This is a genomic window from Streptomyces sp. NPDC041796, assembly GCF_055590785.1.
Window position 1 is genome coordinate 57,672 of record NZ_JBVJAH010000004.1, and the last position, 170,873, is coordinate 228,544.

Genomic DNA, 170,873 nt, shown 5'->3' on the forward strand with positions numbered 1-170,873 from the left:
GCACCACCAGCCGCCCGTCGGGCGTGGTCGTCAGCGCGGTGCACCGCTCGCGGGACGACCGGGCGAGGCGCCACGGCGCCCCGGCGGCCTGCTCCGTGAGGGCCGGGCCCAGTCGTGGGTCCGCGGCGTCGTCGAGGGCGGCGAGCAGGACGAGGGCCCGGTCGGCGGGGTCCTGGTCGCGCACCAGCGACTGACCGGCGCGCAGCCAGGCGGCGCGCAGCCCGCCGTGCGGGGCGGGGTCGGCCTCGTACGCCGCGGTGACACGGACGGGGTCGGTCGCGCAGACGGCGGCCGGGTCGTCGAGGTCGACGGGCGCCGTCGGCACGGGCGCGGGGGGCTCGTCGAGGACCACGTCGACGTGACCGAGGGGCCGCAGCGTCCGCACGAGCTCGTGATCCGGCGGCAGCGGCACCCGTATCGTCCGGCGCGGACCGGCCAGCAGCGCGGAGAGCAGCTCGCCGGGGGTTCCGGCGACGACTCCGAGCCGGTTCGCCACCTCCCACACGGCGCCGCGCATGCTCATTTCGCGCTGGTGAAGTGCTCGCGCACCAGGGACTGGACGACCGCAAGGTCCTGGGCGATCAGCGCGTCCAGAAGGGCCGAGTGCTCGGCCGCGTCGGCGACCAGGTCCGCCCGCCGGAGCGCCGGGCCCGCCACCAGGGGCCACTGGGACCGGCGGTGCAGGTCCTCGGCGACGGCGACGAGCTGTTCGTTTCCGGCCAGGGCGAGGACGGCGCGGTGGAAGGCCCGGTCGGACTCGGCGTAGTGGGCGCGGTCGCCACGGGCGGCGGCGGCGGAGGTGGCCTCGGCGAGGGGCCTCAGCTCGCTCCAGCGCTCGGCCGGGACGGTACGGGCCAGACGCATCATGACGGGGACTTCGAGCAGGGCGCGGATCTCGGCGAGTTCGGCCAGCTCGCGCGGGGTGCGTTCGGTGACCCGGAAGCCACGGTTCGGTACGACCTCGACGGCGCCCTCCAGGGCGAGCTGCTGCATGGCCTCCCGTACGGGGGTGGCGGAGACACCGAAGCGGGCGCCCAGGGCGGGGGCGGAGTAGACCTCGCCGGGGACCAGCTCGCCACCGACGAGGGCGGTGCGCAGCGCTTCGAGGATCTGGCCGCGTACGGAGTGGCGCTGGACGAGGCGGGGGGCGGGGGGCTCACTGTGGGTGTGTTCGCCACGGGTCTGCTCGGGCAGCCGGACGGCCGGGTGCGGCTCCGCCGCCGGGTGCGGTGAGCCCGGGTGCGGCGCCGGCGGGTCCGACGACGCCGGGGGCTGCGGCACCGGGTGCGACGGTGCCGGGTGCGACGGCGCGGTGTCGCGCGCTCTGCCCTGCTCCACTCGGGTCCTCCTGGCGATGCGTACAAGGGCCCGACTCGCGGCATGAGGGACCCCTGTGCACGATAGGCGCACAGGGTCACCGTTCACACATCGATCAGATCGGGTAAGGTAAGGCTTACCTGCCAACGATCGCGATTCGGTGGTCCCTCGCATGTCCGCTCCCGCGCTTCTTCCCGCCCCTCCCGCTGCTCCGGCCTCGCCCGTCACGGCCGCGTACACCCGCCTGACGGAGGTCTTCCCAGGGCTGCGGGTGCGGGAGCTGGCGGACGGTGAGCAGGCCCCGCGGGGCGCCGGCTGGGTGGGCGCGGACGAGCTGGCGGCCGGCGGCGCCGTCCTGGACGCGTTCCTCGCCTGGGACAACGCCCAGGTGCTGCGGGACTACGGGCAGCAGGCGCGCCCGGACGTCGTCGCCAGTTTCGGGCTGCACCGGTACGCCTGGCCCGCCTGTCTGCTGATCACCGTCCCGTGGTTCGTGGACCGCCGGGTGCCGCGTCTGCCGGTGGCGGACGTGGCGTTCCAGCGGGCCCTGGGCCGGATGACGGTGCGGGTGCGGGAATTCGCCTGCCTGCCGGGTGATCCCGCCGCCGCGCTGCCGGGGGCCCGGGTCGTACCGGACGAGGAGGCATTGCGCGGGGAGGTGCGGGCGGCCGTCGCCGAGCACCTGGGGCCGGTGCTGGAGGGCTTCGGACCGCGGATGCGGCGCGGCAAGCGGGCCCTGTGGGGCATGGCGACCGACGAGATCGTCGAGGGCCTGTGGTACATCGGGCACCTGCTGGGCGAGGAGCCGCGGGCCATGGCGGAGCTGGGACTGCTGCTGCCGGGGTCGGGCGCGGCGAAGCCGTACGTCGGCACGGCCGGGTTCCGCGAGCTGACCGGTCCGGACGGCGCTCCGCTGCCGACCCGGGACCGGGCGAGCTGCTGCCTCTTCTACACCCTCCGCCCCGAGGACACCTGTGTCACCTGTCCGCGTACCTGCGACGCCGACCGCGTCGCCAGGTTGAGCGCATCGGCGTGACCTCCCGCTGACATCCACGCCACCCGACCGGGTGGCGTAAATCGAACGCAACTCCCTTGCTGCATACGGCCGTTCGAGTAGATCGCACCTATTCGTATGCCGTGCGGCCCCAATGGCGTTCTCTTGCCACGAAACCCCGTGGGGCTCGGCGGGCTTCGGCCACTATGGCGCCGAAACGCCCTACCGCGAGCGATGCAAGGGACACCGCATGAGACTGACCGACATATCGCTGGACTGGCTGCTTCCGGGTGGCGTGATGCTGGTGGGAGTCCTGGTGGCGGTGGCGGTGCTCACGCGCGGCAAGCGCGTCGGCGAGAAGGCCGCGGCCGAAGACTCCTGGGAACGCAGCGAGGAGCGCCGCCGCCGTAAGGAAGCGGTCTACGGAACCGCCTCCTATCTCCTGCTCTTCTGCTGTGCGGCGGTCGCCGCCGCACTCTCCTTCCACGGCCTGGTCGGCTTCGGCCGGCAGAACCTGAGCCTGTCCGGAGGCTGGGAGTACCTGGTCCCCTTCGGCCTCGACGGCGCCGCCATGTTCTGCTCGGTCCTCGCGGTGCGCGAGGCCAGCCACGGTGACGCGGCGCTCGGCTCCCGCCTGCTGGTGTGGACGTTCGCGGGCGCGGCCGCCTGGTTCAACTGGGTCCACGCGCCGCGCGGCATCGGCCACGCGGGCGCCCCCCACTTCTTCGCGGGCATGTCGCTGTCGGCGGCCGTGCTGTTCGACCGGGCGCTGAAGCAGACCCGCCGGTCCGCGCTGCGCGAGCAGGGCCTGGTGCCCCGGCCGCTGCCGCAGATCCGGATCGTACGGTGGCTGAGGGCCCCCCGCGAGACCTTCGGCGCCTGGTCGCTGATGCTGCTGGAAGGCGTACGCACCCTGGACGAGGCCGTCGACGAGGTCCGCGAGGACCGGCGGCAGAAGGAACAGACCAGGCAGCGCCGGCGCGAGCACCAGAAGATGGAGCGGGCCCGCCTGAAGGCGTTCAACCGCCAGCACCGGGCCTGGGGGCTCGGGCGCGGCGGCCGCCAGGTCGGCGTCCAGCAGATGAACGCCACGCCGGTCGACGTCCAGGCCGTGAACTCCTCGAACTCCATGGGCAGCTCCGCCCCGGCCGCCGTCGGGGCGTCCGTCGCGGAGCCCGCCATATCCGACCGGGGACACCTGCCGTCCCGGTCCCGGCCCTCCCTCCAGGCCGTGAGGGGCACTGACCCGCCCCGTACGGTCGACCTCACCGCAGAGGACGACACGCAGACGCTGCCCCGGCTGGATTCGCTGGAGCAGAAGCTCAAGGACCTGGAGCAGCAGTTCGGCTGACCGGTCCACAGGGGCGGGGCCGCCGGTCGCGCGGGCCCCGCCCCTGTGACGTCCGGTGTGGCCCTGCTACGTCCTGTCGTGCGTGCCGGAGCCCGCGGACTGCTCGAACCAGACGATCTTCCCCACGCCGTGGGTGAGCACCCCCCACGCGTCGGCGAGCGCCTGCACCAGGACGAGGCCTCTGCCGTGCGTCCCGTCGTCGGCGGCGGGGCTGTACGGGGCGGGCAGGGCGGTCGCGAAGTCCCGCACCTCCACCCGGAGCGTCGAGGGCGTCATGGTGGCCGTGACCACCGCGCCGTGCTCGGTGTGTATCAGCGCGTTGGTCACCAGCTCGCTGGCCAGCAGCTCCGCGACGTCCGCCGCGCCCGGTTCGCCCCAGTGCCGGAGCAGCTCGCGCAGGGCACGCCTCACCTCCGGCACCGCCGCGAGATCCGCGCCCCCCACGTGCCGGCGCCATCGCACCAGCCGCCCGTGCCGCTCGGCTCCGGGAACCCGCCCGTCGGTTACGGGTCCAGCCCCTCCCTGACGTCCCATCATTTCCCCCACCCGCACGTCGTCGGCCCTTTCCCTCGAACAGGTTCACGGGATGCATGCCCCCGCCTACACGCCGTCACGCCTCTCGATTGCCCGGTCCGGGGGGCGCCAGGGGGGCGCATCGGGGTAAGTCTCCGGCAGGCCGCCCGGAGCGCAGCCCGGGCGGCGGCCGAACGGAGGAGGAGCCGCCATGCATGACGACCGCCACCTGGTGGAAGGGCGCCTCGAACGGGCCGTGCGCCAGTACGTGCGCCCGGCGCAGTACGCGGCCCGCGTCCCTCTCGCGCTGACCGCCTGGCACGTGTCCGGGCGGCGGGTCGTGCCCGTCTCCGAGGCGCTGCGGGCCTCTTACGAGCCGTTCGCGCCGGGCACCGCGTGGGGTCCGCCCTGGTCCACGAGTTGGTTCCGGCTGCGCGGCACCGTGCCGCCGGAGTGGGCGGGACGCCGGGTGGAAGCGGTGATCGACCCGGGCTTCACCGGCGACGGGCCCGGCTTCCAGGTGGAGGGAATGGTGTACGACGAGGGGGGTGTCCCCCTGAAGGGCGTCCACCCGTACAACCGGCACGTCCCGGTGGCCGCCCCCGCGCACGGGGGCGAGCCGGTGCACCTGCTGCTGGAGGCGGCGGCGAACCCGGCGGTCCTCCACGACTTCCGCCCCACCCTCCTCGGGGACGTGCTGACCGCCGGCGACCGGCCGCTGTACCGGTTCGCCTCCGCCGACCTCGCCGTCCTGGACGAGGAGGTGTGGCATCTGGTCCTGGACGTCGAGGTGCTCACCGAGCTGATGCACGAGCTGCCGGCCGACCGGTCGCGGCGGCACGAGATCCTCCGCGCCCTGGAGGACATGCTGGACGTGCTCGACCTGCACGACGTGGCCGGTACGGCGGCGGCCGCGCGGGCCCGGCTGGCGGACGTACTGGCGCGGCCCGCGTCGGCGAGCGCGCACCGGGTCTCGGCGGCGGGGCACGCGCACATCGACTCGGCGTGGCTGTGGCCGCTGCGGGAGACGGTGCGCAAGGCGTCGCGGACGTTCGCCAATGTCACGGCGCTCGCGGAGGAGTACCCGGAGCTGGTGTTCGCCTGTTCGCAGGCGCAGCAGTACGCCTGGGTACGCGACCACCAGCCGCACGTCTGGGAGCGGATCAAGAAGGCGGTCCGGGAGGGCACCTGGGCGCCGGTGGGGTCCATGTGGGTGGAGTCGGACGCCAACATGCCGGGCGGTGAGGCGCTGGCGCGGCAGTTGGTGCACGGCAAGCGGTTCTTCGCCGAGGAGCTGGGGGTGGAGACGGAGGAGGTCTGGCTGCCGGACTCCTTCGGCTACACGGCGGCGTTCCCGCAGTTGGCGAAGCTGGCGGGGGTGCGGTGGTTCCTCACGCAGAAGCTGTCGTGGAACCAGTCGAACCGGATGCCCCACCACACGTTCTGGTGGGAGGGCATCGACGGCACCCGGGTGTTCACGCACTTCCCCCCGGTCGACACCTACAACTCGCGCGTCCACGGCCGGGAGCTGGCCCGTGCGGAGCGGAACTTCGCCGACAAGGGGCGCGCCACCCGTTCCCTCGTCCCGTTCGGGTGGGGCGACGGCGGGGGCGGTCCCACGCGGGAGATGCTGGAGAAGGCGCGCCGGGTGCGGGACCTGGAGGGCTCGCCCCGGGTGACGGTCGAGAAGCCGGCGGCATTCTTCGCGGCGGCGGAGGCTGAGTACGGGGAGCACGCGCCGGTGTGGTCGGGCGAGCTGTACCTGGAACTGCACCGGGCGACGTACACCACGCAGGCGAAGACCAAGCAGGGCAACCGGCGCAGTGAACACCTGCTGCGGGAGGCGGAGTTGTGGGCGACCGCGGCGGCGCTGCGCTCACCCTCGTACCGCTATCCGTACGAGGAGCTGGACCGGATCTGGAAGACGGTGCTGCTGCACCAGTTCCACGACATCCTGCCGGGCTCGTCGATCGCGTGGGTGCACCGCGAGGCGCGGGACACCTACGCGCGGGTGCGTGAGGGGCTGGAGGGGCTGATCGCGGAGGCGGTGGGGGCGCTGGGAGGGCCGGGGCAGGCGGTGCTGAACGCCTCGCCCTACGCGCGCGAGGAGGTCGTCGCGACGGACGGCGGCCCGGTGGCGGTGCGGGTGCCGCCGCTGGCCGCCGTACCGCTCGCGGCGGACGGGAGCCGCGTACGGGAGGTCACCGCCGGCCGTGTGGGCGGCGGGTTCGTCCTGGACAACGGGCGTGTGCGGGTCGTGGTCGACGCGGCGGACGGGACGCTGAGCTCGGTGTACGACGTCCGGGCGGGACGGGAGGTGCTGGCGCCGGGGGCGCGGGGCAACCTGCTGCAGCTGCACCCGGACCACCCCAACCAGTGGGACGCCTGGGACATCGACCGGCACTACCGGCGTACGCACACGGATCTGACGGCCGCCGAGTCGGTGGACCTGGTGGAGGAGGGACCGCTGCGGGCGGCCGTGCGGGTCGTACGGGCCTTCGGGGCATCGTCCCGTGTCACCCAGGAGGTCCGGCTGGACGCCGGGAGCGGGCGCGTCGACGTCGTCACCGACGTCGACTGGCGGGAGTCGGAGAAGGTGCTGAAGGCCGCCTTCCCGCTGGACGTGCACGCGGAACGGTCGGCGGCCGAGATCCAGTTCGGGCACGTCCACCGGCCCACCCACACCAACACGGGCTGGGACGCGGCCCGCTTCGAGATCTGCGCGCACCGCTGGCTGCGGGTGGCCGAGCCGGGGTACGGGGTGGCCGTCCTGAACGACTCGACGTACGGGCACGACGTCACCCGGACCCCGCACGACGACGGCCTGGGCACCACCGTGCGGCTGACGCTGCTGCGCGCCCCGCACAGCCCGGACCCCTCGACCGACCTCGGCCACCACCGCTTCCGGTACGCGCTGCTGCCCGGCTGCGCCACCGCCGACGCCGTACGCGAGGGCCTGGCACTGAACCTGCCGCTGCGGATCGCGCCGGCCCCGCGGGTGGCACCCCTGATCGACACGGGGAACCCGGCCGTCACCGTCGAGGCGGTCAAACTCGCGGAGGACCGCAGCGGCGACGTGGTGGTACGGCTCTACGAGTCGTGCGGGACGCGCACCCGGGCGACGCTCCGCACCGGGTTCCCGGTCGCCCGGGCGCACGTCACCGACCTGCTGGAACGGCCGTTGCGCGCGGCCCCGGAGGGGCTCGTGCTGGAGCTGCGGCCGTTCCAGATCGTCACCCTGCGGCTCGTCAGGGCCTAGGAACGTTACGGAGGTTGGAGCGGGCCATCTGCAGCATCCGGCCCACTCCCCCGTCCAGCACGATCTTGCTGGCGGACAGGGCGAAGCCGGTCACCATCTCCGCCCTGATCTTCGGCGGGATGGACAGCGCGTTGGGGTCGGTGACCACGTCGACGAGCGCGGGACCCTTGTGCTTGAAGGCGTCCTTGAGTGCGCCCGCGAGTTCCTTGGGCTTCTCGACCCGCACACCGAACGCCCCGGCGGCACGAGCGATCGCCGCGAAGTCGGGGTTGTGGTTGGAGGTGCCGTACGAGGGGAGGCCGGCGACCATCATCTCCAGCTCGACCATCCCCAGCGAGGAGTTGTTGAACAGCACGACCTTCACCGGCAGGTCGTGCTGGACCAGGCTCAGGAAGTCCCCCATCAGCATGGAGAATCCGCCGTCGCCCGACATGGAGACGACCTGCCGCCCGCGGTCGGTGAACTGGGCGCCGATCGCCTGCGGCAGGGCGTTGGCCATCGAGCCGTGGCTGAACGACCCGATGATCCGGCGGCGCCCGTTGGGGGTGAGGTAGCGCGCCGCCCACACGTTGCACATCCCCGTGTCGACGGTGAAGACCGCGTCGTCGTCGGCGATCTCGTCGAGGACCGACGCCACGTACTCGGGATGGATCGGGGTGTGCTTCTCGACCTTCCGCGTGTACGCCTTGACGACGCCTTCCAGGGCGTCGGCGTGCTTCTTGAGCATCTTGTCGAGGAACCCGCGGTCCGTCTTGCGCCGCACGCGCGGGATGAGGCAGCGCAGCGTCTCGCGCACGTCCCCCCAGACGGCCAGGTCGAGCTTGGAGCGGCGGCCGAGGTGCTCGGGCCGGACGTCCACCTGGACGATCTTCACGTCGTCGGGCAGGAAGGCCTGGTAGGGGAAGTCGGTGCCCAGCAGGAGCAGCAGGTCGCACTCGTGCGTGGCCTCGTAGGCGGCGCCGTACCCGAGGAGCCCGCTCATCCCCACGTCGTAGGGGTTGTCGTACTGGATCCATTCTTTGCCGCGCAGGGCGTGCCCGACCGGCGACTTGATCCGCTCCGCGAACTGCATGACCTCCGGGTGCGCGCCCTTGGTGCCGCTGCCGCAGAACAGCGTGACCCTGTCGGCGTCGTCGATGAGCCGGACCAGGGCGTCGATCTCGGCGTCGCCAGGGCGGACCGTCGGGCGGGAGGTGACGAGTGCGTGCTCCACCGCCTTCTCCGGCGCCTGTTCGGAGGCGATGTCGCCCGGCAGACAGACCACGCTGACGCCGCCGCGGCCCACGGCGTGCTGGATGGCCGTCTGGAGCAGCCGGGGCATCTGCTGGGGGCTGGAGATCAGCTCGCTGTAGTGGCTGCACTCCTGGAACAGCCGGTCGGGGTGCGTCTCCTGGAAGTAGCCCAGGCCGATCTCGCTCGACGGAATGTGGGAGGCGAGGGCGAGCACGGGGGCCATCGAGCGGTGGGCGTCGTAGAGGCCGTTGATGAGGTGGAGGTTGCCCGGCCCGCAGGACCCGGCACAGGCCGCGAGGCTGCCGGTGATCTGGGCCTCGGCACCGGCCGCGAACGCGGCCGTCTCCTCGTGCCGGACCTGGATCCAGTCGATTCCACGGGTACGGCGGATGGCGTCGACGACCGGGTTCAGGCTGTCCCCGACGACCCCGTACAGCCGCCGCACACCGGCGCTGACGAGGAGGTCGACGAACTGTTCTGCCACGTTCTGTTTGCCCATGGGTCCATCCACGCACGACGGAGGCCGTTACGCCTCCCAGATCGCCGCCGTCGTACGGTCATCGGCGTACCCCTTCACCCTCAGCTGGGTGTCCGCCAGGAACTGCGCCAGGCCGGGCGGTTCGCCCGTCCCCCAGCGGCCGGCGAGCTCCTCGGCGAGGGCGGGTTCGCCGCGCAGCGGCGCGGCCAGCCCCGGTCCCGCGAGCAGCAGGGTGTCGCCGGGGCGGGCGACGGAGGCACGGAAGCGGAAGGGTTCGGCCGGTGGCGGGACGGGGCCTTCGACGTATGGGGGCGGGGGCGTCGTGATGCCGAGGTCCATGGTCAGCCGGTCGCCCTGCTCGGTCTCGGCCGGTGGCGATCCATAGCCGATCACGGGGTCACCGCTGAGCGCGGCCGGCTCCGGGACGGGCGGTTCGATGTCCTGCCAGACGCCGTCACGGAGGCGGAACAGCCCGCCGTCGCCGACGCCGAAGAACACCCGGGTGCGGCAGCCCGGGTCGGCGGTCAGCAGCAGGCAGCGCAGCCCCGCGGTGTACGCCTCGGGCGCCACGCCCAGGTCGGCGGCGCGGGCGCGGAGCTTGCCGTAGGAGCGGTCGGTGAGCCGGTGCAGCCCCGACTTGAGGTCGCCCCTGCGGCTGGCCCGGATGTCCTCGGCGAGCCGCGCGTGGCTGCGGCCGACGGCTTCGCCGATCCAGCGGCAGGCGTCGGCGGCCGCCAGGTGGGCGCCCTCGGTGCCGCGCGCCCCGGTGGCGACGGCGACCAGCACGAGTGCGGCCTCGCCGGCGCCGAACCGGGCGGTGAGCAGCGCGTCGCGGCGCGGTTCGCCCCGGTAGCGGGCGGAGTCGCCCCGCACGGACGCGGCCCGCAGCGTGTACGTCCCGTACCGGGCGCCGTCCAGCACGGTGTCGGCGACGAGCCGGTCCAGCTCGTGCGCCCCGGCCGCCGGGAGGGCGGTCGGTTCGGGCTCGTAGGTGGGGGGTCCGTCGCCGACGTGCTCCACGCGGGGGCGCGGCAGGCGGAACGTGCGCGGGGCGTTCGGCGGACCGGCCGCCGGGTCCTTCGGCTCCCAGGGGGCGCGGCCGCGGCCCGGGGCCCCGGCGGCGGTGCCGGACGCCGTGTCCGGCGCGGCGTGGTCGTACAGCTTGTCCCACCAGTCGTCCTCGCCGGTGGTGGGCGTCTCCCCCTGTGGGCTCATGCCCTTAATTGTCGACCGCGCGGGGCGTACGAAAACGGCCATCCGGAAAAATGGCCCGCCGGGCGGCCCCACCCCCCACGGGAAGGACGCCCGGCGGAACCGGTTCGGAGAGTAACCAATTTCGTCGAATCGTGAACCATCTGTCCACGGAGTGGTCAGGGATGATGGGCGCTGCGGCGACGAGGGGGTTCAGGGGTGCTGGCGGCTATAGGACTGGACGAACGGCAGGAATCGGCGTACCGGGCACTGGTCGCGGTGGGCGGTGCGGACGTCGCGGATCTCGCGCACCGGCTGGGCCTGCCGGAGCCGGACACCGAGCGGGCGCTGCGGCGGCTGGAGTCGTACGGGCTGGCCGCCCGGTCGTCGGCGCGCGCCGGGCGGTGGGTCGCGGCACCTCCCGCGGTGGCGCTGGGCGCGCTGCTGACGCGGCAGCGGCACGAGCTGGAGCGGGCGGAGCTGGCGGCGGCACGGCTGGCGGAGGAGTACCGGTCGGAGGCGGCGGAGCCCGCCGTGCACGACCTGGTGGAGGTGGTGACCGGCGCGAGCGCGGTGGAACACCGGCTGCACCAGCTCATGGCGGGTGCGGCCGAGGAGGTGTGTGCCCTCGTCGTGGGCGGTCCGGTGTCCGGGGTGCCGGAGCGCGGGGTGGCGTGCCGGGTGGTGGTGGAGCGGGAGGTGCTGTCGCTGCCGGGCGGGGTCGCCGGGCTGTCGTCGGTGCTCGGCCCGGACGTACGGGTGCGGGTGGCCGACCGGGTGCCGACGCGGCTGGTTCTCGCCGACCGGTCGCCGGCGATGGTGCCCCTGGACGGCCGGGGCGCGGAGCCGACGGCGCTGGTGGTGCACGCCAGCGGGCTGCTGGAGTCGCTGACCGCCCTGTTCGAAGCGGTGTGGCGGGACGCGCTGCCGCTGTGCCTGGGGGCGGGCGGTGAGGTCCTGGAGGAGCGACGGCCGGGCCCGGACGCGACGGACCTGGAGATCCTGTCGCTGCTGTTGGCGGGTCTGACGGACGCGAGCGTCGCCAAACAGCTGGACCTGGGCCTCCGAACGGTCCAGCGCCGGGTGAAGGGCCTGATGGAACTGGCGGGCGTGACGACCCGCCTCCAACTGGGCTGGTACGCCCATGAGCGCGGCTGGGTGACGCGCACCTGACCTGCGGGAGCGGGGAGGGTCCGGCACGCTGGGCCCATGGGTGCGTGGCAGCTGCTGCTGGCCGGGCTGGTGATGCTGCTCGGGCTGTTCGGCGTGCTCGTACCGGGCGTGCCGGGCGCGTGGCTGGTGTGGGCCGCGGTGATGTGGTGGTCGCTGCAGGTGAAGACCGGTCTGGCCTGGTGGCTGCTCGTCGGCTCCACCACGCTGCTGCTGGTGACGCAGGTCGTCGTCTGGCAGCTCCCCGCGCGCCGGATACGCGGCGTCGGCCTGACGCGGCGGCTGGTGGCGTACGCCGGTGTCGGCGCGCTGCTCGGGTTCATCCTGCTGCCGGTCGTGGGCGCGGTGCCCGGGTACATCGCCGGGATCTACCTGTGCGAGCGGTTCCGGCTCGGCGGGCACGGGCAGGCCGTCGCGTCCACCCGGACCGTCATGCGGGCGATCGGGACGAGCGTCCTGGTGGAGCTGTTCGCGTGTCTGCTGATCGTCGGGGCGTGGATGGGCGCGGTGTTCGGCGGCTGACGAGGCGTGGCATACGAGCGCCAGGGGCGCCGGTCCTCGCGGTCCGCGTCCGCGTCGCCGAGCGCCCGCATCCGGACGAACGCGGCGGCCCCGGCGCCGCCCCCGCGAACGCCACGCGGCGCCCGCTCGGCCTCGGCCCGGTCGGCTGCCGCGCCGAACCGGGCTCTCGGCCCGCCAGGGCCGCCGGCCCCGCCACCGGGTGCCCGGTCGGCGCCCACGGCTCGGGGAACGGGTGGTGAGCCCGCCGCACGGCACGTCCCGTTGCGTCCCGTGCCCCTCGCCCAGTCGCTGCGCCGACCGGCGGCTCACCGGCGGTATGCGGACACGGTGGTCCGGGCGGCGGGTTCCCCCGTGGTCGCGAGGCCCGCACCCGCACCGCTTCCGCGGGAGCGTGGCCCCGACAGGGCAACCGCCCTGCCGGGGCGGCCCGCGGCAGTTGCCCTGTGGGGCGGGGGGTGTCAGCGGTTGCGGCCGCCGCGTTTGGCTTCCAGGGCCGCGCGGCCCACCGCCGACTTGCGCTTCCAGTCCTTGAGGATCTCGGACCGCAGGCGGGCGTCGGTCTTGGCGACGATCCGCTGGTTCTCGCGCAGCAGCTTGCGGTAGCTGTCGAGCCGGCGTTCGGGCAGCGAGCCGTCCTCGATGGCGGCGAGGACCGCGCAGCCCGGCTCCGTCAGGTGGGCGCAGTCGTGGAAGCGGCACTCCTCCGCCAGTTCCTCGATCTCGGAGAAGACCTGGCCGACGCCGGATCCTGCGTCCCACAGGCCGACGCCCCGCAGCCCCGGGGTGTCGATCAGGACTCCCCCGCCGGGGAGGGCGAGGAGGTTGCGGGTGGTGGTGGTGTGACGGCCCTTGCCGTCGACCTCCCGGATGGCCTGGACCGCCATGACGTCCTCGCCGAGCAGGGCGTTGGCGAGGGTCGACTTGCCGGCGCCGGAGGTGCCGAGGAGCACACTGGTGCCGCCGGAGACGACGGCGGCGAGCGTGTCGACACCCTCGCCGTCGGCGGAGCTGACCGGCAGCACCTGGACGCCCGGCGCGGCCGTCTCGACGTCCTGCACGAGGTAGGACAGGCCGACCGGGTCGGGCACGAGGTCCGCCTTGGTGAGGACGACGAGCGGCTGGGCGCCCGATTCCCAGGCGAGGGCGAGGAACCGTTCGATCCGGCCGAGGTCCAGCTCGGCGGAGAGCGGGACGGCGATGATCGCGTGGTCGACGTTGGCGGCGAGGATCTGGCCCTCGGACCGTGTGGAGGAGGTGGAGCGGACGAAGGCGGTCCGGCGCGGCAGGTACGTCCGCACGTAGCGGGGGTTGCCGTGGGTCTCGACGGCGGCCCAGTCGCCGGTGCAGATGACCCGGAGGGGGTCGTGCGGAGTCACGAACGCGGTGTCAGCGCGGACGACACCGTCCGCGGTGACGATGTCGCACTGGCCGCGGTCGACGCGTACGACCCGTCCGGGGACCAGCCCCTGGTCGGCGTACGGGGCGAACTCGGTCTCCCACCGGGCGTCCCAGCCGTACGGGGAGAGGGCGTGCGAGGAAGACGAAGCAGAAGCGAGGGACAAGGGGGAACCCTTCGGAGGGTGGCCCCGGGCGGCGCCCGCTGTGGGCGATCTGTCAGCCGGTGACCACGGAGGTGGAGTGAAGGAACGTCTGGATGTGGGCAGCGCCCATCGCAACGACAGCCATCGGTCACACCTCCCGGTCATGTGCTCGCAGTTCTGCGGAACGCCTTCACCTTAGCCACCCGCCCCAGCGGCGCGCCAAGGGTTTTTTCCTACGCGGTCTTCAGCGTCGCGGCGCCGAAGGAGACGTCGAAACGGTCGCACCAGATACTGACGCTGGTGTACGTGTTCGGGTCGAACTCTGCGGGGAGGGCGTAGTTCTGGTCTCCCTTGTTGCCCTTGAGGTCGCCGAGGCTGAGGTGGGCACCGTCGTCGAAGACGTGCCAGCCGTCCTTGCCCTCGCGCACGGGGGCGTCGGTGACCCAGACCTTCAGGTCGGGGCCGTTGCTGGTGTCGAGGTCCTCGATCCGCAGGATCCGGGACCCGTCGGCCAGTTCCACCACGCGTACGGTCCCGGTGGTGCTGTGCTCATGGCTGATGAGGGTCCCGGTGGCGATCGTCCGTGGCCCGGCGGGCCCGGACGGCGCCGTCGACGGCTCATTGGACGGGTCCGCCGGAGCGGTGGAGGGGGCCGCCGGCGGCACCGCCTCGCTCACCGTCCGGTCCGTCCACAGCTTCCACGGCTGGAACCAGTAGAGCCCGAAGCCGACCGCCGCCAGCACGAGCACCAGGCCGCCGATCACCACCTTGCTGGTCAGCAGACGTCGTACGCGTGTCACCATTGCCTCCTCGGGTCCGGCTCGCATCCCGCGTGCCCTGTTCCATTCAACGCGGGAAGGGCCCGGTCGGAGGCCGGTGATCCGATGACGAAAGTCTTACGTCCCGGTCGCCGCGGGCAGCGTCACCTCGAAGCGGCAGCCGCCCTGGACGTTGTGCACGCCCGCGCGGCCCTCGTGTGCCTCGACGATGCCGCGCACGATGGCGAGGCCCAGGCCTGCACCGGCGGGTGGGGTCCGCGCGGCGGTGCCGCGCCAGCCGGTGTCGAACACCCGGGGCAGGTCGTCCTCCGGGATGCCGCCGCAGCCGTCGGTGACGGACAGGACCACCTCGTCGGCGCGGCGCTCGGCCGCCACGGCGACCGTGCCGTCGGGAGGGGTCCGGCGGATGGCGTTGACCAGGAGGTTGGCGAGCACCCGGGTCATCTCCCGACCGTCCACCTCGACGGGCACCGCTTCCACCCGCTCGCCGACCAGCCGGACCCCGAGCTCCCGGGCGAGCGGGTCGGCACCCGCCATGGCCTCGCCGACCAGGTCGTACACGGACATCCGGGTCGGGGTGAGCGCCAGGGTGCCGGCGTGGATGCGGGAGAGGTCGAAGAGGTCGCCGACCATGGCGTTGAGCCGGTCCACCTCGGTGCGGATCTGCCGGAAGTAGCGCTGCGGGTCCGGCGCGACACCGTCCTCCAGGGCTTCGGACATGGCGCGCACCCCGGCGAGGGGCGTGCGCAGGTCGTGGGAGATCCAGGCGACGAGGTCGCGCCGGGAGGCCTCCAGTGCCCGTTCGCGCTCGCGGGACGCGGCCAGTCCGGCGCTGGTGGCGGCCAGTTCGCGGGTCAGCTCGGCGAGCTCCGCGGTGGCCGTGCCGCCGGGTGCGGCGAAGCTGCCCTGTTCACCGAACGAGCGGGTGGCGCGGGCCAGTTCGCGGCTGCGGGCGACGACCCAGCGGCCGAGGACCAGCGCCGTGGCGAGCGAGACGATCGCGGCCATGGCCACGACCGTGGTGACGACGGACAGGTCGTGCGGGTCGAGGAACATCGCTTTGCAGACGGTGAGGGTGCCCGCCAGCATCGCGGTCACCGTGACGGCCGCGACGACCGTCAGGGACACCACGACCGACTTGTGGCGCAGGACGCGCAGGACCAGGGCACCGATCAGCCCCGCGGCGGACGCCCCCGCCAGGGCGTAACCGGCGATGAGCAGCAGGTCACCCATGGCTGCCTCCCTCCTCGGACTCCCCCTCCGCCGACTCCCCCGACTCCCCCGACTCCCCCGCCTCGAAGCGGTACCCCACCCCCCACACGGTCCGGATGAGCCGGGGGTCGGCCGGGTCGTCCTCGACCTTGCCGCGCAGCCGCCGCACATGGACGGTGACGGTCGACAGGTCGCCGAACTCCCAGCCCCACACCTCGCGCATCAGCGCCTCCCTGCTGTGCGCCCGGCCGGGGTGGCGCACCAGGTGGGCGAGCAGGTCGAACTCGCGCAGCGTCAGCGACAGTTCCCTGCCGTCCTTCGTGGCCCGGCGCGCGGCCGGGTCCAGGGTGATGCCACCGGCGCTGACGGGGGCCTCGGCCGACGGGGCCGAAGCACCGCGGCGCAGCACCGACTCGACGCGCAGCACCAGCTCGCGCGGGCTGAACGGCTTGGTCACATAGTCGTCGGCGCCGACCTCCAGACCCAGGATCCGGTCCTCCTCGTCGCCGCGAGCCGTGAGCATGATCACCGGGACGGGCCCTTGGCCTCGCAGGGTGCGGCACACCTCCAGACCGTCCATGCCGGGAAGCATCAGGTCGAGGACGACGAGGTCCGGCCGGTGGGCGGCGGCGAGCCGCAGCGCCTCGGGACCGTCGGCCGCCCGTGCCACGGCGAACCCGGCGCGCTCCAGGTATCCCGTGACGACTTCGGAGACCGTGGGGTCGTCGTCCACGACGAGGATGTTCCGCATGCCGCCAGTGTCGCTCAGCGCACCGGCAACGACCCATGACGATCCGGTGACGTCCGATTCGTACAAGACCGGGGCGCGCGGCCACGCCTACCGTCCCCCTATGACTACCGAACGGACCGCCGTACCCCGGCTCGACGCGATCGGCCTCGTCGTCTCCGACATGGCCGCCTCCCTGGCCTTCTACCGCCGCCTCGGCCTGGACGTCCCGGCCGGTGCCGACTCCGCCCCGCACGTCGAGGTCACCCTGCCCGGCGGTGTACGGGTGCTGTGGGACACCGAGGAGGTGATCCGCTCGTTCGACCCGGACTGGACCCGCCCCCGGGGCGGCGACCGGGTCGGCCTGGCGTTCCGCTGCGCGAGCCCCGCCGAGGTCGACATGGTGTACGAGGACCTGGTCGCGGCCGGTCACCGGGGCCACCTGAAGCCCTGGGACGCGGTGTGGGGCCAGCGCTACGCGGTGGTGCTGGACCCGGACGGCTGCGGGGTGTCCCTCTTCGCCGATGCCGGAGCCGGAGCCGGTGCGGGAACCGAAGCAGGGGCCGATGCGGGAGCCGGAGCCGGTGCGGGAACCGATGCGGGAGCCGGCGTGACGGACGCGGTGTAGGCGCCCAGTGTGGTGCCGCCCAGGGCACGCATCTCACGCGCGAGGTGCGCCTGGTCGGTGCAGCCCGCCTCGGCCGCGGCCCGGGCGTACGGCGCTCCGGCGCGGACGAGCGCGAGCGCGCGTTGCAGGCGCAGCACCCGGGCCAGGGTCTTGGGCCCGTATCCGAAGGCGTCGAGCGACCGCCGGTGCAGTTGCCGGGCGCCGAGCCCGACGGTCTCGGCGGCCCGGGCGACCGTCCGCCCGGCGTTCAGCGCGTCGACGACGGCCCGCAGCAGCGGGTCGGGGCCCGGCGCGTCGGCGGCGCGGCGCAGCGCCAGGTCCTCCAGCGCGGCGGCCTGGTCGGCGGCCTCCCCCACGCGCTCGGCCAGCCGCCGCACCCGGTCGCCGGGCCACAGGGCGGCGAGGTCCACGCGCCGGTCGCGCAGTTCGTGCGCGGGCACACCGAGCAGGGCGGGGGCGTCGCCGGGTGCGAACCGCACGCCGGTGTACCGGGCGCCGGGGTTCTCGGGGACGTACGCCCGCGTGTCGGGCCCGGCGACGTAGAGCCGTCCGTCGTTCCACAGCAGGTCCATGCAGCCGTCCGGCAGCACGGAGAAGGGGGCCGCCGGCCCGCCGGTACGGGTCCAGACGACGGCGCCGTCGAGCCGCGAGGGCCGTTCCTCGTACACGCGTCCAAGACTAGGCGGCGCCGCCCCGGCCGTGGTCCCGGTCCCGGTCCCGGCTCGTGTCCCGGCCCCGGTCCCGGTCCCGGTCCTTGTCGCGTTCCTTCTCCCGCTCTTTCTCCCGCTCCTTCTCCCGCTCCTTGTCCTTCGCCGAGTGCAGCCGGGACTTCACGTCGTCCGGGGGCAGGAACCGCGACCAGCGCTCGGGGAACTCCGAGGGCATGTCCGGGTCCAGGTCGTCCAGGCCCTCGACCGCCGCCTTGGCCCGGGCGACCAGGGCCGCCGCCTCGGCGGTGCGAGCACGCTCGTTCTCGGCGCGGGCGGCGGCGGTGGCGACCGACGGCCAGACGCGGTCGATCGCCGCGTTCACTGCCGCGCCGACCAGGACCGCGAATGCCGAGATGCCGATCCACAGCAGGACCGCGATGGGCGCGGCGAGCGAGCCGTAGATCGTGGGGCCCTCGACGGTACTGGTGAGGTAGATGCGCAGCAGGAAGCTGCCGAGCACCCACATGGCGAGGGCCACCAGCGCGCCGGGGACGTCCTCGATCCACGGGGACCGCACCGGGACGGACACGTGGTAGAGGGTGGTGAGGAAGGCGATGGACAACAGGATCATCACCGGCCAGTACAGGACGGAGACGACCTCGGTGCCCCAGGGGACCAGTTCCACCACCCGGTCCGGGCCGACCACCGCCAGCGGCAGGACGACCGCTCCGATTATCAGGGCGACGATGTAGAGCAGGAAGGCCAGCAGCCGCGTGGCCACGATGCCGCGGTGGCCGTCCAGTCCGTACATCACGGTGATGGTGTCGATGAAGACGTTCACGGCCCGCGAGCCCGACCACAGCGCGATGGCGAAACCGATCGAGATGATGTCGGGCCGGCCGCCGTGGGTGACGTCGGCCAGCAGCGGCCTCGCGATGTCGTTGACGCCCCGGTCGGACAGGACCGTGCCGACCGCCCCGAGGATGTTGCGCTCGATGGAGGCGACGGTGGTGGTGTCGGTCCAGTCGTCGATGTAGCCGAGGAGGCCCAGGAGTCCGAGCATCAGGGGCGGCAGCGACAGGAGGGTGAAGAACGCCGCCTCGGCGGCGAGACCGAGGATCCGGTACTCGATGCACGAATTGACGGTGTCCTTCAGGAGCAGCCAGACCATCCTCCGCTTCGACACGTTGCGGTAGAGGGCCCGGGCCCGGTGGAGTCTGCCCTGGGACCGATCAGGCCCCGGGGGTGTTTCATTTGCTGCCTGCACCTCCTTACCGTATCCGCATGGCGACCACCACCCACACAGTGACCAACCAGCCTCCGCCCCTGGTCGGGTACGACGTCTTCACCGCCGACCGGGCCCTGAACGAGGCTGTGGAACGTCACCTTCCGCTCGAACTCCTCGACGAGGTCCGCCAGGAGCTCTCCTCGCTCGGCACCACCGCCGGGTCCGCCCAGGCGCAGGAGTGGGGGTTCCTCGCCAACGAGAACCCGCCGAAGCTGCGCACCCACGACCGGTACGGCCACCGGATCGACCACGTCGACTTCCACCCCGCCTGGCACCGGCTGCTCGGCCACGCGGTGACGAACGGGCTCACCAACGCCTGGGGCCGGCCGGGCGGTCACGTCCGGCGCGCCGCCGGGTTCCTGGTGTGGACGCAGACCGAGGCCGGGCACGGCTGCCCGCTGTCGATGACGCACGCCGCCGTCCCGGCGCTGCGCACCGACCCCGCGCTCGCCGCCGTCTGGGAGCCGAAGCTGACCTCGCAGATCTACGAGGGCGAGGAGCTGCGACCGGCCGCCGACAAGACCGGTGTGCTGTTCGGGATGGGCATGACGGAGAAGCAGGGCGGCAGTGACGTACGGGCGAACACCACGACCGCGACGCCCCTGGAGGCGGCGGGCGAGTACGTCCTGACGGGGCACAAGTGGTTCTGCTCGGCGCCGATGAGCGACGCCTTCCTGGTGCTGGCGCAGACCCCCGGGGGGCTGACGTGCTTCCTGGTGCCGCGCGTGCTGGAGGACGGCGACCGGAACGTGTTCCGGATCCAGCGGCTGAAGGACAAGCTCGGCAACCGGTCGAACGCGTCGAGCGAGGTCGAGTTCGACCGGACGTGGGCGCGCCGGGTGGGCGAGGAGGGCCGCGGGGTGCGCACCATCATCGAGATGGTGGCGGCGACCCGGCTGGACTGCGTGGTGGGCTCGGCGGCGCTGATGCGGCAGGCGGTGGCGCAGGCGGTGCACCACGCCGCGTACCGCAGCGCGTTCGGCGGCGTACTGATCGAGAAGCCGTTGATGCGCAACGTCCTGGCGGATCTGGCGCTGGAGTCGGAGGCGGCGACGACGCTGGCGATGCGGCTGGCGGCCGCCTACGACACCGACTCCGAGGCCGAACGGGCGTTCCTGCGTCTGGCGGTGCCCGCGGCCAAGTACTGGGTGACCAAGCGGTGTACGCCGGTGACGGCGGAGGCGCTGGAGTGTCTGGGCGGCAACGGGTACGTGGAGGAGTCCGGGATGCCGCGGCTGCTGCGCGAGTCGCCGCTGAACTCGATCTGGGAGGGCTCGGGCAACGTGCAGGCGCTGGACGTACTGCGGGCGCTCCAGCGTGAACCGATGGCGCTGAACGCCTTCCTGGAGGAGGTCGGCAAAGCGCGGGGCGCGGACCACCGGCTCGACGCGGCGATCAAGGACCTGCTGGCCGAGCTCGCCGATCTGGAGGGCGTCGAGGCGCGGGCGCGGCGGCTGGTGGAGCGCATGGCGCTGGTGCTCCAGGGGTCGCTGCTGGTGCGGTGGGCGCCGTCGGCGGTGGCGGACGCGTTCTGCGCGTCGCGGCTGGGCGGGGACTGGGGGGCGGCGTTCGGGACGCTGCCGCACACCCTGGACCTGGCGGCGCTGGCGGAACGGGCGCGGGCCGTCGTCTGAACCGGGGGAACCGGGTGGGCGCGGGCCGTGTGTCCAATCGGCCCGCGCCCGGAGAGCGGCTGGGATGGTGCTGCGCCGACACGGCACCATCCCGTCGCCGTACCACTTTCGTACGGGGGCACGGCCGTTCGCGAGAGTTGCAAAGGGTTGCAGCGTTGTGGGTGATATCGGAGCGCGTCGCCGCCGGGCAGGGGAGGATGGGGTGACACGTACCAGCCACCAGGTGGGGCGGCAGCGGGGAGGACCGGTGCGTCAGGCCACAGTCGACATGACACGGCTCGCCGCGATGGACACGCGCGAGGCGGCGTTGCTGCTCAAGGGGGTGCGGGAGGCGACGCTGAAGGGCGGCCGGTCCCCGCTGGCGCCGCGCGCCGACATAGGCGAGTCGTGGCAGCGGATGCTGAGCAAGGGGATGGATCCGGACAAGGACCACCGCTCGGGGCTGCTGCCGCCGGGGGAACTGGAGCGCCGGCGCGCCGCCTCGCCCCTGGCGGAGCTGCTGCCGGTGCTGCGGGAGGGGCTGGTGTCCTGCTCGGCGGTGTCCGACGCGGTGCAGCACATCATGGTGGTGGCGGACGCCGACGGCCGGGTGCTGTGGCGCGAGGGCAGTGCGAGCGTCCTGCGGAAGGCGGACGGGCACGGGTTCGCGCCGGGTGCCGACTGGGCGGAGACGACCGTCGGTACGAACGGGGTGGGCACCGCGCTGGTGACCCGCCGCCCGGTGCAGGTGCACTCGGCGGAGCATTTCGTCTCGACGCACCACTCGTGGACGTGCGCGGGCGCTCCGATCACCGACCCGAGGGACGGGAAGCTGCTGGGCGCGGTGGACGTGAGCGGTCCGCTGGCGACGATGCACCCGGCGACGCTGATGCTGGTCAGTTCGGTCGCGCGGCTGGCGGAGGCGGAGCTGCGCAACCGGCACTTCGCCGATCTCGCGCGGCTGCGTGCCGTGGCCGCGCCGATCCTGTGCCGGGTCGGCGGCAGGGCGCTGGCGGTGGACGCGCACGGCTGGCTGGCCGGTGTGACGGGCATGCCGCCGGTGGACCGGGTGTCGCTGCCGGCGTCGTTCCGCCCGGGCCGGGTGTGGCTTCCGTCGCTGGGCATGTGCGCGGTGGAGCCGCTGCCGGGTGGGTGGCTGGTGCGGCTGGTGGACGAGGAGGCGCGGGCGATGGCCGTGTCGAGCAGGCTGGTGCTGGACGTGAGCCGGCCGCGCCGCTGGTCGCTGGTGGTGTCGGGGCCGGCGGGGAGCTGGGCACAGGAGCTGAGCCCGCGCCACACCGAGCTGCTGTACGTACTGGCGCTGCACCGGGGCGGCCGCACGGCTGCGGAGCTGGCGTACGACGTGTTCGGCGACCGCACGCGTACGGTGACGGTCCGGGCCGAGATGTCCCGGATCCGCCGCACCCTGGCGTGTGTGCTGGAGCACCGCCCGTACCGCTTCCGCGAGGAGGTCGAGGTGGAGGTGGTCCACCCGGAGGACCCGGCCGACCTGCTGCCCCACTCCACGGGCCCGGCGGTACGCGCCGCCCGGGGCGGCGTGGGAGGCGCGGGCACGGCAGGGGCCTGATCGCCCGGCCGGGCGGGCGCGTGGTTCGCTTGGGTGCATGAGCATCTCCGTGACCACCTGGTCCCTCGAGCAGACCTCCCCCGACGACCTGCGGCCCGCCGCGGAGCCCGCCGGGGACATCCGGATCGTGCGGGCCGAGGTGCCCTCGCCCGAGTTCAGCCGGTTCCTCTATACGGCGGTCGGCGGCGACCTGAGCTGGACGGACCGGCTGGGGCTGACGTACGCGCAGTGGCGGGAGATCGTCGAACGGCCCGGGGCGGAGATCTGGGTGGCCTACGAGAAGGGGACGCCGGCCGGGTACGTGGAGCTGGACCCGCAGGACGACGGGGTCGTGGAGATCGTGTACTTCGGGCTGATACCGGCGTTCCGTGGGCGGCGGATCGGCGGGCATCTGCTGTCGTACGGTGTGGCGCGCGCCTGGGACCTGGCCGACCGCTGGCCGGGGCGGCCCGTGACGAAGCGGGTGTGGCTGCACACCTGCTCCCTGGACGGGGAGCACGCGATGGACAATTATCTGCGCCGTGGCTTCACGCTCTTCGACACCAAGGTGACCGAGGAGCCGGAGACGGCCACCCCGGGGCCGTGGCCGGGAGCGGCCGCCCACTGAGCAGGGGTCGCGGCCACGGTGTCGGCACGACGGCCCGCGGCCGGTCGGCACCCGGGGCCCATCACGACCCGCGGCCGGTTGGCACCGTGGTCCGCCGCCGGTCGGCACCGGGGCCATCACGGCCCGCGTGACCCACGCCACACATGCCCACGATGCGAGACACCTATGTCCATATCGCGGACGAACCTGGACTGGGTCCAAAGTCCCATGGCACGCTTCCGTCATGTCTCGAGCTGGAATTGCCTTGGTGAGTCGGCGGCACGTCGACCTCGGCCGCATGTCCAGCGCCATCTGTCCGGTGAGCTGATCAGACCAGCACCACCGCGATCCCCGAACTTCTGAACCCCCAGCGCACCGCCGCGCCACCTCCTGCTCAGCGCGCGAGTGTGCAGGTCAGAGCCGCCCTCCTGCAGTCCCGAAGGACGTATCGTCATGGCCGCCACCCCTGAAAAGCCCTCCTCCGCCACCGCCCGTCGCAAGACCGGGCGTCACCGTGGCGAAGGCCAGTGGGCCGTGGGCCACTTCACGCCCCTCAACGGCAACGAGCAGTTCAAGAAGGACGACGACGGTCTCAATGTGCGGACACGCATTGAGACGATCTACTCCAAGGCCGGCTTCGACTCCATCGACCCCAACGACCTGCGGGGCCGGATGCGCTGGTGGGGCCTCTACACCCAGCGCAAGCCGGGGATCGACGGCGGCAAGACCGCGATCCTGGAGCCGGAGGAGCTGGACGACGAGTACTTCATGCTGCGCGTCCGCATCGACGGCGGCCGGCTGACCACCGAGCAGCTCCGGGTCATCGGGGAGATCTCCCAGGAGTTCGCGCGCGGGACCGCCGACATCACGGACCGGCAGAACGTGCAGTACCACTGGATCCGGATCGAGGACGTGCCCGAGATCTGGAACCGTCTCGAAGCCGTGGGCCTGTCCACGACCGAGGCGTGCGGTGACACCCCGCGTGTCATCCTCGGTTCCCCGGTGGCCGGGATCGCCGAGGACGAGATCATCGACGGCACCCCCGCCATCGACGAGATCCAGCGGCGGATCATCGGCAACAAGGACTTCTCCAACCTGCCCCGCAAGTTCAAGTCGGCGATCTCCGGTTCCCCGCTGCTGGACGTGGCGCACGAGATCAACGACATCGCCTTCGTCGGTGTGAACCACCCCGAGCACGGCCCCGGCTTCGACCTCTGGGTCGGCGGCGGCCTGTCCACCAACCCGAAGATCGGTGTGCGGCTCGGCGCGTGGGTCCCGCTGGACGAGGTCCCGGACGTCTACGAGGGCGTCATCTCGATCTTCCGCGACTACGGCTACCGCCGGCTGCGCAACCGCGCCCGTCTGAAGTTCCTGGTCGCCGACTGGGGCCCGGAGAAGTTCCGCAAGGTGCTGGAGGAGGAGTACCTCAAGCGCGAACTGGTCGACGGCCCGGCGCCCGAGCAGCCCGTACAGCAGTGGCGTGACCACGTGGGCGTGCACCGGCAGAAGGACGGCCGCTACTACGTCGGCTTCGCGCCGCGCGTCGGCCGCGTCGACGGCGCCACCCTGACCAAGATCGCCGAGGTGGCGCAGGCGCACGGTTCCGGCCGGCTGCGGACCACCGCCGAGCAGAAGATGCTCGTCCTCGACGTCGAAGAGGCGCAGGTCGAGTCGCTGGTCGCGGGGCTGGAGGCGCTGGACCTCCAGGTCAAGCCGTCGCCGTTCCGGCGCGGCACGATGGCCTGCACCGGCATTGAGTTCTGCAAGCTGGCGATCGTCGAGACCAAGGCGCGTGGCGCGTCGCTGATCGACGAGCTGGAGCGCCGCATCCCGGACTTCGACGAGCCGATCACCATCAACATCAACGGCTGCCCCAACGCCTGTGCGCGTATCCAGGTGGCGGACATCGGTCTCAAGGGTCAGCTGGTCCTCGACGACGAGGGCAACCAGGTGGAGGGCTACCAGGTCCACCTGGGCGGCGCGCTCGGCCTGGAGGCCGGTTTCGGCCGCAAGGTGCGGGGCCTGAAGGTCACCTCCGCCGAGCTGCCCGACTACATCGAGCGGGTCCTCGGTCGCTTCCAGGCGGAGCGCGAGGACGGCGAGCGCTTCGCCACCTGGGCGGCGCGCGCGTCGGAGGAGGCGCTGTCGTGAGCGCGGCGGACGAAGCGAGGGGCACGGCATGAGCGAGCGTGCGGCGCCGTTCTTCTGCCCGTACTGCGGCGACGAGGACCTGCGTCCCAGCGAGCAGGGTCACGGCGCCTGGGAATGCGCGGCGTGCAACCGAGCCTTCCAGTTGAAGTTCCTCGGGCTGCTGGCCCGGGGGCTTCGGCGCAACGACGGTGGAGGGGAAACGACATGACGGCGGTTCAGAGCAAGGAACAGGTCAAGGCGCTCGCCGAGCAGGCGGGCCGGGACCTCGAGGAGGCCTCGCCCCTGGAGATCCTGAAGTGGGCGGCCGACACCTTCGGCCCGCGCTTCTGCGTCACCTCCTCCATGGAGGACGCGGTCGTCGCCCACCTCGCCTCCCGGGTCATGCCGGGCGTGGACGTCGTCTTCCTCGACACCGGCTACCACTTCCCCGAGACGATCGGGACCCGTGACGCGGTCGACGCGGTGATGGACGTCAACGTCATCACGCTGACCCCGCGGCAGACGGTCGCCGAGCAGGACGCCGAGTACGGCCCGAAGCTGCACGACCGCAACCCGGACCTGTGCTGCGCGCTGCGCAAGGTCAAGCCCCTCGAGGAGGGCCTGACCGGGTACGACGCGTGGGCGACCGGGCTGCGCCGCGACGAGTCCCCGACCCGGGCGAACACCCCGGTCGTGGGCTGGGACGAGAAGCGGCAGAAGGTCAAGATCTCGCCGATCGCCCGCTGGACGCAGGACGACGTCGACGCGTACCTCGCCGAGCACGGCGTCCTGACCAACCCGCTGCTGATGGACGGCTACGCCTCCGTCGGCTGCGCGCCCTGCACGCGCCGCGTGCTGGAGGGCGAGGACGCACGGGCCGGCCGCTGGGCGGGCCGGGCGAAGACCGAGTGCGGGCTGCACGGCTGATGACGACTGTGGGAGAAGAGAACGTGACTGGGGCCACCATCTGGCTCACCGGGCTGCCGAGCGCCGGCAAGACCACGATCGCCTACGAACTGGCGGGCCGGCTGCGTGCCGAGGGCCGCCGGGTCGAGGTCCTCGACGGCGACGAGATCCGCGAGTTCCTCTCGGCGGGCCTCGGTTTCACCCGTGAGGACCGGCACACCAACGTGCAGCGGATCGGCTTCGTCGCCGAGCTGCTGGCGTCGAACGGCGTGCACGTCCTGGTGCCGGTCATCGCCCCGTACGCGGACAGCCGCGAGGCCGTGCGCAAGCGCCACCAGCAGGAAGGCACTCCGTACGTCGAGGTGCACGTCGCCACTCCGGTGGAGGTGTGCTCCGTACGGGATGTGAAGGGGCTGTACGCCAAGCAGGCCGCGGGCGAGATCAGCGGGCTGACCGGCGTCGACGACCCGTACGAGGAACCGGAGACTCCGGACCTGCGGATCGAGTCCCAGGACCAGACCGTGCAGGAGTCCGCCGCGGCGGTCCACGCCCTGCTGACCGAGAGGGGACTGCTGTGACCACGACCGTCACCGACATCCACGACACCGACAGCCCGTTCGCGCTGTCGCACCTGGACTCCCTCGAGTCCGAGGCGGTGCACATCTTCCGCGAGGTGGCGGGTGAGTTCGAGCGGCCGGTGATCCTGTTCTCCGGCGGCAAGGACTCGATCGTGATGCTGCACCTGGCGTTGAAGGCGTTCGCGCCCGCCGCGATCCCGTTCACGCTGCTGCACGTCGACACCGGGCACAACTTCCCCGAGGTCATCGAGTACCGCGACCGTACGGTCGAGAAGCACGGGCTGCGGCTGCACGTCGCCTCCGTACAGGACTACATCGACCGCGGTGTCCTCAAGGAGCGCCCCGACGGCACCCGCAACCCGTTGCAGACCGTGCCGCTGACCGAGGCCATCCAGCAGCACCGCTTCGACGCCGTGTTCGGCGGCGGGCGTCGCGACGAGGAGAAGGCTCGGGCGAAGGAGCGGGTGTTCTCGCTGCGGGACGAGTTCTCGCAGTGGGACCCGCGCCGTCAGCGGCCCGAGCTGTGGCAGCTGTACAACGGCCGGCACGCGCCCGGTGAGCACGTGCGGGTGTTCCCGCTGTCGAACTGGACCGAGCTGGACGTGTGGCAGTACATCGAGCGCGAGGGCATCGAGCTGCCGCAGATCTACTTCGCGCACGAGCGTGAGGTGTTCTCCCGCAACGGCATGTGGCTGACGGCCGGCGAGTGGGGCGGCCCGAAGGACACCGAGCCGGTGGAGAAGCGGCTGATCCGCTACCGGACGGTCGGCGACATGTCCTGCACCGGCGCCGTCGACTCCGACGCCACCACGCTCCAGGCCGTGATCGCCGAGATCGCCGCCTCCCGCCTCACCGAGCGGGGCGCCACCCGCGCCGACGACAAGCTGTCCGAGGCCGCGATGGAAGACCGCAAGCGCGAAGGGTACTTCTAGACATGAGCACCACGAGCGAGCAGCTCGCCGACCTGTCGGCCACCACCCTGCTGCGTTTCGCGACCGCCGGGTCCGTCGACGACGGAAAGTCCACCCTGGTGGGCCGGCTGCTGCACGACTCCAAGTCGGTCCTGGCCGACCAGCTCGAGGCCGTCGAGGCGGCGTCCCTGAGCCGTGGCCAGGACGCCCCCGACCTGGCGCTGCTCACCGACGGCCTGCGGGCCGAGCGGGAGCAGGGCATCACCATCGACGTCGCCTACCGCTACTTCGCCACGCCGCGCCGCCGGTTCATCCTCGCCGACACGCCCGGCCATGTGCAGTACACCCGCAACATGGTCACCGGCGCCTCCACCGCCGAGCTGGCCGTGGTGCTGGTCGACGCCCGCAACGGCGTGGTCGAGCAGACCCGCCGGCACGCCGCGGTGGCCGCGCTGCTGCGCGTGCCGCACGTGGTGCTGGCCGTCAACAAGATGGACCTCGTCGACTACGCGGAGCCGGTCTTCGCGGCGATCGCCGAGGAGTTCACCACGTACGCCTCGGAGCTGGGCGTCCCGGAGATCACCGCGATCCCCATCTCGGCGCTGGCCGGCGACAACGTGGTGGAGCCGTCCGCCAACATGGACTGGTACGGCGGCCCGACGGTCCTGGAGCACCTGGAGACCGTCCCGGTCAGCCACGACCTGACCGCCTGCCACGCCCGGTTCCCGGTGCAGTACGTGATCCGCCCGCAGACCGCCGAGCACCCGGACTACCGGGGGTACGCGGGTCAGATCGCGGCCGGTGCCTTCCGCGTCGGCGAGACGGTCACCGTGCTGCCGTCCGGGCGCACCAGCACCATCACGGCGATCGACGCGCTCGGCGAGAGCGTGGACATCGCCTGGGCGCCGCAGTCGGTGACGATCCGGCTGGCCGACGACATCGACATCTCGCGCGGCGACCTGATCGCCCCGGCCGGTGACGCCCCGGCGACCACCCAGGACGTCGTGGCGACGGTGTGCCACGTGGCGGACCAGCCGCTGGCGGTGGGCCAGCGGGTGCTGCTGAAGCACACCACCCGCACGGTCAAGGCGATCGTCAAGGACATCCCGTCCCGGCTGACGCTGGACGACCTGTCCCAGCACCCGGCGCCCGGGCAGCTGGTGGCCAACGACATCGGCCGTGTGGTGGTGCGCACCGCCGAGCCGCTGGCGCTCGACACGTACGCCGATTCGCGCCGCACCGGTTCGTTCCTGCTGATCGACCCGGCCGACGGCACCACACTGGCGGCCGGTATGGCGGGCGAGTCGTTCGCCTCCGCCAAGGCCCTCCCGACCGAGCAGGACGACGAGGGCTGGGACTTCTGATGATGACCGACGTCTACGCGACCTTCGCGAAGGAGGGCGGCCGGGTCGGCAGCGGCGCCCTCGGCGCGGGGACCGGGGGTGTGGCGCGATGTGCCGGCTGACGGCCGCGCACATGCCGTGCGCCCTTCCCGAGCCGTACCCGCGCCACGCGCATCACCGACGAAGATTCCGAAAACCCTGACCGAGGGGAAACACCTCCGTGCCTGCCTCCCGTACCACCGTGCGCCGTTCCCTTGCCGCCGCCGCGGCCCTGCCGCTGCTGATCGGCGCGCTCGCCTCCTGCGGCTACGGCTCCAAGGCCCCCAAGGACGAGAAGAAGGTGGCGGCCGAGGGCGAGAAGCTCTCCGCCGACCAGGTGAGGCTCGGGTACTTCCCCAACCTCACCCACGCCACCGCCCTGGTGGGCGACCAGGAAGGCATCATCCAGAAGGAGCTGGGCGGCACCGAGCTGAAGGTGTCGACCTTCAACGCCGGCCCCTCCGAGATCGAGGCGCTCAACGCCGAGTCGATCGACATCGGCTTCATCGGCCCCTCCCCCGCGATCAACGGCTACGTCAAGTCCAAGGGCAAGAACCTGCGGATCATCGGCGGCTCCGCGTCCGGCGGCGTGAAGCTGGTCGTGAACCCCGACAAGATCAAGACCCTGGACGACCTCAAGGGCAAGAAGATCGCCACCCCGCAGCACGGCAACACGCAGGACGTCGCGTTCCTCAACTGGATCAAGGAGCGGGGCTGGAAGGTCGACGCCGAGAGCGGCAAGGGCGACGTCTCCGTGGTCCGCACCGAGAACAAGATCGCCCCGGACGCCTACAAGTCCGGTTCGATCGACGGCGCGTGGGTTCCGGAGCCGACGGCGTCCAAGCTGGTCACCGAGGGCGCCAAGGTACTCCTCGACGAGTCGTCCCTGTGGCCGGACAAGAAGTTCGTGATCACGAACATCATCGTGTCGCAGAAGTTCCTCGCGGAGCACCCGGACGTCGTGGAGGCGGTGCTGCGCGGTTCGGTGAAGACCAACGCGTGGATCAACGCCAACCCGGACAAGGCGAAGGACTCCGCCAACGCCAAGCTCAAGGCGCTCACCGGCAAGGCGCTGGGTGACAAGGTCATCGACCCGGCGTGGCCGTCGATCCGGTTCACCGACGACCCGCTGGCCGCGACGCTGCAGGCACAGGCCGACCACGCGGTGGCCGCCGGCCTTCTGGAGAAGCCGGACCTGAAGGGCATCTACGACCTGAAGCCGCTCAACAAGGTCCTCAAGGCCGAGGGCAGGCCCGAGGTCGCCGACGCCGGTCTCGGCGTCAAGTAACCCGCGCAGCAGCCCCGTTCCCGTACCCAGGAGGTGACGACCATGGCCACGACCTTCGCCAAGGCCGAGGACCGCGTCGCGGTGAGCCACGCGGCCCGGATCGAGCACGTCTCGAAGTCCTTCGCCGGACCGACCGGACAGCAGCTCGTGCTCGACGACATCTCGCTCGATGTCGCCCCGGGCGAGTTCGTCACCCTCCTGGGGGCGTCGGGGTGTGGCAAGTCCACGCTGCTGAACCTCGTGGCGGGACTCGACCGGCCGACCGCGGGGTCCATCGAGACCCCCGGCGGCCGGCCGGCGCTGATGTTCCAGGAGCACGCGCTGTTCCCGTGGCTGACGGCCGGGAAGAACATCGAGCTGGCGCTGCGGCTGCGCGGCGTGCCGAAGAACGAGCGGCGCGGCGAGGCTGAGCGGCTGCTGGAGCTGGTCCGGCTCAGCGGCGCGTACGGCAAGCGGGTGCACGAGCTGTCCGGTGGTATGCGCCAGCGCGTGGCCCTGGCGCGGGCGCTGGCCCAGGACAGTGACCTGCTGCTGATGGACGAGCCGTTCGCGGCGCTCGACGCGATCACCCGTGACGTGCTGCACGACGAGCTGACGCGCATCTGGCGCGAGACGAAGCTGTCGGTGCTGTTCGTCACGCACAACGTGCGCGAGGCGGTGCGGCTGGCCGAGCGCGTGGTGCTGCTGTCCTCCCGGCCGGGGCGGATCGCCCGCCAGTGGGACATCGACATCCCTCAGCCGCGCCGTATCGAGGACGCCGCGGTGGCGGAGCTGTCCGTCGAGATCACCGAAGAACTGCGTGGGGAGATCCGCCGTCATGGCCAGCACTGATACGACGACCGAGGCCGTCGCCAAGACGGACGACCTGGCCGGACTCGAGGCGGGGCTGGACGCGCTGGACGCGGTGCAGGTGCGCCGGACGTCCGTGCGGGAGGTGCTGGTCCGCAAGGTCCTGCCGCCGCTGGTCGCCGTCGCGCTGGTGCTGGTGGTGTGGCAGGTCCTGGTCTGGGCGAAGGTCACCGACGAGTACAAGCTCCCGCCGCCGGCCGCCGTGTGGGACAGCCTGTCCACCATGTGGCTGGAGGGCACGCTGCTGGACGTGCTGTGGACCAGTGTGTCCCGGGCGCTGCTCGGCTTCGTGATGGCGCTGGCCATCGGTACGCCGCTGGGCCTGCTGGTGGCCAGGGTGCGGTTCGTCCGGGCGGCGATCGGCCCGATCCTTTCGGGTCTGCAGTCGCTGCCGTCGGTGGCCTGGGTGGCGCCGGCGGTGCTGTGGCTGGGCCTCAACGACTCGATGATGTACGCGGTGATCCTGCTGGGCGCCGTGCCGTCGATCGCCAACGGCCTGGTGTCCGGGGTGGACCAGGTGCCGCCGCTGTTCCTGCGGGCCGGCCGGACGCTCGGCGCGACCGGTCTGCGGGGGGCCTGGCACGTGGTCATGCCCGCCGCGCTGCCGGGGTACCTGGCGGGCCTGAAGCAGGGCTGGGCGTTCTCGTGGCGTTCTCTGATGGCCGCCGAGATCATCGCGTCCTCGCCCGAGCTGGGTCTGGGCCTCGGTCAGCTGCTGGAGAACGGCCGCAACAACATCGACATGCCCGGCATCTTCCTGGCGATCCTGCTCATCCTGATCGTCGGCATCGCCATCGACCTGCTGATCTTCAGCCCGTTGGAGCGGGCGGTGCTGCGCCGCCGCGGTCTCCTCGTCAAGAGCTGAGCGTTCCGCCATGACTCGTCCTGCCCTCCCGTCGCCCACCACCACCCTCGCGAGGAAGAGCTTCGCGCCCGTCCTCGTCGTCATCGCCCACGGCAGCCGCGACCCGCGGCACGCCGCGGCCGTGCACGCCCTGGTGCGGCGTGCTGGCTGCCTGCGCCCCGGCGTACGGGTGGAGACGGCGTTCCTGGACTTCAACGTGCCGTCGGTGGCGGCCGTCCTGGAACGGCTCGCCGCGGAGGGCGTGCGCGATGTGGTGGCCCTGCCGCTGCTGCTGACCCGCGCCTTCCACGCCAAGGCCGACATCCCGGCCGTCCTGCGGCAGGCCCCGCCCTCCCTGCGGATCCGGCAGGCGCCGGTCCTCGGCCCCTCGCCGCTGCTGATCGCGGCGGTGGAGCGGCGGCTGTACGAGGCGGGGCTCACGCCCGCCGACAAGCGCTCGACCGGGGTCGTCCTGGCCTCGGCGGGCTCCACGGACCCGGAGGCGATCGCAGTGATCGCTGAAATGGCGCGGGAGCTGCGGCACACCGGTTGGTGCGCCGTGCGACCTGCGTTCGCCTCCGCATCTCTTCCCCGCACCGAGGACGCGGTGCGGGCCCTCCGGCGGGACGGGGTGCGCCGCGTGGCGGTCGCCCCGTACGTCATCGCGCCGGGACGCCTGCCGGACCGCATCGCGGAGGGCGCCGCCGACGCCGACGTCCTCGCGGACGTACTGGGGCCGTCACCGGAGCTGGCGCGGCTGCTGCTGGCGCGGTACGACGAGGCACGCAGCGAGCGGCAGCGGGTGGCCGCCGCCTAGGGGCCGTCCTGTTCCGGGCGGAACGGGGTGCCCTGGTGGAAGTAGAGCAGCCAGCCCCGCTCGGTGCGGCGCCAGAGCGAGCTGCGGTGTACGCGGCGTCCGCCCGAGTCGGTGTCGAAGGTCAGGTGGACGACGTCCTCGGCCAGCTGCGTGCCGCGCATGTGCGAGGTGGTCTGGGGCCGGGGTGGCATGGCGTCGTCGGACTTGGACGTGACGGCGGCGACCACGGAGGCCCGGTCCCAGCGGCGGCCGGACGCGCCGAACTCGTGGAAGTCGGGGTGCAGCAGTGCCTCGAAGAGCGCGGGCGTGGTGCGGACGGCCGGGTCCAGCAGCCGCAGTTCGCCCTCGATGGCGGCGGCGACCGCCGGGGTGGCCGCGGGGGTGCGCTCAGTCACGGGTGAGCTCCACCAGCTTGACGACGGTGTTCCAGTTGCGGGTGGTGGCGGTGATGCCCTTGAGGAGGGCGGGGCGTGAGAGTGCCTCCGCGAGCTTGGAGCGGCCCAGCCCCTCCGGGGCGTACAGGTACAGGGCACGGTCGCCGAGCCGGAACTCCTCCGGGAGGAACGCCGCCTGGTCGAGGCCGGCGAACCGGTCCGCCGTGACGGTCGTGGAGAGGTACGTGACGTGGAGCTGCTTGGCCTCCAGCTCCGCCGCCGGGAACGGGCACGCGTCGGCGACGGCGCGGAGGTACGGTCCGCTGCGGACCAGGCAGTCGACGCCGAATCCGAAGTGCTTCTCGATCGCCGCCTCGAGCTCGGCGGCCAGGGCGTCCTCGTCGGCGCCGGACGCGCTGGTGAAGGCGGCGTTGCCGCTCTGCAGATGGGTCTGTACGTCGCTGTGCCCGAGTTCGGTCAGCAGCGTGCGGAGCTGCGCCATCGGGACTTTCTTGTGACCGCTGACATTGATTCCGCGCAGCAGGGCGGCGTACCTCGTCGTCATGGTCACACAATAGGACGGCCGCCGTGCCCCGTGGGGGAGGGCACGGCGGCCGCCGGTCGAGGGGCGTGGCCGGTTATTCGACGACCTTCAGCAGCTTGTTCGCCGTGCCCTGGGTGGGGTTGGAGATCTTGTCGGCCGTGGCACCGTCGGTGAGGGCCTTGGCGACCTGCTCCGGCGTGGCGTCCTTGTGGCCCGCCAGGTAGACGGCGGCGGCGCCGACGACGTGGGGGGTGGCCATGGACGTGCCGGATATGGTCTTGGTGCCCTCGTCGCTGTCGTTCCACGCCGAGGTGATGTCCGAGCCGGGCGCGTAGATGTCCACGACCGAGCCGTAGTTGGAGAAGTCGGACTGCTGGTCGTCCTTGGTGGAGGAGGCCACGGTGATGGCCTCCGGGACGCGGGACGGGGAGCCCTGTCCGGCGTCGGAGGATTCGTTGCCGGCGGCGACACCGAAGGTGACGCCGGAGGCGATGGCCTTCTTGACGGCCTCGTCGAGGGCCGGGTCGGCGCCGCCGCCCAGGCTCATGTTGGCGACGGAGGGGCCCTGGTGGTTCTTGGTGACCCAGTCGATGCCCGCGACGACCTGCTCGGTGGTGCCGGAGCCGTTGTCGTCGAGCACGCGGACGGCGACGATCTTCGCCTTCTTGGCGACACCGTGCGCGGCACCGGCGATGGTGCCGGCGACGTGGGTGCCGTGGCCGTTGCCGTCGCTCGCGTCGTTGTCGTTGTCGACGGCGTCGAACCCGGAGACGGCCCGGCCCTCGAAGTCCTTGTGCCCGATGCGTACGCCGGTGTCGATGACGTACGCGGTGACGCCCTCGCCCGCGTTGTCGGGATAGGTGTACTTGCTGTCGCCGGCGGTGTCGGCCTGGTCGACGCGGTCGAGGCCCCAGGACGGCGGGTTGTCCTGGGTGGCGGTGATGCTGAACTTCTTGTTCTGGACGACCTTGGCGACGGCCGGGTCGGCCGCCAGGCGCTTGGCCTCGGTCTCGGAAAGGCCGCTGGCGGAGAAGCCGTTGACGGCCGAGGTGTAGCTGCGCCGGAGCGTGCCGCCGTATTCCTCGGCGAGCTCGGTCTTGTCCGCCTTCTCGTCCAGCAGGACGATGTAGCTGCCGGAGACGGCGCCTTCGGCTCCGAGGCCGTAGACCGTTCCTTCAGCGGGTGCGGGAGCGGGCGCGGTGCCCGCGTGGGCCGTGCCGAAGGCGGTGAGGCCGACGACGACGGCTGTGGCGGCGGCGAGTCGAACTCCTGCTGCGCGCTTGAGAGTTGCCATGAAGAGGGGACTCCTCGTCATCAATTGTGTGGGGGGTTCGCCTCCGGACGGCAATTCTTCCGGGGGCTGTTCGAAACCCTGGTCGATTGATGCGCGCAGATCAAGGCCTTCACATACCTGTGACTTACTCAACAAACTTTCTTAATAACAAATCACTCAGGAGGGAAGCTTCACGGCAACACGGCGTGGCATGGCCCAAATGACCATACCACGTGACGTTTTGCGGCGGATGAAGGGGAGCATTACACGCGATCCGCAAACGGAAGCTCCGCCTCAATGATGTCCGCCGCCCGCTTCGTACCGCCCTCGGCCGCCATGCCGAGCCGGATCTCCTCGGCGCGCCGGGCCACTTCGGGGTCGTCGACCAGTTCCAGGACGGCCGCCCTCAGGGTGTCGGCCGTGGCGTCGGCCATCGGGAGGTGACGGGCGACGCCGAGCGAGGCCAGCATGTCGGCGTTGCCGAACTGGTCGACGGCCTGCGGGACGGCGACCATCGGCGTACCGGTGGCGAGCCCCTCCTGGCTGCCGCCCGCGCCCGCATGGGTGATGAACGCGTCCGCCTGACGGAGGATCGCCAACTGCGGCACCCAGTCGTGCACTTCCACGTTGGCGGGCAGCTCGCCGAGTTCGACGGGCTCGACGTATGTGCCGATCTGGAGGACGACGTGCCAGCCGGGCAGGCCGCCGAAGGCCTCGACGCAACGGCGGTAGAAGTCCGGCTGCTTGGTGAACGCCGATCCGAGCGAGACGAGCAGGACCTTCTCCGCACCGTCCGGCCGCCGCCACTTCCCCTGGTCGGCGCGGTCGCCCTGGCAGGCGCCGACGAAGGTGAAGACGGACTCGTCGACCCGGTCGGCGTTCGGCTGCAGGACCTTGGGGATGAGGACGACAGCCTTGCGCGGCCGGGAGACGAGCCGGTCGGGGTGGGTGTCGACGCCGTTCCCGGCGAGCCACGCCTCGAAGCGTGCGTAGTACGCCCTGCCGCGCCCGGACGCCTTGAGGTCGGCGAACATCGGCTCGGCGACCTCTTCCTCGTACCCCTCCCAGGGGACGAGGTTCGGCCACAGCGAGACGGCCGGGACGCCCCAGCGCTGTGCGAGGACCGGCGCCGGGTAGGCGGTGATGTCATGGAGGACGAGGTCCGGCTCGTCACCCTCGAAGGCCGCCGCGAGCTGGGGCAGCGCCTGGACGGCGTCGTTCAGGAACGGCTCGATGTTGTCGATCAGCTCGGTCCCCCACGCCTCCGGGTCCTCGTCCGTCGGCAGGGTCGAGGTGTAGATCACGGGCTCCGCGCCGGTCGCGGCGACCTTGTCGGCGAAGGAGGCGGGGATCGCGTAGCTGACCCGGTACCCCCGGGCGACGAGCTCCCGGATCACTTCGATGCTCGGGTTGACGTGCCCGTGGGCGGCGATGGAGAACATGGCGATGTGGGCACGCTCGGGTGAGGTCATGCCCTGACATTAACGAGACGAGACGTCTCGTGCAACTGATATGTCAGGCCGATCAGCGACTCGACCAGCCTCCGGTACGCGGCGGCCTCACCGGGTGGCGATCGTGGTCACCGGTGCGCCCGTGCAGGGCGAAGTGTCAGCGCTGGTAGCGGGCCAGGACCAGGTTGCCGTCCTCGACCAGGCGTCTTTCCAGCTCGTCGGCGTCGATGGCACCGCTGTAGTACTCCTGGAAGGCGGGGGTGGCGACCTTGTCCTTCCACTCCGGGTAGCCGCGCACCGACTGGGCCGGGGCCGGCCGGAGGTCGTCGGCCAGCGCGGCGCCGGTCGCCCAGCCGTCCTTCGCCGTCCGCAGCGACGGGTCCTTCAGCGCCTGCCTGCCGGTCGGCAGCATCCAGTCGCCGCGTGCGAGGCGCACCATGTTGGGCGGCTGGAGGAGGAAGTCGATGAACCGGGCGGCTTCCCGCTTGTGCGGGCTGTCCTCGGCGATCGACAGTGTCTGCGGGCTCACGCCCTGCGCCAGGCCGCCGTCGCCCGCGGGCGCGGGCAGCACCATCCACTCGAACCCCCGCGGCGCCTGCTGCACGATCTGCTGGCGGTAGGAGAACCCGAGCGGGACCATGGCGTACTTGCCGCCGAAGAATCCGGGGAGCGTGTCGGAGCCGCCCATGCCGAGCGTGGTGCGCGGCGCGCTGCGGTCGGTGGTGACCTGGGCGTGGACGGTACCGGGCATCACCGCGTCGCCGTCCGTGAACCGGACCTCGGCCCTGCCGTCGTCGTCGCGGTGGAAGAGCCGCCCGCCCGCGGACAGGCCCAGGTTCAGGGAGACGGAGACGGGCTCCTTCAGCGGCCAGGCGACGGCGTACTTCCCCTCCCCCATCGTGGCCGTCAGGTCCTTGGTGACCTGCCGGAACTCCGGCCACGTCCAGGGCCGTTCGGGGGTCGGGATCCGCACCCCCGACGCCTCCAGGATCTTCTTGTTCGCCATGATGACGCGCGGTTCCTGGAGGAACGGGACGCCGTAGATCCCCTCTCCGAAGGTGGCCGTCCCCCAGCTCTCCTCCGGGATGTCCGCCCTGAGCCGGGCGGGCAGCAGCGGGCGCAGATCGGCGAGGTAACCGCCGTACGCGAAGTCGGCGAGGTCGTCGGAGGCGTCATGGATGATGTCGGGCGCCTCGCCGCCCTCGAAGGAGGTGAGGAGCTGGTCGTGGACGCTGTCCCAGCTTCCCTGGACGTACTCGACCCGGACGTCGGGGTGCGCGGCGTTCCACTCCGCGACCAGTTCCTTGTTGACGTCGACGGACTCCTTCTGCCAGGCCAGGGACTGGAACCGGAGCACGGTACCGCCGGGGCCGCGCCCACCTCCGTCGCCGGCGCAGCCGGCCAGCACCAGCGCGAGGACGACGGCGAGGACTCCGGCCACACGTGCGCGCATCAGGACTTCACCGCCCCGGCCAGCATGCCGCCCGTGATCCGCTTCTGGATGATCGCGAAGACGACGAGTGAGGGCAGGGTGGCGAGGAACGCGGCGGCGGCGAGCGGGCCGAGGTCGGCGACGCCCTCCGCGCCCAGGAAGTGGGTGAGGACGACCGGCAGGGTCTGCTTCTCCGGGGTCTTGAGCAGGACGAGCGCGAAGAAGAACTCGTTCCACGCGGTGACGAACGCGAACAGCGCGGTCGCGACGATGCCCGGGGCGAGCAGGGGCGCGGTGACCGAGACGAGCGTACGGAGCCTTCCGGCCCCGTCGACGGCGGCGGCCTCCTCCAGCTCCGCCGGCACGGCCCGTACGTAGCCGGTCAGCATCCACAGCGCGAACGGCAGCGACCACACGACGTACACCAGGATCAGGCCGGAGAGGGTGTTGATCAGGTGCAGGTTCTTCAGGACCAGGAAGAGCGGGATGATCACCAGGACGAAGGGGAACGCCTGGCTGACCACGACCCAGCCGGTGGCGGCGGCCGAGAGCCGGCCGCGGTGCCGGGCCATCACATAGGCCATGGGCGTGGCGAGGGCGACGGCGATCAGGGCGGCGCCCAGCGCCGCGATCAGGCTGTTGGCGGCGGCCTGCAGCAGGGGCTGTTCGTCGAAGGCCTGCCGGAAGTTGGCGAGGGTGGGCTCCTCGGGGATCCAGGTGGGGTGCAGGGAGCCGAGCTCACGGGCCGGTTTGAAGGCGGTGGAGATCAGCCACAGGAAGGGCAGGGCGAGGAAGGCCAGGTACACGAGGAGCGCGAGGTACTGGCCGGCCCGCGCCGGGCCCCGGGTGCGCAGGCTGCTCATTCTTCCCCCTTCAGCCGGCTCACCAGGTGGACGGCGAGGAGCACGGAGACGACGGCGACCATGACGCACCCCATGGCCGCGGCGTACCCGAACTGTCCGTACCGGAAGGCCTCTTCGTACGCGAAGAGCATCGGCAGGCGGGTGCGGCCGCCGGGTCCGCCGCTGGTGAGCACGTACACCAGGGCGAAGGAGTTGAAGTTCCAGATCAGGTTGAGCGCCGTGATGGCGAGGGCGACGGGCTTGAGGGCGGGCCAGGTGACGGTACGGAACCGGCGCCACGCCCCGGCGCCGTCGAGGGCGGCGGCCTCGTGGAGCTCCCGCGGGGTGTTCTGGAGCCCGGCGAGGAGGGCGACGGTCGTCTGCGGCATACCGGCCCAGATGCCGACGAGGATCACGGCGGGCAGCGCGGTGGCCAGGCCGGTCAGCCAGTCGCGTCCGTCTCCGAGACCGAGGTCCCGGACGGTCTCGTTGAGGATGCCGGCGTCGGGGCTGTAGACGAGCCGCCACATGATGCCGACGACCACCTCGGGCATCGCCCACGGAATGATCGCCAGCGCCCGCGCGAGCCAGCGCAGGCGGAGGTTCTCGTTGAGCAGCAGGGCGAGACCGAGGGCCAGGAGGAACTGGGGGACGGTGACGCCGACCGCCCAGAGCAGACCGATCCGGAACGACTCCCAGAACAGCGTGTCGTGGAGCAGGTCCTGGAAGTTGAGCGTGCCGACCCACTGGGTGGCCCGGGTGCGTCCGGACTGGGCGTCGGTGAAGGCCAGGGCGATGCCGTACAGCAGCGGGCCGACGCTGAGCAGCAGGATGGGGATCAGCGCGGGCAGGACGAGGAACCAGGCCCCGCGATCCGTCGGCCGGTGTCCCGGCCGTCGTGCCGACCTGCGTGCCGGTCCTCCGGCTCTGCCGCCGGGCCGCTTCGTCGCGGTCACCAGTGTCACGGACAGTCCCCTTTGTGAAGTCGGGCCGGCCTGGCGTCATCGTCCTGACGGGCTGTCGGTTCGTCAAGGCAACCTGCGCGGATGCGAGACTCGTACGGATGGGCACGGGTACGGGAGGGACGGACGCGATGGACGAGGCGCGGGCGCGGGAGGTCCTGACCGCCGCCGGGCTGGAGGGCGGGCCGGGGCACGGGGCGGGGCAGGGCGCGCCGGGCGGGGCTGCGGTCCTGCTGGCCCTGGGCGAGAACGCCGTCTTCGCCGTCGGCGACCTGGTGGTGAAGGTCGGCCGGGACGCGGAGCTGCTGGAGCGGGCCGAGCGGGAGGTGGCCGTGGCCTCCTGGCTGGAGGAGACCGGCGTACCCGCCGTACGGGCCGCCGAGCCCACGCCCCGGCTGGTGGAGGGCCATCCGGTGACGGTCTGGCACCGGCTGCCCGCCGCCGTACGCCCGCCGGAACCCCGCGACCTCGCCCCGCTGCTGCGCCGCGTCCACACGCTCCCGGAGCCTCCCTTCCCCCTGCCGTCCCGCGACCTGCTGGGCGGGGTGGAACGCTGGCTGCGGCTCGCCGGAGACGCGATCGACCCGGCGGACGCGGCGTTCCTGCGCGAGCGCCGCGACGGGTTCGCCGAGGCGGCGGCCGCCCTCACGCCACGCCTGGCACCCGGCACGGTCCACGGGGACGCGCTGCCCCGCAATGTGCACGTCGGTCCCGACGGGCCGGTGCTCGTCGATCTGGAGACCTTCTCGGCGGACCTGCGCGAGCACGACCTGGTGGTCCTCGCCTTGTCCCGGGACCGCTACGGCCTGGACCCGGCGGCCTATGACGCGTTCACCGAGGCGTACGGGTGGGACGTGCGCGACTGGGAAGGCTGCGGGGTGCTGCGGGGCGCCCGGGAGACCGCGAGCTGTGCCTGGGTGGCCCAGCACGCGCCGTCCAACCCGAATGCCCTGGCCGAGTTCCGCCGCCGGGTGGCGTCGCTGCGGGACGGTGACGCGGAGGTCCGGTGGTACCCGTTCTGACTCCATGAACTCCGCCGCCCGACGGTGAGGATCGTCGTGCGGGTGGAGCCGGCCGAACGCCGCGGTGCCCTCCGGCCGGTCGGAGGCGCCCAAGCGGCGAAGGCCGGGAGGTCAGCCCGCCGGAGTGGCCGCCGGGGCGAGCCGGCGCAGGGGCCAGGCAGGGTCTATGACGGCGTCCGGGGTGCCCTTGCGGCGCAGGAAGCTCTGGAAGTCCGCCGCCCACTGCGCGTACCACACCACCTGCCGCTGGTGCAGCTCCACCGGGGTCAGCGCCGCCACCGAGGCGTGCCGCTCCGCTATGGCGCGGGCCACCAGGACGGCCGCCAGCGCGTCGGCGGCCGCCTGGTGGGCGCCGTCGAGCACCACGCCGTACTCGGCGCAGACCGCCTCCAGGTTCCGCTTCCCGCGGCGGTACCGGTCGACGGCGCGGTCGATGGTGTAGGGGTCGACGACCGGGCCGATCGGCGCGCCGCCCAGCCGCTCGCTCAGGTCCGGCAGTCGGTGCCGCCGCAACTCGGCGGTGAGCAGGGTCAGATCGAAAGCCGCGTTGTACGCCACGACGGGCACTCCGCGGGTCCAGTACCCGACGAGGGTGTCGGCGAGCTCGTCGGCGACCTCGCGGACGGGGCGGCCCTCCGCCATGGCCCGCTCATTGCTGATGCCGTGGATCGCCGAGGCCTGGGCGGGGATCCTGATGCCCGGGTCGGCCAGCCAGTCGCGGCGTACCACCGTCTCCCCGCCCCGCACCTCCACGACCGCGGCCGTCACGATGCGCGCTTCGAGCGGCTCCGTGCCCGTCGTCTCCAGATCGAAGCCGACGAGCGTCTCCCCGTGCCAGCCCATGCTGCTCCTCCTCGCGATGCTGTGGTGCGCCCCCCAAGCGGTGCACTCCCCCTGTGGGTCTTCACCCTCCCACGCACCACTGACAACGCCGCTCGGATCCTGCTCTCACGAGACCGGACGGGAGTCGGCCCAGACCGACTCGAACTCCTCCCGGTAGGTCTCGAACAGGCCGTGGTCGTTCTCCGTCCCCGACGTGACGACCGGTCGTCTCCCGCCGCGCAGCACCAGCACCGGCGCCTCCATGCCGCGCGCCCGGCGCAGATAGGACTGGACGACGCCCACCCCGTCCGGCCCGTCGCCGTCGACGAGGTACGCGGTGAAGCGCGGCGTCTCGTCGAAGACCTGGATCTGGAAGGCGCCCGGGTCGCGCAGCCTCGAGCGCACGCGCCGCATGTGGAGGATGTTCATCTCCACCGACCGGCTCAATTCGCCCTTTTTGATCCCAAGTTCCCTTTCGCGCCGTTTCACGGCGCTGCTCGCCGGGTTCAGGAACAGCAGGCGTATCCGGCAGCCGGACTCGGCGAGCCGCACCAGCCGCCGCCCGGAGAAGTTCTGCACGAGGAGGTTCAGGCCTATGCCGATCGCGTCGAGGCGCCGCGCCCCGCCGAACAGGTCCTCGGCGGGCAGCTGCCGCTGCAGCCGCACCCGGTCGGGATGGACGGAGACGACGTCCGCGTACCGGTCCCCGACCAGGTCCTCCACCGCGTCGACGGGCAGCCGGTGCGCCGAGGGCACGCCCGCGCCGCCCCCCAGGATCTCCAGCAGCCGCGCGGAGGCCCGCTCGGACTGGTCCAGCACCGTGCGTGACAGCGCACGGTTGCGGGAGACCACGTTCCGGGTGACCTCCAGCTCGTCGAGGGCGAGCTCCACCTCGCGCCGGTCGTCGAAGTACGGCTCGAAGCAGGGCCAGTGCTGCACCATCAGCTCGCGCAGCTGGGGCAGCGTGAGGAAGCTGAGCACATTGTCGTCGGCGGGGTCCAGGAGGTAGCCCTTGCGACGGGAGACCTCGCGTACGGCCACGGCCCGCTGCACCCACTCCTGGCCGGCGGGCCCCGCGGCCGCCACCACCCAGTCGTCGCCGTGGACCGGCTCGTAGACGGGCCGCAGGACGGCGGCCACCACGGCACGCAGTCGCTGTTCGACCAGATTCAGCCAGATATAGGCGCGGCCCGCGCGCTGGGCGCGGGTCCGTACCTCGCTCCAGGCCTCCGCGCCCCAGTCCAGTTCCGCACCGATCTCCATCGGCCGGGCGAGTGAGACCGCGCCGGGCGGGACATCAGCGGGGTCAGTGGAGTCCCCCTCATGACCTGAGTCACCTGGGGGCAGCTCCAGCCCTCCCGAGCTCACCCGCGCACCGCCTTCTGCTCCTGGACGCCCGTCTCCAACGATCAAGGAAGGGTACTCCGGGAGCGGGAGGCGGTGCAGCCCGATGCCCGGGCCGGTTTCCCCAACCGCCATGATTCTTCGGCCGGTTCCGCTCGCACCGGCGATCCCAAGTGAGCGGATTCATAATGGTCGGGCCACCGGGCCGGACTCGGCGCCGCGGCGGGGGAGCCGGGACCGGCCGCCCGGCGGGCCCGCCGCCGCACGGGCGACGCCCGGGAACGCCACGTTGACCCGGGCAACCGGACGGCGCCCCACCACCCTCCACCGGTGTGCTGATCGGACGAATCGGCCTCCGGGGGCGATTTCCGGCCACTGCGCCCGGTGCGCCCCCCGGTCACCCGGTAGGACCGGCCGAAGTCCTAGGAGGTCGCACCACTTTCGGGGAGGATTCTGGCTCAAGTGACCCCCATCAGCCGGATCAGAAGTGGAAGAGTCTTATCTATGCAGGTCTGGCCGGGACAGGCGTATCCCCTCGGCGCCACGTACGACGGCGCCGGAACCAACTTCGCGGTCTTCTCGGAGGCCGCCGACCGAATCGAGCTGTGTCTGCTCCACGACGACGGTTCCGAGACCGCCGTGGAACTGCGCGAGACCGACGCGTTCGTACGGCACGCGTACCTGCCCGGTGTGATGCCGGGCCAGCGGTACGGGTTCCGGGTCCACGGACCGTACGCGCCGGAGCGAGGACAGCGCTGCAACTCCGCGAAGCTGCTGCTCGATCCCTACGCGCGGGCGGTCGCCGGCGCCATCGACTGGGGCGAGGCGGTGTACGGCTACCACTTCGGCAGACCGGACTCCCGCAACGACCTCGACTCGGCGCCGCACACGATGACGTCCGTCGTCGTCAACCCGTACTTCGACTGGGGTGACGACCGCCCGCCGCGTACCGACTACCACCGGACGGTGATCTACGAAGCCCATGTGAAGGGTCTGACGATGCTCCATCCGGCCCTGCCGGAGGAGCTGCGTGGCACGTACGCGGGGCTCGCCCACCCCGCCGTGATCGAGCACCTGACCGAACTCGGGGTCACGGCGCTCGAATTGATGCCGGTGCACCAGTTCGTCAACGACCACCGGCTGGTGGACTCGGGGCTGGCGAACTACTGGGGCTACAACACCATCGGGTTCTTCGCCCCGCACAACGCGTACGCCTCCTGGGGCGACAGGGGCCAGCAGGTCCTGGAGTTCAAGTCGGCGGTGCGCGCACTGCACCAGGCGGGCATCGAGGTCATCCTGGACGTGGTCTACAACCACACGGCCGAGGGCAACCACCTGGGCCCGACGTTCTCCTTCCGGGGCCTGGACAACACCTCCTACTACCGGCTCGTCGAGAACAACCCCCGGTACTACATGGACACCACGGGCACCGGTAACTCGCTGCTGATGCGGTCGCCGCACGTGCTCCAGCTGATCATGGACTCGCTGCGGTACTGGGTGACGGAGATGCACGTCGACGGGTTCCGTTTCGACCTCGCGGCGACGCTGGCGCGCCAGTTCCACGAGGTGGACCGGCTGTCGTCGTTCTTCGACCTGGTCCAGCAGGACCCGGTGGTCAGCCAGGTCAAGCTGATCGCCGAGCCCTGGGACGTCGGCGAGGGCGGGTACCAGGTGGGCAACTTCCCGCCGCTGTGGACCGAGTGGAACGGCAAGTACCGCGACACGGTGCGGGACCTGTGGCGGGGCGAGCCGCGCACACTCGCCGAGTTCGCGTCGCGGCTGACCGGTTCGTCGGACCTCTACCAGGACGACGGGCGGCGTCCGCTCGCCTCGGTCAACTTCGTGACCTGCCACGACGGCTTCACGCTGCGCGATCTGGTCTCGTACAACGACAAGCACAACGAGGAGAACGGTGAGGGCAACCGGGACGGCGAGAGCCACAACCGCTCCTGGAACTGCGGCGCCGAGGGCGACACGGACGACGAGCGGGTCATGGAGCTGCGGCTGCGCCAGATGCGCAACTTCATCGCCACCCTGATGCTGTCGCAGGGCGTGCCGATGCTGAGCCACGGCGACGAGTTCGGGCGTACGCAGGGCGGCAACAACAACGCGTACTGCCAGGACAACGAGGTCGCGTGGGTGCACTGGCCGGACGAGGACTCCGAGGAGGCCCGGTCGCTGCTGGAGTTCACCCGTTCGATGGTCTGGCTGCGGCGCGACCACCCGGTCTTCCGGCGGCGGCGGTTCTTCCACGGGCGGCCGGTCGAGGGCACGCACGACGAGCTCTCCGACATCAACTGGTTCACTCCTGAGGGTGAGGAGATGACCGCGCGGGACTGGCAGGCGGCCCATGCCAAGGCCCTGTCGGTGTTCCTGAACGGCAGTGCGATCTCGGAGCCGGGGCCGCGCGGGGAGCGGATCGCGGACGACTCGTTCCTGCTGATGTTCAACGCGAGCGCCGAGGACCTCGAATTCGTGGTGCCGGTCAATCACGGCCGCCAGTGGCAGGTGGTGGTGGACACGGCCGTCCCCGAGGGCGTCGAGCCGGGGCAGGGCGCGAAGGTCGCCGCGGGCGACCGTCTCACCCTGATCGGCCGCAGCCTGACGGTCCTCCGGCGCCCCGCCTAGGGACGGGCCCGAGGGGGCGCCTGGGACGGGACGGGTTCCGCGGCCCGTGGAGAGACGGGCCGCGGAACCCGAACCAAGACCGGACGGACCGGACGGAACGTGGCGTCGGGCGTAAATCGCATCACCCGATGACACAGAAGCCGCCCAAGCGGGTACGTACGTTCGCATGACGCCCAACTCGACCTACCGGCTCCAGATCCAGCCGGACTTCCCCTTCTCGGCCGCGGGGGAAGCGGTGCCGTACCTCGCCTCGCTCGGGGTCTCGCACCTGCATCTGTCGCCGGTCCTGGAGGCGGTCCCCGGCTCCACGCACGGGTACGACGTCACCGACCACGGCCGGGTGCGCGAGGAGCTGGGCGGCGAGGCGGGCCTGCGGGCCCTCGCGCGTACCGCCCGGGCGCACGGCCTCGGTCTGGTGGTGGACCTCGTGCCGAACCACATGGCCGCGGCCCCGCGCCACAACCGGGCGCTGTGGGAGGTGTTGCGGGACGGGCCCTCGTCCCCGTACGCCCGCTGGTTCGACATCGACTGGGCGGCGGGCGGCGGGAAGGTGCTGCTGCCGGTGCTGGGGGGCCGGATCGGTGACGAGCTGGCCGGCATGCGGGTCGAGGGCGGGACCCTGCGCCACGGCGAGCAGGAGTTCCCGCTGCGGCCCGGCACGGAGCACCTGCCGCTTCCGGAGCTGCTGGACGCCCAGTGGTACCGGCTGGGGTGGTGGCGCCTCGCCCGCACGGAGCTGAACTACCGCAGGTTCTTCACCATCTCGGACCTCATCGGGGTACGGGTCGAGGACCCCGAGGTGTTCGAGGCCACCCACGCCAAGATCGTGGAGCTGGTGCGGGACGGGGTGGTCGAGGGTCTGCGGATCGACCACCCGGACGGGCTCGCGGACCCCGAGGCGTACCTGAGGGAGCTGGAGCGGGTCACGGGCGGGGACTGCTGGATCGTCGTCGAGAAGATCCTCACCGGCGAGGAACGGCTGCCCGCGCGGTGGCCGGTCGCGGGCACCACCGGCTACGACGCGCTGCGGCGGGTCGACGGGCTGTTCGTGGACGAGGCGGGTGCGGCGGAACTGGCCGGGCAGTACCGGCGGTTCGCCAACCCGGCCGCGGACCGGGGCGGGCACTGGGAGGCCACGGCGCGCCGGGCCGCGTACAAGGTGGTGACGCACGCGCTGGCCGCGGAGGTCGCCCACCTGACCCGGACGGCGGCGGCCGTCTGCGCCGCCGACCCGGACCTGCGCGACCACGCCCCCTGGGCGCTGCGCGCCGCCGTCCGGGAGCTGCTGATCCGGGTTCCCGTCTACCGCCCGTACGGGACGGGAGCGGAGGACGTCCTGACGGCGGAGGCGGCCGGGGAGGCGAAGGCCACGTTCACGGTGCCGGAGGAGGCGACGGCCGTCGATGTGGTCCGGGACCTGGCGCTGGGCCGGCTCGGGGACGGGCCGGAGCAGCGGGCGTTCAGGACGCGGTTCGCGCAGACCTCGTCGGCGCTGCGGGCCAAGTCGGTGGAGGACACGGCGTTCTACCGGTACACGCCCCTGGTCTCGGCGAACGAGGTGGGCGGGGAACCGGGCAGGCCGGCGGTCACTCCGGCGGAGTTCCACGCCTACTGCGAACGGCTGGCCCGGGACTGGCCGGCCACCGGGACGGTGCTGTCCACGCACGACACCAAGCGCAGCGCCGACGTGCGGGCCCGGATCGCGGTGCTGTCGGAGTGCCCGCAGCGGTGGGCGAAGCTGCTGGACGACGTGGCCGGAACGCCCGCGCCGGACGGCCAGGTGGCGTGGGCGGCGTGGCAGACGGCGGTGGGCTTCGGTCACGGCGACCGGCTGGGGCCCGCGGTGCTGAAGGCGGTACGGGAGGCGGGGCTGCACACGAGCTGGACGGAGCCGGACCCGGCGTACGAACAGGCGGTGCTGGACTTCGTGGAGGCGGGCCCCGCGGGCCGGGCGCTGTACACGGTCTCCCTGCTGGCGCGCGAGCTGGAGCCGTACGTACGGGCGAACACGCTGGGCGCGGCGCTGCTGCACCTCACCATGCCGGGCGTTCCGGACCTGTACCAGGAGACCGAGCGGGTGTACCTGGCGCTGGTCGACCCGGACAACCGGCGCCCGTTCCGGCAGGGCCCCCCGGACGAGAAGACGGCCGTCACGCGCGCGGCGCTGCGCCTTCGGCGGAGCTTCCCCGAGGTGTTCGGCGCATCGGGGACGTACCGGCCGCTGGCGGCGAGCGGCCCGGCGGCGGACCACTGCGTGGCGTTCTGCCGCTCGGGCGAGACGGTCACGGCGGTCACCCGGCTCTCGCTGCGGCTCGCGGAGGGCGGCGGCTGGGGCGACACCTCTCTGACGCTGCCGGAGGGGCGGTGGTTCGACTCCGTGGACGCGGGGCGCGAGTTCCGGGGCGGTGGACCGGTGCCGCTCGCGGAGCTGTTCTCGGCGCGGCCGGTGGCGCTGCTGAGCCGCCGCCCGGTCGGGAACGGGTGAGCCGGAGGTCCGGTCAGCGGGCGGAGAGCCGGAAGCCCATCCGGCCGAAGGCCACCATGTCACCGGCCTGGACGACCACCGAGCCGGTGACCCGCTGTCCGTTGACGGCGGTGCCGTTGGTGGAGCCGAGGTCGCGCAGCACCCACAGCCCGTCCTGGAGGCTCAGTTCGGCGTGCAGGCGGGAGACGGTCTCATGGCTGAGCCGCAGCCCGTTGGCCGGGTCCCGCCCTATGCGCAAGGGGTACGGTCCGGGCTCCGGCAGCAGCAGCTTCGGCAGCCGCTCGGCCTGCCAGGCCCGGCGCAGCCGGACGTTGAAGGCGGACATCCGTTCGACCGCGCCGAACAGCCGCTTCGACCAGCGCCCTTCGGTGCGCAGGTCGGCGGTGAGTGCCGCCAGCTCGTCGGGACGGCGGGCGACCAGGGCCAGTTCCATGCGCCGCAGGAACGTGTCGTGCGACAGCTTGCCCTGCGCGGCGCCTTCCCTCAGCAGCCCCAGCGCACGGTCCCGTTCGGCGTCGGAGAGCCGAGCGGGGAACGTGGAGTACTCGAAAGCGGACGTCACAGACGTGATTGTCGGTCCGGGCTGGCCGGAGTGTCCAGACGGACCGCGTTGTCGGACCCCGTTGGTACGGTCTTGGTACGTGATCAGCGGGGGCTCGCACGGGGTGCGACGCCGGAGTTCCGTTCGGCCAAGTGTCGTGCTTCCCGTTCTCGATCTTGCCAGGATTGGGGCGTTACGACGACGAGGGGATCACCAGTGCTGTTCGAGGTGTGGGCACCGCAGGCAGAGGACCGGGTCGAGCTCCAACTTTCGGGCGCGCTCCACCCGTTGGAGCGTGATCCGGACCGGGACGGCTGGTGGGTGGCCGAGGTGGAGGCCGGTGACGGCGCTCGGTACGGGTACGCGCTGGACGGCGGTCCCGTGCTGCCCGATCCGCGGTCCCGGCGCCAGCCGGACGGGCCCGACGGCCCGAGCGCGGTGGTCGACCACGCCGCGTACGAGTGGCGCCACGAGCCCCCGGCACGCGGGCTGCGCGGGGCCGTGCTGTACGAGATGCACGTCGGTACGTACACCCACGAGGGCACCCTGGACGCGGCGGCCGCCCGGCTCGGCCACCTGGTGGAGCTCGGCATCACGCACGTGGAGCTGATGCCGCTGTGCCCCTTCCCCGGCAGGCACGGGTGGGGGTACGAGGGTGTGTCGCTGTGGGCGGTCCACGAGCCGTACGGCGGGCCCGAGGCGCTGAAGCGCTTCGTCGACACCGCGCACGGGCTGGGCCTCGGTGTGGTGCTGGACGTGGTCCACAACCACCTGGGCCCGTCCGGCAACTACCTCCCGGCCTTCGGCCCGTACTTCACGGACACCCACCACACCCCGTGGGGCGCCGCCGTGAACCTGGACGCGCCCGGCTCGGACGAGGTCCGGGCCTTCCTGCTGGGCAGCGCGCTGGCCTGGCTGCGCGACTACCGGATCGACGGGTTGCGGCTGGACGCCGTGCACGCGCTGGCCGACACACGGGCGCTGACGTTCCTGGAGGAGTTGTCGGCCGCCGTGGACGGGCTGGCCGCCGAGCAGGGCAGGGAGCTGTTCCTGATCGCCGAGTCGGACCTGGCCGACCCGCGCACCACGACGCCCCGCGCGTCCTGGGGGCTCGGCCTGCACGCCCAGTGGAACGACGACTTCCACCACGCCCTGCACACCGCGCTGACCGGTGAGTCCCAGGGCTACTACGAGGACTTCGCGCGCGCCCCGCTGGCCGCCCTGGCCAAGACCCTGGGTCATGCCTTCTTCCACGACGGGACGTTCTCGGCCTTCCGCGGCCGTACGCACGGCCGGCCGGTCGACCGGTCGAGGACCCCGGCGCACCGCTTCCTGGGCTATGCCCAGACCCATGACCAGGTCGGCAACCGGGCGACGGGTGACCGGCTGTCCGCGACCTGCTCCCCCGGGCTGCTGGCCTGCGCGGCGGCCCTGGTGCTGACCGGGCCGTTCACGCCGATGCTCTTCATGGGCGAGGAGTGGGGGGCGAGTACGCCGTGGCAGTTCTTCACCGACCACACGGACCCGGAGCTGGCGGAAGCGGTCCGCAATGGCCGGAGGCGGGAGTTCGCCGCGCACGGATGGGCGGAGGAGGACGTGCCGGACCCGCAGGACCCGGCTACCCGGGACCGCTCCTGTCTGGACTGGGCGGAGCGCGAGCGGCAGCCGCACGCCCGGCTGCTCGCCTGGCACCGGGAGCTGATCGCGCTGCGGGCCGCCCAGCCGGACCTGACCGACCCGGACCTGGCCGCGGTCCGGGTGGCGTACGACGAGGAGGCCCGCTGGCTCGCCTGCCGGCGGGGGGATCTGCGGATCGCGGTCAACTTCGCCAAGGAGCCCGCCCGGATCCCGCTCGGCACCCGGGGACGGGTCCTGGCCGCCTGGGAGCCGGTGGAGATGCCCAACGGGGACGGCCTGCTGACCCTGCCGCCGGAGTCCTGCGTGGTGCTGGCGGACGTCTGAGAGCTACTCCACGAGGGCGAGTTCACGGGGAGTGGTGTTGAAACGGCGACCGCCACCGTCCTCCTCGACCGTGACGATGTCCTCGATGCGGACGCCGAAGCGGCCGGGGAGGTAGATGCCCGGCTCGACGGAGAAGCACATGCCGGGCACGAGGGGCTGTTCCTCGCCCTCGATGATGTACGGCGGCTCGTGCGTGGTGACGCCGATGCCGTGGCCGGTGCGGTGGATGAAGTACTCCCCGTACCCCGCCTCGGCGATCACCGCGCGGGCCGCCCGGTCGACGTCCTGGCACGCCGCCCCCGGGCCGACGGCTTCGAACCCGGCCTGCTGCGCCTCGCGTACGAGGTCGTGGACGCGCCGCTCCTCGGGCGTCGGCTCGCCGACGTGGACGGTACGGCTGGTGTCGGAGCCGTACCCGTGCTTGAGGCCGCCGAAGTCGAGGACGACCATGTCGCCCGGCTCGATCATGCGGTCGCCCGCCTCGTGGTGCGGGTTGGCGCCGTTGGGCCCCGATCCGACCACGGTGAAGTCCACCTGCGAGTGGCCGAAGTGCTTGAGCAGCGCGGCCAGATCGGCGGCGATGTCCGTCTCCTTCCGCCCCGCGAAGCGGACCTTGAGGATCTCGCGGTACGCCTCGTCGGCGGCGGCGCCCGCAGCCTCCAGCCGGGCCAGCTCCGGGGCGTCCTTGACGGCCCGGAGCAGGGGCAGGGCCTGGGTGAGCGCGGCGTACGAGGTGTCCGGCAGCCGGCTCTGGAGGCCGAGCAGGTGCATGGCCCAGGCGTTGTCGCTGACGCCGAAGCGGCCCTTGGGGTCGAGGAGCGGGGCCGTGACCTCGTACGGGTCGGTGCCGTCGGTCCAGTCGCGGAGGGTGAGGGCGGCGGCTCCGGGCGCCCGCTCGGCGTCGGGCGCTTCGAGGGTCGGCACGACGAGCACCGGGTCACGGCCGGGCGTGAGGACGAGGAGCGTGAGGCGCTCGGTGTCCGCGGTGGGCCGGTAGCCGGTCAGGTGCACCAGGTCGGGGCCGGGTGCGACGAGGAGGCCGGCGAGCCCGGCGTCGGCGGCGGCTCCGGCGGCGCGGGCCATGCGGGCGCGGTAGTCGGCGGCGGTGAACGGGGTGGGGGCGCTGTCGCTGCGGTCCATGGCGGCCATCCTCGCCGGGTGGCGTGGCGGGCGCGAGCGAAATGCGGTGCTGCGGGGTGTCGCTGCCGGCACGGGCGGCGGTCAGGGTGCGGTACGCGGGCGCCGCCCGGTGCCGTGCCGGGTGGTCAGCTCATACGGACGACGAGGTCGGCGCGGCCCCGCCCGGTGGTGACGAGCCGGGCGTTGGCCTCGTCGGACTCCCTGACCCAGCGCTCCGCGTACGGGCGGTCCTTGCCGAACCGGACATGACGTTCGATCAGCCGGTGGACGCGGCGGCGGTCGTCCAGTTCCAGGAACCAGACCTCGTCGAGCAGTGGGCGCACGGACGCCCACGCGCCGTCGTCGTGGAGCAGGTAGTTGCCCTCGGTGACGACGAGCGGCACCTCCGGATCGACCGGGATGCTGCCCGCGACCGGCTCCTCCAGGGCCCGGTCGAAGGCGGGGGCGTAGACGACGGTGCCGGGCTCGGCGGCGCGGAGCCGGGCGAGCAGCGCGGTGTACCCGGCGGCGTCGAACGTGTCGGGGGCGCCTTTGCGCCCGTCACGGCCGAGCCGGCGCAGTTCGGCCTGGGCGAGGTGGAAGCCGTCCATGGGGACGAGGATGGCGAGCCCGCCGAGGCGGTCGACCAGCCGGGCGGCGAGGGTCGACTTGCCCGCGCCCGGCGCTCCGGCCAGGCCGAGGATGCGGCGGGTGCCGGGGACGGCGAGGCGGCGGGCGCGGGCGGTGAGCTCGGCGAGCGCTTGCGGGTCCATGGGAGCAGTCTCGCAGTCCGCCGACGCGCTGGTCAGCCGGGCGGTGTTACGTATAACGTCTCCGGGTATGTCATACATCGCCCTGATCACCCTCGTCGTCCGTGACTACGACGAGGCCATCGCCTTCTACACCGGCGCCCTCGCCTTCGACCTGGTCGAGGACACCGACCGCGGGGACGGTTCACGCTGGGTCGTGGTCCGGCCCCCGGGCGCCGACGGGGGTACGGCGCTGCTGCTGGCCCGGGCGGCGGGCGCCACGCAGGAGGCGAGCGTCGGGGCCCAGACCGGCGGGCGCGTCGGGTTCTTCCTGCACACCGAGGACTTCGCCGGTGACCGGGAGCGGATGCTCGCGGCGGGGGTGCGGTTCGTGGAGGAGCCGCGGTACGAGCCGTACGGGACGGTGGCGGTCTTCGAGGACCTGTACGGCAACCGCTGGGACCTGTTGCAGCCCGCCTGACCCGACGAGGGCGTCCACCCGGTGACCGCGTCGGCCGTCGGTGTCCCAACTGACCGGTGCCGCTTGGCGGTTCACCGACGGCCGGCCCTCGAACGCCGTGGCGCGGTGCGTAGCATTGCCGGATGCCCCTCCTGCAGCGCCTCCGCCCGGAGCACGCCCCGGCCCTTCTCACGTTCGAGCGGGAGAACCGGGCCTACTTCGCCGCGTCCGTCCCCGATCGTGGCGACGACTACTTCGCGCGCTTCGACGCGCGCCACCGGGGGCTGCTGGCCGAGCAGACCGCGGGCACCTGCTTCTTCCACCTCGTGGTGGGGGACGGCGGGGAGGTGCTCGGACGGGTCAACCTGATCGATGTGGCGGACGGTTCGGCCGAGTTGGGGTACCGGATCGCCGAACGGGCGGCAGGGCGCGGACTGGCCACGGCCGCCGTCCGGGAGGTGTGCGCCCTGGCCGCCACGGAGTACGGCCTGACCTCGCTGCGCGCGGTCACGACCCTCGACAACCCCGGCTCGCGAGCCGTACTGGCCCGTGCGGGGTTCACGCCCACCGGTGACGTGGACCTGGACGGCCGCCCGGGCCTCCGCTTCGTACGGCACCTGGACGGAGACGAGGGTCTGGCGGGTGTTCGCCCGGGGCCGCGCGCGTCACGGCCGGCCGCCGCACCTCAGCCGAACGCCCGGGCCCGCCGGCCGGGCCCATGACACCAGGAGGACTTCCGGATGTGGGCCAGCATCATCGCCGTGGCCGGCACCCTGCTCGGCGGCGCGCTCACCGGGTTGCTGCAGTTCCGGGGTGAGCGGGCCGCCCGGGCCGAGCGGAGGGCGGAAGCGCTGCGTGTGGCGCTGGGCGAATTGGTGGCTGCCCTGGGCGACCACCGCCGGGCCATGTGGCACCGGGAGGACCTCCGCCTCAACGGCGCGAGCCGGGAAGCCGTCGAGGCGGCCCGCTCCGCCTCCCACGCCACCCGCTCCGCCGTCACCGCGCCCCTGGTCGCGGTCTCCGTCCTCGAACCGTCCCTCGCCGAACCGGCCCGCAGGGCCGCCGTGGCCGCCTTCGGCGTACGCGACGCCGCCGACCACACCGCGCTGGCCGCCCGCCGCGAGGCGGCCATCGCCGCGACCGACGACCTCGTCGCCGCCGCGGGGCGCGCCATGGCCTGACCGCGGGCCCGCGGGTGGGATCCGTGGCCGCCCGCACGTCCGGGGAACGCCCGGGGGTGCTGCGACGGGTGAGGCGTTCAGGTGTCCGGTCAGCATCCGGTTGGTTCCCAGGCGGCTGATGCCGGGGTCGGGGAGCGCCGTAAAAGCCGTGCCGCTGCTCCAGAACCCGGGGAGGTCGACGCCGACGAGGACCAGGGCCGTACCGGGCGGCGAAGGACCGGGCCGGGCCCTCTCGGCGCGCGCCTCACGCAGTCCGGCGCGTGACCGAGCCCCGGTCACCGTGCCCACGGCCGGGACGGCCGCCACCGACAGCAGAGCCACCGGGCTCGTCCCCACCCGTACCCCTCCCCCGGGTCGGTGGTCCACCAGCCTGGAGCGGCCCACCCGCGCCGCGGTCCCACCGTGGCGCGGGGGTCGGACTCGGCCTCAGTCCTCGGCCGGGGTCAGCTTCAGCGAGATCGAGTTGATGCAGTACCGCTGGTCCGTGGGGGTCGGGTAGCCCTCACCCTCGAAGACATGGCCGAGGTGCGAGCCGCACCGGGCGCAGCGGACCTCGGTGCGGACCATGCCGTGGGAACGGTCCGTGATCAGTTCGACCGCGTCGGTGTCCTTCGGGTCGTAGAAGGACGGCCAGCCGCAGTGGGACTCGAACTTGGTCGTGGAGGTGAACAGTTCGGCGCCGCAGGCGCGGCAGGAGTAGACGCCCTTCGTTTTGGTGTCGGTGTACTCACCGGTGAAGGCGCGCTCCGTGCCGGCCTCGCGCAGGACGTGGTACTCCTCGGGGGAGAGTTCCGCGCGCCACTGCTCGTCCGGCTTGTCGACCTCGTACGGCATCTTCTGCTCCTCAGTTCGACAGGCGGGCGAGGATCCTCGGACCGAGGTCCGTGACGTCGCCCGCGCCCATCGTGAGAACGAGATCGCCGGGCCTGGCCATTCCCGCGACGACGTCCGGGACGGTGTCCTTGTCGGACACGGCGGTGACGTCGGCGCCGGCGGCGCGGGCCGCGTCGATGATCAGGGCGCTGGTGACGCCGGGGATCGGGTCCTCGCGGGCCGGGTAGATCTCCAGCACGGCCGACGCGTCGGCGAGGGCGAGCGCCTGGCCCATCTCCTTGCCGAGCTCCTGGGTGCGGGAGAAGAGGTGCGGCTGGAAGACGACGAGGAGGCGGGAGTCCCCCGCGGCGCCGCGCATGGCTTCCAGGTCGGCGGTCATCTCGGTGGGGTGGTGCGCGTACGAGTCGATGACCTGGACTCCCGCGGCCTCGCCCTTGAGCTGGAGGCGGCGTCCGACGCCGGTGTACGCGGTGAGGGCCTGGGCCAGGGCCGCGGGGTCGATGCCGACGCGGGCGCTGGCGGCGAGGGCGGCGGCGGCGTTGTGGGCGTAGTGGCGGCCGGGTACGGAGACGGTGAAGGTGTGCTCGGTGCCGTCGAGGGCGACGGTGACCTCGCTGGTCATGCCCTTGGGCGTGATGGCGAGGATCCTGGCGTCGGAGTCGGCCGACTCGCCGACGCGGATGATCGTCAGGTCGTCGCGGCCGGCGACCCGGCGGGCCAGTTCGCGGGCGCCGGAGTGCTCGCCGACGACCAGGGTGCCGCCGGGGCGGATCTTGGCGACGAACGCCTCGAAGGACTCGTAGATCTCGTCCATCGACGCGTAGTTGGCGTGGTGGTCCAGTTCGACGTTGAGGACGATCGCGACCTCGGGGTCGTACTTCTGGAAGCTGCGGTCGCTCTCGTCCGCCTCGGCGACGAAGATCTCGCCGTCTCCGTGCAGCGCGTTGGTGCCGGGCCCGGCGAGGTCGCCGCCGATGGCGTACGACGGGGCGAGGCCCAGCTCGGTGAGGGCGACGGCGAGCATCGAGGTGGTGGTGGTCTTGCCGTGGGTGCCGGCCACGGCGATCGCGCGCAGCCCGGTCATCAGGGCGGCCAGCGCGTCGGAGCGGTGGACGACCGGGATGCCCAGCTCGGTGGCGCGGGCGAGCTCGGGGTTGTCGGCGCGGATGGCGCTGGAGACGACGACGCAGGTGGTGTCGTCCGCCAGGTGGCCGGCGGCGTGCCCGATGTGGACGGTGGCGCCGAGCGCCCGCAGGGACGCGGCGGTCTCGGACTCCCGCGCGTCGCTGCCGGCGACCTTGGCCCCGCGCTGGGTGAGGATCTTGGCGATGCCCGACATCCCGGCGCCACCGATGCCGATGAAGTGCGGCCGCTCCATGGCGGCGGGAATCATGGCGGCAGGGATGGCGGGGGCCATGGGTGTCTCTCCCGGGGTGCGACGTCGTTACGGACCCCAGCCTATTCGGTGCCGGGCTCGTCGTTGTGCGCGAAGAGCTTGAGCACCGGCACGCCGACCTTGTGGCGGGCGCGGGAGGCCCAGTCGCGGTGGAAGAACTCCTCGACGTAGTGGGGCTTGGTCAGCACGATCACCTCGTCCGCGCCGGACTCGTCGACGACGGCCTTCAGCTTGTCCAGCGGATGGTCGTCGACGACCTGGCCGACGGCGTCGCAGCCGGCCGCGCGCAGGGAGCGCAGGGAGAGCTCCAGCCCTTGCTCGGCGGTGACACCCGCCGCCTGGCCCGCATGCTCCTCGCCCTCCTTCACGGCCTCCTTCAGTTCGCCCAGGGCGACGTCGTCGATGGCCCGCAGCAGCACGACCTGGTCGCCACGCGGCTGCATCAGGACGATGAAGGACAGCCTCTCGTCCCCGTGGAGGGTGGTGACGAACTCCACGTCCACGGACGACAGCGGCTTCTCGATCATCAGAACGCTTGTGAACACTTGGGAGCCCTTCTGCGGAAACCATCCTTCCCCGTGTCCGCACGGGGACTGCGAGAGTTAGTCTGCCCGCCGGAAGCTAACCGGAACGGGATATTCCGCCGATTGGTCAGGTCCGGGTGTATCGGGTGAAAAGGAACCCGTCCTCCTCCAGCAGCGAGGCGAGGGAGAACCGCTCGGGAACCGCCAGGGACGGCCCGCCCGTGATCCGCTGCGCGTTCCCGGCGGTCAGCAGCGGCGACACCGTCAGGCACAGCTCGTCCAGCACCCGGGCCTCCACCAGCTGCCCGAGGAGACGCGGGCCGCCCTCCGTCAGCAGGCGCGTCAGCCCCAGCCCGGTCAGGGCCGCCACCGCCCGCGCCGGCTCCACACCGGGGCCGTCGCCCGCGACGATCACCCGGGCCCCGGCCGCCTCGGCCTCCCGGACCCGGTCCGGTGGCGCCGCCGCGCCGGTCAGCAGCAGGGTCGGCACGAGCGGCTCGGTGAACAGCGGCGCCGAGAAGTCCAGGTTCAGCGAGGCGCTGACCACCGCGATCGCGGGCGCCGGGCCCTGTCCGGCCGCCGCCCGCCGCGCCGCGAAGGCCTCACGCGCGCGGGCCGGACGGTACCCCTCCAGCCGTACCGTCTCGGCCCCGACGATCACCACATCGGCCAGGGCACGCAGCGTGCCGAAGATCCGCATGTCGGTGTCGGACGAGATGGGCTGGGACCGCCCCTCGTGCTGGGCCGCCCCGTCCAGGGACGACACCATGTTGGCGCGCAGCCAGGGCGTGCCCGCGGGGACGGGGTACGCGTAGGCCTCGGCGAGCTCGTCGAGGGACCACTCCGCATTCACGGCGGGGACTGTCTGGTCGGTCACAGGAAGCAGGCGTCGCATGCCGTGCAGTCTGGCACGGCGATTAGAGTGAGTGACTGTGTCGACCAGTGCCATAACCGAAGCGGCCCCGCTGTCCCTGTGCGCACGCGAGCCGCACGTCCCGGCAGACCGTCTGGTCGCCGAGATGGTGCCGCCGCCGCGCTTCGACGCGGTGCGCTTCGACACGTACATCCCGGACCCGAACCAGCCGAGCCAGACCCAGGCGGTCGAGGTGCTCAGCACGTTCGCCGCCGGGCTCGGCGGCGCGCACGCGACGGGCGCCGGGCGACGGCGCTGGTTCCAGAAGAAGCCGGCCGCGCCCACCGGGCCGCGCGGGGTCTACCTGGACGGCGGGTACGGCGTCGGCAAGACCCACCTGCTGGCCTCGCTGTGGCACGCCACGCCCGCCGAGCCGGCCCTCAAGGCGTTCGGCACCTTCGTGGAGCTGACGAACCTGGTCGGGGCGCTCGGCTTCCAGCAGACGGTGGCCACCCTCAGCGGGCACCGGCTGCTGTGCATCGACGAATTCGAGCTGGACGACCCGGGCGACACCGTCCTGGTGTCGACGCTGCTCGGCAAGCTGGTCGACGCGGGAGTGGCCCTGGCCGCCACGTCCAACACGCTGCCGGGCAAGCTCGGCGAGGGACGGTTCGCCGCAGCCGACTTCCTCCGGGAGATCCAGGGCCTGTCCGCCCACTTCCGCCCGCTGCGCATCGACGGCGAGGACTACCGTCACCGCGGGCTGCCCGAGGCCCCGGCGCCCTACGCGGACGAACAGGTGACGAAGGCGGCGTACGCCACGCCGGGCGCGTCGCTCGACGACTTTCCCCACCTGCTGGAGCACCTGGCCCGGGTCCACCCGAGCCGGTACGGCGCGCTGACCGACGACGTCCGGGCGGTCTGCCTCACCGACGTACGGCCCGTGCCCGACCAGTCGACCGCGCTGCGCCTGGTGGTGCTGGCGGACCGGCTGTACGACCGGGAGATCCCGGTCCTGGCCTCGGGGCTGCCGTTCGACCAGCTGTTCAGTGACGAGATGCTGAACGGCGGGTACCGCAAGAAATACTTCCGGGCGATCTCGCGGCTCACCGCGCTGGCGCGCGACGCGAAGGGGCTGGTGGCGCAGTAGGTTTGGGTGGCATAACCCATTTGGGGTCGTACATCGTCCGAAGGGAATTCGGCATGGCCACCACGCGTCACGCGCACACCGTCTGGGAAGGCAACCTCCTCGAGGGCTCGGGGACCGTGTCCCTCGACTCCTCCGGCATCGGCCAGTACCCGGTCTCCTGGCCCGCCCGCAGCGAGGAGCCGAACGGCAAGACCAGCCCCGAGGAGCTGATCGCGGCCGCCCACTCGAGCTGCTTCTCGATGTTCCTGTCCGGCTCCCTCACCAAGGCCGGCAACCCGCCGGTCCGGCTGAACACCCAGGCGGACGTCACCTTCCAGCCCGGCAAGGGCATCACGGGCATCCACCTCACGGTGGAGGGCGAGGTGCCGGGCCTGGACGAGGCGGGCTTCACCAAGGCCGCCGAGGACGCCAAGGCGGGCTGCCCGGTCAGCCAGGCGCTCACGGGCACCGAGATCACCCTCACCGCCAAGCTCGTCTGACCCACGGGCCACATGAGGCGACGTGGCCCGCAGTGTTCACGTGTCACCACACCACGTGATACACACGTGCGGGTCACGTCACGTGACGTCACACCTGTCCTCCCCCTCGGCCCTCGGCCCGGGGGGACTTCCAACAGGGAGTTGTTGCCTCATGTCCGAACGACTGTCCGCAACACGACGTCAGATCCTGGCCGGTACCGGCGCGTCCGTCGCCGGTATCGCCTTCACCGGCGCCTTCTCCGAGCTCTTCGCCGGCACCGCCGCCGCCCGTGGCCACGCGGGTTACGGCGCCGTCGTCCCCGACCCGGCCGGTCTGCTGGACCTGCCCAGAGGCTTCCGCTACAAGGTCCTCTCCCGCGAGGGTGATCCCCTCCGCTCCGGCGAGGGCAGCGTGCCGGGCAACCACGACGGCATGGGCGCCTTCGCCGGCCGCCGCGGCCGCGTCCACCTCGTCCGCAACCACGAGAACCGGCCCTCCGCCCGGCTCGGCGTGCCCACCGTACGGGGGCTGACGTACGACCCGGCCGCCAAGGGCGGCTGTACGGCGATCGAGCTGGACGGCCGCAACAACGTCCTGGGCGAGCGCGTCGCCATCGCGGGCACCGCCGTCAACTGCTCCGGCGGGCTCACCCCCTGGGGTACCTGGCTCACCTGCGAGGAGACCGAGGACAAGGCCGGCACCAACGGCTACACCAAGGACCACGGGTTCGTCTTCGAGGTCCACCCGGCCGACCCCCTGCGCACCGGAGCCGTACCGCTGACCGCGATGGGCCGCTTCCAGCACGAGGCCATAGCGGTGGACCCGCGCAACGGGATCGTGTACGAGACCGAGGACGCCTTCCAGAAGCCGTTCGGGCTCTTCTACCGTTTCCTGCCCAACAGGCCGCTCGGCGGCACCGGTTCGCTGCGCGCCGGCGGGGCGCTGGAGGCGATGCGCGTACCGGGCGTGCCGGACCTGTCGGCCGTCCAGGAGACGGGCGCGACGTTCGAGGGCGTCGAGTGGGTCCCCGTACCCGACAGCCAGGCGCGGCAGACCCCGATCCGGCTCCAGGACTTCGGGCCCAGGGGCATCACGCACGCCCAGAAGCTGGAGGGGTGCTACTGGGGCGGGCGCAGTGTGTACTTCGTGTCCAGCTTCGCGCGCGCGGCCGAGGGCTCGGCCGCCGACCACTACGGCCAGGTGTGGAAGTACGAGCCGCACCGGCGCCGTCTCACGCTGGTCGTCGTGTTCGGGCCGAGCAGCGACATCCAGTTGCCGGGCGAGTCCCCGGACAACATCTGCCTGGCGCCCGGCGGCGGCCTGATGGTGTGCGAGGACGGCAACGGAGCGCAGCACGTGTACGGCCTCACCAAGCGGGGCGAGGTGTACGAGATGGCGCGCGGCGCGCAGAACATCGGCACCCCGGAGCAACCGGAGTGGGGCGAGTTCGCGGGCGTCACGTTCTCCCCGGACGGGGAGACGATGTACGTGAACTGCTACACGCCGGGGACGACGTTCGCGGTGACGGGGCCCTGGGCTTGAGGTGACGTGACGGCGGTGCGGGGCGACGGGCGGCGGGGCCGCGCGGGCGTCCCGCACCGGGCGCGGGACCGGGGTTACGGTCACCAGGTGACGGGCAGGGCCTCCGGGCCTCGGACGAGCGTGCTGCGCCGCCAGGGGACCTCCCCGGGCGGGACCGCGAGGCTCAGTTGCGGCAGGCGGTCGAGGAGGGTGTCGATCAGGAGCTCGGTCTGCATGCGCGCGAGCAGACCGCCCATGCAGGTGTGCGGGCCGTACCCGAAGGCCACGTGCGGGTTGGGGGTGCGGTCGAAGTCGATCCGCTCCGGGTCGGGGAAGACGTCCGGGTCGCGGTTGGCGGCGAGGTACGAGACGTAGACCGGGTCTCCCGCGCTGATCCGGACCCCGTGCAGTTCCACGTCCTCCTGGGCGATCCGGGCCAGGCCCACGGAGCTGCGGCGGGGGATGTAGCGCAGCAGTTCGTCGATGGCCCCGGGCCGGACGGCCGGTTCGGTGCGGAGCCGTTCGAGGAGGTTCGGGCGGGTCAGCAGCAGGAAGAACATCTGGCCGGTGTTGGCCGTGACGGCCTCCCCGCCGATCTGGAGGGAGCCCGCGAGGCCGATCGCCTCCTCCTCGGTGATGTCGCCCCGGCCCACCGCCGCGCCCAGCAGGGAGATGACGTCCTCCTCCGTGCTGCCGTACCGCGAGCGGACCGTCTCGGCGAACCAGCCGTCCATGCCGTCCTGGGCGCGGGCACCGGCCTCGGAGCCGCCCGAGGAGGAGACGATCTGCCGGGTCCAGGCACGCATCCGTTCGCGGTCGGCGGCGGGCACGCCCATGACCTCGCAGACCACGGCGAGGGGGAAGGGTTCCAGGATCCGTGCGGTGAGGTCCGCGGGCGGCCCGTCGGTGAGCAGTTCGTCCACCATCTCGTCGAGCGTGTCGCGGGCACGGGAGCGCAGCCGTTCCACCCGGCCCTGGGTGAAGGCCGGTGCCACGGCGCCCCGCAGCCGGTTGTGGTCGGGCTGGTCGGCGAAGGCCAGCGATCCGCGTTGGGGCTCGAAGTGCGGTGCGAGCCGGGTGACCTGGCGGTCGACGACGGGGGCCCGGGTGAAGCGCGGGTCGTTGGCGACGGTCCTGACGTCGTCGTAGCGGGTCACCAGCCATGCCCAGCCCTCGCCGTGGGGCAGTTGGATGCGGGTGACCGGCCCTTCGCGCATCAGCTCCGTGAGCACCGGGTCGAACTCCGTCCCGGCGATGTCCAGGGCGGGCCAGTGCCGCACGGGCGGTGGGCCCAGGATGGGCCGTGTCGCGGTGCCCTCGATCATGCGTCCGTCCGTCCCTTCGACGACTGGGCTTCCTCCTCACGATCACCCGGGCGGGGCGGGACCTCGCGCTGGACTACTCCGGACGGAAGCAGGACGCACACCATCCGGCCTGATGATCATATATTTTGCGGCTTGTGATCACTTCTGTGGGAAATACGTCGCTTATGGCTGTTTTGTGTGCTGGTCTCGTCGGCTGTGGTGGGGCCTCCGACACACGCCCCACCGCACCCCCGCGACCGCCCGCCGTCGCGAGCCTCTCCCCCGCCCGGGTGCCGCCGACCATGGCACCCGGCCCCGGCGGCCTGACGCCCGTGTTCGAACGGGGGCCGGTGACGGCCGACAGGACCGTGGCGCTCACCTTCGACGCCGACATGACGGCCGACCAAGGGCCCCGGGCGGCGAACGGCGAACGGTTCGACAACCCCGCGCTGATCGACACGCTCCGGCGCCTGAAGGTCGACGCGACCGTCTTCATGACCGGACGCTGGGCCGAGCAGTACCCCGCCCAGGCGAGGGCCATCGGCAACGACCCGCGCTTCGAGATCGCCAACCACTCCTACAGCCACCACGCCTTCAAGGCGCCCTGCTACGGGCTGCCCGCCCTCGGCCGGCACGAGATGGCGGCCGACGTGCGCCGCGCCTTCGACGCGTTCCGCACGGCCGGGGCGCGCAATGTCGTGCCCTACTTCCGCTTCCCCGGCGGCTGTTACGACGACGAAGCCCTGCGCGCGCTGGCCTCCGCCAAGGTCACCGCCGTCCAGTGGGACGTGGTCAGCGGCGACGCGTTCGCCACCGACGCCGACGCGGTCGCCGAGCAGGTGCTGGCGGACGTGCGACCGGGCTCGCTGGTGGTGCTGCACTGCACCCGCAGCGCCGCGCCCGTCACCGAGCGGGCGATCCGCCGCATCGTCCCGGAGCTGCGCGAGCGCGGCTACCGCTTCGTCAAGGTCTCCGAGCTGATGGCCGCCGCACGGGGCGCGTGAACGCACTTGCCCTCCAGTACGCTCCAACGCCTAACGTCACGGGTACGACCTGACGAGGGGACACACCGTGCGTTACACACTGTTCGGCCGGACCGGTCTGCGCGTGAGCGAGCTCGCCCTGGGCGCCATGACCATGGGCCACGACGGCGACGTCGACGTGAGCCGCCGCATCCTCGACACGTACGCGGACGCGGGCGGCAACTTCGTCGACACGGCCGACATCTACGCGGGCGGCGCCTCCGAGACCGTCCTGGGCAAGCTGCTCGACGGCCGCCGGGACCGGTTCGTGCTGGCCTCCAAGTACACGTGCGCGACGCACGAGGGCGATGTGAACTCCGGCGGCAACCACCGCAAGAACCTGGTGCAGTCGGTGGAGGCCAGCCTCGCCCGGCTGCGCACCGACCGCCTCGACGTGCTGTGGGTGCACGCCCGGGACGAGCTGACCCCGGTCGAGGAGGTCATGCGCGCCCTGGACGATCTCGTACGCTCCGGGAAGGTGCTCTATCTCGGTGTGTCCGACTGGCCGGCCTGGGAGATCGCCCAGGCGAACACCCTCGCCGAACTGCGCGGCTGGACCTGCTTCGCCGGCTCGCAGCTGCGGTACAACCTGCTGGAGCGCACGCCCGAACGCGAGCTGCTCCCCCAGGCGCGCGGCTTCGACCAGGCCGTGTTCGCGTGGGCGCCACTGGCCGCGGGCAAGCTCACCGGGAAATACCGGCGCGGTGAGACGGGCCGCCTGTCCGACGGGGCGCGTGAGGACGAGCGGGAGGCCGCGATCATCACCGCCGTCCTGGAGATCGCCGAGCAGGGCGGCTGGAGTCCGGCCCAGGTGGCGCTGGCCTGGCTGCGCGGCCGCCCCGGCAACATCGTCCCCCTCATCGGCGCCGCCCGCCCCGGCCAGCTCGCCGACAACCTCGCCTGCCTCGACGTGGAGCTGGACGCCTCGTCCGTCGAGCGGCTCGACCGCGTGAGCGCGGTGCCGCTCGGCTTCCCGCACGACTTCCTGCGGGAGCCGGGTGTGGTGCGCAACGTCTACGGCGACCGCCACGCGGACGTCGAGGACCGGCGCACCTGGCGCGCGTCCCGGGCCGACCGCGGCTAACCGGAGCAGGCGGTGCGCTCCGCCTCCCGCCACTCGCAGACCGGGCACAGCGTGATGCCCTTGGTCGACTCCGGGTACTCGGTCGGCTCCTGGCACTGGACACACGCGGCGTACGGTGGCCCGCCCTCGGACCGGGCGTCCTGGGAAGCCGGGGTCTCGCAGTACGGATCGTCCTTGTCGTCCATGTATACGAGCGTACTCACTCCCGCACCGGCGTGAGCCGGCCGGCGAGGGCGATCGGTGATCACCCGGGCCGGCCCGTGAGGGCGATCCGGTGATCACCCGGGCAGGGCCGGGCGGCGGGCCCGGCGGGAGGCCGGTCCCGCTCGTCGGCGCCGCCCCGTGCGCCCGCCGCGATCGCCGCCGGGCGGGCGCGCCCCGTCAGGACTGCTTCGCCTTCTCCGGTGTGAGCTCGCTGGGCCGAACGATCACGAAGCCCTCACCCTGGAGCATCAGCTGCACGGCCTCGCCGGACCCGCCGCGGATCATCGAGCCGAGGGACTGCGAGCGGTGCAGCGAGGTGTTCAGCTGGGCGCTCCAGCCGACGACGGCGTCGGTGTCGACGTACACCGGCTGGTTGGTGGTGACCGGGATGACGACGGGGTTGCCGTCGCAGATGACGGCGAGCTTGCCGTAGCCGGTGAAGACGCTGTTGAAGAGGCCGCCGCCGGTCATTCCGGCGCCCTTCACGGTCTTGATGTCGTACGAGAGTGTCGCGTCGAAGCACAGGACGTTGCGGCCGTTGACGGTGAGCGCGTCGCCCTGGTCGATGTCGACGATGAAGCAGTTCTGGGCCTCGTGCGCGAACCACGCCTCGCCCTGGCCGCGCACGGCCATCAGCGGCAGGCCCTCACCGGTGACGGCGCGCTTGAGCATGCCGCCCAGACCCTGGCCCTTGCGCTCGAACTGGAGGTTGCCGCGGTAGGCGATCATCGATCCCTGCCGGGCGTGCATCTCGCCGTTGACGGCGTACTTGACCGACTTCGCGTTCTGGAGGGTCATGCCGGGCACTGTCGCCTGCTGCGCCATGTTCTCGGACGCGAAAAGATCGCTCTTCATACGGGCATCGTGTCCCGGAACTGCCCATTCCGCCAAGAACGGTGTCCGAGACGCCTGGCAGACTGGCCGGGTGAGCAGCCAAGACGCACCCCAGTTCGTGCTTCCCCTCGTCGTCCGCGTCGAGAAGGCCGAACCCCCGACCCGTACCGACGCGCTGGAGACCGCCGCCCGCGCGGTGCTCGTGATGCTGTCGGACGACCGGTCGCTCGGCGACGGGGAGTGGGCCGAGGCCGTGCGCGACTGGCAGGACGCACGGATCCGCAAGGTGGTGCGCCGGGCGCGCGGTGCCGAGTGGCGCAAGGCCGCGCAGTTGCCGGGCATCACGGTGACGGGCGGCACCGCGGAGGTGCGGGTCTTCCCACCGGTCCCGCTGGACGGCTGGCCCAAGGAGCTGGCCAAGCTCCAGGTGTCGGGCACGGAGCTGGACGACACCGGCGAGCTGCCGCCGCCCGCGCCGGGGCAGGCGATGCTGTGGCTCAACCCGGACCTGCGCATGTCGACCGGCAAGGAGATGGCACAGGTCGGGCACGGCGCCCAACTGCTGTGGTGGGCGATGACGGACGCCGACCGCAAAGCCTGGCGGGAGGCCGGCTTCCCCCTCGCGGTACGCACCGCGCACCCCGGCCGCTGGGCCGAACTCACCGCGAGCGGGCTGCCGTTGGTGCGGGACGCGGGCTTCACGGAGATCGCTCCCGGGTCGTGCACGGTGGTCTCCGAGTTTCCGGTGCGGGGCGACTGAACGTTCGCTTCCATGTATACGTACCTCCCAGTACTGCCATCAGTTCGGGAGGCACCACCTTGTTGATGCGACGTATCAACGGCTCGGCACTCATCATCGCGGCCCTCGTCGCCACGGTCAGCGCGTTGGCGTTCCCGGTCTGGTCGTACGCCGACCGCTCCGGCACCGGCCAGGCGAACCTCAACGCGTCCACCGTGGCGACCCAGTGGGGGCCACTGTCGGCGACGGACCGCGACTTCCTGGTGAAGGTCCGGCTGGCGGGGCTCTGGGAGCTGCCCGCCGGTCAGCAGGCGATCGAGCGGGCGCCGAGCCAGGCCATCAAGGACGCGGGGGACCACCTGGTCGTCGGCCACACCGACCTGGACCAGCGGGCTCGTGACGTGGCGGCCAAGCTGGGCGTGGAGCTGCCGAACCAGCCGTCCGAGCAGCAGCAGGGCTGGCTGCGGGAGCTGTCGGCGGCGAGCGGCGAGGAGTACGAGCGGAAGTTCGCGAACCTGCTGCGCAACGCGCACGGCAAGGTCTTCGCACTGGTCGCCCAGGTGCGGCACACCACCCGCAACACGCTGATACGGCAGCTCGCGAGCGACGCCAACCAGACCGTGCTGGACCACATCACGATGCTGGAGGCGACCGGCAAGGTCGACTTCGACGCCATCGCCAACGAGGCGGCGGGGAACGCCACCGCGAGCCCGTCCGGTCCGCCGGCGCCCAACGGCAACCTGCCGCCGGCGCCGTCTCCGGCCGTGCCGACGGGGACGGACCAGTCGTTCACCTCCCGGCCCTCGACCCAGCCGGGGCCGCCGACGGCCATCAACACGACGCGCCCGTAACCCGGTCCGTAACCTCAAATCAAGCTCTGAACTGCGGTTCTTCCGTTTCGTGGATCCGCTCCCGGGGCCATTACCCTTCCGACCGACGCAGGAGGAGGGGGACATGAGGGAACTGGGTACCGGCATCGGCTGGCGTCCCGAGATCGCGGACGCGGTGGAGGGCCTGACCGGCGTGGACTGGGTGGAGGTGGTCGCGGAGAACATCTGCGCCGGCCACCTCCCCGACTCCCTGCTGCGGTTGCGCGAGCGGGGCGTCACGGTCGTCCCGCACGGCGTGTCCCTGGGCCTGGGCGGCGCGGACCGGCCGGACGAGGGGCGCCTCGCGGAGCTGGCGGCCACGGCCACGGCCCTCCGGGCGCCACTGGTGACCGAGCACATCGCCTTCGTACGGGCCGGGGGGCCGCTCACCGCCTCCCCCGCGCTGGAGGCGGGCCACCTGCTGCCGGTCCCGCGCACCTGGGAGGCGCTGGACGTGCTGTGCGAGAACGTCCGTATCGCCCAGGACGCACTGCCGGTGCCGCTGGCGCTGGAGAACATAGCGGCGCTGTTCTCCTGGCCGGGCGAGGAGCTGACGGAGGGGCAGTTCCTGGCCGAGCTGGTGGAGCGCACCGGCGTCCGCCTCCTGATCGACGTGGCGAACCTGCACACCAACCACGTCAACCGGGGCGAGGACCCGGCGAAGGCCCTGGCGGAGCTGCCGCTCGAGGCGATCGCGTACGTCCACGTGGCGGGCGGCGTCGAGCGGGACGGCGTCTGGCACGACAGCCACGCCCACCCCGTCCCGCCCGCGGTCCTCGACATCCTCGCGGACCTCGCCTCCCGGGTGGCCCCGCCGGGCGTGCTCCTGGAACGGGACGACGACTTCCCTCCGGCTCAGGAGCTGGCGGGCGAACTCGCCTCGATCCGCGCGACGGTACGCGGAGCGACGACGGTGCCGGGCGCCGGGCGTGAGGCGGACACCGCGCCGGTGAGGGGCACCGCTCCGGTGGCAGGCGCACCGGTGGCGGACGGCGAGCGTGGGGCGTCGGCGGGGACGGTGACGGGGCCGGTGGCCGGCACCGGTGTCGCCACGGGGGCGCGGGAGCGGGTGGGCATCGCCCAGGCCGCGTTGCTGTCGGCACTGGTGGCCGGAACGCCCGCGCCCGAGGGGTTCGACCACGGCCGGTTGCGGGTGCAGAGCCGGGCGCTGGCCGGCAAGCGGGCCGGGGTCGTGGCCAAGGTGGCGCCCGAGCTGCCGGAGATCCTCGGCGGCGGATACCGGGCCGCGTTCCTCTCGTACGCCGCGTCGCGTCCCATGCGCGGCGGATACCGGCGCGACGCGCTCGACTTCGCGGAGCACCTGCTGATCGCCGGGAAGCCCGAGGACCCCGCGTCCCGTCAAAGGCTCACCGCGTGGTGGCGTGAACGCGCCGGAGTGCGACCGCCCGGCCGGACCGGCCGGCTCGTGCGCGCCGCCCGCGCCGCGATCGTCGGGAGGCGTGCCGCGTGAACGTCCTCGCCCTCCTGGTGTACGTCGCCGTCGCCGTCTCGTCGGCCCTGCTGATCAACGGGGTGGCCGCCTCCCGGCGCGGCCCCGGCGGCTCCATCCACTACCGGGTGGAGGCCGCGTTCCTGAACGGCGGGCCCGCCCGGGTCGTCGACTCCGCCCTGGCCTCGCTCCACGCGGACGGCCGCGTCGCCGTCGGCGGGCCGGGCATCGTGCACGTCGTACGCCCCGTCGGCCACGACGCCGCCGAGCGCGCGGTGCTGCACGAGCTCGCCGCCGCACCCCACGGTGCGCTGCACACGGTCAGGCTCGCCGCCATGCGCAACCCCGCCGTGCAGGAGGTGGGCGACCGGCTCGCCGCCCGGGGGCTGCTCGTGCCGCGTGCGGCGGGGCGCACCTGGCGCCGGTGGAGCGCCTTCCAGGCGGTCGGCTGCTTCCTGCTCGTTCTCGGCTCGATCGCCGCGACGATCGTCGAGTACACCACCGCCGAGTGGGGCGAGATGCCGTTCCCCTTCGTCGTCAAGGTGCTGCCCGCGCTGCTGCCGGGCATGGTCATCGGGATGATCTGTGGCGCCGTCAGCGGCCGCCGCGTCACCGGGGCGGGCCGCCGGGCCCTCGCCGCGTACCGCCGGGCCCATGCCCACCTGACCGAGCCGGGGGACCTGGTGGCGCTGCACGGGCTGCGCGCGCTGCCCGACCGGGCGCTCCAGGACCAGCTGGTGGCGGCGGCGCGGATGTCCGGGCGGAGGGACACGGGAGGGAGCACGCAGCAGGACGATCCGGCCGTGACGGTCGTCGTGTGGTGCGCGAGCGCCGACACGGGCGGGTCGAGCTGCGGGGGCGGCTGCGGAGGCGGCGGAGGCGGAGGCTCCGCGTGCAGCGGCGGATCCGGCTGCGGAAGCGGCTCGGACGGGTCGAGCGGCGGAGGGTCAAGCTGCGGAGGCGGCTCCAGTTGCGGAGGCGGGGGCGGCGGCGGGGACTGACGAACCCGCAACCCATCAACGTACCAACTGCACAAGGGAGTTGACGGCACCTCCGGCAACCGTCCGCACGATCACCGTGCCTCCCGCTAGCGTGCACCGCACCATGCGACCCCACTCAGGTACCGGCACCGGCCTGGTCGTCGTCGCCCTGACGGCGACCATCGCCGCCCTCGTGTTCCCCGTCTGGTCCTACGCCGACCGCGCCGGCACCGGCCCCGCCCGCCTGGAGGCCGGTGCCGTGCCCACCCGGTGGGGACCGCTGTCCGCCGCCGACCGCGATTTCGTCGTCCGGGTCCGGCTGACCGGGCTCTGGGCGCTCCCGGCCGCCCAGCAGGCCACCGGCCGCGCTCCCAGCCGTGCCGTCGAGACCGCCGGGCGGCACCTCGCGACCGACCACACGTACCTCGGCGTCCGCGTCCGTGACGTCGCCGCCCGGCTCCGCGTGGCGCTGCCGAGCCAGCCCACCGACGAACAGCGGACGTGGCTCGACCGGTTGATGGAGACGCGCGGACCCGCCTACGAGTCGGTGTTCGCCACCTTGCTGCGCCAGGAGCACGGCACCCTCTTCTCCGTCGCCGCCGACGTCCGCGCCACCACCCGCAACACCCTCGTCCGGGCGCTCGCCGACGATGCCGTCCGGCTCCTCCTCGGGGACCTGAACGCCCTGGAAACGTCCGCATCGTGAAAACCCTGTGGCGCCACGGCCATCGTTTCGCGTAGAACTCCGGGCATGTTCTGGGTGCCCTTGCTGCTGGTGACGTGGGTCGCGGCGGCCGTCAGCTGCGCGCGGCTGTGCCTGGCCGCCGTCGAGGCCGCCCAGCCGGCGTCCCCGGCGGCGCGGGGCCGGACGGTGGACCGTGAACTGAACCTGTACGAGGCCGCGTTCCTGGCCGGCGGCCCGCAGCGCGTGACCGACCTGGCGCTGGTGTCGATGCACCGACGGCGACGGCTGTGGCTGGCGCACACCGGCTGGGCGACCGTCGTGGACCCGGACCCGGAGGGCGCGGACGACCTGGAGCGCTCCGTGATCGGCGCGATAGGGCCCGAGGGGCAGTCGCGGATAGCGGCGGTACGCGCGTCCGCGTCCGCCGCCGACGCGGTACGGGCGCTCGCGGACCGGCTGGTCGCGGCGGGGCTCGCCGTGCCCGACGCCGCCAGGTCCGCCATCGTCACCGCGCTGCGGAACGTGCGCCGTTCGACGGTCCTGACCGTCGCGCTCGCGGGAGCGGCCGTGCTGCTGCCCGCCGGACACGCGCCGGGCGTCCGTGGCATGGCCTGGTTCGCGCTCCCGCTGGTCCTCACGCTGGGCTGCCTCGTCATCGCGCGCGTCGAAATCCACCCGTACACGCGCTGGGCCTCACCCGCGGGGCAGAGCCTGCTGACGAGGGTGAGCCGGCGTGACCCGCTCGCCGCCGTCGCGATCGCCGGGGTCCACGCCCTGGACGACCCGGCGCTGCGGGCGGCGCTCACGCCGGAGCAGCGAAGGGGTCGGTGAAAGACGCGGGTGGGGGGGGGGGGGGGGGGGGGGGGGCGGGGGGAGGGGAAGGGGGGGGGGGGGGGGGGGGGGGGGGGGAAGGAGGGGGGGGGGGGGGGGGGGGGGTGCTCCTTCTCCCCCCCCCCCCCCCCCCGGAGCCGGACCCGGTGTCGCTGGAGCGGCGGGCGGAAGGGCCCGCCGTCTGATCTTCCGGGTCGGGGGGTGATGTGCGGGCGGCGGCCGTCGAGTGACACCGCGCCCGCCCGTCACCAGGTCGGTCAGGTCAGGGCCCTCAGGCGAGACCCGCGACCAGATCCGCGACCGACTTGCGCCGGCCGGTGTAGAACGGGACCTCTTCCCGTACGTGCATCCGCGCCTCGGAGGCACGGAGGTGACGCATCAGGTCCACGATCCGGTACAGCTCGTCCGCCTCGAAGGCGAGGATCCACTCGTAGTCGCCCAGCGAGAACGAGGCGACCGTGTTGGCGCGCACGTCCGGGAAGCCGCGGGCCATCTTGCCGTGGTCGGCGAGCATCCGGCGCCGGTCCTCGTCGGGCAGGAGGTACCAGTCGTAGGAGCGCACGAAGGGGTACACCGAGACGTAGTCGCGCGGCGTCTCGTCGGCGAGGAACGCCGGGATGTGCGACCGGTTGAACTCGGCGGGGCGGTGCAGCGCCATGTTGGACCACACCGGCTCCAGCGCTCGGCCGAGCCGGGTGCGGCGGAAGAGGTTGTACGCCTCCTGGAGGGCGTCCGAGGTCTCGGCGTGCCACCAGATCATCAGGTCGGCGTCGGCGCGCAGACCGGACACGTCGTACGTGCCGCGGACGGTGATGTCCTTGGCGGCGAGCTGGTCGAACAGCTCCTGGACCTCGTCGGCAAAGCCGGTCCGGTCCTCGGGCAGGACGTCGCGCAGCTTGAAGACGGACCACAGGGTGTAGCGGATGACCTCGTTGAGGTCCTTCGCCTTCTTACCGGCGTTCGGGATCTTTTCGGGCGCACTCATGGGGCTATTCTCGCTCGTTGCCCGGGGTGCCGTGCGCCGGGGTCGGCGTGGCGAGGATCTCGTCGGCCGCGCGCCACGCGCTCGCGATGGTCGCGGGGATGCCGACGCCGTCGTACACGGCTCCGCAGACGCGCAGGCCGGGCAGCTTGGCGACGGCGTCACGGATGCGGGCGACCCGGGCGAGGTGGCCGACGGGGTACTGCGGCAGGCCGCCGATCCAGCGGGTGACCTCGGTGGCGACGGGCCGTGCGGCGAGGCCGGTGGCGTCGGCCAGGTCGGTCAGGGACACGGAGACGAGGTCGGCGTCCTCGCGGTGCAGGTGGTCCTCCTCGCCGTACCGGCCGACCGAGGTGCGCAGCACGACGAGGTCCTCGGAGCCCTCGTCGGTCCACTTCCACTTCTGGGAGGAGAAGGTGGACGCCTTGATGGTGCGGCCGTCGACGGGCGGGACGAGGAAGCCGGAGCCCGCGGGCAGCATCCCCGCCACGTCCGCGCGCCGGAAGGCGAGGGTGACCAGGGCCATGGAGGCGTACTCGACGGCGGCCAGGTCCGTGGCGGCGGCCGGGGACTCGGCGGCGAGCAACTCGGAGGCGGACCAGGCGGGGGTGGCGACGATCACGGCGTCGGCGTGGCGGACGCGTTCGCCGGTACGGACGTTCCAGCCCCCGCCGGGCGCTCTGGTGAGGGCGTGGACGGGCGTGTCGGTGAGGACCTCGCCGCCCCGGGCGGTGATGGCGCCGGCCACGGCCCCGGGGAGCGTGCCGATGCCGCCCTCGATGCCGATGAAGGCGGGCCCGGTCTGCTGTTGCGCGGCCCGCTGGAGGGACCGGACGGCCTCGGTGAGCGTGGAGTGGGTGCGGGCGGCCTCGAACAGCTTGGGTACGGCGGCGCGCATCGAGATCGCGTAGGCGTCACCCGCGTACACCCCGCCGAGGAGCGGTTCGACGAGCCGGTCGACGACCTCGCGGCCGAGGCGGTCGGCGACGTAGCGGCCGACGGCGATGTCGTCGCCGAGGGCGGCGGGGTCGGCCGGGGGCAGGTCCCGCTCGTGCTCGATACGGGCGAGGCCTTCGGCGGACAGCAGCCCGGCGAGGGCGGCCGCGTCGCCGGGGACACCCATGACGTGTCCCTTGGGCATCGGCCGCAGCGCGTCCCGGGTCCAGACGGCGGCGCGGGCGGTGGCGGGCGGCTGGAGCCGGTCGCCGAGGCCGACGGCGCGGGCGAGGTCGGCCGCCTCGGGGCGGCGGGCGAGCATCGACTCGGCGCCGAGGTCGACGGGGGCGCCCGCGATCTCCCCAGCCTGCAGCTTGCCGCCGAGTCGCGTGGTGGCCTCCAGCAGGGTCACGCGCCGCCCGGCGGTGATCAGCCGGTGGGCGGCCGCGAGACCCGCGATACCGCCGCCGATGACGACGACGTGGCCGCTCCTGGATGTGTCGCCTGTGTCCGCGTTCATGTCTCCACTCTCTCAAACGCCGTTCCGAGTCCCGACCGTGACCGGTTCGTGAGCCACCGGCGGCAACCGGCCCCCTCCCCCGTTCGTCCAACCAGCACATCAGTCGCCATGGGCAACGGGGGGGATCATGCGCACGCGTCAGCACGGATTCGGGGCCGTACTACTGCTCACCGCCTCGCTCGCGCTCGCCGGGTGCGGCGCGGCGGACGAGCGCGGGGGCGCCGGGGACGAGAAGGCCGTCGGCAGCGCCGCGGCGGACTCGGGCTACACGGCGGACAAGCCGGCCGAGGGTGCCAAGGCGTCCCCGGCGCCCGAGGCACCGCCGAAGCAGCAGCAGCACGTCATCCGCACCGCCGAGCTCTCCGTCGAGGTCGAGGACGCCACCGCGGCGCTGACGAAGGCCCGTTCGGTCACCGGGGCCGCGGGCGGCCATGTCGCGAACGAGACGACCGAGCGCGTCGACGACGACCACGTGACCTCGCAGATCGTGCTGCGCGTGCCGCAGTCCGCGTACGACGCGACGCTCAAGGAGCTCGCGGGCACGGGGAAACTGCTCTCCCGCAAGGCGGAGGCCAAGGACGTCACCGACCAGGTCGTCGACGTGGAGAGCCGGATCGCCACGCAGCGGGCGAGCGTGGCACGGGTGCGGGAGCTGATGGACGAGGCGACGAGGCTCAGCGATGTGGTGGCCCTGGAAGGGCAGTTGAGCAGCCGCCAGGCGGACCTGGAGTCGCTGCTGGCGCAGCGGGCGGCGCTGAAGGACCGTACGACGATGGCGACGATCACGCTGCACCTCAGCGAGCCGGAGAAGCCGGCCGAGGAGCGGGACGACGCCGGGCCGGGCTTCGGGGACGCGCTCAGCGGCGGCTGGGAGGCGCTGGTGACGGCCGCGAAGTGGGTGGGGATCGTGCTGCTGGCGGTGGCGCCGTGGGCGGCGGTGTTCCTGGTGGGGTACGCCGGGTGGCGGTGGCTGCTGCGGCCGTGGCTGGCGAAGCGCGCGGATTCGGGGAGCGCCTCGTCGTAGCGTGTCCGCATGGGACAGGTGGGACGAGAACGACTGGTGATCATCGGTGGGGACGCGGCCGGTATGTCCGCCGCGTCGCAGGCCCGTCGGCTGAAGGACCCGGACGAGCTGGAGATCGTGGCGTTCGAGCGGGGGCACTTCAGCTCGTACTCGGCGTGCGGGATCCCGTACTGGGTCGGCGGTGACGTCGACGGGCCGGACCGGCTCATCGCGCGTACGCCCGAGGCGCACCGCTCGCGCGGCATCGATCTGCGGATGCGGACCGAGGTGACCGCACTCGACCCCGAGCGCGGGCGGGTGCGCGTCCGGGACGTGGAGTCGGGGGCCGAGGCGTGGGAGGGCTACGACAAGCTGGTGGTCGCGACCGGTGCCCGCCCGGTGCGCCCGCCGTTGCCGGGCATCGACGCGGTGGGCGTGCACGGGGTGCAGACGCTGGACGACGGGCAGGCGCTGCTGGACACGCTGAGTGCGGTGAACGGGACGGCGGGGCGGCGCGCGGTGGTCGTGGGCGCCGGGTACATCGGCGTGGAAATGGCGGAGGCGCTGCTGAAGCGCGGCTACGAGGTGACCGTCCTCAACCGGGGCGAGCAGCCCATGTCGACGCTCGACCCGGACATGGGGCGGCTGGTGCACGAGGCGATGGACGGCCTCGGCATCACCACGGTCGCCGGCGCGGAGGTCACCAAGATCCTCACCGACGGGGGTACCTCCCCGCTCGGGGGAAGCAGGGAGCTCGGGGGACGGGGCCGGGTCCGGGCGGTGGCGACGGAGGACGGCGAGTACCCGGCGGACGTCGTCGTGCTGGGCATGGGCGTGGCACCGGAGACCACGCTGGCGCGGGAGGCGGGGCTGCCGCTCGGGGAGTACGGCGGGCTGCTGACCGACCTGTCGATGCGGGTGCGCGGCCGGGAGGAGATCTGGGCGGGCGGCGACTGCGTCGAGGTGCTGGACCTGGTCTCGGGCCGCGAGCGGCACATACCGCTGGGCACGCACGCCAACAAGCACGGCCAGGTCATCGGCGCCAATGTGGCCGGCGGGTACGGCACGTTCCCCGGTGTCGTCGGTACGGCGGTCAGCAAGGTGTGTTCGCTGGAGATCGCCAGGACCGGCCTGCGCGAGAAGGACGCGGAGGCCGTGGGCCTGCGGTTCGTGGCGGTGACCGTCGAGTCGACGAGCCGGGCCGGGTACTACCCGGGGGCGGCGCCGATGACGGTCAAGATGCTCGCCGAGCGCCGCACGGGCCGGCTGCTGGGCTGCCAGATCGTGGGCCGTGAGGGCGCGGCGAAGCGGGTGGACATCGCGGCGGTCGCGCTGACGGCGGGGATGACGGTCGAGCAGATCACCGCCCTGGACCTGGGCTACGCGCCGCCGTTCTCCCCGGTGTGGGACCCGGTCCAGGTGGCGGCCCGCAAGGCGGTGGCGGCGGTCCGGGAGGCGGGTGCGTAACCCCGTCAGGGGCATGGCTTAGGGTCGGGGGCCATGATCACTTCGTTCAGTGACGCCTTCGTCCGCGCGACCGAACCCCATGCCGCCTGGGGGTGGGAGCAGCTCGAGGCGTTCACCGCGTTCATGCCCTCCGGCCCCTGGACCGCCGATCTCGGCCAGTGCCTGTACCAGCAGGGCGGCCGTGACCTGAGGATCTCCATACTCGGGACGTTCGACGAGTCCGACGGCTCGTGGCTGTGGGGCTGGGCCAACCCGGGGTTCGGCGACATGCCGGTCGTGGGTGCCTCGGCGGAGGTGCGCCGCCGTGGCGTGCGGGCCGGGGTGCCGGAGTTCACCGAGGAGGGCCTGGACCTGTCCGCTTTCCCGGACCGGCGCATGGCGGTGGAGCACCTGGCGTTCGGCGCCATGGGGGTGCTCGGTGCCGCCGGGTACCTGGGTGTGGAGGCGGCGCCCGGGACCCGGCTGTACCTGGTCCCGGACGACCCGTCGGTGCCGCGCACCGCACCGGACGCGGTCACCCTGCCGCGGGTGCTGCTGACCGGCGCGGGGCTGATCGAGGGTGCCGTGCCGCGTCAGGTGGTGGGCGGTTACTTCGCCCACCACGGCCTGCCGCAGCGCCCGTCGCCCACCGGGATCGACGCCGACCTGCCGAACGGCTCCCCGGTGGCGGTGTCGTTCGACGAGGCGGGCCGGATCGCGTCGGTGAACGTCACCGCCCTGTAGGCCCCGCGGGGGACGTCAGCGGGCGGTCCGCGTGTGGACGTACTCGACCAGACGCGTCAGGGCGTCCGGGTCGGTGGTCGGCAGGACGCCGTGGCCGAGGTTGAAGATGTGCCCCTCCAGCCCGGCGGCGGCGTCCAGGACCTCGCGGGTCTTGGTCTCGACCGCCTCGGGTGTGGAGAAGAGGACGGCCGGGTCGAGGTTGCCCTGCAGCGCCTTGCCGGGGCCGACGCGGCGGGCGGCCTCGTCCAGCGGGACGCGCCAGTCGACACCGACCACGTCGGCGCCCGCCTCGCCCATCAGGCCCAGCAGCTCGCCCGTACCGACACCGAAGTGGATACGCGGTACGCCGTACTCCTCGACCGCCCGGAACACCTTGGTGGACGCGGGCATGACCGAGCGGCGGTAGTCCGCGGGCGCGAGGGCGCCGACCCAGGAGTCGAAGAGCTGGATCGCGGAGGCGCCGGCCTCGATCTGGACCTTCAGGAAGGCGGCGGTGATGTCGGCCAGACGGTCCAGCAGGTCGGCCCACAGCTCGGGGTCGCCGTACATCAGGGCCTTGGTGTGCTCGTGGTTGCGCGACGGGCCGCCCTCGACGAGGTAGCTCGCCAGGGTGAAGGGCGCGCCCGCGAAGCCGATCAGCGGGGTGGTGCCCAGCTCGCCGGTGAGCATGCCGATCGCCTCGGTGACGTAGCGGACGTCGTCGGGCGTGAGGGCGCGCAGCCGGTCGAGGTCGGCGCGGGAGCGGATGGGCTCGGCGACGACGGGGCCGACGCCCGGCTTGATGTCGAGGTCGACGCCGATGGCCTTGAGGGGGACGACGATGTCGCTGAAGAAGATCGCGGCGTCGACCTTGTGCCGCCGTACCGGCTGGAGGGTGATCTCGGTGACCAGCTCGGGCCGCATGCACGACTCCAGCATGGGGATGCCTTCGCGGACCTTCAGGTACTCGGGCAGCGACCGTCCCGCCTGCCGCATGAACCACACGGGCGTGTGCGGCACCGGCTCGCGGCGGCACGCCTTCAGGAACGCGGAGTCGTAGGTCTTCGTCTGCTGGCCCGAAGGGCTGTCAATGGCACTCACGCCCAGAATCTTCGCATGTACGGCCAAGCGGCTGGCGTGGTGAGGGTGTCCCTCCCTGCGCGGGGCCGTCCTTCCGCCTACTCTTCCCCGCATGGCTGCGGCTCAGGGACAGTTCTCCGATCACTCCGACGACGCCGAAGGAACGAACGACAGGGAGGGTACGTCCGTCCCGCCTGCCTTCCGGCTGGCGGTCGACGGGCTGCGCGGGGCGCGGCTGCGGCCGGAGATCGAGGTGGATCCGTCCCGGCCGCCGCAGCGGCTGGCCCCGTACGCGTACGCCCTCGAGGCGGCGGTCGTGGAGGGCGACGACGACCTGGCGGACGGCCGCCTCGTGCTGCTGCACGACCCGGCGGGGCACGAGGCCTGGCAGGGCACCTTCCGCCTGGTGACGCTGGTGCGCGCGGAACTGGAGCCCGAGATGGCGGCCGACCCGCTGCTGCCGGAGGTGTCCTGGTCGTGGCTGACGGGCGCGCTGGAGGCGCGGGGCCTGTCGTACGAGGAGGCTTCGGGCACCGTCACCCGTGCGGGGTCTCACTACTTCGGTGGACTCGCGGAGCGCCGCCCGGCGACGCAGATCGAGATCCGGGCGTCCTGGACGCCGCGCGAGGGCCGGGGCGGGGTTCCGGACACGGCGGCGCACCTGGCGGCCTGGTGCGACCTGCTGTGCCAGATCGGGGGCCTGCCGCCCTCCGCCCCGGGGCCTTTGGACGCCGGTTCGGCCGCGGTCGTGTCGCTCCCCCAGCGCCGCGGGCCGCAGCACCCGTAGGGCTCCGCCCGGCGCCCCGCGGGCGGGGCGGGACGGCCGTCGCCGGCGGGTGGGGGACGGGGCCCCTCCGGGCTCACCTCCCCGAGGCCGGTCGGCCTCGGGTCTCTTTTCGGGGAGCCCTTCGGCAGCCGCCGGCCTCCGTGGGGGCGACCCTGCACGGCCCGCCCCGGCCGGACGCCGACTGCCGGCCGGACGCGGCACGGCCCGGGAGACCCCCGGCGTGGACGTCAACGCGGCGCCTCACCGCTCGGCGGGCGCGCCGTGGCGCGGTGCCGAGCGCGTAGGCTGCGCGCCCGCCGTGCGGCCGAGTGGGCGCTCCGGGGCGTGTCGGGCCGGGACGGCGGGCGCCCCGCGCGGGATGGGGCGCTCGTAGGATGATCGATCGCCCGTCCGAATTGCCCCAATTGTTACTCACTAAATCGTGATCTTCCCCTAAAGGCGGACCCCCGGGCTGCCGAAGAGGCTTGTGACCCTTCAAACACGGTTCGCCCGGCTTCTTCCCCGAGCCGGCTGTGTCCGCACCTTCCCAGGAGGCCTGGTGTCCGTTCTCCTCGAGCAGCCCGCAAGCCTGGTCGCCTACCGCCCGAACAAGCCGACGGCCATGGTCGTCGTGGCCGACCCGCGCGTCCGCTCCACCGTCACCCGCCACCTGTGGGCTCTCGGAGTGCGTGACGTCATCGAGGCGTCGTCCATCGCGGAGGCTCGTCCCCGCGTCGGCAGCCCGCGCGACATCTGCGTTGCCGACGTCCACCTGCCCGATGGCTCCGGGCTCACCCTGCTGTCCGAGACCCGTGCCGCCGGCTGGCCCAACGGGCTCGCCCTGTCGGCGGCCGACGACATCGGTGCCGTACGCAACGCGCTCGCCGGCGGCGTCAAGGGCTACGTCGTCACCGGTACGCGTACGAACATCGGTCACCCGACCCGTCCCGGCGCCGCCCCCATCGGCGCCGCGGCCGCCCGGCTGCACCGCCGTCCCCCCGGCGCCCCGAGCCACCCGGGCGGCTACCGGGAGCTCTCCGGCCGGGAGGTCGAGGTCCTCCGGCTGGTCGCCGAGGGGCAGTCGAACAAGGCCATCGGCGTATCGATGGGCCTGTCCGCGCTGACCGTCAAGAGCCACCTCGCCCGCATCGCCCGCAAGCTCGGCACCGGCGACCGGGCCGGGATGGTCGCCGTCGCACTTCGTACGGGAATCATCCACTGACCGGTTCACATCACCCCAGTGCCCGTCGACGGAACGTTCCGTCGACGGGCGCTTGCCGTTCACAGATACCCTTGACAGGTGACCGACGCCCAAGAGACCGCAGCAGAGACAGCACTGCGAACCACCGGGGGCGGCCCTCCGGACGACGGCGTCGCAGACGGCGTAGTCGAAGAGACGCCGATCCCCTTGCTCGAGCCCCGCGAGGGCATCCCGCCCGTGGTGGCCGACGAGCACGCCCTCGCCGAGGTGATCGCCGCCTTCGCGCGCGGCACCGGCCCCGTCGCCGTCGACGCCGAGCGCGCGTCGGGCTACCGCTACGGCCAGCGGGCCTACCTGGTGCAGCTCCGCCGCGAGGGGGCCGGCAGCGCCCTGATCGACCCGGTCGGCTGCCCGGACCTGTCCGGCCTGGGTGAGGCCCTGGCCGGCGCGGAGTGGATCCTGCACGCCGCCACCCAGGACCTGCCGTGCCTGCGCGAAATAGGCATGGTTCCCACGCGGCTGTTCGACACGGAGCTGGCCGGCCGCCTCGCGGGGTTCCCGCGGGTCGGCCTCGGCGCGATGGTCGAGTCGGTGCTGGGGTTCGCCCTGGAGAAGGGCCACTCCGCGGTGGACTGGTCCACCCGCCCGCTGCCCGAGCCCTGGCTCCGGTACGCCGCGCTGGACGTCGAACTGCTCGTCGACCTGCGTGACGCGCTGGAGAAGGAGCTGGACCGGCAGGGGAAGCTGGAGTGGGCGCACCAGGAGTTCGACGCCATCGCCTCCGCCCCGCCGCCCCCGCCCCGCAAGGACCCGTGGCGCCGGACGTCCGGCATGCACAAGGTCCGCCGCCGCCGGCAGATGGCGGTCGTACGGGAGCTGTGGACCGCCCGTGACCGGATCGCCCAGCGGCGTGACGTGTCGCCCGGGAAGGTGCTCAGCGACGCCGCGATCGTCGAGGCCGCCCTCGCCCTGCCGGCCACGGTGCAGGCGCTGACCGCGCTGCCCGGTTTCGGGCACCGTATGGGGCGCCGCCAGCTGGAGCAGTGGCAGGCGGCGGTGGACCGGGCGAAGGCGCTGCCGGACGCCGAGCTGCCGCAGCCGGGGCAGCCGGTGCAGGGCCCGCCCCCGCCGCGCGCCTGGGCGGACAAGGACCCGGTGGCCGCGGCGCGCCTCTCCGCCGCCCGTACGGCCGTCTCCGCGCTCGCCGAGTCGCTGAACCTGCCGCCCGAGAACCTGATCACGCCCGACACCGTGCGCCGGGTGTGCTGGGAGCCGCCCGCCGAGGTCACGGCCGGGTCGGTGGCGGGCGCGCTGGCCGGGTACGGGGCGCGGCCGTGGCAGATCGAGCAGGTCACGCCGGTGCTGGTGGCCGCGCTGACGGCGGCCAAGAACTGACACGAGCGAGCCCCCGGGCGGTGCTGCCGGGGGCTCGGGCGCGTCTACGGGGCCGGGCTGAGGTCTCCGTTCGTGTTCATCTCGAAGACGCCCTGGGTCTTGCCGTCGACCTTGAGGTGCTTGAGCCAGTGCTTCGAGAGGTTGTGCACGTTCTTGTGCTGCATCTCCCACGGCACCGAATGCCCGGCGCAGTCGAGCTTGACCATGAGCTTGTGGGAGCCCGCGACGGCGTTGTAGAGCGCGGGGACCGAGAAGTTGAGCTCCGGGTTCGGGTTCGGCGGTGACGTGTTGACCTGGGTGTCGTGCTCCCCGTACACGATGAGGACCGGCACGCTTCCGCCGAGGACGCCGCCTTGCGCCGCGGTGGTCTCGTTCCATCCCCACCGGGCGAAGTTCCTGATCCGGTTGAGGCCCTCCGGCGGCCCCCACGTGCTGCCGACGGGGTCGCTCTTCATGAGGGCGTCCCACACCACGTCTTGCATCTCGGGATCACGCTGGCCCTCGCAGAGCGCCTCGTTGCCCCAGCCCGCCCAGAACCCGCTCTTCGTGCCGAGGAAGGTCGGGAAGCCCGGCTGCGGCAGCGGGTTCGGTGGGTTCGACGTGCCCTTGGGCGGGAAGATCGGCGCCAGCAGGAACAGGCTCTCCACCTTGCCCGGGTTCTTGACCGCGTACGGTCCCATCGTGAACGCGGCGGCGGACCAGCCGATGAAGGCGACCTTCTCCACCTTGCACTCGCGGCGGACGAACTCCACGACGGTGTTCAGCTCGTCCCGGTCGCTGTTGGAGTTGGTCAGCTGGAACGGATAGTTCGGTTGACACGGGGTGAATCCGGGCGGTCTCGGCTTCAGCAGGTGCTGCTGCGCGGGGTTGACGTTGCACGGGTCGTCCATCTTGGGACGCGGGGACAGCCCGGAGCCCTGGAGGTCCATCATGAACACGTCGTAGCCGGCCTTGGCCAGCGCCTCGGCCCAGCTGTACGACTTGTGCTGGAGATCGAAGCCGGGAAGCACGGGAACGCTCCGGCCGTGGAGCATGAGGACGGGCTTGCGCGGCTCGCCCGGCGAGGAGTCCCTCCGTTCCCGTACGAAGAGCTTGACCGGGTCGCCGGCGTTCGCGGGGACGGTGGACGTGTGGGGAACCTCGTGGTCGATGGTGACGATCGCCATAGGAGTCCGTTTCTGTGTCTGGTCCGGGGCCTCATGCCCCGGCCGGACCAGCCTCGACGGGTCGCGCACCCGGCGCCACGGCACCGGGCGCGGGCTGGGCCATCCGGCGGCACGCGGGTGCCTCGACGGCCACCGGCCCGCGAGGAGCCCCGCTGGGCGCTCGCGGGGGCGGAAGCCAGGGTCACCGTGAGCGCGTCGGCGGCGTGAGACCGGTGGTCGCGGAGTGTGACGTTCACCGCTCCGGGCGGGGGGACTGTGCAGCCTGGTTACCCGCAAGTAGCATGGGCTGTGCAAGCGCGCGCTTAGCCGCGTGCCCGCAGCAGTGCCATCCCGCACCCTGGAGGAGAGCCATCGTGCCTCGTACCGTCAGGGACGTCGTCTTCGTCGACGGCGTCCGCACCCCGTTCGGCAAGGCGGGCCCGAAGGGCATCTACCACGAGACCCGCGCCGACGATCTCGTCGTGAAGGCCATCCGGGAGCTGCTGCGCCGCAACCCCGGCCTGGACCCGGCGCAGATCGACGAGGTCGCCATCGCCGCGACCACGCAGATCGGTGACCAGGGCCTGACCATCGGCCGCACCGCCGGCATCCTCGCGGGCCTGCCGCAGTCGGTGCCCGGCTACTCCATCGACCGCATGTGCGCGGGCGCGCTGACCGCCGTGACCTCGGTCGCCGGTTCCATCGCCTTCGGCGCGTACGACGCCGTCATCGCCGGTGGCGTCGAGCACATGGGCCGCCACCCCATGGGTGAGGGCGTCGACCCGAACCCGCGGTTCGTCAGCGAGAAGCTGGTCGACGAGTCCGCCCTGTTCATGGGCATGACCGCCGAGAACCTGCACGACCGCTACCCGCACATCACCAAGCAGCGCGCCGACGAGTACGCCGTGCGCTCCCAGGAGAAGGCCGCCAAGGCGTACGCCAACGGCAAGATCCAGGCCGACTTGGTGCCGATCTCGGTGCGCCGCACCAACGCCGAGGCCGGCGAGACCGGCTGGGGCCTGGTCACCGCCGACGAGCCGATGCGCCCGGGCACGACCCTGGAGTCGCTGGCGAACCTGAAGACGCCGTTCCGCGTCCACGGCAACGTCACCGCCGGTAACGCCGCGGGCCTCAACGACGGCGCCACCGCGTCGATCATCGCGTCCGAGGACTTCGCCCGCGAGAACGGCCTGCCGGTCAAGATGCGCCTCGTCTCGTACGCCTTCGCCGGCGTCGAGCCCGAGGTCATGGGCTACGGCCCGATCCCCGCGACCGAGAAGGCCCTCGCCAAGGCCGGCCTGTCGATCGAGGACATCAACCTCTTCGAGATCAACGAGGCCTTCGCCGTCCAGGTGCTGGCCTTCCTCGACCACTACGGCATCGCCGACGACGACGCGCGCGTCAACCAGTACGGCGGCGCCATCGCCTTCGGCCACCCGCTCGCCTCCTCCGGCGTACGCCTGATGACGCAGCTGGCCCGGCAGTTCGAAGAGCAGCCGGAGGTCCGTTACGGCCTCACCACCATGTGCGTCGGCTTCGGCATGGGCGCCACGGTCATCTGGGAAAACCCCCACTGGGAGGGCAAGTGAGCACCACCGCTGAGCTTCTGAAGGGTGCGGCCGAGCTGTTCCCGGACGAGGTCGTCACCACCGCCCACGTACGGCACTTCGACCTGCCCTTCGGGGCGGGCCGGTTCGCGCTGATCACGCTGGACAACGGCTTCGACCACACCAAGCCGACCACCTTCGGCCCGCAGTCCCTGGCGAACCTCAACACCGCCATCGACCAGGTCGAGAAGGAGGCGGCCGAGGGCACGATCGTCGGTGTCGGCATCACCGGCAAGCCGTTCATCTTCGCCGTCGGCGCCGACCTCAAGGGCGTCGAGCTGCTGAAGCGCCACGAGGACGCGCTCGCCATCGGTAAGGGCGGCCACGACGTCTTCAAGCGGCTGTCGTCGCTGGGCGTGCCGACCTTCGCGTACTACAACGGCGCGGCGATGGGCGGCGGTGTCGAGGTCGGTCTGCACTGTACCTACCGCACCGTGTCGGCGGCCCTGCCGGCGTTCTCGCTCCCCGAGGTCTTCCTCGGTCTGGTCCCCGGCTGGGGCGGCTGCACCATCCTGCCGAACCTGATCGGCGCCGACCGCGCGGTCTCGGTGATCATCGAGAACTCGCTCAACCAGAACAAGCAGCTCAAGGGCAAGCAGGTCTACGAGCTCGGGATCGCCGACGCGATCTTCGAGGGCGCGGACTTCCTGGAGCAGTCGCTGCTGTGGACCGCGTCCGTCCTCAAGGGCGAGATCGTCGTCGAGCGTGCCGACGTCGACCGCGGCGAGGGCTGGGACGCGGCGGTGGCCCGCGGCCGGTTCATCGCGGACTCCAAGGTGCACGGTGCGGCCCCGGCCGCGTACCGCGCCCTGGACATCATCGAGGCGGCCAAGGACGGCGACCTCCAGAAGGGCTTCGACGCCGAGGACACGGCGCTCGCCGACCTGATCATGGGTGGCGAGCTGCGGTCCGGCATCTACGCCTTCAACCTGGTCCAGAAGCGCGCCAAGCGCCCGGCCGGCGCGCCGGACAAGAGCCTGGCCCGCCCGGTCACCAAGGTCGGCGTCGTCGGCGCCGGTCTGATGGCCTCGCAGCTCGCGCTGCTGTTCCTGCGCCGCCTGGAGGTGCCGGTCGTCCTGACCGACATCGACCAGGAGCGCGTCGACAAGGGCGTGGGCTACGTCCACGGCGAGATCGAGAAGCTGCTCGGCAAGGGCCGCATCAACCAGGACAAGGCCAACCGTCTCAAGGGCCTGGTCTCCGGCGTCCTGGACAAGGCCGAGGGCTTCGCGGACGCGGACTTCATCATCGAGGCCGTGTTCGAGGAGATGAGCGTCAAGCAGAAGGTGTTCGCGGAGGTCGAGGCGGTCGCCCCGGCGCACGCGATCCTCGCCACCAACACCTCCTCGCTGTCGGTGTCGGAGATGGCCTCCAAGCTCCAGCACCCGGAGCGCGTGGTCGGCTTCCACTTCTTCAACCCGGTCGCGATCCTCCCGCTGCTGGAGATCGTGCGCGGCGAGAAGACGGACGACGCGTCGCTGGCGACCGCGTTCGGTGTCGCGAAGAAGCTGAAGAAGACGGCGGTTCTGACGAAGGACGCCCCGGCGTTCGTCGTGAACCGCATCCTCACCCGCTTCATGGGCGAGATCCAGAACGTCATCGACGAGGGCACCCCGGTCGAGACCGCGGAGAAGGCCATCGAGCCGCTCGGTCTGCCGATGTCCCCGCTGGTGCTGCTGGAGCTGGTCGGCCCGGCGATCGGTCTGCACGTCTCCGAGACCCTGAACCGTGCCTTCCCGGACCGCTTCACGGTCTCCCCGAACCTGGCCGCCGTCGTCAAGGCGGGCAAGCGCGGCTTCTACGTCTACGACTCGGGCAAGCCCGAGCTGGACCCCGAGGTCGCGGCGCTGCTGAAGCAGGGCGACACCGTCCTGACCGAGCAGCAGGTGCGGGACCGCGTCCTGGACGCGGTGGCGCAGGAGATCGGCCTGATGCTGGACGAGGGCGTCGTCGCCGAGGCGCAGGACATCGACCTCTGCCTCATCACGGGCGCCGGCTGGCCCTTCCACCTGGGCGGCATCACGCCGTACCTGGACCGCGAGGGCGTCTCGGAGCGCGTGAACGGCAAGCGTTTCCTGCCGCAGGGCGTGGCGAGCGTCCCGGCGTAACCACACACTGTGGACGGGCCGCAGGGGATGTCCCCTGCGGCCCGTCCGCCGTTTCCGGGCAGGTGGGGGCGTCCGGGGTCTGCCCCGCAGATGAGGGCCCCTGCTCGAGAAAGCCTCACCGGGAACAGGCACCGCACCGGTCCCGTTGTGCCCACCCGTCGCGCACGGAGGGACGGGTGGGCACAGCGCGGGGGGCCGGATCCTGTGGTCAGGCGTCGGCGTCGGCGAGGGCCGCGAGGATCTGCTCGCCGTACTTGGCGAGCTTGTTCTCGCCGACGCCGCTGACGCCGCCCAGGTCGGCGAGGGTCGTGGGCGGGGCGGCGGCGATCTCGCGGAGGGTGGCGTCGTGGAAGATGACGTACGCGGGGACGCCCTGTTCCTTCGCGGTCGCCGCGCGCCAGGCCCTGAGCCGTTCGAAGACCGGCAGCGCCTCCTCGGGCAGGTCGGCGACCGGGGCGCGCCTGGACGCCTTGGCCGCGCGGGCCGGGCGTTCCGCCTCACTGCGGAGCAGGACCTCGCTCCGGCCGCCGAGGACGTCGGCGGAGGTGTCGGTCAGGACGAGCGTGCCGTAGTCGCCCTCGACGGCGAGGAGGCCCTGGGCGAGGAGCTGCCGTACGACACCGCGCCACTGGGACTCGTTCAGTTCGGTGCCGATGCCGAAGACGCTCAGGGCGTCGTGGTCGAACTGGATGACCTTCGCGGTCTTGCGGCCGAGCAGGATGTCGATGATCTGGCCCGCGCCGAACTTCTGGTTCCGCTCCCGCTTGAGCCGGACGATCGTCGACAGCAGTTTCTGCGCCGCGATGGTGCCGTCCCACGACTTCGGGGGCGACAGGCAGGTGTCGCAGTTCCCGCACGCGGTGGACTCCTGGCCGAAGTACGCCAGCAGCCGCACCCGGCGGCACTCGACCGTCTCGCACAGGGCCAGCATGGCGTCGAGGTGCGCGGCGAGCCGCCTGCGGTGCTCGGCGTCGCCCTCGGAGCCGTCGATCATCTTGCGCTGCTGGACGACGTCCTGGAGCCCGTAGGCCAGCCATGCCGTCGAGGGCAGCCCGTCGCGTCCGGCGCGGCCCGTCTCCTGGTAGTAGCCCTCCACGGACTTGGGCAGGTCGAGGTGGGCGACGAAGCGTACGTCGGGCTTGTCGATGCCCATGCCGAAGGCGATCGTCGCGACGACGACGAGCCCGTCCTCGCGGAGGAACCGCGCCTGGTTCTCCGCGCGGACCCGGGCGTCGAGGCCCGCGTGGTAGGGAACGGCGTCGATACCGTTCTCCACCAGGAACGCCGCCGTCTTCTCCACGGACGCCCGTGAGAGGCAGTAGACGATGCCCGCGTCGCCCGGGTGCTCGCCCCGGATCAGCTCCAGAAGCTGCCGCTTGGGCTCGTTCTTGGGGGCGATGCGGTACTGGATGTTGGGGCGGTCGAAGCTGGCCACGAAGTGCCGGGCGCCGTCGAGGTTCAGCCGGGTGGCGATCTCGGCGTGGGTGGCGCGCGTGGCGGTCGCGGTCAGGGCGATGCGGGGCACGTCCGGCCACCGCTCGTGGAGCGTGGAGAGCTGGAGGTAGTCGGGGCGGAAGTCGTGGCCCCACTGGGCGACGCAGTGCGCCTCGTCGATGGCGAACAGCGAGATGCGGCCGCGCCCCAGCAGCTGCAGCGTGGACTCGACCCGCAGCCGCTCGGGCGCGAGGTACAGCAGGTCCAGCTCGCCGGCGGCGAACTCGGCCTCCACCAGCCGCCGCTCGTCGAGGTCCTGGGTGGAGTTGAGGAACCCGGCCCGTACCCCGAGCGCCCGCAGCGCGTCGACCTGGTCCTGCATGAGGGCGATCAGCGGCGAGACGACGACCCCGACGCCCGGTCGCACCAGCGCGGGGATCTGGTAGCACAGCGACTTGCCGCCGCCGGTCGGCATGAGGACCAGGGCGTCACCGCCGCCCACGACGTGCTCGATGATCTCCCGCTGCTCGCCGCGGAAGGAGTCGTAGCCGAAGACCTTGCCCAGCACCCGCAGGGCGTCGTCGGTCTCGTGATCCGAGTGGTCCGAGTGGTCCGCGTGGGCGTCGCCGGGGGAAGTCATCCGGCGATTCTACGAGCGGCCGCCCCGAACGGCCCAAACGGCGAACGGGGCGGCCGGCTGTCCGGTAGGCCCGCGGGCTACGGGGCCCTCGTGCCCATCGGGTACTTGTGCCCGCCCAGGCGGCTGTGGGAGCGCCCGTACAGGAAGTACACGACGATGCCGATCGCCATCCAGACGGCGAAGCGGAACCACGTCTCGTTCGGCAGGTTGAGCATCAGCCACACCGAGGCGGCCACCGAGAGGATCGGGACGAACGGCACCCAGGGGGTGCGGAACGAGCGGTGCAGGTCGGGACGGGTGCGGCGCAGGATGATCACGCCGATCGCGACGACCACGAACGCGAAGAGGGTGCCGATGTTCACCAGGGTCGCCAGCTCGTCGATGCTGGTGAAGCCGGAGACGAAGGCGATGATCACGCCGAGCAGGATGGTCGGGCGGTACGGGGTGCGGAACTTGGGGTGCGTGACCGAGAAGAAGCGGGGCAGCAGTCCGTCCCGGCTCATCGCGAAGAACACCCGGGTCTGGCCGAGGAGCAGGATGAGGCACACGGTCGTCAGGCCGACCGCCGCGCCGAAGCTGATGACACCGGCGTAGAAGGGGTGCCCGACGGATTTGAACGCGTCGGCGAGCGGCGCGCTGGTCGACAGCTCGCTGTAGTGCTGCATACCGGTCACCACCAGCGCGACGGCCACGTACAGGACGGTGCAGATGAGGAGGGAGCCAAGGATGCCGCGCGGCATGTCGCGCTGCGGCACCTTGGTCTCCTCGGCGGCGGTGGCGACGACGTCGAAGCCGATGAAGGCGAAGAAGACGACGGACGCGGCGGTGAAGATGCCCATGACGCCGAAGTTGGTCGGCTCGTATCCGAAGATCGTCGAGACCAGTGCGGCGTCCCAGCCGGAGGAGGTCTCCGGGGTCACCTTCGCGGGGATGAAGGGCGAGTAGTTGTCGCCCACGATGAAGAACAGACCCGCGATGATCACGATCATGACCACCGTCACCTTGATCGCCACGACGATCGCGGTGATGCGGGCCGACAGCTTCATGCCGACGACCAGCACCGCGGTGAGCACCAGGACCAGGACGAAGGCCAGCAGGTCGAAGGTGCCGCCCTCCACGTCGGGCCCTTGCAACCATGCGGGTAGATGCCAGTCGACGTTGTCCATCAGTGAGCGGACGTAGCCGGACCAGCCGACCGCGACGACCGCGGTGCCGAGGGCGAACTCCAGGACGAGGTCCCAGCCGATGATCCAGGCCGGCAGCTCCCCGAGGGAGGCGTACGCGAAGGTGTACGCCGATCCGGCCACGGGGACCGTGGAGGCGAACTCGGCGTAGCACAGGGCGGCCAGGGCACAGACGATGCCGGCCGCGACGAACGCCAGCGCGGTCGCCGGCCCCGCGTTCTCCTTCGCCACCTTTCCGGTCAGGACGAAAATGCCCGTGCCGATGATGACACCGACACCGAAGACCGTCAGGTCCCAGGCGGACAGGGACTTCTTGAGTGCGTGCTCGGGCTCCTCGGTGTCCTGAATCGACTGCTCGACGCTCTTCGTCCGGAACATCCCGGTGTCGCGTGACTGCTGGCCCATACTCACCGGCGTACCTCCGTAGCCATCGGCCTCTACCGCCCATGATCGAGAGAGGTGCGGGGCTGCGCCCGTCGTGAGAGGCCCTTTCACACGAAAGGACCGGCCGGAAACCCCCTGGGGTAGTCCGACCGGCCCAATACGGACCCGACGTGAGGTCAGTCGCGGGCGGCTTCGACCTCCGCGTCCTCGTACCTGCCGTCGAGCTTGGAGACCAGGCCGGTGACCTGGCGGGCGATGTCGGGGGCGGTGAGGCCGATCTCGGCCATGACCTCCTTGCGGGAGGCGTGGTCCAGGAAGCGCGGCGGGATGCCGAAGTCGCGCAGCGGTACGTCGACGCCGGCGTCGCGCAGCGCCTGGGCGATCGCGCAGCCGACGCCGCCGACGCGACCGTTGTCCTCGACGGTGACGACGACGCGGTGGCGGTCGGCGAGCGGCGCCATGGCCTCGTCGACCGGCTTGACCCAGCGCGGGTCGACGACCGTGGTGGAGATGCCCTGCTTGTCGAGCAGGTCGGCGATCTCCAGGCACATGGGCGCCAGCGCGCCGACGGAGACCAGCAGGACGTCGGGCCGGTCGGTGCCCGCCTCACGCAGCACGTCCATGCCCCCGATACGGCCCACGGCCTCGACGGCGGGGCCGACCGCGCCCTTGGAGTACCGCACGACGGTCGGCGCGTCGTCGACCTCGACGGCCTCGCGGAGCTGGGCGCGGACCTGGTCGGCGTCGCGCGGGGCGGCGATCCTCAGGCCGGGGACGACCTGGAGGATCGACATGTCCCACATGCCGTTGTGGGAGGCGCCGTCGGTGCCGGTGATGCCGGCCCGGTCGAGGACGAACGTCACCCCGCACTTGTGCAGGGCGACGTCCATGAGGACCTGGTCGAAGGCGCGGTTGAGGAACGTGGCGTACACCGCGAAGACCGGGTGGAGCCCGCCGGTGGCGAGGCCGGCCGCGGAGACGGCGCCGTGCTGCTCGGCGATGCCGACGTCGTACACCCGGTCGGGGAAGGCCTTGGCGAACTTGTCCAGGCCGACGGGCTGGAGCATGGCCGCGGTGATCGCGACGATGTCCTCGCGCTCGCGGCCGAGCTCGACCATCTCGTCGGCGAAGACGCCGGTCCAGTCGGCGCCGGAGGAGGAGATCGGCAGGCCGGTGTCCGGGTGGATCTTGCCGACGGCGTGGAAGCGGTCGGCCTCGTCGGCGAGGGCCGGCTGGTAGCCGCGGCCCTTCTCGGTGAGGCAGTGGACGATGACCGGGCCGCCGAACCGCTTGGCGCGGGTCAGGGCGGACTCCAGCGCCTCGATGTCGTGGCCGTCGATGGGGCCGACGTACTTCAGGCCGAGGTCCTCGAACATGCCCTGCGGGGCGATGAAGTCCTTCAGGCCCTTCTTGGCGCCGTGCAGCGTCTCGTACAGCGGCCTGCCCACGACCGGCGTCCGGTCGAGGATCTCCTTGGTACGGGCGAGGAAGCGCTCGTAGCCGTCGGTGGTGCGCAGGGTGGCGAGGTGGTTGGCGAGGCCGCCGATCGTCGGGGCGTAGGAGCGCTCGTTGTCGTTGACGACGATGACGAGCGGGCGGTCCTTGGCCTCGGCGATGTTGTTGAGGGCCTCCCAGGCCATCCCGCCGGTGAGCGCCCCGTCACCGATCACGGCGACGACGTGGTCGCTGCGCTCCAGGACCTCGTTGGCCTTGGCCAGGCCGTCGGCCCAGCCGAGGACGGTGGAGGCGTGGCTGTTCTCGATGACGTCGTGCTCGGACTCGGCACGCGCGGGGTAGCCGGACAGGCCGCCCTTCATCTTCAGCTTGGAGAAGTCCTGGCGGCCGGTGAGCAGCTTGTGGACGTAGGACTGGTGGCCGGTGTCCCAGAGGATCTTGTCCTTCGGGGACTCGAAGACGCGGTGCAGGGCGATGGTCAGCTCGACCACGCCGAGGTTGGGGCCGAGGTGACCGCCGGTCTTGGAGACGGCGTCCACGAGGAAGGACCGGATCTCCGCGGCCAGCTGGTCCAGCTGCTCCGGGGCGAGCCGGTCGAGATCGCGCGGGCCCGTGATACGGGTCAGCAGAGCCACCCGTGCCTCCTTGCGTGTTGAGCTGGTCGAGCTGCCGATTTTGTCGAGTCTAATGTTCCGCCCTCGACGGTGGTCATCGGGCGGTCCGTAACGCGTCCTGCCATTGGCTCAGACGCAGCAATGCCCGGCGCCGGTTGAGGGCGCCGGGCATTGCGGTGGTCACATCCGACCACACCTGGGGTCACACTATGCGCGACCTGCGGTCTTCTGCGTACGGCGGGAGACGGAGTCGATCACGACGGCGGCGAGGAGGACCGCACCGGTGATCATGTTCTGGATCGCGTTGGACATGCCGATCATGTTCAGACCCTGCTGGATCGACTGGATCACGATCATGCCCAGGAGCGCGGACCAGACCTTGCCGCGACCGCCGAAGAGGCTGGTGCCGCCGATGACGGCTGCCGCGATGACCAGCATCAGCGTGTTGCCGCCACCGAGGCTCTTGGTGGCGCCGCCGGAGAGGCTGGCGATGAACAGACCGCCGAAGGCACCGAGCGTGCCGGAGATCGCGAAGACCAGGATCCGGACCTTGGCCACGCTGATACCGGCGCGGCGCGCGGCCTCGGCGTTGCCGCCGACGGCGAAGACCTGCCGGCCGAAGGTGGTGCGGCGGGTGACGAAGTCGGCGACGACGAGCACGGCGAGGAAGAGCACCAGGGCGAGCGGCAGGCCGCGGGCGCCGGCGGGCTCGTTCAGGACGTACGCGACGACGAAGACGAACAGCGCGACGACCGCCGTGCGCAGCACGATCTCGCTGGTCGGCCGGGCGGGCAGCCCGGCGGCCTTGCGGCGCTTGGTGTCCAGCAGCAGGGAGGCGGCGTAGGCGAGGACGGCGACCAGGGCGAGGCCGTAGGCGGCGGCCTTGTCCTCGAAGAAGTAGTTGGTCAGGTTCTCGACCACACTGCCCGAGGGGGTGTTGATGGAGCCCTCGCCGCCCATCAGCCATTCCTGGAGGCCCATCCAGCTGAGGAAGCCGGCGAGGGTCACGACGAAGGCCGGGACGCCGATCTTGGCGAAGAAGAAGCCGTGCAGGGCGCCCAGGGCGGTGCCGGTCAGGACGGCGAGCAGGATCGCGATCCACTCGTTGGTGCCGTTGCTGACCTGCAGGCCGGCCCATACGGCGGCGCCGACGCCCGCGACGGAGCCGACCGACAGGTCGATCTCGCCGAGGAGCAGGACGAAGACGATGCCGACGGCCATGATGCCGAGGCCGGAGCTGTAGACGGCGATGTTGGCGACCGAGCTCGCGGACAGGAAGTTGCTGTTCTGGAGCTGGAAGACGATCGCGATGACGATCAGACCGATGAAGACCGGCAGGGAGCCCAGCTCACCGCCGCGCACCTTGCGGGTGAACTCGGTCCAGTAGCCCTTGAGGCCCTCCTCGCGTACGAGCAGACGCGGGTCGACGGCCGGGACGGGTGCCGCGGACTGCTCCGGGGCGTCGGGGGCGGGGGTCTTGGTGAGGTCGCTCACTTCGCGTCCTCCTTCGTGGCCGTACGCGCCTGGCGGCGGGTCACGGCGTTGTCCGTGGCGCCGGTGATCGCGGCGATGATCGTTTCGTGGGTGGTGTCCTTGACGTCGAAGACACCGTTGTTGCGGCCCAGGCGGAGGACGGCGACCTTGTCGGCGACGGCGCGCACATCGGCCATGTTGTGGCTGATGAGGATGACGCCGTGGCCGCGCTCGCGGAGCCGCTCGACCAGGTCGAGGACCTGGGCGGTCTGCTCGACGCCGAGGGCGGCGGTCGGCTCGTCCAGGATGACGACCTTGGGGTCGCCGATCAGGGCGCGGGCGATGGCCACGACCTGGCGCTGGCCTCCGGAGAGGGCGGCGACGGGGATGCGGACGCTGGGGATGCGGATGGACAGGGTGTCCAGCAGCTCCTTGGCGCGCTTCTCCATCGCGATCTCGTCGAGGACGGAGGCGTGCTTCAGCTCGCTGCCGAGGAAGAGGTTGGCGACGACGTCGAGGTTGTCGCAGAGGGCCAGGTCCTGGTAGACGGTGGCGACCCCGAGGTCCTGGGCGTCGTTCGGCCGGTTGATCCGGACCGCCTTGCCCTCCCATTCGATGGCGCCTTCATCGATGGGATGGACCCCCGAGATGGTCTTGACGAGGGTCGACTTTCCGGCGCCGTTGTCGCCGACCAGGGCGACGACCTCACCGGCGTGGATCTCCAGGTCTACATCGGTGAGCGCCTGGACGGCGCCGAACCGCTTGGAGACTCCGCGCAACGCCAGCACGGGCGTAGCGGACACGTGAATCATCTCCTTCGCCGCCTGTCCGGCGGGGATGGTGGAACGTGGAGCACAGAGGCTTGTGCCTGTCCGGCCGGGCGGCCGGACGGGACTGCGAGCGCCGCCCGGCGGCTCCGGCGGGAGGCCGGGGGCTGGGTGGCTGCGGTCGGGGGCTGTGGCCGGTGGCCGGGTGGCCGTGCCCTCCGTGGTGGTGCGAGGCCGGTGGCCGCTGTCCCGGGGCGGGGCCGTGGTGGCCGTGGTGGCCGTGACCTCCGTCGCGGTGCGAGGCCGGTGGCCGTGGCCTCCGCCGGTGCCCGGTCGGAGCCCCGGCCCCGGGCCGCCGGCCGAGCCGGTGCGCGGCCCCGGGGTCAGGGGGTGAGTCCGGCGCCCGACCGCGCTTGCGGGGCGTGGAGGGGCGGGCGCCGGACCGGTCCTGGAGGGGGCGGGCTACTTGATGCCGGCGGCGGCGCAGGCGGCCTTGTACTCGGCCGTGCAGATGTCCGCGGCCTTGTAGACCTTGTCCGCGATGATCGTGGAGGCGATGTTCTCCTTGGTCACGACCTGCGCGTCGTACAGCTTGGCCGGGATGTTCTTGAACTCACCGGTGAGGCTGGTGACCTTGGTCGGGGTCAGGTCGTCGATCTTCTCGCCCTTGAGCAGGCGGACCGCGATCTCCGCGGTGGTCTCGGCCTCCGGCTTGATCTGCTTGTAGATCGTGAAGGCCTGCTCACCCGCCAGGATGCGCTGGAGACCGGCGAGCTCGGCGTCCTGGCCGCCGACCGGGACCTTGACGCCCTGCTTCTTGAGGGCGGTGATGATGCCGCCGGCCATGCCGTCGTTCGCCGAGTAGACGCCCTGGAAGCCGTCCTTGCCCAGGGAGTCGATGGCGGCACCCATCTTCTTGTTGGCCTCGTCCGGGGACCAGTCCGGGATGTCCTGCTCGTAGACGACCTTCTTGACGCCGGTGTCCAGGACGCTGTGGGCGCCCTTCTTGAACAGCGGGGCGTTCGGGTCGGTCGGCGAGCCGTTGATCATGACGACGTTGCTGTCCTTGGCCTTGGCGCCGAGCGCCTTGACCAGGCCCTCGCCCTGGAGGCGGCCGATCTTCTCGTTGTCGTACGACACGTACGCGGAGATCGGGCCCTCGGCCAGGCGGTCGTACGCGACGACCTTGACGCCCTTCTTCTCGGCCTGCTGCACCCAGGACTTGGTGGCCTTGTAGTCGACCGAGTCGAGGATGATCACCTTGACGCCCTGCGTGACGAGCCCGTCGAACTGCTTCTTCTGGGTCTCGGTGTCCTGCGCGGCGTTGTTGTACTTGACCTCGCAGTCGCCGCACAGTTCCTTGATCTTCGCCTCGATGATCGGGCGGTCGAACGTCTCGTAACGGGTCGTCTTGTTCTCCGGCAGCAGCAGACCGATGGTCTTGCTGTCGCCTCCACTGCCGCCGGCGTTGTCACCGTCGCCCGCCTTGCCACAAGCGGCGAGGGAAGCGGCCATCGATACCGCTGCCGTGCCTATGACGATGCGTCGCGTCATTGCGTTCATGTGGGTTGCCTCCCTGACGAGGCCGCGACGTTGCGGCCGAGGTGGCTGGAAGTCAACTCGGCCGCAGGGTCGTCGTCAAGGAGTAAATTGACAACGAGATGACAACGGTGCCATCCGTTATCTAAGTGAACGCAGGCGTGACCGGCGTGAGGGCGCTCTCCAGAAGGGTCGAATCGCCCATTTCACTCAGTACGAGCGCCAGGGCACCCAACACCTCGGCACGGCCGCCGAGGGCTCCGGGAGCCAGTGACAACTGCCGCGCGGCACTGGGGATGGCGTACCGGGAGACCGACTCACGGATGGGTCCCAGCACCAGCTCTCCCGCCTCGGCGAGGTCGCCGCCCAGGACGACACGGCTCGGGTTCAGGAGATTGCACAGGTTGGCCACACCGCTGCCGATGTGCCGCCCGACGTCCCCGATCACCCGGCGGCAGCCGGGGTCGCCCTCGCGCGCCAGCTGCACGACCCGCTCCATGGTGAGGTCGGGCCCGTGGCTGGGCTGCAGCAGTGGCAGGACGTAGCGCGCGGCGGTGAACGTCTCCAGGCAGCCGCGGTTGCCGCACCGGCAGACGGGGCCGGACTCGTCGAGCGTGATGTGGCCGATCTCGCCGGCGGTGCCGCCGGGGCCCCGGTAGATCTGGCCGTCGATCACCAGGCCGGCGCCCACACCGCTGGCGACCTTGATGTACGCGAGGTCCTTGACCCCGCGTCCACCGCCCCAGACCAGCTCGCCCAGCGCGCCGAGGTTGGCGTCGTTGTCGACGTACACCGGGACGCCGAGGCGGCCGGCGAGCTCCTCGCTCGGATTGATGCCCGTCCAGCCCGGCAGGATCGAGGTGGAGCCGAGCGTGCCGGAGGAGACGTCGATGGGGCCGGGTACGCCGAGGCCGACGCCGACGACCTTGTCCTGGCCGATCCCGGTGGCCGCGATCAGCCGTTTGACCAGCGCCTGCGCCCGGTCGAAGCCCTCCTCGGACGAGGCGTCGACGTCGAGCGGTTCGGACTCCTCGGCCAGGACCTGGTGGGCCAGGTTGCCGACGGCGACGCGCAGGTGGGTGTGGCCGAAGTCGACGCCGATGACGATGCCGGCGTCGCCGCTCAGCGAGACACTGCGGGCCCGGCGGCCGCCCGCGGAGGTGGGGGTCACCTCGACGGTGCCGCCGTCCTTGAGCTCACGGACGATGTTGGAGACCGTGGCGGCGGAGAGGCCGGTGGTCCTGGCGATCTCCGCCTGGGTGAGCGAACCGGCCATACGCACCGCGCGCACGACCCGCTCGAGATTGGCCCGATGCAGAGATGTCTGCGACCCCGGAGTCTCCATCGACTCACTCACTCCTGCCGTTTTCTCCAACATGTGAACTCTAAGCTGAGCCTTTTGGGTTGGTCCCCGTCAAGACCTTGAGCGTTGTAGGCCTCCGATGAGCGAATTAGATGCGGACGAATCGGATATTTACCTCCACGTCACACGGAAACGGCCCGCCGGGAGCGAGCGCTCCACCGACGAGCCGTTTCGTTTGGTGACGTGAGTTACTTCAGCGCACCGGCCGTGAGTCCGGACTGCACCTGCCGCTGGAAGATCGAGTAGACGATCAGCACCGGCAGCATGGCAATCATCATTCCGGCCATCAGCGCGCCCCAGTCGTTCTCATAACCCTGCTGCAACGCGATCATCGCGAGGCCCTGGGTGAGGACGTATTTGTCCTCCTGCTGATTGAGCACCATCGGCAGCAGGTACTGGTTCCACTGCCCCAGGAAGTTGAAGATGCCGATGCTGATCAGCCCGGGTTTGGCCATCGGCACCATCACCTGGAAGAACGTCCGCGTGTGCGAGGCGCCGTCGATCATGGCCGCCTCGGCGACCGAGGTCGGCAGCGTACGGAAGAACGCCGTCATGAAGAAGACGGTGAAGGGCAGCGAGTACGCGATGTAGACCAGGATCAGCCCGTGGTACGTCGCCAGCAGGGAACTGCCCGGGAAGTCCCGCAGGACGAAGAAGAGCGGAATGACCAGCATGAAGACCGGGAAGGACATGCCGGCGACGAACAGGTAGTAGATGAACCGGTTGCCGGGGAACGTGAAACGGGCCAGGACGTACGCGGCCATCGACCCGAGCACCATCGTGCCGACGACGGACCCGCCGACCACGATCGCGGTGTTGACGAAGTACTGGCCCATGTTCGCGTCGTTCCACGCGTTGGACCAGTTCTCCCAGTGCAGGACGGTCGGCAGGCCCCACGGGTCGGTGAGGATGCCGTTGCTGTCCTTGAAGGCGCTCCACAGCACCCACAGCAGCGGCACGCCCACCATCAGGGCCCACAGGACGAGGATGCCGTGGGAGAAGACGTTGAGCACGCCGCCCTCGGAGGTGCGGCCGGTCGTCGGGCCGAGCCGCCGGGTGACCTTCGCGGGAACGGTCTCCTGCTTGGTCACCGCGTCGATCTCTTCGATCTCTTCGGTCGTCATCCGCCGTACCCCTAGTACTCGATCCGCTCACGGCGCGCGAAGCGCATCGTGAGCACTGCGAAGGTCATGGTGACGATGAGCATCGCGACACCCATGGCGGCGGCGTAGCCGAACTGGCTGTCGCGGAAGGCCGTCAGGTACAGCCGCAGCGGCATGACGTCGGTGGCACCGTCGGGGCCACCCATGTTCACCGACATGATCTGGACCAGGGCGAAGGCGTCCAGGGCGATGATGCCCATGTAGACCCAGCCGGTCTGGACCGTGTCCCACAGCAGCGGCAGGGTGATCCGGAAGAAGGTGTGGAACCGGCTGGCACCGTCCAGCAGGGCGGCCTCGTAGATGTCCCTCGGGATGGACGCCATGGCGGCCGAGAACAGCACCACGTAGAAACCGACGTGGCCCCAGACCATGACCGCGCTGATGCACCACAGCGCGAGGCTCTTCTCCCCCAGCCAGGAGTTCTGCAGGCCGTCCAGCCCGACCGCGCCGAGCAGGGAGTTCAGCATGCCGTCGTCCGGATCGGGGTTGTAGATGTTGAACCAGATGACCGCGATGATCGTGATGGAGATGACCTGCGGGAAGAAGAAGACGAACTTGTAGAACTTCGAGCCCGCGACGCCGGTGACCACTTCGTTCTTCCGGCGGCGACCGCCCACATTGAGCATGAAGGCGAAGAAGAGGCCCAGGGCGAGGGTGACCACCGGGACGAGGGCCAGCATGTAGACGTTGTGGCGCAGCGCGTTCCAGAAGTCGTCGCTGTCCCAGAGCTTGGCGAAGTTGTCGAAGCCGACGAACTCCGCGGTGCCCACCAGGCCGGACCAGTCGGTCAGGGAGATCTGGAACGCCTGGACGAACGGCGAGATGACGAAAACGCCGTAAATGAGCAGAGGCAGGGCCAGGAAGCCCACGATGAATCGGTATTTGCCGTGTTGCATGGTGCTCCCCGGCCCTTCCCCTCGTTTGTCGAACTGTCAGGTCAGGCGATCCATACCGCGATCCTCACGCCGTGCGCTTGAACTTGGTGACCGAGTCGTCCTTGGCCACCTTGTCGCACTCCGCCTGGGTCTTCCTGATCCAGTCGGCGGCCTTCAGCTCGCCGGCGAGGAGCTGTCCGGTCAGGCCGCCGATCTTCTCGTCGGTGAGCGCCGGGTACCACTCCTGGAGCTGCAGGCTGATCAGGTTGTCCCCCGCCTCCTTGAAGACCTTGCTGGCGGAGGCGAGACCGGGCGAGAGGGTGATGCCCTGGGTGGCGTCCATGACACAGGTCAGGGACTTCACCTTCTTCGCGAAGTTCTGGGCGTGCTTCTTGGAGAGCATGATGCGCAGCAGTTCCATGCCGCCGGCCGGGTTCTTGCCCTTGGCGGCGACGATGTAGGGCTCGCTCGGCTCGCCGCGCAGGGTGCCGTGCGGCATCTTGTCGCCGGTGCCGTCGAAGAGCGCGCCGACGGCCATGCCGAAGTCGGCGGGCGTGGTCGGAGCGGCCTCGTTCTCGACCCAGGAGCCGTTGGGGATGAAGACGGCCTTGCCCTTGTTCCAGGCGGTCTGGGACTGGATGTGGGTCAGGCCCTGGCTGCCTTCGAGGAAGTACTTCTTGGCCGCGAGCTCCTCGTAGTGCTCGACGACCTCCTTGACCGCGTCGTTGGAGGTCCAGGCGTTCGGCTCCAGGTTGTCGATCGCGATCCACTTCTCCATGCCGCCGATCTTGGCGATCTGGGCGAAGAGATTGAAGTGTACGTAGTAGGGGAACTTGCCCGCGTATGTCCAGGGGGCGATGCCGGCCTTCTTGATCTCGCCGCAGAGGGTGACCATCTCCGAGAGGGTCTTGGGGTACGTCCAGCCCTTGTCGGCGAGCAGCTTCTGCGAGTACCAGGTGCCGTAGATGGTGAAGGCGTAGTAGAGCACGTCGAAGGTGTCGCCGTGCTTGCCCTTCTCGATGGTGCTGGGGTGGATCGTGTCGCGGACCTTCTTCGCCGGGTCGTCCATGGAGGGTGCGTCCAGCAGCGCGGCGAGGTCCTGGAGCTGGCCCTGCGTGGAGAGCTTGTTCATGTCGAGGTGGTCGGCGCCGGAGTTGTCGATGACGTCCGGCGGGTTGCCGCCCGCGAAGCGCGGGGTGAGCTTGGGGCCGACCTGCTGGGTGCCGGTGTGCTTGACGTCGGCGCCGTAGGTGGCCTTGTAGTCGGCCTCGGCGTCCTTGGCGTACTGGTCGCCGAGGCCGCCCTTGAAGATGAACGCCTCCAGCGGGGTGCCCTTGGCCACGCCGAGCGGGTTCTTCTCGGACTTGGGGCCGCCGGGGGCCTTGGTCTCCTTGTCGCCGCCGCCGCCACCGCCGGTGGCGCAGGCGGACAGGAAGCCCATGGCGGGTACGGTGATCAGGCCGAGCGCGGCGGACCGCTTGATCAGGTCGCGACGGCCGGGGCCGTCACCGTCGTTGCGGGCGGAGGTGGATCCCATGCTCAAGTCCTCGCCTTCTCCAGGACTCAGGCGGTGTACCGGTCGCCCGTCCTGCTCGCCAGAGGCGAAGGGCCCCGCCACCGCGGTCATTTGCTGGGTCGTGCAGGTGCTGGGTGTTCACGCAGTACTGGTGGTGCGATGCCACTCGGACGCCGACAGGTATAGTCCACTTCGCGTCACATGAGCAAGATCGAAAGCAACTTTGGTCAGCAGTCTTTCCCGAGTTGAGACCTCGGGGAAATACCGAAGGCCCCGGTCCGCATTCCCCGGCCACACCTTTCGACAGAACGGCTGAATCGGGCCTTCCCGCACCGGCAACACCCTTGACACCGCACGCCACTTGGCTTCCTACTGGTTCCTGCGCAGCTCGACTGACAACGTTGTCCAACGCGCTCTCGGCAGGAGGCAGGACGCGGGATGCAGCCCAGACAGCCCAGCACGTCCGCAACCAGAACCCGTCACCGATTCCCCCGTACGGCCGCCCTCGTGGCGGCCGCTTCGCTGATCGCGGCGGCCACCCCCGCGGCCACCGCCCTCGCCCTGCCCGGCCAACCCGCCGCGACGGAGCGGGAGTTCCGGTCGTCCTTCGAACCCGACGAACGCCCGCCGGACTGGCGCAACACCGTCGACGTGGGCGCCGACGGCCGGAGGCGGGCCTCCGGCGTCGACGGCGGCTTCGCGACGGGCATACCGGGGAACGTCACCGACAAGGTCACCGCGCTGCGCGCCAGCGGTGAGAACGGCGGCGCCGGGGAGACCAAGGAGAACCTGGTCGACCTCCAGCCCAGCACCAAATGGCTCACGTTCACCCCCACCGCCTGGGTGGAATTCGAGCTGGACGAACCCGTCAAGGTGGTGACGTACGCGCTGACTTCCGCGAACGACCACGCCCCCCGCGACCCCAGGAACTGGACGCTTCGGGGCTCGGTGGACGGCACGGACTGGAAGGTCCTGGACACCCGCGAGGGCCAGAGCTTCGAAAAGCGCTTCGAAACCCGGACCTACGACTTCGACAATTCAACGGAGTACACGCATTACCGGCTGGAGATCACCGAGAACAACGGCGCCACGGGCATCACCCAGCTCGCCGACGTCCAGTTCTCGAACGGGGACACCTCCGCCCCCGTCCCGCCCGACATGCGCACGCACGTCGACCGCGGGCCCGGCGGCTCCCCCACCGCCAAGGCCAACGCCGGGTTCACCGGGGTGCGTGCCCTGCGCTACGCGGGAACGCACAAGCCGGACGGCCGGGCGTACTCGTACAACAAGGTCTTCGACGTCCACACGGCCGTGCGGCGCGACACCGAGCTGTCGTACCGGATCTTCCCCTCCATGCCGGAGACGGATCCGAACTACCCGGCCACCAACGTCGCCGTGGACCTGGTCTTCACGGACGGCACGTACCTGAGCGACCTGCGGGCCACCGACAGCCACGGCGGGGCGCTCACCCCGCGGGGCCAGGGAGCGGCCAAGCGGCTCTACGTCAACCAGTGGAACCAGGTGACCGCCGGGATCGGGAGCGTGGCCGCCGGCCGGACGGTGGACCGCGTTCTGGTGGCGTACGACTCCCCCGAGGGCCCCGCGAAGTTCCAGGGCTGGATCGACGACATCAGGATCGGGCGCGCCGCCCCGGCCGACGGCCACCAACGCCCCTCCGACCATGTCTCCACCGTGCGCGGCACCCACTCCAGCGGCTCCTTCTCGCGCGGCAACACCTTCCCCGCGACGGCCGTGCCCCATGGCTTCAACTTCTGGACGCCGGTGACCAATGCGGCGTCCAAGAGCTGGCTGTACGAGTACGCGCGCGGCAACAACGCCGACAACCTGCCGACGGTGCAGGCGTTCGCCGCCAGTCACGAGCCGAGTCCCTGGATGGGCGACCGGCAGACCTTCCAGCTCCTGCCCTCGGCGGCCACCGGTACGCCGGAGACCGACCGCGTGCGCCGCGCGCTGCCCTTCCGCCACGAGAAGGAGACGGCCAAGCCGCACTACTACGGCGTGACGTTCGAGAACGGCATCAAGGCGGAGATCACCCCGACCGACCACGCGGCGATGATGCGGTTCACCTACCCCGGCGCGGACGCTGCGGTCGTCTTCGACAACGTCACCGAGGAGGGCGGGCTGACCCTCGACCCGGCGAACCGGTCCTTCACCGGCTTCTCGGACGTCAAGAGCGGCCTGTCGACCGGTGCGACCCGGATGTTCGTGTACGGCGTCTTCGACGCGCCGGTCACCGGCTCCGCGTCGGCCGGCGTCAAGGGCCATCTGCGGTTCGCCACGGGCGAGGACCGGACGGTGACGCTGCGCATGGCGACGTCGCTGATCGGCGTGGAGCAGGCGAAGCGGAACCTGGACGCGGAGATCCCGGCCGACGCGTCCTTCGAAAGGGTCCGGGCACGGGCGCAGGCCGCGTGGGACCGGATCCTCGGCCGGGTGACGGTGGAGGGCGCGACCCGCGACCAGTTGGTCACCCTGTACTCCAACCTCTACCGGCTCTACCTCTACCCCAACTCGGGCTTCGAGAAGGTCGACGGACGCGACCGGTACGCCAGCCCGTTCTCGCCGCAGACCGGTCCGGACACCCCGACCCGGACGGGCGCGAAGATCGTCGACGGCAAGGTGTACGTCAACAACGGCTTCTGGGACACGTACCGGACGACCTGGCCCGCGTACTCCTTCCTCACCCCGCGCAAGGCCGGCGAGCTGGTGGACGGCTTCGTCCAGCAGTACAAGGACGGCGGCTGGATCTCCCGCTGGTCGTCGCCGGGCTACGCGGACCTGATGACCGGCACGTCGTCGGATGTCGCGTTCGCCGACGCCTACGTCAAGGGCGTCGACTTCGACGCGGAGGCGGCGTACGAGGCGGCCCTGAAGAACGCGACGGTGGTGCCGCCCTCGTCCGGTGTCGGGCGCAAGGGCATGGAGACGTCGCCGTTCCTCGGCTACGCCTCCACCGCCACGCACGAGGGCCTGTCCTGGTCCCTGGAGGGCTACCTCAACGATTACGGCCTGTCGAAGATGGCGGACGCGCTCCACCGGAAGACGGGCGAGGCCCGGTACAAGGAGGAGTCGGCGTACTTCCTCAACCGGGCGCGGCAGTACGTCACCCTGTTCGACAAGGAGGCCGGCTTCTTCCAGGGACGGACCCCCAAGGGCGAGTGGCGGGTGCCGTCGTCCTCCTACGACCCTCGTGTCTGGGGGTACGACTACACGGAGACCAACGGCTGGGGCTACGCCTTCACCGCCCCGCAGGACAGCCGCGGCCTGGCCAACCTGTACGGCGGGCGGCCGGGTCTGACGAAGAAGCTCGACACCTATTTCGCGACCCCCGAGACGGCGTCACCGGAGTTCGTCGGCTCGTACGGCAGCGTCATCCACGAGATGACGGAGGCGCGGGACGTACGGATGGGTATGTACGGGCACTCCAACCAGGTCGCCCATCACGTCACGTACATGTACAACGCGGCCTCGCAGCCGTGGAAGACGCAGGAGAAGGTCCGCGAGGTGCTGTCGAGGCTGTACACCGGCAGCGAGATCGGGCAGGGCTACCACGGTGACGAGGACAACGGCGAGCAGTCGGCGTGGTGGCTGTTCTCGGCACTCGGCTTCTACCCGCTGGTGATGGGCAGCGGGGAGTACGCGATCGGCTCGCCGCTCTTCAGCAAGGCGACCGTGCGGATGGACAACGGCCGCACGCTGGTGGTCAAGGCCCCGCGGAACAGTGCCACGAACATCTATGTGCAGGGTCTCAAGGTCAACGGCAAGCGCTGGACGTCGACCGCTCTGCCGCACGCGCTGGTCGCACGCGGCGGGACGCTGGAGTTCGACATGGGGCCGCGGCCGTCGGCATGGGGTACGGGCAGGGGCGCGGCGCCGGTGTCCATCACCCGGGGCGACGAGGTGCCCTCGCCGCGCCGGGACGTGCTGGCGGGCGCGGGCGAGCTGTTCGACGACACGTCGGCGACGGCGGCCTCGGTGGAGGCCGTGGAGCTGCCGGTACCGGCGGGCGGCACGCGGGCGGTCCAGTACACGCTGACCTCGTCGGCGCGGGGCGCCGCCCCGACGGGCTGGGTGCTGCAGGGCTCGCGGGACGGTACGGCGTGGACGGACCTCGACCGGCGGTCCGGTGAGGCGTTCGCCTGGGACCGGCAGACGCGGGTGTTCACGGTGGCGCGGCCCGGGACGTACGAGAGGTACCGGCTGGTGCCGAGTGCGGTGGCGACGCTGGCGGAGGTGGAGCTGCTGCGCTGAGACGTACACGTGTCGTGTCCGTGAGTACGCGGAAGGGCCGCACCCCGTCGCCGGACGGGGTGCGGCCCTTGTGCCGTGTGCCTGGTCCTTTAGTTGCGGATCAGGTTGCGCAGCACGTACTGCATGATGCCGCCGTTGCGGTAGTAGTCCGCCTCACCGGGGGTGTCGATGCGGACGACCGCGTCGAACTCGACGCCGGTGTCGGTGGTGACCTTCACCGTGCGCGGCGTGGTGCCCTCGTTCAGCTCGGTGACGCCGGAGATGGAGAAGGTCTCCTCACCGGTCAGGCCGAGCGACTGGGCGGACGCGCCCTCGGGGAACTGCAGCGGCAGGACGCCCATGCCGATGAGGTTCGAGCGGTGGATGCGCTCGTAGGACTCGGCGATGACGGCCTTGACGCCGAGGAGCGCGGTGCCCTTGGCGGCCCAGTCGCGGGACGAGCCGGAGCCGTACTCCTTGCCGGCCAGGACGACCAGCGGGATGCCCTGGTCGATGTAGTTGCGGGAGGCGTCGTAGATGAACGACACCGGACCGCCGTCCTGGGTGAAGTCGCGGGTGTAGCCGCCCTCGGTGCCCGGCGCGATCTGGTTGCGCAGGCGGATGTTGGCGAACGTACCGCGGATCATGACCTCGTGGTTGCCGCGGCGGGAGCCGTAGCTGTTGAAGTCGCGGCGCTCGACGCCGTGCTCCGTGAGGTACTTGCCGGCCGGGGTGTCGGCCTTGATGGCGCCGGCCGGGGAGATGTGGTCGGTGGTGACCGAGTCGCCCAGCTTGGCGAGCACGCGGGCACCGGTGATGTCGGTGACCGGGGTCGTCTCCATCTGCATGCCCTCGAAGTACGGGGGCTTGCGGACGTAGGTGGACTGCGGGTCCCACTCGAAGGTGTTGCCGGTGGGGATCGGCAGCGCCTGCCACTGGGCGTCACCGGCGAAGACGTCCTGGTAGGACTTGTTGAACATGTCCTCGCCGATGGCGCTGGCGACGACCTCGTTCACCTCGGCCTCGGAGGGCCAGATGTCCTTGAGGTGGACCGGCTTGCCGTCCTGGTCGATGCCCAGGGCGTCCTTGGTGATGTCCACCTTCATGGAGCCCGCGATGGCGTACGCGACGACCAGCGGCGGGGAGGCCAGGTAGTTCATCTTGACGTCGGGGTTGATCCGGCCCTCGAAGTTGCGGTTGCCGGAGAGGACCGACGTGACGGCGAGGTCGTGGTCGTTGACGGCCTTGGAGACCTCCTCCGGCAGCGGGCCGGAGTTGCCGATGCAGGTGGTGCAGCCGTAGCCGACGAGGTTGAAGCCGACCTTGTCGAGGTACGGGGTGAGGCCCGCCTTGTCGAAGTAGTCGGTGACGACCTTCGAGCCCGGGGCGAGGGTGGTCTTGACCCACGGCTTGCGGGTCAGGCCCTTCTCGACCGCCTTCTTGGCCACCAGGGCGGCGGCGACCATGACGTACGGGTTCGAGGTGTTGGTGCAGGAGGTGATCGCGGCGACGGTGACGGCGCCGTGGTCGATCTCGTACGTGGAGCCGTCGGGGGCGGTGACGGTGACCGGCTTCGACGGGGCGCCGTTGGGCGTGTTGGCCGGGGCGTCGGAGGCCGGGAAGGACTCCTTGCCCGCCTCGTCGACGTCGTCGACGTAGTTGCGGACGTCCTGCGCGAACTGCTGGGCGGCGTTGGCGAGGACGATGCGGTCCTGCGGGCGCTTGGGGCCGGCGATGGAGGGGACGACCGTGGAGAGGTCCAGCTCCAGCTTCTCGGAGAAGTCCGGCTCGGCGGCCGGGTCCAGCCAGAGGCCCTGCTCCTTGGCGTACGCCTCGACGAGCGCGACCTGCTGCTCGGAGCGGCCGGTGAGCTTGAGGTAGTTCAGCGTCTCGCCGTCGATCGGGAAGATCGCGGCGGTGGAGCCGAACTCGGGCGACATGTTGCCGATGGTGGCGCGGTTCGCGAGGGAGGTGGCGGCGACGCCCTCACCGTAGAACTCGACGAACTTGCCGACGACGCCGTGCTTGCGCAGCATCTCGGTGATGGTGAGCACCAGGTCGGTGGCGGTGGTGCCGGTGGGCAGCTCGCCGGTGAGCTTGAAGCCGACGACGCGCGGGATCAGCATGGAGACCGGCTGGCCGAGCATGGCGGCCTCGGCCTCGATGCCGCCGACGCCCCAGCCGAGCACACCGAGGCCGTTGACCATGGTGGTGTGGGAGTCGGTGCCGACGAGGGTGTCGGGGTACGCCTGGCCGTTCCGGACCATGACGGTGCGGGCCAGGTGCTCGATGTTCACCTGGTGGACGATGCCGGTGCCCGGCGGGACGACCTTGAACTCGTCGAAGGCGGTCTGGCCCCAGCGCAGGAACTGGTAGCGCTCCTTGTTGCGGCCGTACTCCAGCTCGACGTTCTGGCCGAAGGCGTCCGGCGTGCCGAACTTGTCGGCGATGACGGAGTGGTCGATGACCAGCTCGGCCGGGGCGAGCGGGTTGATCTTCGCCGGGTCGCCGCCGAGCTCCTTGACGGCCTCGCGCATGGTGGCGAGGTCGACGACACACGGCACACCGGTGAAGTCCTGCATGATCACGCGGGCCGGCGTGAACTGGATCTCCTGGCTCGGCTGAGCCTGCGAGTCCCAGTTGCCGAGGGCCCGGATGTGGTCGGCGGTGATGTTCGCGCCGTCCTCGGTGCGGAGCAGGTTCTCCAGGAGCACCTTCAGGCTGTAAGGGAGGCGCGCGGAGCCCTCGACCTTGTCCAGCCTGAAGATCTCGTACGACTCGTCGCCCACGCGCAGCGTGCTGCGGGCGTCGAAGCTGTTCGCCGACACGACAGTCTCCTTCATCAATGTGCGCGTTCTTACCGCATCCTGCCGCGATGGCTCCTCGCCGATCCGCTAAGGTAAGACTTAGTTAGGTAACCCTTACCGGCTGGCGCGGCTGCGGTGCGTCTTTCGGCAGATATCTCGATGTCGAGATAACTCTAGTACATGACCGTGCCCTGCGACGAGGCACGCCCGGCGAACTGCCGTGTCATGCGGTGAAGCGGCGGACGAAGCGTTTCTGCCAGGGGGTCTCGACGGCATGCCGGTCGTAGTTCCGGCGAACGAATTGCACCGCTTCGTCCGGCGGAATTCCGTCCATTACGGCGATACAGGCCAGCGCCGTACCGGTCCGGCCGCGTCCGCCGCCGCACGCGACCTCGACGCGTTCGGCGACGCTGCGCTCCCAGGCCTCGCGGAGGACGGTACGGGCGTCCGCCGGGCTGCTGGGCAGCCGGAAGTCCGGCCAGCGCAGCCACCGCGCCTCCCACGGGACGCCGGGCGGCTGCTTGGCGAGCAGATACACGGCGAAATCGGGCGTCGGGCCCTCCGGGAGAGGCCGCCGGAGACCACGCCCCCGGACCGTGCGGCCGGAGGGAAGCCGCAGGACGCCCGGCGCGGTGTCGTTCCAGGTCTGGGTCATTCGCTCACGGTAGTCGCCGACTTCGCGACGTGGGGGTGGTGCGCGGAGGGCCGGCGAGACCCCTGGACGGGGCCACGAGCCCCCGGCGGCCCCTCCCGGACGGCGCAGCCGGAGTTGCGGGGGCGGGGCCGGGCGTCGAGCATCGGGGCATGTTCAGTGGCGCACACGTCATCCTCTACACCAAGGACGCCGACGCCGACCGGGCGTTCATCAGGGACGTGCTGGGCTTCGACGGCGTCGACGCCGGGCGCGGCTGGCTCATCTTCAAGCTGCCGCCCGCCGAGGTCGCCGTACACCCGACACCCGGTGAGCCCCGGCACGAATTCTTCCTGATGTGCGACGACATCGAGGGGACGTTGCGGACATTGGCGGACCGCGGGGCGGAGATGTCGCGGCCGGTCAGCGACCAGGGCTGGGGACTGCTGGCGGCCGTACGGCTGCCGAGCGGCGGTGAACTGCCGCTCTACGAGCCACGGCACCCCACGGCGCACAGCCTCTCACCCTGACGGCGCACCCCGACACGGGGGGCATCTCATATCTGAGATAACCTGCCCCCATGGCAGACGACTACCTCGTACGCATCGGCAAGCTCATCCGTGACGCCCGGCAGCACCGCGGCTGGACGCAGACGCAGCTCGCCGAGGCGCTGGCCACAAGTCAGAGCGCCGTCAACCGCATTGAGCGCGGGAACCAGAACATCAGCCTTGAGATGATCGCCCGGATCGGCGAAGCGCTCGACAGTGAAATCGTGTCACTCGGGTACGCGGGTCCCATGCACCTCCGAGTAGTGGGCGGGCGCCGGCTGTCCGGCTCCATCGATGTCAAGACGAGCAAGAACGCCTGTGTGGCGCTGCTGTGCGCGTCACTTCTCAACAAGGGCCGTACGACGCTCAGGCGCGTCGCCCGGATCGAGGAGGTCTACCGGCTGCTGGAGGTCCTCAACTCCATCGGCGTACGCACCCGTTGGATCAACGACGGGATGGACCTGGAAATCGTCCCGCCCGCGCACCTGGACATGGCCGCCATCGACGCGGACGCGGCCCGCCGCACCCGCTCCATCATCATGTTCCTCGGCCCGCTGCTCCACCGGCTGCGGCAGTTCAAGCTCCCCTACGCGGGCGGCTGCGACCTCGGTACGCGCACGATCGAGCCGCACATGATCGCGCTGCGCCGCTTCGGCCTGGACATCACCGCCACCGAAGGGCTGTACCACGCACAGGTCGACCGCTCCGTGGCGCCGGACCGCCCGATCGTGCTGACCGAGCGCGGCGACACCGTCACCGAGAACGCCCTGCTCGCCGCCGCCCGCCACGACGGCGTCACCGTCATCCGCAACGCCTCCTCCAACTACATGGTCCAGGACCTGTGCTTCTTCCTGGAGGCCCTCGGCGTACAGGTGGAGGGCATCGGTACCACCACCCTGACCGTGCACGGCGTGCCGTCCATCGACGTGGACGTCGACTACTCGCCCTCCGAGGACCCGGTCGAGGCGATGAGCCTGCTGGCGGCGGCGGTCGTCACCGAGTCGGAGCTGACGATCCGTCGCGTACCGATCGAGTTCCTGGAGATCGAGCTCGCGGTCCTGGAGGAGATGGGCCTCGACCACGACCGCACCACGGAGTACGCCGCCGACAACGGCCGCACGCGCCTGGTGGACCTGACCGTACGGCCCTCCAAACTGGAGGCGCCGATCGACAAGATCCACCCGATGCCGTTCCCCGGCCTGAACATCGACAACGTGCCGTTCTTCGCCGCCATCGCGGCTTCCGCGCAGGGCCAGACCCTCATCCACGACTGGGTCTACGACAACCGCGCCATCTACCTGACCGACCTCAACCGCCTGGGCGGCCGCCTCCAGCTCCTGGACCCGCACCGCGTCCTCGTCGAGGGCCCGACCCGCTGGCGCGCCGCCGAGATGATGTGCCCGCCCGCCCTGCGGCCCGCGGTGGTCGTGCTCCTCGCCATGATGGCGGCCGAGGGCACGTCCGTCCTGCGCAACGTCTACGTCATCAACCGCGGCTACGAGGACCTCGCGGAGCGTCTGAACTCGGTGGGCGCGCAGATCGAGATCTTCCGGGACATCTGACCGGCCCCGGGCCGTCGCACCACGCGGCGCCCGGCCGGGTCGTCCCGGCCGGGCGCCGCGGGCGGCCGCGGGGCCCCGGACACCGTGCGCCATCTGGACCGGGACACCGTTGCCGAGCGTCAACTCGCCCTGTACCACCTTGCCTTCGACCGGATGCGGGCGGAACTCGCGCTCATCCTCAGCCGCGCCCCGCACTGGTCCGTCCCGCGGCCCCGCCGCCGCTGACCCGGCCGGGCCCGCGCGCGGGTCGGCCCGCCGCCGTCCTGACGGTGGCAGCGCTCACCGGTGGAGCGGGCGCCGCCGCATGCCGCCCTCGTTCTCGGGCCGGGCCGTCGGCGCGGTCCGGAAGGAGGAGCAGGGCGAGGTCGGCACACAGGCGATGCAGCGGCTGGTCGAGGTCGAGGCCGGTCAGGGAACGGATGCAGCGCAGGCGAGAGCGTGCGGGTCGGCGGCCCGCGTCGATGCGGCGCCGTGTGTGACGTACCGCGGCGACCAGGTGCGGTGTGGGGTTCGGCCTTTCGGCGTGGAGGGGCGGGTGAGGGGTGCCGATCACGGACGTATGGCTCCTCGTTCAGAGCAGGCCGGGAGGCGAGCAACAGGGATGCCGGAATGACGCTTTGGCGTACGGCACGTGACGGCGAGAGCCGTCGGCCACCATCCGCGGGACCACCCGGCCGCGGCCCGATTCGGTGACCAGGGCGGTCATGCGGCCCGAGTCGGCGAGTACTCGCCACACTGTTGGGCTGTTCGGGAGGAGCAACGCCTGGCGCGAGGCGCAGGTGCACGGCTCGCCGGCGAACGGGCGATCCGCATGCGCTCGGTGACAGAGCGCCGGACAACGGGGTGGCGACGAGCGGTTGACTCCTCCCCGGGTGACCGGCGACCCTCGTCGCGCGTCTTGATCACCACCACGAAAGGCGGACCTCGCCCATGGCCATGCTCTTCACGCACCGACTGCGAGTGCGCTACAGCGAATGCGACCAGCAGAACGTGGTGTTCAACGGGCACTACCTCTTCTACTACGACGTCGCCGTGACGGAGCTGTGGCGTGAAGCCGCGGGGGGATACGGCGCCATGCTGGACGGCGGGACCGACCTGGTGGTGGCGGAGGCCCGGATCCTCTATCGCCAGGGGGCGCGCTTCGACGAGGTGCTCGACATCGAGATGCCGATCACCCGCCTCGGAACGACGAGCATGATCGTGTGCCCCAGGTTCAAGGTCGGTGAACGGCTCATCGCGGAAGGCGAGGTGCGGCACGTGTTCACGGACCCGGTGACGCACGGCAAGAAGGAGATGCCCGCGACCGTGCGGGCGGCCTTCCAGCCGTACCTCCTGGCAGCGGAGTAGACCGCGGGGCGGCGATTTCCGAGCGTTCTGCGACGCGTGGGGCGGACGCCACCCATGGGCGGGCACAGTGGGCCGCTCTCCTGCGGCGGAGGGCACGGCAGGCCGGTCGGCGGTGTCGTCGCATTGTCTACGGCCGGGCACATCGCTTCGTGGGCCATGGACGCCGTGACCTGGGCCCGAGCACCGCGTGCGCGTCGTCGACCATGTGCCGGGGGAACGGCCACGACACACGCCCAAGTGGCGCGATTTCGGCGGGTGATGCCCTGACCCTTCCTACTCTCGAGTCTCGCAGTGTTCGAGAAGTGAAGGGTTGATCAGCAGTGCACCCCATGAAGCGTTCAACTAACCGCGTCATAGCAGCCGGTGTCCTGACCCTTGCCGCCTGCTTCGCACAGGCTCCCGCGGCCACCGCCTCCGGAGATGCGGCGCCGCCGTGCGTTCAGTACGCGACGAGCTGGCGCTACACCTTCGTCACCAACACCTGCGCCTCCACCCAGCACCTGACCGTGGAGTACCGCGACGGTTCCGACGTCCCCTGCCGCACGGCGGAACCCGGCGACACGGTGACCTTCCCCGGTTACGGCACCGGGGACAACGCCGTGATCGGGGTCGCCCTCTGCTGACCGTGACGCGGTGACACCAAGCGCCTCCGGCACCCGGGAAGGCATGTCAGGTAACCTGACATTCGTTCGCCGCCCCCGTGCCGGAGGTTTTCCATGACCATGGAGTTCGCCCGTCGTCGCCGCTCCCCCTCACTCATACCGGCCGAGCCGGGCAAGCCGTATGTCATCGAGAAGGGCATGGGAGACAGGGCCCACCTCTTCGGTGACCTCGTCACCGTCTACGCGCGCGGTGAGCAGACCGAGAACGCCTTCAACTTCTTCACGGTCGAGGGCCCCAAGGGCGATGTCATTCCGGCCCACCTCCACCCCGGCACCTACGAGGTCTTCCACATCACCGACGGTGCGGTGCGGCTGTTCGTGGAGGACCTGGAGGGCGAGCAGTACGAGAAGGTGCTGACGGCCGGCGACTTCGGCTTCGTACCGAAGAACTGCCCGCACGCGTACCGGATCGAGCGCCACCACAGCCGGATCGTCGGCGTGGCGGCCGGGCCGAGCGGGACGTTCGAGCGGTTCTTCGAGCACCTCGGCACACCGACCGACGAGCTCGGCCTGCCCCGGGAACCGTACGTGCCCCAGCCGCACACGTTCGACACCGTGGCGCTCCGGTACGACGTGCGGTTCCTGCCCGATCACCGGTGGCGCACCGGGAGCTCGCCGACGCGGTGACCGGGCGGTGTGCCCGCGCCCGCCGGGCGGACAGCGCGCTCGCCCCCCGGCCACGTGCCGATCCGCCCCTCCGCGCCCGGACGTTTCGTTTCGGCATTTCGTTTCGCCGGCATCCGGAGGATCAGCGAGGCACGATCGCTCCGATCGGTGGGGAAGCGCCCGTCGCCGTGCCGAAGTAGTCGGGGAGTGCGGGCTCCAGGGCCAGGCCCTTCCCTGCCAGGGAAGGGCACGTGGGCACCATCTGTGACACCTCGGCGGGGACGTCGACGATCGGCGCGGCTCCCCCGGCGAAGCAGGGGCGAACGCTGAAACCGGTACGACGGCCGTCGAGGGACTCCTGCCCCGTCGCCGAACGCCAGGAGGCCAGGTCCGGATAGTTCCGGTCGGCCCAGCGCACCGTCGGACGTCGGTCGGTCGAGAAGTAGTTGTTGCCCTGGAGAGAGAGCTCCCGGGTGGAATAGTCCTCGTCAACGACCGCGACCGGAGAGGCGTCGGTGACCAGGAGGTTGTTGCGCAGAATGACGCCCTGCGCCCCGCCCGTCACACGAAGGGCCGGACCGAGGTGTCCTCCCGTGTTCGTCAGCACAACGGTGTTCTGGTACACGCGCAGGTTGCGGATGTCCTTGCCGTGGATGGATATTCCTCCGCGGTGCGGCAGCAAGCGGCCGTTGTCGCTGCTGATGTTGTACCGGATGACGTTGTTCGTATGGGCGCCGTTCCTGATGTTGGTGTAGGTCTGGAAGCCGGGTCCGTCGTTGCCGAACGCCAAGTTGTACTGGATGACCGACCGTGAGACGTTCGAGTCGAAACCGAATCCCGCCCCGTCCACCTTGGAGCCGGAATTCTGCCGGTACGCGGTACTGTGCTGGATCAGCACACGGGTGGCGTCGAAGGCCCAGATGCCCACGGGGCCTTCCCGTGCCTCCTTCGACGCGCGGGTGCCGTTGTCGTGCGCGCTGGAGCGGGACACGCTGGCGCCGTTGACGCTGCTGAGCACGATGCCATTGCCGGTGTGATGGTCGGCTGCCGAGGGGTCGCCGACCATGTGGTACGTCTCGACCCGGTTGAGCGTGACGTTCTGGTGCGCGTAGGCCGGCAGCGCGGCATTGAACCGGGGACCGTAGGTCAGCAGGCCGATGTCTTTGTTGTCATGCAGAACCGAGTTGTCGACGTTGACATTCTTGAAGCCGGTGCTTCCGGCCGTACCGCCGATCTGCACTCCGACACGGAAGCCCGAGACGTCCACCCCGGAGATGGTGACGTGATCCAGTTTCTTGTTGCCCGGAAGGTTGCTGTAAAGATGGATCCCTCCCCCCTTCGTGTAGGCCGCGGTGCCCTTTCCCACGATGACGAGGTTGCGGATCTCCACGCCGGCGGTGTTGTGCACGCCGATGCCATTCCCGCCGGGCACGTCGATGGTGGCCCGGTCCTTGCCGTACGAGCCGATCGTGACGGGCCGGTCAGCACGTCCGGCATCGTCCTGGCGCAGCTCCAGCGGCCCGGCGAAGCGGGCTCCGCCCTCGAGCAGCACACGGTCACCGGGGTTCAGTTTCACGCCGTCGAGGCGCCGCAGGGAACGCCACGCGTCACCGGGTGAAAGGCCGTCCTCCTTGTCGTTCCCCTGGGGGCTGATGTAGTACGTGCGGTCCGTCGAGTAATGAGGAGTGCTGACGCAGCCGCTGCCGGCTGCCACGATCGCGACGGTCAGCAGACCCGGCCAGACGAACCGCCGTGACCGTACTCCGGGCCCCGGTCTCGCTGCCGTCCGTCGCATGATGATCACACCCCTGTCGGCTGGTGGTGCGGCACACGGTCCATGAACCACGCGATGGTGTACCGCAGCCCCTCTTCCATGGTGACCCGCGGGGACCACCCCAGCATCCGCCGGGCCCGGTCGATCACCGGCCGGCGCCTGACCGGATCGTCGACGGGCAGGGGACGGAACTCGACCCCGGACGGCGAGCCGGTCAGGGCCAGGACCAGATCGGCGAGTTCCCTGACGGTGCGTTCGCTGGGGTTGCCGAGGTTGACCGGCCCGGGTTCCCCGGTGTCCAGCATCGTCACGATGCCCCGCACCAGGTCGTCGACGTAGCAGAAGCTCCGGGTCTGGCTGCCGTCCCCGTGGATGGTCAGCGGCCTGCCTTCCAGTGCCTGCCGAATGAACGTGGAGACCACCCGTCCGTCGTACGGCCGCATACGCGGTCCGTAGGTGTTGAAGATACGGAGGATGCCGGTGTCAACACCCAGGCTCCGCCGGTACGCCGTGGTCAGCGCTTCGGCGAAGCGTTTCGCCTCGTCATACACGCTGCGGGGCCCGACGGGGTTCACATGGCCCCAGTACTCCTCGGGTTGCGGGTGGACCGCCGGGTCGCCGTACACCTCGCTGGTGGAGGCCAGGACGAAGCGGGCACGGTTGCCGTGGGCCAGACGCAGTGCGTTCTCCGTCCCCCTGCTGCCGACCGCGAGGGTCTCCAGGGGCAACCGGTCGTAGTCCGGCGGGGAGGCGGGGCTGGCCAGATGCGCCACCGCGTCCACCGGTCCGGCTACGTCAAGGTCTCCGGTCACATCGGCCCGCACCAGCTCGAAGTTCCGCCGTCCCCGCAGATGCGCGAGGTTACGCGGTTCACCGGTGGAGAAGTTGTCGATGCAGCAGACGGTGTCTCCCCTGCGCAGCAGTGCTTCGCACAGGTGCGAACCGACGAATCCGCCGCCACCCGTCACCACGACACGCATCAGTTCCTCCCCAGAAGAACGCCGCTGGGGACACCGTGCCCCGCTGTCGGCACCGCTGGACGGTTCGCTCCACCGAGCGATGGGCGGCCCAAGGCGCGCATGCGCCAGCCCGCCCGCTGCCAGGCCTGGACGTCGAGGGTGTTCCGCGCGTCCAGCAGCAACGGGGTCCGCACCACTCCGGCCAGGACGGCCGGGTCGATCTCCGCGTAGTCCTGCCAGGGAGTGAGGTGCATGACGAGGTCCGCGCCCTCGCAGGCTTCGGGAACGACGAGGGTGTACTTCAAGTCCGGGAAGGACGCCCTGGCGTTGTCGATGGCCTCCGGGTCGTGCACACGGACCTCGGCGCCCTCGGCCTGTATCGCGGCGGCCACGGCCAGGGCGGGGGAATCACGCACATCGTCGCTCTCCGGTTTGAAGGCCGCGCCCAGGACGCCCACGGTACGGCCGGCGAAGGACCCGCCGACAAGTGCGCGGGCCAGGTCGACGGTACGCCGCCGCTGCCTGACGTTGATCCCGTCCACCTGGTGCAGGAAGGTCACCGCGTCGCCGACCCCCAACTCCTCGGCTCGGGCCGCGAACGCCCGGATGTCCTTGGGGAAGCAGCTGCCGCCGAAGCCGAGTCCCGGCTGGAGGAACGAATGGCCGATGCGCGAGTCCGCGCCGATGGCCTCGGCCAGGGTGGTGACATCGCCGCCGGCCGCGTCGCAGATTTCGGCCATCGCATTGATGAAGGAGATCTTGGTGGCCAGGAACGAGTTGGCTGCGACCTTGACGAGTTCGGCCGTGGACGGGTCAGTACAGAAGAAGGGAACACCCGCCCGCAGCATCGGTGCGTAGACCTCTCGCAGAGCCTCCTCGGCGCCGGCGGAGGTGACCCCCACCACCAGACGTTCGGGCCACAGGGTGTCGCGGACGGCCGACCCCTCGCGCAGGAACTCGGGGTTCCAGGCGATCTCGGCCTGGGGCGCCGTCTCCCGCAGCCGGGCCGCCAGGCGTGCCGCGGTGCCGACGGGCACAGTGGATTTGCCCACCACCAGGCTCCCCGGGTGCAGGGCCGGTGCCAAGGCCTCCACCGCGGCGTCGACATAGCGCAGGTCGGCAGCGGGGCTGTCCGGACGTTGTGGGGTGCCCACACAGATGAAATGCAGCTTGGCGAATCGGGCGGCCTCGGTGAGAGAGGTGGTGAACCGCAGGCGGCCCGAGCCCACCGTCCGGGCGAGCAGATCGTCCAGCCCTGGCTCGTGCATGGGGGCTCTGGCCGCGTTGAGGGAGGCGATCCGGTCGGCGTCGATGTCGACTCCGAGTACCTCGTGCCCGATTTGGGCCATGCAGGCGGCATGCACGGCTCCCACGTATCCGGTGCCGATGACGGTGATCCTCATGGTTGCTCCTCGCTGGTGATGTCGGTGTAACCGAATGGGTTGCGCTGCTGGAATCGCCAGGCGTCCCGGCACATCGCCGCCAGGTCGCGCGTAGGGCGCCAGGCCCACTCCCGTTCCACGGCGGTCGGGTCGGCGACGAGCTCGGCCACATCTCCTGGGCGGCGGTGTACGACCTGGTACGGCAGGGGCCGCCGGCAGGCATCACCGAACGCGGCGATCACGTCCAGGACCGAACTGCCCTTTCCGGTGCCGATGTTGAGGGCCCGGAAACCGGGCCTGTCGCTCAGGTGACCCAGAGCGATGCGGTGGGCCTCGGCAGCGTCCATGACATGGAGGTAGTCGCGCACCGCGGTGCCGTCGGCGGTGGCGTAGTCGCCTCCGAAGACGTTCAGCCGGTCCCGGCGGCCGATGGCGACCTGGGCCAGGTAGGGCATCAAGTTGTCCGGCACACCGTGCGGGTCCTCGCCGAGCAGCCCGCTGGAGTGGGCGCCGACCGGGTTGAAGTACCGCAGGGAGAGCACGGTGAAGCCGGGGTACCGACTGCAGATGTCCGAGAGGATCTGCTCGCAGATCCACTTGGACGCCGCGTAGGGGTTGGTGGGCCGGGCGGGTGCCCGCTCGCTCAGGGGTCCTCCGTCCGCCTCGCCGTAGACCGAGCAGGACGAGGAGAACACCAGCTGCCGCACCTCGTGCTCACGCATCGCCAGCAACAGGGCGGTCGTCCCGCCGACATTGGTGTCGTAGTACTCGGCGGGCTTGCGCACCGACTCCCCTACCGCCTTCCTGGCGGCGAAGTGGATCACCGCGTCGATGCGGTGCTGGTCGAACACGACGGAGAGGGCGTGCCGGTTGCGGATGTCCAGCTTGTAGACGGCCCCGACGAAGCGACCGACGATCCTTTGCACCCGCTCGAACACCTCGGGGGCACTGTTGGAGTAGTCATCGACGACGATGACCTCGTAGCCGTGTTCGAGCAGTTCGACGCAGGTATGACTTCCGATGAAGCCGGCCCCGCCGGTGACGAGTATCGTGGACGGCTGTCGCATAAGTGCTTCTCCTTCATGGGCGGCGGGCAAGGCGGTCACGTAAGAACGGCCGCCGCGTACGACGGGTAGAAGAAGACGGCCAGGGCGACGGGCATCAGGGACACCAGGGCCAGGGGCAGCGCCACCCGCGCGGTCGGCATCGCCGACCTGAAGCGCACTCCGGCGGCCCGGGACACTTCCCGTACGTGCAGGACGGCGACCGCAGTGGCCACCACCCCGTACGTCGCCGCGGCAAGAATGCACAGGAAGACGTAGCCCGCGGCGGGGCTGGTCAGCTCGCCCCAGACGGCGACACCGGAGAGAACTGTCGCGATGGCGACGAAGGGGAGCACCAGACGGGGCATCAGCACTTGCGGCCCCGCATCACGGTCCTTGGGGGTGACGCGGAAGACGAGAGGCCGGGGGTTGAGCCTCAGCCGGATCGCGCCGAGGACCCCCCAGACGACGAAAGGCCACCGCGCGAGTGCGAACAACCAGGTCTCCCAGCTCACGACCGGCGCCTCACGCGGCCGCATCAGCCCGCGGCGCCGCAGCAGGATCAGTGTCGCGAGGAGCCATACCGGCAAGGTCCAGAAGTGCAGCAGGAAGCTGAAGTAGTTGACGTTCATCCACGGGATGCCCGTGATGACCGCGATGGGCGGCAGGGTCAGCCCGGATGTGATCATCAGACCGAGGAGCGGGTAGTACGCCAGCGCGTAGGTGAAGCGCAGGCGTAGCACGAACGGCATTCTGCTGAGGTGCCGCGGAACCAGGTCCAGCAGCATCGTGGTCAGACTGCGGGCCCACTGGTACTCCTGTGTGATCATGTCGGCGAAGGTGATCGGCCCGTCGCCGTGCGCCTCGGCGTCGATGGCGAACGCCCCTTGCCAGCCTGCGGAGTTGAGCAGGAACGTCGTGGAGAAGTCCTCGGCGAGCTCGGGTCCCAGCCCCCCGATCTGCCGCAGCGCCCGGGTCCGTACCGCGTAGTGCGATCCGATGCACATGGGCGCGAGCCCGGCGATGTGGCCCAGTTGCACGGCACCGTGCCAGATCGCCTCCCGGTGCAGCCGGCCCCGCGCCGCCCAGGACTGGGCGCTGTTGGCGTCACACACACTCGGGGCGGCCACATAGCCGATCGCCGGGTCCGAGAACGGCCGGATCATCTCGGACAGGTACGAACGGGTCGGCACGTGGTCGCAGTCGAGCTGGGCGACGGCGACGTAGTGGCGATAGCCCCAGTGGTCGTAGAAGTAGGCGAGGTTGCCCTCCTTGCAGCGGGCGCGGCGGGGCCAGGTGTCCCGCTGGTAGTCGGTGACCCCACGGCGGCACGACACCCGGACGTTGTGGCTCGCACACCACTGCTCGATCTCGGCGGAGGGGTCCTCGTCGCACAGCCAGACGTCGTAGGGGTGGGGGAAGTCCTGGTCCAGCATCGCTTCGAGGGTGCGGCGCACGGTGGGCCACGGCTCGGAGGGAGCGCGCGTCACGGCGAAGGCGACAGGGATACGCGGGACGCGCAGAGCGGGATTGACGCGACGCAGCCGCATGGCGGCGATGAAGAAGTAGCACGGCAGCAGAGTCAGGTAGAGCAACAGGGCGCTGTTGACGATCAGCGCCGCCCATCCGACGCGGTGCTGCGGCTGCAGCCACCACGACCAGAACCAGGCGAAGCAGATGAACCAGCTCAGTGTGATGCCGACCAGCGTGGCCCGGTCCTCGAAGGACAACGCCGGTACGAAGGTGGAGCGCCGCACGGCCCGCACGGTCTTGGGGCGCCCGAAGACGGGACCGGCCGGAGTGATCCGGGCGACATTGCCCCCGGAGAGGGTGGCGATGTGGGACTCCAGCGGTCTGGAGGAGGAGCCCCGCCTGTGGTTCGCCATGAGAAACACTCCCGAAACGCCCCGGTGGTGTACGTTGACACCTCCCGTTTACGACGTATATGTACATTCTGGGGCGATATGGGTACATCGTCAACAGGCACCCTCGACGAACAGGGGCGATGATCAGATGAACCCGCCGGCAGACACCCCGGGCCGTCGCGCCAGCGACCGCGGCCGCTACGGACGGTTGTCACGGGAGCGCGTCATGGCGACGGCCCTCCAGATCGTGGACAGCGAGGGCCTCTCGGCGCTCAGCATGCGCCGGCTCGGCGCGGCGCTGGGCGTGGAGGCCATGGCCCTGTACCGGTACGCCGACGGCAAGGACGCCCTGCTGGACGGCGTCGTCGAGGCGTTCTACCTGGAGCTGGAGCAGACCGTGGCATCGCGGCCCGCCCCCGCCCCCGCGGCGCCGGGCATGCCCGAGTGGCGCAGCGCACTGCACGACATCGCCCAGGTGACGTACGAGGTCGCCCTCCGTCACCCTCACGTGGTGCCGCTGCTGGCGACCCGCCTGCTCAGCGTCCCCCTCGCCCGGCGCCCCCATCCGGTCCTGCGGATCGATGAGCGGATCCTCCGGTCGCTGGACGAGGCGCGTCTGGACGACCACACCATTGCGGCCACCCACCGCGCCTTCACCGCGTGGCTCCTCGGGTATCTGTTCGCGGACCTGAGGGCCATGGTGGACGCACCGGAGGAAACCGAACCGGCGTTCCGGTACGGATTGCACCGCCTCCCCGTCCAGGACTTCCCTGAGCTGCGAGCACGAACCGCCGCCCTTGCCGAAAGAGGAGGATCTCCCGAGCTCGCGGCCGGAGTGGAAGCCCTCCTCGACCGCGTCACTCGGGCCCACGGACGAGCGGGCGGGGAGCAGCCCGCCTGAGACGACCCCGGAGACGCGCTCCGGGGAAGGCGGCCCCCCAGCGCCCCTCGCCCCTCCGTGGACGGTTCCGCACCGGCCGGGTCGACCCCTCCATGGAGGGGCCCGAGTCGCTCTCCGCCGCTTGCGGGGATCCCGGCACCACCTTCACCACCCCGGCATGGCGCTTGTGTGAGATGCACCATGCCGCGGGCGGCTGCAACGATGCCCGGTAGGAGCGAATCGCCCAGGGTGAATCAGGATGATTGCGCCATGCCGGAGATATCCACCGCCTGAGGTGCGACGCCTCCGTCGTCAGTCGTCCCCGCCGCCACATCGGGCCCGGACCGGCACCTGACGGCGTCACAGCAGCCGTGGCGGCCGGGCCTACGCGGGGACAGCATGCCGGTTCGCCCGCGGCAAGGACACCGTCTCTACGAGTGGAAGTAGTAGCGATCTCTCATTGCCGGGGCCCACCGTCCTTCTGAGAATGACCGGGCGGTCCCGGCCTCCCGTGCGGCCGCGGTGCCGGAATCGTGGCCCTGCACCGGGCCGGTCAAGAGGGTGAGAATGAAACGAAAACTGGCGACGGTGCTGGCCACCACAGCAATTATCATCGCGTCCATGGCCCTACCGTCCGAGGGTGCCGTCACCTCGTCCCGACTGGGTGTCTACGTCGGCCCCGGGAAAACCGCATCGGTGAACGACTTCCAGACGTGGACGGGCCGGTCGCAGGTGGACGCGACCGATTACCTGGACCCTTCCGAGAACACCCTGTGGAATCAGTACGCCACCAAGTACTGGGGTGACTGGAAGAAGGCCGGAGCCGGCAGGCAATTCGTGCTCGGGCTGCCACTGCTGCCCAAGGGCGGCAACTTCGCCGAGGGACTGGGCGGCAAGTACGACAACCAGTTCCGCGAGCTTGCCGACCTGATGATCAAGAACGGCTTGGGCAGCTCCGTCGTCCGCCTCGGATACGAGGGGAACAACAAGATCATCGGGTCGTGGCAGGGCACTGACGACCCGGCGGCCTACCGGGCGATGTTCCGCCGGGTGGTCACCCTGATGCGCGCCCGCGCCGGGGCGGCCTTTCAGTTCGACTACAACATGGCTGTCGGCCCTTCCGGCAAGGTCACGTCATTCGAGACGTTGTACCCCGGCGACGCTTACGTCGACATCGTGGGCCTGAACATCTACGACGTCTGGTGGCAGCACCCGGGTGCCACGCCGGCGCAGCGGTGGAACCACACCCTCACCACCTCCATGGGTGTGAATGAGTTCAAGGCCTTCGCCACCCGGCACAACAAGCCGAAGTCCTACCCGGAGTGGGGCCTTTACCGGAAGGGCGACGCTTACGCGGGCGGAGGCGACTCGCCCTACTTCATCGACCGGATGGCCGAGCTGGTCCGGGATTCGAAGTACCAGGCGTATTTCAACCTCGACTGGGGCAGTGGAACGCTGGACGAATTCCCGAACGGCAAGGCCCAGTACAAAATTCGGTTCGGCGGCGGCATATGAGCCGTGGAGTCGACGTGCCGCTCGCCTGTCCGCCACGTGGACCGCACACCGGGAGCGTCGGGTCCGAGGGCATCAGCGTGCGGGCGTACGGCTGACGCCTCGGGTGGCGGGCTCGCCGGCGGCATCCGCCTCCGGGTCCGCGTCGGCGGACTCGGCCCACAGCGAGCGCACGTGCCCCAGGTGCCGCGCCATGATCGCCTCCGCCGCCGGTGCGTCACCGGCGAGCATGGCGTCCAGCAGTTCGTGGTGCTCCTGTGCGGAGGCGACGAGCAGGCCCCGCTCGGCGAGGGCCGTCAGGCCGTACAGGCGAGCGCGCTTGCGAAGGTCGCCGACCGTCTCGACCAGGCGGTCGTTGCCGCACAGGGACAGCAGGGAGAGGTGGAAACGGCGGTCGGCGTCGAGATAGCCGATGAGGTCGTGTTCGCGGGCGCTGGTCACGATCTCCTCGGCGACCGGCCTGAGCTTCTCCAGCCGCCGGGGGTCGGCCGACGCGGTGATGGCCCCGATGGTGGGGACCTCGATCAGCGCGCGCAGTTCGGTGTACTGGTCGAGGTCGCGCTCGCTGACCTCGGTGATCCGGAAGCCCTTGTTGCGTACGGGCTCGACCAGGCCCTCGCCCGCCAGGTCGAGCATCGCCTCACGCACGGGTGTGGCGGAGATGCCGAAGTCGGCGGCGAGGGTCGGTGCGGAGTAGACCGTGCCGGGTTGCAGCTCTCCGGCGATCAGGGCGGCGCGCAGGGCGTGCGCCACCTGGTCGCGCAGGCGTTCCTGGCTGGTGATGAGGTTCTTCAGGTGCCGGCCTGCCATGGCGCTGCCTCCCGGGGTCGTCGTGGATCGTAGGGGATCAGAGCAGGAAGCCCGCGGGGAAGGGGTCGTCCGGGTCCAGGAAGTATTGTGCGGTGCCGGTGATCCAGGCGCGGCCGGTGATGGCCGGTACGACGGCGGGCAGGCCGCCGACCGACGTCTCGCCGGTGAGCCGCCCCGTGAACCGGGTACCGATGAACGACTCGTTGACGAAGTCGCGTCCGACCGGCAGGTCACCGCGCGCGTGGAGCTGGGCCATCCGGGCGGAGGTCCCGGTGCCGCACGGGGAGCGGTCGAACCAGCCCGGGTGGATGGCCATGGCGTGCCGAGAGTGGGTGGCGTCGGAGCCGGGCGCGGCGAGGTAGACGTGCTTGACACCGCCGATGGACGGGTCTTCGGGGTGAACGGGGCGGTCGGTGGCGTTGACGGCGTCCATGACGGCGAGCCCGGCGGCGAGGAGGTCGTCCTTGCGGGCTCGGTCGAAGGGCAGCCCGAGGGCGTCCAGTTCGACGAAGGCGTAGAAGTTCCCGCCGTAGGCGAGGTCATAGGCGACCTCGCCGTGTCCGGGCACCTTCACCGTGCGGTCGAGGGCCACACAGAAGGCGGGGACATTGGTGAGGGTGACGGACGTCGCGGCACCGTCCTCCACCCGGACGTCCACGGAGACCAGCCCCGCGGGGGTGTCGAGGCGGACGGTGGTGACCGGCTCGGTGACGGGCACCATGCCGGTCTCGACGAGGACGGTCGCCACGCCGATGGTGCCGTGACCGCACATCGGCAACAGCCCCGAGACCTCGATGAACAGGACGCCGTAATCGGCGTCGGGCCGGGTCGGCGGCTGCAGGATCGCGCCGCTCATGGCGGCGTGGCCGCGCGGCTCGTACATCAGCAGGGTGCGTACGTGGTCGAGGTGCTCGGCGAAGTACGTCCGCCGCTCGGCCATGGTGGCGCCGGGGACGGTGCCGATCCCGCCGGTGACAACGCGGGTCGGCATCCCTTCGGTGTGCGAGTCGACGGCGTGGAGGACGCGGCGGGTCCGCATGGCTAGGCGAGTCCTTCCGCGAGCGCCTTCTCGGTGGAGGCGCGGACGACGGCGGTCTGTGCGTCGGTGAGGGGCGTACGGGGCGGGCGGCACGGCCCGCCGTGGAACCCCGCGATGTCCATGGACAGTTTGATCGCCTGCACGAACTCGGGCTTGGAGTCCCACCGCAGCAGCGGGTGCAGGGCCCGGTAGAGGGGCAGGGCGGTGTCCAGGTCGTGGGCGGTGGCGGCGTGGTACAGGGCGACGGAGGCGGCGGGCAGGGCGTTGGGGTAGCCGGCGATCCAGCCGACGGCGCCGGCCAGGGCGAGCTCCAGCAGCACGTCGTCGGCGCCGATCAACAGGTCCAGTTCCGGAGCCAGTTCGGCGATCTCGTACGCGCGGCGGACATCGCCGCTGAATTCCTTCACGGCGACGATGCTGCCGTCGGCGTGGAGCTGGGCCAGGAGCTCGGGGCCGAGGTCGACCTTGGTGTCGTAGGGGTTGTTGTACGCGACGACCGGCAGGCCCGCGCGGGCCGCCTCGGCGTAGTGGGCGCGGACGGCGGCGGCGTCGGCGCGGTACGCGTTGGGCGGCAGCAGCAGGACGGACCCGCAGCCCGCCTCCGCGGCCTGTTCGGCCCACCGGCGGGCCTCGGCGCTGCCGTACGCGGCGACGCCGGCCATCACCCGGGACCCGTCGCCCGCCGCCTCGACGGCGACGCGGACGACCCTGGCGCGCTCGTCGTCGGTCAGGGTCTGGTACTCGCCGAGCGAGCCGTTGGGGACGACTCCGTCGCAGCCCTGGGCGATGAGCCGGGCGACGTGTCGGGCGTAGGCGTCGTAGTCGACGGTCAGGTCGTCGCGCAGGGGCAGGGCGGTGGCGACCATGACGCCGTGCCAGGGGTGGGGACGCTGGTTCATCGTTCGGCTCCTGGTGGTTGTGCCAGCTGGCTGAGCGGTACGGGGCAGGAGAGCGGGCGCCGGTCGGGCGCCGGTTCCTCCCCGGCGAGGCGGGCGACGGCCGGTCCGCACATGCGGCCCTGGCACCAGCCCATTCCGGCGCGGGTGAGCAGCTTGACGGTACGGGCGTCCCGGGCGCCCAGGTCGGTGACGGCTTCGCGGACGCGGTCGGCGGTGACCTCCTCGCAGCGGCACACCTCGGTGGCGCCGTCCAGCCAGTCGGTCCAGCCCGGGCCGGGCCGGTGCGCGGCGGCCATCGCGTCGGCGAAGGCGCGCAGGCGGGCGCGGCGGCGGGCGGTGGCTCCGGGTGGGCGGCGCCCCGCGATGGAGAGGGCGGCGATCTCGCCCTCCACCCGGGCGAGTTCGGCGCCACCGATGCCGCAGGTCTCGCCGGCCGCCCAGATGCCGGGTACCGAGGTGCGCTGCTCGGTGTCGACGGCCAGTGCGGGGGTGCCGTCGGGGGTGCGGCGGGTGACGCAGCCGAGTCCGGTGGCGAGTTCCAGTTGCGGAACGAGGCCGTGGCCGACCGCGAGGGCGTCGCAGGGGACACGGCGCCCGGTGCCCGGGACGGGGCGCCAGTGGGCGTCGAGCCGGGAGAGGGTCACGGCTTCGAGCCGGGCGGTGCCGTGGGCGGCGGTGACCGCGTGACGGGTGAGGAGGCGGGTGCCGTGGCGGAGGAGGGCACCGCCGTGCAGGGCGCCCTGGGCGAGCTTGGCCGGATTGCGCACGAGGGCGGTGGTGTGGCGGGCGTACGCGGTGTAGTCGGCGGCCTCGACCAGCGCGGGCACCCGGGCTCCGGCGGCGGCGAGGGTGGTGGCGACGGCGAGGAGCAGGGGCCCGCTGCCAGCGACGACGATCCTCAACCGCGTTCCCGGCTTCGCCCGGGCGGGGGATGCCCCTGTGCCGGGCAGGGCGAGCCCGCCCTTGAGCATCGCCTGGGCGCCGCCCGCCCCGACGACACCGGGCAGGGTCCAGCCGGGAAAGGGAAGCTGGCGTTCGTACGCGCCGGTGGCGAGAAGCACGGCGCGGGCGCGGACGGCGGCGGGGGCCTCGTCGGGCCCCGCGACGGCGTGCAGCAGCCAGGTGTCGCCGTCGCGGACGACGGTCCAGACGTGGTGGCCGGGCAGGTGGGTGACGCCGTTCAGCCGGCGGGCGAAGCGTTGGACCGCGCGCGGGGCGGTGCCGAGTCCTGGCGCGGGGTGGCGGTGGATCTGGCCGCCGGGTCTTTCCGCCGCGTCCAGCAGCGTGACGGTCAGCCCGAGTCCGGCGGCGGTCGCGGCGGCGGCGAGTCCGGCGGGTCCGGCGCCGACGACGGCGAGGTCAGCGGTCATGGCCGGTGCCCTCCTGGGTGGTGACGGTGTCACCGGGGCGGGCGGGCAGGAGGCAGGCGCGCTGGTTGGGGCGGCCGTTGACGGTGGCGAGGCAGTCGTAGCAGGTACCGATCCCGCAGAACGCGCCGCGCGGGGCTCCGCCGTGCCGGGTGGTGCGCCAGGCGAGGATGCCCGCCGACCACAGGGCGGCCGCGAGGGACTGGCCCGGCAGTGCGGTGATGGGCCGGCCGTCGAAGGTGAGGGTGAACGGCTCGGGTGTCGGGCGAGGCGTGCGGCTCCTCACGGGGCGGCTCCTTCCGTGTCGTCGCAACGGGCGTCGCAACGGGCGTCGCGATGGGCGTCGGGATGGGCGTCGGGACCGGCTTCGAAGCGGTCGGGGCGGAACGGCCCCATGTCCAGGGGCGGTTGGGCCCCGCGCAGGACGTCGGCCACGAGCAGCCCGGTGGCGGGGGCGAGGCCGATGCCCGCGCCTTCGTGACCGCACGCGTGGTACAGGCCCGGCACGCGCGGGTCGGGGCCGATGGCCGGGAGGTGGTCGGGCAGGTAGGGGCGGAAGCCGTGGTACGTACGGATGGCCCGTACGCCGGCGAGCACCGGGAAGAGGGCGATCGCCTGAGCCGCGAGCCGTCGCAGCGCCTCGGTGGACAGCGTCCGGTCGAAGCCGACGCGCTCACGCGTGGCGCCAATGAGGACCGTCCCGGCGGGCGTGCCCTCGACGACGGCGGAGGACTGGAGGTCCGCCGAGCCGCTGGCGACGTCGGCGATGTAGTCCGCCGCGTACACCTTGTGGCGCACCAGGCGTGGCGGCAGCGGTTCGGTGACGAGGACGAAGCCGCGCCGGGGCAGGACGGGCAGGTGGACGCCGGCCAGTTCGGCGAGCGCTCCGCTCCAGGTGCCGGTGGCGTTGACGACGGCGGGAGCGTGGAGATCGCCGTGGGTGGTGCGTACGCCTCGGACGGCGCCGGACCGGTCGGTGAGGACGGCCGTGACCTCGGCGCCGAGCCGGACGTCCGCGCGGGAGGCGCGCAGGAGTTGCGCGGCGGCCATGGCGGGCTGGACCTGGGCGTCCTCGGGGTAGTGGAAGGCGCCGGCGAGGCCGGGCGCGAGGTGCGGTTCGAGGTCGTGGAGGCCGTCGCCGGGGATCTCGTACGCCTCGACGCCCGCCTTCGCCTGTCCTTCGGCGAAGGCGCGCAGTGCGGTGAGGGCGGCCTCGTCGGGTGCGACGACGAGGCCGCCCTTGCGCTCGTACTCGGTCTCCGGTGGGAGCGCTTCGGCCAGTTCGCGCCACAGTCGGGTGGACAGCAGCGCGAGGTCGAGCTCGGGGCCCGCCTCTTTGTCGGAGACGAGCAGGTTGCCTTCTCCGGCACCTGTGGTGCCGGCCGCGACGGGACCGCGGTCGACGACGGTGACGGTGAGGCCGGCACGGCTCGCGTAGTACGCGCACGCCGCTCCGACCACTCCGGCTCCGACGATCACGGCGTCCGGCAGATGACTCACGTGTCTCGTGGGCACGGCAGTAATATTTCACATGTTACTGCCGCTGTACAGACCGCCGTCCGGAGCAAATCCCGTCCGGCCGGGGCGCGTTCAGCTCCGCAGGGGCCCTTCGCACAGGTAGTCCGACGTGCCCGCCCGCCGGTCCGACCAGATCTCCACCTCACCGAACGTGCAGGTCATGTCGGCGAGGTTGGTGGAAGTGGTGGTGGTCCGGTCGAGCAGGAACCGGTCGACGGTCTCGGACATGTCCTGGAAGACGCGGTCGGCGCTGCCGGCGTCCGCAAGGCGGGCGGTGACCCTGCCGGTGCACAGGAACCGCCGCATACCCGGGTCCCCGTTGTCCGTGCAGACCGGGGCCGCGCCCGTCGCCGCCGCGAAGGAGGAGCGCACGGCCTCGGCGGTGGTGTCGCGCAGCCGGTCGTTGGGGGTGTACGTGGTGTCCGGCATGAACAGCTCGTCGACCTTGGCGATCTGCGCGTCCAGGAAGGCGTCGTACGCCCGCTGGATGGCGGCGTCCCGGCCCAGCCGGTCGCGCCAGGCGTCGAAGGCGGCCGGGTCGTCGGCGCGCAGGTGCCGGTACATCTCCCGCAGCAGGCCGGGGCGTTCGGCCCACAGGTAGGTGAAGAAGGTGCCCGCGTAGGCGTAGAACCGGAAGCCGTCGCCGTCGTAGGTGGCGTGCAGCAACTGGTCCACGCTCATCCGGGGGCGGCCGTTCGCGGTGTCGGTGATGATGCTCTTGACCAGGGACTTGCGGACGGCGACGCCGTCGTCGCGGGTCGCCCCGTCGAAGAACTCGGCCGTCCCCTCGTCCATGGCCGTGGTGCGGTCACCCTGGTACCAGGGGCCCTCGCCGAAGTAGCCGGGCACGGCGAAGCGGCCGTTGAGGTAGTGCGTGTACTCGTGCCGGAACAGCTCTTCCAGCGTGAGCGAGGAGTCCTGCGGGACACGCCGCTGGTACGTGTAGAAGGTCGCGCCGCGCTCGATGTAGATGCCGCCGTTGTCGGTGTCCATGCCGGTCAGGAGCGGGTGGTAGTTCTCGTAGTCCGCGCGGGAGGCGTACAGGACGATGTTCAGGCTGGTGTTGGTGTCCCCGGCGAGCGGCTGCTGCGTGCCCAGTACGCGGTGGAACTGCGCCTTGACCTGCTTGCTCGCGTAGTAGAGCTGGTCGACGGTGGTACGGGGCAGGCCGGTGCGGACCTTGATGGCCGCGTTGTCGTAGCGGTACGTCCGGGGGAAGATCTCCCGCTCGATGTCGTCCTTGCAGACGGCGTACGGCTTGCACGCCTCGTAGAAGTTGAGCCAGGACGCGAGCCGTGCCCAGGGGGCGCTGCCGCGGCCGAAGTCACGGACGACGGGGGCGAGGAGCGCCCCGAGGTCCGGCACGATCGTGGACGTCAGGGGCGCGATCTGTCCGAAGCGGCCGTACTCGGCGAGGGCGTCGCGCACGACCCACTCGTTGGGTGTGCCCTTGAGGTGGGTGTACGTGGAGAACTTCCGGAAGGCATCGCGGTACGCGGTGTTACGGGCGACGAGCGTATGGAAGGCGGTGTCCTTGTTGCCCGGGTAGACGCCCAGGTAGTTGACGGACAGCGCGGCGAGGGCGGCGCCGCCCCAGGCGGGGTCCTTGTGGGTGGTGGTGTGGTACCGGTCCATGGTGGCCAGCACCTTGCGTATCAGGTCCAGTTGGGAGTGGCGCAGCCCCTTGGCACTGCCCGCGTAGAGCGCTTCGCGCAGGGACTCGGCGTTGGTGCGGGTCGCGTCGAAGGAGCGTCGTGCCGTGCCGAAGGCGTGGATGGCGCGGCGCATGGCCTCGGTGGTGGGCGGGTCGGTGACGTCGATCTCGCCGCGTGAGAAGTCGTGGTACGCCACCGCGTGCAGGTAGGTGAGCATCTCCAGCAGGTGGCTGCCGTTCTTGCCGTCGTGGGCGGCGGCGAGGGCGGAAACGCGGTGGGAGACGGCCTGGACGTGCGCGTCGGACATGACCGGGGCGAGGCGCGCGTCCCAGGTCCAGATGAGGTCGCGCAGACAGCCGTCGGCGGTGACGGCGGGGTCGGCGAGGAAGTCGGCGAACCGCTCGGGCGCGAGGCGCGTGACGTCGTCGAGTGCGCACGGGACGGCGGTGGCCGCCGCGTACGCCGGTGTCTGCGGGCCCGGGACCCGCGAGCCGGCCGCCCGTCCGCCGGGGGCGGGGGCGGGTTTCGGGCCGGCTTCGGGCGCGGTGGCGAGGCGTTCGACCTCGTCGTGGGGGTGGTCGCCGCCCGGGGCGGCGAGGCGCGGCTGCGGTGCGTACGCCTGGGCGGTGGGCGCGAGCTGCCCCGCCGCGCCGAGCAGCGTCACGGTGACGACGGCCGCGGCGAGGGCTCTTTGTACGGGACTGCGCAGGGAAGTGCGCATGGATCGCTGGGACACCTGCGGCTCCTGTGGGAGGTGGGGAGTGGTCCGTTCAGCGGTGCGGACGGCCGGGCCGAGCACCTTGATGGGTGCATGCCACTGCCGTGTGACGTGCAACATAGTAATGTGACATTGCACTGCACAACCCTTGTGCGCCCACCGGTTCACTCACCCCCCGGCTCAAGTGCGGCGCCGAGAAGGCCCGTTGGGAGGCCCCGGGGCCGACGGGGCTTCCGCTCCCGAGTGCGCGGGGGGGGGCGGGTCCCACGGGCCCGGCGCGGTCCTCAGTCCAGGACAGCTGTCCCGTCCAGCTCCACCAGCGCCTGCTCGTCCCAGAGGCGGACCGTGCCGATGACGGCCATCGCGGGGTAGTCGCGACCCGCCAGCCGGCGCCAGGCTCGGCCCAGTTCGGTGGCGTGCGACCGGTAGGCGGCGACGTCGGTGGTGTAGACCGTGACGCGGGCGAGGTCGGCGGGGGTGCCGCCCGCCGCCTTGAGGGCGGTCAGGAGGTTGCCGAGTGCCGTCTCGAACTGTTCCGGCAGGGTCTCCCCCACCACCCTGCCGTGGGAGTCGAGGGCGGTCTGGCCCGCGAGGAAGACCAGGCGCGAGCCGGTGGCGGTGACGGCGTGCGAGAAGCCGGTGGGCGGGGAGAGTTCGGCGGGGTTGAGGCGCTCGAGGCTCATGAGGTGTACAGCTCCTTCGCGATGACGGCCCGCTGGACCTCGGTGGCGCCCTCGTAGATGCGCGGCGCGCGCACCTCCCGGTACAGGTGCTCCAGCAGGTGGCCGCGTTGCAGGGCCCGGGCGCCGTGGAGCTGGACGGCGGCGTCGACGACGTACTGCGCGGTCTCGGTGGCCAGCAGCTTCGCCATCGCGGCTCGCTTGGGGACGTCCGTGGCGCCCGCGTCGTACGCCGCCGCCGCCGCGTAGACCAGCAGGCGGGCGGCCTCGGTGCGGGTGGCCATCTCGGCGACCTGGTGGGAGACGGCCTGAAGGTCCTTCAGTACGCCGCCGAAGGCGACCCGTTGCGCCGTGTGGGCGAGCGTCGCGTCCAGTGCGGCCTGGGCCATGCCCACCGCGAAGGCACCGACGCTGGGCCGGAAGAGGTTCAGCGTGGTCATGGCGACGCGGAAGCCTCCGTCCAGCTCACCGAGGACGTCGGCGCGGGTGACCGGCACGGCGTCGAAGTGGAGTGCGCCGATCGGGTGCGGGGACAGCATGTCGAGCGGGCTGCCGGTGAGGCCGGGGCGGTCGGCGGGCACGAGGAAGGCGGTGACGCCCCGCGCCCCGGCGCCCGGCGTCGTGCGGGCGAAGACGGTGAAGAAGTCGGCTTCGGGGGCGTTGGAGATCCAGCGCTTCTCGCCGCTCAGCCGCCAGCCACCACCCTCCGGCACCGCCTCCAGCGCGAGCGCCGCCGCGTCCGACCCCGCGCCGGGCTCACTGAGCGCGAACGCGGCGACCGCGCGGCCCGCCGTCACCTCCGGCAGCCACCGGGCCCGCTGTTCGGGCGTGCCGGACACGGCGACCGGGTGGGCGCCGAGGCCCTGGAGGGCGAGCGCGGTCTCCGCCTCCGTACACACCTGGGCGAGGGATTCGCGCATCAGGCACAGATCCAGGGCACCGGCCCCGAAGAGGCGCTCCAGCAGGCCCAGTTCGCCGAGCGCGGCGACGAGGGGGCGGTTGACGTGCCCCGGCTCGCCCTTCTCGGCGAGCGGCCGGAGGCGTTCGGCACCCAGGGCGCGCAGCTCGGCACACCAGGCGGTTTGGGCCGGATCGAGTGAGAATACGGGCATTCATGCCCCCTCAAAAGACATCTATCGCGGGCCGTTGACTGTCGTCACATGAACGATACGCTCGATGAGCGTTCCCACCACGACAAGGGGGCGAACCATGGAGCTCACGCCTTCGGCTCATCGTGACACCTTCGCCCGGGACCACCTTCCGCCGCGCGAGCAGTGGCCGGAGCTGGTTTTCGACCTCCCGGAGCTGCGCTACCCCGACCGGCTCAACTGCGGGACGGAACTGCTCGACCGCACGGCGGAACGGTTCGGCGCGGGCCGCCCGGTCTTCCGGGACGGCGCGGGCCGGGTCTGGACGTACGGCGAGCTGCGCGGCCGCGTCGACCGGATCGCGCACGCGCTCACCGGCGACCTAGGGGTGGTGCCCGGCAACCGGGTGCTGCTGCGCGGGCCCACCACGCCCTGGCTGGCGGCCTGCTGGCTGGCGGTGATGAAGGCGGGCGCGGTCGCCGTCACCGTCCTGGCGCAGGCACGCGCGGGAGAGCTGGCCGTCATGTGCGACATGGCCGGGGTGTCCCACGCCCTGTGCGACGTCCGCGCGGTGGACGACCTGGTCAAGGCGGAGGTGCCGGGGCTGCGGATCACGGCGTACGGCGGTGACGCCCCCGACGACCTGCTGCGCCTCGCGGACCGGCACCCCGAGGCGTACGAGGCGGTCGACACGGCGGCCGACGACGTCGCACTGATCGCGTTCACGTCCGGCACCACCGGACGGCCCAAGGGGTGCATGCACTTCCACCGCGATGTGCTGGCCGTCGCCGACACGTTCTCCGCGCACGTACTGCGGCCCGAGCCGGACGACCTGTTCGCGGGCAGTCCCCCGCTGGGGTTCACCTTCGGACTGGGCGGACTGGTGATCTTCCCGATGCGGGCGGGCGCCTCCGCCCTGCTGCTGGAGCAGGCCGGACCCAAGCAGCTCCTCCCGGCCGTCGCCGAGCACCGGGTGACGGTGCTGTTCACCGCGCCGACCGCGTACCGCGTGATGCTCGACGATCTCGACGGGCACGACACCTCCTCGCTGCGCCGCTGCGTGTCGGCCGGCGAGAACCTGCCCGCCCGCACCTGGCAGGCCTGGTACGAGCGGACCGGACTGCGCCTGATCAACGGCATCGGGGCGACCGAGCTGCTGCACATCTTCGTCTCGGCGGCCGACGAAGCCGCCCGCCCCGGCACCACAGGGGTGCCGGTCCCCGGGTGGCACGCGCGCGTGGTGGACGATGCCGGGGAGCCCGTCCCGGACGGACAGGAGGGGCTCCTGGCCGTACGCGGCCCCGTGGGCTGCCGCTATCTGGCCGATCCGCGCCAGCGCGAATACGTCCGGCACGGCTGGAACATCACGGGCGACACCTACGTCCGCGACCCGGACGGCTACCTGCGCTACGTCGCCCGCGCCGACGACATGATCATCTCGGCCGGGTACAACATCGCCGGCCCCCAGGTCGAGGAGGCCCTGCTCGCCCACCCCGACGTGGTGGAAGCGGCCGTGGTCGGCCATCCGGACGAGCTGCGCGGCCGGATCGTCGTCGCGTACGCGGTGCTGCGCGACGGCCTGCCCCGCGACGAGACCACCGCCGAGGCGCTGCGCGCCTTCGTCAAGGGCCGCCTCGTCCCGTACAAGTGCCCGCGCCGGATCGTGTTCCTCGACGCGCTCCCCCGTACGGCCACCGGGAAGCTGCAACGGTTCCGGCTGCGAGCCCAGGACGAGGACGGGACACGCCCGTAAAGTGATCACGTGGCCGAGCAGCACACTCCCCGTTCACTGATCGTCTCCCTGTACGGCGCGTACGGGCGGACGCCCGACAACGCCCCGCTGCCGGTGGCCGAGCTCATCCGGCTGCTGGCGGTGCTGGGCGTGGACGCGCCGTCCGTACGCTCCTCCGTCTCGCGGCTCAAGCGCCGTGGGCTGCTGGAGCCGCGCCGCACCCCGGACGGGGCGGCCGGATACGCCCTCTCGGAGGACGCCCGGCAGCTCCTGGACGACGGCGACCGCCGGATCTACGCGGCGGGCGAGCCGCACGAGGACGACGGCTGGGTCCTCGCCGTCTTCTCGGTGCCCGAGGTCGAGCGGCACAAGCGGCACCTGCTGCGGTCACGGCTGGGCCGCCTGGGCTTCGGGACGGCGGCCCCGGGCGTGTGGATCGCCCCCGCCGCGCTGTACGAGGAGACCCGGCACACCCTCCAGCGGCTCCAACTCGACCCGTACGTCGACCTTTTCCGCGGCGAGCACCTCGGCTTCGCGGCGACCGCCGAGGCGGTGGGCCGGTGGTGGGACCTGGCGGCGATCGCCAAACTGTACGAGGAGTTCCTCGACCTCCACGAGCCGGGCCTGCGCGCCTGGTCGACCCGTGAGCCGTCCCCGGAGGAGGCGTACCGGGACTACCTGCTCGCCCTGGACTCCTGGCGCCGCCTCCCGTACGCCGACCCCGGCCTTCCGGCCGCGCTCCTCCCTGCGGGCTGGCCGGGCGGCCGTGCGGCGGCGGTCTTCGGCGGCCTGCACGGGCTGCTGCGGGACAAGGGCGAGGAGTTCGTCAGGGGCGGGGCGTCGTCGTCAGGCTGAGGCGCGGCTTGGGGGCGTCGGTGCGGCCCGTGGGGGGTTTCCGGCTGCCCGCGCGGTACGGGGCGGGCCAGGGGGCGGCGGGGCCTTCGTAGCCCTGGTCGGCGGCGGCGTGCAGGGTCCAGTGCGGGTCGTAGAGGTGGGGGCGGGCCAAGGCGCACAGGTCGGCACGGCCGGCCAGCAGGAGCGAGTTGACGTCGTCCCAGGAGGAGATCGCGCCGACCGCGATGACGGGCACCTTCAGGGTGTTACGGATCTTGTCGGCGTACGGGGTCTGGTACGAGCGGCCGTACTCGGGGCGCTCGTCGGGCACGACCTGGCCGGTGGAGACGTCGATCGCGTCGGCGCCGTGCTCGGCGAAGGCCCGGGCGATCTCGACGGCCTCCTCGGCGGTGGTCCCGCCGGGTGCCCAGTCGGTGGCCGAGATGCGCACGGTCATGGGCCGCTCGCCCGGCCAGGCGGCCCGTACCGCGTCGAAGACCTCCAGAGGGAAGCGGAGCCGTCCGGCGAGGGAGCCGCCGTAGGCGTCGGTGCGGCGGTTGGTGAGCGGGGAGAGGAACCCGGACAGCAGGTAGCCGTGGGCGCAGTGCAGTTCGAGCAGGTCGAATCCCGCGCGGGCGGCGCGGCGGGCGGCGGCCGCGAACTGTTCCCTTATGTCGGTGAGCGCCGCCCGGTGCAGTTCGTGCGGGACCTGGTTGACACCGGGGCGGTACGGGAGGGGGGAGGCGGCGACCAGGGGCCAGTTGCCGGAGTCGAGGGGCTGGTCGATGCCCTCCCACATGAGTTTGGTGGAGCCCTTGCGGCCGGAGTGGCCGAGCTGGACGCCGATGGCGGTGCCCGGCGACTGGTGGTGGACGAAGTCGGTGACCCGGCGCCAGGCGGCGGCCTGGCCGGGGGTCCACAGTCCGGCGCAACCGGGGGTGATGCGGCCCTCGGGGCTGACGCAGACCATCTCGGTCATGACGAGCCCGGCGCCACCGAGCGCGCGGGCGCCGAGGTGGACGAGGTGGAAGTCGCCGGGGACGCCGTCGACGGCCGAGTACATGTCCATGGGTGAGACGACGACCCGGTTGCGCAGGGTCAGGCCGCGCAGCCGGAACGGGGTGAACATCGGCGGGGTGCCGGGCGGGCAGCCGAAGTCCCGTTCCACGGCGTCGGTGAAGCGGGCGTCGCGCAGCCGCAGGTTGTCGTGGGTGACGCGGCGGCTGCGGGTGAGCAGGTTGAACGCGAACTGGCGGGGCGGCTGGTCGAGGTGGTCCGCGAGGTCCTCGAACCAGCGGAGGCTGGCGGCGGCCGCGCGCTGGGTGGACTCGACGACGGGGCGGCGTTCGGCCTCGTACGCGGCGAGGGCCCGGTGGAGATCGGGGTGTTCCTCGACGCACGCGGCGAGCGCCAGGGCGTCCTCGACGGCGAGTTTGGTGCCGGAGCCGATGGAGAAGTGCGCGGTGTGGGCGGCATCGCCGAGGAGCACGACGGTGCCGTGCGACCAGCGGTCGGTCACCACGGTCCGGAACGCGGTCCACTGCGAATGGTTGGAGGCGAGCGGCCTGCCCTGGAGCGCGTCCGAGAAGATCTTGGCGCAGCGGGCGACGGACTCCGCCTCGTCGAGCTCGTCGAAACCGGCCGCTCGCCAGACCTCCTCCCGCATCTCGACGATCACGGTGGAGGCGTCCGCCGCGAAGGGGTAGCCGTGGAGCTGCATCACGCCGTGTTCGGTCTCGGCGATCTCGAAGCGGAAGGCGTCGAAGGCGAAGTCGGCGGCCAGCCAGATGTAGCGGCAGCGGTGGGTGGTGAGGTGGGGTGCGAACACGTCGGCGTGCGCCTCGCGGGTCCGGCTGTGCACGCCGTCGGCGGCGACGACCAGGTCGTACGAGGCGGCCAGTTCGGCGGCGGGCGGGGCCTCGGTGCGGAAGCGGAGCCGTACGCCGAGGTCGGCGCAGCGCTCGTGGAGGATCTCCAGGAGGCGGCGGCGGCCGAGGGCGGCGAAGCCGTGCCCGCCGGAGGTCAGGACGCGGCCCCGGTGGACGATGTCGATGTCGTCCCAGCGGACGAACTCCGCCTGGAGGGCTGCGTACACGGCGGGGTCGGCGTGCTCGATGCCGCCGAGGGTCTCGTCGGACAGGACGACGCCGAAGCCGAAGGTGTCGTCGGGGGCGTTGCGCTCCCAGACGGTGATGTCACGGGCGGGGTCGAGCCGCTTGAGCAGGGCGGCGGCGTACAGCCCGCCGGGCCCGCCGCCGACGACCGCTACGCGGAGCGCACGCGGAGCACCCATGGCCGGTCACCGCCCCTGCCACTTGGGCGGCCGCTTCTCGGTGAAGGCGGCGTGGAACTCGGCGTAGTCCTCGCCGTTCATGAGGAGGGCCTGGGTGGCGGCGTCCAGCTCGACGGAGGCGGCGAGCGGCATGTCCAGCTCCGCCGTCAGCAGCGCCTTCGTCTGCGCGTACGCGAGGGCCGGGCCGTCGGCGAGGTGACGGGCGAGTTCGGCGGCGCGGGTGTCGGCGGCGCCCTCCTCGGTCAGCTCGCTGATCAAACCGATGCGCTCGGCCTCGGGGGCGCGGACGGGTTCGCCGAGCATCAGCAGCCGGGTGGCGTGTCCGAGGCCCACAACACGCGGCAGGAGGTAGGCGGCGCCCATGTCGCCGCCGGAGAGGCCGACCTTGGTGAAGAGGAACGCGAAGCGGGCGGAGGGGTCGGCGACCCTGAAGTCGGCGGCCAGCGCGAGGACGGCGCCGGCCCCGGCGGCGACCCCGTGGAGGGCGGCGATCACGGGGAAGGGCGCCTCGCGCAGCGCCCGGACGACCTGGCCGGTCATCCGGTTGAAGTCGAGGAGCTGGGCCGTGTCCATGGCGAGGGTGGCGCCGATGATGTCGTCGACGTCGCCGCCGGAGCAGAAGCCCCGCCCCTCGCCCGCGAGGACCAGGGCGCGGACGGCGCGTTCCCGGGCCAGCTCGGCGAGGAGGTCGCGCAGATCGGCGTAGGCGCCGAAGGTGAGCGCGTTGATCTTGGCCGGGCGGGCGAGGGTGACGGTGGCGACGCCGTCGTCGACGGCGAGTCGCACGTGCCGCCATTCCTCGGTGCGGGGCGCGGAGCTGGAGAACGGGCTCATGAGGTGCGGCCTCCCTCGGTCTGCCTGCGCAGATGCCTGCCCCTCGAAGCTATCACTTGTACGTGACTTCCGTCACGTAGGCGCGATACGCTGAGCGGTGACCTTGTAACAGCTGTCCGTAACCGACGCAGGTCCTGTTCCAGCTGTGGCACAGGTCTCCCGATGGGTGGGCGGGGGCCTCTGGTGCGGCCGACTGCCCTACGTAAGGTTGAGGGCAGACCTCGCGGGTCTCCTGTGTCCCACCGGTCTCCCCCCTGCACTCCGCCGCTGTCTCCGCTGTACCCTCTGCCCCCATATCCCCGCCCCGCCCGTCCGCTCCCCCTCCGGCCGTCCGCCGCCGTTCACGCCGGTGACGCCGCCCCCTCCTCGCCCCCGTCCCGCCCCTCCCTGCGTCCGAATGGAACCGGCTTCACCGAACGGACCCCCGCCTTGCTCGAACCTTCCGACCCCTCGTCCTGGCGCGTCGCGCTGCCGCACACCACGGCCGCGGTGCCCATAGCCCGCGCCTTGATACGGACGGCACTCGCGGATCTGGACGCGTCGGCGTACCGGGACACGGCCGAGCTGCTGACGGCCGAGCTGGTGGCGAACGCCGTGGAGCACACCGCGGGCAAGGGCCCCATCGAGCTCGTGGTGCGACTGCTGCCGAACGGCTGCCAGGTCGAGGTGCACGACCGGGACCCGGAGCCGCCCGGCGACCTCGCGCCGGAGCACGACACCCCGCCCGATCCGTGGCAGGAACACGGGCGGGGCCTGCTGCTGATCCGTACGCTGAGCGCGGCCTGCGGGCACCGGCGCACCGACCGGGGCAAGGCCGTGTGGTTCACGCTCCCGGGGCTGCAGACCCCGTGACCGGCCCGTCGGCTGCGGCGAGCCGCGAGTTGCGGCGCCCGTAGAGCGCGTACACCAGCGCACCCACGACCAGGAAGACGGCGAACTGCACCCACGTCGTCCACCCCGTCCCCCAGATCAGGTAGACGCACATGGCGACACCCAGGAGCGGGCTGAGCGGGTAGAGCGGCACCCGGAAGCCGCTGTCGGTGTCCGGGTAGCGGCGGCGCAGCGCGATGACCGCGATGTTGACGGCGACCATGATGGCGAGGGTGCCGATGGTGGTGAGGTTCAGCACCACGTCGAGCGGGACGACGGCGGCCGGGACGGCGAAGACGAGGGCGACGATCCAGGTGTTGGCGACGGGCGTGGCCGTCTTCGGGGAGACCTTCTCGAAGACGTGCGGGATGAGCCCGTCGCGGGACATCGACATCAGGATGCGGGTCTGGCCGTACATCACCGCGAGGACGACGGACGCGATGGCGACGACCGCGCCGAAGGCGATGACACCGCCACCGACACCGGACTCGGTCACCCGGTCGACGATCAGCGAGAGCGCGGCCGGCTGGCCGGCGACCTCGTCGGCGGAGAGCGCGCCGATGGCGGCCACGGCGACGAGGCAGTACAGCAGCGTGACGAGCCCGATGCAGATCATGATCGCCAGCGGGACGTTCTTGCGCGGGTTCTTGACCTCCTCGCCGGCGGTGGTGATCGCGTCGAAGCCGATGTACGAGAAGAACGCCACCGAGGCGCCCGAGGTGACCCCGGCCGCGCCGTGCGTGGCGAACGGGGCGAGGTTGCCGCCCTCGAAGGCGCGGAGGGCGATCGCGCAGAACAGGACCAGGATGGCGATCTTCACCACGGCCATGACGGCGGTCGCGCGGGCGCTCTCGCGGATGCCGCGGACCAGGAGGAGCGCGGCGAGGCCGATGACGACGACGGCCGGGATGTTCACGACGCCGCCGTCGCCGGGCGGGCTGGAGAGCGCGGCGGGCAGCTGCCAGCCGACGAGGCTGTCGAGCAGCTCGTTGAGGTACTGACCCCAGCCGACCGCGACGGCCGAGACGGACACGCCGTACTCCAGCAGCAGACACCAGCCGACGAGGAAGGCGATGCGCTCGCCGAGGGTGGCGTAGGCGAAGGAGTAGGAGCTGCCGGAGACGGGGATCGCGCTGCCCAGCTCGGCGAAGGAGAAGGCCGTGAAGATGCAGGTGATCGCCGCGAGGACGAAGGAGACGACGACCGCCGGGCCGGCCTCGGCGACGCTGTCGGACAGCCCGACGAAGATGCCGGTGCCGACGATGGCTCCGACTCCGAAGCACACGAGCTGGAAGAGGCCCATGGTGCGCTTGAGGCCATGGCCCTCGAGGTCCGCACCGGATTCGGCGATCAGTCGGGCGGGGCTTTTGATGCGCGGCGGTCCGCTGGGACGCATGGGGTGGTTCTCTTCTCTGGGCCAAGGCGTGGAGCACAAGCGAAGTGGGGTTCGAGCGTGCGAGCCCGAACCCCACCATGTGTCCCGATATTAACCGCCACACCGCATATTCACCGAATTAGGCGTATCGCTATGCCGCCGCGTCCGCGAGCGTGGCCACCATGACCGCCTTGATGGTGTGCATCCGGTTCTCGGCCTCGTCGAAGACCACCGAGTGCGCGGACTCGAAGACCTCGTCGGTGACCTCCAGCTCGGTCAGCCCGTGACGCTCGTGGATCTCCCGGCCGACGGCCGTCCCGAGGTCGTGGAAGGCCGGCAGGCAGTGCAGGAATTTGACCCGCGGGTTGCCGGTGGCCCGCAGCACGTCCATGGTCACGGCGTACGGAGCGAGGGCGGTGATGCGCTCGTCCCAGACCTCCTGGGGCTCGCCCATGGACACCCAGACGTCGGTGGCGACGAAGTCGGCGCCCTGCACCCCCTCGGCGATGTCCTCGGTGAGCGTGACACGGGCGCCACTGGTCCCGGCCAGCTCATGGGCGCGGGTGACGATGTCGTCGGCGGGCCAGTACGCCTTGGGCGCCACGATCCGCACGTCCATGCCCAGCAGCGCGCCGGTGATCAGGTAGGAGTTGCCCATGTTGTAGCGGCCGTCGCCGAGGTAGGCGAACGTGACGCTCTCCAGCGGCTTGTCGGTGTGCTCCGTCATCGTGAGCACGTCGGCGAGCATCTGGGTGGGGTGCCAGGCGTCGGTGAGGCCGTTGTAGACGGGAACGCCCGCGTGGGCGGCGAGCTCCTCGACGACGGCCTGGGCGTCGCCCCGGAACTCGATCGCGTCGAACATCCGGCCGAGGACGCGGGCGGTGTCCTTGGCTGACTCCTTCTTGCCGATGTGGGATCCACTGGGGTCGATGTAGGTGGTGGACGCCCCCTGGTCGGCCGCGGCGACCTCGAACGCACACCGGGTACGGGTCGACGACTTCTCGAAGATCAGCGCGATGTTCTTGCCACGCAGCCGCTGGACCTCGGCGCCCGCCTTCTTGGCCGCCTTGAGTTCCGCGGCCAGATTCAGGAGGCCGCGGAACTCCTCTGCGGTGAAGTCCAGCTCCTTGAGGAAGTGGCGGCCGGTGAGGTCGGTGGCCATGGGCGCTCCTGGGTTTCGCATACGAGGACCATGGAAGTCTATACGACACTCCACATTTATATACAGTCACCCGGCGGTCGCGCCGGCCTACCCGGGGTCGGCGTCCCGCTCCACCGGACAACTCATACACCGAGGTCCGCCCCTCCCCCGGCCCAGTTCGCTCCCCGGGATCTCGATCACCTCGATGCCCTCCTTGCGCAGATGGGTGTTGGTGGTGACATTGCGCTCGTACGCGACGACCACCCCGGGCTCCACCGCCAGGACGTTGCACCCGTCGTCCCACTGCTCGCGCTCGGCCGCGTGCACGTCCTGCGTCGCGGTCAGCACCCGGATCGCGGGCAGGTCCAGCGCCGCGGCGATGGCGCTGTGCATGTGCTGGGGCGGGTGGTCGGTGACCTTCAGCGCGCGGTGCCCGTCACCCGGCTCGATGGTGTACGAGCGGAGCATGCCGAGCCCGGCGTACTGGGTGAACGTGTCGTGCGACACCATCGTCATGACCGTGTCCAGGTGCATGAACGCCCGGCTCTTCGGCATGTCCAGCGCCACGATCGTCCGGGCGGAACCAGCCGCGAACAGTCCGCGCGCCAGCATCTCGACCGCCTGCGGAGTGGTGCGCTCGCTCATCCCGATGAGTACCGCGCCGTTGCCGATGACCAGGACGTCGCCGCCCTCGATGGTGGACGGGTAGTCGTCCTGCCCCTCCGACCAGTGGTGGAAGGGGCCCGCCTCGGGGCCGGTGAACAGGGGATGGTGCTTGTAGATCGCCTCGAAGTGGACGGTCTCGCGCTGCCGGGCGGGCCAGCGCATGGCGTTGATGGAGACACCGTCATAGATCCACGCCGATGTGTCGCGGGTGAAGAGGTGGTTCGGCAGCGGCGGCACCAGGAAGTCGTCCAGGTCCATCACATGGAAGCGGACGGACGTCGGCTCGGAGTGACCGGCCAGGAAGTCACGTTTCGTCATGCCGCCGATCAGCGCCTCGACCAGCGTGCCGGTGTCCATCGCGTCGAACACCGCCCTTATGTGGTCGGTGGCGAGCGGCCCGTACTCCTTCTCGTCGAAGACCCGGTCCAGGACCAGCTTCTTGGCGGCCGGGATCTCCAGCGCCTCGCTCAGCAGGTCCCCGACCAGGTGTACCTCCACGCCCCGGTCACGCAGCACATCGGCGAACCCGTCGTGCTCCTGCCGCGCCCGCCGCACCCACAGCACGTCGTCGAAGAGCAGCGCGTTCTTGTTGGAGGGTGTCAACCGCTTCAGCTCCAGATCGGGCCGGTGCAGGATGACGCGGCGGAGCCGCCCGGTCTCGGAATCGACATGGAATCCCATGTCTCCATCCTCACCGCGTGAGCCCCTGTTCACCCACGAACAGCCGGACATCCCACGGTTCCCGGGCGGCGCCGGCGGGGCGCGCCTCGCGGAAGCGTCAGAGGCGGGGGTCGACCGGCTCCGACTCCAGGGCCAGCACGGCGAAGACCGCCTCGTGGACGCGCCACAGCGGTTCACCGTCGGCCAGCCGGGCCAGGGCCTCCAGCCCGAGGGCGTACTCGCGCAGCGCGAGGGACCGCTTGTGGCCGAGGTGGCGTTCCCGCAGCCGGGCCAGGTTCTCCGGGCGTGTGTACTCCGGACCGTAGATGATCCGCAGGTACTCCCGGCCGCGCACCTTGATGCCCGGCTGGACCAGCCGCCCCTTCCCGTCGCGTACGAGCGCCTGGAGCGGTTTGACGACCATCCCCTCGCCTCCCGCGCCCGTCAGCTCCAGCCACCAGCCGACGCCCGCCCGCACGGAGTCCTCGTCCCCGGTGTCGACGACGAGCCGTCGCGTGACCTGGAGCAGCCCGGTCGGATCGTGCTCCACCAACCGGTCCAGCCAGGCGAGCTGCTCGTCGTGCGGGACGCCCGCGAGCGAGCGCCCCTGCCCCGCGAGGATCTGGAACGGCGCGAACCGCACCCCGTCCAGGCCGTCGGTGTCCCAGCAGTAGCGCCGGTACGCCTCGGTGAACGCCGCCGCGTCCTCCGCCCGCTCCCGCTGCCTGCCCAGCAGGCCGGCGACGTCCACGCCCCGGCCCACCGCCGCCTCCAGCGCCGCGACCGCGCCCGGGAACACCGCACCCGAGGCGGCGCCGACCGCCGCGTACTGCGAGCGCAGCAGACCGGACGCCTTGAGCGACCACGGCATGAGCTCGCCGTCCAGCAGCAGCCAGTCGGTCCCGAGTTCGTCCCACAGCCCGGCGGCCGCGACGGCCGTGCGCAGCCGGTCGAGCACCCTCTCCGTCATGGCCGGGTCGTCGAAGAACGGCCGCCCGGTACGGGTGTGCAGCGCGCCCGTCGGGCCGTCCACCCCGAACCGTTCGCGTGCCGCGTCCGCGTCCCGGCACACCAGTGCCACCGCCCGCGACCCCATGTGCTTCTCCTCGCACACGACCCGCTCCACGCCGTCGGAGCGGTACTGCGCGAACGCCTCGGCCGGGTGCTCCAGGTAGCCGTCGGCCCTGGACGTCGCCGTCGGAGCCATGGTCGGCGGCAGGTACGCCAGGAGCCGCGGGTCCACCGCGAACCGGCTCATGACCTCCAGCGCGGCCGCCGCGTTCTCCTCCCGTACGCCGACGTTGCCCGCGTACCGCGTCTCGACGACCCGCCTTCCGTGCACGTCCGCCAGGTCCAGCGGCCGGCCCTGGTGCCCGCCGGGCGCCTCGGTGACGAGCGGCCTGACCGGCTCGTACCAGACCTTCTCGGCGGGTACGTCGACGAGTTCCCGCTCCGGCCAGCGCAGCGCGGTCATCTTCCCGCCGAACACCGCGCCCGTGTCGAGGCAGATGGTGTTGTTGATCCAGGAGGTGTTCGGCACGGGGGTGTGGCCGTACACCACCGCCGCGCGGCCCCGGTAGTCCTCCGCCCACGGGTAGCGCACCGGCAGCCCGAACTCGTCGGTCTCGCCGGTCGTGTCGCCGTACAGCGCGTGCGACCGCACCCGCCCGGACGTGCGGCCGTGGTACTTCTCCGGCAGTCCGGCGTGGCAGACGACGAGCCGGCCCTCGTCCAGGACGTAGTGGCTGACGAGCCCGTCGATGAAGGTCCGCACCTGCTCGCGGAACTCGTCGCTCTCGCCCTCGAGCTGGGCGATCGTCTCGGCGAGCCCGTGCGTCCGCTGGACGTTCCGTCCCTTGAGCCACCGTCCGAGCTTGTTCTCGTGGTTGCCGGGCACGCACAGCGCGTCGCCGGACGCGACCATGCCCATGACGCGGCGCAGGACGCCGGGGCTGTCCGGGCCCCGGTCGACGAGGTCGCCGACGAAGACCGCCGTACGTCCCTCGGGGTGCGCCCCGTCCTCGTAACCGAGCTTGGCGAGCAGGGTCTCCAGCTCGGAGCTGCATCCGTGGATGTCACCGATGATGTCGAAGGGGCCGGTGAGGTGGCGCAGGTCGTTGTACCGCTTCTCCAGGACGACCTCGGCGGCCTCCACCTCCGCCACGCTCTTCAGCACGTGCACCTTGCGGAAGCCCTCGCGCTCCAGGCCGCGCAGCGAGCGGCGCAGCTCACGGCGGTGGCGCTGGATGACGTGGCGGGGCAGGTCCGCGCGGTCGGGCCGGACGGCGTTGCGCTCGGCGCAGACCTCCTCGGGCATGTCGAGGACGATGGCGATGGGCAGGACGTCGTGCTCGCGGGCCAGGCGCACGAGCTGCCGGCGGCTCTCCTGCTGCACGCTGGTCGCGTCGACGACGGTCAGCCGGCCGGCGGCGAGGCGCTTGCCCACGATGTAGTGCAGGACGTCGAAGGCGTCTCCGCTCGCGCTCTGGTCGTTCTCGTCGTCGGCGACGAGCCCCCGGCAGAAGTCCGAGGAGACGATCTCGGTGGGCTTGAAGTGCTTGCGCGCGAAGGTCGACTTGCCGGAGCCGGTGGCGCCGATGAGCACGACGAGGGACAGGTCGGTGACCGGCAGCCTGCGGCCGGCGCTCGTGGTCTCGGTCTCGGTCATGCGGCCTTCTCCTCGTCTGCGGCGGCCAGGGCGAACACGGCCATCTGCGTGGGCGGTCCGACCTCGGGGTCGTCCGGCCCCACGGGCACGAACTCCACGCCGTACCCGTGCCGCTCCCCCACGCCCCGCGCCCAGTCGCGGAACTCCTCACGCGTCCATTCGAACCGGTGGTCGCCGTGGCGGACGTGCCCGGCGGGCAGCGTCTCCCAGCGGACGTTGTACTCGACGTTCGGCGTCGTCACGATCACGGTCGTGGGCCGCGCCGACCCGAACACCGCGTACTCCAGCGCCGGCAGCCTCGGCAGGTCGAGGTGCTCGATGACCTCGCTGAGCACGGCCGCGTCATAGCCCGCCAGCCGCTTGTCGGTGTACGTGAGCGAGCTCTGGAGCAGCGTCACGCGCCCGGCCTGCCGCTCCCCCATGCGCTCCAGCCGCAGCCGTCGCGCGGCGACGGTCAGCGCCCGTACGGACACGTCGACACCCAGGATGTCGGTGAACCGGACGTCCTTGAGCAGCGCCTGCACGAGCTGGCCCTGGCCACAGCCCAGGTCGAGCACCTTGCTCGCGCCTGCCGCGCGCAGCACCCGGAGGATCGCCTCGCGCCGCTGCTCGGCGAGCGGCACGGGCCGGTCCGACCCCTCTTCCTCGACAAGCACAGCGGTCGTCTCGTCGACGGCGTTGTCGACGTCCTCGACGTCCAGGTCGTCGGCCTCGGCGAGCCGGACCAGCTCCAGGCGCTCCATCGCCTGCCGGGTCAGGCCCCAGCGACGCGAGAGGTAGCGGCTGGTGATCAGCTTGTGCTCGGGGTGGTCGGCCAGCCAGCCCTCGCCGGCCCGCAGCAGCTTGTCGACCTCGTCGGGCGCCACCCAGTAGTGCTTGGCGTCGTCGAGGACGGGCAGCAGGACGTACAGGTGCCGCAGGGCGTCCGCGAGCCGCAGCTCACCCTCCAGCACCAGCCGTACGTACCGGGAATCGCCCCACTGCGGGAACCGCTCGTCCAGCGCCACCGGCTCCGCGTCGACCGACGCCCAGCCCAGCGGGCCGAAGAGCGCGCGGACCAGGTCGGCGCCGCCCCGCGCGGGCAGCGCCGGAATCTCGATGCGCAGCGGAAGCGGCTGGGCCGCCCGCTCGGGCAGCGCGGCGCACGCCCCGCGCAGGGCGCTCTTGAAGACCGTGCTCAGCGCGACGGACAGCAACGACGAGGCGGCGTACGGCCGGTCGTTGACGTACTGGGCGAGCGCCGAGTCCGGCGCGCCGCCCCGGCCCTTGCCCCTGCCGCGCCGGACCAGCGCGACGGGGTCCACCTCGAGCAGCAGCGCCGCCGTGCAGCGCTCGGTCGACGCCTCGGGGTAGAAGACGTGCGCCGTGCCGTGCGAGGTGGAGAACGTCTGCGCCTTGTCGGGATGCTTGTGCAGCAGGAAACCGAGGTCGGTGGCGGGACGCTGTGGGCTACCGGTCGTACTGATCGTCAGGAACACACGCCCGAGTATTGCCGGAGGAGCACCGCCCGACCAGGGGTTTTCCCGGGCCGTCGGGCTGGTGGCCGTCAGGCCAGCTGGGACATGACCTGCGACGAGATCAGCTCCAGGTGGTCGAGGTCGTCCAGGTCCAGCACCTGGAGGTAGATCCGGGAGGAGCCGAGCGCCCCGTAGCGGCCGATCTTGTCGACGACTTCGGCGGGCGAGCCGGCGAGACCGTTCGCCTTCAGTTCCTCCACCTCCCGTCCTACGGCCTCGGCCCGGCGGGCCACCTCGGCGTCGTCCTTGCCCACGCAGACGATCAGCGCGTTGGAGTACACGAGGTCGTCCGCCGCGCGCCCGGCCTCCTCGGCGGCCGCCCGGACGCGGCCGAACTGCCGCTCGCTGTCCTCCAGGGAGGCGAACGGGATGTTGAACTCGTCGGCGTACCGCGCGGCCAGCCGTGGTGTGCGCTTCGCCCCGTGCCCGCCGATCAGGATGGGCACCTTGGCCTGTGCGGGCTTGGGCAGCGCGGGCGAGTCGGTGAGCTGGTAGTACGTCCCGTCGTAGGAGAACGTCCTGCCGGTCTCGGTGGCCCACAGGCCCGTGACGATCGCGAGCTGCTCCTCGAGGCGGGCGAACTTCTCCTTGGGGAAGGGGATGCCGTAGGCCTTGTGCTCCTCCTCGAACCAGCCCGCGCCGAGGCCCAGTTCGACCCGGCCACCGGACATCTGGTCGACCTGCGCTACCTGGATGGCCAGCACTCCCGGCAGCCGGAACGTCCCGGCGGTCATCAGCGTGCCGAGCCGGATCCGCTTGGTCTCCCGGGCGAGCCCGGCCAGGGTGATCCAGGCGTCCGTCGGGCCCGGCAGCCCGTCGGCGGACCCCATGCGCAGGTAGTGGTCCGAGCGGAAGAAGGCTCCGAAGCCAAGATCCTCGGCGGCCTTCGCGACGCTGAGCAGGGTGTCATAGCTGGCCCCTTGCTGGGGCTCGGTGAAGATTCGAAGATCCATACCTCCATCCTGCACCGTGGGACGGCCGTCAACCGCCCCCTCCCGCCAGGGTGAACATCATCGATCTTGCACCCCCGGTCCTTCCCGCCAGTGACTCACGCCCCGTACGCGTCGTTGGCTCGGGCGGAGCCGGACCGCCCGGCCCGCGCGCCGGCGGCGGATGTCGGCGCGTCGTTCTCTCTTGCCGCCTTCCCCCGTCGGGGAGGCCTGGGCCGAGGAGGCCGCCATGTCCCAGGAAGCCGTGCCCGAGCAGGCCGCGCCGGAGCACCCGAAGGGCCTGCTGCAGCAGATGGAGGAGTTGATGGCCGCGCTGAGCGCCGACCTGACGCAACTCGACGCCGACCTGCAGTCCTCGTCCGACCGCCTCCCGTCCCCCGACACCGCTCCTCCCTCACCTCCCACCCCCTGACTCCGGTCTCCGCCCTTCTTGCACCCCGCTGCCCGCTGCCCCGCCCGGCATCTTCCCGGGCTCGGGGTGTGGCGCCGGCCCGGTCCTGTCCGGCCGGGTCCACGCCCGGAGATTCCGGGTGGCGGACGCTCCGGACGAGGGTGATGCATTCCGGGATGAGGCCGAAGGCGGCCACGGTCACGGTGATGCCGGTGTGCTGGGCGACCAGGCCGGGGCGGGCGTCGAGCGTCCTCTCCTGGAACGGCCGGCGGCGGGTCACCCCGTCCCGTTCTGTACGCGTCCGGTTTTCCTGGCACTCGCCTCGGTGCACAGGGTGGCCCGTCCCGGACGCGTCATGCGGTCAGCGCGATCAGGCCGAGGAGTCGGCGGGGTCGGGGGGTCTGGCGTGCTCGCGGACGGCGAGGCGGCGGAGCATCATGCGCACCCGGTCGCCGGCCTCGTCCGCGGCGTCGATCGCTTCGACGCACTGCCAGTACAGGCCCTCCTCGTCGGTGGCACAGGCGACACCGACGAGGGCTATGCCCACCTCGCCCAGCAGCGCGCCCAGGCCCAGTAACGTGACGCGCACGTTCGCCATCCCCGTGAGCCGCAGTGCGCGCGCCGGGTGGTCCGGGCTCGCCCCACCGCGACTGCCGGTCTCGCTGAGGCTCAGCGCCTCGCCCCTGAGCTCCGGTGGGCCGGACAGCGCCAGGTGGTGACCGATGGCCTGCGCGAGCATTTGCGCCTGCCAGGCCTCCGCCACGATGTCCAGCGCCACCCGGCTGTCCGCCAGGGCGCGCCGGCCGGTCGCGATGAGCCGCTCCGCTTCCATGTACGCCGCCCCCGTTCGTACGACTGTCCGCCCATCTGTTCACTACCCAGAGTGAAGGCGAACGGACCCAAAAGCCAGGGGAATTCGGAAATCTGTGGACAGGAAGCTCAGTGTGAATAAGTCGATCACTCCGTAGAGTGACGATCCGGCTCCTGCCCGGCCCTCGCGGCGCGTCCCGGCGGCCGCCCGACGGGGAAACGCACCTCGTTCCGGTCGATCTTCGCCGACAGCGCGGCCAGCGGATCGACGCCCAGCGCGCCACAGAACTGGAGCAAGTAGGCCAGGACGTCGGCCACCTCGTCCGCCACCCGGTGTGCCGTCTCCGGGTCGTCCATCACCCGGTCTGCCTCCTCGGGCGTCAACCACTGGAAGATCTCCAGCAGTTCGGCCGCCTCGACGCTCAGCGCCGCCGCCAGGTTCTTCGGCGTGTGGTACGGCTGCCACTCCCGCGAGGCCGCGAACTCGGCGAGCCGTCGCTGCAATCCCTGCACATCCAGTTCTGTCACGGATTCAGGTCTACCACCGTCACTCCCGCGCGCCCGCGCGCGGCCCTCGCACCGGCCTCCCCGACCGTCCCCACCAGGCGGATGTGTCCCTCGGCGCAGATCTGCGCGGCCAGCGCCGACAGTTCGCGGGTCTGGCGGCGGTCCAGGGAACGGTCGAAACCGTCGGCGAGCACGGTGAGCGTCTGCATCGCGTGCGGTACCTCGGCCGCGGGATCCATGGCCAGCACGCCCGGCCCGGTGAGCAGTACCAGCGCGAGGGCGAGGTAGCGCAGTTCGCCCTCGCCGAGGCGTCCGACCGGCATACCTCCGTCGGAGCCGCGGCCGAGGACCGCTTGTACCGTTCCGTCGGCGAGCTCCTCGACGCCCAGATCGCGCACGGGCCCGGCGCAGCCCGCCCGGGCGACGGCCGCCAGCCGGGCGTGCCGCCGGGGGCAGCCGGTGCGGGTGCGGTGGAGGACCTCGGCGAGGTTGTCGCAGCCGCGCCGCAGCCGTCCCTCGCCCGCCGCCACGGGTGCCCGCATCCGCTGCGGCTGCGGGTCGCACGGGAAGACGGACCGGAGGGCCACGACGACCTGTTCCGCGGCGGCCAGCACGCGGCGCTGTCCCTCGGTCTTGCCGGCCACCCGCAGCGGCAGCAGTGCGGTACCGAGCCGGTCTCCGGGGAGCGGGGCGCGGGTGACGGGCACCGAACCGGCGGTGTGCCACTCGGCCTGCACGGTGCGGCGGCCGGGGTCGCGCAGCGCGGTGGTGAGCAGCGTCCGCCCGTCGCCGCCCGTCAGCCGTTCGCCGACGATCCGCAGCTCCGGCTGGGCCTGGACGGCCAGGTCGAGGCGGACGGGCCCGGCCGGGCCGTCCACGGTGCAGCCGATCCGGAATCCTCGCCGCCCCTCCGCGTCCGCCTCCGCACGCTCGGGCACGCAGCCGACGGGATCGGGGAAGGCGGTGGCGAGCGTGGCTCCGGCGCCGAGCAGGGCGAGTGCTTCGTACGCCTGTAACGCGCTCGATTTGCCGGTGCCGCTCGCCCCCGCGAAGAGCGTCACCGGCGCGAGCCGGAAGGCGGCGCCGCGGTGGGCTTTGAAGGCGGACAGCCGCAGTTCCGTGACGGCGGGGCGGGCGGATGCGGCGGAGGGCGACGAGGCGGGGGCGGGGCGGGTTGCGTGCATGCTCGGACCGTACGAGGACGCGTCATGCTGAACCGTTCCGCCCGAACAGCCTTCCTACGAACGAGGGAACCGGCTAGGAATGCGGAACCGCCGTGGCGGCGACGCCCTCGACCTCCGTACCGACGGGCGCCAGCAGGAAGACGTTCCGGTCCACGCGGTGCATCCCGCTGCCGAGGCCGAAGACGACGCCGCTGCTGAAGTCCAGGATCCGCTTGGCGACGTCCGTGTCGGCCGCGGTCAGGTCCAGCAGCACGGGGATCTGCGCGATGAGGTACTCGGCGACCTCCCGCGCGTCGGCGAAGACCTGCACCCGCAGGACGACCATGCGGCGCTGCTCGGCGGCCTCGTAGTCCTGCGGGATCGTGCTGTGGTCGACCCTGGACGGCCACTCGTTGCGCCCCCGAAGCGGGACGACCTGCGCCAGGCCCTCCCACTGTTCGTCGGTGACGTCGTACCTCTCGTACCTGCTCATACGCCTATCCTCGCCTCCCTCACCCGTTCGGCCCAACTGCGACACGACGCCACGCGGAACCGGCCGTCCTGTCGCCGGATGCGGAAACGGGAGGGCCGAAGCGTGTCGCGGTGGTGGCGGCGGTCGAGGACCCGCTCACGGCGTGCGGCTGACCGACCGTCGGCCGCGTTGCGCCGAGCGGGAAGTGACGTGTCGTCCGAACGAGTGGGTGGCTGGCTCCAGGGCCGTTGCGGTGGCCTGCCGGGTGGCCACGGATGGCGCGACCGCGCAGCATTGACAGTGCAAAACAGCCCAGCTACTTTCGGCCCAGGCCGAAACTGTCCAGGTTTTGACAGGCCTTCCGGAGGCCCAGCATGAAGACAGGGTTCAAGCGCGCCACCGTTCCTCTCGCACTCCTCACCCTCACCGCGCTCACCGCGGCCGGGTGCACCAGCGGTGACAGCGGCTCGGGGTCGAACAAGGTCACCGTCTGGATGTACCCGGTGATCATGGATCCGAAGGCCAACGCCGCGTACTGGGACGGCATCGAGAAGGGCTTCGAAGCCGCCCAGAAGGACCTCGACCTCACCATCGAGCAACTGCCCTGGGAGAACCGGGACCAGAAGCTGGCGACCGCGTTCGGCAGCGGCAAGGGACCGGACGTGGTGCTCCTCGGTCCGGACCAGATCCCCCAGTTCCAGGCGAACGGCGCGGTCCAGCCCGTCGACCGGGCCATCGAGAAGTCCCGGGACGCCTTCCGGCCCGCCGCCCTCGACGCCATGACGCAGGACGGCAAGGTCTACGCGGCGCCGATCTACCACACCGTCACCAGCACCCTCTACAACAAGAAACTGCTGGACAAAGCAGGGATAAAGGAACCTCCCGCGACCTGGGACGCCCTCAGGGCCGCCGCGCCGAAGCTGAAGCAGACCGGGGTCGCCACCCTCGACTACTCGGCGAGCAACGAGGCCTCGCTCAACATGAGCTTCTACCCGCTGCTGTGGCAGGCGGGCGGCAAGGTGTTCGACGAGAGCGGCAAGAAGACCGCGTTCAACAGCCCGGAGGGCGTCGAGGCGCTCACGTTCCTCGTCGACCTCTACAAGAGCGGGGCCGTGCCCCGGTCCGCGCTGACCAACGCCAACCTCTTCACCGACCACGCGCTGGGCAAGGAACAGGTGGCGATGGGCTACACCAACACACCGTCCGACGCGGCACTCGCCGAGCAGACCTGGGGGAAGGAGAACGTGATCGTCGGCCCCGCCCTCACCGGCCCCCGCAAGCAGGTCTGCTTCGGCATGCCGGGCGGCCTCGGTATCAGCGCCCGGACGAAGAACCTGGCCGGCGCGGAGAAGTTCATCGCCTACATGACCGAACCCGCGCAGATCGCGTCCATGGGCAAGGCGGGCGGGTTCTTCTCCCCGCGCACTGATGTCACGGTCTCCAACGGCAGCCCCTACGCCAAGAAGTACGAGGCGGCTCTGGCCCACACGTTCCCCGGCGAGCCGCACCCGGCCGCGCGCCAGCTGATGGCGCTCATCACGCCGGAGATCCAGGCCGCGCTCACCGGCAAGAAGACACCCGAGCAGGCGCTGGAGGCAGCGGCCAAGGAGGGCGACGACCTGCTGGCGCGTCAGCGTTGAGCAAAGTCGAGCCCCGCGAGGCGTCCCCCGACGAGCCGGAACCCTCCGAGCCCGGCGGCCTGCCACCGGGTGGTCCGACGGGCACCGCCACCGGCGTGGCCGTTCCGCCAGGGCCCCCGCCGAGCACCGTCCCCCCTCCGCCGGGCGCGCCGGCGGGGGCGGGGCGGCGGCGGAGTCCCGTGCGGCGGCGGGAGGCGCTGGTCGGGCTGGCGTTCGTGGCGCCGATGCTCGTGCTGTTCCTCGTCTTCCGGTTCGGGCCGACCCTCGGTGCGGCCTTCCTGTCGCTCACCGACTACCGGCTCAGCGGCGAGTGGACCTTCATCGGGCCGGCCAACTACACCCGGCTCCTCGGGGACGACCTGTTCTGGGAGAGCCTCGGAGTCACCGCCGTCTACACCGCGCTGTACGTGCCGATGACCGTGCTGCTCGCGCTCGGCACGGCCGTGCTGCTGCACCGCACGCTCTGGTTGCGCGGGTTCTTCCGGGGCCTGTTCTTCCTGCCGTACGTGACGAGCATCGTGCTGGCCGCGGTGATCTGGAAGTGGATCTACGAGGTGGAGGACGGGCTGCTCAACGCGGCTCTCGGTGTCCTCGGCACCGGTCCGGTCGACTTCCTCGGTGACGAGTCCCTCGTCCTGCCGTCGATCGCCGCCGCCTCCGCCTGGAAGGGCTTCGGCTATTCGATGCTGATCCTCCTCGCCGGGCTCCAGTCCATCCCGCGCGAGGTCTCCGAAGCGGCCACCATCGACGGCGCGAGCGCCTGGCAGCGCTTCCGCTGGGTGACGCTCCCGCTCCTGCGGCCGGTGCTCTTCTTCGTCCTCGTCATCGAGGCCATCCAGGCCTTCCAGGTCTTCGACGCGATGTACGTCATGACCGCCGGCGGCCCCGTCCGGGCCAGCTACTCGCTCGTGTACTTCCTCTACGACGCGGGCTTCAAGTTCTTCGACTTCGGCTACGCGAGCGCGGTCGGCCTCGTCCTCTTCCTCATCGTGCTCGTCTTCTCACTCGTTCAGCGGCGGCTCATCGGAAGGGAGGAGGACTGATGGCGCGGCTGAGGCTGCCGGTCCTGCTGGTCCTGGTCGCGTTCGTGACCGTCACCCCCTTCGTCATCATGGTGCTGGTGGCGTTCGCACCGCCCGGCGGCCGCACGCTGCCGGGCGCCTTCGACGTCACCCGCGCCACCGTGCGGAACTTCACCGACGTCCTGCAGAGCGCCGACATCGCGCGGTGGGCGCTCAACTCACTGATCTACTCGCTCGTGTCGGTGCTGCTCATCCTGCTGTTCGCGTCGATGGCCGGGTACGCGTTCGCCAAGAAGCGCTTCCCGGGCCGTGAAGTGCTGTTCTGGTCGTTCCTGGCGACCCTGATGGTGCCGTTCCAGGCGACCCTCATCCCCTACTACATCCTCGTCTCCGAGATGGGAGGCGTGGACACGTACTGGGGACTGATCGTGCCGACCCTCGCCAACTCGCAGGCCGTCTTCCTGATGCGGCAATTCATCGTGCAGCTTCCCGATGAACTGTTCGAGGCGGCGAAGATCGACGGGGCGTCGGAGTGGCGGGTCTTCACCACCGTCGTCCTGCCGCTGATCCGGCCGGTCCTCGCCACCCTCGGGGTGTTCGTCTTCCTCTGGCACTGGAACGACTTCCTGTGGCCGCTGGTCATCGGACAGTCGGAGGCCATGCGTACGCTCACGGTCGGTCTCGCCACGCTGGAGGGCGAGAACGTGACGATCAACCAGATCATGGCCGGCGCGACCATCACCGTCATCCCGTGCCTGCTGGTCTTCGGTCTGCTCCAGCGGTATCTGACCGACTCCGTCGCCACCAGCGGTCTCAAGTCATGACCGTCGTCGACATCAACCGCATCCTCGGCCCCCTCCCCCACGACGACGTCCCCAGCAGGGACGAGACCGGTCTCGTCGCCGAGCTCGACCGGCTGCGCATCGACACGGCGTGCGTCAGCCATTCGCACGCGGTCCACGGTGACCCGCGCGACGGCAACGGGCGACTGGACCTCATCGGTGACCGGCGGCTGCGGCCCGTACCCGTCCTCGTGCCCGGGCCGCTCGGCACCGGCCCGTGGGCGGGAGGCGCGCCGCTGGTGCGCCTGAGCCCACGGCGGCACGGCTGGTCCGTCACCGGGCCGCACGCCCGGGAACTGCTCGCCGGGCTGGCGGCGAGCGGTACGACCGCACTGCTCTCCCGGGACGAGGTGACGGCCGGCGAGGTGCATCTGCTGGCCGCCGCCACGCCCGCGCTCCGCGTGGTGCTGACCGGCACGGGGTACCGCGCGCTGCGCGAGCTCGCCGAGCTGCTGGAGGTCCACCCCTCGCTGTACGTCGACACCTCCACGCTCTGCGGCCACCGCCAGGTGGAGTGGATCGCCGAGAGGTACGGCGCCCACCGCGTGCTGTTCGGGACGGGCGCCCCCGTCACCGACGACGCCGGGCCCCGCTACCTGCTGGACACCCTGGACCTGCCGCCGGACGACGCGGCGCTCATCGCGGGTGGCAACGCCCTCCGGCTCATGGGCGGTGCACCGTGAGCACAGCCATGGACGTCATCGACGCGCACGGGCACATCGGGCGGTGGTCGGCGTTCGCCGTCCCGGACGGATCGGCGGAGAGCCTCGTCGCCATGATGGACCGCTGCGGTGTGGCCACCGCGTGCGTGTCGCACCTGCTGGCCGTGGGTCCCGACGCCCGCGCCGGGAACGCCCTGCTGGTCGAGGCCCTCCAGGCGTACCCCGGCCGGCTGCTCGGCTGGGCCGTGTACCAGCCGCACGATCCGCAGGCCGCCGAGCGGCTGCGGGACCTGCTGGACGTCCCCGGCGTCATCGGCGTCAAGCTCCACCCGGAAGTGCACGAGACGGCGCTCGACGACCGGGCGTACACGCCGGCGTTCGAGGTGGCGGCCGAGCGGAGGCGGCTCGTCCTGGCGCACAGCCAGCACGGCAGCGCCTGGTCCGACGCCCGTCACTTCGCGGCCGTGTCACCCCACCACCCGGGCGTGCCGCTGCTGATGGGCCATGCGGGCCTGTTCCCGCACGGTTTGCGTCCCGCCATGGAGGCCGCCGAGCGCTGCCCGGACCTGGTGCTGGAGACCTGCGGGTCCCGGATGACGGCGCGTCACCTGACCCGGATGGTGGCCGGGGCCGGCGCGGACCGGGTGGCGTTCGGGTCGGACGCCGTCTTCCTCGACCTGCGGACCGGGCTCGGCCGGGTGCTGCTCGCCGACCTGCCGGAGGCGGACCGGGAGCAGGTGCTGCACGGCACCATGGACCGGCTGCTCAAAGGCATCGTGTGAAGGGGCCGCCACGGTGGCCCTCCTGGCCGCCGCCCGCGACCGACGAGCAGCGCCGCGCCCTGCTGCGCGTGCTGGACAGCGGCCGGTGGGGGGCGCCGAGCGGCACCGCCGCCGAGGAGTTCGCGGCCGCGTTCGCGCGGCGCGCCGGGGTGGCGCACGGGGTGTGCACCGTCAACGGCACGGTGGCGCTGTTCCTGGCGCTGCGGGCGCTCGGGGTGGGGCCCGGTGACGAGGTGGTCGTCCCCGCGTACACGTTCGTGGCCAGCGCGACGGCCGTGGCGCTGGCCGGGGCGGTTCCGGTCGCCGCCGATGTCACCGAGGACACCCTGCACCTCGATCCCGGGGTCGCGCGTGCGCTCGTCGGGCCGCGTACGAAGGCGGTCATGGCGGTGCATCTCGCGGGGGCTCCGGCGGACACGGAGGCGCTGGGCGCGCTGGGGCTGCCGGTCGTGGAGGACGCGGCGCAGGCGCACGGGGCGGCGCGGCACGGCCGCCCGGCGGGTTCCCTCGGGGACGTGGCCTGCTTCAGTTTCCAGTCGGGCAAGGCGATGACCGCGGGCGAGGGCGGCATCGTGGTGACCGGGGACCGGGCCCTGTACGAGCGCGTGTGGGCGCTGCACAACGTGGGCCGCAGGCCGGAGGGCGGTTGGTACGACCATCCGGAGGTGGGCTGGAACCTGCGGATGACCGAGTTCCAGGCGGCGCTGCTGCACCCTCAGCTGGGGCTCCTGGACGACTGGATCGACCGGCGGGCGCGCGGCGCCGCCGCGCTCGCCGAGGCCCTCGGCGATGTCCCGGGCCTGGACCTCGTCCCGGCGCCGTCCGGCACCACGCGTCACACCTGGCACCTGGCGATGCTGCGGTACGACGCCGGGGCCTTCGGCGGCAGGTCCAAGGGGGCGTTCCTGGCGGCGATGGCCGCCGAAGGGGTGCCGCTGGACGCCGGTTACCGGTCGTTGAGCCGTATGCCGTACGTGAGGCCGGGGGGACCGTGTCCGGTCGCGGAGGCGGCGGAGGAGAGCGTGGTGTGGGTGCGGCAGCCGATGCTGATGGCGGAGGGGGCGGCGGTGGCGTACATCGCGGAAGCCGCCCGGAGGGTCGGGCGCGCCTTCACGTCGTGAGCGCGCCGAAGGCCTCGATCGCCCGCAGCGCGTCGGCCTGCGGCATACCGGGCGGCTGGATGCGCAGGACGATCCCGTCGGCGCCCATCTCCTGGTACCGGCCGATCCGTTCCGCACACTCGGCGGTCGAGCCGATGACCGAGCGTGCGGCGATGTCCTCCCACGGCTGGGCGTAGCGGGCGGCGTCGGCGGAGGTGCGCTTCCAGTCGCCGTACGCGTCGTACAGGCCCCGCAGCGGGCCTTCGAGCGCGCTGCGGGCCTCGGCGGTGGTGGGCGCGGCGTACCCCTCGCGGCAGATGATGACCTCGGCGCCCAGGGAGCGCGGGCCGCGGGGGAAGGACCGGTAGAGGGCGATCTTCTTGGGGAGCTCGTCGTCGGTCTCGTTGAACGACGTCGTCCAGCCGTCGCACGTCCAGGCGGTCCGCTCCAGGGCGGCGGGCACGCGGCCGCCGTTCCAGATGCGGGGGCGGGGCCGCTGGACGGGCCGGGGTGACAGGAAGGCCTTCTCGACGCCGTACCGGCGGCCCTGGTGGGTGACCTCGTCCTCGGTCCACAGCCGGGTGAGCAGCTCCAGGCACTCATCGAAGCGCGACACGCGCTCCTGGGGCCGGGTGCCGTACAGCGCGAATTCCTCGGGGCGGTAGCCGAGGACGAAACCGGCGGTGAGGCGGCCCCCGGAGAGGACGTCGATGTGGGCGAGGGTCTCGGCCAGCATCACCGGGTGGTGGACGGGGGCGATGAGTCCCGCGGTCGCCAGGCCGATCCGGTGGGTGTGGGCGGCGAGGTACGCCAGTGAGGTGACGGCCTCGTGGTACCCGGGCCGGTGCAGGTGCCGTTCGCCGAGGACGGCCCAGGCGAACCCGGCCTGTTCGGCGAGGCGCACCTGCTCGACGGCGTCGGCGAGTCGCGGCCGGTCGGCCCGGTCGGCGTAGAGGTTGACGTACAGGCCGAGTCGCATCAGAGCGCCGTCCCTTTCCTCGGTGGGCCCTTCCTTTACGGTCCGGACCGTAAAGGCTAGCGTGTCGCCACCACGACCGCGACAGACGGGAGCACCCATGCCGGCTTCTGAGGACCTGGTACGGCGGCTGCGCGGCACCGTCCTTCCGGCGGTGGCAACCCCGATGGACGCGGCGGGGGTTGTGGACCTCGGGGCGCTGCGCGGGTACGCGGAGCGGATCGCCGGGGAGCGGATCGGCGGGGTGGCGGTGTGGGCCCACACGGGGCGCGGGCTGTACCTCTCGGATGAGGACCGGCGCCGGGTTCTCGCGGTGTGGCGGGAGGCCGTCGACCGGCCGCTGGTGGCGGGGGTCGGGGTGCCGCGTGCGGCCGGGGCGGTGAGCCTCGGTGAAGCGGTGGACGCGACCGTGACGATGGCGGTGCGGGCCGCGGAGGGCGGCGCCGACGCGGTGATGGTCTACCCGCTGGCGCAGCTGGACGGTGACGAGGACGCGGCGGTGGAGCTGCACGAACGGGTGGCGTCGGAGAGCGGGCTGCCGGTGGTCGGGTTCTTCCTGCACGGCGAGGCGGGCGGCTATCCGTACCCGCCCCGGCTGGTGGAGCGTCTGCTGGCGCTGCCGTCGGCGGTGGGCATCAAGCTGGCCACGCTGGACCGGGCGATGGCGTGTCAGGACGCCATCGGGGCGGCCCGGCGGAGCGGCGCACTGGTCATCACCGGTGAGGACCGGATGTTCGGGCCCTCGCTGATGTGGGGGGCGGATTCGGCGCTGGTGGGCATCGCGGCGGCCCGCGTGCCGTTGACGGTGGCCGTCCTGGAGGCGTGGCGCGACGGGGACCACGGGCGGTTCGTCCGGGCCTCGGCACGGCTGGACCGGTTCGCTGAGGTCACGTTCCTCGCGCCCATCGAGGGCTATGTGCAGCGGATGCTGTGGGCGGCGGTGTGGGAGGGCCTGGTCCCGGAGGAGGCGGCGCACGATCCGTACGGCCCGGACCTGCCCGCGTCGGAGCGACGGGCCGTCGTCGACTGCCTGGAGGCGCTCGCCAAGGAGGCCGGGGAGCCGGTCCAGGAACCCGCCTAGGCTCCGCCCGAGCCGCTGCCCCTGCTCGGGGCGTCGGCCCGGGCGTGCCCCCGGCGCGGGGCCGGGGGCACGTGGGGCGGCGCCGGGGCGCGTCAGTTGGCCAGCAGCCCCTTCAGGATGGCCTCGTACTGCGCGGTGATCCGTGCCGGCGTGCCCGACGGGCACAGGGGGTCGAGGCGGAGGCGGGCGAGGGCTCGGGTGGACACGCCCCAGGCGTGCCAGGTGGCACGTTCCCAGGCCAGTTGCGGCGGGTTGTACCAGCCGTCGCCGAGGCCGCCGAGGACGAGTTCGGCCTCGCCGTCGCCGGCTTCGAAGGGGCCGAGCCGGTAGACGGAGCCGCCGAAGACGGAGGCGTAGACCTGGCCGAAGTGCACGCTGATCTCGCCGTAGCTGGGGAGCTTGCCGGTCTTCAGCACGGTCCGGGTCTCGATGTCCATGGCGAACCAGTTGCCCGACTGCCGCTTGTAGACGCCGTAGAGGATGCCGTTGTGCACCTCGATGTGCTGGATGCTGGCGTTGCCCTCGACGGGGGTGACCTCCCACAGCACGGTGCGGCGGCGTACGTCGTAGGCGACGACCGTGGCGTTGGGGCGGGTCGGGGTGACGCTGCCGCCGCCCCACGTGTCCCCGGCGAGGTAGGCGGTGCGGTGGCCGATCCGGTCGTCCAGGGCGACCGACATCACGCTCTGGTCGGTGATGACGTCCTTGTGGACGGTGAGCCTGCCGCGTGAGCGTTCCACGAACGTGAGGGCGCCCTTGAGGCCGCCGGCGGGGGGCGCGCTCGCCACCAGAAGGAGGTCCTGTTCGGGCACGTACGCCATGTCGGTGGGGCGTTGCTGGTCGTTCTCGATGAAGCCCATCGAGCGGACCTTGCCGCGGCGCGGGTCGATCTCCAGGAACTCGGTGCTGGGGTACATCGCCGCGTACACCTTGCCGCCGATCGCCCGGAGCGTCTTGGGCTCTCCGGGGATCCTGATGCGTTTGGAGGTGCCGTGGGTGGGCCGGTGGGTGGTCAGCGAGTAGTGACCGCCGACGTGGACGGTGCCGCCGGACTCGTACGCGATGGACTGGACGGGGTCGGGGCCGGACAGGCCGATGTCGATCAGTTCGACGACCTCCGACTTCGTGGTCGCGAGGTCGAGCCACCACAGCCGGCCGCTGCCGACGGCACCGAGCATCTTGCCGTCCCCGAGCGGGACGAGGGCGCGGTGTTCGTCGCCCGTGGCGGGGGCGGCGACCTTGACGAGGGTGTCGCCGTCGCGTCTGTAGACGGTGCCGCTGGGGCGGCCGACGCAGTAGAGGGTGCCGTCGGCGGTGACCGTCATGGCGTCGGCGATGCGTTCCGGGGCGGGGATGGGGATGACGTGGGCGTCGCTGCCGTCGGGGGCCACGTCGACGATGGACCGGCCGAAGGAGCCGAGCACCCGGCCGCCGCGCGCGATGAGGGCGGAGGCGCCTCCGTGCGGGGTGGGGGTGATGCTCCGTTTGACGCCGGTGGTCCGGTCGTACGCGACGATGAAGCCGCGTGGCAGGGTGCCGGCGTAGACGTAGCGGTCGTCGGCGGCGATGGCCCGGACGTACTGTTCGCCGGGCATGGCGGCGCCGAGGTTGCGCAGCGTGCCGGTCTGGGGCTTGTACTCCCAGACCTCGCCACGCGGGCTGGTGCCGGCGTACACGGTGCCGTCGGGGGCGGTGGTGAGGCACCAGACGAAGCCGCCGGCCGGGCCGATGGTGCCGATGCGGGTGACGGTGCCGGTGGCGGGGTCGATGCGGTGGATGTCGGGGAAGGGGTAGGTGCCGATGTACACCTGGCCGCCGGAGACGGTGGCCGCCCAGCCGCCGTCGCCGCGGTCGAGCCGGAAGGTTCTGGTGAGCTTTCTCGTCGACAGGTCGATCTCGCCGACGAGGGTGGGGTTCTGGCCCCGGGCGACGACGTAGGCGTGGTCGCCCAGGACGGCCGTGCCGACGATCGCCGCCGTCAGGGACGCGATGCCGTACGTGGAGACCGGGGTGCCGGAGCAGCGGTGTCCGGCGGTGCCGGCGCCGTCGGCGGGTGTGGTTCCGGCCGTTGGTGTCGTGGCGGCGTTCGCCGCGCTGGGGGTGATGGTCTGTCCCGCCACTGCCGCCAGGGTGAACCCGGCTCCGGCGTTGAGCAGTCGCCTGCGTTCCATGCGTCCCTCTCCTGTTCCGGTGGTTCGGATCGCCTCACACGACCGGTGGCAGCGCCGTACCGACCTTCAGGCCGAACAGCTCCGCCGCGTTGCGCCACAGCACTCGCTCCAGCTCTTCCTCCGTGAACCGCGCGTCCCGGATCACGCCCAGGGACACGCAGGGGTCGATCAGTGTCGCGTCGGTGCCGAACAGCATCTGTTCGATCGGGACTCCGGCCTCCCGGGCGTACGCGACGCGGCCCGCGTCGGTGGCCGTGCGGCAGTGCTCCAGGTAGAGGCGGTCGCAGGCGGCCGCGGCGTGTGCCGCCTCGCGCCAGGCGTCGCCGCCCGCGTGGCCCATGATCACGCGCAGTCCGGGCCGGGCCTCCACGAGCTCGGGGAGGAGGGTGACCTCGCGCCCCCAGGTGTGCAGGAGGAGCGGTACGCCGGCTTCGGCGACGACGTCGAAGGCCTCGGCCATCTCGCGGCAGCCGGGCAGCCGCCCCGGGTAGTGGGTGTGGATCTTGGCGCCGACGAACCGGCCGGTGTCCAGGCAGCGGCGGAGGTCGGCGGCGCTCTCCTCGATGCGGTTGGGGTTGACGACGGCGTACCCGTGCAGCCTGGGCCGGGTCTCCAGGGCCTCGCCGAGGGCGGCGTTCCCGGCGACCGCGTCGTACACCACCGCTTCGGACGCCGAGACGATCTGCAGGTCGATGCCGTAGCGGTCCATCTGGGCGAGGTTGGTGTCCGCGTCACCGGTCGTCAGGTGGAACTGCCAGCGGCCCACGTGGGCGTGCACATCGATGATCGGCATCAGGCGAGCAGCTCCTCGACGTTCTTGGTGGCGATGGCGGCGCGGTCGTCGGGCGAGATGTCGGCGTACCGCAGCTTCAGGGTCTGCGGTGAGATGTCCATGAAGGGGGTGCGGGAGCCGAAGACCAGGTGGTGCGGGCCGACGGCGTCGATGACCCGTTCGATGGAGTCGGGGCCGGACAGCATGCGGGTGGTGGCCTTGAACCCGGGCTCCTCGCGGGCCATGAGAAGGAAGTCGGCCAGCAGGTAGGCGTGCAGGTCGAGGAAGATCACGTCCACGCCGCGCTGCGTCAGGGGTGGTCCGAAGCGGCGCGGGTCGCCGTCGTGGAGCAGCACCATGCCGCGGTCGATCGCCAGCTCCACCACGCGCCGGTAGCCGGGGAAGCCGGGCTCGGCCGCCTGTTCGAGGGTGAACAGCCGCAGGAACCGGACCCCGGCGGCGGCCAGTTCGTCGAGGCGGTCCTCCGCGGTCAGGGCGTCGCGTACGTCGACGGTGCCGACGGGCAGCAGTTCGGGGCAGTCGGCGAGGTCGCGGAGCGTTTCGGCGTTGCCCGCCTCGTCGTCGAAGAGCGGGCCACGGGTGGACAGGGCCAGGCCGCCCGCGACGGGGGAACGGGCGAGGTGGGCGCGGACCTCATCGAGGCCGGTGTCGCGGTGGTGGCGGGGCCATGGCCCGTACAGGACGTCGACGTCCCAGCCGATGTTCTCCTCCGGGGTCGGCCGGAGCCACTCGTACGTCCGTTGCGGCGACTCGCTCATGAGGTGGCGACCTTCCCCAGCGCCTGCGCGATCCGGTCCACGTCGTCCTCGCTGTAGGCCTCGTTCCACGGCAGAACCAGCAACGTACGGTCGATGAGCCGCTCGGCGCGAGGACACAGGCCCGGCGGGTACCCGGACAGTGCCGGATTGGCGTACAGCGGACGCTCCAGATAGCCGGGGAGGGCGGGGACGCCGAGGTCCTCCAGCGCCTTGGCCCAGCGGGCGTTGTCGTCGACGAGGAGCGGGACGACCCACCAGGCGTGGCCGGGGACGCCCTGGGGCATCGTCACCCCGGGCAGGCCGGCGACGGCTTCGGCGAGTCGCCGGGCGCTCACCCGGCGGCGGGCGACGACGTCGGTGACGCGGGTGAGCTGGGCGCGGGCCACCGCGGCGACGAGCTCGGTCATCCGGTAGTTCAGGCCCATGGTGCGGTGGATGCGGCCCTCGGCGCGGTCCCAGCCCTTGTCCATGAACAGCCGCATCCGGGTGGCGAGCCCGGGGTCGTCGGTGATGGTGAGGCCGCCGTCGCCGGCCGTGATGTGCTTGTACTGCTGGAGACTGAAGCAGGCGATGTCACCGAGGGTGCCGAGCAGCCTGCCGTCGGCGTCCTCACCGAGCCAGGCCTGGGCGCAGTCCTCGATGAGCAGCAGCCCGTGCCGGTCGCAGATCTCCCGCAGCCGTACGGTGTCGGCGGCGCCGCCGAACAGGTGGACGGCGATGACGGCCTTGGTGTGCGGGGTGATCGCCGCCTCGACGGCGTCGGGGTCGAGGTTCCCGTCGTCGGCCAGCACGTCGGCGAAGACGACCCGCCCGCCCTGGGCGAGGACCGGGGCGACCGTGCCGAAGTCGGAGATCGGTGTGGTGACGACCTCGTCGCCGGGGCCGACCCCGGCGGCGGCGACGGCGAGGTGCAGCGCGGCGGTGCCGGAGCTGCACGAGACGGCCTCGGCACGCCCGTACAGCCGGGCCATCTCACTCTCCAGCGCCCGGGTCTCCCGGCCGAACGCCCCGCACAGGACGGCCGAGTCGAGGACCCGGAGCACCGCCGCGCGTTCCTCCTCGCCGAACGTCCTTCCCCGGGGATCCAGAACTGTGGGCAGCGGCATTTCCCGTTGCGGCATCGGGGGATTATCCTCTCGGCAGCACGCGATTATGGCCTGGGCCGAAAGTAGAACTCCCGTCGACGGCCGTCAATCAGGCGTCACCGAGCAAGTCGCACCCGCGAGTCCACCCGGCAGAACGGAGACCGGACCATGCCGCTCACGGTCGGCGTGATAGGTCCCGAGGACCTCGTCCAGAAAGTGGTCGCGGTCGGTGGCCGCGCGGGGTCCGCCCGGCTGCTGCCACTGCCGTACCGTCATGAGGACGAGACCACCGAGGTCGTGGCGGGTGCGCGGTCACGGGCGGACGCGCTGCTGTTCACGGGCGTCGTGCCGCACGCGCTGGCCGACGCGGCGGGCGCGCTGGACCGGCCGGCGATGTACGTGCCGTACAACGGCGCCACGCTGCTGCGGGCGCTGGTCGAGCTGCTGCGGCTCGGGCACGACGTGTCGCGGGTGTCGATCGACACGCTGCGCCGGGAGGAAGTCCTGGAGACGATGGCGGAGGCGAAGCTGCCCACGGACCGGGTGCGGGTGCTGCCGTACCGGCCCGGGCTGACCTCCGAGGACATCGTCGACTTCCACCTGGACGCGCGGGACACCAAGAAGACCCGGGTGGCCATCACCTGTCTCGGCTCGGCGTTCCACGCACTGGAGCAGCACACGCACGCGGTGCGTCTCGCCCCGTCCCGGCACTCGATACTGGCGACCCTGGAGGCGCTGGTCCTCGCCACGGCCGTGCGGCACAGCGGGGACGCGCAGGTGGCCCTCGGCATCGTCGAGCTGCCCGGCGGGAGCGTGGACGCGCGACTGCCGGAGGACATACGCGTGCTCGGTGGCAGTCTGGCCGAGTTGCCGGACGGGCGACGGCTGCTGGTGACGACACGCGGGGTGCTGGAGACGGCGACGGAGCAGTTCACCCGCATACCGTTCCTCGACGCCCTCGCCTCCCGGCACGGCTCGGCGCACGTGGGCTTCGGTCTGGGACGTACGGCGGCGGAGGCGGAGGCGCTGGCCCGACGGGCCGTCAACCGGGCGCGTTCGGTGGGGGTGGCGGCCGCGGTGGTGTCGATGGTGGACGACGTCGACATCGTCGTCGCGCCGGACTCCGCCACGGTGACCGGCCCCGCCGACGCCGGGCCCGCCGGGTCGCCGGCCCCGTCGCCGGAGAGCCCCGCGCTGCTGGCCCGCCGGGTCGGACTGCACCCGCAGACCCTGGACCGGCTGCGGGAGCTGGCCGCGGCGGACGGGGACGCGGGAGTCACCGCCCACCGGGTCGCCGAGCACCTGTCCGTACAGCAGCGCACGGCCCGCCGCATCCTCAAGCGTCTGGAGCGGGCGGGCGTCGCCGTTCCGACCGGCAGTCGTCAGGAAGGGCAGACCGGCCGCCCCCCGATCGTCTACCGGGTTCTGCTTTAGGTCTGGGTCCACGGATTGCGGCCCGGGCCGAAACCCCGACTTCGCAGCCGCCGCGGTGGGAGCGCCGTACGGCGGAGACCAAGGAGCTCGCCGTTGAGAATCGCCTCGTTCCACACCCGTGTCGTCCGTGCCCGCTACCGCCGGCCGTTCGCCATCAGCAGCGGCACCAGTCCCGAGCTCGTCAGCCTCGTCGTCGAGGTGCGGACGACCGACGGGGCGTCGGGTTTCGGCGAGGCGTCGCCGATGACCGCGTACACCGGGGAGACCCTCGCGGGGCTGTGCGCGGCGGTGACCGAGCATGTCGCGCCGGCGCTCGTCGGGCGGGATCCGCGCGATCTGGCGGGCGCCCATGCCGCGATGGACGCCGCCATCCGGGGCCAGCACCTGGCCAAGGCGGCGCTGGACCTGGCGCTGCACGACCTCGCGGCGCGCGACGCCGGGTGGCCGGCGCACCTGCTGCTGGGCGGCGGGCGGGTGGCCGGGCCGGTGCCCACGACGTGGGTGGTGGGGCTGGGCACCCTCGACGAGATGGCGGAGGAGGCGGCCCGGTACGCGGCGGCCGGGTTCCGGCACATCAAACTCAAGGGCGGGGAGGATCCGGCACTCGACGTGGAGCTGGTGGCCGCCGTGCGCAAGGCGGTGCCTGAGCCGGTGGAACTGTCGCTGGACGCCAACGAGGGGTACGCCCCGGGTGACGCGGTCCGGGCGGTGGACCGGCTGGCGGACGCCGGGCTGGACCTGGTGGAGCAGCCGCTGCCCCGCTGGGACCTGGAGGGGCTGGCGGCGCTGCGGGCGCGCGGCGGGGTCCGGGTCATGGCGGACGAGTCGGTGCAGTCGGCGCACGACGCGCTGGAGGTGGTGCGGCGGGGTGCCGCCGACGTACTGAACATCAAGATCCTGAAGGTGGGCGGGCTGTACCGGGCGCGTCAGATCGCCGCGCTGGCCCAGACGGCGGGGCTCGCGGTGAAGGTCGGCACGATGCCGGAACTGGGGGTGGCAACGCTGGCGGCCGCGCATCTGTCGGCGGCGCTGCCGCATGCCACGGTTCCGCCGGACCTGGTGGGCCCGTTGCTGGTGGAGGAGGAGCCGCTGGCGCCGGCGGCGTTCGCGGCGACGCCGGGGACGGGACAGGTGGAGCTGCCGCTCGCCCCGGGGCTGGGGCACGGTCTGGAGGGCACCCCCGGCTGAGGGCGCCCCCGCCCATGCGTATACAAATGAACCGACAAGGGGACGAAGAGCGCGGGGGCGGATCAGTACGGTGACGCACATATCGACGGCCGACACGGTATCGACCACGAGCGCGGCGGCCGTCGCCGGTACGAGCCGGGCTCCGAGGGAGCGGCTGATCAGCGTCGACGTGGCCCGTGCCGTCGCCGTGTTCGCCATGTTCGCCGCGCACATCGGCCCGCCCGCGAAGCCCGAGGGGGCGGGCCATCTGCTGGTGGCGTTCGACGGACGCGCTCCCGCCGTCTTCACCCTGATCGCCGGGCTCTCCCTGACGCTCTCCCGTGGCGGCACCCGGCCCGGGCCCAAGCCGGCCGGCGCGTGGCGTGGCACGCTCGTGCGCTGCGCGGTACTCGCGGCGCTCGGGCTGGCGCTGACCGAGCTGCGGTCGGGGATCGCCGTGATCCTCACGTTCTTCGCGCTGTACTTCCTCGCCGCGGAGCCGCTCGCCCGGCTGGGCACCCGGGCCCTGACCGCGGTGGCCGCGGTGTCGGTGGTCCTCGGCCCGGTCCTGTCGTACGTCCTCGGCCCGTACTTCGGCTACCGCGTCGTCGGCCGCGGGCGCTACCCCGGGTTCGAGGCGGTGACCAGCTGGCCCGGGTTCACCGACGCGTTGGACACGCTGCTGTTGTCGGGCGCGTACCCGTGGCTGACGTACTTCCCGTACGTCGTCGTCGGCATGGCCGTGGGGCGCCTCGTCGACCTGCGCCGGCCGGGTGCCGGTCGCCGTCTCATCGGCTGGGGGGCGCTGATCACCCTCGCGGGGCACGGCCTGTCCGCGCTGGCGCTGGGGCCGGGGGGCGGGCGCGAGGCGCTGCTGCGGGCGATCGCCCAGAGCCACGCGTACGCGGTGGACGCTCCCGATCCGGTGCAGGCGGTGCTCGCCAGGCAGGCGGGCGCCATTCCCAGCACCTCGTGGGCCTGGCTGCTGGTCGACGGGCCCTACAGCCAGACGCCGTTCGAGACCGTCGCCAACATCGGTGCGGGCCTGCTGCTCATCGGTCTGGCCGTCGCGGCCTGCCGCAGCGGGGTCGTGTCGACGCTGCTGCGCCCGCTCGCCGTCGTCGGCACGATGGGCCTGTCGGTGTACGCGGTCCATGTCGTCGCGCGCGCCGAGCTCCACCCCCACCACGGCTGGCCGGCGCTGGGCGCCTTCTGCGGGGTCTCGCTGGTGGCCTGCGCCGTCTGGGCGTTCGTCTTCCGCCGGACGCCGCTGAGGCGGGGGCCGCTGGAGTGGGCGCTGCACGCGCTGATGCCGAAGCCGTCCGGCCGCGGGACGCGGTGAGCGTCCGGCCGGTGTGCGTCAGGCTGTGGTGCCGGTCAGCAGGCGGTCGCGCAGCCCGGCGGTCACCTCGTCCGTGATGCCGACCCGGTCCTTGAGGTAGCCCTGCACCGATCCGTACCGGGCGGTCAGGTCGGCGAGGACCAGTTCCATGATGTCGGCGGGAGCGCGGCCGTAACCGGGCCATTTCAGGATCCGGCCCGGGTTGGCCGCGTGCCAGTCGGCCGTGAGGCGCTCGGTGGCGAGTTCGGTGAGCGCGAAGTCCGCGAGGATCTGGTCCTCGGAGACGTCCAGCAGCGTCAGGACGAGTGCGGCGATCAGGCCGGTGCGGTCCTTGCCGGAGGTGCAGTGGAACACCACCGGCCCCTCGTCCTCGGCGATGAGCTCGATGGCCTGCCGGATCTCCGCGTGGCCGTCCTCGGTCACCTCGGCGAACCGGTCGGCCAGGTACCGCCACGGGTCGAGGGCGGGGTGGATCTCGGCCTGGTCGTACGGCCGGTGCTCGATGCTGCAGTTCGCGTAGCGGAACCGCTCGGCCTCGGGCACCTTGCCCTTCGCGTCGATCTCCCACGGGTAACGCAGGTCGATGACCGTACGGATGCCCAGCTCCAGGAACCGGTCCCAGTCCGCACCGCGCAGTTTGCCGAGCGAGTCGGCCCGGTACAGCCTGCGCCAGGCGACGGCGCGTCCGTCGGCGGTGCGGTAGCCGCCGAGGTCGCGGAAGTTGTGCAGCCGTTCGAAGGCGATGTGCCGCGTCACGCGGAGTCCCTTTCCTGCCGTGCCGAGTCGGATATGCCGGAGAAGAGTGAACGGGGGCCCGCCGAGGGCGGGGTGGGTCACGCCGCCTGCGCGCAGGTGGCGGACCTGACGGACAGGCGAACCAGGGGATGGAAACCGTAGCAGGCGGCCCACCGGCCGCCGGACCTGCGGATCTGCAGCATCCCGGCGTCGACCAGGGCGTCCAGCAGCCGCTCGGCCTCGGCCCAGGGGACGACGAGCGCCGAGGCGGCGGTGTCGGTGTCGAACTCGGCACTGTCGAGGGTGGCCAGCCGTTCCAGCGCCACGGCCTCTTCGCGTGAGAGGCCCCGCTGGGCGGACAGCAGCCGTCGCTGGACGTTCAGGGCGCCGAAGCGCAGTTCGTCGAGACGCCGGTCGTCGTCCGCGAGTCGTTCGGCGAGCAACTCCGGTTCCCAGTAGGGTCGGCAGGCGAGCCGGGTTCCGACGACCCGGATGGCCAGCGGAAGGCCGGCACAGTGGGCGAGCACGGCCCGCGCGCCCTGCTCGGACGCCGCGATGCGGGCCCTTCCGGCGGTCGCGGCCAGCAGGCCGAGCGCCGCCGACTCGTCCAGCGGTTCCACCACGGTGATGCGCGCCCCCTCCACCGAGGGCAGCGGGGCCCGGGCGGTCACCAGGACGGCGGACTGCGGGGTGTTCGGCAGCAGCGGCGCCACCTGTGTGTCGCTGACCGCGTCATCCAGGACGACCAGGACCCGACGGCCGGCGAGCGCCGTGCTGTACCGGCTGATCAGCGCTGCGGGTCCGAGCCCCGCCAGCTCCCGCGCACCGTGCCCGAGTGCCCTCAGCAGCACCATGAGGAGTTCCTCCGGTGACCGGGCGCTGCCGTCGTCGGCGCGCAGCCGCACGTACAGCTGGCCGTCCGGGAAGTGCTCGCGGGTGGCGTGCGCGACACGGACGGCGAGCGCCGTCTTGCCCACCCCCGGCATGCCCAGGAGCACGGCACGCCGGGGGCGCCAGGCACCTTCGGTCTCGGTTGCGGCCAAGGTCAGCTCGTCCGCCAGGCTCATGAGTTCCGGCTCCCTGCCGGTGAAGTCCGCGATGTCGGGGGGCAGCATCAGCGGTACCACCCTGCTGGGCGCGGCGGCCGCGGCCGGTACGGTGTCGTCGAGCACCGCGTGGTAGACGGCGTTCAGCTCCTCGCCCGGTTCCACCCCCAGCTCCTCCACGAGCAGGCGCCGCCCCTCGTGGTAGACGTGCAGCGCCTCGCCCTTGCGCCCCGCGCCGACGAGCGCCGTCATGAGCTGTCCCCTCAGCCGCTCGCGCAGCGGGTGCTCCCGTACGAGGTCGGAGAGTTCGGCGACCAGCCGGTGGTGCATGCCGCGCGCCAGGTCGGCGGCCACCCGCTCCTCCAGCGTCGTCAGGCGGGCCTCCCTCAGCGACGGGGCCTCCGCATCGGCCAGTTGCTCGGTGACGTTGGTGAGCACCGGGCCGCGCCACAGCGACAGCGCCTCGTGCAGCACTGAACCGGCCGTGTCGATGTCACCGGCGAGCAGGGCCTCGTGTCCGGCGGCGCTGAGCCGTTCGTAGACGGCGAGGTCGAAGGAGCAGGAGCCGATGTCGAGGGCGTAGCCCGGCGCCATGCGCGTGATGGAGACATCGTCGCCCAGCAGGCGGCGCAGTCTCGACACATGGGAATAAAGCTGGGCGTTCATTGTCGCGGGCGGATTCCATCCCCACAACAAGCGGCTCAGGCAGTCGTCCGAGACCACCCGGCCGCGGGCGAGCAGAAGGGCCGCGAGAACAGTGTGCTGTTTCACGCCGGGAAGCAGGATCCGCTTTCCCTCGCGACGCACCTCTACTCGGCCCAGAACTCGGAATTCCACAAACGCCCCCGTTTCGATGTGCACCTCTCCACCACTCGAATCACGGTGGAAGTTAGCACGAACACCATCGGTGTCGAGTGGCTCGAATTCACTGTGCCGAGCGCGGTGTTCAACGGGTGGACAACTCACGCGTGCGTGGATGTGTGCCCGCCGACAGGCGGAAGGAAGGACTCCGGCAGAGGTCTCGGCGGGGCGCCCTCCATGGGTACGGGCGGAACGCTGTGACGCGCGTGGACCACTGGCGGCCCAAGGCCGCTCGCCACCGGTTCGCGGGGCGTGCCACGGGAGGCGGCCGGGAGGTGCGGTCCCGGGCCCACCAGCGGTTCCTCCCCCGGACGGCCCGGCGAGCAACCGCCTGTCTCGCCGGCGGGACAGGCGCGGAAATTCTGATGGACCGCACGCGCTTGGCCGGGAATCATCGGTACGGCTGAGGAGTTGGCGCAGTGGACACTCCCGGCGAGTGCCCGCACCAACCGAGGGGTTCTCCCCGCCAGAGCAGGTGAATGCAACTCAATACGTAAGGCTTACGACATGGCGAATTTGCGGCAGAACACGCAGGTCACCCCCACTCATGTCACCCCCACTCACGTCACTTCACGGAAAACCACGGCGCGCGCCATGGAGGCGTCCGTCGCCAGAAGCACGGCCCTGCACCTTCCGCCTGCCATTCCGCTCGATGAGTGGCAGGAAATCGGCAACAAGATCTCCGGCGCCGCGGAATCGTCCGCGTGGTGGCTGGGCGACTGGCTCATCTACGGCCGTTCCGCCTACCCGGACCGCTATCGCCACGCGGTGGAGGAAACACTTCTCGACTACCAGACCCTGCGCAATTACGCCTGGGTGGCCCGGCGCTACGTACCGCGTCGCCGCCGCCCCACGCTGAGCTTCCAGCACCACGCCGAGCTGGCGGGCCTGCCGGAGGACGAGCAGGAGTTCTGGCTGGACCGTGCCGAACGGCTCAACTGGTCCAAGAGCTTCCTCCGCAGCCGGGTGCGAGCAGCCCGGCAGGGCGAGGAAGGGGCCGCCGCCGTCGAGTCCCGCATGCAGATCCAGCTCAACCTGCCGCAGGACCGGTGGCAGCGGTGGAGCCAGGCGGCCTCGGCGGCGGAGCAGGACCTGCAGTCGTGGGCGATGGCCCGGCTCGACGCCGCGGCCGCCCACGCGCGGGGGCAGTAGGCCGCGCGGGGGGAGGGCCGGGGGGGGGGGGGGGGCGGGGGGGGCCCCCCCCCCCCCCTTTCCCCTCCCCTCGACCAAGGAAGACGCCCCCGCACTCCCCCCATTGCTTCCGCGCCCCTTCCCTAGATTCCGTGTGGAAACAAC

Annotated in this window: 147 protein-coding genes and 2 pseudogenes (1 of these 149 only partly in view); 70 read left to right on the forward strand and 79 right to left on the reverse strand. The window is 71.8% G+C overall.

Features of this window, described 5'->3' with window-relative positions; translation table 11 throughout:
- Window positions 1–523, reverse strand: partial view of a WD40 repeat domain-containing protein gene (locus ACZ6C1_RS08865; RefSeq protein ID WP_469239183.1) — the beginning only. Its footprint begins 662 nt before the window's first position; only the first 523 of its 1,185 coding nucleotides appear in the window; its start codon is at window positions 521–523; its stop codon lies beyond the left edge, outside the window.
- Complete coding sequence (locus ACZ6C1_RS08870) at window positions 520–1,338, reverse strand: GntR family transcriptional regulator (protein WP_469239185.1); 819 nt, start codon at window positions 1,336–1,338, stop codon at window positions 520–522. Before ACZ6C1_RS08870 ends, ACZ6C1_RS08865 begins: the two co-directional genes overlap by 4 nt.
- A gap of 151 nt (window positions 1,339–1,489) precedes the next feature.
- Between ACZ6C1_RS08870 and ACZ6C1_RS08875 the strand changes: the two genes are divergently transcribed.
- Both ACZ6C1_RS08875 and ACZ6C1_RS08880 read left to right on the forward strand, forming a co-directional pair.
- A complete protein-coding gene (locus ACZ6C1_RS08875; RefSeq protein WP_469239187.1) occupies window positions 1,490–2,353 on the forward strand; it encodes a (2Fe-2S)-binding protein in 864 nt (287 codons plus the stop codon).
- A 208-nt stretch (window positions 2,354–2,561) separates the two neighbouring features.
- On the forward strand, window positions 2,562–3,662 hold the full coding sequence (locus tag ACZ6C1_RS08880) for a DUF2637 domain-containing protein (RefSeq protein WP_469239189.1): 1,101 nt from the start codon (window positions 2,562–2,564) through the stop codon (window positions 3,660–3,662).
- A gap of 66 nt (window positions 3,663–3,728) precedes the next feature.
- On the opposite strand, the gene ACZ6C1_RS08885 is transcribed toward ACZ6C1_RS08880, so the two are convergent.
- On the reverse strand, window positions 3,729–4,199 hold the full coding sequence (locus ACZ6C1_RS08885) for an ATP-binding protein (RefSeq protein WP_469239191.1): 471 nt from the start codon (window positions 4,197–4,199) through the stop codon (window positions 3,729–3,731).
- A gap of 187 nt (window positions 4,200–4,386) precedes the next feature.
- Here ACZ6C1_RS08885 and ACZ6C1_RS08890 point away from each other — a divergent pair, with 187 nt between their 5' ends.
- Window positions 4,387–7,434, forward strand: coding sequence for an alpha-mannosidase (locus tag ACZ6C1_RS08890; RefSeq protein WP_469239193.1), 3,048 nt, complete (start codon window positions 4,387–4,389; stop codon window positions 7,432–7,434).
- Here ACZ6C1_RS08890 and ACZ6C1_RS08895 read toward each other — a convergent pair.
- A complete protein-coding gene (locus ACZ6C1_RS08895) occupies window positions 7,424–9,166 on the reverse strand; it encodes a pyruvate dehydrogenase (RefSeq protein WP_469239195.1) in 1,743 nt (580 codons plus the stop codon). The genes ACZ6C1_RS08890 and ACZ6C1_RS08895 overlap by 11 nt on opposite strands.
- Before the next feature lie 27 nt (window positions 9,167–9,193).
- Window positions 9,194–10,360: a protein phosphatase 2C domain-containing protein gene (locus ACZ6C1_RS08900; RefSeq protein WP_469239197.1), complete on the reverse strand. Its 1,167-nt coding sequence runs from the start codon at window positions 10,358–10,360 to the stop codon at window positions 9,194–9,196.
- Window positions 10,361–10,555: 195 nt separating this feature from the next.
- On the opposite strand from ACZ6C1_RS08900, the gene ACZ6C1_RS08905 reads away from it, so the two are divergent.
- Together ACZ6C1_RS08905 and ACZ6C1_RS08910 are read left to right on the forward strand one after the other, a co-directional pair.
- The gene (locus ACZ6C1_RS08905; RefSeq protein ID WP_469239199.1) at window positions 10,556–11,509 is read left to right on the forward strand and encodes a helix-turn-helix domain-containing protein; all 954 of its coding nucleotides are present in this window, start codon (window positions 10,556–10,558) and stop codon (window positions 11,507–11,509) included.
- A 36-nt stretch (window positions 11,510–11,545) separates the two neighbouring features.
- A complete protein-coding gene (locus tag ACZ6C1_RS08910) occupies window positions 11,546–12,028 on the forward strand; it encodes a DUF456 domain-containing protein (RefSeq protein ID WP_469239201.1) in 483 nt (160 codons plus the stop codon).
- Between the two features lie 458 nt (window positions 12,029–12,486).
- Here ACZ6C1_RS08910 and rsgA read toward each other — a convergent pair whose 3' ends face one another.
- The 4 genes from rsgA to ACZ6C1_RS08930 all read right to left on the reverse strand — a co-directional run bounded on the left by rsgA (window position 12,487) and on the right by ACZ6C1_RS08930 (window position 16,311).
- Window positions 12,487–13,590 carry a ribosome small subunit-dependent GTPase A gene (gene rsgA, locus ACZ6C1_RS08915; RefSeq protein WP_469239203.1) on the reverse strand — a complete coding sequence of 368 codons (1,104 nt, stop codon included), beginning with the start codon at window positions 13,588–13,590 and terminating at the stop codon, window positions 12,487–12,489.
- Between the two features lie 212 nt (window positions 13,591–13,802).
- Complete coding sequence (locus ACZ6C1_RS08920) at window positions 13,803–14,372, reverse strand: DM13 domain-containing protein (protein ID WP_469239205.1); 570 nt, start codon at window positions 14,370–14,372, stop codon at window positions 13,803–13,805.
- Window positions 14,373–14,465: 93 nt separating this feature from the next.
- Window positions 14,466–15,581: a sensor histidine kinase gene (locus ACZ6C1_RS08925; protein WP_469239207.1), complete on the reverse strand. Its 1,116-nt coding sequence runs from the start codon at window positions 15,579–15,581 to the stop codon at window positions 14,466–14,468.
- Window positions 15,574–16,311, reverse strand: coding sequence for a response regulator (locus ACZ6C1_RS08930; RefSeq protein WP_469239209.1), 738 nt, complete (start codon window positions 16,309–16,311; stop codon window positions 15,574–15,576). The genes ACZ6C1_RS08925 and ACZ6C1_RS08930 overlap by 8 nt, the downstream gene beginning before the upstream one ends.
- A gap of 100 nt (window positions 16,312–16,411) precedes the next feature.
- Between ACZ6C1_RS08930 and ACZ6C1_RS08935 the strand changes: the two are divergent.
- A pseudogene (locus ACZ6C1_RS08935) lies at window positions 16,412–16,822 on the forward strand (VOC family protein); the annotation flags it as partial.
- On the opposite strand, the gene ACZ6C1_RS08940 reads toward ACZ6C1_RS08935, so the two are convergent.
- Both ACZ6C1_RS08940 and ACZ6C1_RS08945 read right to left on the reverse strand, forming a co-directional pair.
- Window positions 16,762–17,583 carry a DUF6597 domain-containing transcriptional factor gene (locus ACZ6C1_RS08940; RefSeq protein WP_469239211.1) on the reverse strand — a complete coding sequence of 274 codons (822 nt, stop codon included), beginning with the start codon at window positions 17,581–17,583 and terminating at the stop codon, window positions 16,762–16,764. The pseudogene ACZ6C1_RS08935 and the gene ACZ6C1_RS08940 sit on opposite strands and share 61 nt — an antisense overlap.
- Window positions 17,584–17,593: 10 nt before the next feature.
- Window positions 17,594–18,832, reverse strand: a complete 1,239-nt coding sequence (locus tag ACZ6C1_RS08945; RefSeq protein WP_469239212.1) for a YihY/virulence factor BrkB family protein — start codon at window positions 18,830–18,832, stop codon at window positions 17,594–17,596.
- Between the two features lie 17 nt (window positions 18,833–18,849).
- Between ACZ6C1_RS08945 and ACZ6C1_RS08950 the strand changes: the two genes are divergently transcribed.
- The 14 genes from ACZ6C1_RS08950 (at window position 18,850) to ACZ6C1_RS09015 (ending at window position 32,345) form a co-directional block, all read left to right on the forward strand.
- The gene (locus ACZ6C1_RS08950; protein ID WP_469239214.1) at window positions 18,850–20,487 is read left to right on the forward strand and encodes an acyl-CoA dehydrogenase family protein; all 1,638 of its coding nucleotides are present in this window, start codon (window positions 18,850–18,852) and stop codon (window positions 20,485–20,487) included.
- Window positions 20,488–20,734: 247 nt separating this feature from the next.
- Window positions 20,735–22,054 (forward strand): helix-turn-helix domain-containing protein, encoded by a 1,320-nt coding sequence (locus ACZ6C1_RS08955; protein WP_469239216.1) that lies wholly within the window; start codon window positions 20,735–20,737, stop codon window positions 22,052–22,054.
- Window positions 22,055–22,091: 37 nt separating this feature from the next.
- Entirely contained in the window at window positions 22,092–22,661 is a 570-nt protein-coding gene (locus tag ACZ6C1_RS08960; protein WP_469239218.1) for a GNAT family N-acetyltransferase, read from the forward strand.
- Window positions 22,662–22,884: 223 nt separating this feature from the next.
- Complete coding sequence (locus ACZ6C1_RS08965; RefSeq protein WP_312846103.1) at window positions 22,885–22,968, forward strand: putative leader peptide; 84 nt, start codon at window positions 22,885–22,887, stop codon at window positions 22,966–22,968.
- Window positions 22,969–23,093: 125 nt separating this feature from the next.
- Window positions 23,094–24,791 (forward strand): nitrite/sulfite reductase, encoded by a 1,698-nt coding sequence (locus ACZ6C1_RS08970; RefSeq protein ID WP_469239220.1) that lies wholly within the window; start codon window positions 23,094–23,096, stop codon window positions 24,789–24,791.
- Window positions 24,792–24,819: 28 nt separating this feature from the next.
- On the forward strand, window positions 24,820–24,999 hold the full coding sequence (locus tag ACZ6C1_RS08975) for a hypothetical protein (RefSeq protein ID WP_469239222.1): 180 nt from the start codon (window positions 24,820–24,822) through the stop codon (window positions 24,997–24,999).
- On the forward strand, window positions 24,996–25,697 hold the full coding sequence (locus ACZ6C1_RS08980) for a phosphoadenylyl-sulfate reductase (protein WP_469239224.1): 702 nt from the start codon (window positions 24,996–24,998) through the stop codon (window positions 25,695–25,697). Before ACZ6C1_RS08975 ends, ACZ6C1_RS08980 begins: the two co-directional genes overlap by 4 nt.
- On the forward strand, window positions 25,697–26,254 hold the full coding sequence (gene cysC, locus ACZ6C1_RS08985) for an adenylyl-sulfate kinase (protein ID WP_469239226.1): 558 nt from the start codon (window positions 25,697–25,699) through the stop codon (window positions 26,252–26,254). Before ACZ6C1_RS08980 ends, cysC begins: the two co-directional genes overlap by 1 nt.
- On the forward strand, window positions 26,251–27,186 hold the full coding sequence (gene cysD, locus ACZ6C1_RS08990) for a sulfate adenylyltransferase subunit CysD (protein ID WP_469239228.1): 936 nt from the start codon (window positions 26,251–26,253) through the stop codon (window positions 27,184–27,186). Before cysC ends, cysD begins: the two co-directional genes overlap by 4 nt.
- 2 nt (window positions 27,187–27,188) lie before the next feature.
- Window positions 27,189–28,529 (forward strand): sulfate adenylyltransferase subunit 1, encoded by a 1,341-nt coding sequence (locus ACZ6C1_RS08995; RefSeq protein ID WP_469239230.1) that lies wholly within the window; start codon window positions 27,189–27,191, stop codon window positions 28,527–28,529.
- Between the two features lie 199 nt (window positions 28,530–28,728).
- The gene (locus ACZ6C1_RS09000) at window positions 28,729–29,835 is read left to right on the forward strand and encodes an aliphatic sulfonate ABC transporter substrate-binding protein (protein WP_469239232.1); all 1,107 of its coding nucleotides are present in this window, start codon (window positions 28,729–28,731) and stop codon (window positions 29,833–29,835) included.
- Window positions 29,836–29,877: 42 nt separating this feature from the next.
- Window positions 29,878–30,666, forward strand: a complete 789-nt coding sequence (locus tag ACZ6C1_RS09005) for an ABC transporter ATP-binding protein (RefSeq protein ID WP_469239233.1) — start codon at window positions 29,878–29,880, stop codon at window positions 30,664–30,666.
- Window positions 30,653–31,549 (forward strand): ABC transporter permease, encoded by an 897-nt coding sequence (locus ACZ6C1_RS09010; protein ID WP_469239234.1) that lies wholly within the window; start codon window positions 30,653–30,655, stop codon window positions 31,547–31,549. The genes ACZ6C1_RS09005 and ACZ6C1_RS09010 overlap by 14 nt, the downstream gene beginning before the upstream one ends.
- A 10-nt stretch (window positions 31,550–31,559) precedes the next feature.
- On the forward strand, window positions 31,560–32,345 hold the full coding sequence (locus tag ACZ6C1_RS09015) for a sirohydrochlorin chelatase (RefSeq protein ID WP_469239235.1): 786 nt from the start codon (window positions 31,560–31,562) through the stop codon (window positions 32,343–32,345).
- On the opposite strand, the gene ACZ6C1_RS09020 is transcribed toward ACZ6C1_RS09015, so the two are convergent.
- The 7 genes and pseudogenes from ACZ6C1_RS09020 to ACZ6C1_RS09050 all read right to left on the reverse strand — a co-directional run bounded on the left by ACZ6C1_RS09020 (window position 32,342) and on the right by ACZ6C1_RS09050 (window position 39,226).
- Window positions 32,342–32,740, reverse strand: coding sequence for a nuclear transport factor 2 family protein (locus ACZ6C1_RS09020; protein ID WP_469239237.1), 399 nt, complete (start codon window positions 32,738–32,740; stop codon window positions 32,342–32,344). The two genes, ACZ6C1_RS09015 and ACZ6C1_RS09020, sit on opposite strands and share 4 nt — an antisense overlap.
- On the reverse strand, window positions 32,733–33,284 hold the full coding sequence (locus tag ACZ6C1_RS09025; RefSeq protein WP_469239239.1) for a DUF1697 domain-containing protein: 552 nt from the start codon (window positions 33,282–33,284) through the stop codon (window positions 32,733–32,735). Before ACZ6C1_RS09025 ends, ACZ6C1_RS09020 begins: the two co-directional genes overlap by 8 nt.
- A 73-nt stretch (window positions 33,285–33,357) precedes the next feature.
- Window positions 33,358–34,557, reverse strand: a complete 1,200-nt coding sequence (locus ACZ6C1_RS09030; protein WP_469239241.1) for a S8 family peptidase — start codon at window positions 34,555–34,557, stop codon at window positions 33,358–33,360.
- 242 nt (window positions 34,558–34,799) lie between these two features.
- Window positions 34,800–36,055: pseudogene (mgt, locus tag ACZ6C1_RS09035) on the reverse strand (macrolide-inactivating glycosyltransferase).
- A gap of 89 nt (window positions 36,056–36,144) precedes the next feature.
- Window positions 36,145–37,440, reverse strand: a complete 1,296-nt coding sequence (locus ACZ6C1_RS09040; protein ID WP_469239243.1) for an ABC transporter substrate-binding protein — start codon at window positions 37,438–37,440, stop codon at window positions 36,145–36,147.
- A complete protein-coding gene (locus tag ACZ6C1_RS09045) occupies window positions 37,440–38,282 on the reverse strand; it encodes a carbohydrate ABC transporter permease (protein WP_469239244.1) in 843 nt (280 codons plus the stop codon). Before ACZ6C1_RS09045 ends, ACZ6C1_RS09040 begins: the two co-directional genes overlap by 1 nt.
- Window positions 38,279–39,226 carry a carbohydrate ABC transporter permease gene (locus tag ACZ6C1_RS09050; protein ID WP_469239246.1) on the reverse strand — a complete coding sequence of 316 codons (948 nt, stop codon included), beginning with the start codon at window positions 39,224–39,226 and terminating at the stop codon, window positions 38,279–38,281. Before ACZ6C1_RS09050 ends, ACZ6C1_RS09045 begins: the two co-directional genes overlap by 4 nt.
- Before the next feature lie 128 nt (window positions 39,227–39,354).
- Between ACZ6C1_RS09050 and ACZ6C1_RS09055 the strand changes: the two genes are divergently transcribed.
- On the forward strand, window positions 39,355–40,245 hold the full coding sequence (locus ACZ6C1_RS09055; RefSeq protein WP_469239862.1) for a phosphotransferase enzyme family protein: 891 nt from the start codon (window positions 39,355–39,357) through the stop codon (window positions 40,243–40,245).
- Between the two features lie 111 nt (window positions 40,246–40,356).
- On the opposite strand, the gene ACZ6C1_RS09060 is transcribed toward ACZ6C1_RS09055, so the two are convergent.
- On the reverse strand, window positions 40,357–41,088 hold the full coding sequence (locus tag ACZ6C1_RS09060; protein ID WP_469239248.1) for an exonuclease domain-containing protein: 732 nt from the start codon (window positions 41,086–41,088) through the stop codon (window positions 40,357–40,359).
- A 105-nt stretch (window positions 41,089–41,193) separates the two neighbouring features.
- Window positions 41,194–42,435, reverse strand: a complete 1,242-nt coding sequence (locus tag ACZ6C1_RS09065) for an SAV2148 family HEPN domain-containing protein (protein ID WP_469239250.1) — start codon at window positions 42,433–42,435, stop codon at window positions 41,194–41,196.
- 480 nt (window positions 42,436–42,915) lie between these two features.
- Between ACZ6C1_RS09065 and glgX the strand changes: the two genes are divergently transcribed.
- Window positions 42,916–45,039 (forward strand): glycogen debranching protein GlgX, encoded by a 2,124-nt coding sequence (gene glgX, locus ACZ6C1_RS09070; RefSeq protein WP_469239251.1) that lies wholly within the window; start codon window positions 42,916–42,918, stop codon window positions 45,037–45,039.
- Between the two features lie 166 nt (window positions 45,040–45,205).
- Complete coding sequence (treY, locus tag ACZ6C1_RS09075) at window positions 45,206–47,524, forward strand: malto-oligosyltrehalose synthase (protein WP_469239253.1); 2,319 nt, start codon at window positions 45,206–45,208, stop codon at window positions 47,522–47,524.
- A gap of 13 nt (window positions 47,525–47,537) precedes the next feature.
- Here the strand turns inward: treY and ACZ6C1_RS09080 are convergent, their stop codons facing one another.
- On the reverse strand, window positions 47,538–48,086 hold the full coding sequence (locus ACZ6C1_RS09080) for a DUF1707 and FHA domain-containing protein (RefSeq protein WP_469239255.1): 549 nt from the start codon (window positions 48,084–48,086) through the stop codon (window positions 47,538–47,540).
- Between the two features lie 195 nt (window positions 48,087–48,281).
- Between ACZ6C1_RS09080 and treZ the strand changes: the two genes are divergently transcribed.
- Window positions 48,282–50,027 (forward strand): malto-oligosyltrehalose trehalohydrolase, encoded by a 1,746-nt coding sequence (gene treZ, locus ACZ6C1_RS09085; protein WP_469239257.1) that lies wholly within the window; start codon window positions 48,282–48,284, stop codon window positions 50,025–50,027.
- A 3-nt stretch (window positions 50,028–50,030) separates the two neighbouring features.
- Here treZ and ACZ6C1_RS09090 read toward each other — a convergent pair whose 3' ends face one another.
- Together ACZ6C1_RS09090 and ACZ6C1_RS09095 are read right to left on the reverse strand one after the other, a co-directional pair.
- Window positions 50,031–51,167 carry a M24 family metallopeptidase gene (locus tag ACZ6C1_RS09090; RefSeq protein WP_469239259.1) on the reverse strand — a complete coding sequence of 379 codons (1,137 nt, stop codon included), beginning with the start codon at window positions 51,165–51,167 and terminating at the stop codon, window positions 50,031–50,033.
- 125 nt (window positions 51,168–51,292) lie between these two features.
- A complete protein-coding gene (locus ACZ6C1_RS09095; protein ID WP_469239261.1) occupies window positions 51,293–51,919 on the reverse strand; it encodes a nucleoside/nucleotide kinase family protein in 627 nt (208 codons plus the stop codon).
- A gap of 67 nt (window positions 51,920–51,986) precedes the next feature.
- On the opposite strand from ACZ6C1_RS09095, the gene ACZ6C1_RS09100 reads away from it, so the two are divergent.
- The 3 genes from ACZ6C1_RS09100 (at window position 51,987) to ACZ6C1_RS09110 (ending at window position 53,536) form a co-directional block, all read left to right on the forward strand.
- The gene (locus tag ACZ6C1_RS09100; protein ID WP_469239262.1) at window positions 51,987–52,376 is read left to right on the forward strand and encodes a VOC family protein; all 390 of its coding nucleotides are present in this window, start codon (window positions 51,987–51,989) and stop codon (window positions 52,374–52,376) included.
- Window positions 52,377–52,498: 122 nt separating this feature from the next.
- Window positions 52,499–53,077, forward strand: a complete 579-nt coding sequence (locus ACZ6C1_RS09105) for a GNAT family N-acetyltransferase (RefSeq protein WP_469239265.1) — start codon at window positions 52,499–52,501, stop codon at window positions 53,075–53,077.
- Window positions 53,078–53,095: 18 nt separating this feature from the next.
- On the forward strand, window positions 53,096–53,536 hold the full coding sequence (locus ACZ6C1_RS09110; protein WP_469239267.1) for a protein kilB: 441 nt from the start codon (window positions 53,096–53,098) through the stop codon (window positions 53,534–53,536).
- 426 nt (window positions 53,537–53,962) lie between these two features.
- Here ACZ6C1_RS09110 and msrB read toward each other — a convergent pair whose 3' ends face one another.
- The 4 genes from msrB to ACZ6C1_RS09130 form a co-directional block, all read right to left on the reverse strand.
- A complete protein-coding gene (gene msrB, locus ACZ6C1_RS09115) occupies window positions 53,963–54,370 on the reverse strand; it encodes a peptide-methionine (R)-S-oxide reductase MsrB (protein WP_469239268.1) in 408 nt (135 codons plus the stop codon).
- Between the two features lie 10 nt (window positions 54,371–54,380).
- On the reverse strand, window positions 54,381–55,787 hold the full coding sequence (murC, locus tag ACZ6C1_RS09120) for a UDP-N-acetylmuramate--L-alanine ligase (protein WP_469239270.1): 1,407 nt from the start codon (window positions 55,785–55,787) through the stop codon (window positions 54,381–54,383).
- Between the two features lie 41 nt (window positions 55,788–55,828).
- A complete protein-coding gene (locus ACZ6C1_RS09125; protein ID WP_469239272.1) occupies window positions 55,829–56,311 on the reverse strand; it encodes an indole-3-glycerol phosphate synthase in 483 nt (160 codons plus the stop codon).
- 106 nt (window positions 56,312–56,417) lie between these two features.
- The gene (locus tag ACZ6C1_RS09130) at window positions 56,418–57,185 is read right to left on the reverse strand and encodes a pyrimidine reductase family protein (protein ID WP_469239274.1); all 768 of its coding nucleotides are present in this window, start codon (window positions 57,183–57,185) and stop codon (window positions 56,418–56,420) included.
- Between the two features lie 37 nt (window positions 57,186–57,222).
- Between ACZ6C1_RS09130 and zapE the strand changes: the two genes are divergently transcribed.
- The 3 genes from zapE to ACZ6C1_RS09145 all read left to right on the forward strand — a co-directional run bounded on the left by zapE (window position 57,223) and on the right by ACZ6C1_RS09145 (window position 60,294).
- Complete coding sequence (gene zapE, locus ACZ6C1_RS09135) at window positions 57,223–58,293, forward strand: cell division protein ZapE (RefSeq protein WP_469239276.1); 1,071 nt, start codon at window positions 57,223–57,225, stop codon at window positions 58,291–58,293.
- 53 nt (window positions 58,294–58,346) lie between these two features.
- The gene (locus ACZ6C1_RS09140) at window positions 58,347–58,772 is read left to right on the forward strand and encodes an OsmC family protein (protein WP_469239278.1); all 426 of its coding nucleotides are present in this window, start codon (window positions 58,347–58,349) and stop codon (window positions 58,770–58,772) included.
- A gap of 151 nt (window positions 58,773–58,923) precedes the next feature.
- On the forward strand, window positions 58,924–60,294 hold the full coding sequence (locus ACZ6C1_RS09145) for an alkaline phosphatase PhoX (RefSeq protein ID WP_469239280.1): 1,371 nt from the start codon (window positions 58,924–58,926) through the stop codon (window positions 60,292–60,294).
- An 80-nt stretch (window positions 60,295–60,374) separates the two neighbouring features.
- Here the strand turns inward: ACZ6C1_RS09145 and ACZ6C1_RS09150 are convergent, their stop codons facing one another.
- Entirely contained in the window at window positions 60,375–61,598 is a 1,224-nt protein-coding gene (locus tag ACZ6C1_RS09150; protein WP_469239282.1) for a cytochrome P450, read from the reverse strand.
- Window positions 61,599–61,762: 164 nt separating this feature from the next.
- Between ACZ6C1_RS09150 and ACZ6C1_RS09155 the strand changes: the two genes are divergently transcribed.
- Both ACZ6C1_RS09155 and ACZ6C1_RS09160 read left to right on the forward strand, forming a co-directional pair.
- The gene (locus tag ACZ6C1_RS09155; RefSeq protein ID WP_469239284.1) at window positions 61,763–62,581 is read left to right on the forward strand and encodes a polysaccharide deacetylase family protein; all 819 of its coding nucleotides are present in this window, start codon (window positions 61,763–61,765) and stop codon (window positions 62,579–62,581) included.
- Window positions 62,582–62,648: 67 nt separating this feature from the next.
- Entirely contained in the window at window positions 62,649–63,683 is a 1,035-nt protein-coding gene (locus ACZ6C1_RS09160) for an aldo/keto reductase (protein ID WP_469239285.1), read from the forward strand.
- Here ACZ6C1_RS09160 and ACZ6C1_RS09165 read toward each other — a convergent pair.
- Both ACZ6C1_RS09165 and ACZ6C1_RS09170 read right to left on the reverse strand, forming a co-directional pair.
- Window positions 63,680–63,868, reverse strand: coding sequence for a hypothetical protein (locus ACZ6C1_RS09165; protein WP_469239288.1), 189 nt, complete (start codon window positions 63,866–63,868; stop codon window positions 63,680–63,682). The genes ACZ6C1_RS09160 and ACZ6C1_RS09165 overlap by 4 nt on opposite strands.
- A 196-nt stretch (window positions 63,869–64,064) precedes the next feature.
- Complete coding sequence (locus ACZ6C1_RS09170; protein WP_469239290.1) at window positions 64,065–64,742, reverse strand: AIM24 family protein; 678 nt, start codon at window positions 64,740–64,742, stop codon at window positions 64,065–64,067.
- 70 nt (window positions 64,743–64,812) lie between these two features.
- Here ACZ6C1_RS09170 and ACZ6C1_RS09175 point away from each other — a divergent pair, with 70 nt between their 5' ends.
- The 6 genes from ACZ6C1_RS09175 to ACZ6C1_RS09200 all read left to right on the forward strand — a co-directional run bounded on the left by ACZ6C1_RS09175 (window position 64,813) and on the right by ACZ6C1_RS09200 (window position 70,275).
- A complete protein-coding gene (locus ACZ6C1_RS09175; RefSeq protein ID WP_469239292.1) occupies window positions 64,813–65,481 on the forward strand; it encodes an aminoacyl-tRNA hydrolase in 669 nt (222 codons plus the stop codon).
- A 65-nt stretch (window positions 65,482–65,546) separates the two neighbouring features.
- Window positions 65,547–66,311: a DUF4142 domain-containing protein gene (locus ACZ6C1_RS09180; RefSeq protein WP_469239293.1), complete on the forward strand. Its 765-nt coding sequence runs from the start codon at window positions 65,547–65,549 to the stop codon at window positions 66,309–66,311.
- Between the two features lie 103 nt (window positions 66,312–66,414).
- A complete protein-coding gene (locus ACZ6C1_RS09185) occupies window positions 66,415–67,800 on the forward strand; it encodes an MbnB/TglH/ChrH family RiPP precursor modification enzyme (RefSeq protein WP_469239295.1) in 1,386 nt (461 codons plus the stop codon).
- Window positions 67,797–68,780: a TIGR04222 domain-containing membrane protein gene (locus tag ACZ6C1_RS09190; protein ID WP_469239297.1), complete on the forward strand. Its 984-nt coding sequence runs from the start codon at window positions 67,797–67,799 to the stop codon at window positions 68,778–68,780. Before ACZ6C1_RS09185 ends, ACZ6C1_RS09190 begins: the two co-directional genes overlap by 4 nt.
- Before the next feature lie 103 nt (window positions 68,781–68,883).
- Window positions 68,884–69,465 (forward strand): DUF4142 domain-containing protein, encoded by a 582-nt coding sequence (locus tag ACZ6C1_RS09195; protein ID WP_469239299.1) that lies wholly within the window; start codon window positions 68,884–68,886, stop codon window positions 69,463–69,465.
- Between the two features lie 45 nt (window positions 69,466–69,510).
- A complete protein-coding gene (locus ACZ6C1_RS09200) occupies window positions 69,511–70,275 on the forward strand; it encodes a TIGR04222 domain-containing membrane protein (protein WP_469239300.1) in 765 nt (254 codons plus the stop codon).
- 271 nt (window positions 70,276–70,546) lie between these two features.
- Here ACZ6C1_RS09200 and hemQ read toward each other — a convergent pair whose 3' ends face one another.
- Together hemQ and hemG are read right to left on the reverse strand one after the other, a co-directional pair.
- Window positions 70,547–71,260: a hydrogen peroxide-dependent heme synthase gene (gene hemQ / locus ACZ6C1_RS09205; RefSeq protein WP_469239302.1), complete on the reverse strand. Its 714-nt coding sequence runs from the start codon at window positions 71,258–71,260 to the stop codon at window positions 70,547–70,549.
- A gap of 4 nt (window positions 71,261–71,264) precedes the next feature.
- Window positions 71,265–72,713: a protoporphyrinogen oxidase gene (gene hemG, locus ACZ6C1_RS09210; protein ID WP_469239303.1), complete on the reverse strand. Its 1,449-nt coding sequence runs from the start codon at window positions 72,711–72,713 to the stop codon at window positions 71,265–71,267.
- 127 nt (window positions 72,714–72,840) lie between these two features.
- Between hemG and ACZ6C1_RS09215 the strand changes: the two genes are divergently transcribed.
- The 3 genes from ACZ6C1_RS09215 to ACZ6C1_RS09225 are packed head-to-tail and all read left to right on the forward strand — an operon-like array spanning window position 72,841 to window position 75,906.
- Complete coding sequence (locus ACZ6C1_RS09215; protein WP_469239305.1) at window positions 72,841–73,737, forward strand: DUF4349 domain-containing protein; 897 nt, start codon at window positions 72,841–72,843, stop codon at window positions 73,735–73,737.
- A 9-nt stretch (window positions 73,738–73,746) separates the two neighbouring features.
- Window positions 73,747–75,183, forward strand: coding sequence for an FAD-dependent oxidoreductase (locus ACZ6C1_RS09220; RefSeq protein ID WP_469239307.1), 1,437 nt, complete (start codon window positions 73,747–73,749; stop codon window positions 75,181–75,183).
- A gap of 33 nt (window positions 75,184–75,216) precedes the next feature.
- On the forward strand, window positions 75,217–75,906 hold the full coding sequence (locus ACZ6C1_RS09225; RefSeq protein ID WP_469239309.1) for a DUF6882 domain-containing protein: 690 nt from the start codon (window positions 75,217–75,219) through the stop codon (window positions 75,904–75,906).
- Between the two features lie 15 nt (window positions 75,907–75,921).
- Here the strand turns inward: ACZ6C1_RS09225 and hemE are convergent, their stop codons facing one another.
- Complete coding sequence (gene hemE, locus ACZ6C1_RS09230; RefSeq protein WP_469239311.1) at window positions 75,922–76,986, reverse strand: uroporphyrinogen decarboxylase; 1,065 nt, start codon at window positions 76,984–76,986, stop codon at window positions 75,922–75,924.
- Between the two features lie 91 nt (window positions 76,987–77,077).
- Between hemE and ACZ6C1_RS09235 the strand changes: the two genes are divergently transcribed.
- From ACZ6C1_RS09235 to ACZ6C1_RS09245, 3 genes are all read left to right on the forward strand, one after another.
- The gene (locus ACZ6C1_RS09235) at window positions 77,078–77,752 is read left to right on the forward strand and encodes a DUF3000 domain-containing protein (RefSeq protein WP_469239312.1); all 675 of its coding nucleotides are present in this window, start codon (window positions 77,078–77,080) and stop codon (window positions 77,750–77,752) included.
- A gap of 538 nt (window positions 77,753–78,290) precedes the next feature.
- On the forward strand, window positions 78,291–78,953 hold the full coding sequence (locus ACZ6C1_RS09240; RefSeq protein ID WP_073755186.1) for a helix-turn-helix transcriptional regulator: 663 nt from the start codon (window positions 78,291–78,293) through the stop codon (window positions 78,951–78,953).
- A 78-nt stretch (window positions 78,954–79,031) separates the two neighbouring features.
- Window positions 79,032–80,327 (forward strand): ribonuclease D, encoded by a 1,296-nt coding sequence (locus ACZ6C1_RS09245; RefSeq protein WP_469239315.1) that lies wholly within the window; start codon window positions 79,032–79,034, stop codon window positions 80,325–80,327.
- Window positions 80,328–80,371: 44 nt separating this feature from the next.
- On the opposite strand, the gene ACZ6C1_RS09250 is transcribed toward ACZ6C1_RS09245, so the two are convergent.
- Window positions 80,372–81,493, reverse strand: a complete 1,122-nt coding sequence (locus tag ACZ6C1_RS09250) for an alpha/beta fold hydrolase (RefSeq protein WP_469239317.1) — start codon at window positions 81,491–81,493, stop codon at window positions 80,372–80,374.
- A gap of 353 nt (window positions 81,494–81,846) precedes the next feature.
- Between ACZ6C1_RS09250 and ACZ6C1_RS09255 the strand changes: the two genes are divergently transcribed.
- Complete coding sequence (locus ACZ6C1_RS09255; protein WP_469239319.1) at window positions 81,847–83,061, forward strand: thiolase family protein; 1,215 nt, start codon at window positions 81,847–81,849, stop codon at window positions 83,059–83,061.
- Window positions 83,058–85,187 (forward strand): 3-hydroxyacyl-CoA dehydrogenase NAD-binding domain-containing protein, encoded by a 2,130-nt coding sequence (locus ACZ6C1_RS09260; protein WP_469239321.1) that lies wholly within the window; start codon window positions 83,058–83,060, stop codon window positions 85,185–85,187. The genes ACZ6C1_RS09255 and ACZ6C1_RS09260 overlap by 4 nt, the downstream gene beginning before the upstream one ends.
- 208 nt (window positions 85,188–85,395) lie before the next feature.
- Here ACZ6C1_RS09260 and recQ read toward each other — a convergent pair whose 3' ends face one another.
- From recQ to ngcE, 10 genes are all read right to left on the reverse strand, one after another.
- Window positions 85,396–87,261 carry a DNA helicase RecQ gene (recQ, locus tag ACZ6C1_RS09265; RefSeq protein ID WP_469239322.1) on the reverse strand — a complete coding sequence of 622 codons (1,866 nt, stop codon included), beginning with the start codon at window positions 87,259–87,261 and terminating at the stop codon, window positions 85,396–85,398.
- Window positions 87,262–87,338: 77 nt separating this feature from the next.
- Window positions 87,339–88,850 (reverse strand): amino acid permease, encoded by a 1,512-nt coding sequence (locus ACZ6C1_RS09270; protein ID WP_469239325.1) that lies wholly within the window; start codon window positions 88,848–88,850, stop codon window positions 87,339–87,341.
- A gap of 155 nt (window positions 88,851–89,005) precedes the next feature.
- Window positions 89,006–90,919 (reverse strand): 1-deoxy-D-xylulose-5-phosphate synthase, encoded by a 1,914-nt coding sequence (gene dxs / locus ACZ6C1_RS09275; RefSeq protein WP_469239326.1) that lies wholly within the window; start codon window positions 90,917–90,919, stop codon window positions 89,006–89,008.
- 186 nt (window positions 90,920–91,105) lie between these two features.
- Window positions 91,106–92,392 carry a sugar ABC transporter permease gene (locus tag ACZ6C1_RS09280; RefSeq protein ID WP_469239328.1) on the reverse strand — a complete coding sequence of 429 codons (1,287 nt, stop codon included), beginning with the start codon at window positions 92,390–92,392 and terminating at the stop codon, window positions 91,106–91,108.
- On the reverse strand, window positions 92,389–93,183 hold the full coding sequence (locus tag ACZ6C1_RS09285; protein WP_469239330.1) for an ATP-binding cassette domain-containing protein: 795 nt from the start codon (window positions 93,181–93,183) through the stop codon (window positions 92,389–92,391). The genes ACZ6C1_RS09280 and ACZ6C1_RS09285 overlap by 4 nt, the downstream gene beginning before the upstream one ends.
- 417 nt (window positions 93,184–93,600) lie before the next feature.
- Entirely contained in the window at window positions 93,601–94,701 is a 1,101-nt protein-coding gene (locus ACZ6C1_RS09290; RefSeq protein WP_469239332.1) for a substrate-binding domain-containing protein, read from the reverse strand.
- 121 nt (window positions 94,702–94,822) lie between these two features.
- Window positions 94,823–96,022 (reverse strand): ROK family transcriptional regulator, encoded by a 1,200-nt coding sequence (locus ACZ6C1_RS09295; protein ID WP_469239334.1) that lies wholly within the window; start codon window positions 96,020–96,022, stop codon window positions 94,823–94,825.
- A gap of 206 nt (window positions 96,023–96,228) precedes the next feature.
- Window positions 96,229–97,164 carry a carbohydrate ABC transporter permease gene (locus tag ACZ6C1_RS09300; protein ID WP_469239336.1) on the reverse strand — a complete coding sequence of 312 codons (936 nt, stop codon included), beginning with the start codon at window positions 97,162–97,164 and terminating at the stop codon, window positions 96,229–96,231.
- An 11-nt stretch (window positions 97,165–97,175) separates the two neighbouring features.
- Window positions 97,176–98,099, reverse strand: coding sequence for a carbohydrate ABC transporter permease (locus ACZ6C1_RS09305; RefSeq protein WP_469239338.1), 924 nt, complete (start codon window positions 98,097–98,099; stop codon window positions 97,176–97,178).
- Between the two features lie 64 nt (window positions 98,100–98,163).
- Window positions 98,164–99,615: an N-acetylglucosamine/diacetylchitobiose ABC transporter substrate-binding protein gene (gene ngcE, locus ACZ6C1_RS09310; protein WP_469239340.1), complete on the reverse strand. Its 1,452-nt coding sequence runs from the start codon at window positions 99,613–99,615 to the stop codon at window positions 98,164–98,166.
- Between the two features lie 417 nt (window positions 99,616–100,032).
- Between ngcE and ACZ6C1_RS09315 the strand changes: the two genes are divergently transcribed.
- Window positions 100,033–103,866, forward strand: a complete 3,834-nt coding sequence (locus tag ACZ6C1_RS09315; RefSeq protein ID WP_469239342.1) for a GH92 family glycosyl hydrolase — start codon at window positions 100,033–100,035, stop codon at window positions 103,864–103,866.
- Between the two features lie 89 nt (window positions 103,867–103,955).
- On the opposite strand, the gene acnA is transcribed toward ACZ6C1_RS09315, so the two are convergent.
- On the reverse strand, window positions 103,956–106,673 hold the full coding sequence (gene acnA, locus ACZ6C1_RS09320; RefSeq protein WP_469239344.1) for an aconitate hydratase AcnA: 2,718 nt from the start codon (window positions 106,671–106,673) through the stop codon (window positions 103,956–103,958).
- Window positions 106,674–106,875: 202 nt separating this feature from the next.
- A complete protein-coding gene (locus ACZ6C1_RS09325) occupies window positions 106,876–107,307 on the reverse strand; it encodes a protein-tyrosine phosphatase family protein (protein ID WP_469239346.1) in 432 nt (143 codons plus the stop codon).
- Window positions 107,308–107,456: 149 nt separating this feature from the next.
- Here ACZ6C1_RS09325 and ACZ6C1_RS09330 point away from each other — a divergent pair, with 149 nt between their 5' ends.
- The 6 genes from ACZ6C1_RS09330 (at window position 107,457) to ACZ6C1_RS09355 (ending at window position 112,029) form a co-directional block, all read left to right on the forward strand.
- The gene (locus ACZ6C1_RS09330) at window positions 107,457–107,813 is read left to right on the forward strand and encodes a VOC family protein (protein ID WP_469239347.1); all 357 of its coding nucleotides are present in this window, start codon (window positions 107,457–107,459) and stop codon (window positions 107,811–107,813) included.
- A 50-nt stretch (window positions 107,814–107,863) separates the two neighbouring features.
- The gene (locus ACZ6C1_RS09335; RefSeq protein ID WP_469239349.1) at window positions 107,864–109,393 is read left to right on the forward strand and encodes a helix-turn-helix domain-containing protein; all 1,530 of its coding nucleotides are present in this window, start codon (window positions 107,864–107,866) and stop codon (window positions 109,391–109,393) included.
- 84 nt (window positions 109,394–109,477) lie between these two features.
- On the forward strand, window positions 109,478–109,618 hold the full coding sequence (locus ACZ6C1_RS09340) for a hypothetical protein (RefSeq protein ID WP_469239351.1): 141 nt from the start codon (window positions 109,478–109,480) through the stop codon (window positions 109,616–109,618).
- A gap of 705 nt (window positions 109,619–110,323) precedes the next feature.
- Complete coding sequence (locus ACZ6C1_RS09345; RefSeq protein ID WP_469239353.1) at window positions 110,324–110,740, forward strand: acyl-CoA thioesterase; 417 nt, start codon at window positions 110,324–110,326, stop codon at window positions 110,738–110,740.
- Between the two features lie 329 nt (window positions 110,741–111,069).
- Window positions 111,070–111,363: an alpha-amylase gene (locus ACZ6C1_RS09350; RefSeq protein ID WP_469239355.1), complete on the forward strand. Its 294-nt coding sequence runs from the start codon at window positions 111,070–111,072 to the stop codon at window positions 111,361–111,363.
- 93 nt (window positions 111,364–111,456) lie between these two features.
- The gene (locus ACZ6C1_RS09355; RefSeq protein ID WP_469239357.1) at window positions 111,457–112,029 is read left to right on the forward strand and encodes a quercetin 2,3-dioxygenase; all 573 of its coding nucleotides are present in this window, start codon (window positions 111,457–111,459) and stop codon (window positions 112,027–112,029) included.
- A gap of 121 nt (window positions 112,030–112,150) precedes the next feature.
- On the opposite strand, the gene ACZ6C1_RS09360 is transcribed toward ACZ6C1_RS09355, so the two are convergent.
- The 5 genes from ACZ6C1_RS09360 to ACZ6C1_RS09380 all read right to left on the reverse strand — a co-directional run bounded on the left by ACZ6C1_RS09360 (window position 112,151) and on the right by ACZ6C1_RS09380 (window position 119,052).
- Window positions 112,151–113,722: a right-handed parallel beta-helix repeat-containing protein gene (locus ACZ6C1_RS09360; protein WP_469239359.1), complete on the reverse strand. Its 1,572-nt coding sequence runs from the start codon at window positions 113,720–113,722 to the stop codon at window positions 112,151–112,153.
- An 86-nt stretch (window positions 113,723–113,808) separates the two neighbouring features.
- Window positions 113,809–114,762, reverse strand: a complete 954-nt coding sequence (locus ACZ6C1_RS09365; protein WP_469239361.1) for an NAD-dependent epimerase/dehydratase family protein — start codon at window positions 114,760–114,762, stop codon at window positions 113,809–113,811.
- The gene (locus ACZ6C1_RS09370; RefSeq protein WP_469239363.1) at window positions 114,762–116,144 is read right to left on the reverse strand and encodes a UDP-glucose dehydrogenase family protein; all 1,383 of its coding nucleotides are present in this window, start codon (window positions 116,142–116,144) and stop codon (window positions 114,762–114,764) included. The genes ACZ6C1_RS09365 and ACZ6C1_RS09370 overlap by 1 nt, the downstream gene beginning before the upstream one ends.
- On the reverse strand, window positions 116,141–117,190 hold the full coding sequence (gene galE, locus ACZ6C1_RS09375) for a UDP-glucose 4-epimerase GalE (protein WP_469239364.1): 1,050 nt from the start codon (window positions 117,188–117,190) through the stop codon (window positions 116,141–116,143). The genes ACZ6C1_RS09370 and galE overlap by 4 nt, the downstream gene beginning before the upstream one ends.
- Before the next feature lie 35 nt (window positions 117,191–117,225).
- Window positions 117,226–119,052: a glycosyltransferase family 2 protein gene (locus tag ACZ6C1_RS09380; RefSeq protein ID WP_469239366.1), complete on the reverse strand. Its 1,827-nt coding sequence runs from the start codon at window positions 119,050–119,052 to the stop codon at window positions 117,226–117,228.
- 205 nt (window positions 119,053–119,257) lie between these two features.
- Between ACZ6C1_RS09380 and ACZ6C1_RS09385 the strand changes: the two genes are divergently transcribed.
- Together ACZ6C1_RS09385 and ACZ6C1_RS09390 are read left to right on the forward strand one after the other, a co-directional pair.
- Window positions 119,258–119,932, forward strand: a complete 675-nt coding sequence (locus ACZ6C1_RS09385) for a TetR/AcrR family transcriptional regulator (protein ID WP_469239368.1) — start codon at window positions 119,258–119,260, stop codon at window positions 119,930–119,932.
- A 546-nt stretch (window positions 119,933–120,478) separates the two neighbouring features.
- Window positions 120,479–121,426, forward strand: coding sequence for a glycosyl hydrolase (locus ACZ6C1_RS09390; RefSeq protein ID WP_469239370.1), 948 nt, complete (start codon window positions 120,479–120,481; stop codon window positions 121,424–121,426).
- A 72-nt stretch (window positions 121,427–121,498) separates the two neighbouring features.
- On the opposite strand, the gene ACZ6C1_RS09395 is transcribed toward ACZ6C1_RS09390, so the two are convergent.
- The 9 genes from ACZ6C1_RS09395 to ACZ6C1_RS09435 all read right to left on the reverse strand — a co-directional run bounded on the left by ACZ6C1_RS09395 (window position 121,499) and on the right by ACZ6C1_RS09435 (window position 131,221).
- Window positions 121,499–122,233 carry a GntR family transcriptional regulator gene (locus ACZ6C1_RS09395; protein WP_469239372.1) on the reverse strand — a complete coding sequence of 245 codons (735 nt, stop codon included), beginning with the start codon at window positions 122,231–122,233 and terminating at the stop codon, window positions 121,499–121,501.
- A 37-nt stretch (window positions 122,234–122,270) separates the two neighbouring features.
- The gene (locus ACZ6C1_RS09400) at window positions 122,271–123,272 is read right to left on the reverse strand and encodes a proline racemase family protein (RefSeq protein ID WP_469239374.1); all 1,002 of its coding nucleotides are present in this window, start codon (window positions 123,270–123,272) and stop codon (window positions 122,271–122,273) included.
- 2 nt (window positions 123,273–123,274) lie between these two features.
- Window positions 123,275–124,171 carry a dihydrodipicolinate synthase family protein gene (locus tag ACZ6C1_RS09405; protein WP_469239376.1) on the reverse strand — a complete coding sequence of 299 codons (897 nt, stop codon included), beginning with the start codon at window positions 124,169–124,171 and terminating at the stop codon, window positions 123,275–123,277.
- Window positions 124,168–125,541 (reverse strand): FAD/NAD(P)-dependent oxidoreductase, encoded by a 1,374-nt coding sequence (locus tag ACZ6C1_RS09410; RefSeq protein ID WP_469239378.1) that lies wholly within the window; start codon window positions 125,539–125,541, stop codon window positions 124,168–124,170. Before ACZ6C1_RS09410 ends, ACZ6C1_RS09405 begins: the two co-directional genes overlap by 4 nt.
- Window positions 125,531–125,824, reverse strand: coding sequence for a (2Fe-2S)-binding protein (locus tag ACZ6C1_RS09415; protein ID WP_469239380.1), 294 nt, complete (start codon window positions 125,822–125,824; stop codon window positions 125,531–125,533). Before ACZ6C1_RS09415 ends, ACZ6C1_RS09410 begins: the two co-directional genes overlap by 11 nt.
- Window positions 125,821–127,053, reverse strand: a complete 1,233-nt coding sequence (locus ACZ6C1_RS09420) for an NAD(P)/FAD-dependent oxidoreductase (protein WP_469239381.1) — start codon at window positions 127,051–127,053, stop codon at window positions 125,821–125,823. Before ACZ6C1_RS09420 ends, ACZ6C1_RS09415 begins: the two co-directional genes overlap by 4 nt.
- A gap of 75 nt (window positions 127,054–127,128) precedes the next feature.
- A complete protein-coding gene (locus tag ACZ6C1_RS09425) occupies window positions 127,129–129,432 on the reverse strand; it encodes a collagenase (RefSeq protein WP_469239864.1) in 2,304 nt (767 codons plus the stop codon).
- Between the two features lie 281 nt (window positions 129,433–129,713).
- Window positions 129,714–130,112, reverse strand: coding sequence for a RidA family protein (locus tag ACZ6C1_RS09430; RefSeq protein WP_469239383.1), 399 nt, complete (start codon window positions 130,110–130,112; stop codon window positions 129,714–129,716).
- Window positions 130,109–131,221 (reverse strand): acyl-CoA dehydrogenase family protein, encoded by a 1,113-nt coding sequence (locus ACZ6C1_RS09435; RefSeq protein WP_469239385.1) that lies wholly within the window; start codon window positions 131,219–131,221, stop codon window positions 130,109–130,111. The genes ACZ6C1_RS09430 and ACZ6C1_RS09435 overlap by 4 nt, the downstream gene beginning before the upstream one ends.
- 97 nt (window positions 131,222–131,318) lie before the next feature.
- Here ACZ6C1_RS09435 and ACZ6C1_RS09440 point away from each other — a divergent pair, with 97 nt between their 5' ends.
- Together ACZ6C1_RS09440 and ACZ6C1_RS09445 are read left to right on the forward strand one after the other, a co-directional pair.
- Window positions 131,319–132,950, forward strand: a complete 1,632-nt coding sequence (locus tag ACZ6C1_RS09440; RefSeq protein ID WP_469239387.1) for an AMP-binding protein — start codon at window positions 131,319–131,321, stop codon at window positions 132,948–132,950.
- Between the two features lie 9 nt (window positions 132,951–132,959).
- Window positions 132,960–133,784 carry a PaaX family transcriptional regulator gene (locus ACZ6C1_RS09445; RefSeq protein ID WP_469239388.1) on the forward strand — a complete coding sequence of 275 codons (825 nt, stop codon included), beginning with the start codon at window positions 132,960–132,962 and terminating at the stop codon, window positions 133,782–133,784.
- Here ACZ6C1_RS09445 and ACZ6C1_RS09450 read toward each other — a convergent pair.
- Together ACZ6C1_RS09450 and ACZ6C1_RS09455 are read right to left on the reverse strand one after the other, a co-directional pair.
- Entirely contained in the window at window positions 133,756–136,056 is a 2,301-nt protein-coding gene (locus tag ACZ6C1_RS09450; protein ID WP_469239390.1) for a bifunctional salicylyl-CoA 5-hydroxylase/oxidoreductase, read from the reverse strand. The two genes, ACZ6C1_RS09445 and ACZ6C1_RS09450, sit on opposite strands and share 29 nt — an antisense overlap.
- A gap of 6 nt (window positions 136,057–136,062) precedes the next feature.
- Window positions 136,063–136,890, reverse strand: a complete 828-nt coding sequence (locus ACZ6C1_RS09455; protein WP_469239392.1) for an enoyl-CoA hydratase family protein — start codon at window positions 136,888–136,890, stop codon at window positions 136,063–136,065.
- A gap of 429 nt (window positions 136,891–137,319) precedes the next feature.
- Here ACZ6C1_RS09455 and ACZ6C1_RS09460 point away from each other — a divergent pair, with 429 nt between their 5' ends.
- Window positions 137,320–137,742, forward strand: a complete 423-nt coding sequence (locus tag ACZ6C1_RS09460; protein WP_469239394.1) for an ATP-binding protein — start codon at window positions 137,320–137,322, stop codon at window positions 137,740–137,742.
- On the opposite strand, the gene ACZ6C1_RS09465 is transcribed toward ACZ6C1_RS09460, so the two are convergent.
- The 6 genes from ACZ6C1_RS09465 to ACZ6C1_RS09490 all read right to left on the reverse strand — a co-directional run bounded on the left by ACZ6C1_RS09465 (window position 137,714) and on the right by ACZ6C1_RS09490 (window position 146,740).
- Window positions 137,714–139,156, reverse strand: a complete 1,443-nt coding sequence (locus ACZ6C1_RS09465) for an amino acid permease (RefSeq protein ID WP_469239396.1) — start codon at window positions 139,154–139,156, stop codon at window positions 137,714–137,716. The genes ACZ6C1_RS09460 and ACZ6C1_RS09465 overlap by 29 nt on opposite strands.
- 130 nt (window positions 139,157–139,286) lie before the next feature.
- Window positions 139,287–140,297: an ornithine carbamoyltransferase gene (gene argF, locus ACZ6C1_RS09470; RefSeq protein ID WP_469239399.1), complete on the reverse strand. Its 1,011-nt coding sequence runs from the start codon at window positions 140,295–140,297 to the stop codon at window positions 139,287–139,289.
- A gap of 87 nt (window positions 140,298–140,384) precedes the next feature.
- Window positions 140,385–141,623 (reverse strand): arginine deiminase, encoded by a 1,239-nt coding sequence (locus ACZ6C1_RS09475; RefSeq protein ID WP_469239401.1) that lies wholly within the window; start codon window positions 141,621–141,623, stop codon window positions 140,385–140,387.
- 97 nt (window positions 141,624–141,720) lie between these two features.
- Entirely contained in the window at window positions 141,721–144,270 is a 2,550-nt protein-coding gene (locus ACZ6C1_RS09480; RefSeq protein ID WP_469239403.1) for a polynucleotide kinase-phosphatase, read from the reverse strand.
- Complete coding sequence (locus ACZ6C1_RS09485) at window positions 144,267–145,748, reverse strand: 3' terminal RNA ribose 2'-O-methyltransferase Hen1 (protein WP_469239404.1); 1,482 nt, start codon at window positions 145,746–145,748, stop codon at window positions 144,267–144,269. The genes ACZ6C1_RS09480 and ACZ6C1_RS09485 overlap by 4 nt, the downstream gene beginning before the upstream one ends.
- A gap of 68 nt (window positions 145,749–145,816) precedes the next feature.
- Window positions 145,817–146,740 carry an LLM class F420-dependent oxidoreductase gene (locus ACZ6C1_RS09490; protein WP_469239407.1) on the reverse strand — a complete coding sequence of 308 codons (924 nt, stop codon included), beginning with the start codon at window positions 146,738–146,740 and terminating at the stop codon, window positions 145,817–145,819.
- 226 nt (window positions 146,741–146,966) lie between these two features.
- On the opposite strand from ACZ6C1_RS09490, the gene ACZ6C1_RS09495 reads away from it, so the two are divergent.
- Window positions 146,967–147,149, forward strand: a complete 183-nt coding sequence (locus ACZ6C1_RS09495) for a hypothetical protein (RefSeq protein WP_469239409.1) — start codon at window positions 146,967–146,969, stop codon at window positions 147,147–147,149.
- A 349-nt stretch (window positions 147,150–147,498) separates the two neighbouring features.
- Here the strand turns inward: ACZ6C1_RS09495 and ACZ6C1_RS09500 are convergent, their stop codons facing one another.
- The 4 genes from ACZ6C1_RS09500 to ACZ6C1_RS09515 all read right to left on the reverse strand — a co-directional run bounded on the left by ACZ6C1_RS09500 (window position 147,499) and on the right by ACZ6C1_RS09515 (window position 150,101).
- The gene (locus tag ACZ6C1_RS09500; RefSeq protein WP_469239411.1) at window positions 147,499–147,960 is read right to left on the reverse strand and encodes a DUF6099 family protein; all 462 of its coding nucleotides are present in this window, start codon (window positions 147,958–147,960) and stop codon (window positions 147,499–147,501) included.
- 125 nt (window positions 147,961–148,085) lie between these two features.
- Complete coding sequence (locus tag ACZ6C1_RS09505; RefSeq protein WP_469239413.1) at window positions 148,086–148,466, reverse strand: nucleotide pyrophosphohydrolase; 381 nt, start codon at window positions 148,464–148,466, stop codon at window positions 148,086–148,088.
- The gene (locus ACZ6C1_RS09510) at window positions 148,463–149,629 is read right to left on the reverse strand and encodes an AAA family ATPase (RefSeq protein WP_469239415.1); all 1,167 of its coding nucleotides are present in this window, start codon (window positions 149,627–149,629) and stop codon (window positions 148,463–148,465) included. The genes ACZ6C1_RS09505 and ACZ6C1_RS09510 overlap by 4 nt, the downstream gene beginning before the upstream one ends.
- A 73-nt stretch (window positions 149,630–149,702) precedes the next feature.
- A complete protein-coding gene (locus tag ACZ6C1_RS09515; RefSeq protein ID WP_469239417.1) occupies window positions 149,703–150,101 on the reverse strand; it encodes a cell division protein SepF in 399 nt (132 codons plus the stop codon).
- Window positions 150,102–150,454: 353 nt separating this feature from the next.
- Here ACZ6C1_RS09515 and ACZ6C1_RS09520 point away from each other — a divergent pair, with 353 nt between their 5' ends.
- From ACZ6C1_RS09520 to ACZ6C1_RS09545, 6 genes are all read left to right on the forward strand, one after another.
- The gene (locus tag ACZ6C1_RS09520) at window positions 150,455–151,720 is read left to right on the forward strand and encodes an ABC transporter substrate-binding protein (RefSeq protein WP_469239419.1); all 1,266 of its coding nucleotides are present in this window, start codon (window positions 150,455–150,457) and stop codon (window positions 151,718–151,720) included.
- A 179-nt stretch (window positions 151,721–151,899) separates the two neighbouring features.
- On the forward strand, window positions 151,900–152,763 hold the full coding sequence (locus tag ACZ6C1_RS09525) for a carbohydrate ABC transporter permease (protein WP_469239421.1): 864 nt from the start codon (window positions 151,900–151,902) through the stop codon (window positions 152,761–152,763).
- Window positions 152,763–153,566 (forward strand): carbohydrate ABC transporter permease, encoded by an 804-nt coding sequence (locus tag ACZ6C1_RS09530; protein ID WP_469239423.1) that lies wholly within the window; start codon window positions 152,763–152,765, stop codon window positions 153,564–153,566. Before ACZ6C1_RS09525 ends, ACZ6C1_RS09530 begins: the two co-directional genes overlap by 1 nt.
- Window positions 153,563–154,267: an amidohydrolase family protein gene (locus ACZ6C1_RS09535; protein ID WP_469239425.1), complete on the forward strand. Its 705-nt coding sequence runs from the start codon at window positions 153,563–153,565 to the stop codon at window positions 154,265–154,267. The genes ACZ6C1_RS09530 and ACZ6C1_RS09535 overlap by 4 nt, the downstream gene beginning before the upstream one ends.
- The gene (locus ACZ6C1_RS09540) at window positions 154,264–155,028 is read left to right on the forward strand and encodes an amidohydrolase family protein (protein WP_469239427.1); all 765 of its coding nucleotides are present in this window, start codon (window positions 154,264–154,266) and stop codon (window positions 155,026–155,028) included. Before ACZ6C1_RS09535 ends, ACZ6C1_RS09540 begins: the two co-directional genes overlap by 4 nt.
- Complete coding sequence (locus tag ACZ6C1_RS09545) at window positions 155,025–156,149, forward strand: DegT/DnrJ/EryC1/StrS family aminotransferase (protein WP_469239429.1); 1,125 nt, start codon at window positions 155,025–155,027, stop codon at window positions 156,147–156,149. The genes ACZ6C1_RS09540 and ACZ6C1_RS09545 overlap by 4 nt, the downstream gene beginning before the upstream one ends.
- On the opposite strand, the gene ACZ6C1_RS09550 is transcribed toward ACZ6C1_RS09545, so the two are convergent.
- Window positions 156,139–157,107: an LLM class flavin-dependent oxidoreductase gene (locus ACZ6C1_RS09550; protein ID WP_469239430.1), complete on the reverse strand. Its 969-nt coding sequence runs from the start codon at window positions 157,105–157,107 to the stop codon at window positions 156,139–156,141. The genes ACZ6C1_RS09545 and ACZ6C1_RS09550 overlap by 11 nt on opposite strands.
- Before the next feature lie 97 nt (window positions 157,108–157,204).
- Between ACZ6C1_RS09550 and ACZ6C1_RS09555 the strand changes: the two genes are divergently transcribed.
- A complete protein-coding gene (locus tag ACZ6C1_RS09555) occupies window positions 157,205–158,185 on the forward strand; it encodes a dihydrodipicolinate synthase family protein (protein WP_469239432.1) in 981 nt (326 codons plus the stop codon).
- Window positions 158,186–158,277: 92 nt separating this feature from the next.
- Here the strand turns inward: ACZ6C1_RS09555 and ACZ6C1_RS09560 are convergent, their stop codons facing one another.
- From ACZ6C1_RS09560 to ACZ6C1_RS09575, 4 genes are read right to left on the reverse strand one after another with little or no spacing between them, the layout of a single operon-like run.
- The gene (locus ACZ6C1_RS09560; protein WP_469239433.1) at window positions 158,278–160,356 is read right to left on the reverse strand and encodes an NHL repeat-containing protein; all 2,079 of its coding nucleotides are present in this window, start codon (window positions 160,354–160,356) and stop codon (window positions 158,278–158,280) included.
- A 34-nt stretch (window positions 160,357–160,390) separates the two neighbouring features.
- Window positions 160,391–161,149, reverse strand: coding sequence for an amidohydrolase family protein (locus ACZ6C1_RS09565; protein ID WP_469239435.1), 759 nt, complete (start codon window positions 161,147–161,149; stop codon window positions 160,391–160,393).
- Window positions 161,149–161,907 carry a hypothetical protein gene (locus ACZ6C1_RS09570; RefSeq protein ID WP_469239436.1) on the reverse strand — a complete coding sequence of 253 codons (759 nt, stop codon included), beginning with the start codon at window positions 161,905–161,907 and terminating at the stop codon, window positions 161,149–161,151. Before ACZ6C1_RS09570 ends, ACZ6C1_RS09565 begins: the two co-directional genes overlap by 1 nt.
- Window positions 161,904–163,028, reverse strand: a complete 1,125-nt coding sequence (locus ACZ6C1_RS09575) for a DegT/DnrJ/EryC1/StrS family aminotransferase (protein ID WP_469239438.1) — start codon at window positions 163,026–163,028, stop codon at window positions 161,904–161,906. The genes ACZ6C1_RS09570 and ACZ6C1_RS09575 overlap by 4 nt, the downstream gene beginning before the upstream one ends.
- A gap of 132 nt (window positions 163,029–163,160) precedes the next feature.
- Between ACZ6C1_RS09575 and ACZ6C1_RS09580 the strand changes: the two genes are divergently transcribed.
- From ACZ6C1_RS09580 to ACZ6C1_RS09590, 3 genes are all read left to right on the forward strand, one after another.
- Complete coding sequence (locus ACZ6C1_RS09580) at window positions 163,161–164,426, forward strand: hypothetical protein (protein ID WP_469239440.1); 1,266 nt, start codon at window positions 163,161–163,163, stop codon at window positions 164,424–164,426.
- Between the two features lie 93 nt (window positions 164,427–164,519).
- Complete coding sequence (locus ACZ6C1_RS09585) at window positions 164,520–165,614, forward strand: mandelate racemase/muconate lactonizing enzyme family protein (protein ID WP_469239442.1); 1,095 nt, start codon at window positions 164,520–164,522, stop codon at window positions 165,612–165,614.
- 70 nt (window positions 165,615–165,684) lie between these two features.
- Window positions 165,685–166,935, forward strand: a complete 1,251-nt coding sequence (locus ACZ6C1_RS09590) for a heparan-alpha-glucosaminide N-acetyltransferase domain-containing protein (protein WP_469239444.1) — start codon at window positions 165,685–165,687, stop codon at window positions 166,933–166,935.
- A gap of 18 nt (window positions 166,936–166,953) precedes the next feature.
- Here the strand turns inward: ACZ6C1_RS09590 and ACZ6C1_RS09595 are convergent, their stop codons facing one another.
- Together ACZ6C1_RS09595 and ACZ6C1_RS09600 are read right to left on the reverse strand one after the other, a co-directional pair.
- Entirely contained in the window at window positions 166,954–167,691 is a 738-nt protein-coding gene (locus ACZ6C1_RS09595; RefSeq protein WP_469239446.1) for a tyrosine-protein phosphatase, read from the reverse strand.
- Window positions 167,692–167,768: 77 nt separating this feature from the next.
- The gene (locus ACZ6C1_RS09600) at window positions 167,769–169,487 is read right to left on the reverse strand and encodes an AfsR/SARP family transcriptional regulator (RefSeq protein ID WP_469239448.1); all 1,719 of its coding nucleotides are present in this window, start codon (window positions 169,485–169,487) and stop codon (window positions 167,769–167,771) included.
- A 684-nt stretch (window positions 169,488–170,171) separates the two neighbouring features.
- Here ACZ6C1_RS09600 and ACZ6C1_RS09605 point away from each other — a divergent pair.
- Window positions 170,172–170,729, forward strand: a complete 558-nt coding sequence (locus ACZ6C1_RS09605) for an LmbU family transcriptional regulator (RefSeq protein WP_469239450.1) — start codon at window positions 170,172–170,174, stop codon at window positions 170,727–170,729.
- Window positions 170,730–170,873: the final 144 nt, after the last annotated feature.

Bases quoted from the DNA above. Each gene is read 5' to 3' on its own strand.
- ACZ6C1_RS08875 (WP_469239187.1), top strand. From the start codon at position 1,490: ATGTCCGCTCCCGCGCTTCTTCCCGCCCCTCCCGCTGCTCCGGCCTCG.
- ACZ6C1_RS08880 (WP_469239189.1), top strand. From the start codon at position 2,562: ATGAGACTGACCGACATATCGCTGGACTGGCTGCTTCCGGGTGGCGTG.
- ACZ6C1_RS08885 (WP_469239191.1), bottom strand. From the start codon at position 4,199: ATGATGGGACGTCAGGGAGGGGCTGGACCCGTAACCGACGGGCGGGTT.
- ACZ6C1_RS08890 (WP_469239193.1), top strand. From the start codon at position 4,387: ATGCATGACGACCGCCACCTGGTGGAAGGGCGCCTCGAACGGGCCGTG.
- ACZ6C1_RS08895 (WP_469239195.1), bottom strand. From the start codon at position 9,166: ATGGGCAAACAGAACGTGGCAGAACAGTTCGTCGACCTCCTCGTCAGC.
- ACZ6C1_RS08900 (WP_469239197.1), bottom strand. From the start codon at position 10,360: ATGAGCCCACAGGGGGAGACGCCCACCACCGGCGAGGACGACTGGTGG.
- ACZ6C1_RS08910 (WP_469239201.1), top strand. From the start codon at position 11,546: ATGGGTGCGTGGCAGCTGCTGCTGGCCGGGCTGGTGATGCTGCTCGGG.
- ACZ6C1_RS08920 (WP_469239205.1), bottom strand. From the start codon at position 14,372: ATGGTGACACGCGTACGACGTCTGCTGACCAGCAAGGTGGTGATCGGC.
- ACZ6C1_RS08925 (WP_469239207.1), bottom strand. From the start codon at position 15,581: ATGGGTGACCTGCTGCTCATCGCCGGTTACGCCCTGGCGGGGGCGTCC.
- ACZ6C1_RS08930 (WP_469239209.1), bottom strand. From the start codon at position 16,311: ATGCGGAACATCCTCGTCGTGGACGACGACCCCACGGTCTCCGAAGTC.
- ACZ6C1_RS08950 (WP_469239214.1), top strand. From the start codon at position 18,850: ATGGCGACCACCACCCACACAGTGACCAACCAGCCTCCGCCCCTGGTC.
- ACZ6C1_RS08960 (WP_469239218.1), top strand. From the start codon at position 22,092: ATGAGCATCTCCGTGACCACCTGGTCCCTCGAGCAGACCTCCCCCGAC.
- ACZ6C1_RS08965 (WP_312846103.1), top strand. From the start codon at position 22,885: ATGTCTCGAGCTGGAATTGCCTTGGTGAGTCGGCGGCACGTCGACCTC.
- ACZ6C1_RS08970 (WP_469239220.1), top strand. From the start codon at position 23,094: ATGGCCGCCACCCCTGAAAAGCCCTCCTCCGCCACCGCCCGTCGCAAG.
- ACZ6C1_RS08975 (WP_469239222.1), top strand. From the start codon at position 24,820: ATGAGCGAGCGTGCGGCGCCGTTCTTCTGCCCGTACTGCGGCGACGAG.
- ACZ6C1_RS08980 (WP_469239224.1), top strand. From the start codon at position 24,996: ATGACGGCGGTTCAGAGCAAGGAACAGGTCAAGGCGCTCGCCGAGCAG.
- cysC (WP_469239226.1), top strand. From the start codon at position 25,697: ATGACGACTGTGGGAGAAGAGAACGTGACTGGGGCCACCATCTGGCTC.
- ACZ6C1_RS08995 (WP_469239230.1), top strand. From the start codon at position 27,189: ATGAGCACCACGAGCGAGCAGCTCGCCGACCTGTCGGCCACCACCCTG.
- ACZ6C1_RS09005 (WP_469239233.1), top strand. From the start codon at position 29,878: ATGGCCACGACCTTCGCCAAGGCCGAGGACCGCGTCGCGGTGAGCCAC.
- ACZ6C1_RS09010 (WP_469239234.1), top strand. From the start codon at position 30,653: ATGGCCAGCACTGATACGACGACCGAGGCCGTCGCCAAGACGGACGAC.
- ACZ6C1_RS09015 (WP_469239235.1), top strand. From the start codon at position 31,560: ATGACTCGTCCTGCCCTCCCGTCGCCCACCACCACCCTCGCGAGGAAG.
- ACZ6C1_RS09025 (WP_469239239.1), bottom strand. From the start codon at position 33,284: ATGACGACGAGGTACGCCGCCCTGCTGCGCGGAATCAATGTCAGCGGT.
- ACZ6C1_RS09030 (WP_469239241.1), bottom strand. From the start codon at position 34,557: ATGGCAACTCTCAAGCGCGCAGCAGGAGTTCGACTCGCCGCCGCCACA.
- ACZ6C1_RS09040 (WP_469239243.1), bottom strand. From the start codon at position 37,440: ATGCGCGCACGTGTGGCCGGAGTCCTCGCCGTCGTCCTCGCGCTGGTG.
- ACZ6C1_RS09045 (WP_469239244.1), bottom strand. From the start codon at position 38,282: ATGAGCAGCCTGCGCACCCGGGGCCCGGCGCGGGCCGGCCAGTACCTC.
- ACZ6C1_RS09055 (WP_469239862.1), top strand. From the start codon at position 39,355: ATGGACGAGGCGCGGGCGCGGGAGGTCCTGACCGCCGCCGGGCTGGAG.
- ACZ6C1_RS09060 (WP_469239248.1), bottom strand. From the start codon at position 41,088: ATGGGCTGGCACGGGGAGACGCTCGTCGGCTTCGATCTGGAGACGACG.
- glgX (WP_469239251.1), top strand. From the start codon at position 42,916: ATGCAGGTCTGGCCGGGACAGGCGTATCCCCTCGGCGCCACGTACGAC.
- treY (WP_469239253.1), top strand. From the start codon at position 45,206: ATGACGCCCAACTCGACCTACCGGCTCCAGATCCAGCCGGACTTCCCC.
- ACZ6C1_RS09090 (WP_469239259.1), bottom strand. From the start codon at position 51,167: ATGGACCGCAGCGACAGCGCCCCCACCCCGTTCACCGCCGCCGACTAC.
- ACZ6C1_RS09095 (WP_469239261.1), bottom strand. From the start codon at position 51,919: ATGGACCCGCAAGCGCTCGCCGAGCTCACCGCCCGCGCCCGCCGCCTC.
- ACZ6C1_RS09100 (WP_469239262.1), top strand. From the start codon at position 51,987: ATGTCATACATCGCCCTGATCACCCTCGTCGTCCGTGACTACGACGAG.
- ACZ6C1_RS09105 (WP_469239265.1), top strand. From the start codon at position 52,499: ATGCCCCTCCTGCAGCGCCTCCGCCCGGAGCACGCCCCGGCCCTTCTC.
- ACZ6C1_RS09110 (WP_469239267.1), top strand. From the start codon at position 53,096: ATGTGGGCCAGCATCATCGCCGTGGCCGGCACCCTGCTCGGCGGCGCG.
- msrB (WP_469239268.1), bottom strand. From the start codon at position 54,370: ATGCCGTACGAGGTCGACAAGCCGGACGAGCAGTGGCGCGCGGAACTC.
- murC (WP_469239270.1), bottom strand. From the start codon at position 55,787: ATGGCCCCCGCCATCCCTGCCGCCATGATTCCCGCCGCCATGGAGCGG.
- ACZ6C1_RS09130 (WP_469239274.1), bottom strand. From the start codon at position 57,185: ATGCGACGCCTGCTTCCTGTGACCGACCAGACAGTCCCCGCCGTGAAT.
- ACZ6C1_RS09140 (WP_469239278.1), top strand. From the start codon at position 58,347: ATGGCCACCACGCGTCACGCGCACACCGTCTGGGAAGGCAACCTCCTC.
- ACZ6C1_RS09145 (WP_469239280.1), top strand. From the start codon at position 58,924: ATGTCCGAACGACTGTCCGCAACACGACGTCAGATCCTGGCCGGTACC.
- ACZ6C1_RS09150 (WP_469239282.1), bottom strand. From the start codon at position 61,598: ATGATCGAGGGCACCGCGACACGGCCCATCCTGGGCCCACCGCCCGTG.
- ACZ6C1_RS09155 (WP_469239284.1), top strand. From the start codon at position 61,763: ATGGCTGTTTTGTGTGCTGGTCTCGTCGGCTGTGGTGGGGCCTCCGAC.
- ACZ6C1_RS09165 (WP_469239288.1), bottom strand. From the start codon at position 63,868: ATGGACGACAAGGACGATCCGTACTGCGAGACCCCGGCTTCCCAGGAC.
- ACZ6C1_RS09170 (WP_469239290.1), bottom strand. From the start codon at position 64,742: ATGAAGAGCGATCTTTTCGCGTCCGAGAACATGGCGCAGCAGGCGACA.
- ACZ6C1_RS09180 (WP_469239293.1), top strand. From the start codon at position 65,547: ATGCGACGTATCAACGGCTCGGCACTCATCATCGCGGCCCTCGTCGCC.
- ACZ6C1_RS09185 (WP_469239295.1), top strand. From the start codon at position 66,415: ATGAGGGAACTGGGTACCGGCATCGGCTGGCGTCCCGAGATCGCGGAC.
- ACZ6C1_RS09195 (WP_469239299.1), top strand. From the start codon at position 68,884: ATGCGACCCCACTCAGGTACCGGCACCGGCCTGGTCGTCGTCGCCCTG.
- ACZ6C1_RS09200 (WP_469239300.1), top strand. From the start codon at position 69,511: ATGTTCTGGGTGCCCTTGCTGCTGGTGACGTGGGTCGCGGCGGCCGTC.
- hemQ (WP_469239302.1), bottom strand. From the start codon at position 71,260: ATGAGTGCGCCCGAAAAGATCCCGAACGCCGGTAAGAAGGCGAAGGAC.
- hemG (WP_469239303.1), bottom strand. From the start codon at position 72,713: ATGAACGCGGACACAGGCGACACATCCAGGAGCGGCCACGTCGTCGTC.
- ACZ6C1_RS09215 (WP_469239305.1), top strand. From the start codon at position 72,841: ATGCGCACGCGTCAGCACGGATTCGGGGCCGTACTACTGCTCACCGCC.
- ACZ6C1_RS09220 (WP_469239307.1), top strand. From the start codon at position 73,747: ATGGGACAGGTGGGACGAGAACGACTGGTGATCATCGGTGGGGACGCG.
- ACZ6C1_RS09225 (WP_469239309.1), top strand. From the start codon at position 75,217: ATGATCACTTCGTTCAGTGACGCCTTCGTCCGCGCGACCGAACCCCAT.
- ACZ6C1_RS09235 (WP_469239312.1), top strand. From the start codon at position 77,078: ATGGCTGCGGCTCAGGGACAGTTCTCCGATCACTCCGACGACGCCGAA.
- ACZ6C1_RS09250 (WP_469239317.1), bottom strand. From the start codon at position 81,493: ATGGCGATCGTCACCATCGACCACGAGGTTCCCCACACGTCCACCGTC.
- recQ (WP_469239322.1), bottom strand. From the start codon at position 87,261: ATGACTTCCCCCGGCGACGCCCACGCGGACCACTCGGACCACTCGGAT.
- ACZ6C1_RS09270 (WP_469239325.1), bottom strand. From the start codon at position 88,850: ATGGGCCAGCAGTCACGCGACACCGGGATGTTCCGGACGAAGAGCGTC.
- ACZ6C1_RS09285 (WP_469239330.1), bottom strand. From the start codon at position 93,183: ATGATTCACGTGTCCGCTACGCCCGTGCTGGCGTTGCGCGGAGTCTCC.
- ACZ6C1_RS09290 (WP_469239332.1), bottom strand. From the start codon at position 94,701: ATGAACGCAATGACGCGACGCATCGTCATAGGCACGGCAGCGGTATCG.
- ACZ6C1_RS09295 (WP_469239334.1), bottom strand. From the start codon at position 96,022: ATGGAGACTCCGGGGTCGCAGACATCTCTGCATCGGGCCAATCTCGAG.
- ACZ6C1_RS09300 (WP_469239336.1), bottom strand. From the start codon at position 97,164: ATGACGACCGAAGAGATCGAAGAGATCGACGCGGTGACCAAGCAGGAG.
- ACZ6C1_RS09305 (WP_469239338.1), bottom strand. From the start codon at position 98,099: ATGCAACACGGCAAATACCGATTCATCGTGGGCTTCCTGGCCCTGCCT.
- ngcE (WP_469239340.1), bottom strand. From the start codon at position 99,615: ATGGGATCCACCTCCGCCCGCAACGACGGTGACGGCCCCGGCCGTCGC.
- ACZ6C1_RS09315 (WP_469239342.1), top strand. From the start codon at position 100,033: ATGCAGCCCAGACAGCCCAGCACGTCCGCAACCAGAACCCGTCACCGA.
- ACZ6C1_RS09325 (WP_469239346.1), bottom strand. From the start codon at position 107,307: ATGACCCAGACCTGGAACGACACCGCGCCGGGCGTCCTGCGGCTTCCC.
- ACZ6C1_RS09330 (WP_469239347.1), top strand. From the start codon at position 107,457: ATGTTCAGTGGCGCACACGTCATCCTCTACACCAAGGACGCCGACGCC.
- ACZ6C1_RS09335 (WP_469239349.1), top strand. From the start codon at position 107,864: ATGGCAGACGACTACCTCGTACGCATCGGCAAGCTCATCCGTGACGCC.
- ACZ6C1_RS09345 (WP_469239353.1), top strand. From the start codon at position 110,324: ATGGCCATGCTCTTCACGCACCGACTGCGAGTGCGCTACAGCGAATGC.
- ACZ6C1_RS09350 (WP_469239355.1), top strand. From the start codon at position 111,070: ATGAAGCGTTCAACTAACCGCGTCATAGCAGCCGGTGTCCTGACCCTT.
- ACZ6C1_RS09355 (WP_469239357.1), top strand. From the start codon at position 111,457: ATGACCATGGAGTTCGCCCGTCGTCGCCGCTCCCCCTCACTCATACCG.
- ACZ6C1_RS09365 (WP_469239361.1), bottom strand. From the start codon at position 114,762: ATGCGTGTCGTGGTGACGGGTGGCGGCGGATTCGTCGGTTCGCACCTG.
- ACZ6C1_RS09370 (WP_469239363.1), bottom strand. From the start codon at position 116,144: ATGAGGATCACCGTCATCGGCACCGGATACGTGGGAGCCGTGCATGCC.
- galE (WP_469239364.1), bottom strand. From the start codon at position 117,190: ATGCGACAGCCGTCCACGATACTCGTCACCGGCGGGGCCGGCTTCATC.
- ACZ6C1_RS09380 (WP_469239366.1), bottom strand. From the start codon at position 119,052: ATGGCGAACCACAGGCGGGGCTCCTCCTCCAGACCGCTGGAGTCCCAC.
- ACZ6C1_RS09385 (WP_469239368.1), top strand. From the start codon at position 119,258: ATGGCGACGGCCCTCCAGATCGTGGACAGCGAGGGCCTCTCGGCGCTC.
- ACZ6C1_RS09390 (WP_469239370.1), top strand. From the start codon at position 120,479: ATGAAACGAAAACTGGCGACGGTGCTGGCCACCACAGCAATTATCATC.
- ACZ6C1_RS09395 (WP_469239372.1), bottom strand. From the start codon at position 122,233: ATGGCAGGCCGGCACCTGAAGAACCTCATCACCAGCCAGGAACGCCTG.
- ACZ6C1_RS09400 (WP_469239374.1), bottom strand. From the start codon at position 123,272: ATGCGGACCCGCCGCGTCCTCCACGCCGTCGACTCGCACACCGAAGGG.
- ACZ6C1_RS09405 (WP_469239376.1), bottom strand. From the start codon at position 124,171: ATGAACCAGCGTCCCCACCCCTGGCACGGCGTCATGGTCGCCACCGCC.
- ACZ6C1_RS09410 (WP_469239378.1), bottom strand. From the start codon at position 125,541: ATGACCGCTGACCTCGCCGTCGTCGGCGCCGGACCCGCCGGACTCGCC.
- ACZ6C1_RS09425 (WP_469239864.1), bottom strand. From the start codon at position 129,432: ATGCGCACTTCCCTGCGCAGTCCCGTACAAAGAGCCCTCGCCGCGGCC.
- ACZ6C1_RS09430 (WP_469239383.1), bottom strand. From the start codon at position 130,112: ATGAGCCTCGAGCGCCTCAACCCCGCCGAACTCTCCCCGCCCACCGGC.
- ACZ6C1_RS09435 (WP_469239385.1), bottom strand. From the start codon at position 131,221: ATGCCCGTATTCTCACTCGATCCGGCCCAAACCGCCTGGTGTGCCGAG.
- ACZ6C1_RS09440 (WP_469239387.1), top strand. From the start codon at position 131,319: ATGGAGCTCACGCCTTCGGCTCATCGTGACACCTTCGCCCGGGACCAC.
- ACZ6C1_RS09450 (WP_469239390.1), bottom strand. From the start codon at position 136,056: ATGGGTGCTCCGCGTGCGCTCCGCGTAGCGGTCGTCGGCGGCGGGCCC.
- ACZ6C1_RS09455 (WP_469239392.1), bottom strand. From the start codon at position 136,890: ATGAGCCCGTTCTCCAGCTCCGCGCCCCGCACCGAGGAATGGCGGCAC.
- ACZ6C1_RS09465 (WP_469239396.1), bottom strand. From the start codon at position 139,156: ATGCGTCCCAGCGGACCGCCGCGCATCAAAAGCCCCGCCCGACTGATC.
- argF (WP_469239399.1), bottom strand. From the start codon at position 140,297: ATGGCCACCGACCTCACCGGCCGCCACTTCCTCAAGGAGCTGGACTTC.
- ACZ6C1_RS09475 (WP_469239401.1), bottom strand. From the start codon at position 141,623: ATGGGATTCCATGTCGATTCCGAGACCGGGCGGCTCCGCCGCGTCATC.
- ACZ6C1_RS09480 (WP_469239403.1), bottom strand. From the start codon at position 144,270: ATGACCGAGACCGAGACCACGAGCGCCGGCCGCAGGCTGCCGGTCACC.
- ACZ6C1_RS09490 (WP_469239407.1), bottom strand. From the start codon at position 146,740: ATGGATCTTCGAATCTTCACCGAGCCCCAGCAAGGGGCCAGCTATGAC.
- ACZ6C1_RS09495 (WP_469239409.1), top strand. From the start codon at position 146,967: ATGTCCCAGGAAGCCGTGCCCGAGCAGGCCGCGCCGGAGCACCCGAAG.
- ACZ6C1_RS09500 (WP_469239411.1), bottom strand. From the start codon at position 147,960: ATGGAAGCGGAGCGGCTCATCGCGACCGGCCGGCGCGCCCTGGCGGAC.
- ACZ6C1_RS09510 (WP_469239415.1), bottom strand. From the start codon at position 149,629: ATGCACGCAACCCGCCCCGCCCCCGCCTCGTCGCCCTCCGCCGCATCC.
- ACZ6C1_RS09515 (WP_469239417.1), bottom strand. From the start codon at position 150,101: ATGAGCAGGTACGAGAGGTACGACGTCACCGACGAACAGTGGGAGGGC.
- ACZ6C1_RS09520 (WP_469239419.1), top strand. From the start codon at position 150,455: ATGAAGACAGGGTTCAAGCGCGCCACCGTTCCTCTCGCACTCCTCACC.
- ACZ6C1_RS09530 (WP_469239423.1), top strand. From the start codon at position 152,763: ATGGCGCGGCTGAGGCTGCCGGTCCTGCTGGTCCTGGTCGCGTTCGTG.
- ACZ6C1_RS09535 (WP_469239425.1), top strand. From the start codon at position 153,563: ATGACCGTCGTCGACATCAACCGCATCCTCGGCCCCCTCCCCCACGAC.
- ACZ6C1_RS09550 (WP_469239430.1), bottom strand. From the start codon at position 157,107: ATGCGACTCGGCCTGTACGTCAACCTCTACGCCGACCGGGCCGACCGG.
- ACZ6C1_RS09555 (WP_469239432.1), top strand. From the start codon at position 157,205: ATGCCGGCTTCTGAGGACCTGGTACGGCGGCTGCGCGGCACCGTCCTT.
- ACZ6C1_RS09560 (WP_469239433.1), bottom strand. From the start codon at position 160,356: ATGGAACGCAGGCGACTGCTCAACGCCGGAGCCGGGTTCACCCTGGCG.
- ACZ6C1_RS09565 (WP_469239435.1), bottom strand. From the start codon at position 161,149: ATGCCGATCATCGATGTGCACGCCCACGTGGGCCGCTGGCAGTTCCAC.
- ACZ6C1_RS09570 (WP_469239436.1), bottom strand. From the start codon at position 161,907: ATGAGCGAGTCGCCGCAACGGACGTACGAGTGGCTCCGGCCGACCCCG.
- ACZ6C1_RS09575 (WP_469239438.1), bottom strand. From the start codon at position 163,028: ATGCCGCAACGGGAAATGCCGCTGCCCACAGTTCTGGATCCCCGGGGA.
- ACZ6C1_RS09580 (WP_469239440.1), top strand. From the start codon at position 163,161: ATGCCGCTCACGGTCGGCGTGATAGGTCCCGAGGACCTCGTCCAGAAA.
- ACZ6C1_RS09605 (WP_469239450.1), top strand. From the start codon at position 170,172: ATGGAGGCGTCCGTCGCCAGAAGCACGGCCCTGCACCTTCCGCCTGCC.